Source organism: Streptomyces sp. NPDC101151 (genome assembly GCF_044768335.1).
Lineage (GTDB): Bacteria > Actinomycetota > Actinomycetes > Streptomycetales > Streptomycetaceae > Streptomyces.
Map to the genome: position 1 here is coordinate 447,843 of NZ_JBIWPP010000001.1, position 206,361 is coordinate 654,203.

A 206,361-nucleotide genomic window follows, 5' to 3' on the forward strand; every position below is an offset into this window, starting at 1 on the left:
CCGATCACCCCGCGGGTGCGGGGCGGCAGCTCGGGCTGGGCGTCCGGGTACTGCTCGGTGACCGACTTCCTGGTCATCGTGCGGAGGGTGACGGCCAGGCCCTTGGCAAGGCCGGAGCCGGGGATCGACAGGCGGGGCCGCCCGGAGGGCGTCGTTGAGGGGCGGTGGTCGGGCGACGGGCGGGACATTACGAGATCACCACCTTGACGATGCCGGTGAGGGCGATCTGGGCGAGAGAGAGGGGGACGAGCAGGGTCCAGGAGAGCTTCTGGAGCTGGTCCTCGCGCAGGCGGGGGTAGGTCACGCGGAGCCAGATGACCACGAAGGCGAGGATCGCGGCCTTGAGCAGGGTCCACACCCACCCCAGGCCCTCGGCGCCCCAGGGGCCGTGCCAGCCGCCCAGGAAGAGGACGGTGGTCAGACCGCACAGGACGATGATTCCGGCGTACTCGGCGAGCAGGAACAGCGCGAAGCGCAGGCCGGTGTACTCGGTGTACGCGCCGAAGATGATCTCCGAGTCGGCGACGGGCATGTCGAACGGCGGGCGCTGCAGCTCGGCGAGACCGGCGACGAAGAACACGACCGCGCCGACGATCTGCCAGGGGAGCCACCACCAGTGGAAGGCGTGGAGGATGCCCGGGAGGGAGACGGTTCCCGCCGCCATGGCCACGGAGGCCGCGGCGAGCAGCATCGGGAGTTCGTAGGCGAGCAGCTGTGCGGCCGTGCGCAGGCCTCCGAGCAGGGAGAACTTGTTCGCGCTTGCCCAGCCGGCCATGAGCGAGCCGAGGACGCCGACGCCCATCACCGCGAGCACGAAGAAGACGCCCGCGTCCAGGACCTGGCCGACCGCCCCCTCGCTCGGCCCGATCGGGATCGCGAGCAGCACGAGCAGGTACGGCAGCAGGGCCACGGCGGGTGCCAGCTGGAAGACACGGCGGTCGGCGCCCGCCGGGACCACGTCCTCCTTCTGCGCGAACTTCACGCCGTCGGCGATGAGCTGGGCCCAGCCGTGGAAGCCGCCCGCGTACATCGGGCCGAGGCGGCCCTGCATGTGGGCCATCACCTTGTGCTCGGTCTGGCCGACGATCAGCGGGAAGGTGAGGAAGACGACGAACACGACGAGGAGTCGCAGGGCGACGTCCAGCGCGTCGTTCACTGCGGGCCTCCTGTGGGTTCGTCGGGGGTGCTGCGGTCTTCGGTCGGCGTAGGGGCTTCCGGCTGCGTTTCCGGCTGCGGTTGCGATTGCGGTTGCGATTGCGTTTCCGGCTGCGGCTCGGGCGCACGGTTCGCCTCCGGTGCCCGCTTCTGCTCCGGTGCCTGCTCCGATTCCGCTGCCTGCTCAGGCTCCGGTGCCTGCTCCGGCTCCCGTGCCTGCTCCCGCTTCTGCTGCTCGTCGAAGGCCGGGCGCGCGTGGTGCCAGGGGGCGTCCGAGCTGCGCGGGGCCGCGCTCCGGCGAGCGGCGCTGTCCTGTTCGGCCGACGCCGGTTCGGCCGAAGCCGGCTCCGGTGCCTGGGCCCCCTGGGAGGCCGAGCCCTGCGAGGCGGTGCGTGCGCGGCGCACCGGCCGTGCCGGCGCCGAACCGGGCTCCTGCGCCGCCGGGGCCTCCGTGGCCGGTTCCTCCGTCGTGCCCTCGGCCGGTGTCTCCGCCTGGCTCACCGAGCCCTCGCTCGCGCTCCTCGTCCGACGCGGCCGGGCAGCGGCTCCGGCTGCTGGAGCAGCTCCAGCAGCCGCACCGGCGCCACCAGCAGCCTCTGCGGCCTCCCCCGTCTGGCTCGCCGTGCCCTCCGCCGCCGTGCGTGTCCGCCGTACCGGGCGCTCTCCGGCCGCGGCGCGCTCTCCGGCCGCGGCGCGCTCTCCGGCCGCGCGCACCGGACGTTCGCCCGCGGCGCGCGCCCCCCGGGCCGGGCGGGCCGGAGCGGCGGGCAGCTGGCCCTTGAGCGGGCCCCACTCGTTCGGGTCCGGGACACCCGGCGGCAGCATCTGGCGGCGCTTCGGGCCGCCGTGGTCGGATTCGCCCGGCTCCTTGGCGCCGGGCCAGGCCTTGGCCACGCGGGCGGCGAGCACGAAGTCCTTGCGCAGGGGGTGTCCCTCGAAGGTCTCCGGGAGGAGAAGGTGCTCCAGGCCCGGGTGCCCCTCGAAGACGACCCCGAACATCTCGTGGGTCTCGCGCTCGTGCCAGGCCGCGCCGGCGTAGACGCCGACGGCGGAGGGCAGCGTCGGTGCCTCGTGCGGGACCGTCGTACGCACCAGCAGGCGGCGGACCGGTGAGAGGGCCACGACGTGGGCGGAGACACGAAAGCCCGTGCCCGGTTCGTCGACCGCGCTCAGCCAGTCGAAGTAGGTGCAGGACAGGGTCGTACGGGCCGTTTCCAGGGCGGTGAGCCAGGAGGACGGCGGGACGTCCACCGTCAGGACCTCGTACGACTCCTCGGCCGTGGCCTGCGTACCGAAGAGTTCCTCGGCGGGGGCGGGCAGCCAGCCGGCCGTGCTCATCGCACGTCCCCCTCGGCGGAAGCGGAGGCGGAAGCGGAGGCGGAAGCGGAGACGGAGGCCGATGTGGGCGCCGGGGGTTTCACCAGGCCGCTCTGCAGGGCGGCCGTGGACGCCCGGCCGGTCCCGTACCGCTCCGCCAGCGACTCGCGGGCGATCTTCTCCTGGAGCTTGAGGATGCCCTGGAGCAGCGCCTCGGGGCGCGGCGGGCAGCCGGGGACGTACACGTCGACCGGGATGATCTGGTCGACACCCTTGGTGACGGAGTACGAGTCCCAGTACGGGCCGCCGCAGTTGGAGCAGGCGCCGAAGGAGATGACGTACTTGGGTTCCGGCATCTGCTCGTACAGGCGCTTCACGGCCGGGGCCATCTTGTCCGTCACGGTGCCGGAGACGACCATCAGGTCGGCCTGCCGGGGACCCGGCGCGAAGGGGATGACACCGAGGCGGATGAAGTCGTGGCGGGCCATCGACGCGGCGATGAACTCGATCGCGCAGCAGGCGAGGCCGAAGTTGAACACCCACAGCGAGTAGCGGCGGCCCCAGTTCAGGACCACCTTCATCGGCTCGGGGGCGAGCCGGGCGAGGGCGCCGAGCCGCTTCGGCTCGAGAATCGGCAGCGGCTCCGGAGCAGACGGGTTCACGTCCATGTCAGAACCCCCTTCTTGTAGGCGTACAGCAGACCCACGGCGAGGAAGCCGAGGAAGATGAACATCTCCACCAGGGTCGTCGCCCCGTAGCCGGGGGCGGCGAAGACCGTCGCCCAGGGGAACAGGAAGATCGAGTCGACCGCGAAGATCACGTAGAGGAAGGCGTAGACGTAGTAGCGGACCTGGGTGTGGGCCCAGCCCTCGCCGACGGGGTCGACGCCGCACTCGTAGGTCAGGAGTTTCTCCGGGGTCGGCACGACCGGCCGCAGCAGGCGGCCGGCGCCGAAGGCGACCGCGACGAAGAGCACGCCCACGAGGGCGAGCAGTCCCACGACCGAGTAGGACTGGAAGTAGTCGGCCGCGACGTCCGCCGCGGCGACCGTCGAGTCCCCCAACGTCTCCCGCACCGTCGCCTCGCTCCCTGACCTCGTGACTTGGTGAACCCTGTGATGCAACGTGATTCGAGGATCTGTACGCACGGGAGTCTAGGCCCTGATAAAGACACGGTAAGCAGCCCGTCACACCGTGAGACGTGAGGAGCGTGCGCGGGGTGGGGTTTTCCCCAGTGCACAGGGGCGGTGGACCGCATGGCGCAACGGGTGCCGGGCACGGCAGGCTGGCCGGTATGACCGCTCCCGCCTCCGCCGCCGACCGGACCGACGGCACCGACCGCCTTCCGCCGGCCCGGTTCGCCCTCGAAACGCACACCTGGAAGGAGATCTCGCATCTCCTGCTGAACCTGCCGGTGTCGCTGTTCGGTTTCACCTATGTGTTCACCGTGGTGCTCGTCAGCGGAGTCCTCACCCTCACGGTGATCGGACTTCCGCTGCTGGCCGCCTGTCTGCTGGGCGCCCGGCAGCTGGGCAAGCTGGAGCGGATCCGGGCCCGCGCGCTGCTCGGGGTGCACGTCGAGGAGCCGACGCCCCTGCCGATCGCCAGAGGCGGAGGGCCGATGCAGCGGCTGTGGCTGGCGCTGAAGGACCCGGTGGGCTGGCGGACGCTGCTGTACGACTTCATCCGGCTGCCGTGGGGCATTCTCACCTTCTGCATCGCTCTGACCTCGCTGTTCGTGCTGTGGCCGGTGCTCCCGTTCATCGCGCGGGGGCTGGCCAACGTGGACCGGGCGATGGTGCGCGGCCTGCTGTCGCCCTCCGACGAGCTGGAGCGCCGTATCGCCGAGCTGGAGTCGGACCGCGGGGTCGTGGTCGACACCGCGGCCGCCGACCTGCGCCGTATCGAGCGGGACCTGCACGACGGGGCCCAGGCCCGGCTGGTGAACCTGGCGATGGGCCTTGGCCTGGCCAAGGAGAAGCTGCTGGAGGACCCGGACACGGCCGCGGCGATGGTGGCGGAGGCGCACGGCGAGGTGAAGCTGGCGCTGCAGGAGCTGCGGGATCTCGCCCGGGGCATCCATCCGGCCGTGCTGACCGACCGGGGCCTGGACGCGGCCCTGTCCTCGGTCGCCTCCCGGTGCACGGTCCCGGTGAAGGTGACCGCCGACCTGCCGGCCCGGCCGGCCCCGGCCATCGAGGGCATCGCCTACTTCACCGTCTCCGAGCTGCTGCAGAACGTCAGCAAGCACAGCGGGGCGCGCTCCGCCTCGGTCGACGTGTGGCGCTCGGAGGACCGGCTGCTGATCCAGGTCCGGGACGACGGCCGCGGGGGCGCCCGGCTGGAGAGCGGCAGCGGGATGCGGGGCCTGGCGGACCGGCTGGGCGCGGTGGACGGCCTGTTCATGGTCGACTCGCCGGTCGGGGGTCCGACGGTGGTCACGGCCGAGCTGCCCTGGCGGGACCGCACGGAGTAGCGGCACCGGCGCGGCCGGCGCCCCGGGCGCGGGCCCGCCCCCGGGGTGGGGAAAACCCCCGGTTCAAGAGGCCGACGGCCTCCATGGCCCGCGAAGCCGCTGCGCACCAGGCTTGGAGTGACGGCAGCACCGCCGCCAGGACGAGGAGAACGGGACGACACCGATGGCCACGGAGTACGGACAGGGGTACGGGCAAGGACACGGACACCCGGCCGGATCCGGCTTCCCCGCCCCCGGCGGGGAACGCCGCCACCTGCTGCCCGCCGCGCTGCGGGCGCCCGTCGAGGCACGCAGCTGGCGCGAGTTCGGCTATGTGCTGCTCAGCCTGCCCATCGCGGTCGTGCTGTTCAGCTGGACGGTGACCATGGTGGCGCTCGGCGCGGGCCTGCTGGTGACCTTCCTCGGGATCCCGGTGCTGGCTGCGGCGCTCGCCGGCTGCCGGGGCTTCGGCGCGCTGGAGCGCACGCGGGCGCGCGCGCTGCTGCGCCTGGAGGTGGCCGATCCGGAGCCGCTGCGGTCGGCCAAGCCCGGCGTGTTCGGGTGGATGGGCGCGGTGCTGAAGAGCGGCACGTCGTGGCGGCATCTGCTGTACGCGCTGCTGCAGTTCCCCTGGGCGGTGTTCTCCTTCGTCGTGGCGGTGAGCTTCTGGACGTACGGCTGGGCGCTGCTGACGTACCCGCTGTGGTTCTGGCTGTTCCCGATGTACGGCGGTCAGGGCGGTCTGCAGCTGTACGGCGACGAGCACCACAGCGTCTACCTCGACAACCCGTTCGAGATCACCGTGACCGCGCTGGTCGGCCTGCTGTTCACGCTGGCCACGCCGTGGATCGTACGAGCCCTGACCACGGTGGACGGGCTGCTGGTGCGCGGGCTGCTCGGGCCGTCGCGACTGTCGGCGCGGGTCGTGGAGCTGGAGTCGGACCGCGGGGTCGTGGTCGACACGGCGGCCGCCGATCTGCGCCGCATCGAGCGGGACCTGCACGACGGGGCCCAGGCCCGGCTGGTGGCCCTGGCCATGGATCTGGGCCTGGCCAAGGAGAAGCTGCAGGAGGATCCGCGGGCGGCTGCCCGGATGGTGGAGGACGCCCACGGCGAGGTGAAGACGGCCCTGCAGGAGCTGCGTGACCTGGCCCGCGGCATCCATCCGGCCGTACTGACCGACCGGGGCCTGGACGCGGCCCTGTCCTCGGTCGCCTCCCGCTGCACGGTCCCGGTGAAGGTGGAGGTCGACCTGCCGGCCCGGCCGGCCCCGGCCATCGAGGGCATCGCCTATTTCACCGTGTCCGAGCTGCTGCAGAACATCAGCAAGCACAGCCGGGCCCGGTCCGCCTCGGTCGACGTGTGGCGCTCGGAGGACCGGCTGCTGGTCCAGATCATGGACGACGGGGTGGGCGGCGCGGACGCGATGCGGGGCTCGGGCCTGGCGGGCCTGGCCGGACGCCTGGACGCGGTGGACGGCGTCCTGGTGGTGGACTCACCGGCGGGCGGCCCCACCCGGGTGATCGCCGAGCTGCCCTGGCGGGCCTGAGTGCCCGCATCCGTGACGACACCCCCCTACAACACCCCTGATTCCCTGGCTCCTGCGCACAAAAGCCCGAATGCTGGAATGCTGGACTTCCGTACAGGATGCCGTCGGAAGGTCGGGCAGTGGGGGGCCGGGAGATCGTGGAGGACAGGGTGCGGGTGGTCATCGCCGAGGATTCGGTGCTGCTTCGGGAGGGCCTGACCCGGTTGCTGACCGACCGCGGGCACGACGTCGTGGCAGGCGTCGGGGACGCGGAGGCGCTGATCAAGACCATCGCCGACCTGGACGCCCAGGGCACGCTGCCCGACGTGGTGGTGGCGGACGTACGGATGCCGCCGACGCACACCGACGAGGGGGTGCGGGCGGCCGTACGGCTGCGCAAGGCGCACCCGGGGCTCGGCGTGCTGGTGCTGTCACAGTACGTGGAGGAGCGCTACGCCACCGAACTGCTGGCCGGATCCAGCCGGGGCGTGGGCTATCTGCTCAAGGACCGGGTCGCCGAGGTGCGGGAGTTCGTCGACGCGGTGGTACGCGTGGCCGAGGGCGGTACGGCACTGGACCCCGAGGTGGTCGCACAGCTGCTCGGGCGCAGCCGCAAGCAGGACGTACTGGCGGGGCTCACCCCGCGTGAGCGCGAGGTGCTGGGGCTGATGGCCGAAGGGCGGACGAACTCGGCCATCGCCCGGCAGCTGGTGGTCAGCGACGGTGCCGTGGAAAAGCACGTCAGCAACATCTTCGTGAAGCTCGGACTGTCCCAGAGTGACGGCGACCACCGGCGTGTTCTGGCCGTTCTGACCTACCTGAACTCGTAACGGGCTGACACTGTGTCAGCAGTATGTCAGTCCGTCCGGCTTCTGTTGGGAGCCGGACACCCGGGCGGAGGCCGGAGCGGAGACCGAGGAAATGCGCGGGAGCGACTTGATCGATGTTCCAGCGCTGCGGGAAGGCTTAGAAGTCAGCGCTACCTGCCGTCTCGAAAAGCCGTCCACCATGCGGATGGCCACGGGAAGGCGACCCTAACCGACGTAGGGTTGATTCTGGGATGGTCCCTGGGAAGACCACGCCCGGACAGCCGCCTCGAAGGAGGTCCAGTTCAGTGACCAGCCAGGTCAGCAGCCCAGCGGAGCAGGCCGACGGAACCGTGGTCGGAGAGCAGCGCAAACCGGGCGGAGCGAAGGACGTGCGGCGCCTGGACCGGGTGATCATCCGGTTCGCGGGGGACTCGGGTGACGGCATGCAGCTCACCGGTGACCGGTTCACCTCGGAGACCGCGTCCTTCGGCAACGACCTCTCCACTCTCCCGAACTTCCCCGCCGAGATCCGCGCCCCCGCCGGCACCCTGCCCGGCGTCTCCTCGTTCCAGCTCCACTTCGCCGACCACGACATCCTCACCCCGGGCGACGCGCCGAACGTGCTGGTCGCGATGAACCCGGCCGCCCTGAAGGCCAACATCGGCGACCTGCCGCGCGGCGCCGAGATCATCGTCAACACGGACGAGTTCACCAAGCGTGCCCTGCAGAAGGTCGGCTACGCCGCCTCCCCGCTGGAGGACGGCTCGCTGGACGGCTACAACCTGCACCCGGTACCGCTGACCACTCTCACCGTCGAGGCGCTGAAGGAGTTCGAGCTCTCCCGCAAGGAGGCCGAGCGCAGCAAGAACATGTTCGCCCTCGGCCTGCTGAGCTGGATGTACCACCGGCCCACCGAGGGCACCGAGAAGTTCCTGAAGACCAAGTTCGCGAAGAAGCCCGACATCGCGGCAGCCAACGTCGCCGCGTTCCGGGCGGGCTGGAACTTCGGGGAGACGACGGAGGACTTCGCGGTCTCCTACGAGGTCGCCCCGGCCGCCAAGGCCTTCCCGGTCGGCACCTACCGGAACATCTCCGGGAACCTGGCTCTGGCCTACGGCCTGGTCACCGCGTCGCAGCAGGCGGATCTGCCGCTGTTCCTGGGCTCGTACCCGATCACGCCGGCGTCGGACATCCTGCACGAGCTGAGCAAGCACAAGAACTTCGGCGTGCGGACCTTCCAGGCGGAGGACGAGATCGCCGGCATCGGCGCGGCGCTGGGGGCGGCCTTCGGCGGCTCGCTCGCGGTGACCACGACGAGCGGCCCCGGTGTCGCCCTGAAGAGCGAGACGATCGGGCTCGCGGTGTCGCTGGAACTTCCGCTGCTGGTGGTCGACATCCAGCGCGGCGGCCCCTCGACCGGTCTGCCGACCAAGACCGAGCAGGCGGACCTGCTGCAGGCGATGTTCGGGCGCAACGGCGAGGCGCCGGTCCCGGTGGTCGCCCCGAAGACCCCGGCGGACTGTTTCGACGCGGCGCTGGAGGCCGCCAGGATCGCGCTGACGTACCGCACGCCGGTGTTCCTGCTCTCCGACGGCTATCTGGCGAACGGCTCCGAGCCATGGCGGATCCCGGACCTGGACCAGCTGCCGGACCTGCGTGTGCAGTTCGCCTCCGGCCCGAACCACACGCTGGAGGACGGCACCGAGGTCTTCTGGCCGTACAAGCGGGACCCGCTGACGCTCGCCCGCCCGTGGGCGATCCCGGGCACGCCGGGCCTGGAGCACCGCATCGGCGGCATCGAGAAGCAGGACGGCACGGGCAACATCTCCTACGACCCGGCCAACCACGACTTCATGGTCCGCACCCGCCAGGCCAAGATCGACGGGATCGAGGTCCCGGACCTCGAGGTCGACGATCCGCACGAGGCGAAGACGCTGGTCCTCGGCTGGGGCTCGACCTACGGGCCGATCACGGCGGCGGTACGGCGGCTGCGCACGGCCGGCGAGTCGATCGCACAGGCGCATCTGCGCCACCTCAACCCCTTCCCGCGCAACCTCGGCGCGGTGCTGGGGCGGTACGACAAGGTGGTCGTCCCCGAGATGAACCTCGGTCAGCTGGCGACCCTGATCCGGGCGAGGTACCTGGTCGACGCCCACTCGTACAACCAGGTCAACGGCATGCCGTTCAAGGCGGAGCAGCTCGCCGCCGCGCTGAAGGAGGCCATCGATGAGTGACGCCACCAACGGGCTGCTGCAGCTGGTCCCCAAGGCGGAGGCCAGACAGTCGATGAAGGACTTCAAGTCCGACCAGGAAGTGCGCTGGTGCCCCGGCTGCGGTGACTACGCGATCCTGGCCGCCGTCCAGGGGTTCATGCCGGAGCTGGGCCTGGCCAAGGAGAACATCGTCTTCGTCTCCGGCATCGGCTGCTCGTCCCGCTTCCCGTACTACATGAACACCTACGGGATGCACTCCATCCACGGCCGCGCCCCCGCCATCGCGACGGGCCTGGCCTCCTCCCGCCGGGACCTGAGCGTGTGGGTGGTCACCGGCGACGGCGACGCCCTGTCCATCGGCGGCAACCATCTGATCCACGCCCTGCGGCGCAACGTCAACCTCAAGATCCTGCTGTTCAACAACCGGATCTACGGCCTGACGAAGGGCCAGTACAGCCCGACCTCCGAGGTCGGCAAGATCACCAAGTCGACCCCGATGGGCTCGCTGGACGCGCCGTTCAACCCGGTGTCGCTGGCGATCGGCGCGGAGGCGTCCTTCGTCGCGCGCACGATCGACTCCGACCGCAAGCACCTGACCGAGGTACTGCGCGCGGCCGCCGACCACCAGGGCACGGCCCTGATCGAGATCTACCAGAACTGCAACATCTTCAACGACGGCGCCTTCGACGCACTCAAGGACAAGCAGCAGGCCGAAGAGGCGCTGATCCGCCTGGAGCACGGGCGGCCGATCCGGTTCGGCGCCGACGGAGCGCGTGGCGTCGTACGAGACCGGCGGACCGGCGACCTGGAGGTGGTGACGGTGACCCCGGAGAACGAGGCGGAGATCCTGGTGCACGACGCGTACACCGCGTCCCCCACCACCGCCTTCGCCCTCTCCCGCCTCGCCGATCCCGACACGCTGCACCACACCCCGATCGGTGTGTTCCGCTCGGTCGAGCGGCCGGTCTACGACAGCCAGATGTCCGAGCAGCTGGACACGGCCATCGAACAGCACGGCAAGGGCGACCTGGCCGCCCTGCTGGCCGGCGGGGACACCTGGACGGTCATCGGCTGACGCCGCCTTCCGATCGCGAGGCCCGGGACTGGATTTCCCGGGCCTCGTCGTAGTCCCGGCGGGCCTTCTCGACCGCGCCCAGGCGGTCGTGCGTCCACTGGGCCAGCGACCGCACCTGCTCCGCCGCCTCGCGGCCGAGGTCGGTGAGCGAGTAGTCGACACGGGGCGGAATGACCGGCTTGGCGTCCCGGTGGACCAGGCCGTCGCGCTCCAGGGTCTGCAGGGTCTGGGTGAGCATCTTCTCGCTGATGCGGCCCACCTTGTCGATCGCCCGACGCAGTTCGCTGAACCGCAGGGAGCCGTCGATCAGCTCGATCAGGACGAGGACACCCCAGCGGCTCGTGACGTGCTCCAGGACGAGCCGGTAGGGGCACATGGCTTCGGCGTCGGCTCCGTTGCGCACTCGCGCGGTACTTACCACCATGCCAGTACCTTACTTCAAAGTGGGTACTTTCTTCTGGTTAGTGCAGCTCCTAGGGTGAGTGCCACAGCCACCCCACAAGGAGTTCTGAAGCATGAGCATCGTCGTCACCGGAGCCACCGGACACCTCGGCCGCCACATCGTCGAGCAGCTGCTGGAGAAGGTTCCGGCGGAGCAGATCACCGCCGTCGTGCGCGACGAGGCGAAGGCCGCCGACTTCGCGGCCCGCGGGGTCGGACTGGCCGTCGCCGACTACAACGCACCCGAGACCTTCGACGGGCTGTTCGCCGCGGGCGACAAGGTCCTGCTGATCTCCGGCAACGAGTTCGCCAAGGGCCGGGTTCAGCAGCACAAGGTCGTCATCGACGCCGCAGCGGCGGCGGGTGTGGCACTGCTGGCGTACACCAGCGCCCCCGGCAGCCTCAAGGCCGCGCTCGCCGACGACCACCGGGCCACCGAGGAGGTGCTGCTCGCCTCCGGGCTGCCTTACAGCCTGCTGCGCAACGGCTGGTACCACGAGAACTACACCGAGAACCTGGCCCCGGTGCTGGAGCACGACGCGGTCGTCGCGGCCGCCGGTGAGGGCCGGGTCTCCTCGGCCTCCCGCGCCGACTACGCCGCGGCCGCGGTCGCCGTGCTGACCGGCGAGGGACACGAGAACACGACGTACGAGCTGGGCGGCGACGCGGCGTGGAGCTTCGCCGAGTACGCCGCCGAGCTGAGCCGTCAGACCGGCAAGAAGATCGCCTACAACGCCGTCTCCGGCGAGGTGCTGAAGGGCATCCTGGCCGGCGCCGGGCTGCCCGAGCCCCTGGTCGAGATCTTCGTCGGCGTCGACGCCTCGATCGGGCAGGGCGAACTGGTCGTCTCCACCGGCGACCTGGCCCGCCTGGCCGGCCGCCCGACCACCCCGCTCGCCGAGGCGGTCACCGCCGCGCTGAAGGCCTGAACTCCTGGACCGTGAGCCCTTGAGCACCCCTGACCTCACCTGTCATGACCGTATGGCGATACGGACATGACAGGTGAGGGTGGTCGGCGCTACCTTCTTTCTCGCGTGCGTGGAGAGGCGAGGAGGAGGGGCCCATGACCGGGACGTCCAAGGGAGAGCACCGGACAGGCCTGCTGAACGGTTTTGCCGCGTACGGCATGTGGGGACTGGTCCCCCTGTTCTGGCCGCTGCTGAAGCCCGCCGGGGCCCTGGAGATCCTGGCCCACCGCATGGTGTGGTCCCTCGTCTTCGTCGCCGTCGCCCTGCTCGTCGTACGGCGCTGGGCCTGGGCCGGGGAGTTGCTGCGCCAGCCGCGGCGGCTGGCGCTGGTCACCGTTGCCGCAGCCGTCATCACCGTGAACTGGGGCGTCTACATATGGGCCGTGAACTCCGGCCATGTCGTCGAGGCCTCCCTCGGGTACTTCATCAACCCGCTGGTGACCATCGCGATGGGCGTGCTGATCCTTGAGGAACGGCTGCGGCCCGTGCAGTGGGCGGCGGTCGGGGTCGGTTTCGCCGCCGTGGTCGTGCTGACCGTCGGCTACGGCCGACCTCCGTGGATCTCTCTCTGCCTCGCCTTCTCGTTCGCCACCTATGGGCTGGTGAAGAAGAAGGTCGCCCTCGGCGGCATCGAGTCGCTGACCGCCGAGACCGCGATCCAGTTCCTGCCCGCGCTCGGCTATCTGCTCTGGCTCACCGCCCACGGCGACGCGACCTTCACCACCGGCGGCGGCGGGCACGCCGCCCTCCTCGCCTCCACCGGGTTCGTCACCGCGCTGCCGCTGGTCTGCTTCGGCGCGGCGGCGATCCGCGTGCCCCTCTCCACCCTGGGGCTGCTGCAGTACCTGGCCCCCGTCTTCCAGTTCCTGCTCGGCATCCTCTACTTCCACGAGGCCATGCCCGCCGAGCGCTGGGCCGGCTTCGCCCTGGTCTGGCTGGCGCTGGTCCTGCTCACCTGGGACGCACTGCGCGCGGCAAGGAGGCCGAGGAGGCTGGTCGTGCCGCCCCGCGTGGAGGCGCCCCCTGCGCAGACGCCCAGTTCCGCTCCGGTGGACGCCTGACGGGTCCGCATCAAAACCGGGGGGCGCTGTCAGTGGCAGACGCTATAAGTGGTGCCCATGTCGACGCAGACACCCGCACCACTGCACTGGAAGCTCGTCATCGACGCGGCCGACCCGCACGCGCAGGCCGACTTCTGGGCGGCCGCACTGCACTACGCGGCCGAGGACAACAGCGCGCTCGTCGAGCGGCTGCTGTCGCTCGGCGCGCTGCCCGAAGAGGCCACCGCCGAGTATCACGGCCGCCCCGCCTTCCGTGACCTGATCGCCGTACGGCACCCCGACGACCCCTACGACCCTGACTCCGGCACCGGGCTGGGGCGGCGGCTGCTGTTCCAGCGCGTCCCGGAGACGAAGACCGTGAAGAACCGGCTCCACCTCGACCTGCACCCCGGCGACCGGCTGCGCGCGGACGAGGTGGCACGCCTGGAGGCCCTCGGCGCACGCGTTCTCAGCGAGGTGAAGCAGCCGGGAGGCGAGTGGGTGGTGCTGGCGGACCCCGAGGGCAATGAGTTCTGCGTGCACTGACGGGCGACGTCCGCGCGCGGTGCCAAAGGGGTTCGTGCGGGCCGGTTACGCCCGCGCCGCCTTGGCCGCGCGGTCGGTCAGCCGGAGCATGCGGGCGCGGGCGGACTCCAGGGGCTCCGGTTCGTCGGCCGCGGGTCCCGGCTCCGCCATGAGCTCGGTCCACAGGTCGATCAGGTCGCGGCCCATCCGCAGGCCCTGCTCCGGGTCGCGCACCGCCCGCCAGGCGGTGGCCGCGCTCCGCACGTTGCCGTAGGCCGCCTCCGCGTCCCGGGCCTGCCGGCGCAGCCGGGCGAGGTCCAGGGAGAGCTGGAAGGAGCGGACCGGGTTGCCCGCCAAGTAGGCGATGTAGGAGGTCAGTTCGCGCAGGTGCAGCACCTCGGGATGACGGGGACCCAGCACCCCGGAGGCCTCGACGACCGTATGGTCGGCGAGTTCCGCCGCGGCCTCGATACGACCGTCCCGAACGGCTTCGTTGATCCGCGCCATCGGCCCGGTGAGCAGCTCGGCCCCCTCCGCGGTCTCGGCCACGGGCTCGTCCCCCAGCACCTCTTCGGCCACGGCGTCGAAGCCACGGGCCGGGGTGGGGGTGGCGGACGAGGCCCGCACGGACTCGGGGTCGAGCAGAAGCGGCGCGTTCGGCGCGGGCGCCGCCGCGGGCGCCGGCGCGGATGCAGGTGCGGGGTCGGGCTGCCGGGCGGACTCCGGGGCAGGTTGCGTCACGACGGGGGAGGCGGGGCGCGCGTCCACGTCCGGCGGCTCAGCGGCCCCGGCCGGACGTGCGTCCACGGCGTCACGTGCTGCGGCGCGCGCCGCGCGCGCATCCATGACGGGCGGCGGCCCGAAGCGCCCCGTGGGTGTCTGCACCACACCCGGGACGCCCGGCGCGGCCGCCCGGGCCCCCTCCGTACCCGGCGTACCCCGCGGAGCGACCCGTACCGGGTCTCCGGCCACCTTGCTGGAACCGTCCGCCGAGACCTCCAGCGGGACCACACAGCCGGCGCGGTCGTCGTGGATCGTGGCGCGTATGGGGGTGCCCAGGCTGATGGCCAGGCGCTGGAGGTGGTTCAACACGGCCTGCTGGATCTCCTCGCCCGGCGCCGCGACGACCGTCGTCCCGCCCACCGACGCACTGCCCGCACCGGACACCCTGACCTGCACCGCCACAGGGTGTGCCGCGGGCTTCTGCGCCCGCTTCTTCTCGAAGCTGAGTCGAGACATCGGTTCCCTCACTCCCCCGGCGTCGCGCTCCGGTCGTACGCGCCCTACCAACCAGTCTGTCTGCTCAGCCCGGCTCGCGCGTCACCACGACGTCACAGCCTCGCACCAGCCGCACCCCCTTGAAGTAGACTGCTTGCGTGTGCATAAAATGCACACGCTGATATTCGCGGAACGACATCACTCTCTCTGGGGGACCCATGAGCCGCCGCTTCCTTTTCGTGCTGGGCAGCGCCCGCCTCGACGGCAACACCGAGCTGCTGGCCCGCGAGGCCGCCGAGCAGCTGCCCGGGGACGTGGAGCAGCGGTGGATCCGCCTGGCCGAGCATCCGCTGCCCGACTTCACGGACCTGCGGCACGACAGCGACCACGTACGGCCGCCCTCGGACACCGAGACCGGTCTGCTGCTGGACGCCACCCTCGCGGCCACGGACATCGTGATCGCCTCACCGCTGTACTGGTACTCGGTGTCCAGCCTCACCAAGCGGTACCTGGACTACTGGTCGGCCTGGTTGCGCACCCCGGGCCTCGACTTCAAGGCCACCATGGCCGGACGCACGTTGTGGGGTGTCGCGGCGCTCGCGGACCGGGAGCCGTCGGTCGCCGATCCCTTGGCCGGCACGCTCAACAACTCCGCCGCCTACCTGGGGATGCGCTTCGGCGGGGTGCTGCTGGGCAACGGCAGCGCACGCGGGGACGTACGCAAGGACACCGACGCACTGGCGCGTGCCAAGACGTTCTTCGCGCAGGAGGCGCCCCCTGCCCGCTTCCCGTTCCAGGACGCGTGAGGCGTCCTAAGCACTGATGTCCTTCGTCGTGAACCGCGCCCAGGCCGCCGAGCCGAACACGGCCGCGTACAGCGCCTGCAGGCCCAGGTTCGTCACCAGGTCGTCCCAGTAGACGGGTTCGCGCATCAGGTCGGCGAAGGACAGCCAGTAGTGGGAGAAGAAGTACGGCTGCAGCGCGTGCAACTGGGGTATCTGGTCGAGGATCTGGACGGTGATCAGCAGGCCCACGGTGGTCGCCATCGCCGCGATACCGCTGTTGGTCAGCGTCGACACGAACAGGCCGAGGGCCGCGACGCCCACCAGTGAGGCGGCGACGACCAGGGCGATCAGCAGTGCGCGGCCGAGGCCTTCGGTGAAGCTGATCCGGGTGCCGGAGATGGTGGTGAGGTCGCCGAGCGGGAACAGCAGCGCTCCGACGACGAGTGCGCTGCCGGCCACGACCAGGGTGGCCAGCACGCAGAAGGACATGACGGTCGTGTACTTGGTGAGCAGCAGACGGGTACGGCCGGCCGGGGCGACCAGCAGATAGCGCAGGGTGCCGGCGGCCGACTCACCCGCGATCGCATCACCCGCGACGACGCCGACGGCCATCGGCAGGAAGAACGGCAGGGTCGCGGCCAGCGCCGTGAACACCAGGAACAGGCCGTTGTTGGTTATCTGCGCGATGAACGCCGGGCCCTCGCCGCCGCTCGGGCCCGCCGCCGAGCCGCCCCGCGTCTCGATCTTCACGGCGATCCCGACCAGCACCGGCACCGCCGCCAGCACCCCGAGCAGCGCGAGTGTGCGCCAGCGGCGGACGGTGGTGACCAGCTCGCTGCGCAGCAGGCCGAAGGTCCACAGGGGGTTCGGGCGGCCGGGGCCGGGTGCGGCCGGTGCCGGGAGTGCCTCAGCCCGCGACATCGAACCCCTCCCCCGTCAGTGCCACGAACGCGTCCTCCAACGAGGCCCGTTCGAGCGTGAATCCCCGGACGCGGACGCCTGCCGTGACCAGGGCCGCGTTCACCTCGGCGAGGTCCCGTACGGGCGGTTCGCAGGTCACGCGGTCGCCGTCCGCGGTCACGTCCCCGACGCCCTGCTCCTTCAGCACCCGGGCCGCCTCGCCCGGGTCCGGCGTGGTCACCACCAGCCGGCCGCGCGCCCCGGCCGCCAGGTCGGACACCGCGCCCTGTGTGACCAGACGGCCCTGTGTCATCACCGCCGCGTGTGTGCAGACCTGCTCGATCTCGTCGAGCAGGTGGGAGGAGAGAAACACGGTCGTGCCGTCGGAGGCCAACTCGCGTATCAGCGCACGGATTTCGCGCATGCCCTGCGGGTCGAGGCCGTTGGTCGGCTCGTCCAGGACGAGCAGTCTGCGCGGCTGGAGCAGGGCCGAGGCCAGGCCCAGCCGCTGCTTCATGCCGAGCGAGTAGGCCCTCGCCTTCTTGCCCGCCGCGGCCGCGAGGCCCACCCGGTCCAGGGCAGCCGCGACGCGGGCCCGCCGGGTGCGCGGGTCGGCGGTCGGGTCGGCGGCGTCGTAGCGCAGCAGGTTGTCCCGGCCGGAGAGGAAGCCGTACAGGGCAGGGCCCTCGATCAGCGCGCCGACCTGAGGGAGGACTGTGCGGGTGGCCCGGGGCATGGGGCGGCCCAGCACGCGGGCCGTGCCCGAGGTCGGCTCGATCAGGCCCATCAACATGCGGATGGTGGTGGTCTTGCCTGAGCCGTTCGGGCCGAGGAAGCCGAAGACGCTGCCCGCCGGGACGGTCAGGTCGAGACCGTCGACGGCGAGCTGTCCGCCGCGGTAGCGCTTGGTGAGGCCGCGCGTGGCGATGGCGTGCCCAGGCGCGTCTCCCGAGTCCCGCTCCGTGGTGGACGGTTCGTCCATCGGCTCCCTCGATTCGTCATGTCCCAGGAGTGACTCCGGGGGCACCCAGGAGTGCCCCCGGACGGGCTACTTCGCTTCGTTCGCCGCCTTCACCAGCGTGTCCTTGGTGACCGCTCCGGCGTACACCTTGCCGTCGTCGGTGATCAGGGCGTTGACCAGGCGGGTGGAGAAGACCGTGCCCTTGCCGAACTTCCCGGAGACCTGGTCGCCGAGCGAGCCGAGGAAGCCGTCGAGGTCACCGCCCCGGGAGCCGGACGGCATGCCTCCCTCCGCGCCGGTGTCGAAGGTGGCGATGGACGTCCAGCCCTTCCCGAGCACATCGGACCCCTTCAGGCCCTCGGCGAAGCCCTTGCCGGACTCCGGGGCCTGGCGCGGCGCCTTGGACTCCGCCTTGTCCTCGGTGACCTTCGCGCCCTTGGGTGGGGTGAAGTCGAAGGTGGAGGCGGCCGGCCTGGCGAAGGAGACCTGGGTGAAGCCCGCGTCGAGGACGGCGGAGCCGCCGCTCTTCGGGGTCAGCGTGAACTTGAGCGGCATGCCCGTCTTCGCGTCCACGGCGATGCTGATCGCGCCGACCGTGGTGCCGGACTGCTTGGGCTTGATCAGCAGCTTGTAGGCGTCGCGTCCGGCGACCTGGGCGGTGCCGTCGACGGTCACGGACGTGGTGTCGTCGACCGACTTGAGGACCTCGTCGGCGAAGCCCTTGGGCGTGGCCTGCGGCTCCGCCGTGTGCTCCTTGCCGGAGTCGGCGGCGGTGCCGTGGTAGACCTCGTTGCTCTTGCTGTCGTAGCCCCAGACGTCCTTGCCGTCGTGGATGAGGCTGTACTCGGCGCCGCTCTCCAGCAGCGACAGCTTCTGCCGGTCCGGGCCGTCGGTGGCCATGCGCAGCGTGTGCGTGCCGGAGACCAGCTCGGTGAGCTTGGACTCCGGGTCGGCGGAGGAACCGTCGCCACCGCCCTGGGCCGCGCCGGACACCAGGCTGCTCTCCAGGCCACCGAGGTTCGGCAGGCCGAGGTCGGTGGTGATCTTCACCGTGCCGGACAGCTGCTGCACGTCCGACTTGGCGATCTTGTCGATGAGCTGCTGTGCGGTGATCTTCGGCAGGTCCGGGTCACCGGAGTCGGCGAGCGCCGGGACCAGCCCGATCGTGGCCGCCGCCACCCCCACCACCGCAACCGGGACCACGTACCGGGCGGCCTTGCGGCGTCCCGTGTGCAGGTCTTCGTCCTGCGCGGCGGCCGTTGCCTCGTCGGATTCGTACGGTGCCATCTGTGCCTTACCTCCGTCGTCGGCGGCGGCTGTCCCCACACTGGTCCACCTGAGCCGCCATTCTCACCCGAATCGGTGAGGAGTGGTGATTTCCGTGGTTTCCATCTGACCAAATCGGCCGTGAAGAAGCGTCAGACCTCGGAGCCAACTCCGCGTACGCCTGCGGTATGACATACGGGAGCGGCGCCTCCCCCGACCCGTAGGGGTCGGCGGGGGAGACGCCGCCGCGGCCCGCCCTGACCTGGGTCAGCGCTGCACGAACACGTAGTCCGCCTGGTAGGGCACCCCGACGATCGCGCCCGGGGTGCAGGAGCCGGCCGGGGCGACTCCGCCGACGGTGTTCAGCCGCAGGATCTCCGCGGTGCCGGCGAGCAGCCCGTGGCGCTTGCCCGACCGGGTGGCCTTGAGGTCGAGCTCGGGGATGTTGCCGTCGCCGTTGGCCGTCTTGCTGATCAGGGCCCCCGTGACCGCGCTGCCGTCCGGCGCGATCCACTGCGGGGTGCCGGAGTTGGGCTTGACGAAGGAGTGCCGGATGCCGGCGCCGAGCAGGGCGTCGACGTCCCGCTGGGCGAAGGCGTAGCCGCCGCCGTCGGCCGGCTTGCACTCGTAGATCTGCTTGCCCCTGACCACGGACGCCTGGAAGCTGTCCGCCACGTGGCGGAACGTGACGGCCGTGGTGACCTTGTGGAGCTGGCCGCGGACGGCGCCGCCCGGGAACCGGGCGGTGTGCAGGTTGGCGTAGAAGGAACCGGGGTCGGTCGTGAGCTTCTTGAGCAGGGCCGCGTCGTTCACCTTCACGGTGCCGGTGACGGTGTGGCCCTCGGCCTTCTCCAGCAGCTTGCCGAAGTCGACCTTGACGCCGCCGTTGGTGCCCTTGGCGCCCTGGTGGATGTGGAGCGAGGTCGGCCTGCCCGTGTGGCGCCAGGTCACGGCGACGGACACCTTGTCGCCCTGGACCTTGATGAACTCGAGCGCGGCACCGTCCTTGTCCCCGACGGCGGGCCCGCCCGCGACGGGCACCTCGTTGGCTCCCCGCAGAGCGGCGGCGAGGATGGTCACGTCCTTGCCGGTGTGGCCCGCGGTGGCGTGGGCCGGGATCACCGCGGCGGCGATGCCCGTGGCGGCGGCCACGGCGACCGCCGCGACGGTCAGGCTCTTACGGCGTGCCGAGAACGTCCCGTTCATACCCATGATTCTGTTTTCTCCCCGTATTTCAGCCGACGCCCCCTGCGTCGGCTTCCGGGCATGAGTACGGAAAGAATCTTGAATTGGACTCAGTCCAGATATATGACCTGCGTCACTCGTCTGTCGCTCCGGTGGACGCGCGTGGAGCGACAGGCAGGCCGAGAGCGAGGATCAACCCGCCCGATGCACCACCGCGTCGCACAGCTCGATCAGCGACGCCTTGGCGTCGCACTCCGGCAGCGGGGCCAGCGCGGACCGCGCCTCCTCCACGTACCGCACGGTGTCGCGGCGGGCCTGCTCAAGGGCGGGGTGCACGCGGAGCGCGGTCAGCGCCTCGGCGTGCCGGGCATCGTCGCTGAGGTCGGAGTCCAGCAGCTCGCACAGTGCGATGTCCTCCGGCAGGCCGAGGCGGGCTGCCCGCTCTCGCAGCCGGAGCACGGGGAGCGTCGGGACGCCCTCGCGCAGGTCGGTCCCCGGGGTCTTGCCGGACTCGCGCGAGTCGGAGGCGATGTCCAGGACGTCGTCCGCGAGCTGGAAGGCGACACCGAGCCGCTCGCCGTACTGGGTGAGCACGTCGACGACGGTCTCGTCGGCGCCGGACATCATCGCGCCGAACCGGCACGACACGGCCACCAGGGAGCCCGTCTTGCCGCCGAGCACGTCCAGATAGTGCTCGACCGGATCGCGACCGTCCGAGGGGCCCGCGGTCTCCAGGATCTGCCCGGTGACGAGTCGTTCGAACGCGAGGGCCTGCACCCGGACCGCCTCGGGACCGAGGTCGGCGAGGATCTGGGAGGCGCGGGCGAAGAGGAAGTCGCCGGTGAGGACCGCGACCGAGTTGCCCCAGCGCGTGTTGGCACTGTCCACACCGCGTCGCACGGACGCCTCGTCCATGACGTCGTCGTGGTAGAGCGTGGCCAGGTGGGTCAGCTCCACGACGACGGCCGACGGTACGACGCCCGGCGCGTACGGATCGCCGAACTGTGCCGCGAGCATCACGAGCAGCGGCCGGAACCGCTTCCCACCGGCCCGTACGAGGTGCTGCGCGGCCTCCGTGATGAACGGGACCTCGCTCTTGGTGGCTTCGAGCAAGCCTTCCTCGACAGCCGCCAATCCGGCCTGGACATCGGCCTCCAGAGCCTGGTCCCGCACGCTCAGCCCGAACGGCCCGACGACGGTCACGAGGGGTCTCCTGTCTGCAGGTGTCTGCTGGCGGTTACACGGTTTGTCGATAGGTCGCTGCCATCACTCAAGTCAGCGTATCCGGTCCTGTTTCGATCACCGATAGCGCCCACCGGTCCAGCCCGGGCGGTATCGGATCACGGCCGAAATATTTTTGATCATGCGATAAGGGCATACATCTGTTGACTTAACAGCTTCTTGCCCGTTTTGTCGCGAACTGAGTAGTGAGTGGAGTAATCCTTTTGCGCCACGGTCGGCGAATCCCCTAAATCCCTCATGTCCAGTTTGATACACTTCGCCACTTCGTGAGTTGGGTCACGTGCGCCTCCGGACCCCGCCTGCCGCACCGCACCCGATTCCCCCTTGCCGTATCGGCCAGTTGAGGGTTGGCAACCGCAAAGGATCAAGCACCCCATATCCCGAAGATCAAGGTCAACTGGCACTTTATGCGAATCCGACACTTGTTTCGGACATGTGCTCTCGCATAGCTTCCGGGCCAGTCAGGCGAACGCCGAATCCTGCCGCGCCTGACACAACCCATCGACGAACTCATTCGTACGGCAGGAGCGGGGGACCCAGGTAAGCCGCCGGACCGGACAGCACTCGCCACACCGGAACGGCTAGGGGTGAAGTCGTGCCTCCCCCCAGGGGCACGGCCGGGCACCTCCCCGCCCGAACCCGACAGCTCACCTCGCAGGCGACGGAGAGGACTTCCCCCATGTCTGCTGCCGCTCAGTCCCGCCGCGCCCGCACCGGCCGCCTCGTCCGCAAGCTCGCTGCCATCGGCACCGGTGCCACCGTGCTCGCCCTTCCGCTCGTCGGCGCTGCCAGCGCCTCCGCGGCCACCCCCACGGCCACCACGCCGTCCACCACGCTGGCCGGGTACCCGAACAACCTCGACGGGTGGATCCGCGAGTCGCTCGCGATCATGGCCGAGAAGAAGATCCCGGGCTCGTACAACGGCATCTACCGCAACATCATCCGCGAGTCGTCGGGCAACCCGAAGGCCATCAACCTCTGGGACTCCAACGCCGCCAAGGGCATCCCGTCCAAGGGCCTGCTCCAGGTCATCGACCCGACGTTCAACTCCTACCACGTGGCCGGAACGTCGTTCGACATCTACGACCCGGTCGCGAACATCACGGCCGCCTGCAACTACGCGGCCGCGCGCTACGGGTCGATGGACAACGTCTTCGGCGCCTACTGACCGGCACCGGCGACACGCCCTACTGATATCCCGGTCAGTCGGTCGGGAAGAGTCTTTCGAGGACGACGGCGACGCCGTCGTCCTCGTTCGACATGGTGATCTCATCGGCGACGGCCTTGAGTTCGGGGTGGGCGTCGGCCATGGCGACGCCTCGTCCGGCCCAGTCGAACATGGGGATGTCATTGGGCATGTCCCCGAAGGCGAGGGCCTGTCCGGCCTCGATCCCCAGGTGCTCGGCGGCCAGCGCCAGCCCCGTCGCCTTGGTGACACCGCTCGGCTGGAGCTCCACGGTCCCGGGTCCCGACATCGTGACCGTCGCCAGCGAGCCCACCGCCGAGCGCGCGATCGCCGCCAATTCGTCGTCGGACAGCGAGTGGTGGCGCAGCAGCACCTTGCTGATGGGCTCGCGCCACAGGTCGTCGCGCCGCCCGACCCGCACGGCGGGCAGGGTCGGGTGCGGCATCAGATACCCAGGTTCGATCAGCGTGAGCCCGTCCACGCCGTCCTGGTCGACGGCCGCGTAGACCTGCCCCACCTCCGCCTCGATCTTGCCGAGCGCGGTCTCGGCCAGTTCCCGGTCCAGCCGGACCGACCACAGCAGGCGGCCGGCGGCGGCGTCGTAGACCTGCGCACCCTGCCCGCACACCGCGAGCCCCGTGCAGCCGAGGCCGTCCAGCAGGGGCCGCACCCGGGGGGCCGGGCGGCCCGTCACGACCAGGTGCCGGGCACCGGCCCGGGCCACCCGCTCGAGCGCGGCGAGCGAGCGGTCGGAGACGGTGTCGTCGCCACGCAGCAGCGTCCCGTCCAGGTCGGTGGCGATCAGTGAAGGTGCGGGGGGTGCGGCCATGATCAGAGAATACGGACAGTGTGCCCCTCCGACTCACCGCGCTGTACCTGTACTTGTGTGCTGCCCGGCCCCAAGTGGTGTCCGCAGGCGCCTTGATGGCGGCCACGCATGTCAGTGGCGCACGCTAGGTTGCTGCCACTGCACTGACGGAGCGGGGGCGGGACCTGTGACAGACCGGCGGACATCGCCTTCGGCCTTCTCGGCACACCTTCTGGAAGCGGCGACCGGAATCCTGGAGCGCTTCCCCGGGGAGCTGAAGCCGGAGATCTACGCCCTCTCCTTCCGCATCTGGCGGGCGGACGACGACGACCGGCGTCCCTATGTGGCCATCGGCTACAACACCGAGACCCAGTACGAGCGGGAGAAACGCCACGGCGACCCCGGCGAGGCCCGCTGGAACTACGCGTGCTGGCTGCTGGACGGCTTCGAGACACTCGGGAACGTGCCGGAGGACCCGGCCGGTGCCCGGCTGTACGTGGCGGAGGCCGAGGACCTCGGGCTGTGGTTCCCGGACGGCGGCCCCGACGACGACGGCCCCGACGACGACGAGCGGGACACCCTACGCGAGCTGCTGTGGGAGCACTTCGCGGCTGCCTGCGTCGAGCTGGCCCGGCGGCTGCACGAGGAGGGCCGGATCGAGAAGCTCTTCGGCCGGCCGCTGCCCGTCGTGATCTTCGACATGTACCGCCCGGGCTGGGAGGTGGAGGCCACCGAGGCCGCCAACCCGCCCGGGCTGATCAAAGGGTTCCTGGAGTGGCAGCGGGCAGCCGAGGAGGAGTGATGCGGAGGACCCGGCCTCAGCCGTGCGCGGCCGCCAGATGCCGGGCCAGCCGTGGCGACGCGAACTCCGTGCCACAGACGAAGCGCATCACCGGGCCGTACGAGGACGCCGCCGGGAGGCCGGTGAAGTACAGGCCGGGCACGGAGGAGACGTACCCGGCGCCGAGCCTGGGCGCGCCCCGGCTCACCGCGAGCCGGGTGCGCAGCTCGTGCCCGAGGAAGTCCATGGCCGCGATGTCCACCCGGTATCCGGTGGCGGCGATGACGTGGTCCGCGGACAGCCGCTCGGTGCGGCCGCCATGGCCGCGGACGGTGAGGACCGGGCTGCCGTCCGGGGCCTCGGCGCCCACCACCCGCTCGATGTCATGGACCTGGACCTTGCCCTCGAAGCGGTCGCGCAGCCACCAGGCGCCGAGCGGGCCGAGGACCCGGCGGACCAGGTAGTGACGGGTCCGGGCGGGCAGGAAGCGATACGGGTGGGGGTAGTAGCTGAGCGCCCACAGGGACCAGGCGCGGCCGAACGGGGACTCGGGGCGCAGCCTCGGCTGGTCCCAGGGCGGAGCGCCGAAGGCGACCCGCCCGCGGCCGCGCGAGACCACGCGGACCTGGGCACCGGCCTCGGCCGCGAGGGCCGCCGTCTCCAGCGCGGACTGGCCGGCGCCGACGACGATCAGGTCCTTGCCGCCGAAGCGGGTGAGGTCGTGGTGCTGGGAGCTGTGGGAGACCGGGCCCGTGGGCGTCGGCCCGTCGGCAGCCGCCGGCGCCAGCTCCGCCGGCAGATGGGCGAGCCCGGACAGGCCGGTGGCGACCACGACCGCGCGCGCGGTGAACAACTCGCCGGAGTCCAGCTTGAGTTCGAACCCGCCGCTCTTGTCACGGTCGACGGAGACGACCCGAACCCGCTCCAGGTCGGGCAGCAGCTTCTGCTGGAACCACTCGCCGTAGGCGATGAAGGTCTCCACCGAGATGAGGTCCTCGTCGGTCACCAGCCGGCGGATGCCGGCGGCGTCGCAGTAGTCGGCGAGGGTGTGGCCTGGCTGCGGGCAGTCGAGATTGGAGGCGACGGGCGTCGACTTCAGCACCATGCCCTCGGGCATGTGGTCGCGCCAGCTGACCATGGGGTCGCCGAAGACGCGGACGGGGATGCCGCGCGCCCTCAGATGGGCGGCGGTGGACAGGCCGAACGGCCCGGCCCCGATGACTGCAACCGGTCGAATCACGAAGTCCCTCCCCAGGACGCGGTGCGCCACATTCGTGGCCTTGCCTACTTCGTGGTGGGCGTGGTGCTGCTGCCGCGGCGGTTGGTCCGCCACAGCTGATAGAGGTGCTTCGCGCCCGGGCGCACGAAGCGGGCGAGCATCGTGAGGAACGGCATCGGGTCGTCACCCGCGAGCCAGGCCAGCTCCGTCCCGCTCGCCTTCGCCGGCGCGTGCGGCGTCGTATAGCCACTGCGGCGGTAGGCGAGAAGGGCGGGCAGGTCGATGTTCTCCACGATGTAGCGGTGGCCGGCCCGCTGTTCCCCCTCCGGAACGGGGCGGCCGGTCAGGTTCAGATGCATCGCACGTACGACGTCCACGCCCGACTCGCTCTCGAAGAGCCGGAACTGGGCGCCCATGCGCGGGTTGAAGTCGAGGAGTTTGTACTGTCCGTCGCGCCGGTCGAAGCGCAGGTCGAGATCGATGATGCCGCTGAAGCCGATCTCTTTGATGAAACGTGCGGCGCGGTCCGCGAGTTCCGGGTTGTCGACGACGTACGCGTTCGCCGTCATGCCCGCGTGCGGCGGCCAGGAGCGGACCTTGACGCCGGTGAACAAGGTGAGCGGGCTGGAGTCGGCGTCGAAGCAGGCGTGCACGATCCAGTCCTCGGCCTCCTCCCTCGGCAGGTACTCCTGGAGGATCACGCCCGGCTGCTCGCCCCAGTCACGGGCGAGGGTGAGCAGGCCCTCGCGGGTGGCGATCCGCGTGGTGCCGTTGACGGCGGGCCGGCTGCGCCGTACGAACGCCTCGCGGTTCTTGGCCACCACCGGGAAGCGGGCCGTGTCGGCGAAGGCGACGACCTCGTCGTACGACTCCGGAAAGGCGGCCGACGGGCTCGCGATGCCGTGTTCCACGCACAGCTCGTGCAGGCCCTGCTTGCTGGCCAGCCGGCGCGGCAGTGCGGGGTCGACCCGCGGGAAGAGAAAGGAACCGGCCAGATCGTGCTGGTGCTCCGCGATCAGGACGGCCGCCTCTTCGTCCGTCGGAATCAGGACGGCCGGACGGCCGATCCTACGGCCGATGCGCAGCAGGCCCTCGACCAGGCGGCCCGGTTCCTCGGCGCCGGTAGTCGGCCAGACGAACGACCGTTTGAGATAACGCGACGCGGCCGCGGGGGTGTAGGGATCCTCGGTGATCGCGTACATGGGGACGCCCAGCCGGCCCAGGCTGCGAATCGCGCCGACGCCGCCATGGTGCAGCGGGTACTCGCCGAACTTGACGATCAGGCCCGGCACGTCACGGTCCATCTCAAAAGGCACGCTGACGGCGTTTCCGGCCACGGGTCCCCCCACGTGTCCCCCCTACGGACCGGACCCACCCCGTCCGTGTCCCCCAAAGGACGCTAAGCCGGAATTGCCGCCTCCCACAAGGCCTATTCGGACATTGCGAACTCTTTAGACACGGCCCGGGCAACCATCGAGGCACTGCCCAAGACAGGCGACTCAGCCGTAACGTGTGGCGCGACCACATGGAACGCATCGCCATGCATGGCGCGGATGAGAGTGAGGCAGTACCCCATGCCCCCCTTCGACGTCCCCGAGGGCGACCCCTTCGGTCCGCACAACCTTCCCTATGGCGTGTTCTCGCCCTCCGGCAGCACGGAGCGGAGGGTCGGCGTCCGGCTCGGTGACCACGTCCTCGACGCGGGCGCCGCGGCCGCCGTCCTGGGCTCGCCGTACGTCTCACTGCTCGCACAGCCCACCCTCACCCCTCTGCTGGCCGCCGGGCGCACGGCCTGGTCGGATGTGCGGCGCGCGCTGACGGCGTGGGTGACGGTGCCCTCACACCGGTCGGCGATCGAATCCCTGTTCCATCCCCTGTCGTCGGTGAACCTCCACCTGCCCTTCGAGGTGGCGGACTACGTCGACTTCTACGCCTCCGAGAACCACGCCCGGAACGTCGGCCAGATCTTCCGCCCGGACGCCGAGGACTCGCTGACCCCCAACTGGAAGCACCTGCCGATCGGTTACCACGGCCGCTCCGGCACGGTGCTCGTGTCGGGCACGGACGTCGTACGGCCGTCCGGGCAGCGCAAGGGCCCCGGTGACCCTGCCCCCGTCTTCGGCCCCTCCATCCGGCTGGACATCGAGGCCGAGGTCGGCTTCGTGGTGGGCGCACCCTCCGATCTGGGCCGTCCGGTCGAGCTCGGCGACTTCCGGGACCACGTCTTCGGACTGTGCCTGCTGAACGACTGGTCCGCGCGGGACATCCAGGCCTGGGAGTACGTCCCCCTGGGCCCGTTCCTCGGCAAGTCCTTCGCGACCTCGGTGTCGGCGTGGATCACCCCGCTGGAGGCGCTGGACCACGCGCGCGTGGCGCCCCCGGAGCGCACGTACCCGCTGCTGCCCTACCTGGACGACTCGGCACCGGGGATCGAGCCCGGCGGCTACGACCTGCGGATCTCCGTCGCGATCAACGGTCACACGGTGTCCGAGCCGCCGTTCTCCACCATGTACTGGACCGCCGCCCAACAGCTTGCCCACATGACGGTGAACGGGGCTTCGCTGCGCACCGGCGACCTCTACGGCTCGGGCACGGTGAGCGGCCCGGCGGAGGCGCAGCGCGGCTCACTGCTGGAGCTGACCTGGAACGGCCGGGACGCCCTCGAACTCCCCGACGGCAAGCGGACATTCCTGGAGGACGGGGATCTCGTGACGCTGTCGGCGTGGGCGCCGGGGCCGGACGGGGTCCGGGTCGGGCTGGGGGAGGTCAGCGGGCGGGTTGTCTCGGCGTGAGCGGCAGCTTGTGCCGGGCGGACCACCGCTTGTAGCAACTAGTTGACACAAGTCGCCCGGGCAACGCATCTTGTACTCACCGCTTGATACAAGCGGTGAGTACAAGTCATGCGACTCACGGGGGACCTGCCATGCCCGAACTCGACATCGCCACCGCGGCGACCGCGTCCCGCGCGCCGGTCGATCGCTACGCCCGCTGGACCGGCCTGCTCGTCGGGGCCCTCGCCGCAGGCTGGTTGACGCCCCTGGACGGCGGCGCCGGCATCCTCTACGCCATCCCGGCCTTCGGGCTGTGCGCGGTGGCAGGGGTACTGACGGGCGACGCGCTGACCACACCGGCCCGAGGCGCCGTCCGCATCGCCGGACTCGCACCACGCCGGGTCCGCGACCACATGCCGCCCCGCCTCACCTGGTTCCTGGTCGCCCTGGCCGGTGCGCTGCTGGTGCTGCTGGTCGTGGCGGGCGCGACGGCTTCCCCGGACGATCTGGGCCGGGCCGGCCGCACGCTCACCCTGACCTGCCGAGGTGTGACCGAGTCGCACGGCCCATGGCCGGGTTTCCGCTACGGCCTGCCGATGGTGGCCTCCCTGGCCGTCGCGACCGTCGCCTGCGGCTGGTCCCTGAGGCGGATCGCCACCCGGCCCGGCGACGAGCAGTCCCGCCGCGACCGAACCCTGGCCGTGGTCGCGGCCTGGGGCCTGGTGGTGTCCGCCCTGCTGGTGGGCGCGGCCTCCACGGCCGCCGCCTCACTGATGGGCGTGACCTGCGACGGGACCGCGGGGACCGTGGCCACCGCGGTGCTGTCGCCGCTGGCCGTGGCCGCGCTGGTCACCCTGTCATGGGCGCTGGTCACCGTGTGCTCACCACGGGCGTCCTGGCGGCGCACGGTCGACGGGGCGGCACGGCGGCGCGGCCAGCGTCGGCCCGCCTCGGGTGACCGCCGGTGAGCGGCGCCGCGGTACGGGTCGACACGGCCAGCCCTGTCCCGCCCTACGAGCAGATCCGCGCCCAGCTCGCCGCTCTGATCACCACCGGGCGCCTGCCGGAGGGCGAACGCCTGCCGACCGTACGGCAGCTGGCCGCCGACCTGGGCCTGGCGGCCGGCACGGTAGCCCGCGCCTACCGCGAACTGGAGGCCGCGTCCCTGATCCGGACCCGGCGGGGCGCGGGTACGCGGGTGGCTCCGCTGCCGCCCGGGGCACAACGACGCGAAACGGAACTCGTCGAAACGACCAGGGACTTCGTGGCGCGGGCACAAGCTCTGGGGTTCGGGCAGGACGAGGTGCTGGAGGCTGTGCGACGAGCGTGGCGGGAGTAGGCGGGGGGGAGGACGGCCGGGTCCGACGCCACGGGCAAGCCGGACTCGAAGCAGACGACCGGATCGACATCGACACCTGACTCATTCCGTCTCTCACCGTCATACTGGCGGGGACACGCACCGTGCGACGCGCCCCGGCGCGGCGCACCCGTACCACCTGACACCCGCACACCACTCCGATCAGGAACCGGAGCCCCGGCATGACGGTCTGCCTGCTCCTGCTGAGCGTCGTCGCCATGACGGCTGCCGTACCGGCGCCGCGCGCGCTGACCAGGGCCGCCTGGCCCGAGCGGGATCCCGTGGTCGCCCTGTGGGTGTGGCAGTGCCTGGTGGCCACCGTCCTGCTGTGCTGTCTGACCGCGCTGGTGCTGGGGGCGGCGGCCGTCTTCCACACCGTCCGCGACCATGTGTTCGCCCCCGCGCCGCCCGCCGTCACCGCCGCGTACGACCTCTCCGCCGCCCCGGTCTGGGCCGCCGCTCTCACCGTGCTGCTGGCCTGCGGGGCCGCCTGGACGACGGCGATGCTCGCGCGGGAACTCGCCGAGGTCCGCCGACGCCGTGGCCGGGCCCGGGCGCATCTGCGCGAACGCGCGCCCGACCTGCCCGCGGGACTGCCGGCGGCGCGCGGGCCGATGCTGGTGCTGGAGGACGAGTACCCGGACGCGTGGTGGATGCCCGGGCACCCGCCCCAGCTGGTCGTGACCACCGGGGCGTTGCACCGGCTCACCGACCACCAGCTGGACGCCGTCCTCACCCACGAGCGCGGCCACGCGCGCGCCCACCACGACTGGCTGCTCCATCTGTCCACCGCGCTCGCCACGGGCTTCCCGCGCATCCCGCTCTTCGCCCACTTCTGCGACCAGACACACCGGCTGGTCGAGCTGGCCGCCGACGACACGGCCTCCCGGCGCTGCGGCCACCTCACCACCGCCCTGGCCCTGATCGAGCTGAACCAGCACCGCGGTGTCCTGTCCTGCGCCTCCAGCCGCCGCCTCCTCGGCGAGCGCGTGGACCGCCTCCTGGAGCCCCCGCCGCGACTGCTCCGCCGGCACCGCGCGCTCACCACGACGGTGGCCGCGCTGGTGCCGTTGCTGCCATTGCTCATCACGTTCGCTCCGGGGCTGACGGCACTGTCCTGACCCCCACCCGGGGGCTACCGCCCCGGGTCGACCGAGTGGCAGATCTTCCCCACTCTCGGACAAAACCCCAGCTCAGAGCCGTATCCAACACACCCTCACCTGGCGCAACACTCCGGCAACACCCCATTCCCTACCCACTAGGTATGGTTCCAGCCATGCCACCCACCGACCGCCCCCGAGACCACGCCGGTCAGGGCGCCGCGACCACCGTCGCCGCCCACCGCACGCGTCGCCGGCTGCGTGCGGACCGGGCCCGGCAGCTCGCCGACCTCCTGCGCCACCAGCTCCTCACCGGCGCCTTCACGGACGGCACCCTCCCGCACGAGTCCACCCTCGCCAACGACTACCGCGCCTCCCGCAACACCGTCCGCCAAGCCCTGGACCTGCTCCGGGCGGAAGGCCTGGTGGAGCGGCTGCCCGGAGTCGGCACCGTCGTCGTCGCCCAGAAATACCCGCACGGGCTCGACGCTCTGATGGGCCTCGCGGAAACCCTCCGCGAACACGGCCGCGTCACCAACGAGGTCCGCACCATGGGCCCCGCCCCCGCACCCGCTCCGGTGGCCGAACGCCTCCGCGTGCCGGCCGACGCCGACGTCCTCTACATCGAACGCCTGCGCCGCCTGAACGGCCTCCCCCTCTCCCTCGACCTCACCTACATCCCGCTCGACATCGGCACCGCCCTGCTCGGCGCCGACCTGGAGAACACCGATGTTTTCCGTCTCCTGGAAGCCATCACCGGCCAGCACCTCGGCCACGCCGAGATCACCCTGGAGGCGGTGAACGCGGACGCCCACTCCGCCGCCGTGCTCCAGGCCCCGCGCGGCGCCGCCGTGCTGATGCTGGAACGCCTCACTCACCTCGCCGACGGCCGCCCCGTCGACCTGGAGTTCATCCGCTTCCGCGGCGACCGCATCACCATGAGCGGCCTCCTGCACCGCGCTGTGCAGCCCCCTCCCGCCACGTAGTCCCACCCACCCGCTGCCTGGCTCCCGCCCACCCGCCGCGCAGCTCCCGCCCCCTGTAACCCCTGCCTGACCCGATTCCTGGAGACAGTCATGCCCTTGGCGCCCCAGCGGGCCGACGTGCCCGTGACCATCGACGAGTCGAAGTGCATCGACGGCTGCACCCTCTGCGTGGACATGTGCCCGCTGGACTCCCTCGCCATCGACGAGAGCAACGGCAAGGCGTACATGCACGTCGACGAGTGCTGGTACTGCGGCCCGTGCGCGGCCCGCTGCCCCACCGGAGCCGTCACGGTCAACATGCCCTACCTGCTCCGCTGACCCTTCCGACCTGCTCCGGCGAGAGGCCGAACGACCATGAAACGCACAGCAGTTGCCCTGTCCGCTGCGGCACTTCTCCTCCCCCTGTCCGCCTGCGGTGGCAGCGCCGAGGCGGGCAGCGGCTCCACGGTCACCGTGACCGTCGGCTACCAGTCCAAGACCATCAACACCGTCACCGCCGGGACCCTGCTCCGCTCCCTGGGCTACTTCGAGAAGCAGCTCGACTCCCTGCACGACGGCCACACCTACAAGGTCGACTGGCAGGACTACGCCACGGGCGCCCCGATCACCGCCCAGATGACCGCAGGGAAGATCGACATCGGCTCGATGGGCGACTTCCCGCTGCTGCTGAACGCGGCCCGCGGCAAGCAACTCGGCCGTCCCACCCAGCTGGTGTCCGTGACCGGCTACAACCTGCGCGGCGGCCTCAACACCGTGGTCACCGCCCCGGACTCCAAGCTCGCCTCCCTGAAGGACCTCAAGGGCAAGAAGGTCTCCACGAGCATCGGGTCCGCCGCCGACGGCACCCTCGTACGGGCCCTGCAACGCGCCGGCATCGACCCGAACACCGGTGTCTCGAAGCTCAACCAGCAGCCCGCCGTGGGCGCTTCGGCCCTCTCCGCGGGCAGCGTCGACGCACTGTCGCAGTTCGTGGCCTGGCCGGGCCTGCTCGCCTACCAGGGCAAGGCGAAGGCCCTGTACGACGGCGCCCAGCTGGACCTGCCCACCTTCCACGGCGTCACCGCCCGCCAGGACTTCGCCAAACAGCACCCGGCCGTCCTGGAAGCCTTCCTGAAGGCCCAGGCGCAGGCCACGGACTACCTCGACGACCATCCGGTGACCGCCGCGGAGAAGGTCGCCGGGGCTACCGGCCTGCCCGCCGAGGTCGTCTACCTCTACAACGGCGCCCATGGCATCGCCACCTTCGACCCGGCCGTCAAACCCCAGCTCGTCGCCGCACTGAAGCAGGACGTCTCCGTCCTCAAGGCCGCCAAGCTCACCGGTGACATCGACGTGGACTCCTTCGTCGACGACCAGTACGTGAAGAAGGCTCTCGGCGCCTCCTACGCCAAGCGGCTCGCCACCACGCCCGCACCCGCCACGAGCGAGGTGTGGGCCAAGGGCAGCGAGAAGACCGTGTCCTTCACCTCCCCGAAGAAGCTGCTCGCCTATGTGGCCGGGCACCGGGACGGCATCCGCGCCGCGTATGTCCCCGACGCCACCACCGGCACCCTCTGGTTCGCCGACAAGGCGGTCTGGGTGACCGACGGCGACCAGCTGCTGCCCTTCGTGGCCCCGGCGACCGCGCAGGCGTACCTCACCGCTCACGGCGGCGCCCGTACCGTCTCGTACGCCGACGCGCTCGGACGCTCCTCATGACCCGGCGGCCGCTCGCCCGGTATGCGCTGCGCGCGGCATCCCTGGCCACCGCCCTCGGGCTCTGGCAGCTGCTGACCGGCCTGGACGTCGATCTGTGGCTGCGCTTCTCGCAGTTCCCGACGGTCACCGATGTGGCCCGGGCCTTCGCCGACCGGGTCTCCGGAGCCGACTACTGGACCGACCTCACCGACAGCCTCACCCGGATCCTTACCGGCTTCGCCCTGGCGGCCGTCCTCGGCGTGGCGACTGGCGTGCTCGTGGCCCGCTCCCGCCTCGCCGAGGACCTGCTCGGCCCGGTCCTCGAAGTCGTCCGCCCGATCCCGGCCATCGCCCTCGTCCCCGTGGCGATCCTCCTCTTCCCCTCGAACGAGCAGGGCATCGTCTTCATCACCTGCACCGCCGCCTTCTTCCCCGTGCTGGTCTCCACCCGGCACGCGGTCCAGGCGCTCACCCCCGTCTGGGAGGAGGCGGTGCGCACCCTCGGCGGCGGCCGGCTGCGGATCCTCTGCTCGGTCGTGCTGCCGGGCGCGCTGCCCGGCATCTTCGGCGGTCTGTCGGTCGGCATCGGCGTCTCGTGGATCTGTGTGATCTCCGCCGAGATGATCTCCGGCCAGTACGGCGTCGGATACCGCACCTGGCAGGACTACACGGTCGTGAACTACCCCGGTGTCTTCGTCGGCATGGTCACGATCGGCGTCCTCGGCTGGGTCACCTCCACGGCCGTGGAACTCCTCGGCCGGCGCCTGACGCGCTGGCTGCCCCGCACCTCCTACGTCCCCGGCGGCCGGCCCCGCACCCCGGTGCCCCCACGCGCCGTCCACGTCGCCGTGCACACCGGCGGCAAGTCCCAGAACGAACCCGAGGCCCAGCACCAGGGCCACGACGACACCGAGCAGGAGGCGCGCGATGAGCACCTCGTCTGAGACGGTCGGGGCCGTCGCCGCTCCGGCCGCTCCGGCCGCTCCGGCCGCTCCGGCCCGAGTGGCTGTACGTGGCACCCGGCTCGCCCTGCGGGCCGCCGTCCTCGGCCGGCCGGACGCACCGGTCCTGCACGACGTCGGCCTGGACGTCGCGCCGGGCGAGATCCTCACCGTCGTCGGCCCCTCGGGCTGTGGCAAGTCGACGCTGCTGCGCACGCTCGCCGGACTGCTGTCCCCGCTGGCCGGGGCAGTGGAGCAGGACGGCATCCCGCTGACCGGGCCGTCTGCGGACCGCGCACTGGTCTTCCAGGAGGACGCGCTACTGCCCTGGCGCACGCTGCGCGCCAATGTCGAACTGCCCCTCGCCGTCAAGGGAGTTCCGCGACCCGAGCGCCGCGCCCAGGCCGGGTCCTGGCTGGCCCGGGTCGGACTCGCCGAACAGGCCGGGCAGTTGCCGCACCGCGTGTCCGGCGGGCAGCGCCAGCGTGCCCAGCTGGCTCGTGCGCTGGCCGGCCGGCCCCGGGCCGTCCTCATGGACGAGCCCTTCGGCGCCCTCGACCCCCAGACCCGGTCCGGCATGCAGGACCTGCTGGTGGAGGTGTTGCGCGGCACGGGAGCGACCGTCGTCTTCGTCACCCACGACGTGGACGAGGCGCTCTTCCTCGGCGACCGCATCGCCCTCCTCGGCTCCGGTCGCGTGGCCGCCGTACGCGACGTACCGCGGCCGCGTGATCGCGGCGCCCTCGACGACCCGGACCGTGTGGCCCTGCGCCGCACCGTCCTCTCCTCGCTCGGCATCTGAAAGGCACCCCGGTGACCACCCCCGCGAACGCCCCCGCGCAGACCCCCCTGGAGATCCCCGCCGTCACCGACGCCGAGGAGCTGACCTGTGACGTCCTCGTCATCGGCGGCGGCACCGCCGGCACCATGGCCGCTCTGACCGCCGCCGAGCGCGGCGCGGACGTGCTGCTCCTGGAGAAGGCCCATGTCCGCCACTCCGGTGCGCTCGCCATGGGCATGGACGGCGTCAACAACGCGGTCATCCCGGGCCGCGCCGAGCCCGACGACTACGTCGCCGAGATCACCCGCGCCAACGACGGCATCGTCGACCAGTCCACCGTCCGCCAGACCGCCACCCGCGGCTTCGCGATGGTCCAGCGACTGGAGTCGTACGGGGTCAAGTTCGAGAAGGACGAGCATGGCGCGTACGCGGTCCGCCAGGTCCATCGCTCCGGCTCGTACGTACTGCCGATGCCGGAAGGCAAGGATGTCAAGAAGGTCCTGTACCGGCAGTTGCGGCGTCGTGAGATGCGGGAGCGGATACGCATCGAGAACCGGGTGATGCCGGTGCGCGTGCTGACGGCGCCGGACGACGGACGGGCCGTGGGAGTCGTCGGATTCCACACCCGCACCGGTGCCTTCGTCACCGTCCGCGCGGGCGCGGTGATCCTTGCCACCGGCGCCTGCGGCCGCCTCGGCCTGCCCGCCTCCGGCTACCTCTACGGCACCTACGAGAATCCCACCAACGCCGGCGACGGCTACGCCATGGCCTACCACGCGGGCGCCGAGCTGACCGGAATCGAGTGCTTCCAGATCAACCCGCTGATCAAGGACTACAACGGTCCGGCCTGTGCCTACGTCGCCAACCCCTTCGGCGGCTACCAGGTCAACCGGCACGGTGAGCGGTTCGTCGACTCCGACTACTGGTCCGGGCAGATGATGGCGGAGTTCGCGGCGGAGGTGGCGAGCGACCGCGGCCCGGTCTACCTGAAGCTGAGCCATCTTCCCGAGGAGTCGATCTCGGCCCTGGAGTCCATCCTGCACTCCACCGAGCGCCCCACCCGCGGCACCTTCCACACCGGGCGGGGGCACGACTACCGCACCCACGACGTCGAGATGCACATCTCCGAGATCGGCCTGTGCGGCGGCCACTCCGCCTCCGGCGTCCGCGTCGACGACCACGCCCGCACGACCGTCCCCCGTCTGTACGCCGCCGGCGACCTGGCCTGCGTCCCGCACAACTACATGATCGGCGCCTTCGTCTTCGGCGACCTCGCGGGTGCGGACGCCGCCCGGTACACGGCGTACGACGGAGAGCTTCCCGCGGACCAGGTGCGCGAGGCGCACGAGCTGATCTACCGCCCGCTGCGCAACCCGGACGGCGCGCCGCAGCCCCAGGTCGAGTACAAGCTGCGCCGCTTCGTGAACGACTACGTGGCACCGCCCAAGTCCGGTGCGCGGCTCTCCCTCGCTCTGGAAGCCTTCGAGCGGATGCGCGCCGACATCTCCGCGATGGGTGCCCGCACCCCGCACGAGCTGATGCGCTGCGCCGAGGTCACCTTCATCCGCGACTGCGCGGAGATGGCCGCCCGAGCCTCCCTCGCCCGTACCGAGTCCCGCTGGGGGCTCTATCACGACCGCATCGACCACCCCCGGCGCGACGACGCCTCCTGGTTCCACCATCTCGATCTGCACAAGTCCCCCTCTGGTGCGATGGAGTTCACGGCCCGTCCCGTGGCTCCCTATCTGGTTCCGGTCGACGGCTTCGCCCCGGCCGGCGGTCCCTCCCGGCAGCTGGGCGAGGTCCGTCCCGAGGACGTCGCCACGGCCGGTCCGCGCGACGTGGCACCGGTCGCCGCCGGTCCGACGTCCATCCGCGCCGCCGGTGCCCCGGACCCGAGCGGCGCCCGGGGCACCGCCTCGCCCCGGCTCCTGGAACTGCTGGAGCTGGCCGAGGGGGAGCCCGAACTCGCCTCTCTGGAGCCCTACTTGACCGACCCCGATCCAGGGGTCCGCCGTACGGCCGTCTCGGTCCTCACCGAGACCGTGCCGCCCGGCACCGGGCAGGCCCTGGCCGGTGCCCTCGCCGACCCCGACATCGAGGTCCGCGCGGCCGCGGCGGCGTCGCTGCGCGAACTCGTCGAGACCCTGCCGCCCGAACCCGCCCTGGGCGGCGCTCTCACCGACGCGCTCGCCGTGCCCGATCCCGTGGTCCGCGCCGCCGCCCTCGATGTCCTGCGCGCCCTGCGGCTGGGCGAAGCCGCCGTGTTCGCCGACGCGTTGGGCGACCCCGAGATCTCCGTCCGCATCGAGGCCGTACGCGCCCTCGTCTCGGTCGACGCGGCCGAGCCGCTCGCGGCCGCCGCGGACGATCCCTCCCGGGAGGTCCGCGTCACCGTGGCCAAGGCGCTGGCCGCCGTCAGCCAGGCTCCGGTGGACCCGCGGGCCCAGGAGCTGCTCACCGGCACCCTGGACCGGCTCACCGAGGACACCGACCCGCTGGTGCGCGGTGCCGCACTGGGTGCGCTGGCCACGGCCGGCTGCCCGGCACCGCTCGCAGCCCGTGCGGTGGCCGCCCTGTCGGACCCTGCCTGGCAGGTCCGCTCCGGCGCCGCCACCGCACTGTCGGTCGCGCCCGCCGGGGCGGCTGTCCCCGCCCTCGCCAAGGCCCTCGCCGACCCGAACGCCGATGTGCGCAAGGCGGCGGTTCTGGCCCTGACCCGGCACAACGCCGGCGAGGAGGCCCGCGCGGCCCTGGCCACGGCCACGACCGACTCGGACGCGGACGTCAGGGCCTACGCGGCACGGGGGTTGTGAGGATCCCCCGCATCGCCTCGGGCGCGGCACTCGAGACGACGACGGGACTCCGATGTCTCCGGCGCGCTATATCCAGTCGTCCGGCTCCGGCTCGTCCGCCGGCTCCGGCCAGTCGTCCTCCACGGACTCACCGGGTGCGGGCGAAGCACCGCCCGTCGGCGGGGCAGCGGCAGCCGGGCCCGGCCCGTCCAGGGAGTTCAGCACCTCGAGCACGCCTTCCCCGTACGTCGCCAGCTTCTTCTCGCCGACGCCGCTGACCGTGCCCAGCTCCCGCACGGAGCCGGGGCGGCTGGTGACGATCTCCCGCAGGGTGGCGTCGTGGAAGATGACGTACGCCGGGACGCCCTGCTCCCGGGCCTGTTCGGCGCGCCAGGCGCGCAGCGCCTCGAAGGCGGGAAGCAGCGCGTCGGGCAGCTCGGCCGCGGCGGCCTTGGCCTTGCGGTCGCCCCGGCCGGAGGAGCCGCCGGAACCCGACCGGGACGTGGCCGGCTTCTTCGGCTCCTTGCGCATCGGTACCTCCCGGTCCCGCCGCAGCACCGAACCGCTCGCCTCGGTGAGCACCAGCGTGCCGTACTCGCCCTCGACCGCGAGCAGCCCCTGGGCCAGCAGCTGACGGATGACGCCCCGCCACTCGGCCTCGGCCAGGTCCTCACCGATACCGAAGACGGACAGCTGGTCGTGGTCGAACTGGATCACCTTGGCGGTGCGCTTGCCGAGCAGGATGTCGACGATCTGCACGGCGCCGAACTTCTGCCCGCGCTCCCGCTGCAGCCGCACCACCGTCGACAGGACCTTCTGTGCGGCGATCGTGCCGTCCCAGGTCTCCGGCGGGGTGAGGCAGGTGTCGCAGTTGCCGCACCCGGTGGCGGAGGGCTCCTGGCCGAAGTAGGCCAGGAGCTGGCCGCGCCGGCACTGGGCGGTCTCGCACAGGGCGAGCATGGCGTCGAGGTGGGAGGCGGCCCGGCGGCGGAACGCCTCGTCGCCCTCGCCGGACTGGATCAGCTTGCGCTGCTGGATGACGTCGTTGAGGCCGTAGGCCATCCAGGCGGTGGAGGGCAGTCCGTCGCGGCCCGCGCGACCCGTCTCCTGGTAGTAGCCCTCGATCGACTTGGGCAGGTCCAGATGGGCGACGAATCGCACGTCCGGCTTGTCGATGCCCATGCCGAAGGCGATGGTGGCGACCACGACCAGGCCGTCCTCGCGCAGGAACCGGGACTGGTGGGCCGCGCGTGTGCCCCCGTCCAGGCCCGCGTGGTAGGGCACCGCCTCGATGCCGTTGCTGCTCAGGAACTCGGCCGTCCGCTCCACCGAGTTGCGGGAGAGGCAGTACACGATGCCGGCATCGCCCGCGTGCTCCTCCCGCAGGAAGGCGAGCAGCTGCTTCTTGGGGTCGGCCTTGGGCACGATCCGGTACTGGATGTTGGGCCGGTCGAAGCTGGCGACGAAGTGGCGGGCCGTCGGCAGGTTCAGGCGCTGGGTGATCTCCTTATGGGTGGCGTCCGTGGCCGTGGCCGTGAGGGCGATCCGCGGGACGTCCGGCCAGCGCTCGCCGAGCAGGGAGAGGGCCAGGTAGTCGGGGCGGAAGTCGTGGCCCCACTGGGACACACAGTGCGCCTCGTCGATCGCGAAGACGGAGATCTTGCCGCGCGAGAGCAGATCGAGCGTGGCCTCGACCCGCAGCCGCTCCGGGGCCAGGTACAGCAGGTCCAGTTCGCCCGCGAGGAACTCGGCCTCGACCATCCGCCGCTCGTCGAAGTCCTGCGTGGAGTTGATGAAGCCGGCCCGCACACCGAGGGCGCGCAGCGCGTCCACCTGGTCCTGCATCAGCGCGATCAGGGGTGAGATCACCACGCCCGCGCCGGGTCTGACCAGGGCCGGGATCTGGTAGCACAGCGACTTGCCGCCGCCGGTCGGCATGAGGACGAGGGCGTCCCCGCCCGCCACCACATGCTCGATGATCGCTTCCTGCTCACCGCGGAAGGCCTCGTACCCGAAGACCCGGTGCAGTGTGACGAGCGCCTCGCTCGCGGCCTCGCCCGGCCCCTCGGTCATCTGTGCCATCTCGCTGATCCCGCCCGTCGCGCCCATCGTCCTGTCCCCCGCCGGTCCCCCGTGTGTCGTCTCTCGACCGCTGCCTCCACCATAGGGGCCCGAACCGACAGCCTCGGAGTTATCCACAGGCCGGCCGAGGAACCCCGCGTCAAGGACACGAATGTCGTTCACACGTTCGCGGAGACTCGCCCTTTTCCGGCCGATAGTCTGAATGCACCGGCGAGACTCCGTCCCATGGGAGCACTGATGAGCGTCGCACCGAAGGCGTCCGCGTCGAGCTGGCCGATGCCGCCGGAGGGCGGCTGGACCGCAGACGACCTGGACCGGCTTCCGAATCTTCCTCCGCACACGGAATTGATCGACGGGAGCCTGGTCTTCGTGAGTCCGCAGACTCTGTTTCATGCCCGCGCTGTCGACTTCTTCAATTGGTAGCTGCGGTCGCTGGCACCCGAGGAATTCGAGGTCATCCGCGAGTTCACAATCGACATCGACCGCCAGAACCGGCCCGAGCCGGATGTCGTCGTCGTGCGGGCGGACGTGGTGGAAGACCCGTACCAGACCCGCTTCCCTGCGGAGTCCGTCGTCCTGGCCATCGACGTCGTCTCCGAGGACTCGGTCTCCCGTGACCGCGAGACCAAGCCGCTGAAGTACGCGCGCGCGAAGATCCCCCACTACTGGCGGGTCGAGAACGAGGAGGGCCGGGCCGCGGTTCACGTCTTCGAGCTGGAGCCGACGACCGGCACCTACACCGGTACCGGTATCTTCCGCGAGCGGATGAAGCTGGACGTGCCGTTCCCGCTGGACCTCGACCTCACACAGATCAAGGTACGCCGCGACAGGAGTCAGTGATGCCGGAAACATGCAGTTGCCCGGCACCCTTCTGAACGAGGGGGCCGGGCAACGTCATGTACGCGGCGAGCGTCAGCGCACGAACACTCCCGCCTGGCTCGCCAGGTTCAGGAAGTACTGCGGTGCCACACCGAGCACCACGGTGACCGCCACTCCCATGCCGATCGCCGCCATGGTCAGCGGCGACGGCACGGCCACGGTCGGGCCCTCGGGCTTCGGCTCGCTGAAGAACATCAGCACGATCACGCGGATGTAGAAGAACGCGGCGATCGCCGAGGAGATCACACCGACCACGACCAGCGGGGCCGCGCCACCGTCCGCCGCCGCCTTGAACACGGCGAACTTCCCGGCGAAGCCGGAGGTCAGCGGGATACCGGCGAAGGCCAGCAGGAACACCGCGAACACGGCCGCCACCAGTGGCGAACGGCGACCGAGCCCGGCCCACTTGGACAGGTGGGTCGCCTCGCCGCCCGCGTCGCGCACCAGCGTGACCACCGCGAAGGCGCCGATCGTCACGAACGAGTACCCGGCCAGGTAGAACAGGACGGACGACACGCCGTCCTTCGAGGTCGCGATGACACCCGCGAGGATGAATCCGGCGTGTGCGATGGACGAGTAGGCCAGCAGCCGCTTGATGTCGGTCTGCGTGATCGCGACGATCGCGCCGCCCAGCATGGTGATGATCGCCACCGCCCACATGACCGGCCGCCAGTCCCAGCGCATGCCGGGCAGGACGACGTACAGCAGGCGCAGCAGCGCGCCGAACGCCGCCACCTTCGTCGCCGCCGCCATGAAGCCGGTCACCGGTGTCGGCGCGCCCTGGTAGACGTCGGGCGTCCACATGTGGAACGGCACCGCGCCCACCTTGAACAGCAGGCCCATGACGACCAGCCCGGTGCCGATCAGCAGCAGCGCGTCGTTGCCCATGGTGTCGGCGAGCGCCGGGTCGACGTTGGCGACCGTGCCGTCGACGACCTGCGCGATGCGCGCGTACGACACCGAGCCCGCGTAGCCGTACAGCAGGGCGATGCCGAACAGCGTGAACGCCGAGGCGAACGCGCCGAGCAGGAAGTACTTGACCGCGGCCTCCTGCGACATCAGCCGCTTGCGGCGGGCCAGCGCGCACAGCAGGTACAGCGGCAGGGAGAGGACCTCCAGGGCCACGAACAGCGTCAGCAGGTCGTTGGCCGAGGGGAACACCAGCATGCCGGCGATCGCGAAGAGCAGCAGCGGGAAGACCTCGGTGGTGGTGAACCCGGCCTTCACGGCGGCCTTCTCGCCGTCACTGCCCGGCACGGAGGCGGCCTGCGCGGCGAAGGAGTCGACCCGGTTGCCGTGCGCCTCCGGGTCCAGGCGCCGCTCGGCGAAGGTGAACAGGCCGACCAGGCCGGCGAGCAGGATCGTGCCCTGCAGGAACAGGGAGGGCCCGTCGACCGCGATCGCGCCCATGGCCGCGATGTGCGCCTTCGTGGTGCCGTACCCGTCGGCCGCCAGCGCGACGACCGCGGCGAACGCGGCACAGAGCGCGACGACCGACACGAACACCTGCGCGTAGTAGCGGGACCTGCGCGGGACGAACGCCTCGACCAGCACTCCGACCAGCGCCGCACCGACGACGATCAAGGTCGGCGACAATTGTCCGTATTCGATCTTCGGTGCCGGGATCTTCGAGATCGGATCGGCCGCGGTTGTCCACAGGCTGTGGACAGCTGTTGCGCTCACTTGGCCGCCTCCACCGAGGGCTTGGGGTCGGTCTTGTGTACGTCGGACATGGTCTGCTTGACCGCCGGGTTGACGATGTCCGTGACGGGCTTCGGGTAGACGCCCAGGAAGATCAGCAGCACGACCAGCGGGGCGACGACCACCAGCTCGCGCGCGCGGAGGTCGGGCATCGCCGAGACCTCGGGCTTCACCGGGCCCGTCATCGTCCGCTGGTACAGCACCAGGGTGTAGAGCGCGGCGAGGACGATGCCGAAGGTGGCGATGATGCCGATCACCGGATATCGCGTGAACGTGCCGACCAGGACCAGGAACTCACTCACGAACGGGGCGAGCCCCGGCAGCGACAGGGTGGCGAGGCTGCCGATCAGGAAGGTGCCGGCGAGCACCGGGGCGACCTTCTGCACACCGCCGTAGTCGGCGATGAGGCGCGAGCCGCGCCGGGAGATCAGGAATCCGGCGACCAGCATCAGCGCGGCCGTGGAGATGCCGTGGTTGACCATGTAGAGCGTGGCACCGGACTGCCCCTGGCTGGTCATCGCGAAGATGCCCATGATGATGAAGCCGAAGTGCGAGATCGACGCGTAGGCCACCAGTCGCTTGATGTCCCGCTGGCCCACGGCGAGCAGTGCGCCGTAGACGATGCTGATGAGCGCCAGTACGAGGATGACGGGCGTCGCCCACTTGCTGGCCTCCGGGAACAGCTGGAGGCAGAAGCGGAGCATCGCGAAGGTGCCCACCTTGTCGACGACCGCGGTGATGAGGACGGCGACCGGGGCGGTGGACTCCTGCATGGCGTTGGGCAGCCAGGTGTGCAGCGGCCACAGGGGCGCCTTCACCGCGAAGGCGAAGAAGAAGCCGAGGAAGAGCCAGCGTTCGGTGTTGGTCGCCATGTGCAGTGAGCCGTCGGCGCGGGCCTGCGCGATCTCCGTGAGCGAGAAGTTCCCCGCGACCACGTAGAGGCCGATCACCGCGGCCAGCATGATCAGGCCGCCGGCCAGGTTGTAGAGCAGGAACTTCACCGCCGCGTACGACCGCTGTGTGGAGGCCGCCTCCTCGCCGTGCTCGTGGGCACGGTCCCCGAAGCCTCCGATGAGGAAGTACATCGGGATGAGCATGGCTTCGAAGAAGATGTAGAAGAGAAAGACGTCGGTGGCCTCGAAGGAGATGATCACCATCGCCTCGACGGCCAGGATCAGCGCGAAGAAGCCCTGGGTGGGCCGCCAGCGGCGGCTGCCGGTCTCCAGCGGGTCGGCGTCGTGCCAGCCGGCGAGGATCACGAACGGGATCAGCAGGGCGGTCAGCGCGACGAGCGCCACGGCGATGCCGTCGACGCCCAGCTCGTAGCGGACCCCGAAGTCCTTGATCCAGGCGTGGGATTCGGTGAGCTGGTAGCGGGAGCCGTCCGGGTCGAAGCGGACCAGGACGGTGGCCGCCAGGCCGAGCGTGGCGAGCGAGACGATCAGCGCCAGCCACTTCGCGGCCGTGCGCCGCGCTGCCGGTACGGCGGCTGTGACGACCGCTCCGACGGCCGGGAGTGCCGCCGTCGCTGTCAGCAGGGGAAAGGACATCGGTATCAGACCGCCCTCATCAGCAGGGTCGCGGCGACCAGGAGAGCCGCACCGCCGAACATCGAGACCGCGTAGGAGCGGGCGAAGCCGTTCTGGATCCGGCGCAGCCGCCCGGACAGGCCGCCGAAGCCGGCCGCCGTGCCGTTCACGACGCCGTCGACCAGGGTGTGGTCGACGTACACCAGGGAGCGCGTGAGGTGCTCTCCGCCGCGCACCAGGACGACGTGGTTGAAGTCGTCCTGGAGCAGGTCGCGCCGGGCGGCCCGGGTGAGCAGCGACCCGCGCGGGGCGAGGACCGGGACGGGCTTGCGGCCGTACTGGGCCCAGGCGACGGCCACACCGACGACCAGGCACACCATGGTCGCGCCGGTGACCGTCGCCGCGCTGAGCGGCGAGTCGCCCTCGCTGTGGCCGGTGACCGGCTCCAGCCAGTTCAGGAAGCGGTCGCCGAAGCTGAACAGGCCGCCGGCGAAGACCGACCCGAACGCGAGCACGATCATCGGGATCGTCATGACCTTGGGCGACTCGTGCGGGTGCGGCTCGCTGCCGTTCTCGTCCGGCTGCCAGCGCTTCTCACCGAAGAAGGTCATCAGCATCACGCGCGTCATGTAGAAGGCGGTGATGGCCGCGCCCAGCAGGGCCGCGCCGCCGAGGATCCAGCCCTCGGTGCCGCCCTTGGCGAAGGCCGCCTCGATGATCTTGTCCTTGGAGAAGAAGCCGGACAGGCCCGGGAAGCCGATGATGGCGAGGTAGCCGAGGCCGAAGGTGACGAAGGTGACCGGCATGTACTTGCGCAGGCCGCCGTACTTGCGCATGTCGACCTCGTCGTTCATGCCGTGCATGACCGAGCCGGCGCCGAGGAACAGCCCGGCCTTGAAGAAGCCGTGCGTGACCAGGTGCATGATCGCGAAGACGTAGCCGATGGGGCCAAGGCCCGCGGCCAGCACCATGTAGCCGATCTGCGACATGGTCGAGCCGGCCAGTGCCTTCTTGATGTCGTCCTTCGCGCAACCGACGATCGCACCGAAGAGGAGCGTGACCGCACCGACCACGGTGACCACGAGCTGCGCGTCGGGTGCCGCGTTGAAGATCGCGGAGGAGCGGACGATCAGGTAGACGCCCGCGGTCACCATCGTCGCGGCGTGGATGAGGGCCGAGACCGGGGTCGGGCCCTCCATCGCGTCCCCGAGCCAGGACTGCAGCGGCACCTGGGCCGACTTGCCGCAGGCGGCGAGCAGAAGCATCAGGGCGATGGCGGTGAGCTTGCCCTCGGAGGCGTCGCCGACGTGGCTGAACACCGGACCGAAGGCGAAGGTCCCGAACGTCGTGAACATCAGCATGATCGCGATGGACAGGCCCATGTCGCCGACCCGGTTGACCAGGAAGGCCTTCTTCGCCGCCGTGGCCGCGCTGGGCTTGTGCTGCCAGAAGCCGATCAGCAGGTAGGAGGCAAGACCGACGCCCTCCCAGCCGACGTACAGCAGCAGGTAGTTGTCGGCGAGGACGAGGAGCAGCATCGCCGCGAGGAACAGGTTCAGGTAGCCGAAGAAGCGGCGGCGCCGCTCGTCGTGCTCCATGTACCCGACCGAGTACAGGTGGATCAGCGAGCCGACGCCGGTGATCAGCAGGACGAACGTCATCGACAGCTGGTCGAGGCGGAAGGTGACGTCCGCCTGGAAGCTCTCGACCGGAATCCAGGTGTACAGGTGCTGGATCAGGGTGCGGTGCTCGGCGTCCTTGCCCAGCAGATCGGCGAAGAGGATCACGCCGAACACGAAAGAGGTCGTCGACAGGAGCGTGCCGATCCAGTGGCCGACGGCGTCCAGGCGCCGGCCACCGACCAGCAGGACGGCCGCTCCGAGCAGGGGCGCCGCGATCAGCAGCGCAATCAGGTTCTCTGCGTTCATACGGTCCAGCGCCCCTTACAGCTTCATCAGGCTGGCGTCGTCGACCGAGGCCGAGTGGCGGGTACGGAACAGCGACACGATGATCGCGAGCCCGACCACGACCTCCGCGGCGGCGACGACCATCGTGAAGAAGGCGATGATCTGGCCGTCGAGATTGCCGTGCATCCGGGAGAAGACGACGAACGCGAGGTTGCAGGCGTTGAGCATCAGCTCGATGCACATGAACACGACGATCGCGTTCCGCCTGATCAGCACGCCGGTGGCGCCGATCGTGAACAACAAGGCAGAGAGATAGAGGTAGTTCACGGGGTTCACTTCGACGCCTCCTCGGACCGCTTGAAGTGCGCCGGCTCGATCTCCGTGCGCTCCAGGCGCTCCTCCGCGCGCTGCTCCAGCGCCCGCAGGTCGTTCAGCGCCTCGGCGGACACGTCACGGATCTGACCGCGCTCGCGCAGCGTCTTGTTGACGGTCAGCTCGGACGGCGTGCCGTCGGGCAGCAGGCCCGCGATGTCCACGGCGTTGTGCCGGGCGTAGACACCGGGGGCGGGCAGCGGCGGCAGGTGCTTGCCCTCGCGGACGCGCTGCTCGGCCAGCTCGCGCTGGGTCTTGGCACGCTCGGTGCGCTCGCGGTGGGTGAGCACCATGGCGCCGACGGCGGCCGTGATCAGCAGGGCGCCGGTGATTTCGAAGGCGAAGACGTACTTCGTGAAGATGAGGGACGCGAGGCCCTCCACGTTGCCGTTGGCGTTCGCCTGACCGGTGCCGGCGAACTCCGTCAGGGAGGCGTTCCCGACGCCCGCGAGGAGCAGGACGCCGAAGCCGACCCCGCACACAAGGGCCAGCCAGCGCTGGCCCTTGATGGTCTCCTTCAGCGAGTCCGCGGCCGTGACGCCGACCAGCATCACCACGAACAGGAACAGCATCATGATCGCGCCGGTGTAGACGACGATCTGCACGATCCCGAGGAAGTAGGCACCGTTGGCGAGGTAGAACACCGCCAGGACGATCATGGTCCCGGCGAGGCAGAGCGCGCTGTGCACGGACTTCTTCATGAAGACGGTGCACAGGGCGCCGATCACCGCGACCGTGCCGAGGACCCAGAACTGGAAGGCCTCACCGGTGGAGGTGGTGTAGGCGGCGAGCTGCGGGCTCATGCCTCCACCTCCTGGTCCCCGGCCGTGCTCGAAGGGCCTGCCATCTGGGACTGTTCGCCCTTGGAGACGGCCACCTGCCGCACGGTCCCCGGCGCGGCTTCCGTCACCAGACCCCGGTAGTAGTCCTGTTCGTCGGTCCCCGGGAAGATCGCGTGCGGGGTGTCGACCATGCCCTCTTCGAGGCCGGCGAGCAGCTGCTCCTTGGTGTAGATGAGGTTGGCGCGGCTGGAGTCGGCCAGTTCGAACTCGTTGGTCATCGTCAACGCGCGCGTGGGGCACGCCTCGATGCACAGCCCGCACAGGATGCAGCGGGCGTAGTTGATCTGGTAGACGCGGCCGTACCGCTCGCCCGGGGAGTAACGCTCCTCGTCGGTGTTGTCGGCGCCCTCCACATAGATGGCGTCGGCGGGGCAGGCCCAGGCGCACAGCTCGCAGCCGACACACTTCTCCAGACCGTCCGGATGGCGGTTGAGCTGGTGCCGTCCGTGGAACCGCGGAGCTGTGGTCTTCTGCTGCTCCGGGTACTGCTCGGTCAGCCGCTTCTTGAACATGGCCTTGAAGGTCACGCCGAAGCCGGCCACGGGATTCTGGAAGCCGGGCTTCGTCTGCCCGGCCTCCTTGGGCTCCTCAGCCATCGGACGCCTCCTTTCCATCCGAAGATCCGTCACTGACAGTGTCCGAGCCGCCACTGACAATCAGCTCCCGCTCGCGGCGCGGGCTGCGCCTCGGCACCGGCGGCAGTTCCTGTCCGGGCAACGGCGGTACGGGGAATCCGCCCGCCATCGGGTCGAATCCGGCGGGCTGGGCAGCGGGCTGCTCGGCCGGCCTGGCCTTCTCGCGGAACATGTCGGCGACGAAGGAGATCAGCAGCAGGGCGAGGACACCGCCGCCGACGTAGAGGGCGATGTCGGCGAAGTCGTAGTTCTCGTTGCGCAGCGCCCGCACGGTCGCGACGAGCATCAGCCAGGTCACGGAGACCGGGATGAGGACCTTCCAGCCGAGCTTCATCAGCTGGTCGTAGCGGACGCGTGGGAGCGTGCCGCGCAGCCAGATGAAGAAGAACAGCAGCAGCTGGACCTTGATGACGAACCAGAGCAGCGGCCACCAGCCGTGGTTCGCGCCCTCCCAGAAGGCGCTGATCGGCCACGGGGCGCGCCAGCCGCCGAGGAAGAGGGTGGCCGACACGGCGGAGACCGTCACCATGTTCACGTACTCGGCGAGCATGAACATCGCGAACTTGATCGAGGAGTACTCGGTGTTGAAGCCGCCGACCAGGTCGCCCTCGGACTCCGGCATGTCGAAGGGGGCGCGGTTGGTCTCGCCGACCATCGTGATGATGTAGAGGATGAAGGAGACCGGCAGCAGCAGGATGTACCAGCGGTCGTGCTGCTGCTCGACGATCGTCGACGTCGACATCGACCCCGAGTAGAGGAACACGGAGGCGAACGCGGCGCCCATGGCGATCTCGTAGGAGATCATCTGCGCGCAGGAGCGCAGGCCGCCGAGGAGCGGGTAGGTGGATCCGGAACTCCAACCCGCGAGGACGATGCCGTAGATGCCGACGGAGGCGACCGCGAGGATGTAGAGCATCGCGATCGGCAGGTCGGTGAGCTGCATCGTGGTGCGGTGCCCGAAGATCGAGATCTCGTTGTCGGCCGGGCCGAACGGGATCACCGCGATCGCCATGAAGGCCGGGATGGCCGCGACGATCGGCGCGAGGACGTAGACCACCTTGTCAGCGCGCTTGACGATGAGGTCTTCCTTGAGCATCAGCTTCACGCCGTCGGCGAGCGACTGGAGCATGCCCCAGGGCCCGTGCCGGTTGGGCCCGATGCGCAGCTGCATCCAGGCGACGACCTTGCGCTCCCAGACGATGGAGAACAGCACGGTCACCATCAGGAAGGCGAAGCAGAACACCGCCTTGACGACGACCAGCCACCAGGGGTCGCGGCCGAACATCGAGAGGTCTTCAGCGGCGAGATACGGGCTCATGCCTCCACCTCCTTGGGGGTCTCTTCGGCGAGTGCCGCCGGACCGATACAGACGAGGGAGCCGGGCTGCGCGCCGGTGTCGGAGGCGGCGCCCGAGCCGACGGAGTTCAGCGGGAGCCACACCACCCGGTCGGGCATCTCGGTGACCTGGAGCGGGAGTGCGGTCGTGCCGGCCGATCCGGTGACGGCGAGCATCCCGCCGTCCTCGACGCCGGCCTCGGCGGCGGTGGCGGCCGACACACGCGCGCGTGCGGCGTGCCGGGTGCCGGCGAGCGCCTCGTCGCCCTCCTGCAGGACACCGTGGTCGAGCAGCAGCCGGTGTCCGGCGAGTACGGCCTCGCCCGCGGCGGGACGGGGCAGCGCGCCCGCCGTCTCCGTCGGCCCGGTGGCCCGCGGACCTTCCCAGGCGCCAAGCCGGTCGATCTCCGCGCGCGTGGTGCGCAGGTCCGGCAGGCCCAGGTGGACGTCCATGGCGTCGGCCAGCATCTGCAGCACGCGCCCGTCGGTCGGGGCGAGGCGGCGGGTCATCTGCTCGGGCTTGAGAGCGGCCTCGAAGAAGCGGACCCTGCCCTCCCAGTTGAGGAAGGTGCCCGCCTTCTCGGCGACCGCGGCGACCGGCAGGACGACGTCGGCGCGCTCGGTGACCTCGCTGGGCCGCTGTTCCAGCGACACCAGGAAGCCGACACTGTCGAGCGCCTCCCGCGCGCGTGCCGGGTCGGGCAGGTCGGCGGCCTCGACACCGGCGACCACGAGCGCGGACAGTTCGCCGGTGGCGGCGGCCTCGATGATCTGGTGGGTGTCACGGCCGTAGCGCAGGGGCAGTTCGGCCAGCCCCCAGACGGCGGCTACCTCGTCCCGCGCGCGCGGGTCGGTCGCGGGGCGGCCGCCCGGCAGCAGCGACGGCAGTGCGCCCGCCTCGACGGCACCGCGCTCCCCCGCCCGTCGCGGGATCCACACCAGCTCGGCGCCGGTCGCGCCGGCCGCGCGTGCGGCGGCGGTGAGCCCGCCGGGCACGGCGGCGAGCCGCTCTCCGACGACGATCACCGCGCCGTCTGCGCGCAGGGCCTCGGCGGCCTTCGTGCCGGGCTCCTCCAGGACGACGCCGCTCGCGAGGGCGTCCAGCCACTCGGTCTCGGTCCCGGGAGCGGCCGGCAGCAGCGTGCCGCCCGCCTTCTCCAGGCCGCGCGTGGCGTGTGTGGCCAGCGCGAACACCTGCTGCCTGTGGCCCCGCCAGGCCTTGCGCAGCCGCAGGAAGACGCCGGGCGCCTCCTCCTCCGACTCGAAGCCGACGAGCAGGACGGCGGGCGCCTTCTCCAGGGAGGTGTACGTGACGCCCGTACCGTCGAGGTCACGGCCTCGGCCGGCCACCCGGGCCGCCAGGAAGTCGGCCTCCTCGCCGCTGTGCACGCGCGCGCGGAAGTCGATGTCGTTCGTGTCGAGCGCCACGCGCGCGAACTTGCTGTACGCGTAGGCGTCCTCGACGGTCAGACGGCCACCGGCGAGGACACCGGCCCGGGAGCGGGCGGCGGTCAGCCCGCGCGCGGCCGCTTCCAGGGCCTCCGGCCAGGAGGCGGGCTCCAGGACGCCCTCGGCGTTGCGCACGAGCGGGATGTCGAGGCGGTCCTTGAGCTGGGCGTACCGGAACGCGAAGCGTCCCTTGTCGCAGATCCACTCCTCGTTGACCTCGGGGTCGTTGGCGGCGAGCCGCCGCATGACCTTGCCGCGCCGGTGGTCGGTGCGGGTGGCGCAGCCGCCAGAGCAGTGCTCGCACACCGACGGCGAGGAGACCAGGTCGAAGGGGCGGGAGCGGAAACGATAGGCCGCCGAGGTGAGCGCGCCGACCGGGCAGATCTGGATGGTGTTCCCGGAGAAGTACGACTCGAAGGGGTCGCCCTCGCCGGTGCCGACCTGCTGCAGCGCGCCCCGCTCCAGCAGCTCGATCATCGGGTCGCCCGCGATCTGGTTGGAGAACCGGGTGCAGCGGGCGCACAGCACGCACCGCTCGCGGTCGAGCAGCACCTGTGTGGAGATCGGGACGGGCTTCTCGTACGTCCGTTTGCGGCCCTCGAAACGGGACTCCGCGTTGCCGTGCGACATGGCCTGGTTCTGCAGCGGGCACTCGCCGCCCTTGTCGCAGACCGGGCAGTCCAGCGGGTGGTTGATGAGCAGCAGCTCCATCACCCCCTGCTGGGCCTTCTCGGCGACGGGGGAGGTGAGATGGGTCTTCACGGCCATCCCGTCCGTACACGTGATCGTGCAGGACGCCATCGGCTTGCGCTGGCCCTCGACCTCGACGATGCACTGACGGCAGGCACCGGCGGGGTCCAGGAGGGGGTGGTCGCAGAAGCGGGGGATCTCGATGCCGAGCTGCTCGGCGGCCCGGATGACCAGGGTGCCCTTGGGCACGCTGATCTCGGCGCCGTCGATCGTCAGCGTGACGAGGTCCTCCGGCGGGACCGCCGCCTCTCCCCCTCCCGAGGGAGCACTGGTGGTCACGGTCATGCGTTCACCTCCGGGCGGTCCGCCCAGGCCGTCGACTTGGCCGGGTCGAAGGGGCAGCCCCGGCCCGTGATGTGCTGCTCGTACTCCTCGCGGAAGTACTTCAGCGAGGAGAAGATCGGTGAGGCCGCGCCGTCGCCGAGAGCGCAGAAGGACTTGCCGTTGATGTTGTCGGCGATGTCGTTCAGCTTGTCCAGGTCGGACATGACGCCCTTGCCGGCCTCGATGTCCCGTAGCAACTGCACCAGCCAGTACGTCCCTTCACGGCAGGGTGTGCATTTGCCGCAGGACTCGTGGGCGTAGAACTCGGTCCACCGGGTCACCGCCCGCACCACGCAGGTCGTCTCGTCGAAGCACTGCAGGGCCTTCGTGCCGAGCATGGAACCCGCGGCGCCCACTCCTTCGTAGTCGAGAGGGACGTCGAGGTGCTCGTCGGTGAACATCGGCGTCGAGGAGCCGCCGGGCGTCCAGAACTTGAGGCGATGCCCGCTTCGCATTCCGCCGCTCATGTCGAGGAGCTGGCGGAGCGTGATGCCGAGCGGCGCCTCGTACTGGCCGGGGCTCGCGACGTGACCGCTGAGCGAGTAGAGCGTGAAGCCGGGCGACTTCTCGCTCCCCATCGACCTGAACCAGTCCTTGCCGTTTTTCAGGATGGCGGGAACTGACGCGATCGATTCGACGTTGTTCACCACAGTCGGACAGGCGTAGAGGCCTTCCACCGCGGGGAAGGGGGGACGGAGCCGCGGTTGACCACGGCGGCCTTCGAGCGAGTCGAGCAGTGCGGTCTCCTCACCGCAGATGTACGCGCCGGCGCCGGCGTGCACGGTGAGTTCGAGGTCGAGGCCGCTGCCCAGGATGTTCTCGCCGAGGTAGCCGGCCGCGCGGGCCTCCCGCACGGCCTCGTGCAACCGCCGCAGAACGGGGACGACCTCACCACGCAGATAGATGAAGGCGTGCGACGACCTGATGGCATAGCACGCGATCACCATGCCCTCGATGAGGCTGTGCGGGTTCGCGAAGAGGAGCGGGATGTCCTTGCAGGTCCCGGGCTCCGATTCGTCGGCGTTGACAACCAGATAGTGCGGTTTTCCATCGCCCTGCGGAATGAACTGCCACTTCATCCCGGTCGGGAATCCCGCGCCGCCGCGCCCGCGCAGACCGGAGTCCTTGACGTACGCGATCAGGTCGTCCGGCGACATGGCGAGCGCCTTGCGGAGCCCCTCGTACCCCTCGTGCCTCCGGTAGACGTCCAGGGTCCAGGACCGGTCCTCGTCCCAGAAGGCCGACAGCACGGGTGCGAGCAGCTTCTCGGGGCTGGTGTCCTTGAGTTCGGGAACCACGGTCATCACTCCCCCTCCTCGGCGCCGGGCCCTGCCGGGTGGGCCGGGTCGGAGGCCGATGTCTCCTGCGGCGCGTCGTGCGAGCTGAGGTGCTCGGCCGACGACGGATCGTGCACTGTCCGGTCCTGTGGTTCGTCGTGCGGACCGCCGTCGCGCGGATGGACCACGCGCGCGGGTGCGGCCTCTCCCCTTGCCAGGCGGAGGCCCATCAGCGAAGCGGGTCCCGCACTGCCGCTCTCCTCGACGGCCCCGGGCCGCTCGTCGGGGAAGCCGGCCAGGATCCGCGCGGTCTCCTTGAAGGTGCACAGCCGCGCACCGCGCGTGGGCTGCACGGGCCGTCCCGCACGCAGGTCGTCGACCAGGCGCTTGGCGCTGCCGGGCGTCTGGTTGTCGAAGAACTCCCAGTTGACCATCACGACCGGCGCGAAGTCGCAGGCCGCGTTGCACTCGATGTGCTCCAGGGTGACCGTGCCGTCGTCGGTGGTCTCGCCGTTCCCGACGCCCAGGTGCTCCTGGAGGGTCTCGAAGATCGCGTCGCCGCCCATCACCGCGCACAGCGTGTTGGTGCACACGCCCACCTGGTAGTCACCGGAGGGCTTGCGCCGGTACATCGTGTAGAAGGTGGCGACGGCGGTGACCTCGGCCGTGGTCAGGTCCAGCAGGTCCGCGCAGAACTGCATTCCGGTGCGCGTGACATGGCCCTCCTCCGACTGCACGAGGTGCAGCAGCGGCAGCAGGGCGGACCGGGAGTCCGGGTAGCGCGCGATCAGCTCGCGCGCGTCCGTCTCCAGCCGGGCCCGGACGTCGTCCGGGAACGCGGGTGCGGGCAGTTGGGGCATGCCCAGGCTGACGCCCCGCTCCGAGGAACTGGTGGTCACCGGTCGACGCCTCCCATCACGGGGTCGATGGACGCGACGGCGACGATGACGTCGGCGACCTGGCCGCCTTCGCACATCGCCGCCATGGCCTGCAGGTTGGTGAAGGACGGGTCGCGGAAGTGGACCCGGTAGGGGCGGGTGCCGCCGTCGGAGACGGCATGCACCCCGAGTTCGCCCTTGGGTGACTCGACGGCCGCGTACGCCTGTCCCGGCGGGACACGGAAGCCCTCGGTGACCAGCTTGAAGTGGTGGATCAGGGCCTCCATGGAGGTGCCCATGATCTTCTTGATGTGGTCGAGGGAGTTACCGAGGCCGTCCGGCCCCAGGGCGAGCTGGGCGGGCCAGGCGATCTTCTTGTCGGCGACCATGACCGGGCCGGGCTGGAGCCGGTCCAGGCACTGCTCGACGATCCTGAGCGACTGGCGCATCTCCTCCAGGCGGACCAGGAAGCGGCCGTAGGAGTCGCAGCTGTCGGCGGTCGGGACGTCGAAGTCGTACGTCTCGTAGTCGCAGTACGGCTGTGTCTTGCGCAGGTCGTGCGGCAGGCCGGCGGAGCGCAGGATCGGGCCGGTGGCGCCGAGGGCCATGCAGCCGGCCAGGTCGAGGTAGCCGATGTCCTGCATGCGGGCCTTGAAGATGGGGTTCCCGGTGGCGAGCTTGTCGTACTCCGGGAGGTTCTTCTTCATCTTCTTCACGAACTCGCGGATCTGGTCCACCGCGCCGGGCGGCAGGTCCTGGGCGAGTCCGCCGGGCCGGATGTACGCGTGGTTCATGCGCAGGCCCGTGATGAGCTCGTAGATGTCGAGAATCATTTCACGATCACGGAATCCGTAGATCATGATCGTGGTGGCGCCGAGTTCCATACCACCGGTGGCGATGCACACCAGGTGGGAGGACATCCGGTTCAGCTCCATCAGAAGCACCCGGATGATCTTTGCGCGCTCGGTGATCTCGTCCTCGATGCCGAGGAGCTTCTCGACGGCGAGACAGTAGGCGGTCTCGTTGAAGAAGGACGTCAGGTAGTCCATGCGCGTCACGAACGTGGTGCCCTGCGTCCACGTGCGGAACTCGAGGTTCTTCTCGATGCCGGTGTGGAGGTAGCCGATGCCGCAGCGGGCCTCGGTGACGGTCTCGCCCTCGATCTCCAGGATCAGCCGGAGCACCCCGTGGGTGGAGGGGTGCTGGGGACCCATGTTGACGACGATGCGCTCGTCGTCGGCGCGGGCCGCGGACTGGACGACCTCGTCCCAGTCGCCACCGGTGACCGTGTAGACGGTGCCTTCGGTGGTCTCGCGCGCCGAAGCGGCGGAGGCCGCGGATGCTGACTGCGTGCTCACGAGTACGACCTCCGCTGGTCCGGAGCCGGGATCTGGGCGCCCTTGTACTCGACGGGGATGCCGCCGAGGGGATAGTCCTTGCGCTGCGGGTGGCCCTGCCAGTCGTCCGGCATCATGATCCGGGTCAGGGCCGGGTGACCGTCGAAGACGATCCCGAAGAAGTCGTAGGTCTCGCGCTCGTGCCAGTCGTTGGTGGGATAGACGGAGACCAGGGACGGGATGTGCGGGTCGCTGTCGGGGGCGCTGACCTCGAGGCGGACCAGCCGGTTGTGGGTGATCGAGCGCAGGTGGTAGACGGCGTGCAGCTCGCGGCCCTTGTCGTGCAGGTAGTGGACGCCGCTGACGCCGGTACACAGCTCGAAGCGCAGGGCCGGGTCGTCGCGCAGCGTGCGGGCGACGCGCAGCAGGTGCTCGCGTTCGATGTGGAAGGTCAGCTCGTCGCGGTCGACCACCGTCTTCTCGATGGCGTTCTCGGGGAGGAGCCCCTGTTCCTCCAGGGCGCCCTCCAGCTCGTCGGCGACCTCGTCGAACCAGCCGCCGTAGGGCCGGGTCGCCGGTCCCGGGAGCCGGACCGAGCGGACCAGGCCGCCGTAGCCGGAGGTGTCGCCTCCATTGTCGGCGCCGAACATGCCGCGCTGGACGCGGATCTCCTCGCCGCCCTGGCCGCGCTGGCCGGGGAGGTTGGAGGCGGCGAGGTCCTTCTCGGGGTTCACCCCGTTCGCGGACCCGTTCGCGGACCCGTTCGCGCCGTTGGTGCCGTTCGCGTCGCTCACCGCAGCAGCCCCTTCATCTCGATCGTGGGCAGGGCCTTGAGCGCCGCTTCCTCCGCCTCCCGGGCCGCCTCCTCGGCGTTCACGCCGAGCTTGGAGGTCTGGATCTTCTGGTGGAGCTTGAGGATGGCGTCCATCAGCATCTCGGGCCGGGGCGGGCAGCCGGGGAGATAGATGTCGACCGGGACGATGTGGTCGACGCCCTGGACGATCGCGTAGTTGTTGAACATGCCGCCCGAGGAGGCGCAGACACCCATGGAGATCACCCACTTCGGGCTGGGCATCTGGTCGTAGACCTGCCTGAGCACCGGCGCCATCTTCTGGCTGACCCGGCCGGCGACGATCATCAGGTCCGCCTGGCGCGGCGAGCCGCGGAAGACCTCCATGCCGAAGCGCGCGAGGTCGTAGCGGCCGGCGCCGGTGGTCATCATCTCGATGGCGCAGCAGGCCAGGCCGAAGGTGGCCGGGAAGACCGATGCCTTGCGCACCCAGCCCGCGGCCTGCTCGACGGTGGTCAGCAGGAAGCCGCTCGGCAGCTTTTCTTCGAGTCCCATGTCTCTAAAGGCCCCTCAGTCCCATTCCAGGCCGCCGCGCCGCCATACGTACGCGTACGCGACGAAGACGGTGAGCACGAAGAGCAGCATCTCCACGAGCCCGAAAACACCCAGGGCGTCGAAGGTGACGGCCCAGGGGTAGAGGAAGACGATCTCGATGTCGAAGACGATGAAGAGCATCGCCGTCAGGTAGTACTTGATGGGGAAGCGCCCGCCGCCGGCCGGCGTGGGGGTCGGCTCGATACCGCACTCGTAGGCTTCGAGCTTGGCGCGGTTGTACCGCTTCGGACCGATCAGCGTGGCCATGACCACGGAGAAGATCGCAAAGCCTGCCCCGAGGGCTCCCAGTACGAGGATGGGCGCATAGGCGTTCACCGCTCCTCGCTCCTCTCAGTCGGCACTGACTGGTGGCGGTTGCACTGGGCTCACATCCGCCCCACCGGTCCCACGAACCCCGCTCGTCCCGGGCGAAGATCGAGAACATGTGAAGCAGGTCACAAGCCCAACTGCCTCGCATCTTATGCCCGCCGCTCTGTGATCTGCGACACGGGGTATTACACAAGCTTTGTGATCTCCACCACCTGACGAAGGATCATGAAGTCGGATGATGAGTGATCTTCATACTCGAAGCGTTCAGGTGGTCACCAGAAGTGACATTTCCGCTCGTCGTCGCAGGCCGGGAGGGTCGTCTCAATATCAAGAGAGTTCCGCTGCATGCAAATTGGTGCTCGGCGCGACGCCTTGATAGAGGACCCGTTCACACATCAGAGGGAGGCTCGCGGCGGGATGTGGACGCGACGCGGGTGCGTGCACGCGTTCACGAAGTCCCGCCCGCGCGTGACGCCGCCCTTCCGGTGACCGTTCCGTGACCTCCGCCACATCCATGAGAGCGGCATGAGAACCGGGCTTGGCCATCCATCCGAACCAGTGGTAGGTGCGGGGCAATTCGGACTTAATGATCAAAGGCCGTGATCAAGGGCTTGATCACGGTCGTCCGCAATGTCCGTTACGGCGTCAATAAAGAGTGACGCGCCCGGGGTTTGCGGTCTCGATTGAACAACTGTGGCGCAGCACACGTTTCTTGAAGATATGAAGGAGCCCCTGGTACCGGTTATTCCCATGTCCCACACCGCTCACATACGCAGCCACCGGAAGCCCCGCCGCAGCGCGTCGACCATCGCCGTGCGGGCCGGAGTTGCCGGTGGCGTCCTCAGCACCCTGGCAGTCGCCGGGGCGTCCGGCTCGGCGAACGCTGCCGAGCCGGTGACGCAGACCCTCGAACTGCCCACCCTGACGGCCGACCTGGCCGCTCAGGTCGCCCAGTCCGCGGACGCCACGCAGCAGGCCGCCGCGAACTACCAGCTGCAGGCCGAGCGCGACCAGGCCGCCGCAAACGCCGCGAAGCAGGCCAAGGCGGACCTCGCGGACGCCAAGCAGAAGGCGGCGGAGGCCAAGAAGAAGGCCCAGGAGGCCGCCCGCAAGGCCGCGGCCGAGCGCGCCTCGCGCAGTGCGGAGCGGACGACGCTCTCCACCACGGCGGGCACCGACACCTCCACGAGCACGAGCACGTCCACGGCCACCGGTTCGGCCGCGGCCGTCATCTCGTTCGTGAAGGCGCAGATCGGCAAGGCGTACGTCTCCGGCGCGACCGGCCCCAGCGCCTACGACTGCTCCGGCCTGGTGCAGACGGCCTTCAAGCAGGTGGGCATCAGCCTGCCGCGCGTCTCCCAGGACCAGTCGACGGCCGGCACCCAGGTGTCGCTGAGCAACCTGCAGCCGGGCGACATCCTGTACTGGGGCAGCGCGGGCAGCGCGTACCACGTGGCGGTGTACGTCGGCGACGGTAAGTTCGTCGGCGCGCAGAACCCGTCCAGCGGCGTCGGGGAGCACGACCTGTCGTACGACCCGCCGACCGGCGCCGTGCGGGTGCTCTGAGCGCCTCAGGACGCCACTCACACGCGTAGGGCCGCAGCCGCTCGGGGGCAGCGGCCCTTCCGCGTCTCCTGACATGCTCGGCACGGGCCCCGGGCGGTGGCCCGTCCACGAGCGAAGGAGACCGCGCGATGCCACGCGTGTTCGTCCAGGGCAGCCCCGCCGACCACTACCCGCGCCATGCCCCCGAGGCCGGGCGCGGTGCGGTGCGCCGCATCACCGAGGTCGGCGATGAGGTCCTGCACAAGCCCTGCCGGGACGTCACCGAGTTCGGGCCCGACCTCGCCGCGCTCATCGACGACATGTTCCTCACCATGTACGTCGCCGAGGGGCGGGACTGGCCGCGAATCAGATCGGGGTCGATCTGCGCCTGTTCGTGTACGACTGCCCCGACGATGATGGAATCCGATATGTCGGACACCTTGTCAATCCGGTACTGGCGACCGCCTCGGTGGGACGGCGGCTGATCGACGAGGGCGAAGGGTGCCTGTCGGTGCCGGGTGCCGTCATGGCCGTACCGCGGCCGGACCGGGCCGTGGTGCGCGGACAAGGACCGGAACGGCAGTCCCGTCGCCATCGAGGGCACGGGGCACTTCGCACGCTGCCTCGCCCACGAGACCGGCCACACCAGCGGGCACATCTATCTGGACCGGCTCCCAGAATAGGAGAAAAAGGACGCGCTGCGGCAGATGGCGGACCGGCGGGACGAGGTGTACGCCCGCCGAGCCGCCAACGCTGCGGCCCTCAGCGCCTGATCACGCCTTCGGCGCCACCTTGCTCAGGCCGTTGATGATGCGGTCCATCGCGTCGCCGCCCGTCGGGTCGGTGAGGTTCGCGAGGAGCTTCAGGGTGAACTTCATCAGCACCGGGTGGGTGAGGCCCCGCTGGGCGGCGATCTGCATGACCTTCGGGTTGCCGATGAGCTTCACGAAGGCGCGGCCCAGGGTGTAGTACCCGCCGTAGGTGTCCTTGAGGACGCGCGGGTAGCGCTGGAGGGCGATCTCCCGCTGGGCGGGCGTGGCCCGCGCGTGGGCCTGGACGATGACGTCGGCGGCGATCTGGCCGGACTCCATGGCGTAGGCGATGCCCTCGCCGTTGAAGGGGTTCACCAGGCCGCCGGCGTCGCCGACGAGCAGCAGGCCCTTGGTGTAGTGGGGCTGGCGGTTGAAGGCCATGGGCAGGGCGGCGCCGCGGATCGGGCCGGTCATGTTCTCCGGGGTGTAGCCCCACTCCTGAGGCATGGACGCGCACCAGGCCTTGAGGATCTCGCGCCAGTCCAGCTCCTTGAAGGCGGCCGAAGTGTTGAGCACGCCGAGGCCCACGTTGGAGGTGCCGTCGCCCATGCCGAAGATCCAGCCGTAGCCGGGCAGCAGGCGGTCCTGGGCGCCGCGGCGGTCCCACAGCTCCAGCCAGGACTCCAGGTAGTCGTCCTCGTGGCGCGGGGAGGTGAAGTACGTGCGCACCGCGACGCCCATCGGGCGGTCCTCGCGCCGGTGCAGGCCCATCGCCAGGGACAGGCGGGTGGAGTTGCCGTCGGCGGCGACGACGAGCGGCGCGTGGAAGGTGACCTCGCGCTTCTCCTCGCCGAGTTTGGCCCTCACACCGGTGATGCGGCCGGTGCGGTCGTCGATGACGGGGCCGCTGACGTTGCATAGCTCGAAGAGCCGCGCTCCCGCCTTCTGGGCCTGGCGGGCGAGCTGTTCGTCGAAGTCGTCGCGCTTGCGGACGAGGCCGTAGTTCGGGTAGGCGGCGAGATCCGGCCAGTCCAGCTGGAGGCGGGAGCCGCCGCCGATGATGCGCAGGCCCTTGTTGCGCAGCCAGCCGGCCTCCTCGGAGATGTCGATACCCATCGCCACGAGCTGCTTGACCGCGCGCGGGGTGAGGCCGTCGCCGCAGACCTTCTCCCGCGGGAACTCGGTCTTCTCCAGCAGGAGGACGTCGAGTCCGGCCTTGGCGAGGTGGTAGGCGGTGGTGGAGCCGGCTGGCCCCGCGCCCACGACGATCACATCGGCGGTGTTGTCGGAGAGGGGCTCGGTCACGGCGGGATCTCCCCAAGGTTCAAAATCTGCGTGCCGACCGGCACTGGACACGGGCAGTCTATTCAGCAGGATTGATCACCCGGCTGAAGGGCTGCCCAGTGAACGAAGCTCTGCCCGCAGTACGCCTGCGTGTGCCCACCGACGAGGACGCGTTCGCCTGGCACCGGGTCTTCGCCGACCCCGAGGTCATGGAGTTCCACGGCGGCAGGGCCGCCGAACTCTCGGTCTACGAGGAGCTGACCGCGCGCCAGCGCCGGCATGACGCCGAGCGCGGGTTCTGCCTGTGGTCGATGACGGACGAGTCCGGTGACGTCATCGGCTTCACCGGCGCCCAGCCGTGGCCGCACGCATGGGGCCCGTCGGGCGAGATCGAGATCGGCTGGCGGCTCGGCCGGACGCACTGGGGCAGGGGCTACGCCACGGCGGCCGCCGAGGAGACCCTCGAGCGGCTGCGGGCGGCGGGCGTGCCGCGCGTGGTGGCGATGGTCGACGCGCGCAACGAACGCTCCATCGCGGTCACCCGACGGCTGGGCATGCGGCTCGCGGAGACGTTCATGACGCCGGCCTCGGTAAGGGAGGGGCATTGCTACCGACTTGATCTGTGACCCTGAGTAATCGAGTGTTACAGAACGCCACATGGAGCTTCCGGGCGGCGCGCGACCGAGTTACCCTGCCAGTACCGCTGGGGGTGACATCTGTGCGTATAACACCCAAAACACCCGAAGTGCGCGTTCCTCGTCTGGTCGGTCTGATGGCCATGGACGCGCGCGAAACGGCCCGGGCGCGGGGTCTGTTCCTCAACGCGCCGGACCGCCCGGACTTCCCTCACACGGTCGTCGACTACGTCGTACGCCAGTTTCCGCAGCCCGGTGCCGAGGTGCCGCCGGACGCCATGGTGTACGTGTGGTTCGACTTCGGTGAGGGGGAGGGCGGCGGGGGCGTGCGCGAGCCACGCATCCCACGACCGCCCTCGGGCGGCATGCAGCGCGAACTGGGTGAGCCCGGGGACGCCTTCGAGATGATCAACCGGTGAGACACCGGCACCTTCCGGAGGGGCTCAGCTCTCCTTGAAGCCCCGGTGCAGCGCGACCACACCGCCGGTCAGATTGCGCCAGGCCACCTTCGACCAGCCCGCCTTGCGCAGCCGCTCGGCGAGGGCGGGCTGGTCGGGCCAGGCGCGGATGGACTCGGCGAGGTAGACGTAGGCGTCCGGGTTCGAGGACACCGTGCGCGCGACGGGCGGCAGGGCCCGCATCAGGTACTCGGTGTAGACGGTCCGGAAGGGCGCCCACGTCGGGTGCGAGAACTCGCAGATCACCACCCGGCCGCCGGGCCGGGTCACCCGGTACATCTCGCTGAGGGCCGCGTCCGTGTCCTGGACGTTGCGCAGCCCGAAGGAGATCGTCACGGCGTCGAAGGTGTCGTCCTTGAACGGCAGCCGCGTCGCGTCGCCCGCCGTGAACGGCAGCCAGGTGTGCTTCCTCTTGCCGACCTGGAGCATCCCGATCGAGAAGTCGCACGGGACCACGTACGCGCCCGACTGCGCGAAGGGCAGCGAGGAGGTCGCCGTACCGGCGGCGAGGTCGAGGATCTTCTGCGCGGGGTGCGCGTCGACCGCCTTCGCCACCTCCTTGCGCCAGCGCCGGTCCTGGCCGAGCGACAGCACGTCGTTCGTCAGGTCGTACCGTTCCGCCACGTCGTCGAACATCGAGGCGACTTCGTGCGGCTGCTTGTTCAGGGAAGCGCGGGTCACCCGCCCATTCTTGCAGCACGGCCGCCCGGGATCAGTCGCGGCTTCTTCCTGGCGGCCACGTCCTCCACCCAGCCGCACGCCAGGACGAAGACGGCGATCAGGACCCAGCCGATGCCGAACATGAACCACTGGCTCTCCAGCGGCAGGTACGTCTCGAAGGCGGGCACTGTCCACAACCGGTCGATGAGCGGGACCGCCAGGATCAGCGCGATCTCGTGCCAGAGGTAGATCGCGACCGTGCGCGCCTTGAACACCGTGACCGTCCGGTCCACGCGCCTCGACCGGGTGAGCCAGGCGAAGTCGATCCGGAAATGACACGCGGTTTCTGCAGCGCCGCGGCCCTGCCCGCCGCCCGCTCCATGCGGGTGGGGGCGCGCCGGCGGCCGCGTGAGGGCGTCGATGCAGTCATGGAGGTGGCCTGTGTTCCGGTCAGTCGGCGGTGTCGGAAGCGGACGCGGAGGGGGACGCCGAGGGAGCGGCGGTGGTATCCGAGGGCGGCGCCGAGGGGGCGCCGCCGGGCAGGCCCGCCTGGCGGCCCGTTCCGCCCTGCGGGCGGATGCCGCCGGGGGCCCGGTCGCCCTGGGCGTTGCCGAAGGGAAGCAGTGAGGAGGGGGCGAGGGAGGTGCCCCAGCCCATGAACGCGGCGCCGAGCACGCCCGCGCAGGCGTTCGCGCAGGCGCCGCCGACGAGCAGGCCGATCCGGCGCAGCGCCTTCGACCGGCGTCCGCTGGAGTCGACGAACACGGGTCCCTCGGCAGACCCGTTGCCATGTTTGCGACGGCGACCACGCCCGGTGGCGCGACTTTCGACGGCGGGTTCGGATTGCATTCCCCGGATATTAGGCAGCGTTTACATGGCCTTTTCTCGGCGGTTCTTGTGAGCCGCCCATGAGAAACCTCCCAGCCTGCCATTTCCCTGAGAAATCCAATGAGCATATTCCGAATGAACCGGGAAAACCGCCTTCGCAAACTGGGCATACCAAGGCCGATCAATCACCATGCCCCGTAGTGCGGTGTGAGACATTTCCTCTCCTGGAAACGAACTCTGTTGCCGTCCTGAGACAGAAATCACGAGAGCGGGTACATGGGCGAGGAGGAGATTTCTGACGCCGGTGGCTGGATTCACCTGCATATTTGCACTCGTCGTGACAGGCAGCGTGGCGGGCTGCTCCACGGACTCGGAAGGCAGTCCGAACTCCCCGGCCTACGCCCCCTACGTCAGCGCCACCGAAGCCTCCGCCACCGACTCCGCCGGATCCCCGACGACGTACAACCTCGCCTTCGTGATCTCGGACGGCGGCGCCTGCACACCGAAGTGGAACGGCAGCGAGGCGATCGGCGACTCCTCCGTGAAGTCCCGGATCTCGCGGCTGAAGCGGGACGGCGCCACGGTCCGCGTCTCCTTCGGCGGGGCCTCCGGCAAGGAACTGGCCGCCGCCTGCGACAGCGCCTCCGCGCTGGCCGCCGCCTATGCCGAGGCACTGGACGCGGCCGGCTCCGCGCAGGCCGACTTCGACATCGAGGGCGAGCAGCTGACCGACTCCGCCTCGGTCGCCCTGCGTTCGAAGGCGATAGCCCGTCTCCAGCAGGAACGGCCCGACGTGGAGGTCTCCTTCACCCTCCCGGTGATGTCCAACGGGCTGGACGCGGCCGGCCTCGCGCTGCTGGAGTCCGCGAACACCCACGACGTCCAGGTCTCCACCGTCAACCTCATGACGATGAACTACGGCGAGTCGTACACCGGGGACATGGGCGGCTACGCCCTCACCCCCGCCGGGGCGGCGCACGCCCGGCTGAAGAAGGTGTTCGGGCTGTCCGACGCGGGCACCTGGCGGGGCATGGCGCTCACTTCGATGATCGGCGTCAACGACGTGGACGGGGAGACGTTCACGCTCTCCGACGCCGCGCAGGTGCGGGCGTTCGCCGAGGAGAAGGAGATCGCCTGGGTCTCGATGTGGTCCGGCTTCCGCGACCGGCAGTGCCGGGACGCCGCCTCCGCGTCCGACGACGCAGCGACCGACTGCAGTGGCGTGAGCCAGAGTTCGGGGGCTTTCGCGGAGGCGTTCGCGGGCTGAGCCCTGAGCCCGGCGTTCCCCGACGTCCCCCGAAACGGGGCGGCGACCCGGGCCGGATCAGCGGCCGCGGTACACCAGCCGCCCGCCGATCACCGTCGCCACGCAGGTCCCGGCGCCGCGTCGGACCAGTTCGGCACGGTCCGCGACGTCGAAAACGGCGAATCGGGCGGGACCGCCCGGCACCAGCTTCGGCAGCAGGATCAGCGGGGTCGGGGACAGCGCTGCCGGGCCCGGGAGGCGGTCCGGCCGCTGTCCCACCGCGAGCCCGGCCCTGCGCACGGCGTCGACCACAGCCCGCGACCGCAGCTCCCCGGCCACCGCCACCGTGCCGTGCGCCAGCATCCGTTGCACCCCGCGCCGCGCGCTCGCGCCGAGGCGTGCGGGATCGGTGCGGAAGATCTCCCGCGCCCGCTCCCCGCCGACGGGCTCGGTGCCGAGGACATCGGCCTCGCGCGGGTCGGGATGGTACGTGCGCTCCAGCAGCTCCGGACCGTACGGGTTCAGCAGACCCGGCGTCAGGATGCCGGGCCAGCGCCGCACCCTCGCCGCCGGGTGGGCGTCGGCCAGTTCCTGGTACCGGCCGATGGCTGCGACGGACGCCCCGTCGACCAGAACCGCGGACTCGGGCGACTGCTCGGCGACGTGAAGTGTCAGCACGGAACCCCTGGTCGGCTCTAGTTGGACGTGAGCAGCTTCAGCTCGGGATGTGCCGTGCCGCCCTCGATGGCCGTGGAGGAGATGTGGGAAGCGACGCGGTCGTCGACGGGGTCGTTCGCCGGGTCGTCGTGCACGACGAGGTGCTCGTAGGTCGTGGCGCGCTGGGCCGGGACGCGGCCGGCCTTGCGGATGAGGTCGATGATCTCCAGCCGGTTGGAGCGGTGCTTGGCGCCGGCCGAGGAGACGACGTTCTCCTCCAGCATGATCGAGCCGAGGTCGTCCGCGCCGTAGTGCAGGGACAGCTGGCCGACCTCCTTGCCGGTGGTCAGCCACGAGCCCTGGATGTGCTGGATGTTGTCCATGAACAGGCGGGCGATCGCGATCATCCGCAGGTACTCGAAGAGGGTGGCCTGGGTGCGGCCCTTCAAGTGGTTGTTCTCGGGCTGGTAGGTGTACGGGATGAAGGCGCGGAAGCCGCCCGTGCGGTCCTGTACGTCCCGGATCATGCGCAGGTGCTCGATGCGCTCGGCGTTCGTCTCGCCCGTGCCCATCAGCATGGTGGACGTCGACTCCACGCCCAGCCCGTGCGCGGCCTCCATGATCTCCAGCCAGCGCTCGCCGCTCTCCTTGAGCGGGGCGATGGCCTTGCGCGGCCGCTCGGGCAGCAGCTCGGCACCCGCGCCGGCGAAGGAGTCCAGGCCGGCCTCGTGGATCCGGGTGATGGCCTCCTCGACCGACACTCCGGAGATCCGGGCCATGTGCTCGACCTCGGAGGCGCCCAGCGAGTGGATCACCAGCTGGGGGAAGGCGTCCTTGATGGCCTTGAAGTGCTTCTCGTAGTACTCGACGCCGTAGTCCGGGTGGTGGCCGCCCTGGAACATGATCTGGGTGCCGCCCAGCTCCACGGTCTCGGCGCACCGGCGCAGGATGTCGTCCAGGTCGCGCGTCCAGCCCTTGGCGGTGTCCTTGGGGGCCGCGTAGAAGGCGCAGAACTTGCACGCCGTGACACACACGTTCGTGTAGTTGATGTTGCGCTCGATGATGTACGTCGCGATGTGCTCGATGCCCGCGTACCTGCGGCGGCGCACGGCGTCCGCGGCGGCGCCCAGCGCGTGCAGCGGGGCGTCGCGGTAGAGGACGAGCGCCTCGTCCGGGGTGATCCGCCCACCGGCTGCGGCACGGTCGAGGACAGACTGGAGGTCGGTCTTCTCGGTCACCAGGGGATCCCTTTCGTCAAGGGTTGTGGACGGACCGAACCAGCCTACGCCAGCCGTTTCGGCCGCCCGCGCTCAGGCTGTGTACGCGCCGATCAGCAGCCCGGCGAAGGCCCCCGCCAGGAGGAACGGCCCGAACGGGATCGCCGTCTTGCGCCCCGCGCGCCGGGCGAGGACGAGCGCGCCGCCGTAGAGCGCCCCGAGCAGGAAGCCGGCGAAGGTGCCGAGCAGGACCGTCGGCCAGCCGTACCAGCCGAGGACGGCTCCCACGCCGAGCGCCAGCTTCACATCGCCGAAGCCCATGCCGGCCGGGTTGACGAGGAACAGCACGAAGTAGCCGCCGCCCAGCGCGAGGGCGCCGTACAGCGCGGTGGACCAGTCGCCGGCGTGCTCCGGCACCAGCGCGACAAGACCCAGCAGGCCGAGCCCGGCGGCCGCGAGCGGCAGGGTCAGCGGGTCGGGCAGCCGCCGCACCCGCAGGTCCACGGCGGCCAGCAGCACCCACACCGGCGCGAGCAGCAGCCAGACAGCCAGCTCGGGCCGGGTACCGGTGGCGGCGGCGAGGGCGGCGCAGGCAAGGGCGGTGGTGGCGGCGAAGAGCACCGCGGAGGGACGGGACGGCGTCTGCGCGCACTCCCCGCACCGCGCCCGTCCGAGCCACCCGTGGATCGGGTGCCCGGCCGGACACCGCTCCCGCCAGGGCTCCTCCTCCGGGACGGCGAAGCGGTAGGCCGCCCGGGGCAGCAGCGCGCCCGCCACCGCGCCCCACAGCGCGGCGACGAGGGCCAGCGCGCCCGTGCTCACTGCGCCGGACTTCCCGTCGAACTCGTCGTGCCGCGTGGCGTCATGGCGGAAATCCTAGGGAGTGGGGCCGCTGGGTGAGGCCGGTCTCAGACGGCCGGCATCGCGTAGACCTCCTGACCGCCGGTCACCAGCAGCCGGTTGCCCGAGAGTGCGATCTGCCAGTAGTCGGTGGCGTCCGTGCCGTCGACCCAGGTCCAGCGGACCTTGCCGGTCCTGGCGTCCAGGGCGACGATGCCCCCGCCCAGTGCGCCGGCAGCCGCGTACAGCGTCGTCCCGGCCTTCAGGAACGACTCCCTCGTCGCGCGGTTGCCGTCCTCGCAGAGCCAGATCCGCCGGCCGTCCTTGACGTGCACGGCCCAGATGCCGTGGTCGTAGTCGCAGACGTAGGCCACGCCGTCGATCACGGTGGGGTTCTTGAAGCCGCGGCGGCCGTTGGTCGACAGCGTCCAGCGCGCCCTGCCCGTCTCGAGGTCCACGGCCGCCAGTTCCTTGCCCGGCAGGAACACCACCCCGCCGGCGGCCGTGGGCTGCCAGCTCCAGTCGTCGCCGATCTTCTTGGTCCACAGCTGCGCGCCCGTGGCGGTGTCGCGCACGGTGAGGTTGTAGTTGGAGTCGGCGTACACGAGGTACTTGCCCCAGACCGTGCCCTCGACGTCGTAGTCCTTGGTCCCCCAGTCGCGCCGCTGCAGCCACACCGTCCTGCCGGTGGAGTGGCTGACCGCGGCGATGGCCGTGCGGTACTTGGTGGCGCTCTTGGCCTGGCCGTAGTCGGTCAGGGTGACGTAGACGTTCTTGTCGTCGATGGCGATCGTCCGCTCGATGTTCAGCTGCTTGCCGAGCCGGCTGCGCCAGGCCTCCTTGCCCGTGGTGACGTCGTAGGCGACCAGGACACCGTCGTAGTCGCCGTCGCTCAGGAACACCTTGCCGCCGTGGAAGAGGAGCTGGGCTCCGGCCGGGCAGATCCCCTTCCGGGACCAGCGCGCCCTGCCCGTCTTCACGTCGTACGCCACCAGCGGGTCGCCGCTGACCAGCAGCAGCCCGTCGTGGGTGAGGAGCGGTACGCCGGTCGCGGTGCTGTCCTCGGCGGCGCTCTTGTGCCACAGCGGCTGCGGGGCCACGCCGGCGGGCGGAGTGGTGAAGGACTCGCCGGCCGGCCGGCCCGCACCGGCGCGGCCGCCTCCGCCGGTGGACGCGCCGGTGCCGCCGTCCTTCCGGCCGAGCCACCAGGCCGTGCCCCCGCCGACGACGGCGACGGCCGCGCCACCGCCGAGGGCGTAGGACAGGACGCGGCGACGGGAGGGGGCCGGGGAGGCGGCGTCCGTGGCGCCGAGCCGGACGGTGCCGGGCTGCGGAGTGTCGTAGCCGGGGGCGGGAGTCCCGTAGGCCGGCGCGGGCGTTCCCGTCGGCGGCGTCCCGTGAACCGGTGCGGGCGTGCCGGCCGGCGGTGTGCCGTAGCCGGCCGGGGGCGCCGGCGGATAGCCGTAGCCCGCCGCGGGGGTGCCCGCCGGAGTCTGCGGACCGGCCGCCATCGTCGGGGCCGGGCCGAAGGAGGCGGCGGCCGGTGCTCCCGGCTGCTCCGGCGCCTCCAGGTCCAGGATCCCGGCCGCGTGCGTGGCGATGGTGGACGCCAGCGCCGAGGGCAGCCAGTCGCCGAGTACGCCCTCGACACCCTGCGGGGCCAGCGCCGCCACGATCTCGGCGGGGCCGGGCCGGGCGGCCGGGTCCTTCAGCAGACAGGCCCGCACCAGTCCGAGCAGGGACTGCGGTGCACCCGTCAGGTCCGGTTCGCCGTGCACGACCTGATAGAGCATCGCCGCGTGCGAGGCGGCACCGTCGCCGAAGACGTTACGGCCGGTGGCCGCGAAGGCGAGGACGGCACCGAGGGAGAAGACGTCGCCCGCCGGACCGACGTCCTGGCCCAGGGCCTGCTCCGGGGGCATGTAGCCGGGCGAGCCGACCACGACTCCCGTCTGGGTCATACGGTTGCCGTCCACCGCCCGCGCGATGCCGAAGTCGATGACGCGGGGGCCGTCGGCGGCCAGGAGGACGTTCGACGGCTTGAGGTCCCGGTGGATGAGACCGGCCGCGTGGATCTCCTGGAGGGCGGCCGCGAGCCCGGCGCCCAGCGCGCGCACGGTGCGCTCCGGCAGCGCGCCGTGCGTGTCCACGACGTCCGTCAGATCCGGGCCGAGCACGTACGACGTCGCCAGCCAGGGCAGCGGGGCGTCCGGGTCTGCGTCCACGACCGAGGCGGTGTACTGGCCGGAGACCGCCTGGGCGATCTCCACCTCGTGCCGGAAGCGGCGGCGGAAGTCGGTGTCGGCGGCCAGGTCGGGGCGTACGACCTTCACGGCGACGGTGCGGCCGCCGGGCGAGCGGGCCAGGTAGACCCGGCCCATGCCGCCGGCTCCGAGCCTGCGCAGCATGCGATAACTGCCCAACTCCCGCGGATCGTCGGCCTGCAGTGTCTCCATGGCGGGCGTTCCCCGTCCTTCCCCGTTGCGATGCTTCGCGCTGCTGTGCAATGCGTTGTGAGGCGTTGCCCGGCCGACGGCCGGCGTGGTGCTGCGCTGTCGGTGTTCGCCAACGCAGACACAGTAGTGACAGCCGGGGAGGCCGGGATGACGGGGGCTTGCGCGGAACGGAACGGCCCTTGGGGCCCGTCCGGCGGATCATGCCGGACAGGCCCTGGTCCAGCCCTAGTCCACCTTCGACATCCGCGCCACGGGATCGCCCTCGGCCGAACTCTCCGAGGAGTACCGCAGGTCGTCGCCGACCGGCATCAACTCCACCGGGTGCGGCTCGGGGTTGCAGCCGACGTGGTTGTTCTTCGCGCCCACCGAGGTCGCCACGATCCGGGTCTTCGTCACCTGCTTCAGGGTGAGGATGTCGGTGCAGACCCCGCCGAGCTGGTCGGTCTGCCTGAGCCGCCCCAACTCCTTGCCGACGGCGGCCTGGTGGACGGTGACCCGGAAGGTGCCCATGGGCAGGCTGCCGCCGAGCCCGGTCGCCTGGCCCTCCCAGGTGCCGAGGTAGCGGGCCGGGATCGCGCCCTGCGCGGAGCCCGGCTCCTGCGAGTCGGCGCCGTCGGTCGAGGACGGGCCGGTGGAGTGGGAGGTGTCCGGCGCACTGCCTGCCGTGTCCTTGTCACTCCCGGCCCACGGCCGCAGCAGAACCCCGAGCCCCACGGCCGTCACGGCCAGCGCTCCGGCCACGGCCAGCGCGACGGTGCAGCTCACCCGCCGCCCGCGCCCGCTCTCCCCCGGCACGGAGGTCGCCGCCACACTCACGCTGACCTTGGGGGGAGAGGGCACCGCGTCCCGCGGCCCGGGCACGACCGATGACTCGACGTCCGACGTGCCGGGTTGCGCCGCCGAAGCACCTGAGGGCACGGCCGGAGCCCCGGACGGCACGGGCGGACTCATCACCGGAGCCGGCCCGAACTGCCCCACGGCCGCCGCCGAATCGCCCGCGACCGCCCCGAACCGCCCCGCGACCGCATCCGGCCCGCCCACGACGGCACCGGACCCTCCAGGCCCCACCTCCGAAACACCTTCTGCGGAAGGGCTGCTGAACTGCACCGGACCCGAGGGAGCCGCATCCACCGTCTCCAGATTCAGGAGACGTACGGCGCTGCGGCTGACCTGTTCGACGAGGGGGCCCGGGAGCCAGCCGCCCGTGATCATGCGGGCGGCGCCCTCGGGGGCGAGCCGGCGGGCCAGCCCGGCCGGGCTCGGGCGGGCTGCCGGGTCCTTCGCCAGACAGACGGCGGCCGCGTCCCGCACCTCACCGGTCAGATCACCGAGTTCAGGTTCCTCGTGGACGACCTTGTAGAGCAGCGCGGCCGAGGAGTCGCCGGGGAACGGGGGCCGGCCGGTCGCCGCGTAGGCCAGCACCGCGCCGAGGGAGAAGACGTCGGCCGCCCCGGTGACACCCTTGCCGAGGATCTGCTCGGGGGACATGTAGCCGGGCGAGCCGACGGAGACGCCGGTCGATGTCAGGGACGCCGTTCCGTCCGTGGCCCGCGCGATACCGAAGTCGATCAGCAGCGGGCCGTCCAGGGTCAGCAGGACGTTGGAGGGCTTCACGTCCCGGTGGACGAGACCCAGGTCGTGCACCGCCGTCAACGCCTCGGCGAGGCCCGCGCCCAGGGCCCGCACGGTGTGCGGGGGCAGCGCGCCGCCCTCCGCGACGGCCGCGGCGAGGGAGGGGCCGGCCGCGTAGGCGGTGGCGACCCAGGGCACGGCGGCCTCCGGGTCCGCGTCGAGGACGGGCGCGGTCCAGGCGCCGCCCACCCGGCGGGCGGCGTCCACCTCGCGCCGGAAGCGGGCCCGGAACTCCTCGTCCAGCGCGAAGTGCGGATGCACGATCTTCACGGCGACCGTACGGCCGCCGGCACTGCGGCCCAGGTAGACCCGGCCCATGCCGCCGGAGCCGAGCCGGCCGAGCAGCCGGTAGGGCCCGACGGCGGCCGGTTCGTCGGCTCCGAGCGGCTGCATGGCGTCCACCTCTCCCCCGGTACGCCTCACTGCCCGCAGCGTAGTGACTGCGACTGCGGCAGATCCACCTCGGTCAGCGCTGGAACGGATCCGTCGCGGTCACGGCCGGAGCGGATCCGTCGCGGTCACGGCTGGAGCAGGTCCACCTTCACGTCCGCCGGGAAGCCGGTCGTCGGGCCGACCCGGCGGGCGAACTCGGTGACCGCGTTCAGCTGCGGCCCGCCGAAGCTGAAGTCGAGGGTGGTGAAGTACTGCTCCAGGGTGGCCTCGTCGAAGGACTCCCAGCGGGCGGCCTGCTCGGCGACCTTGCCGACCTCCTCCAGGGAGAGGTTGCGGGAGGCGAGGAAGGCCTCGTGGACCTGGCGGGTGATGAACGGCTCGCGCTCCAGGTAGTCGCGCCGGGCCGCCCAGACCGCGAAGACGAACGGCAGGCCCGTCCACTCCTTCCACAACTCGCCCAGGTCGTGCACTTCGAGGCCGTAGCGGGGCCCGTCGAGGAGGTTGGCGCGCAGGGCGGCGTCGCCGATGAGGACGGCGGCCTCCGCCTCCTGCATCATCAGGCTGAGGTCGGGCGGGCAGGTGTAGTACTCGGGCTGCACGCCGTACCGCTCGGCCAGCAGCAGCTGGGCGAGCCGGACCGACGTGCGCGAGGTCGAGCCGAGGGCGACCCGGGCGCCGTCCAGCCGGTCGAGCGGGACCTGAGAGACGATCACGCAGGACATCACCGGGCCGTCGCAGCCGACGGCGATGTCCGGGAAGGCGACCAGGTCGTCGGCGTTGCGCAGGAACTCGACGAGGGTGATGGGCCCGATGTCGAGGTCGCCGCGCACAAGCTGCTCGCTGAGCTTCTCCGGAGTGTCCTTGGTCAGCTCGAAGTCGAGGAGCGTGCCGGTTCTCGCGAGCCCCCAGTAGAGGGGCAGGCAGTTCAGGAACTGGATGTGGCCGACGCGCGGCCGGGTGCGAGAATTGTCCACATCGCGAGACTAGACCCCGTGCTGTACCGTGCTGAGACCGGCCCCTCCGTCAACCCACCCATCCGGCGGTTCAAACATTCGGGTGACGTGATCTTGGCCTCTATTGCTTTCGGCTGCCTGCGTGCTAGGCTCGCCGCAAGTTGCAGTTTGGTTTCCCTTGCAGTACAGAGCCTGCGGAGCATGTGACCGCGGGCTCTCGTCGTTTTCAGACGTATGCAGTTGTGCAGCACCGTTTCGCACTTGCAGGTTCTGGAGCAGGGCAACCCTTTTGAGCCCAAGGAGGGCTTATGGCTACCGGAACCGTGAAGTGGTTCAACGCCGAAAAGGGCTTTGGCTTCATCGCCCAGGAGGGCGGCGGCCCCGACGTCTTCGTCCACTACTCCGCGATCAACGCGCAGGGTTTCCGTTCTCTCGAGGAGAACCAGCAGGTCTCCTTCGACGTGACCCAGGGCCCGAAGGGTCCGCAGGCGGAGAACGTCACCCCCGTCTGATCACTGCCTGATCGCAGAACCTGAGTGCAGTACCCAAGGAGCCCCGCGCCTTCCGGCAACGGGGCTCCTGCCTTTTCCCGTTCATTTCCGGTTCACATGTGCTGCATGATCAGCACGAACTTCGTCCCGGCGGCGAGCGCCTCGTAGGTGTGCGGCACATCCCCGCGGTACGACATGTAATCCCCGGGCCCCAGCTCCGCCGTTTCCCCGCGCGGCCCGGCCTTGACCCGCCCCTCACCGACCACGATGTGCTCCGTGGTCCCGGGAATGTGCGGCTCGGAATCCCGGACGGTCCCGGGCTCCAGCCAGACGTAATAGATATCCCGGCGCGCGCCCGGCGGGCTCGCGGAGAGCAGCGTGGCCAGATAGCTGGACTGTTCGGAGTGCACGGCGGGTCCCGCGCCGGCCCGGATCACCTGGACGGCGGACACGGACGGCTCCACGAGCGCGCTGAAGGGCACCCCGAGCGCCACCGCCAGCGCCCAGATCGTCTCCATGCTCGGATTCCCGCTCGCCGCCTCCAGCTGGGACAGCGTGGACTTCGCGATCCCGGCGCGCTTGGCCAGCTCGGACAGGGACAGCCCGGTGCGGGTGCGCTCGCGCTTGAGGGACGCGGCGATCCACTCCATGGGGAGCCGGGCGGGGGGCTCGGACATGTCGTTCGCTCCATCGGTACGATCGTTCGCCTTGACGGACAGGGTGCCCGCTGTTCATTGTAGAAAACATGCGTTCGCTTCCCCGAACACCCGAGACCGCCTCACTGGTCCGGGACAGCTCCCTCGTCTGGCTGGCCGGCGGCATCGTCGGTGTCTCCTTCGGCGCGGTCTCCGTCGCGGGCGGACTGCCAGTGTGGGTACCGGTACTGATGTCCCTGGTGGTGTACGCGGGATCGGCCCAGTTCAGCGCGGTCGCCGTGCTGCTCGCCGGGGGCGGCCCGCTGGCCGCGGCGGCCACCGGCCTGCTCCTCAACACCCGCACGGCGGCCTTCAGTCTGGCCGTGGCCGACACCCTTGATACCGGTCGCGCGACCCGTTTCCTCGGTGCGCATCTGGTCACCGACGAAACGGTCGCCTTCGCCCTCGCCCAGCCCGATCCCGCACGGCGGCGCAGGGCGTTCTGGATCTCCGGGCTCGGCCTGTTCGCCGTGTGGAACACGGGCGTGCTGGCGGGCGCGCTGGCCGGCAGCACCCTGGGCGACACCGCCCGCTACGGCCTCGACGCGGCCTTCCCGGCCGTCCTGGTGGCCCTGGTCCTGCCGGCCCTCCGCGCCGACGCGGCGGTACGGCGCTGTGCCCTGCTCGGCGCCGCCCTGGCCCTGGCCGCGACGCCCGCGGTGCCGGCCGGGGTGCCGGTGCTGCTCGCGCTCGCCGGACTGTTCCTGCACCGCCGCCCGACGGGGGCCGCCGCATGAACGCCACGCTCGCCGTGATCCTGGCCCTTGCGGTCGGCACCTACGCATTCCGCCTGGTGGGCCCGCTGCTGCACGGCCGTGTGACGGTCCCGCCCCGGGTCCAGGAGCTGGCGTCGGCGGGCGCGATCGTGCTGCTGGTCGCCCTGCTGACCACGGGCGCCCTGACCGAGAGCGGAGGCTTCGCGGGCTGGGCCCGCCCGGCCGGGGTACTGGCCGGCGGCGTCCTGGCCTGGCGCCGGGCACCGTTCGCGGTGGTCGTCCTGGGCGCGGCGGCCACAACGGCCCTGCTGCGGCTGGCGGGTGTGGCCTGAGCACTGTCAGTGGCCACGAGTACGGTCCCGGCCCATGACCGGCACCCATGACTTCCTCGCCGCCACCCGTACCTTCTACGACACCATCGCCGACGACTACGCGGAGCACTTCCGGGACGCGCACGTGGCCGACCCGCTGGACCGGGCCCTTCTGGCCGTCTACGCCGAGCTCGTCGGCGCCGACGGGACGGTGGCCGACCTCGGCTGCGGTCCCGGACGGATCACCGCGTACCTCGCCTCGCTCGGCCTGGACGTCTTCGGGGTCGACCTGTCCGAGTCCATGCTCGCGATCGCCCGCCGCGAGAACCCGCGGCTGCGCTTCGAGCACGGCTCCATGCTCGACCTCGCCGTCGCCGACGGCGCGCTGGCGGGTGTCGTCTCCTGGTACTCGACCATCCACACCCCGGTGGACGAACTGCCCGCCCTCCTGGACGAGTTCCGCCGGGTCCTGGCTCCCGGCGGCCACCTCCTGCTCGCCTTCCAGGCCGGGGAACACCCGCGTCGCATCGACCGTCCCTGGGGCCATCCGGTGGCGCTCGACTTCCACCGGCGCCGCCCCGAGCGGCTGGCGGAGCTGCTCACCGCGGCCGGCTTCACGCTCGGCTCCCGCACGGTACGCGAACCTGTCGAGCACCGCGGCGAACCGGTCCCCCAGGCCTTCCTGTTCGCCCAGAAGCCCGCCCGGCCCCAGGAGCCCTCGGACGGTTGAAACCGGGAGTACCGGGAGCCCGACCCGGGACGGGAACCGGCGGGGACGGTATCAGGATCGCTCGCACCGAGCATCGGTTGCGGCGTCGGGGAGAGCCCGGCGACCGGATCACGATCCGTTTCTTCCTGGGGGTAACCTATGCGCTCCATCGCTCTGCGTACGAAGACGGCTCTGACCGCCCTCACCGGCGCAGGCGTCCTGGCGCTCGGGACCACCGCGGCACTTCCGGCGACCGGCGTGCAGGACGCCCTGGTGCGCATCGCCTCCGGCCTTTCGGGGCACCAGGCGCAGTCCGCCCCGGTCCTGGCGAACGGCCAGGGCCCCGGCTTCGTCCGCGGCTGAGCACGCAGGACGCCGCGTCTCGGACCCCGCGACAGCGACGGCACCGGCCGGGCTCAGGCCCCGCCGGTGCCGTTTCTCATGAGCGCCGGCCTCCGGCAAGGGCCGCAGCGCACAGACCCGTGGTTCAGGGCCCGTCCGGCGGATCAGGCCGGACGGACCCTAGAGCCGCGGCGGGCAGCGTTCGCCCGTCGAGGAGCGGCGTGCGGTGCTTGCTCCGGCACTCCCCCCGGCCGGAGGCCGGGGGGAGTGCCGGCCGGAAGCCCTCGTACCGGACGTACTCGGGCTTTCGCCCGATGCGGCGCGTGGGGGTACCCCCACTCGGGGAGCGTGCCGGGCGTCGCGACGGGGCGGACGCCGCCCGCGGCGGCACTAGAGCCGACGCCCCGCCTCGGCCACTCCCATCGCGTCGTACAGCGCCTCCGCCGCCCGCCGGTGCCGCTGCTCCGTCGGTTCGTCGCCCAGCGCCCGCGCCGCCTCCGCCATGCCGAGCAGGGCCCGGGCGATCTCGATGCGGTATCCGAGGCGGGAGGCCAAGTCGTGGGCGTGACGGTGCAGTTCCATCGCCCGTTCGGGTGCGCCGCGGCGCAGGTGGACCAGTGCCACCACGTTCACCACGCCCGCCTGCCGCAGGGCCGTGCCCTCGGCGGAGACCAGCTCCAGGGCGCGCTCGGCGTGTTCCGCCGGCGAGCGCACTTCGCCGAGGCGCTGGCAGACCTGTGCCCAGTGGGCGACGACGACGGCCACGTTCGCGGGTTTCCGGCTCTCGTCGCACAGTTCGAGGGCCTGGGACAGACAGGCCCGCGCCCGCTCGTCCTCGTCGGTGCCGAGGTGGGCCAGCGCCAGCCAGGTCAGCGAGGCGATCTCGTTGCTGCGATCGCCGAGACGACGGTTCAGCTCGGTGGCCCGGGCCGCGTACCGGGCGCCCTCGGCGTAGTGCCCCGACCAGGTCTCCACGGTGCTGAGGTTGTCCAGCGCCTGCGCCTCCATCCGGGTCGAGCCCAGTTCCCCGTGCAGGGCGATGCCTTTGGTGAGGTAGGCGCGCGCCTCGTCGAAGTTGCCGAGCGCCCCGTGCAGGAGGCCGAGCACGCCGAGGCACATCGCCTCGCCCCGGCGGTCGTTGCCGGAGGCCAGTTCCAGGGCCTCCTGGGCGGTGCTGATCCCGTCCTGGAAGTCACCGAGCCACCAGTGGGCCACGGCCAGGTTGGCCAGGCTGATGCTGAGCAGCTCGGGGTCGCCGAGCTGCCGGCAGGCGTCCACGCCGATGCGGCTGACCACCCGGAACTCCTCGTAGTGTCCGCGCAGGTCCAGATAGAACAGGACGTTGCGGGCCAGCAGCGCGGCCGGGCGGTGCAGGCCCTGGGTGCCCGCCCGGGCGACGACGGCGAGCAGTGCGTCGTACTCGCGGTCGAACCAGCGCAGCGCCCGGTCGCCGCCGTCCAGCCGGGGCAGCTCGGGCGCGCCGCCCGGCGGCGGGTCGCCGTAGCGGTTGCGGCCGGGGAAGAGCACCTCGCAGGCCACGTCGGTGGTCAGGCCGTAGTACGAGACCAGCCGCTCGACGGCGGCCTCCTCGTCGTCCTCGGCCTCACGCACGCTCATCGCGTAGGTGCGCACCAGGTCGTGGAAGCCGTAGAGCCCCGCCTCGTGCTGTTCCAGCAGATGCGCGTCCAGCAGGTGCTCCAGGATGTCCTCGGCCTCGTGGCCGTCGGTGCCGAGCAGCGCGGCGGCCGAGTGGACGTCGATGGCGCTGCCGGGATGCAGGCCGAGCAGCCGGAACGCGGCGCGCCGGTCCTCCTCCATCGCCTGGTACGACAGCCTGAGCGTGGCCTCGACACTGCGTTCCCCGGCGCTCATCTCGCGCAGCCGCCGGGTCTCGTCGGCGAGCCGGTCGACCAGGTACTGGACGGTCCAGCGGGGCCGGTTGCGCAGCCGGGCGGTGGTGATGCGCAGGGCGAGGGGCAGGCCGCAGCACAGCCGGGCCAGATGGTCGACGGCCTGGGGCTCGGCGGCCGTGCGGTCGGTGCCGAGCATCCGGGTGAGCAGGGTGGTGCTGTCGTCGGCCGAGAGCAGGCCGAGGGGGAGCCACTCGGTGCCGTCGAGTTCGAGCATGCGGACCCGGCCGGTGAGGATCGCCAGGCAGTCCTCGGAGGCGGGCAGCAGCGGCCGTACCTGGGCGGCGTCGGCGGCGTTGTCGAGGAGGAGCAGCAGCTTTCGCTGGGCGGAAACGGTTCTCCAGAGGGTGGTGCGCCTCTCCAGGTCGTCCGGTATCCGGTCGTCCGGGATACCGACGGTGCGCAGCAGGGAGTGCAGGACGGCACCCGGCTCCTGCGCCTTCTCGCCGGGGCTGAATCCACGCAGGTCGACGAAGAGCTGCCCGTCGGGATAGTCGGGCGCGAGCAGGTGGGCGGCATGCACGGCGAGGGCGGTCTTGCCGCTGCCGCCCATGCCGTCCACGCCGACGATCCGGGTGCTGCCGCCGGCCGGGGCCCGGCCCACCTCCAGCAGCCGGGCCACCTCCTCGTCCCGGCCGGTGAAGTCCGGCAGGTCGTAGGGCAGGGTGCAGGGTGCCGGGTCGGTTTCGGACGGCCGGTCGAGCGGGGCGGGTACGAGCAGGGCGGCGCGGTCGGACACGGACTGCGGTACGCGGGGCGCCACCTCGGGGCTGTCGCGCAGGATGGCCTCGTAGAGCCGGGTCAGCTCGGCGCCCGGATCGATGCCCAGCTCCTCGACGAGCAGTTCGCGCACCCGGCCGAACTCCTCCAGCGCCTCCGCCTGCCGGCCGCCCCGGTACAGGGCGAGCATCAGCCGCCCGCGCAGGGTCTCCCGCAGTGGGTGCGCGGTGACCAATTCGCGCAGCGGGCCGATGAGTTCGGTTGACTGCCCGAGTTCGAGCTGCAGCTCGAAGTACTGCTCGGCGACCGCCATGTGCCGTTCCTCGAGCGCCGCGGAGGCCGCGGAGATCACCGAGCCGCCGGCGCCGGCCATGACCGGACCGCGCCACAGATCCAGACAGGCCCGCAGATGCCCGACGGCCTCGGCGCCCCGCCCGGCGGACACCGCCTGCCGGGCCTCGCCCGCGCGCCGGCCGAACTCGTGCAGGTCCAGCTGGTCTTCCTGGAGGACGGCCCGATAGCCGGCGCCGTCGGTGACGATCAGCGAGGACCCGCCCGGAATGCGGGTGCGCAGCGCGGCGACCGCCTTGCGTATCTGGTGGCCGGCGGTCTGCGGCGGCTCGTCGTCCCAGGCCGCGGCCACCAGCCGGGGCACCGGCACCATGCGCCCCGGCTCCAGTAAGAGCGTGACGAGAACGCGCTCCTGGGTGGGACTGCCGAGTCTCAGCCGACGCTCGCCGTGCCAGCCTTCCAACGAGCCGAGGATGCTGAAGCGCACGACAGGCCGACCGGATGCCGCCGACTCCACGAACCCGTCCCCCCCGCCCCATCGCGTTGCCCAGCCCGAGATGTTCGGGTCAATCCTAGGTTGTACCCGAACAGGCCACGCTGGAAGGCGACTTCCCGTTACCTGCGTCCGTCTCGGTCCAGCCAAAAGCTAACCATCTTCAGGCGATTTGAAGGAGGGAGGATCGCGCATCACCGGCCAAAGCCGGGTCATGACGGAGGATGGCGCTCTCCACCTGGCGCAGGGCCGGAGAGGGCTGGATGCCCAGTTCGGTGTCGAGATGGCGGCGCATCCGGCGGAAGACGTCGAGGGCGTCGGCCTGTCGTCCCGAGCCGTACAGGGCGATCATCAGCTGCTCGCAGAAGTGCTCCCGCAGCGGGTGGTTGGTGTGTGCCTCGGACAGCTCGGCGAGGACCGCGGCGTGCCGGCCGATCCGTAACTCGGCGTCGAAGCGCAGCTCCATGGCCCGCATCCGGTACTCCTCGTAGCGGGCGCCCGCCAGCTGGCACAGCGTCCCGCCGCAGAACCCGCCGAAGACGGGACCACGCCACAGCGCCAGGGCCTCGCCGAGCAGCCGCGCGATACGCGGCGCGTCGTGCGGGGACGCCGACTCGGCCAGCCGTACGGTCCTGACGAACTCGGCGGCGTCCAGCTCGCCCTCGGTCATCAGGAGCCGGTAGCCGGAGGGGTGGATGGTCACCCTGGAGCCGGGCCGGCCGGGCTCCAGGCTGCGCAGCTTGCGGCGCAGCCTGCTGACATGGGCCTGCAGGGCGTTGGCCTGGTTGTCGGGGACGGAGTCGCCCCACATCTCCTCGACCAGGCTCTCTCCGGACACCGGCTGGCCCTCGCTGATCAGCAGGGTCTGCACCAGGGTGCGCTGCAGGTCGCCGGAGATCTCCGCAGGGCCGGACACGGTACGGATCTGCAGTGCCCCGAGGACCGAGAACTTCAGCATCCTGACTCCGCCTCCCGTTGATGTCGCTGGCGTCGTCGTCCTGAATCCGGCGACGTATCAACGGTGCGGTCACCCCGTACCGGATCGTTCCCGATCTGTTCCCGGTCGCCGGTTCAGCGGTCGTCGCCGATGACCAGCGCCTTGACGGAGGCCACCCGGCGGGCCGCCACCTCGGGCGAGTCGGCGTGCACCACGAGGTGTCCGGGGCGCAGCGCCTGGGGCGGCGAAACGTACCGGACGTGCGGCAGTATCCCCACCGCGGTGGTCTCCAGCCGCCACGGCGGGCTCAGCAGGGCCGCGGCGGCGAACCGATTCGGCCGCACCGCGTCGACCAGCCGCCCGGCCAGCACCTCGATGGCCGCCGCCGCCAGGTCGAACCCGCCGGCCACCTTGACCAGTTCCGGCACCGGGTCGTCCCCGAGTCCCGCCCGGCATCCGGTGATCACCGGTCCGCGCGGGGTGAGGGTCACGCTCGAATGCGCCGGTCCGTACTGGTATCCGGTCAGATCCAGCAGTGCGGTCACCACCGCACGCACCTCGGCGGCGGTGTCGTCCGTGACCGGGGCGGGGTGCAGGAGGCCGTAGGGGGTCCGGGCGGTGATGCCGACGGCCTGGTGCATGCCGTGGACGCTCAGCGTCTCCACGGTCAGCCGCAGGTCCCCGGGCGCCACCTTGGTGCCGCCCGGGGAGAGCCGGTTGTCGCGGACCAGGCGCTGTACCGCCGCGGGGTCGGAGAGCATCCGAAGGGCGCGGGCCGAGTTGACGCACAGCCCGGCCTCGGCGGCCTCCGCGAGTGGTGCGCGCAGCGCCGCCTCGTCCGTTGCGTCGACCCGGATCGAACGCACTTGGACACCCGCGAACTCGGCCTCGCGGAGGAGGCGCTGGTCGGGGTTCAGCAGGAAGATCCGGCGGACGTCGTTGTCTTCTTTCATGCCTCTGCTCGTGGTGACGGAGTCGGCGAGGGGGGAAAGGCAGGCTACGAGCGGGCGATACCGATCCGGTCCCGGCCGGTTCCCGAGGTGGTGCGTTTGTCCAAGACGCTCATCTCTCCCGCGTGCGTGACCAACCGTGGACACGAGTGAATCCCTCCTACGCTACCCGCTCTCCGGCACTTGCCGTCGGCGGATTCACGGCAAAAACAGAACACCCGGTTTACCGCGCTGTCCGGCCTTTTCATCGCACCGGGGACGGGCCACAGCGTTCGGCGACCGTGTCCGCGAAAGCCCGGGCCGGCGGGCTGAGCGCGTCCCAGCGGCGCACCGCCCAGCCGACCGGCAGGGGCCGCAGCCCCGGCAGCGGCACGAGCCGCAGCGCACCTTCGCCGGGCACCGGCAGCCCCGGTACGGCGGGGACGACGGCCCGCCCCGCCCCCAGCTCGGCCAGCAGCAGTGCGGTGTCCCAGTCGGCGACGCTGGTGTCGTGGCCGAACCGGACGCCCCACTCGGCGCAGGCCGCCTCCAGGTGTGCGGCGGAGGCGGAGTTCGGCGGCAGCCGGATGAGCCGTACGTCGGTCAGATCGGCAGGATCCAGACGGTTGCGCGTGGCGAGCGGGTCGTCGGCGGGTACGGCGAGCACCCAGGGCAGCTCGACCACGGCGCGCTGCTCGATGCCGCGTACCGGGGGGCCGAGAGTGATCCATGCGAGGTCCAGCGTCCCGTCGGTGAGTGCGTCGAAGCTGCCGCGACCCGAACTTACGGTCCGGAACTCGAGGTTGACTCGAGGATGGCGGCGCCGGAAGGCGACGACCGCGTCGGACATGAAGTGCCGGACGGTGGTGGCGCCGGTGGCCACCCGGACGTGCCCGCTGTGTCCGTCGAGCAGATCGCGCAGCTGCCGTACCGCAAGATCGAGGCCCGAGATCCCCTCGGCCGCGGCGGCTTCGAGGATCCGCCCGGCGCGGGTGGGCACGACCCCGCGCGGTTGCCGCTCCAGCAGCGCCACACCGGTCTCCCGCTCCAGCCGCTTGACGTGCTGGCTGACGGCGGACTGGGTGCAGCCCAGCTCTCTCGCGACGGAACTGAGGCTCCCGGCCCGGCACACGGCCACGAACACACGAAGGTCGTCGAGGGTCACAACACCCAAGCTAACACTTGGGTTTGCCGAGAAAACCTTAGGATTGACTGGCTCCCGGGGCCGTACGAGGATCGGTGGCGGGCCGTGACCGACCCAGGCGGCAACCCGCTCCACGCTCCCCACCGAGTCCGGACCGAGGCGGGGCCGGCGGGAGCGGGTGCCGACCCTCTCACCGCTCGTAGAGGGCTTCCACCTCCGGTGCGAAGTCCCGCATGATCTGTTCCCGCCGCAGCTTCATGGAGGGTGTCAGATGGCCCGCCTCCTCGGTGAAGTCCACGGGCAGTACGGCGAACCGGCGGATGGACTCGGGCCGGGACACCAGCTTGTTGGCCTCGTCCATCGCCCGCTGCAGGACGGCCGACAGCTCCGGGTCGCCGACGAGCAGTTCCGGCGGCACCGGATGCCTGCCGTTCATCTGGCGCCAGTGGGTGATGCCGTCGGGGTCGAGGGTGACGAGGGCGGCGACGTAGGGACGCCGGTCGCCGACGAGCATGCACTGGGAGATCAGCGGGTGCTGACGCAGCCAGTTCTCCAGCGGCGCCGGGGCCACCGACTTGCCGCCCGCCGTGATCAGCAGCTCCTTCTTGCGGCCGGTGATGGTCAGATAGCCCTCGTCGTCCAGCTCGCCGAGGTCGCCGGTGGGCAGCCAGCCGTCCCGGGTCGCGGGGACCACTCCGCCCGCCTGCGGGTCCCAGTAGCCGCGCAGGACGTGGTCGCCGGCGATCAGGATCTCGCCGTCCGCCGCGATCCGCACCCGGGTGCCGGGCAGCGGCCAGCCGACCGTGCCCAGGCGGGGCTTGAGGGGCGGGGTGACGGTGGAGGCGCCGGTGGTCTCCGTCAGGCCGTAGCCCTCGAAGATCTCGATGCCGGCACCGGCGTAGAACGCGGCCAGGCGGCGGCCGAGCGGTGAGCCGCCGCAGATGGCGTACTTGACCTTGCCGCCCATGGCGTTGCGGATGCGCCGGTAGACGATCGGGTCGTAGAAGGAGCGGGTCGTCTTCAGGGCCCGGCCGGGGCCGCCGCCGGTGCCGGTCTGCCGGGCCTCCAGCGCCTCGCCGTACCGTACGGCCACCGCGGACGCCCGGTCGAAGGCGGCCACCCGGCCGCCCGACTCCGCCTTGGCACGCGCGGAGTTGTAGACCTTCTCCAGTATGTACGGGATGGTCAGCAGGCAGGTCGGCCTGAAGGCGGCCAGGTCCGGGAGCAGGTCCTCGGCCTTCAGGCTGGGCGCGTGCCCGAGCCGGACCCGGGCGCGGACACAGGCGATCGCCACCATGCGCCCGAAGACGTGGGACATCGGCAGGAACAGCAGCACCGACACCTCCTCGTCCGCCTTCGCCTTGAAGATCGGGTAGAGGAGTTCAATGGCGTTGTCGACCTCGGCGAAGAAGTTGCCGTGCGAGAGGGCGCAGCCCTTGGGGCGGCCGGTGGTGCCCGAGGTGTAGATGAGCGTGGCGAGCGTGGCGGGGCCCAGCATGCCCCGGCGTACGGCGACTTCACCGTCCGGCACCTGGGCGCCCAGCTCCGCCAGCCGCTCCACGTGCCCGCTCTCCATCACCCACAGGTGCCTGAGGTCCGGCATGCGCTCCAGTTCGGGGCCGATGGCCGCGGCCTCGCCCGCGGTCTCCGTGATCAGGGCCACCGCGCCGGAGTCGTGCAGGATCCAGCGGGTCTGGAAGACGGAGGAGGTGGGGTAGACGGGGACGGTGACCAGGCCGGCGGCCCAGGCGGCGAAGTCGAGCAGCGTCCACTCGTACGTCGTGCGGGCCATCACGGCGATGCGGTCGCCCGGCATCAGCCCCTCCCCGATCAGCCCCTTCGCCACCGCGAGCACCTGCTCGGCGAAGTGCGCCGCCGTCACGTCCGCCCAGCTGCCGTCGCCCGCCCTGCGGCTGAGCACGATCGCGCCGGGGTCCGCCTCGGCGTTGTCGAACGGCAGGTCCGCGAGCGAGCCGTGCTTCACCGGGGGCGCGAACGGCGGGACGAGCACCTCCCGTACGGCGCCGTCCAGCCGCCGGATCTCGGGCTCCACGAGGACCGGGCGGCCGTCGTAGTCGGTGGCCGAGACGGTGGCGCCGGAGGAGACAGGGGCGTTCGGGTACGGCGTGGACACGGGCGGCTCCTCGGGCGTGCAGCGGTGAACTGCTTGCTGCATGACGTACGTGCCTCGCGCACCGAGGCGTTCACCGGCGGGCCGCGAACAGGGGTTACCGACGGTTAGGCAGGTGATCGTACGAGGCCACTGTGGCGAGCGTGTGCGGGTTCGGGGGTGGTCCGGAGCCAGGGGTGTGCAGCCTCGGCGGTTTCGTGAGGGTGATTCAACTTCCGCCCCTCCCGCCGCCTCCGTGGCAGCCGTCCGACCCCCGGCGTGAACTTACCTCCGGTAACCTTACTCCAGGGTAAGAACTTCGGACCGATTCTCACGGGAGTTGGCATGGCCGACCGCCACCTGGGCTTCACCGGCACGGCGCCCGGCCGTTTCCTCACCCGGCGCCTGGGCCGAGCCCCCGCCGCCGTCACCCTGGCCGCCACCCCCGCACTGGCCCCGCTGCTGGTCCGCGGCGCCCTGCGCTCCCCCTTCAGACGGCCGTCTCCGGAAGCGGACTTCCCGCGCACCCGTCTGGTGCTGCCCGCTCTGCGCGTCGACCTGGCCCGGCTGGCCGCCTACGAGCGGGTGTGCGGCTTCGCCACCGGCTCGGCCGACGGCGAGGACGCGCTGCCCGTCACCTATCCGCACGTCCTCGGCTTCCCGCTGGCCATGCGCCTGATGAGCGGCCGGGACTTCCCGCTCCCGCTGCTCGGCCTGGTCCACACCTCGATCGAGATCGTCCGCCGCACGGCTCTGCCCGCCGCCGGGGAGTACGGACTCACCGTTCACGTCGAGGGGCTGGCGCCGCACCGGCGCGGGACGGAGGCGACCGTGGTCACGGAGCTGCGGGCCGGCGAGGACGTCGTATGGGAGTCGCGCAGCACCTACCTGGCGCGGCACCGGACCGCCGGCACACCCGGCGCACCCTGGGAACTCCGGGAACCCCGGAAGGAACAGCCCGAGCCCCCGCTGCCCGTGCTGGCCGAGTGGCGGATCGCCGAGGACGTCGGCCGCCGGTACGGCGCCGCCTCCGGCGACCGCAACCCCATCCACCTGCACCCCCTCACCGCCCGCCTCTTCGGCTTCCCCCGCGCCATCGCGCACGGCATGTGGACCGTGGCCCGCTGCCTGGCCGCCCACGGCACGCCCGGCGCGGCCCTCGTCCGGGCCCGGTTCCGGGCGCCGGTGCTGCTGCCGGGGACGGTGGTGTACGGCGCGGACGGCACCGGCTTCGAACTCCGCGGCGCCCGGGACGAGCTCCACCTCACCGGTGAGGTGCGGCCGCTGCCGGGGTGAACGCCATGGCTTCGCCCTGGCCGGCCGGGCGCGAAGAAGCCGTACGGGGTGGGCCGCAGACGGGTGGCCCCGGCACTGCGGAGGTGGGGGCGGTGTGAGCCAGGGCTCGTCCGGCTCCCCGGGCCCCGCGAATCCGGCCCGATCCGCCGGACAGGTCCTAATCCCCCGCGGCGGGCGGGGTCCAGGGGCGGCCGTTCATCAGGTTGCCCAGGCCCGCCCAGGCGAAGTTCATCAGGGTCGCCGCCGACTGCCGTGCCGTGACGCCCGGGGTGGCGTTCGCCCAGGCCGCGAGGGACTCGGCGGCGCCCACCAGGGCCTCGGCGAGGCCGGCGACCTCGCGCTCGGGCAGGTCCGGGTCACAGTGTGCCGCGCGGGCCGCGGCCGCGATCAGCTGGGTCACGAACGCGACTATCTCCTCGCGCATCGCGGCGACCTCGGCGGCGAACATCTCGCCGTGGGTGCGGGCCTGGAGGTGCAGCACGGACCAGCCGTCGGGATGCTCCGCGGTGTACGCGAAGAAGGCCCGCAGCCCGTCCCACAGCTGACGGTCGGCGGGCAGGTCGCGGCGGACGCCGGTGCGGACCGCCTCGGTCAGCGCGGCGGCCTCCCGGCGGATGCACGCCGTGAAGAGGTCTTCCTTGGAGTTCAGGTACAGGTACACCAACGGCTTGGACACGCCCGCCAGTTCGGCTATCTCGTCCATCGACGCGGCCATGTACCCGCGTCGGCCGAAAATCCGTACGGCGGCGTCGAGCATCTGCTGCTCCCGCACCGCACGCGGCATCCGCTTGGTCCTCACGGCACCCATGGGGCAAGACTAGTTGGGCTTCCGGGCACCCGGAGCGACCCCGGAGCGGGGCAGACGGTCAGGAGGGCTGGCCCTGCGCCCGGGCGGTGTCGTCGGCCCCGTCCTCCTGGTTGCGGTTGGCATCCAGGTTGGCCTTCATCCGGTCGACCTTGTGCACGATCCGCACGGAGGCCCGGTCCCGCTCCTTGCGCAGCACCACCCAGCTGATCGGCGCCGAGAGCAACATCGAGAGCAGGAGCACCCACAGGAAGTTGGAGTCGCCGAAGCCACGCGGGAAGATGCCCGAGTAGACGGCTCCCCAGACGACCAAGAGGCAGCCGGCGAAGACGCCGAGGCGCATCAGCGTGTAGCGGAGCATCTCAATCCACTCTTCCGATTCCAAAAAGGGGCACCGTCCAGTGAAGCACGGTACGGACCCGATCTTGCAGGGGGGTCAGGCCAGTGGCAGCAGCATGAGGATGTCGTCCCGGTCGTCTCCCGGCGCGACCCGGATCGCGCCGGGTATCCGCCCGACCTCCTTGTAGCCGCAGGAGCCGTAGAACCGTTCGAGGCCGAGGCCGCCACGGCAGGTGAGCCGTATGGCCTCGATGCCGTCGAGGCCGCGGGCGGCGTCGGCGGCGGCCGCCAGCAGGTCGCGCCCGTACCCCTTGCCCTGGTGCCGGGGATGCACCATCACCGTGTACAGCCAGACCCAGTGCTTCATCAGCCGGTGCGTGTTGTACGTGAGGAACGCGGTCGCCGCGACGACTCCCGTGCCGTCCCGGCCGACGAGCAGCCGGGTGCGGCCCTCGGCCATCGCGACGAGGTGCTTCACCAGCTCGGGGCGTATGTCGTCCGCGGTCACCGGCGGCACGAAGCCGACCGATCCGCCCTCGTTCGACACGTCCGCCCACAGCCCGAGCACATCGTCCCTGAGGGCAGGCGAAACCGCCGGATCCAGCTCGAAGGACAACGTCACCGGCTCACACCCGCATCGGCTGCGGGGACTCCCGGCGCAGCGGGTCCGGGCCGTCGTACTCGCGGATGATCTCGTAGCGGGTGTTGCGCTCCACCGGACGGAAGCCGGCGTCGCGGATCAGGTCCAGCAGGTCCTCGCGGGTCAGCTTGTTCGGGGTGCCGTAGTTGTCCGCGTCGTGCGTGATCTTGTACTCGACCACCGAGCCGTCCATGTCGTCGGCGCCGTGCTGGAGCGCGAGCTGCGCGGTCTGGACGCCGTGCATGACCCAGAAGACCTTGACGTGCGGGACGTTGTCGAAGAGCAGCCGGGAGACCGCGAAGGTCTTGAGGGCCTCGGCACCGGTCGCCATCTGCGTGCGCGCCTGGAGCCGGTTCCGTACCTTCCCGTCCTTCATGTCCACGAAGTCGTGCTGGTAGCGCAGCGGGATGAAGACCTGGAAGCCGTTCGTCTCGTCCTGCAGCTCACGCAGCCGCAGCACGTGGTCCACGCGGTGACGGGGCTCCTCGATGTGGCCGTACAGCATGGTGCACGGGGTCTTCAGACCCTTCTCGTGCGCCAGCCGGTGGATCCTGGACCAGTCCTCCCAGTGGGTCCTGTGGTCCACGATGTGCTGCCGGACCTCCCAGTCGAAGATCTCGGCACCACCGCCGGTGAGGGACTCGAGACCGGCGTCGATCAGCTCGTCCAGGATCTCGGAGGCGGAGAGCCCCGAGATGGTCTCGAAGTGGTGGATCTCGGTGGCCGTGAAGGCCTTGAGCGAGACGTGCGGCAGGGCGGCCTTCAGCTCGCGCAGCGAGCGCGGGTAGTAGCGCCACGGCAGGCTCGGGTGCAGGCCGTTGACGATGTGCAGCTCGGTGAGGTTCTCGCTCTCCATCCCCTTGGCGAGCTTCACCGCCTCCTCGATGCGCATCGTGTACGCGTCCTTCTCGCCCGGCTTGCGCTGGAAGGAGCAGTAGGCGCAGGAGGCGGTGCACACGTTGGTCATGTTGAGGTGCCGGTTGACGTTGAAGTGGACGACGTCACCGTTCTTGCGCGTCCGCACCTCGTGCGCGAGCCCGCCCAGCCAGGCCAGGTCGTCCGACTCGTACAGCGCGATGCCGTCCTCGCGGGTCAGCCGCTCCCCGGAACGGACCTTCTCCTCCAGCTCGCGCTTGAGCCCGACGTCCATGCCAACACCTTTCTACGACAGCCTGGCCAAACTTACTCCCCCGCGCTCCGGGCGGGCGGAGCCCCCGTACGGCGCGGAGCGCCCTACACCTCTTCGGGCAGCTCCCCGACCCGGTTCTCCCACTTCGTGGACAGCACGATGGTGGTACGGGTCCGGGACACGCCCTTGGTACCGCTCAGCCGGCGGATGATCCTCTCCAGCCCGTCCACGTCCGCCGCCCGCACCTTGAGCATGTAGGAGTCGTCACCGGCGATGAACCAGCAGTCCTCGATCTCGGGGAGCTCCTTCACCCGCTGGGCCACGTCCTCGTGGTCGGCGGCGTCGGACAGCGAGATCCCGATCAGGGCGGTCACACCGAGGCCGAGGGAGGCCGCGTTCACGGTGGCGCGGTAGCCGGTGATGACGCCGGCCGCCTCCAGCCGGTTGATGCGGTCGGTGACGCTGGGTCCCGACAGGCCGACGAGGCGTCCCAGCTCCGCGTAGGAGGCCCGGCCGTTCTCCCTCAGGGCCTGGATGAGCTGCCTGTCCACCGCGTCCATGCGATCGAAGCCTTCCCCTGGAAAGTTCTGAAAGTTCCTGAAGTGATGAGAGGTACTGCGACTTGCTCGACTACCGGACCGCCGCTGAGCCGCCGCCCAGTTCGCCTTTCCAGCGCCGGTACAGACCGTGCCCGACGCCCGCCGCGTCCAGCACCCGCCCGGCCACGAAGTCCACCAGATCCTGGATGTGGGTCGCGCCCGCGTAGAAGGCGGGCGAGGCCGGCACCACGCTCGCTCCCGCGTCGTCCAGCGCGACCAGGTGCCGCAGCGTCTGCCCGTTCAGGGGGGTCTCCCGTACGGCCACGACCAGCGGCCGGCGCTCCTTCAGTGTGACGCTCGCCGCGCGCTGCAGCAGATCCTTGGACAGTCCGAGGGCGACACCGGCGACACAGGCCGTGGAGGCCGGGACGACCAGCATCCCCTTCGCCGGGTACGACCCCGAGGACGGCCCGGCGGCGAGATCCCCCGCGCTCCAGTACCGGATCCCGCTGACGTCCACATCGAAGGTCCCGGGCTTCCCGTCGGCGCCCCGGGCCAGCCATTCACGCAGGTCCTCCTGCCAGTGCGCGTCCCGGAACGAGATCCCCGTCTCGTCCAGCAGGGTCAGCCGCGAGGCCCGGCTGACCACCAGGTCGACCGCCTCCCCCGCGTCCACCAGCGCCCGCAGCACGGCCGCCGCATACGGCGTCCCGGAAGCTCCGGACACCCCCACGATCCAAGGCGCGCGCTGCGATTCTCCTGCGTTCACACCTTGAGCGTACCGGTGGGACGGGGAGTGTTCAGGACCGGTCGGCCGCCTCGGGATCTCCGCGGGAGGGCAACCGGTGCCGAGGCCGGGTCCGTGCACTCCACGACGGGCCGCACGCTGCTCAGACGGTCAGACCCCGGACCAGGAGATCGAGCAGGGCACAGACGAACAGGGCGATGCCGATGAAGCCGTTGACGCTGAAGAACGCCCGGTTCAGCCGGGACAGGTCGTGGGGGCGGACGATGCGGTGCTCGTAGCCGAAGGCGGCCGCCACGATCACCAGGCCCAGCCAGAAGAACGCGCCGGTGTGGGTGGCCAGGGCGTACCAGACGAACAGGGCGGTGGTGACCGTGTGGCAGACCCGCGCGCCCCAGATCGCCGCCGGGATGCCGAAGCGGGCCGGGACCGACATGACGCCGATCTCGCGGTCGGTCTCGACGTCCTGGCAGGCGTAGATCAGGTCGAAACCGCCGATCCAGATGCCGACGGCGAGGCCGAGGATCACGGCGTTCCAGGACCACTCGCCGGAGATGGCGAGCCAGCCGCCCACCGGGCCCATCGCCTGGGCCAGACCCAGGATGGCCTGCGGGAAGTTCGTGAACCGTTTCCCGTACGGGTAGACCACCATCGGGATCACCGCGATGGGTGCCAGGGCCAGGCAGAGCGGGTTCAGCAGGGCCGCCGCGCCCAGGAAGACCACCAGGGCGATCAGGGCGCCCGTCCAGGCGTGCTTCACCGACATGGCGCCGGTCACGAGCTCGCGATGGGCCGTACGCGGGTTACGGGCGTCGATCTCGCGGTCGATGATCCGGTTGACCGCCATGGCGAACGTCCGCAGGCCCACCATGCAGATCGTGACGAGGAGGAGCCGGCCCCAGTGGATGTTCCTGTCCCACTGGTACATCGCGGTCAGCGCGGCGATGTAGGCGAAGGGAAGCGCGAACACCGAGTGCTCGATCATCACCAGGCGGAGGAACGCCTTGGTGCGTCCCGGCTGCGGAAGTGCCGCGGAGGCGCTGCTCACAGGCCGTACTCCTTCCAGCGGCGGTCCACCAGGGCCGCCGTATCCGGGTCCGACAGGACCATGTCCGGCCACCCGCCGTCACGCGTGTAGCCCTCCTCGGGCCACTTCTTCGTCGCGTCGATGCCCGCCTTGCCGCCCCAGAACTGCTGGTAGGAGGCGTGGTCGAGGTGGTCGACGGGGCCTTCCACGACGGTGAGGTCGCGGGCGTAGTCCGTGTTGCCGAGGGCCCGCCAGGCGACCTCGTGCAGATCGTGGACGTCGCAGTCGGAGTCGACGACCACGATCAGCTTGGTGAGGGACATCATGTGCGCCCCCCAGATCGCGTGCATGACCTTCTGCGCGTGCTTCGGGTACTTCTTGTCGATCGAGACGATCGCACAGTTGTGGAAGCCGCCGGCCTCGGGCAGGTGGTAGTCCACGATGTCCGGGACGATGATCTTCAGGAGGGGCAGGAAGAAGCGTTCCGTGGCCCGACCCAGGGGGCCGTCCTCGGTGGGCGGCCTGCCGACGACGATCGACTGGAGCAGCGGCCGCCTCCGCATCGTCACGCAGTCGATCTTGAGGGCCGGGAAAGGCTCCTGCGGGGTGTAGAAGCCGGTGTGGTCGCCGAAGGGGCCCTCCGGCAGCATCTCGCCCGGCTCCAGCCAGCCCTCCAGGACGACCTCGGCGTTCGCCGGGACCTGGAGCGGGACCGTCTTGCAGTCGACCATCTCGATCCGCTTGCCCGCGATGAACCCGGCGAAGAGGTATTCGTCGATGTCCCCGGGCAGGGGGGCCGTCGAGGCGTACGTCACGGCGGGCGGGCAGCCGAAGGCGATCGCGACGGGCAGGCGCTCGCCCCGCCGCGCCGCCACCTGGTAGTGGTTCCGGCTGTCCTTGTGGATCTGCCAGTGCATGCCGATGGTGCGCCTGTCGTGCCGCTGCAGGCGGTACAGGCCGAGGTTGCGGATGCCTGTCTCGGGGTCCTTGGTGTGGGTGAGGCCGAGGTTGAAGAAGGAACCGCCGTCCTGCGGCCAGGTGAACAGGGCCGGAAGCCGGTCGAGGTCCACCTCGTCCCCCTGCAGCACGACCTCCTGCACCGGCGCGCTGTCGGACTTCACCTTCTTCGGCGGCACGTGCGTCATCGCGCCGAGCTTCCCGAACGCCTCGCGCACGCCCACGAACCCGTGCGGCAGCTCGGGCCGCAGCAGCCCGCCGATCTTCTCGGAGATCTCGCCGTACGACTTCAGGCCCAGCGCCTTCAGCAGCCGCCGGTCGGTCCCGAAGACGTTCATCGCGAGGGGCATCGCCGAGCCCTTCACGTTCTCGAAGAGCAGCGCGGGTCCCCCGGACTTCTGGACCCGGTCGACGATCTCCCCGACCTCCAGATACGGGTCGACCTCGGCCTTGATGCGCTTGAGGTCTCCCTCGCGCTCCAGCGCCCTGAGCAGGGAGCGAAGATCGTCGTAAGCCATGCCCCCCAGTATCGGTCACCCGATAACCTGGGCCTGTCACCGGGGCCGCCCCACACCTTCGGGAGATCGCACGACCATGCTCAGGTATCTGCCCACCCTGCTGGTCCTTGCGCTGTGGATCTACGCCTTCGTGGACTGTCTGAACACCCCCGAGGAAGAGGTGCGCCACCTGCCGAAGGGGGTGTGGGTGCTCATCGTCCTGGTCTTCGGCTGGGTCCTGGTGGGCCCGGTCGCCTGGCTGATCACCGGCAAGGCGCGGCGCGCACCGGCCGACGGCTCCGCTCCTGCCGTGCCCTCCGCCGGGGGACGCCGCACCACCTCCTGGGTCGCCCCCGACGACAACCCGGAGTTCCTCAAGTCCCTCGACAAGGACGACCCGGAGAACGACTGACGCGATGGAACTCCGACTGCTCGTCACCTTCGAGAAGGTCGCCACAGTCCTGAGCTTCACCCGGGCGGCGGCCGAACTGTCGTACGCGCAGTCCAGCGTGACCAGTCAGATCCGCGCCCTGGAGTCCTCCCTGGGCGTCGAACTGTTCGACCGGCTCGGCGGCCGTATCCGGCTCACCGAGGCGGGCGAGCGGCTGCTGCCCTACGCCCGGCAGATCGCCGAGCTGGCGGAGGAGGCCCGGGCCGCGGTCGTCGGCGCCGAGGAGCCGGCCGGTTCACTGGTCGTCGGGACCATGGAATCGCTGACCTCGTACCGGCTGCCGCCGCTGCTGGAGCTCTTCCATCACCGCTACCCGAAGGTGCGGCTCGCGCTGCGCACGACCATCGGCGACGAGACCCGGCAGGCACTCCGGCAGGGGACGTACGACCTCGGGTTCCTCATGGAGGAGGAGACCGCGCACGCGGGGCTGGAGAGCGAGGCGCTGGCCGTCGAGCCGCTCGCGCTGGTGGCCGCGCCCCGGCACCCGCTGGCCGGCGAGGAGATCACCACGGCCGGCCTCGTACGGCAGTCCCTGCTCGCCACCGAACCGGGCTGCGCCTACCGGGATCTGTTCGAGCGGGAGCTGAAGTCCTTCGGGGACGTGGACTTCATGGAGTTCGGCACGATCGAGGCGACCAAACGCGCGGCGGCCGCCGGCCTCGGGATCTCGCTGCTGCCCGAGGTGACGGTCGCCGCCGAACTGGCGGAGGGTTCTCTCGTACGGCTGGACTGGGAGCCCCCGTTCACGCTTCGGACGCAACTGGCGTGGCGGGCCGGGAAGCGGCTTCCGGCGCATGCGCGGCTGTTTCTCCAGCAGGTGCGGAAGCTGGTGTCCGAGCAAGGGTGACCTTCAGGCTCGCGGTCACGATCAGCGGGACGCCGAGCGCCTGGACGAGACCGATGTGGTGGCCGTACACCGCCCAGTCCATGAGCATGGCGACCGCCGGGTAGACGAAGGCGAGGACGGCGATCTTCGAGGTCGGGAGCTTGGCGTAGGCGGCGTACATGAGGACGTACATCACGCCGGTGTGGATGAAGCCGAGCCCGACCAGCCAGCCCCAGTCCCGGCCCGTACCGCTCATCGCGCCGAAGTCGGCGAAGGGCAGCAGCAGGGGGATGCCCACGAGGACCTGTACGAGGGCGACGAGGTGCGGCCGTACGCCGGTGACGCGCTTGGTGACCAGCGTGGACAGGCCGTACAGGAGGGCGGCGAGAAGGGCCTGGCCGACACCGGTCGCATACGAGCCGCCGCCGGCGAAGTCGCCCGGCGTGACGCCCGAGACGAGGATCAGGCCCGCGAAGGCCAGCACGATCCAGCCGACCTTGGCGGCGGTGAGACGCTCGCGGAACAGCAGGGCGCCCAGCAGGACCACGTAGAACGGCTGCGTGTGGTAGACGACCGTGGCGACCGAGATCGACGTGTTCTCGTACGACTGGAACAGCAAGACCCAGTTGAAGACGATGAACACGCCGCCGAGGACGGCCAGCGCGAGGGTGCGCGGGGTGAAGCCGTGGTCGCGGAGCCAGCCGCGGGCGGCGACGTAGGAGCCCAGCGCCAGGGCGCCGAACAGAACGCGGAAGAAGACGACGTCGAAGGGCGAGGCGCCCGACTCGACGACGAAGATTCCGAGGGTGCCGGACAGCACCATCGCGGTCGTCAGCTGGGCCGTGCCCGTGTGCTCTGAGGTCATGCCCACGACGCTACGAAGGACCGCCGGTCCCGGTCCACGCGCTGGTGAGGTGTGCTGCCGATGGCCCCATCGGCAGCACCGATGGGGCCTGGCAGTCAGAGGAAGACCGCGATCGGCTGCTCAAGGACGGCCTCGCGGGACCGGGGGTCCCAGCTCGTCACCTTGCCCAGGCAGTGGGCCTGGAACTGGCCTCCGGGCAGCTCTTTGTTCGCCCGGCGCAGCCCCTCCCGCCGCAGCACGACCCGCAGGTGCGCGAAGGCCTCGCCCTCCCTGTACGGTGCCCGCATCACCAGCGTCTCCCCGCCGCCGCCCTGGGCTTCGAACCGGCCGGTGACCATGACGAACTCGCCGATCTCGCTGAGCACCACCCCGTCGGCCGGGTCCTCGTCGGCCTGGCGCCGGGCCAGCTCCCTGACCAGGGCGCGGTTCGGGGTGACGGTCCCGCCACGGGTCCGCAGCCGGACCTCGACGAGGGCGTCCTGGCTCTCCAGCACGGACAGCAGAAGCCCGATCACCATGATCGGCTCGCTCTTCTGCACGTACTTGACGAACGTCCCCTCCTCGCTGCCGCCCTTCACCCGGAACAGCAGGGACACCAGGGGAATCACCGCCAGGCAGCCGATGGTGCGGCTGCGCCGCTCCTCGACCTCCTTGCGCAGTGCGGCCGTGTGGTTGCCCATCTTGTACAGGTCCATGACGGCCGCGTTGTCCAGGTACACGGGCAGGCCCCGCCCCACGGGGTGGCGGCGCAGCCGGTGCAGCCGCAGGACGGCGAACACGCCCAGCACGACCAGTCCGGCGAACGCCGCCAGCCACCACGCCATGGCGCCCCACCAGACGCTCCACCAGGTGCCGTCAAGAACAGCCACGGATCTCCTTGAACGCGGTGGACAGGGACGAGTCGTGGGCGTCGACCATGCGGCCGCCGGTCGCCGAGGCGACCTGGCGCAGTTCCGCGGCGTCGGCGTCCCCGAAGTAGACGGGGTAGGTGTGCACCGCCCGGGCGTCGGCGGGGCGGGCCCGGTAGCGGCTGACGAACGTGGTCCGGTCGATGCCCGCGTTGTTCTCGCCGTCGGTCATCAGCACGATGGACACCGCCCGCCCGGGGTCCTCGCGCCCGGCCCGCTCGGCGGTGGCGTAGCCGTGGTCCAGGGCGGACCAGATCGCCGTGGAGCCGTCGTGGCCGCCGTCGGCGACGAAGTCCGCGAGACGGGTGAGGTCGGCCGTGCCGTGGACGGTGACCGTGCGTTCCGCCAGGGGCCGGCCCCCGAAACGGACCGCGGTCAGCCGCTCGCCCTGGTAGAAGCGGACGAACTTGGCCGTGGCCGAGGAGTCCGCCCCGCTCAGGCCCGCGAACGCGTCGCGCAGAGCCGTCGTACGGGGGCCGCGCATGGAACCGGAGAAGTCGAGCAGGAAGATCACCTGGTCGGCGGCGCGGCGCCGGGGGTCGCCGTAGTCGTCCAGGAGCCGGTCGAGGACGGCGGGGTCGTCGGGGAAGTACAGCGCGTTGCCCAGGGGGGCCTTCAGCCGCTCGTCGCGGTGGACGGCGGTGTTGACCGGGCGGCGCAGCGTCCGCCGCATGATGTCCCGCTGGTGGCCGGGGTCCGTCAGCCACTCCACCACCCGGTCGTAGGCGTCCCGGTGAGCGGCGTCCAGCAGGAGCAGCGGGTAGTCGGACAGGACCATGCCGTCGGCGGGGTGCACGACGACCAGAGGCTGTCCGAGTCGCCCGGAGGCGTTCAGCGCCAGCAGCTCGGACTCGTAGGTGATCAGGGCGTTGGTGCGGCCCGGACGGCGGGCGAAGGTGTCCAGCAGGTCGTGGGAGGTCTCGGCGGTCAGACTCTGGCCGGAGCGGAAGCCGCGCAGCCGGTCGCAGCTGACATCCGCGGGGCGCAGCGCGCCGCCGGTGCCGGCCGCGGCAGTGGCGACGCCGACGAGGGCGGCGAGGCCGCTGTTGCTGTGCCGGGGGTCGGCCATGCCGAAGCGCACGGTGCCGGTGGCGGCGGCGTCGGCGATGTCGGCCCAGGAGATGCGTCCGCCCGGTGACTTGGGGCGCAGTCGCCGTGCCACGTCCTGGGTGAGGCCGACCACGACCGGGGAGCGCATGATCGAGGTGCTCTGGATGCCGGTTGCCGGTGTGGCACCGGAGGGGGCCTGCTTGGCCCGCAGCCGGAGGTAGCGGTCGGAGGAGAGCCAGGCCAGGTCGTAGGAGTGACGGCCGGTCAGCAGGGTTTCGCCGGCGTCGTTGGTCGCCCGGTAGTCCATGTCCAGGCGGACCCCCGTGTCCTCGCGCAGCCGGTCCAGCAGGGGTCCCATGTCGGAGAGTTCGTCGCTGGCCAGCACGCGCAGGGTGGTCTCCGGTCCGCTGCCGCCGCCGGAACAGGAGGCCGGCCCGCCGAGTGCGGCGAACAGGACCAGACAGAGGGCGAGGGCGAGGGTCCGGCGACGCGGGCGGTGCGGATGCGGGCGTTGCGGGCCGTACGGGCGGCCCGGGCGGTCCGGGCTCACGGCGCCTCCCCGCCGGCGGCCGACTTCGCGACGGGGTCGCAGTCCCCCACCACCTCGATCATCCGCTCCAGCAGCTCAAGGCGGGGCAGCACGGCCTTGGTGTCGTTGCCGGTGAGGACCGGTGCCTGGATGTGGCGATCGCTCAGGAAGCGGGTCAGCGAGTCGCTCGTGGACGCGGCACCGGCGGCGTCCCGGACCCGGAAGCCGAGTTCCATCGCGCGCTTCTGCAGGGCCGGGTCCGTGGTGATCAGCTCGCCGAGCCGGCCGCCCTGCGGGGTGAGCGCGATGAGCTGCGGCTCGGTGACGAACTGCGCGGACGGGTAGAGCAGGACGCGCTCGCTGTCGACGCGGCCGGCGTCCGCCTGGGCGTCGATCTGGTGGGCCAGGAACTGGTGCTCGTAGATGACCGCGATCGGGGAGATGCTCTTCCCCTCGGCGGAGACATAGGTCTCGTTCTTCTCCGACGACGGCATGCCCTGGTCGTTGAGAAGCAGCCGGATCCGGTCGGCGAAGCGCGTCGCCTCGGTCGCGTCCTGCGGGATGTTGTCGTGGTTCCACACGTAGGAGACCAACCCCAGGTACGTGCCGGCGGAGTTGGCCTCACAGATGTCGGAGGTCTGGGCGAGCACCTTGTTGCCGTTGTGGATGCCGTGCCGATCGATGCCGAGGCCCTCCCAGCGCCGTCCGTCGGCGGTCGTCTTGAGGAACTTCTGCATGTCGAGCGAGTAGTAGAGCGGCTTCGCTCCGGTGGGCACGCCCGGCAACGGCCTGGCGATCCCTGCCTGCTGGAGCGTCTCGGCGTACTCGCGGTAGGTGCCGAGCACGATCGGGCTGACGAACGGTCGGTATGTCGTCGCCGGGTGGCCCTCGGCCGCGCGTTTCCTGGTGATCAGGTCGGCGGCGGGCTGGCCGGAGGGGAAGACGACGTCGTAGCTGTCGTAGCTCTGGGCGGCGATGCCGCGCGAGCCCATGCGGGTGATGTGCACCCGGAAGCCGTGCCGGACGAGCAGCCGCCGGACCTCGGGATCCTCGAAGTAGTCCGCCTTCGAGGCCATCTTGGCCTCGATCGTGACGATGCGGGTGAGGGGCAGAGTGACGTGCCTCTGGGCCATCACCACGACCGCGCACAGCGCGGTGGCGGCCGCGACGACGCGCGGGAGGAGCCGGCGCACACGGGAGCGCCGGCTGGGTAAGACCGTCGGAGCGCCGACCTTCAGGCGGGGCTCACCGGTCTGACGGGGTCTGTCGGTCTCTGTTCTGTGCGTGGCCACCCGGTTCTCCTGCGTGAGCGGGGGGCAGGATCGTCTGTGCACGGCAAGGCACCGGCTGGAACATCCAACGAACGTGCGAATAAAGAACAGTGAAGGTCTGTCAGATACTCGGGTCGGGGGTGCGCAGCACGAGGTCGAGCAACCCCGGGAAGCGTGCGTCGAACTCCGTGCGCCGCAGCCGGTTGACCCGCTTGGGCCCCTCGTCCCGCTGCTCGACCAGACCCGCGCCGCGCAGCACCGCGAAGTGGTGGCTGAGGGCCGCCTTCCCGACCGGCACGTCGAAACTGCCGCAGCTGCGGGACCAGTCGGCACAGCCGGCCAGCTCCCTGACCAGGGTGAGGCGCACGGGGTCGGCGAGGGCGGCCAGGGCGGCCTGGACCGGGACGTCGTCGGGGTGGATGTGCTCAGGTGCGGCCCGATGGCTACTGGCGGCCATGGCACCCTCCTCGTCCCGTGTTCCGCGTCCCGCTTGCCGAGTGTTCGATGAAAACCATACACTCATGAGTGTTCGCTTTTCATTGAACACTTTCCCGAGCCCAGGGGTGCGGCATGCGCGCGATCGAGTTCCAGCAGTACGGCGGTCCCGAGGTGCTGAGGGCGGTGACGGCCGAGGTGCCCGAGCCCGGTCCAGGCAAGGTGAGCATCGACGTGGCCTACACGGGCGTGAACTTCGCCGACCTGAAGGCCCGCTCGGAGGGCTACCGGGTGCCGGAGCTGCCGTACGTCCCCGGTCTGGAGGTCTCCGGCCGGGTCCGGGCCCTCGGCGCCGGCGTCACCGGCCTGGCCGTCGGCCAGGAGGTGGCGGCGCTGACGGAGGGCGGGGCCTACGCGGAGGTGGTCGTGGCGGACCCGGCCACCGTCCTCTCGCTCCCTGCGGGCATGGACCTGCGCACGGCCGCCACGCTCCCGACGGTCCTGCCCACCGCATACGCCCTGATCCACTCGGTCGGCAGGCTCCAGCCGGGCGAGACCGTCCTGGTCCAGGGAGCGGCGGGCGGAGTCGGCACGGTGGCCGGCCGGCTGGCGCGGGCGGCGGGCGCCGGGGCGGTGTACGGCGTGGTGTCCTCGGCGGCGAAGACGGCCCACGCCAAGGCGCACGGCTACGACGAGGTGTTCGTCGGCGCCTTCCAGGACCCGGTACGGCAGGCCACCGGCGGCCGGGGCGTCGACCTCGTCCTGGACCCCGTCGGCGGCGACACCCTGCGCGCCGGCCTCGCCTCGCTCGCCCCCTTCGGCCGCCTGGTCTCCTTCGGCAACGCGAGCTCGGCCGAGCCGTGGTCCGTGGGCCAGCCCGAGCTGTACCCCCTCGGTGTCTCGGTCGCCGGGTTCTCCGTCCTGAGCCTCGCGAAGACGGCCCCGGCCGAGCTGCGCCGCCTGTCCGAACAGGCCTTCGCCAAGGCGCTCGACGGCACGGTGTCCCTGCCGGTGACCGCCGAGTTCGCTCTGGAGGACGCGGCGGAGGCACACCGTCTGATGGGGGCCCGGACGAGCACGGGGAAGCTGTTGCTGCGGGTGGGGGCGTAGGCGTCCGCGCCCGTCCCGCTCACCTCGCCGCCCCGGTCATGCTGCCGGGGCCGAGCCGAGGGACGGACCCGTGAGCCGTCACACCCTGCCCCAGTTCTGGGAGGCCGCCCCCGACTGACAGGTCGCCTCGGCCACACCGCCGCCGAAGGCGAGGTCGAGGCAGCCGCCGTCGTAGACGGTGCGCAGGGAGTTGCCGGAACCCGTCTTCCACAGACGGGCGCTGCTGCTCTGCGCGCAGTCGCCGACGAAGACGGCCTGGCCGTTGCCGTTGGCACTCAGACATGAGCCGGTCGACACGTTGACGACCTTGAGGCTGCCTCCGGCGGCACTGCGGAAGGTCCACACGGCGGACGAGGCCGAACAGTCGCCGAGGCCCGTGGAGCCGTAGACCTGGATCAGGCACTTGCCGTTCTCACCGTTCTTGAGCCTGAAGGTGTCCGAGCCGGGACTGGTGGTGGAGGTCCCGCCGGAGGAGGAGCCGCCCGAGGAGGAACCTCCGGACGAGCCGTCCGAGGAGGAGCCGCCGGACGAAGAGCCGCCGGAGGATCCGCCGGAGCTGCCGGAGCCGCCGCCGGAACCGGAGCCGGAGCCGGAACCGGCGGCGCCGCCGGCGCTGCTTCCGCCGCTCGACGAGCCCGAACCGCCCGATGCGCCGGAGCCCCCCGAGCCGCCCGAGCCCTCCTTGTCGCCGCCCCGACCTCCCTTGTCCGGCTTCTTCTTGTCCGAGGGAGAGGCCGAGCCCTTTCCGTCCGGCTTCTTGCGGCCGGACGGACTCGCGGCTGACTGCCCGGGCGCGGGGTCGGCCGATGCCGAGACGGTGGCCTCGGGGGTGCCTGCGGCGCCGTTCCGGCCGGAGTCGTCCGCATACGGCAGGAGCTGGAAGGCCAGTGTGGCCGTACCGACGACCACGGCCGGTACGACCGCGAGCAGGATGCGGGGCCGGCGTCGTTCGCGCGGCCGCTCGCCCTGTCGCCGCACCTCGGAAGGGCGCACGACCACCTCGGGCTCCGACTCGTCCTTCGGTTCGCCCTTCGGCCCGGGGCCCGTGGCCGGTTCCGGCTCTTCCCGTTCCGGCTCTTCCGGTCCCGCCGGTCCTTCCGGTCCTTGCGGTCCTTGCGGTCCTTGCGGTCCTTGCGGTCGTTCCGGTTCCGGCTCCTCCACCACCGTCGCCTCCGGCACCGCCGCCGCGAACGCCGCCCGCCCGGTCAGCCGTTCCGTGAGGGAACAGGGCCACAGCGGGGGCTCGGACGGGCCCCGGCCGGCGGCGAGTCCGAGGAGTTCGGCGGCGCCGGGCCGGCCCTCGGGGTCCTTGTCCAGACAGGACGCGACGACGGCGGCCAGTTCCGGGTCGGCCTCGCGCAGCCGTTGCAGGTCGGGCTGCTCGTGCACGATCGGTACAGCACGCCGTGCCCGGACTCGTCCCCGAAGGGCGGCCGCCCGCATCCCGCGTACGCGACCACCGAGCCCAGCGCGAACACATCCACCGCGCCGGTCAACCGCCGTGCACCCGAGGCCTGTTCGGGGGACATGTAGGCGGGGGTGCCCACCACCATGCCGGTCCGGGTCAGCCGGCTCTGCTCGGCGGCCCGGGCCACGCCGAAGTCGATGAGAGTGACACCCTCAAGGGTGATCATGACGTTCGACGGCTTGACGTCCCGGTGCACCATGTCCAGCTCGTGCACGGCCGCCAGCCCCGCCGCGGCCTCCCGCAGCAGCAGCCACAGCGCCTGGGGCGGCAGCGGCCCGCCGTGCGTCTCGACGGCCTCGAGCAGGGTCAGCCCGGGCACGTACGCGGTGGCGAACCACGGAGGCCGGGCCTCGCGGTCACCGGCGAGCAGCGGCACGGTGGCCCCGGCAGGCAGCCGGGCGAGATTGTCCAGCTCATGCCCGAAGCGCCGGACAAAGTCCTTGTCCTCGCCGGCGACGGAGGGCAGCACCTGTTTGACGGCGGCGTAGCGGCCCTCGTGCACACCGAGATAGACCCGCCCCATGCCGCCGGCCCCGAGCCGCCCGACCAGCGGGATCGGACCGATCCGCCGCGGGTCGTCGTCCTCCAGCGGCTCGACCCCGTTGTGTTCCCCGTTCACCGTTCTCCCCCTGTGGATCGCATGACGTCCCGGAACCTGCTTCAGCGCGCGTAGGAACCGAGGCCCACCAGGCAGTACACGTACTCGTTCACGGCCGCGCCGTTGAGGGTGTAGCGGTACGAGAAGGCGTACTGCGTCCGGGAGTTGCTCCTGCAGCGGCTCATGTCCGACGTGAGCGGGATGGTCTCGATGACCTTGTAGTGCGCGTCGGACGCCGAGCAGGACACCTCGTCGACCCCGCTGACCTCCTGTGCGGTCGTGGAGTCGGGCAGGGTTCCGTTGAGGCAGGTGCCGGAGGTGAACGGACTCGGCTCCTCGCTCGCACCGCCGTAGGGATCACTGCCGCCGTACGGATCGCCCGTCCCGTACGGATCGCTCGTCGGGTCGCCCGTCCCGTACGGATCGCCGGTGGTGGGAGCCGTGGTGTACGGGTCCGACGAGTACGGGTCGTCGGTGGCCGGCGCCGACGAGGTGTACGACGAGGAGCCGTCCGCGGAGTCGTCGGACGGACTGTCACCGCCGCGGTCGGTCAGGACCAGCAGCAGCACGACCGCGGCGACGACACCGAGCACGCCCAGGCAGGCGAGACCCTGCTTCTTGCCGCCCCCGGCCGCGGCGGTGGTGACCCGGATCCTTAACAGCACCTCGCGGTCGCCGGCCCGGAGCCGTACCAGGTCGCCGTCCCTCACGGGCGGGATGCGCACCGGCGGCACGCCCGCCGACGGCGGCAGCCGGAGGACCGTTCCGGACGCGGCCTGCTGCGGGGTGAGGGAAACAGGGATCTCGGACGACGACACCGGCGGCTCCTGAGTGTGAGGATGGTGCACCAGTGTGGTGCACCAGCCCACTGTTCTAAAATACCTTTCTAGAAAAGCATTCCAGAATGAGCCGCAAACAGCAGCGGGGCGAAGCCACCGTCGAGCACCTCCTGGACGCCGCCCTGCGCGTGTACGCAGAGTCGGGCGACCAGGGCCTGACGGTCAGCGCCGTCACCAGGGCGAGCGGGGTGAGTCTGGGCAGCCTCTACCACCACTTCGGCAGCATCGACGGCCTGATGAACGCCCTGCTGATGCGCTGGCTGGAGCGGCTGCTGGGCGAGCTGGTCACGTCCCTGCGGGGCACCCGGACCGCGCGCACCGGCATCCGGGCCCTGGTCGGCGCCTATCTGGCCTTCGTCCAGGAGCACCGGGAGGCGGCCCTGCTTCTGCACTCCTCGTACGCCGACCGCCAGGGCATGACCGACGGCAAGCGGCTGCGCGACGCCCAGGAGGCCCGTCTGTCGCCCCTCGCGCAGTGGGCACAGGCATACGTCGACGCCGGCGAACTCGCCCCGCTGCCGACGCCGTTGATCGAGTCGCTGGTCCTCGGACCGGTCATCGGGGTGGCCCGCCGCTGGCTCTCCGGCCTCGACGACGTCGACCTCGACGAGGCCGCGCTGGTCCTGCCCGACCGCATCTGGCGCGCCGTCGCGGCCGAGCCGGCCTGAACCGCCTCAGCGCAGCCTGGACGACGACAGGATCGACAGCAGGTGGGCCGGGACCATCACCCAGCTGATCGCGGCCAGCCCGACCAGTGCCCAGCGGGTCACCTCCACCCCGCCCGTGACCGTGTCCCCGGCCGCCGCCGCCAGCAGCACCAGGGACGCCTCGATGCCGTTGGTCACCCGGTGGATCTTGAAGGCCGCCGCCAGCCGCCGCACGGTGGCCACGCCCTGCGAGCGCGGCCGGGTCGACTCGTCGTCGGCCACCCCGAACCCGCGCCGGGCCCGGGCCACGTCGACCAGGTCGGTCGAGGCCTTCAGCAGGACCACCCCGAGCGCGGCGGCAAGGCCCAGCGAGAGCCAGCCCCCCAGGCCGTTCTCCGCCGCCCGGAACCCGATCCCGGCCATCAGCGCAGCGTCCGCCAGATAGGCCCCGAGCCGGTCCACGTAGATGCCCGTCGCGCTGTTCTGCCCCTTCCAGCGGGCGACCTCGCCGTCCACGCAGTCGAAGAGCAGGAACAGCTGCATGAGGACGACGGCGAGCACGGCCCCCGTGAGGCCGGGGACGAGCAGGGCCGCCCCGGAGGCGATCCCGCACGCCACCATGGTCCAGGTCAGCTGGTCGGGGGTGACCGGAGTGCGCACCAGCTGGCGGGTGAACCGCAGCGAGACCCTGCGCATGTACAGCCGGCCCGCCCAGTGCTCCCCGTTGCGGCTGGCCAGCTTGGCGTACGGCTGGCAGACCTCCCGCAGCTCCTCCAGAACCGGGGCAGCGACCATGGGCGTTTCCCTCCCGCGTGATGTGATCGGGCCAGGGTACAGAGGCAGTTCGGGCCCTCGGCCGGAGGGAGCGGCCACCGCACGGGGCAGCGGCACGTTGCCCCGGTCTGTCCGGTGCTGGAGAGTGAACGCATGGACCAGGAACAGGCCCGCGCCTGGCTCGCCACCGCCGTCGCCGAGGCCCGCGCCGGGCTCGCCGAGGGCGGCATCCCGATCGGCGCCGCCCTCTACGCCCCGGACGGCACCCTGCTCGGCCGCGGCCGCAACCGCCGCGTCCAGGACGACGACCCCTCCATGCACGCGGAGACGGCCGCGTTCCGGGCGGCCGGACGGCAGCGCAGCTACCGCGGCACGACCATGGTGACCACCCTCTCGCCCTGCTGGTACTGCAGCGGCCTGGTCCGCCAGTTCGGCATCTCCCGCGTGGTGATCGGCGAGGCCGCCACCTTCCACGGCGGCCACGACTGGCTCGCCGGCCACGGCGTGGAGATCGTCCTCCTGGACGACCCCGGGTGCGTCGGGCTGATGCGCGACTTCGTCACGAACAACCCGGCTCTGTGGAACGAGGACATCGGTGACTGAACCCCGTATTCCGACCATCGACCTCCGGCCCTGGCTCGACGGCGGCACCGAGGCCCGTGCGGCCCTCGCCCGTACCGTCGACCAGGCCCTCCAGACCGCCGGCTTCCTGCTGGTCACCGGGCACGGGGTGGATCCCGGGCTGCGCGGTGCCGTGCGGGCGGCCGCGCGGCGGTTCTTCGTGCTGCCCGTCGAGGCGAAGCAGGCCTACGAGGCGAAGGTCGGCGGGCGCGGCTGGCTGGGTCCCCGCGCCGAGGCCAACGCGTACGCGGAGGGCACCGAGACCCCGCCCGACCTGAAGGAGTCGCTGACCTTCGCCACGCACGAGCCGTTCGAGGACCCGGTCGTCAACGCCGAGTGGTACGCGCCCAACGTGTGGCCGGCCGAGACCCCCGAGCTCCAGGGGCTGTGCGAGGAGTACCTCGCGCGGATGGCCGACCTGGAGAAGGTGCTGCTGTCGCTGCTGGGGTACGCCCTGGGACTCGATCCCGACTTCTTCTCCCGGCACATGGACCATCCGACGTACGGCTTCAACATCAACTGGTACCCGGGCACCGACGTCCTCGGCGAGCCCGAGCCCGGGCAGTTCCGGATCGGGCCGCACACCGACTTCGGGACCGTCACCATCCTGGACCGGCAGGCGGGCAAGGGCGGCCTGCAGGTGTACACGGACCCCGTGGCCGGAGGCGTCGGGTGGGAGGACGCGCCCTACGACCCGGCGGCCTTCACGGTCAACATCGGCGATCTGATGGCCCGTTGGACCGGCGACCGGTGGCGCTCGGGGCGGCACCGGGTGCTGCCGCCGCCCGCCGACGCCCCCGGCGAGGAGCTGATGTCCCTCGTGTACTTCGGCGAGTGCACCCCGGGCACGCTGGTGGAATCCGTACCGGCGCCGGTGGGCCGGGTGGCGTATCCGCCCGTCGACTCGCATGTGTACCTGCGCGCGAAGCTGGACTCGATCACCGTCCGTTAGTCATTTCCGCGTTCGGCCCGCCACCCGTTCCGTTGAAATGCCCCGGGTGGGCATGTCCCGGTCGCGTCCCACGGCATTTGCCTTGAAGGGGGCCCACAGTCAGGGGCCCTCTTTCTGCGATCGGAGACGCGTGCGAATCACTGACATCCAGCGCTGCGAGGTCCGGCCGGGCCGGCTCGTCGAGTGGACGCTGAGTCCGGCCACCGTCGCGGCGGCGACGGGACTGCCGGAGGACTCCCGGCCGCCGGCCTACATCCAGGAGTCGCACATCAGGACGGCCAAATGCGTACGGGACGGGGGGCTGTTCGTGCCGACCTGGCTCGGCACGGCCTTCGACATCCCGGGCCGTATCGACCTCGACGTGCTCCAGGACGCCCTGCGGGCCTGGACGGTACGGCACGAGACGCTGCGCAGCGGCTTCCGCTGGGCGGGCGGCTCGGACGACGAGCTGCGCCGGTTCACGCTGGGCGCCGGCGACGTGTCCCTGCACCGGGAGACGGTCGGCGACTTCGGCGACGCCGGCGCCCTGGCCGGGCACCTCCAGGACCGCTTCGACGCCGTCGCGGACGCCCTGCGCTGGCCGAACCTCATCTACACGGCGGTCGTCCGGGACGACTCGACCAGTGTGTACATGGCCTTCGACCACAGCAATGTGGACGCCTACTCCGTGCACGGCATCCCGGCCGAGATCCACGAGCTGTACTCGGCGGGCCTGGAGGAGCGCGGACCCGGAATCCGCACACCGCCCGCCAGTTACGTCGACTTCTGCGAGGTCGAGCGGGCGGACGCCGACCGCATCGACGGCAGTCATGAAATCGTCTCCCGCTGGCGGGAGTTCATCCGCCGGGGCGGCGGAACGCTGCCGGGTTTCCCCGTCGACCTCGGCCTGGAGCCCGGCGGTCCGCTGCCGCGGCAGAAGATGATCTGCGAACCGCTCGTCGACGCGGACACGGCCGCCGCGTTCGAGGCGTACTGCCGGTCCTACGGCGGCAGTCTGGTCGGCATGCTGGCGGCCACCGGCCTGATCGCGCACGAACTCGGCGGGCAGTCCGTGTACCGGACGGTGGTGCCGTTCCACACCCGGGTGAAGTCCCGGTGGAGCGACTCGGTGGGCTGGTTCGTCGGCGGCGCCCCGATCGAGGTACCGGTGTCCGGCACCTCCGACCTGCCGGGCACCCTGCGGGTCGTGCGGGGCGAACTTCAGGCCAGCCGGTCCCTGTCCCGGATGCCGCTGGCCCGGGTGCTGAGCCTGCTGGGCGCGGACTTCCGGCCGACCTCCCCCGACCTGTACTCGATCGTCTCCTTCCTCGACGCCCGTGGCATCCCCGGCGCCGACCGGTGGGCCGAGCTGAAGGCGTACGGGCTGCTGCGGGTGTCGTACGGCGACCAGGTGTGCGTGTGGGTCTCCCGGCTGCACGACGGCCTGTGGCTGGCCAGCCGCTACCCGGACACCGACGTGGCGGCCAAGAACATGCGGCTCTACGTCGAGCGGCTGAGAGATCTGGTCACGGCGGCAATTTCGTAACCCAACGGACATCACTGACCCTGGTCCGGAGCAACTTCCCCTTTCTACACTGCTGTTGAGGGGGGAATGCGGTGCACAGACGGTTGCACGGGCGCGGAGCGCTGTTCGACGTCGATCCGGCCGGTCTCGCTCCCCGGCTCGTGGGCCTGCGCCCCCACCAACACCGCAGTCATCCGTTCGAGCACCCGGGCGAGCTGCCCTTCGTGGTGCTCAGCGGTGCCCGCGGTCTGGGCAAGAGCGCAGTACTCGACGAGTTACGGGGCGCCTACAAGGGCCACACGCCGGTCGCGTTGATCGACTGCGCGGAGGAGCAGTTCACGGGGCCGCCCGCGGAGCGGCCCGCCGAGTCGTGGTCGCCCGTGGCGCAGGCGCTGCTGGTGATCGCCGAGCAGCTGGCGGCGCCGGTGACGGGCGCCGGGCGGATCACCTTTCCGCGGCTGATGTCGGGCCTGGTGGCGGTGGCCGCGAGCGGCTGGGGCGATGCCGACTCGGAGCGGATCCGCCGGGAGGTCGAGCGGATCCTGCTGCTGAACGAGAGCGGCTCCTGGATCAGCGGGCTGGCCGGACGCTGGGCCGGGAAGGTGGCGGCCAAGGTGGTCGCCGCGGCCACCGGCACCGGGCCGCTGCTGTCCGGCGCGATCGAGGCGACCCTGGAGTCCGTCGCCGAGGGCTTCACCAGCCGTCGGCACCAGAAGGCCTCGGTCTGGTACCGGACGTACCCCAACGCGGGCGGGCACGCCCAGCGCGGGCTCATGCTGCTGGCGGGCCACTTCCGGGCGGGCGGCACCTCCCGGGAGCACGCCGAGCGGTATCTGGTGCGGGCGCTGCTGGCCGACCTGACGGAGGCGTACGCGGGGGTGCTGCCGCGGATGCAGCGGCTCGGCCGGCCCCTGGTCCTGATCGACAACGCACAGACCGCGCCCGGCCCCGGGCTCGTGGAGGCCGTGCTGCGCGACCGTGCCGAGGGCATCGCGGACCAGGTGGCGTTCGTGGCGGCCCGGCGCGGCGAGGGCCGGGAGGAGCTGCGCAACGCGGTGCGGCGGGAGCTGCCCGAGGTGGCCCGGCGCAGCGACTGGGCGCCGGACGCGGCCCCCTCCTCGCGGGCGCTGCTCGTCGCGCTGCCCGCGCTGAGCCCGGACGACACCCTGCACATCATCGGCGCCGTCTGCGACGACACCCCGGTGCCGCCCCAGCTCCCGCATGCGACGCACCGGTTGACCGGCGGCAATCCGCTGGGCATCGTCCTGCTCGCCGAGTCCGCCGCGCAGAACCTGCCCGGGGCGTCCTCGCTGGGCGAGCTGCTCACGGCGGACGTACGGCCCGGCGCGGACCAGCCCGCGGTGCCCGCCCATCGGGCACTGCTGGACCGGCTGGTGCCCGCCGAGCAGCTGGACGAGCTGACCGTGCTGGCCGCGGCCCACGACCACGACTCGGCCTGCGCGCTGGCCGCGGCCCTGCTCCCGGACACCTTCGGCCCGGCGGACGTACGGGCCCTGCAGAACCGGCTGGCCGAGGAGGGGCTGCCGACCGTGCCGGGCCAGTTCGTCGGCGATCCCTTCGTCCGCACCCTGTTGCTGCTGAGGCTGCACCTGCGGGACGCCGACCACGCGTCGTGGCGTACGGCGCACGAGACGCTGATCGCGCACTACACGGAGCCCGAGCACGCCCGTTACCGGCTCCATCACGAACTGGCCCTGGGCGGCACGGAGTCGGCGATCACCCACCTGCGCGACACCTTTCCCACCCTGGACACCCGAGCGTGGCTGCGCACCCTGCGCTTCGTCGCGTCCGCGCCCTACTTCCACGCGCACGACGCCGAGGGCCGCGACTTCACCGGCGACCGGCGGGCCGCGATCGCGCTCGGCCGCACGGACGCCGCGCAGGAGCCGCCACCTGACGCGGACGCCGTACTGCATCTGCGGACAAGGCGGTTGCTGCACGCGGTGTGGCAGCTGGCCGACCCGCTGGCGCTGCCCGACCCGAAGGTGTGCGACCGGCTCCGCTTCGAGCTGGAGCAGCTGTCCAACCTGCGGCCCGCGGGCAACGCGCTGCTGTGGCGGGCGTCCCGGGACTGGCCGGCGGCGGCGCTCGCCGGGCGCCCCATGGACGACCCCGACGACCCCGGCGACCCCGGCGACCCCGGCGATGCGGACGACGGCCCGGACGACCGGAGCGGGGAGGCGTGATGGCGCGCAGAGGCGTGGGCACATGGATGCGCGAGAGCGTGTGGGAGATCCCGCTGCGCCGCTATCTGGCCCTGCTGGTCACGGCGGCCCTGGTGACCGGGCTGGTGTTCGCGGTCCGGACGCTCACGCACCAGGACCGCTCCTGTGCGGCCGGGGTGTCGCGGCCGCCGGACAGTGACGAGTGCGTGGGCGTGGCGACGGGCTCGTACGACTTCGGGCACGCCCAGCTCCGGGACGTCGTACGGGCGATCGCACGGGAGAACGACCGCCTCAAGCCAGGCGGTTACGTGACGGTGGCACTGCTGCTCCCGTACAGCTCCACCTCGGCGACCAACCTCAACGACATACAGCATCAGCTGCAGGGCGCCTACCTGGCGCAGTACCACGCCAACCACGACTCCAACGGGGAGGCGCCCGCGATCCGGCTGGTGCTGGCCAACCCGGGCGCGACCGGCGCCCACTGGCAGCAGACGGTGGACCGGCTGACCCGGATGGCGAAGGGCACGGACCGGCTGCGGGCCGTGGCGGGCATCGGGCAGAGCACCGACAACAACAAGAAGGCCGTCACGGCGCTGGCCCGGCGCGGGATCCCGGTGGTCGGCTCCTCGATCACCGCCGACGACCTGGCCAACGGTCAGGGCGGCAAGGACCCCTACCCCGGTCTTGCCCGGGTGTCGCCGACCAACACCGACGAGGCCCGTGCGCTGGCCTCCTTCGCCAAGGTGAGTTCGGGCAAGGCGCTACTGGTGTACGACAAGCCGGGCGACCCGTACACCCGGACGCTGCAGGAGTCGTTCGCGGCGCTGATCAAGGGCTCGCCGTACGAGCCGCAGCCGTTCACCCCGCCCGCCGACCGCAGCAAGGAGGGCACGACCGCGAACACCTTCCGGCAGATCACGCACCTGGTGTGCGACACCACCCGGGGCACGGACACGATCCTGTTCGCGGGACGGCACACGCAGCTGCGGCAGTTCATCAACGCGCTGGGCGGGCGCGGCTGCCAGGACCGCAAGTTCACGGTGCTGACCGGCGACGAGGCCTCGTACCTGACCCACGAGGGCGATCTGGACCGCGACGCCCTGCGCCACAACCTGTCCGTCCGCTACACCTCCCTCGCCCACCCGGACGCCTGGACGAAGGACCCCGCGAAGACGGGCGGCTCGGCGGCGGACTTCGCGGCGCTGCAGCGGCTGCTGTCGGCGGCCGAGCGCAAGCCGGCCGGGCCGATCGGCCCGGCCGCCCTGGACGACGGCCAGCTGATCATCGGCTACGACGCCCTGCAGCTGGCGGTGCACGGCATCCGCGAGGCCGTTCCGGACGGGCGGAACGTCCCGGCGCTCGCGGACGTCGGCCTGCAGTGGCCGCAGGTCAAGGGCTCGCTGCGGGTGAGTGGGGCGAGCGGCTGGATCTGTCTGGACGTGCACGGCAACCCGTACGACAAGGCCGTGCCGATCGTGGAGCTGACACCCGAGGGCGGCTCACGGTTCGTGAAGATCGCCTGGCCGGAGGGGAAGCCACCGGCCAAGGAGTGCCTGCCGCCGTCCTAGGGCTGCGAGGGTTCCAGGGTTTCGATGAGTCGTTCGAATCGGGAGCGCCAGCCGACCTCCGACTCCCGCTCCCCCTGGAACTCATGGGTGAAGCGCAGCACGCTCGCCGCGTCCCCGTCCCGCTCCAGGTGGAAGCGGACCCGGCCACCGCCCTCCACCGTGTACTCCGCCACCCGGTCCACGTCCCACGCCGTCACCTGACCGCTGCCCAGGTCACGCAGCGTGACCGCACCGCCGAGCCGGGGTTCGAGGACGTCGGCGGCGGTGAACCATCCCCCGAGGCCCGCGGGGGTGGCCACCGCGGCCCAGACCTCGTCCATGTGCCGTGGGATCCGCACCAGGAAGTGGAGTATGTGCGTGTTCCCGTGCGTCTGGCTGGTGCCCTGTTCGATGGAACCGCTCATGACACCAGCCTGAACCGTCCCGCAGGCTTCCGCACGTGGCTACGGGCGCTCGCCTACGACGAAGGCCGGCCCCTGTGACCTGAGTCAATAGGAACCGGCCTGCGGGTCAAGCGGCTCAGACGCCCGCGTAGGAGTGCTTGCCGCTCACGAAGATGTTGACGCCGTAGTAGTTGAACAGCCAGCAGCCGAAGGCGATCATCGCCAGATAGGCGGCCTTGCGGCCCTTCCAGCCGGCCGTGGCACGGGCGTGCAGGTAGCAGGCGTAGGCGACCCAGGTGATGAAGGACCAGGTCTCCTTGGGGTCCCAGTTCCAGTAGCGGCCCCAGGCGTCGCCCGCCCAGATCGCGCCCGCGATGATCGTGAACGTCCACAGCGGGAAGACGGCCGCGTTGACGCGATAGGCGAACTTGTCGAGCGAGGCGGAGGCGGGCAGCCGCTCGAGCACCGAGGTCGCGAAGCTGCCGGGCTTGCCGCCGGTCTGCAGCTTGTTCTCGTACGAGTCCTTGAACAGGTACAGGATCGTGGCGACCGCGCCGACGTAGAACACCGCGCCGCAGAAGATCGCGGTGGAGACGTGGATGTACAGCCAGTACGAGTGCAGGGCGGGAACCAGCTGGTCGCTGGCGGTGTACAGGACGGTGACGGCGAGACCGAGGTCCAGGAGGACCGTGGTGATCAGGAACAGCCCGAGCCAGCGCACGTTCTTCCTCAGCGCCAGCAGCCCGAGGTACACCCCGACCGCGACCGTGGAGAAGGTGATGTTGAACTCGTACATGTTGCCCCACGGCGCCCGCTCCACGGAGGCCGCGCGGGTGACGACCCCGACCAGCTCCACCAGGAAGGCGAGCACGGTCAGGGAGATGGCGATACGTCCGTAGAGGTCGCCCTGCTCGTCGCCGCCGTGCGCACCGGGGCCGTCCGGCACGTCCCGGGCGCCGGACACGGAGCGCACGACGACCTTGGGCCGCTCCAGTACGGCGGTACCTCCGGCCTGCTTCACCGTGACGGCAGGAGCCCCCGCCTTCCGCGCACCGTCGGTCGTGAGCGCGGCGGCCGTGCGGGCGACCTTGCTGCGGCTGCCGAAGAGCCATTCGGCGATGTACGCGAAGAAGGCCAGGGTGTAGACGGCCATGGACGAGTAGATCAGCGTGTTGCTGATGCTCGCCAGGTGTTCGTTGGTCGCGACGGCGAGATCGGTTGCGGCGGCGAGAGTCACTTCTCAGCCCCTTCGGCAGGTACGACTTGGGGGTCGGGGGATGCTTCGTTGGATGCTGAAGAGTCGTCGGGGCCGGGTGCTCCCGGCGCCTGGTCGTAGAGGGTTCCGGCGAGGTCGCCCAGCTCCTCGGGCACCTTGGCGGACTCGCTGCGGCCGAGACCGGCCATCTCGACGACCGTGACGCCGTCGGCGCCGCGCACCGCCCGCACCCATACTCGGCGGCGCTGGATGAACAACGAGGCGGCCAGTCCGAAGATCGCGGCGAAGGCACCGCCGAGCGCCCAGCCGCCGCCCGGCTCCTGGACGATCTCGAAGCCGGCCCACTCCTTGATGTCCTTCTCCAGGGTGATCGAGCCGGCACCGTTCGGCAGCTTCAGGGTCTGCCCGGGCTTGAGATTGCCCCTCAGCTGCCGGCCCTTGGAGTCCTTGAACGCCTTCATATGGGTCTTGTCGAGCTGGTACACGCTCTGCGGGATCCCCGAGTTGACGCCGAGGTCCCCGTGGTACGGCTCAAGGTTCAGCACCGGGTTCAGCAGTGCCGGGAACTGCGAGAGCACCGAGGCGCCCCCGCCGTAACTCGGCAGGAAGAAGGCCCGGACACCGAGCTGGTCCTTGTGGCCCTTGCCGTCCCGGTAGCCGTCCATCACCTTGATCACGCCCTGCGAGGTGATGTTGCCGTCGAGCGGCAGCAGCGGCACGGCGTCCTGGGAGACGATCTTGCCTCGGCCGTCGCGGACGGTGATGACGGGTGCGTAACCGTGGCTGACCAGGTAGACCTTGGCGTCGTCGATCTTCAGCGGCTCGTTGACCTTGACGGTGGTCGACTTCTGCTTGCCGTACGCGCCCTCACTGTAGGTGATGTTCGCCTGGAAGGTGCGCGGGGTGCCCCGGTTGGGGCCGCTGGCCTCGTAGGTGGCCCTGAAGTCCAACAGGTCGAAGCTGAACGGCGCGAGGTCGTCGTTCTGGAACATGCTGCCGGACTTGAAGTCGTCGTACATCGGCAGCGCGTTGGAGAAACCGTCGCCCTCCACCATCAGCTTGGTGCCGTCCGACTTGAACATCTGGCCCGAGGCGAAGGCGACCAGCAGCACGATCAGCGCGATGTGGAAGGCCAGGTTGCCCAGCTCCCGCACGTACCCCTTCTCGGCGGCGACCGCGTCATCGGCGAGATGGGCGCGGAAGCGGCGCTTCTTCAGCAGCGCGAGCGCGGCCTCGCGGACCTGCTCCGGCTCGGCGGTGGTGCGCCAGGTGGTGTACGCGGGCAGCCGGTCCAGCCGCCTGGGCGCGCCCGGCGGGCGGCCGCGCAGCTGGCCGACGAACTGCCAGGTGCGCGGGACGATGCAGCCGATGAGGGAGACGAACAGCAGGATGTAGATCGCGGAGAACCACACCGAGCTGTAGACGTGGAACAGGCCGAGCTTGTCGTAGACCGGCGCGAGCGTCTTGTGCGTCTGGCGGAACGCGTCGACCTTGGTGGCGTCGGCGCCGGTCTGGGGGATCAGCGAGCCGGGGATGGCGCCGAGCGAGAGCAGCAGGAGCAGCAGCAGCGCGACCCGCATGGAGGTCAGCTGCCGCCAGAACCAGCGGACCCAGCCGATGGTGCCCAGGCCCGGCAGGCCGGCGCTCTCCTCCTGTGGGGCGGTGGACAACTGGGAGCCGGCCGCCCCCAGGTCCTCCTGGTCCTGGCCGTTGTCGGTTTCGGTCTTGCTCATCGATCAGATCCCCACAGTGAAGCCGTCGGACCAGCCCTGCATCTCCTGTACGAGGCTGTCCCACGCCCCGGTCAGCAGCAGCACACCGGTCACGATCATCATCGTGCCGCCGATGCGCATCACCCAGACATAGTGGCGCTTGACCCAGCCGAAGGCACCGAGCGCCTTGCGGAAGGCGACCGCGGCGAGCACGAAGGGCACGCCGAGGCCGACACAGTAGGCGACCATCAGCACCGCACCGCGCCCGGCGCTGGACTCGTTCAGGGAAAGGATGTTCACCGAGGCGAGGGTCGGTCCGATGCAGGGCGTCCAGCCGACGCCGAACAGGGCACCGAGTATGGGCGCACCCACCAGGCCGGTCGCCGGCCGCTTGTGGAAGCGGAACTCTCGCTGGGTGAACCAGGGCATCAGGCCCATGAAGAACACACCCATGGCGATCATCAGCACGCCGAGCACCGTGGACAGAACGTCCTTGTGTTCCTGCAGGGTCCAGCCGAAGAAGCCGAACAGTGCCCCGCCGGAGATGAACACGGCGCTGAACCCGAGCACGAAGAGGGAGGCGCCGGCGACCATCCGTCCCCGCCTGGCGTCGGCCAGGTCGGTGCCGGCGACCCCGGTGACGTAGGAGAGGTAGCCGGGGACCAGCGGAAGCACGCAGGGCGAGAAGAAGGAGACGAGGCCGCCGAGCAGGGCGATCGGCAGGGCGACCAGCAGGGCACCGTTCTTCACGGTCTGGTTCTCCACGGCCAGCGTGACGAGTGCGCTCACGTCACTTCTCCGCGAGAACCGGCTTGAGCATCTTCACCAGGCCGGTGTCGTCGAGCGCCTCCAGCGCCCGCGCGGCGACCTTCCCGTCCTTGTCGATGACGAGCGTGGAGGGGACCAGCTGCGGGTTGAGCGTCCCCTTCTTGAAGCGGAGCATCAGCTTGCCCGTCGGGTCGTACAGGCTCGGGTAACCGATCCCGTGCTCCTCCTCGAAGGCGACCGCGGGGGTCGTGCTGGTGTCCCGGGTGTTGATGCCGACGAACTGCACACCCTTGCCCTCGTACGCCTTGGAGACCTTGGCGAAGTACTGGGCCTCCTCCCGGCACGGCCCGCACCAGGAGCCCCAGACGTTGATGACGACGACCTTGCCCTTGTAGTCGGCGACGTCGAGGGCCTTGCCGTCGATGGTCCGGCCGGACAGGTCGGGTGCCGTGGCCCGCTTGCCCTGGGGGGCGGTGTCGATGCCGTTGTTGCCGGTCACGAAGTTGGTGTTGCCGCCCCCGCCGGAGGTGCCGCCGTTGCCGCACGCGGACAGGGTCAGGGCCGCGGCTGCGGCCACGGCGCCGAGCAGGACGGCGCGGCTACGGGTACTCATGTGAAAAGTTTCGCATGCCTGTTCCGCGGATCTCGCGCACCCCCCTGGCGGGCGGAAACCCGCATTTCAGGCGGCATTTACTCCGGACATTTCAGGCAGCGTTCGAGGACGCCGACTTGGTGTCCCGCAGGAACTCCTTCCAGCCACCGGACGGCTCCTGCCCGACCTCCAGCGTGCGCAGCTTGGCCAGCACCTCCGGCTTCTGGACGTCCATCCAGTCCACGAACTGCCGGAAGGAGACGAGGCGTACGTCCGCGCCCTTCTCCTTCTCCCGCGCGATGTGCTTGAAGGCCTCCTCGACGGAGTCCATGTAGATGCCGCCGTTCCACTGCTCGAAGTGGTTGCCGACGAAGAACGGTGCCCGGTTTGTCTTGTATGCCCGCTCGAATCCCTGGATGTACGCCTGCGCGGACTGCTTCCGCCAGCCCGGGTAGTTGTAGGAGGGCGCCTTGGTCGAGTTGACCGACTGGTTGGCGAGCATGTTGTAGTCCATGGACAGGACCTCGAAGGAATGTCCGGGGAAAGGTATCTGCTGCAACGGCAGGTCCCAGATCCCCATCCGCTTCACCGGCCACACCTGGCGCCCGCCCGGCGAGGAGGCGTCGTAGCGCCAGCCCAGTTCGCGGGCGGTGGGCAGCAGGTTGTTCTGGCCCAGCAGACAGGGCGTACGGCCGCCTACCAGCTCCTTGTCGTAGTCGAACGGCAGCGAGGGCAGATCGGTCCAGCCGCTGTTGGTCCGCCACTCCTTCACGAACGCCTTGGCCTGCTGGATCTCGCTCCGCCACTGCTGCGGGGTCCAGTTGCCGACCGTGCCGGTCCCCGCACAGAAGTGCCCGTTGAAGTGGGTGCCGATCTCGTGCCCCTCCAGCCAGGCCCGGCGCACATTGGTGAGCGTGGCCTTGATGTGCGGGTCGCTGAGGTAGCCGATGTCGGAGGCGCCGCGCGGGTTGTTCGGCGGCTCGTACATCCGCTTCTTCGACTCGGGCAGCAGATACAGCCCCGAGAGGAAGAAGGTCATGCTCGCGCCGTGCTCCTTGGCCAGGTCGAGGAAGCGCGGGAAGAGCCCGTTGCCCACCTCACCGGCGCCGTCCCAGGAGAAGATCACGAACTGCGGCGGGGTCTGGCCGGGCGCCAGCGGCTCGGGCTTGGCCGGCTGGTGCGGCTGCTTGCCGGTGAACGACGTGGAGCCGTCGCCTATGGGCCGCGCCGGAGGGGCCGAGCTCCCGCCGTGCTTCCCGCCGCCCGCTCCGCCCGAGTTCCCGGAACCGGATGCGTGTCCGCCGCCGTCCGAGGACTTGAGAGACCCGCAGCCGGCGAGTCCGGCGGCGGCCGCCGCGCCCGCGCCGAGGCCGAGTATTCCCCTCCGGGAAAGGGTCCGGGAGAAGATGCGCATGGAGATCCCCGATTCGTCACGCCTGCTGTGGTCACCCAGTCAGAGGGCATGACGATCGGGGAGGTTCCGCTCATTCTTATGCTTTTCGTAACGGATCCGACAAAAGTGCGCTAAGCGCCTTCAAACGGACCGTCAGAAACTGCCGGGCATCAGGCGCCGAAGGCCTTGCTCTTCCCCTTGGCCGGGTTGGCTCCGGCACGGAGGTGAGCCGGAACCAGGTCGAGGGCGGGCTCGGTGTAGCCGACGGAGACGATCCTGTCACCCAGGTATGTGAAAGTCGTCAGCGAGGCGAGCGTGCACTGCCGCTTGCGCGGGTCGTGCCACAGCCGCCGCTTCTCGACGTACGACCGCACGGTCCAGATCGGCAGCTGATGGCTGACCAGCACCGCCTCGTGCCCGCGGGCCTGGTCCTTGGCCGCGTGCAGGGCGCCCATCATCCGTACGACCTGGTCGATGTACGGCTCGCCCCAGGACGGCTTGAAGGGGTTGAAGAGGTGCTTCCAGTTGTCGGGCTTGCGCAGCGCGCCGTCCCCGACCCCGAAGGTCTTGCCCTGGAAGACGTTGTCGGCCTCGATGAGCCGCTCGTCGGTGGCGAGGTCGAGCCCGTGCACCTTGGCGATCGGGGTGGCGGTCTCCTGCGCGCGCTCCAGCGGGGAGGCGACCACATGCGTCACGTCGCGCGAGGAGAGGTGCTCGGCGACCCGGTCGGCCATCTGCCGGCCCAGCTCGGACAGGTGGTAGCCGGGCAGTCGCCCATACAGGATCCCGTCCGGGTTGGCGACCTCGCCGTGCCGCATGAGGTGGACGACGGTGATGTCCTTTTCGCTGCCGTTGTTGCTCACGCGGTCGCCTCCGCAGCGGCCCGGGCCGCCGCCGGAAGGGCGTCGGCGATCTTCTGGATGGCCCGTTCGTCGTGGGCCGTGGACACGAACCAGGACTCGAAGGACGACGGCGGCAGATAGACGCCGTTCGACAGCAGCGAGTGGAAGAAGGCGGTGAAGCGGAAGGACTCCTGCCGCTTGGCGTCCTCGTAGTCCCGCACCTGCCGGTCGGTGAAGAACACCGAGAACATGTTGGAGGCGGTCTGCAGCCGGTGCGCCACGCCTTCCTTGCTCAGTGCCTCGGTGACGAGCGACCGGATCTGCTCGGAGACCGCGTCGACCTTGTCGTACGCGGCGTCGTCGAGCAGCCGCAGCTGGGCGAGCCCGGCGGCGGTGGCGACCGGGTTCCCGGAGAGGGTGCCGGCCTGGTAAACGGGCCCGGCAGGCGCGAGGTGGGCCATGACATCGGCACGGCCGCCGAAGGCGGCGGCGGGGAACCCACCGCCCATGACCTTCCCGAAGGTCATCAGATCAGGCTTGACCCCGTCGATCCCGTACCACCCGGCCCGGCTGGTCCGGAAGCCCGTCATGACCTCATCGGAAATGAACAGGGCGCCGTTCTTCTGACAGGCGTCCTTGAGCCCCTGATTGAACCCGGGGGCCGGCGGCACGACGCCCATGTTGCCGGGCGAGGCTTCCGTGATGACACAGGCGATCTCGCCCGGGTGCCGGTGGAAGGCCTCCTGCACCGCTTCGAGATCGTTGTACGGCAGCACGATCGTGTCCCCGGCCTGGGCGCCGGTGACACCGGGAGTGTCGGGCAGCGCGAAGGTCGCGACCCCGCTCCCCGCAGCCGCGAGCAGCGAGTCCACATGCCCGTGGTAGCACCCGGCGAACTTGATCACCTTGGACCGCCGGGTGAACCCACGAGCGAGCCGGATGGCCGACATCGTGGCCTCGGTCCCGCTGCTGACGAGCCGCACCTGCTCCACGGGCTCCACCCGGGCGACGATCTCCTCGGCGAGCGCGACCTCGCCCTCACCGGGCGTGCCGAAGGAGGTACCGCGCGCGACGGCCTCCTGGACGGCGGCGATGACCTCGGGGTGTGAATGCCCCAGAATCATCGGCCCCCAGGAGCACACCAGGTCGACGTACTCCCGCCCGTCGGCGTCGGTCAGGTACGGTCCCGTGCCGGAGACCATGAAACGGGGCGTGCCGCCCACGGCACGGAAGGCGCGGACCGGGGAGTTCACGCCGCCCGGCGTGACGACGGACGCACGGTCGAAGAGCGCCTGCGAGGCGGGCGCTTCATAGGGATGGGGCAGTTCGCTCATGGCACTCATGACGTGCGACTTCTCCGCCTTTTCGGACTCCGGTTGCGTGATGACCTCCTCAGGGTAGGCCGCGGCTCGGTCCGCGAGCGGCCGACCTCAAGATCGAAACTGTGGCATCTGCGAGACTGAGAGCTGATACACACAGCTCATGCGGCACGTAGTAGTCAGAGACCGTTGAAGATCCCGCGGACTGGTGTTTCACCGCACGTTTCGGCGGGCGGCCGTGGGGGAGGTCACTGACACGATGATCGGGTTGCGCGGCGGGGGCCACGCGTCCTAGAAAAGCAGTCGGGTGGAGATATGCATCGCGGTGGCGGACTGGGCGAGGGGACTGATGACCTGGGTCCTCGACGTGCCCGGCGGGGAAGGCACCGGCGCGACGCGGAGGAAACGACAGAAGCACGTCAGACTGACGCACGTCAGGCACAGGGCGTACCGAGTGAGCCCGAGCGGTACGACCGGCAGCTCGACCGGCCGCTGGACCAGCATCTGGACCGGCCGGTCGACAGCCGGCTCGACCGCCGGGCCGACCGTCTCCGGGCGGGGAGCAGAAATGGTGGTCGAGTGGGGGTGACGTACAAATACTTCGGCGCGCCGGACGGCGCGACCGCGGCCCGCGTTCCCATCTCGATGCGCCCCGAGGAACTCGGCGGCGACGAGCTGGGCATGAACGGCATGTTCACCAAGATCAAGCCCGAGACGATGGCCGCGATGGTGCTGACCGGCATCGAGGGCGTACCCCTGCACAAGGTGCCGCCTCTGGAGCTGGTCGTCCTGCACCCCGACTACGCGGTCGTCAAGCTCCCCATGACGGTCGTCGACCCCCTCCGCGGCATCGGCGAGGAAGCGGTGGGCGCGGCGGCGTTCATCTGGTCGACGGTCCCGGACCGGGGTGGTCCGCGGGATGCGTTCAATGTGTACCAGTTGCTGCACGAGTGGCAGGATTTTTCGCATCGGTTGCATGAGGCGGGGCATCAGCCGTATTGCCTGGTCTGGCCCTGACCTGAGGATTTACCGGGTCTGACCATCGGCTGCATGCACCGCCACCACACCGGCCGTGTGATCCGCCAAGCCCGTGCCGAGGCTCTGGGAGGGGCTCTGGGAGCAAACGTCTTCGACGCTCTCCCAGGAGGTCCGCCATGATGGCCACCATGCGCATCCGCATCCACGCCGTCCAGCTGCCCGGCCGCATTTTTGCGTCCGGGGCATCCGCCGACGGCGGCCCGACGGAGTACCGCGACATTCATGTCGCCGTGCAACGCCGCGATCGCCGGGACGAGCTCCTCGATCTGCATCCCGGCGACGCCCCCTTTGCGACCTGGACCCTGGAGTGCACCGCCACGGCCTCGCCGAACGGCGTCGACGTCAGAGGGCCGTACGTACAAGGGCGCCCGGGAGGGCGCTTCATCTATCTGTCGTGGGGCGCCGTCGACGGCGCCGGCACCTTCACGATGTTCCGCCGCGCCAAGCTCATGCTCGACGCCGTGCCCACCGACGTGCTCGACGCCGCCGCCCGCACGGGCCTGCTGCTCGGGCGTCTCGGTCTGACCGACGCGTGCGGCGGACCCTTGTGCGCCCGCGTCGTCCCTCCGGCCGTCACCTGGACCGCGGAACCCGCCGACTAGAACGCTTGGACGCTTGGAGCCCGTCTTCACGAGGACACCTGCTGACGGCGCGCGAGAGACTCCCGTGCCGTACGGGCAGGCAAGCGTCACCGGCAGCCAACGACCGGCCCACCGAAGGGATTCGGCCAACGATCGGTTAGCCTCACCGCTCATGCGCGGAAAGAGACTCATAGTGGCCGGAGTGACGGCGATCCTCCTGGGCGGGCTGGGGGCATGCTCCAGCGGGAGCGACGGGGGCCCGAAGTATGTCGACGCCGGCGGGAGCGGCGCCGACGCCGCCCAGACCGGCCGGCCGAGCACGGACGCGGGTGCGAACACGGACACGGACACCGTCTCCGGGCTGCGGGACACGGTCCGCCACCTCTCCGCGAAGACCGCCCGGGCCACCCGCCCGCACCTGGTCAGGAAGTGCACCACCGGCACGCGGCGGGTCAGGCACACGTCCAGCAGCGGAACGGGCACCAAACGCAAGACCCGCACCTGGTACAGCACCGAGCACTACCGGGACTGCAAGAAGGTCCGCAGCGGCACGGAAACGTACCGGCGCCTCGTCCGGCCGGAGAAGTGGTGCGTGCGCCTGGACGACGTGGACGGCGTCAGGACGAGGGACGACGTCTGGTACGAGGTGACCGACGTGACCTACCGGGACGCTCTCGGCACGGACGAGCACGCCCGGATGGAGTTCACCCCGGCGGGCACCGGCTGCTGAACACCCGCCCGGTCCTCGTCATGCGGAGAGGCTGCGGACGAAGCCCGGCTCGAGGTGCTTCTCGGGCAGCGCTTCGGGGAGTTGCTCCCGGTCGAGGACGTCGCCTCGGCGGTGCGGGAAGGGCGGCCCGGGCTGTCGGCCCCGCCGCTGCGCTCACTCGTTCGGGGCACCCGTCGATGCGCCTGCGTGCGTCCGGGAGCGCGGACGCCGGAGTGTGCGCACCGTGGGAGCTATGACCTGGGACGACGGTGAACAACGATGATCGTGTCGGTGGTGTCGATGCCCGGCGGGATCACCACTCGTACGAGCCTGTCGGAGGCACGCGAGCGCCTCGCCACATCCGACTTCCTGCTCGCCGACGTCCAACTGCCCGGCGAGCCGGCGGCTGCGGAACCTACGGTCGTCGGCCTGCTCGGTCTGGAGGCCGAGAGTCCGCCCTGGTTCGGCAGGGCGGGTGAGCCGGCGCGGGCCGAATTCCTCGGCGACAGAGCCGGTTTCGTCGTACCCGTGGTCGATGAGGGCCGAGTGGCCCATGTGCACGTTCTGGTGACGGAGCGGCACCTGGTCACGCTCCACCGGGGGCCGGCCAGGCCGCTCGAGGGTCTCATCGCACGGCTGGGACAGGAGAACCCGCCCGACGTCGTGGCTGTGCTGTTCCTGCTGCTGCAGGAGGCCCTGGACACGTTCCGCCGTACCGCGGTGGCGGACCTCCTGGAGGTGGAGGACCTGGAGGACGCGATGTTCGAGCAACGACGCCCCGAGCAGGTCTACCGTCTGGCCCGGCTGCGGCGGCGTGCCGCGCGTCTGCACCACTTCCTGCTGCCCTACCTCCAGGCGACCGACGAGGTCCTCGCCCGCAGGATGCTGAACCGCAGCTTCCCTGAGGAGCGGCAGCACCTCGCCCGGGAGTTCCAGCACGCCGCCCGGCTGGTGCTCACCGACATCGAGTCCCTGCAGGAGGCCACCCGGCGGGCCTTCGCCAGCTACTCCTCCCTGGTGGCGGGCGAGCAGAACGGCGTGATCAACCGGCTGGCCATCGTGTCGACGATCTTCCTCCCGCTGTCGTTCCTGACCGGGTACTTCGGGATGAACTTCAGCTACCTGACGGACGAGATCGAGAGCAGAGCCGTCTTCTGGCTGCTCGCCGTCGCCCTGCAGGCGGGCGTCCTGTTCCTCGCCCTCTACGTGCTGCACCGCACCCGCATCTGGAGAAGGCTCCGTGAGGACGAGAGCCTGAAGGAACGGTGAGCCCGGCGGCCGTGACGCGCCCAGGCGTCATTCGGGTGCGATGGAGAAGCTCCGCCACGGGCCGTAGGCCGGGACCACCTCGTCCGAGGACTGCATGGTCAGGTAGATGCTCGCCCCGCCCGGCGGCACGGTGCAGTCGGGTGTCGCGTAGAGGAGAAGGTTGCTCTGCGTGTAGTTGTTGACGCGGGTCACGCCCTCGCGGAAACGATGGCACCCGTGGACCGACGGGTTCGAGATGGTCTCCACCGGCCGGACATCGTTCCGCGCCACGATCTGGCCGGACGCCTGATCCTGGCAGGCGGTCAGCGCGATGCCGAGCACCGCTGTGCCGGTGAGCGCGGCCAGCCGCCGTGAAGCACGCATCGGGCCTCCTGTGCCGGGACGGGGAACCGGCTGGGACGTGGTCCCATCACCACTATCCGACAGAGCGGGCGGATGCGCCCGACGGGGACGACCGCCGCGGCGCGGACACGGTCAGCCGTCCGGCGCCGCTCGGCCCGAACGGTCGTCCCGGGGCGGCGTCACCACGTTGGCCAGGGGCTCACCGGCCGCGTACCGGGCCAGCTGGGCGCGGACCAGCGCCAGGGCGCGCGGGAGAAAGGCAGAGGTGTGGGCGGCCATATGAGGGCTGATCAGTGTGTTGGGTGCCGTCCACAGCGGGTGCCCGGGCGGCAGCGGCTCCGGGTCCGTCACATCGAGTGCCGCGCAGAGCCGCCCGGACCGCACCTCAGCGACCAGTGCGCCGGTGTCCACGACCGGTCCCCGGCCGATGTTGACCAGCAGGGCACCGTCCTTCATCCGGGCCAGGAACCGTGCGTCGACCAACCCGCGGGTGGCGTCGGTGAGGGGCACGGTCAGCACCACCACGTCGGCCCGTGGCAGCAGGGACGGCAGCTCCTGCAGGGTGTGCACGGGGCCCCGGGACGTCTGCCGCGCGGTACGGGCCACCCGCAGGATGCTGCACTCGAAGGGCGCCAGCCGGGCCTCGACGGCGGCACCGATGGACCCGTAGCCGACCAGCAGAACCGTTCGGTCGGCCAGCGCGGGCCAGAATCCGGATGTCCAGCGCTGTGCGTCCTGGGCCCGGACGAAGTCGGGGATGCCACGCAGTGAGGCCAGCGTCAGCGCCGCCGCATGTTCGGCGGCGCTCGTGGAGTGGACGTGTCTGGCGTTGCAGAGCGTGACGCCGTCGGGCAGATGCGGCAGCACGTCGTCCACGCCGGCGCTCAGCGACTGCACCACCCGCAGGCCGGGCAGCGCCGCCAGCAGGGGCAGCGCCGCGCCGGTGAACGTGTAGGGGATGACGAAGAACTCGACGGACTCCACCCGCGGGCCGGCGGGGGGCCGTCCGGTGCCGTCCCAGACCAGCGCGGGCCACCCCGAGGGCAGACCGTCGAGCTCGGCCGGCGTGAACGGCATCAGGACCCTGGCCCGGTCGGGCGTCTCGACGGAAGTCATCGGCTGGACTCCAAGCCTGACGGCCGAATGCCCGGGCTGTCGGAGCCGGTCGGCCGCCCAGCGAACGGTTCGCGCACACGGCGCGTTTCGGGATATCGGGCGATAGTGGACAGGTACCAGTGTTCCCCCGTCACCTCAGGGAGGCCCGTTGGCCAGGCCGGTCGACGGTTCGCGGGTGCTGATCGTGATGGGCGTGTCGGCGTCCGGCAAGTCCACCGTCGGAGCGCATCTCGCACAGCAGCTCGGTGTGCCGTTCATGGAGGGCGACGACCTCCACCCCGCGGCGAACCGCGCCAAGATGGCATCCGGACACCCGCTCGACGACGCCGACCGGCGGCCCTGGCTGGCGGCGCTCGCGGAGTGGATCCGAACCACCGCGGCGAGCGGACAGGGGGGTGTCGCCACCTGTTCCGCGCTCAAGCGCGCCTACCGCGACCAGTTCCGGCGTACGGGAGCGGACGTGTGGTTCGTGTACCTGGCTCTGGACCATGCGGTGGCCGCGGAGCGGATCGCACGCCGGAAGGGGCACTTCATGCCCCCGCAGCTGCTCGACTCCCAGTACGACACCCTGGATCCGCTGCACGCCGACGAACCGGGCGTCACCATCGATGCGTCCGGCAGCCCGGAGCAGGTCCTGGCGGCCGCGCTGCGCGCCGTGTGCGAGCCGGACCGGTAGCAGGCGCCTCCCGGGAGGTTAGGGATGGATCTGGTCCACTTCCGCGTCGTCGTGCCGCCCGCGCTCACCCGGCCGGTCGTCGACCTGCTCGCCTCGCACGATCGCGTCCTCAACCTCGTGGTCGTACGAGCGGCCCACGCTCCGGGCGGTGACGCGCTGGAGTGCGACGTGCTGAGGGGCGTCGCGAACGGCGTGCTGGCGGACCTGCGCGAGCTGGGTGTCGACCGTACGGGGTCGATCGCCGTCGACGACGTCGACATGATGTTCTCGCAGCACGCCGAACAGATGGAGGCCGACCAGCCGAGCGCGCTCGTCCACGCGCCGCTGTGGGCCGCGGTCGAGGCCCACATCCGGGCTGAGGGGACCTATCCGCCGTCCTTCTATCTGTTCCTGGTCATCGCCGGGCTGATCGGCTCGGTCGGCATCATGACGAACTCGCAGATCCTCATCGTGGCGGCCATGGTGGTGGGCCCCGAGTACAACGCGATCACCAGCGTCGCCCTCGGCCTCGACCGCCGTAACCGTCGCAGGGTGCGGGAGGGAGTGCGTGCGCTGACGGCCGGGTTTTCGCTGGCCACCGTTGTCACTCTGGGTTTCGCCGCGCTGGCGCGGGCCTTCCACCTGCAGTCCGAGGCGTTCGAACTGGGGCTGCGGCCCGTCTCCCACCTCATCGACACGCCCGACTTCTTCTCCGTCGCCGTCGCCGTCCTCGCCGGCATCGTCGGCATCGTCTCGCTCACCGAGGCACGCGGCAGCGCCCTGCTCGGCGTGTTCATCTCCGTGACCACGATTCCCGCCGCCTCGGACATCGCCGTCTCGCTCGCCTTCGCCGACTGGGACCAGGCCTGGGGCTCGCTGCTCCAGCTGCTGGTCAACGTGGTCGTACTCGTGGCCGTCGGCGTCCTCACGCTGCGTCTGCAGCGGCGCCTGTGGCACCGCGCGGCTCGCCGCGGTGCCGCACAGGGGCAGCGCGGGTGAAAGCGGACGGTGCCCGGCCTACGCTGATCGGAGGGGGTGCGTTCGGGTGAACGGCATACCGGAAGGGGCGCCCCGATGGACGACTACCCGCTGATCGAGAACCACGGTCTGCTCGGCGATCTGCAGACGGCGGCGCTGGTGACCACGGAGGGGACCGTCGACTGGCTCTGCTTCCCGCGGTTCGACTCGCCCAGCGTGTTCGGCGCGCTTCTGGACAAGGACAAGGGCGGGCACTGCACGGTCCGGCCGGCGACCGCGACGTACACGACCAAGCAGTTGTACCTTCCCGACACGGCGATCCTGGTGACCCGGTTCATGACCGAGGCGGGCGCCGGGGAGGTTCTCGACTTCATGCCCGTGACGGGGACGACGGCCACCCCCAGCCACCGGCTCGTCCGCATGCTCCGCTGTGTGCGCGGCAGCATGACATTCGACGTCGACATCGCACCGCGGTTCAACTACGGCCGTACGGCCCACCGGTTGCACATCACCGAGCAGGGAGCGGTGTTCGCCGCCGAGAACGGTGTGGAACTCACCGTGCACCCCATCCGCGAACCGGAGGACCAGCGGCTGGTGGACGTCCTCACGGACCGGGGGGACGACCTCCACTTCACGCTGGCCCTGCGGGCGGGCCAGCAGCGCGGACTGGTCCTGGAGTCGGCGGCCGCCGGGCCGCCGAAGCAGATCCGGATCGCCGAATACCAGCAACTCTTCGACGAAACCCGCAGGTTCTGGCGCTCCTGGCTGGCCCAGTCGCAGTACTCGGGACGTTGGCGGGAGACGGTGGAGCGCTCGGCGATCACGCTGAAGCTCATGACCTATGCCCCGAGCGGCGCCCTGGTGGCCGCCCCGACGGCGGCGCTCCCCGAGCAACTGGGCGGCGAGCGCAACTGGGACTACCGGTTCACCTGGATCCGCGACGCCGCCTTCTCCGTGTACGCCCTGCTGGGACTGGGCTTCACCCACGAGGCCAGGGCGTTCATCGTATGGATAGGCGACCGGGTCAAGGAACGGGCCGGCAGCGAAGGGGACTCCGGCCCGCTCAACATCATGTACCGGGTCGACGGTTCCTCCGACCTGGAGGAGGAGATCCTCGAACACTGGGAGGGCTACGCGGGTTCCGCCCCGGTACGGATCGGCAACGGCGCCGCGACACAGCTCCAGCTGGACATCTACGGCGAGGCGATGGACAGCATCTACTTCGCGCACCGGCACGGGATCCAGCTGGGGCACCACGGCTGGACCTCGCTGCTGACGAACCTCGACTGGCTGGTCGACCACTGGGACCAGGCGGGAGAGGGCCTGTGGGAGACCCGCGGCGGCCGCAAGCACTTCACGTACGGCCGTGTCATGTCCTGGGTGGCGTTCGACCGCGCCCTCAGGCTCGCCGAGTCGAACGGCCGGCCGGCCGCGGCGGCGCGCTGGAGCAGCGAACGGGACGCGATCTACGAGCAGGTCATGACCAAGGGGTGGAGCGAGGGGCGGCGGGCCTTCGTCCAGCACTACGGCAGTGATGTGCTCGACTCCTCGCTGCTGCGCATGTCGACGGTCGGTTTCATCACCCCCGAGGATCCGCTGTGGACGTCGGCCCTCGACGCGATGGAGGAGGAACTGGTCAGCGACAGCCTGGTCTACCGCTACAACCCCGAGGCCTCGCCCGACGGCCTGCGCGGCTCGGAGGGAACCTTCTCGCTGTGCACCTTCATGTACGTCGACGCCCTGGCGCGTGCCGGGCGGATCGACCGGGCAAGGCTGGTGTTCGAGAAGATGCTGGGATACGCCAACCATCTGGGCCTGTTCTCCGAGGAGATCGACCTGACGGGCCGCCAGCTGGGCAACTTCCCGCAGGCGTTCACCCATCTCGCCCTCATCGACGCGGCCATCACCCTGAACGAGGCGCTGGGCCGGCGGTAGCCCGGACCCGGTTCAGCCGGCCGGTGGCGCGGGCCCGAGGAGCACGAGCGTGTCGCCTTCGCCCGCAGGGGCCGGCACGGCTTCGACGACGGGTTCCAGGCGGCCGTCACGCCGTAGGAGGAACAGGGCGTCGTGCCCCGGTGGACGGGGCGCCGACGCGGGCTGCAGATGGAAGCGGGCGCCCCGCTCGTGGCGGGCCGCCAGGGCATGACGGACCAGCTCCGGGCCGAAGAGGGTGCGGCCCGGGGTGTAGGGGGCGACGACGCCCCGGCTGTCGGGCGGCGGGCCGACACGGTAGACCGGCCCCTCGACGCTGTCCTCCATGAGGATCGAGGCGAGCGCGTTGAAGTCGTCGTCGTCCGTGAGCAGGAAGACCGAGGTGACCCCCTCCAGCCGGGCTTGCGGGTCGGTGGCCACGGCCATCAGCTCCCCGGCGGCCAGCTCGATGCCCGCCTCCTCGATCCGCTTCCTCTCCTGTGCGGCCCCCGCCCACATCAGCACGTCGAGTCCGGCGCCGCGCAGCGATCGGGCGAGATCGACGACCCAGGGCTCGCCGCCCACCAGGAGCGGGCGCGCACGCGCGGAGCGTGTGATGCCCAGCCGGCCGGCGACCGGCCGCGCCGTGAGCGCGTAGAGCACGACCGTTCCCACGATCACCAGGAAGGTGACGGGAAGGATCTTGCCGGCGCCGCGCAGCCCCGCGGAGACGAGCGAAGCGGAGAAGGTCGTGGCGGTGGACGCGGCCACGATGCCGCGCGGTGCCATCCAGCCGATGAAGGCGCGCTCCCGGGGCGCGAGATCCGTCCCGTAGGTGGACAGCAGGGCCACCAGGGGTCTGACCACCATGACGAGCACGACGACGAGCACGAGCGTGGGCAGCAGCACCGGAACGACGGACTTCGGTGTCACCGTGGCCGAGATGGAGATGAACAGCAGGCCGATGATCAGCTGGACGAGCGTCTCGAAGAACGGCCTGCGGGCGGGCATGTCGAATCCGGGCAGGTTCGCGACGGTCAGGCCGGTGACGATCGCGGCGATGAGTCCGGTGTCGTCGAAGGCCATGTCGCAGCCCGCGGCCACCACGACGACGGTGGCCAGCTGGGCGAGCGTGCCGAGCGTCTCGCCGAGACGGAGCCGCCGGAGGGTGAACCACAGCAGCGCGGCGCCGACCGCGCCACCGAGGAGTCCGACGGCGATGCCGGTGAAGAACGAACCGAAGCGGAAATGGCCGGTCTGGAGTCCGCCCGTGACGATGGAGTGGAGGACGACGGCGCCGAGGATGCCCCCGACGGGATCGATCAGGGATCCCTCCCACATCAGGACCCGTCGCACCTTGTCGGAGGGCCGGACGTGCTCCAGCAGCGGACCGACGACGGTCGGCCCCGACACCACGAGGATCACACCGATCATGCTGGCCACGGCCGCCGGCACACCGAACAGGGCCGGCCCGAGGCTGAGGACGGTCGCCCACGTGAGCAGCACTCCGAGCACCATGAGCCGGACGACGACGCTGCGTGTCGCGCCCTTGAGATGGCGCAGGTCCAGTGCCAGCCCGGCGTCGTAGAGGATGAGCGCCACCGCCACCGACACCAGGGGGGAGAAGGCCGGCCCCACCAGCTCGTCGGGGTGGACGACGTCGGTCAGGGCTCCGGCGGCGAACCCGGCCGGCAGCAGGAGGATCAGTGCCGGCATCCGCAGTCTGCTCGCGAGGATCTGGCAGCCGACGGCGAGGGCCACGGTCAGGCCGATGCCCAGCAGGAAGTCGTTCTCCGTCACCGGGCCCTCATCACCCTTCGGAGGGTGTCCGGGGGTGCGGTCCCACTACGAGGTCAGTTCTCGCCACCGGCCCCACCTCGCCGCAGATCGGCGTCGGTGAGGCTCTCCAGCTCGCCCTGGGTGTCCAGCCAGTACAGCAGGGCGACCGCCGGGACGATGAGCACGGCGGCGACGAGCGTGACCACCCCCAGCCAGCGCAGTGTGGTGTGCGCGCCCGCGCCCTCGGCGACGGTCAGTGAGGTCGGGACGAGATAGGGGCGCTGCGCCATGCCCCAGGCGATGATCGCCGACGCGACCACGCCGACCGCTGTGACCCGGGACCAGGCCCCGGAGGGACGCATCAGCAGCCAGGCGGTGGCGAGCGTGCTCAGCGCCGCCACGACGACGAAGACGAGCCCCACGCCGTGCGTGAGCCCGTGCCACACATGAGGCGCGTCCCCATGGGTGACGGCCGACGTGATGACGGCGAGGGCGGCGACGACGGCCAGCGCGCCCAGTGCCCGCCGCCGGAAGTAGCCGTCCAGGTCCGGCTCGGCGAAGCGCCGGGCGTCCGCGGCGAGGAACACCGCGCCGAGCAACGCCGTGGTCGCGATCGCGAGCAGACCGAACAGCAGCGAGGTGGGGTTGGCCCAGGCGTCCGTCGACGCCTGTGTCGTGGAGGTCACCCGGCCCGAGGCCACTCCCCCTGCCGCGGCACCGAGGAAGAACGGCGTCAGGAGCGACGAGATGGCGAACACCGCTCCGTACAGGCGCCGTCCGGCCAGTCGCTGGGCGGGCTTGCGCAGGGCGAAGCCGGCGCCGCGCAGCACGATGCCCACGGCGGCCAGCGCCAGGGGCAGCCACATCGTGGTGAACAGCTGCTGGAAGAGGACGGGGAAACCCGTCCACATGATGACCAGTACGAAGATCAGCCAGACGTTGTTGACCTCCCACACGGGAGCCATCGCATGGTCGATCAGCGATCGCGGCCGCTTGCCGCGCTCCGCTCCGCCCGCGGTCAGGTCCCAGAAGCCGGCGCCGTAGTCGGTGCCTCCGGCGCAGGCGTAGGCGGCGATCGCGAGCAGCAGAACTACGGCGATGACTCCGGCGATCACGGCCGGCTCCCCGCGGAGCGCGGTCCGTACGGTGTGTACGTCTCCGGTGTGTCCTTCTCCGGGGTGTCCCCGGGGCTGCGGGGTCCCCCTGCCTCGTCGGCGAGCCGCCAGCGGGTCCGCATCTTCAGCAGCATCACGAGGAACGACCCGAACACGAAGACGTACACCGCGATGATCAGGCCGAACATGATCCACAGGCTGGTGGAGCGCGTCGCCGTCACCGCTTCGGCGACCCGCATGTTCTGGTAGACGATCCACGGCTGGCGGCCCACCTCGGTGGCGATCCAGCCGCACTCGACGGCGACGACGGAGGCCAGGCCGGCCACCGCCGCGCACCGGAAGAACCAGGGTGAGGCGGGCATCCGGCGGCGCAGCACCCACATCGCCGCGTACCAGAGCGCGAGCAGTACCAGCACGGAGCCGATCCCGACCATGATGTCGAAGGCCCAGTGGGCGATGGTGGCCTGAGCGGCCGTCGGCCGGTCGCTCGCGGGCACCGAGGTCAGCCCGGTCACCTTGGTGTCCGCGTGGAACCCGGCGAGGATGGAGTCGAGCTGCGGGATCCGGATGCCGCCGGAGATGCTCCCGTCCGGGTGCAGCCTGCCGAAGAGGTATTCGGGCACGTGCGTATCGGTCTTCCAGACGATCTCCATGGCGGCGAACTTCACGGGCTGTTTGTGGAAGACCTGCCGGGCGATGGAGTCACCGAGCACGAACTGCACCGGTGTGAGCACCGCGGCCAGCGTGAAGGGGATCGTGAAACCGAGCCGGTGATAGCGGTCCCGGCGGCCGCGCAGCCAGCCGACGGCGTAGACGCCGGCCACGACATAGCCCGCCGTCAGGAACATCGCCACGACGAAATGCCAGTACTGCGGACCGAACATGGGCGTGAAGATCGCCTTCCAGATCTTCACGTCGACGGGATTGCCCGCGGAGTCGAGGGTGAAGCCCCGGGGGGTGTTCATCCACGCGTTGGCGGCCAGGATCCCGAAGGCGCCGAGCAGGGCCGCGAAGGGCAGGGGGAGTCCGAGCAGGAAGTGGGTGCGGGAGGGAAGCCTTCGCCAGCCGTAGAGATAGATGGCGATGAGGACGGCCTCCAGGAAGAAGGCCCAGGCCTCGACCCCGAACCCGATGCCGAAGACATCGCCCCACCGGCCCATCATGCCCGGCCACAGCAGCCCGAACTCGAAGGACAGCACGGTGCCGGTGACGACCCCGATCGCGAACTGCACCGCCATGACGGCCGACCACCGGCGCGCCAGCAGCAGGGCCGTCGGGTCGTCACGGCGCAGTCCGTAGCCGTGCATGATCAGCGTGATCAGCGGCAGTGCGACGCCCAGGGGCACCAGAATGATGTGGGAGGCGAGGGTGAAGGCCATCATCGATCTGGCCGGGAGCGTTTGCGCCGGCACGTCCGCCAGCAGCAGGACCATGTGCATATGAGTCTCTCCGGGGCCGACGCGAGTGGGGTGGGTCAGCCGCCGGTGGCGAAGCCCGGGAAGAGGGTCATCCCGCCGTCCACGTAGAGAGTCGTGCCCACGACGTAGTCCATGAGGTCGGAGGCGAGGCCGACGACGGCATGGGCGATGTCCTCGGGGTCGCCGATGCGGTCGTAGGGGATCAGCCGCAGCAGATCCGTCCGGGCCTCCGGTGTCTCCCAGGCGCTGCGGTTGATGGGGGTCTTGATGGCGCCGGGGGCGACCGCGTTCACGCGGATCTTCTTCGGGGCGAGTTCCTGGGCCAGCGTCTCCATCATCATCCCCACCCCGCCCTTGGACGAGGCGTAGTTGACGTGCCCCGCCCACGGGATGATCTGGTGCACCGAACTCATGCAGATGATCTTCCCGGCCGCGCGCGAGACCTCGGGGACGACGCCGCGCCGCAGGAACTCCTTGGTCGCCTCACGGGCGCAGAGAAACTGCCCGGTGAGGTTGACGTCCAGGACCTTCCGCCACTGGGCGAGCGTCATGTCGGTGAACGCGGCGTCGCGCTGCAGTCCGGCGTTGGCGACCAGGATGTCGATCGTGCCGAACTCCTGGACCATCCGGTTCATCATGGCGACGACCTGGTCCTCGTCGGACACGTCGGCCTCGTGTGCCGCCGCCCGCACACCGAAGGACGCGATCTCCTCGACCACCTGGTCGGCCTCGTCGCGGCCGCTGACGTAGTTCACGACCACGTCGGCCCCGGCCCGGCCCAGGGCGACCGCCGTCGCCCTGCCGATTCCGGAGTTCGCGCCGGTGACCAGCGCCTTCTGGCCCTTCAGCAGATGCGGCGGGATCACACCCTGGGGTGCGCCGTCGGGGGAACTCACGATGACTCTCTCTCCTCCACTGCGTGGCCCGGGTCAGCCGGGCCGCGGCCCGGAGGTTCAGGCGCCACACAATCACCGTGAAAGAACACCGGCACGCCGAGTGTGCCCGGGTACGGCTGTCCGACTGAGGATCTTCGCCCGGTCGGAGGCAGGCCGGCAGCCGTCGGTCAGCCCAGCCGCTCCACGAGGTGATCACCCACGCGCAGGGCGTTCGCGATGGCCGTCAGGGACGGATTGACCGCGCCGATGCTCGGGAAGAAGCTCGTGTCCACGACGTACAGGTTGTCCAGGTCGTGGGCCTTGCAGGTGACGTCCAGGGCCGAGGAGGCCGGGTCGGTGCCGAACCTCACCGTGCCCGCCTGGTGCGCCGTGGCGCCGATCGGCATGCCCTTGTGCAAGTAGATGCTTCGGGACAGCAGATGGTGCTCGTGCATCCCCAGGTGACCGAGCATGTGCTGGAGCTTGTGCCGCAGCCGCGTGAGGCCGGCGATGTTGTTGGTCTCGTCCAGCGCCAGACGGATACGGCCGTCGCCGTCCAGGGTGACCCGGTTGTCGGGCTGGGGCAGGTCCTCTCCGCACAGCCAGAAGTCGACGGCGTGGTGGGCCAGGACCTCGAAGGGCATGTCCGGTGCCAGCGCTCCGGCCCAGCGGGGGGCCTCGCCGTGGATCTGGTCGGCGTCCGACTTCCCGAGCATCTGTATTCCGCCGAGGGGGTAGTCCCAGTCGTCCGCGCCCAGGTACCAGTCGTGCAGAGCGAGGGTCTTCTGGAACTGGGTGTCGTTGGGCTCCTTCGAAATGGCCATCAGGGCGAGGTTGTTGTGCCGCATGTAGTACCGGCCGACCACGCCGGAGCTGTTCGCCAGCCCGGCCGGGTGCCGGTCGTTCGCCGAAGCGAGCAGCAGGGCGGCGGAGTTGACCGCACCGCAGGCCACGGCCACCACGTCCGCCGACCAACGGGTCTCCCCCTCGCCCGGCAGCTCGGCGACGACCGCCGTGACGCTGCGCCCAGTCGGATCGGTCTCCAGCCGCGTCACCCGGGCGTTGGTGATCATCTCGACGTTCGGATGCTCCAGTGCCGGTTCCACACAGATGACTTGGGCGTCGGACTTGGCCCGCACGAGGCACGGGAAACCGTCGACCCGGTTGCAGCGGATGCAGACGCTGGCGTGGGTGGCCCGCCCGTTCTCGTCCTGGGTGAGGTTGACCCCGATGGGCAGGTGGAAGGGATGCAGTCCCTGCTTCTCCAGGTCGTCGCTCAGCTGCTGGATGCGCGGCTCGTGTTCGACCGGCGGGAACGCGTACTGGCCGCTGCACGGGCCTTCCCACGGGTCCTCGCCGTGCCGGCCGTGCACCAGGTAGAGGTGTTCCGCCTGTGTGTAGTACGGCTCCAGGTCCTCGTAGCGCAGCGGCCAGGCGGGAGAGAGGCCGTCGTGGTGGCGCAGTTCGCCGAAATCCTCGGGCCGCAGCCGGAACAGGGCCGCGCCGTAGAACTTGGTGTTGCCGCCGACGTAGTAGTTGACCTCGGGCGGGAACTCGTTGCCGTGTTTGTCGAGCCAGAACTCCGGTGCCCGGTACTTGCCCCTGACGAACACGGCCGTCGAGTCCCAGTTGTCGCGCTCGCGCGGCAGGTAGTCGCCGCGTTCGAGGATGAGGACCCGTTTGCCCGACGGTGCGAGCCGGTGGGCGAGCGTGCCGCCGCCGGCGCCGCTGCCGATGATGATGATGTCGTAGTGGGGGGAGTCGCCCACGGCGACCACCGTCCTTGCCTCTGCGGCCCGGACGTCGCCGGGACCTGCCACCGCCCTTGGCCCCTCTTCGAACGTATACGTACTACGGCGAAGCGGCACCTGGAACTGCCCGCGCCCGGCACGGTCACAGGACGGCGATCGGGTTCACCGGAGAGCCGGTGGCCGCCGGCAGCCGGAGCGGGGCGACCACGCACAGGAAGTGCCAGCGGCCCAGCTGTTCGCACACCGGCACCAGTTCCTCGAAGTCCAGGTAGTCCATCAGGTGCAGGCCCATGGCGTGCACGGCCAGTACGTGGACCGGAAACGGGACCTCGGCCACCGCGCTGGGGGCCGTGTCGTTGTTCCCGTCCGAGCCCAGAGCGGCCACGCGCCGCTCGGCCAGGAAGGGCATGGCCTCCGGGTGCAGGCCGGCCCGCGCCTCGGCCGCGTTCCAGGCGCCGAGGCTCCGGCGCCGGCGCCGGTGTCCGACGCGTACGAACAGCAGATCGCCCGGGCCGACCGTGACCTCCTGGGCGGCCTCGGCGGCGGTGAGGTCGGCGGCGGTCACCTCGTCGCCGGGATCGAGCCACGGCACGCCCCGCAGGCGCGGGATGTCCAGGAGGACACCGCGGCCGACGATGCCGTCCCGCACCAGGTCCAGCGTGAGTGCGCCGGCGCCGTCGGGCGTCACGCTGCTCGCCGGGACACCGCCGTGGAGTTCGCCGTCGAAGATCACGTGGCACAGCGCGTCGAGGTGGCTGTCGACGTCGCCGTGCACGTTCATGGCGAACCGGTCGCGGGCGAAGTGCAGCCCGGGGGCGTCCGTCTCGCCCGGCGCGGGTGCGGTCATCCGGTGCGACGCGGGCTCGCGGTCGTCCAGGCCGGGTGTGGTCTCGATCGGGGCGGCCATCGACACCGTGCGTCCGTACCGGACCCCGGCGGCGGCCGCCACCACCCGCTCGGGGGTGATCCGGTCCAGCGCACCTCGCGGGTGCGCCCCGCCGTCCGGAGCCTGGTCCCGCAGCCGGCGGTACAGGTCGCGGAAGGCCGCTTCGGACATGGCGTGCGCCGCCGCGGGACTTGCGGGTGCGGGTCGGTGCGTGGTCATCGCGGTCTCCTCTTCGTCGGACGCTCAGGGCTGTCGTCCCAGGTGGCGGCGGGCCGGGCATCCGGCGGACCGGCCGGTACGCCCACCGGCGGCACGGCGCGCCCGGGGGGCAGCAGCTCGATGGTCACGAAGCCGATCACGGCGGCGAGGATCACCACGGGAATCATGGCGGCGCTGCCGAGCACCAGGACGACCAGCACCACGCTGCTGACCGGGAGTCGCAGCGCGGCCGCCGCCGCGGCCGCCATGCCCGCCGCCAGACCGGGTACGACGCCCAGGCCGGGCAGCGGGGCGAGCAGCACTCCCACCGCGGCACCGAGGAACAGCGAGGGGAAGACGGGGCCGCCCCGCAGGCTGCCGAGACACAGCGCGTACGCCGCTCCCTTGCACAGCAGCACGGCGACCAGAGCACCCGCGCCCCAGGAGTGGGGATCCGCGACCATCTGTGCCATCACGGCCTCGCCGGACGAGGCCACGTCCGCGGGCGACCGGTCGACGGCCAGCGTGTACACCGCGGCGCACGCCCCGGCGGCAAGGGCGCAGAGCACCGTGTGGGCGACCGGCCGCCGCACGACGAACACCGCGGCCAGGCGCCCCGTGGACAGGATCACGTGGATGGCGACGGCGATACCGACGGCCATGACCATCGACCAGAGCACGTCTCCCGCGTCGAGGCGGGGGAAGGGGACGCCCGGTTTCAGCGACAGGCTTCCCGTCGACAGGCCGGTCCAGTGACCGAAACCGGTGAACACCAGCGACCCGATCCCGCTCGACAGAAGCGCCGGCAGCATGACCGCGAACAGCTGCGGGCCGCCCACACCGGCCACCTCGATCAGGATCACCCCGCCGACCAGCGGATTGCCGAAGATCGCGGACAGGGCCGCGGCGGCACCGGCCGCGCCGAGAAGAGCCCTGTTCTGCGGTGTCGCCGGGTCGCGGGCCAACTTCCTGAACCACAGCGCGAGACCGCCCCCGAGCGCGATCAGCGGGGCCTCCGGGCCGAGCGTGGCGCCGAGCGGCAGGCTGGCCGCGGCCGCGAGGATCACCCCGGGCAGGGCGGCCGGTGCCATTCCCGCGGCGTGCAGACCGGCGGCGGGAACGTGTCCGCCCGCCCCCGGCAGCCGCCTGACGACGAGACCGACGACGAGACCGGCGAGCGCCAGCAACGGCAGTGGCCACCACCACGGAGGAACGCTCCAGCCCAGATCGGCCGGCAGCCGGTCCCACAGCAGGTGTTCCAGCGCGTGCAGTCCGGCGAGGAACCAGAAGGCCGCCAGGGAGACCGGGACACCGATGATCGCCGAGTGCACGAGTGCCTTCTGGTACGCGGGAGTGCGCAACATCTCCCGCAGCCGGTCGGCCTCTTCCGGCTGTGCGGGGACAGCGGGGGCGGCGGACGGATCCGACCGGGTCACGGCACCCTTCCTCCCGCGTCGGTCTGGGATGTCGCGCCTGTGGGCCGCGAAGCCGTCGGCGCCCCCCTCCAGCCATTGCAGCACTCGGCCGAGGGGCACGCATTCTCGGACGGCGGCACGGCGGCACGGCGGCACGGCGGTGGCCGGCCGGTGACGGCGCCGGTGGTGGCACCGGGACGGGCCGGTCCGGGTGTCCGCCCGGCGCGGGCTCCTCCTCACCCGGCGTGCAGGCAGCGGCGGTGGCCCCTTCACTGGGAGGGAAGGTCCGTCACGGCAGTCACGGCAGTCACGGCAGTCACAGGAGGCGCGGAATGGCAGGACACTGGACACGGGGTGCGGCGGGTACGGTCCTGGCGGTGGTCGTCGCGGTCGCGGCGGCCGGGTGCTCGGACTCCTCGGGCCCGTCCGGTGGCGCGAGCAAGGCGGCCTCGGCTGCCGCCTCCGCCGCCTCTTCCCTCGCCTCCCAGGCGTCGGAGGCGCTGGCCTCGGCGTCGGCGGAGGCCAAGCAGAAGCTCGACGGGGTCAAGAACGGGGTGAAGGCCAAGGACGACGTGACGCTCGGCGCCCCGACCCCCGGCAGCGACGGCCGGGCCGAGGTGAGGGTGACCGCCAAGAACACCGCCGACTCCGCCAAGTCCTTCGCCGTCCAGGTCAACTTCACCGACAAGGGCGGCAATCTGCAGGACGTGGTCGTGGTGACGGTCAAGGACGTGGCGGCCGGCGCCACCGGCGAGGCCACGGCCGCCAGCCACCGCAAGCTCAGCGGCGACGTCCATGCGGTGGTCGGCTCGGCCCTGCGCTACTGACCGTCCGGGCGGCCAGGTGCGACGACGCCCGACTGCCCGGCGGGAAAAGGCAGTTGATCCACCGGCAGGGCGGCTGGTCCGCCGACGGGGCGGCTGCTCCACCGATGGCGGGGCGCTGCGGCCCACTGCCGGCGCGGGCGCCGTGGCCGGCGCCCGACTCGCCCGTGGGGCCCGCTGTCCGGCCGGGCGAGCCCCGGTGCCCGGGCTCAGGCGTCGCCGCGCACCAGCCGGTAGGCCGCACCCGTCAGCGCGAGTACCGTCCAGGCGAGGAGGACCAGCAGCCCGGCCAGGGGCGTGAGGGCGGTGGAATCGTGCGTCAGGGCGAACATCGCCCGGCCGGCGTTGCTCGGCAGGTACGGGCTGATGTCGTCCTGCCAGGAGCTGGGCAGGAGCGAGATCAGTCCGGGGATGAGCATCAGGGTGGCGACCAGGACCGAGATGCCTCCGGCGACCGACCGCAGCAGTGCGCCGAGGGCGGTGCCGAGCACGCCGACCAGGGCGAGGTAGAGCCCCGCGCCCAGCAGACTTCGCAGGGCTCCTGCGTGGCTCAGGCCCATCGCGGCGGGGGTGCCGGTGACGATCCGGCTGCCGAGCAGGAAGGCGACGAACGCGCCGAGGGTGCCGACGACCAGCGCGACCAGTCCGAACACGGCCGCCTTGGACCACAGGACGGGCAGCCGGCGCGGTACGGCCGCCAGGGTCGAGCGGATCATGCCGGTCGAGTACTCCCCCGCCGTGACCAGCACGCCGAGGACGCCCAGGGCCAACTGGGCGAAGTTGGTGCCGAAGAGGGACAGGCTCACGGCCGTGGACCGGGCGAACTCCTGGTCCATGCGGGGAGAGCCGATCAGGGACTTGTAGCGGCTCGCGGCGATCAGCCCGAAGGCCACCAGGAACAGCAGGCCGAGGCCCAGGGTGATCCAGGTCGAGCGCAGTGACCAGAGTTTGGCCCACTCGGAGGACAGCACCCGCCGTCCGGTCACCCGGTAGACGGGACGGGTGGGCGCGGTGCGGGGTGCGTCGGCGGTGGCGGTGAGGGTGCTCATGCCGTCCTCCCGGCGGTCTCGGGGATCTCGGTGCCGGTCGTGGCGCCGTGGTACTCCACGGCGTCCCGGGTCAGGTCCATGAACGCCTCCTCCAGGGAGACGGCCCGCGCGGTCAGTTCGAACAGCGCGATCCCGTGCTCGGCGGCCTTCAGCCCGATCTCGCGGGCGGTCAGCCCCGTCACCTGCAGTTCCTCGGAGCCGACACGGCCGGTGATGTCGACGCCCGGCCCGGCCAGCACGTCCCGCAACCGCGCCGGGTCCTGGGTCGCCACCTTCACCGTGTCGCGGCCCGCCTCGCGGAGCAGGTCGCGCACGGTGGTGTCGGCCAGCAACCGCCCCCGGCCCACGACGATCAGATGGTCCGCCACCAGCGCCATCTCGCTCATCAGGTGGGAGGAGACGAACACCGTCCGGCCCTGCGCCGCGAGCGAGGTCAGCAGGCCGCGGATCCAGCGCACACCCTCGGGGTCCAGCCCGTTGACCGGCTCGTCCAGCATCACCGTCTGCGGGTCGCCGAGCAGCGCCGCCGCGATACCGAGCCGCTGCCCCATGCCGAGGGAGAAGGCGCCGGCCCGCTTCCCGGCCACGCTGCCGAGACCGGCCAGCTCGATGACCTCGTCGACCCGGCGGCGCGGGATGCCGTGGGTGAGCGCGAGCGCCCTGAGGTGGTTGTGGGCCGAGCGGCCCGGGTGGACGGACTTCGCCTCCAGGAGCACCCCGACCTCCTGCAGCGGCGCCCGGTGGCGGGCGTAGTGCCGGCCGTTGACGGCGACGGTGCCGCTCGTCGGGGCGTCGAGCCCGACGATCATCCGCATGGTGGTGGACTTGCCCGCGCCGTTGGGCCCCAGGAAGCCGGTCACGGTGCCCGGCTCCACGGTGAAGTCCAGCCCGTCGACGGCCGTCTTCTCCCCGTATCTCTTGGTCAGCTGCCGTGCCTCGATCATGGGCGCTCTTTCTCTCGGACCAGGGCGTGCGTCGCGTCGACGCCTCACATGCAACGCTATGGTCCGAATCGCCCCTATTTCGTGATACCGAGGGCTGAACGGGGCCCCCACGGGTGGTATCGCGGTACGACGGCGCCGCCGGCGGCTCAGTCCAGTTGCAGCCGGTCCGCCAGTCCCGCCGCGGTGAACGCCCTCACGACGTCCTCCCTCGTCTCGGTGAAGTGGGCCCAGCTGTCGCAGTGGGCCGGGACCACACGGCGGGCGTCCAGAAGCTGTGCGGCCTGCGCGGTTCCGGCGCCGTCGAGGACGAGGAGGGCGTCGTCGAGGAGGGGCATGCGGGGGGCGCCGGCGAAGAGGACGGCGGTGTCGACCGGCGCGTACCGGTCGGCGATCTCCTGGACCAGCTCCAGGGAGGCGTTGTCGCCGCTGACGTAGACGCTCGGCAGGTCGGCGGAGGTCAGGACGAAGCCGGTGACCTCGCCCACGATCGGCTCGGAGCCCTTGGGCCCGTGCAGGGCGGGCACGGCGGTGACGGTGACGGTGCCGCCGTCGGGGCGGGACAGCTCGGCGGATTCCCAGGGCGCGAGGGCCCGGGTGGTGCCGCCGAGGCGGCCGGCGGCGCTCGCGGTGGTGAAGGTACGGGGGACCTCGGCGAGCAGGGCGCGCCCGGAGTGGTCGAGGTTGTCGGCGTGCTGGTCGTGGGAGAGCAGGACGACGTCGACGGGGCCCAGTTCGGCCCGGCCGGTCCGGGGCGGGGCGGTCTTGACCAGGGTCCGGGCACCGGGCGAGGGGTAGTCGCCGGGATCGTCGAAGGTCGGGTCGGTGAGGAAGCGGAGTCCGCCGTACCCGATGAGGACGGTCGGGCCGCCGAGGACGCGGACGGGTATCTGCTCGTCGGTGGTGTCGGGGGTCGGCCCGGCAGCGGTCATGATGCGCACCTCACAGCGTCGTCGCACGAATGTGTCTCAAGGATGTTCTCACGGATGACAGATGATCCATCCGTGAAGTGACGTTAGTCTTCCTCACGGATGGGCGCAAGCCGTACCATGAGATTCATGACTGGGAGCATGGCAGGCGAGCAGACACCACCCCCCGCGCCGGGTGCGGAGCAGTACCCGGCCCTCGACCTCGCCAACAGTGCGGTCACCGTGCCCGGCGGCCACTCCATCGACCTGCTCGGCACGCCCGCGGCGGCCGACCGGTGGCTCGTGGAGCACGGCCTGGCCCCGGCCGGCGCGGACCTCCAGGAGACGTGCGCGGCCCGGCTGCGGTCCCTGCGCGAGCAGATCCGCTCCCTGCTCGCCTCCCGGGTGGACGGCCGGCCCGCCCCGGCCGATGCCCTGAACGCCCTGAACGACGCCCTGACCCGGGCCCCCGCGGCCGCCCTGCTGCGCTGGCAGCCCGAGCGGGGCCTGTACCGGGCGGCCTCCCACCCCACGACGCAGATCGTCGAACACGCCCTGGCGGCCCTCGCCGCCGACGCCGCCGAGCTGCTCACCGGCCCCGACGCCGACCGCCTCACCGCCTGCGGCTCCACCCCCTGCAACCGCTACCTGCTCCGGCACGGCCGCCGCCACTGGTGCTCCACCCGCTGCGGCGACCGCGCCCGCGCGGCCCGCGCCTACGCCCGCCGCACCGCCCGCCCGCAGGCGGACCGAGACGACCCGAGCGGGGTCTCACGTGTGGCCGCTACACACACATCTCCCCCACCTAAATGACATGGACCGTTCATTCGCGCGCTGTCTGCGGCGCCCGGAGGCGACAGCAACCGGCCATTGACTCTCCCAGCGCGGGGACCGCCGTTCCCGTACATGTCGCTGCATGTCGCATGGGGGGCCTACGTGGTGTCCGCGGTAGAGGGGTCCGGCAGATCGGAGCCCGGCAGATCCGAAGAGCCCGAGAGACCTGAACAACCGTTGCCCCGGGGGGCGTTCGCCGCCCGCGGCATCGGGGACCGCATCTTCCGCCTCCAGTTGACGGCCACCGGCGTCGCCGTCCTCGCGGTCATGGCGGGTGTCGGCCTGTTCCTGCTGCTACGGGCCGGACAGGCGCTGCGGATCAGGGGGTTCGCCTTCCTCACGACCGAGGAGTGGCAGCCGGACGTCCACAACTTCGGCATCGCCGCCGTCCTCACCGGGACGCTGCTCATCGCCGCCGTCGCCGTGACGATCTCCGTGCCGCTGGCCGTGGGCACCGCGCTGTTCATCTCCGACGTGGCACCGCGCCCGCTGCGGCGCACGCTCGTGACCATGGTCGACCTGATGGCGGCGGTTCCGTCGGTGGTGTACGGGCTGTGGGGGCTGTTCTTCCTGCAGCAGCACGTGATCGGGCTGTCGCGCTGGCTGTCCGACTGGTTCGGCTGGATCCCGTTCCTGACGGTGGACGGCACCCAGCCAGGGGAGCCGCTGGCCTCCGAGAGCGTCTACACCGCCTCGGCCTTCGTCGCCGGGCTGGTCGTCGCCCTGATGGTGGCACCGATCCAGTGCTCGGTGATGCGCGAGGTGTTCGCACAGGCCCCGGCCGGGGAACGGGAGGGCGCGTACGCCCTCGGCGCGACCCGCTGGGGGATGATCCGCTCGGTCGTGCTGCCGTACGGCAAGGGCGGGATCATCGGCGGCACCATGCTGGGCCTCGGGCGGGCGCTCGGCGAGACCATCGCCGTCTACCTGATCATCTCGCCCGTCTTCACCATCCAGCCGCACATCCTGCAGACCGGCGCGAACTCCGTCTCCTCCCTGATCGCCCTGCACTACGGCGACGCCTCCACCTTCGGCATGTCGGCGCTGATGGCAGCGGGCCTTGCGCTGTTCCTGCTCACCCTGGCGGTCAACTTCACGGCATCGTCGATCGTGGCCCGCTCCCGGTCCGGCGCGCAGAGCGAGGCATGAGATGACCGTCGTCGAAGAGACCGTCGCCGTTCCCGCACTCCCGGAAGCCGTCGGCGAACCGCCCGACGTGCCGCGCCACATCGGCGGGCCGACCCGCTCCGGAGTGCTGTCCCTTCTCGGCGCCGCCGCCTCGGGCCTGTGCACGGCCGTTCTCCTGTTCGGCCAGCTCGCCCCCTTCTCCGGCGCGTTGGGCTTCACCGTCACGGCCTACCTCGTCTTCCTGCTCGTCTACGGCGTGCTCACCGGGCTGGAGGAGGACGGACAGGCGGTACGGGACCGGGTGATGACCGTCGTGCTGTGGAGCGCGGCCACGCTGCTGTTCTGCGCCCTCGCCCTGGTCGTCGGCTTCACCGCCTGGCGCGGCCGCGAGGCGCTGCCGCACGGCAACTTCTTCACCCAGGACATGCAGGCCGCGGGCCCGCTCGACCCACTCACCCACGGCGGCATCGCGCACGCGATGCTCGGCACCCTGACCATGATCACCATCGCCCTGGTGATCACGGTCCCGCTGGGCCTGGCCTGCGCGGTGTACCTGAACCAGATACCGGGACGCTTCTCCCGGTTCGTCCGCACCATCGTCGAGGCGATGACCGCGCTTCCGTCGATCGTGGCCGGCCTGATGGTGTACGCCACCTGGATCCTCGGGCTCGGCATGCAGAAGTCGGGCCTCGCGGCGGGCTTCGCGATCAGCGTGATGATGCTGCCGATCGTGATCCGGGCGGCGGACGTGGTCCTGCGGCTGGTGCCGGGCACGCTGACCGAAGCCGCCGAGGCGCTGGGCGCGCCCCGCTGGCGGACGGTGTGGCACGTGGTGCTGCCCACCGCCCGCTCGGGCCTGGCCACCGCGGTCATCCTCGGCACCGCGCGCGGCATCGGCGAGACCTCGCCCGTGCTGCTCACCGCCGGATTCACGGCGTCGCTCAACGCCGACCCCACCGAAGGCCCGATGGTGTCGCTGCCGCTGGCCGTCTTCAACTTCGTCAAGTCTCCCCAGCCGACGATGATCGCCCGCGGCTTCGGCGCGGCGGCGGTACTGATGGCCCTGGTCCTGATCCTGTTCGCGATCGCCCGCGTCATCGGCGGCCGGGGGCCCGGCCACCAGAGCAAGGGACAGGCCCGGCGGACGGCCCGGGCTTCACGACGTGACGCGGAACGCTTCGCCGACCTCCACGCCCCGGGCCTGAGCCTGTTCGCCCCCGACGACACCGACCGACCCACCCGACCCGGGGTCGCGGGAAACGCCGCGACCGACCACGACGAACCCGGCCCCGACTTCCCCGCCGGTGCCCCCGCCGACACCGGACACACCCACGAACAAAGGGGCGCGGGGAACTGCGCGACCAGCCACCACGCACCCGCCCCCGACGACGAAGCCGAGCACGGCCCCATGGACGGAGACCGTCACTGATGTCCAGCCTTGTCATCAACGCCCTACGACGGCTGGGCATCCTGGCCGCACTCATCGGCATCCTCGCCGGATCGGCGGTCACCCCGGCCGCCGCCGAGAACTACACGCCCATCGCCGGCGCAGGCTCCACCTGGGCGGAGAACGCCGTCGACGAGTGGCGCCGCGCGGTGAACCAGTACGGCATGCGCATCAGCTACGCCGGCACCGGCTCCTCCGACGGCCGCCGCCAGTTCCTCAGCGGAACCGTCGACTTCGCGGTCTCCGACATCCCCTTCCAGACCCACCCGACCGACGGCTCGGCGGCCGAACGCCCGGCCACGGGCTCGTACGCCTACATGCCGATCGTGGCCGGCGGCACCGTCTTCATGTACCACCTGACCGTCAACGGCAAGCGGGTCACCAACCTGCGTCTGTCCGGCGACGTCGTCACGAAGATCTTCACCGGGGTCGTCAAGACCTGGGACGACCCGGCGATCCGGGCCGACAACCCCGGCCTCCAGCTGCCCCACCGCAGCGTCGTCCCGGTCGTCCGCTCCGACGGCTCCGGCTCCACCGCCCAGTTCACGCTGTGGATGACCAACCAGCACAAGGCCCTCTGGCAGGCCTACTGCCGCAAGGTCGGCCGCTCCGGCGCCTGCGGCCAGACCTCGAACTACCCGACCGTCCCCGGGATGATCGCCCAGTCCGGCGACCTCGGCGTCGCCGGGTACGTCGCCCAGAACTACGGCGAGGGTGCGATCGGTTACGTCAACTACTCCTACGCGCTCAACGCGCACTATCCGGTCGCCAAGGTCCTCAACCACGCGGGCTACTACACCGAGCCCACCCCGCAGAACGTGGCGGTCTCGCTGCTCAAGGCACGGATCAACACGAACAGGAGATCCCCGGACTACCTCACCCAGCAGCTCGACGGCGTCTACAACGACGCCGACAAGCGCAACTACCCGCTGTCCAGCTACTCGTACATGATTCTGCCGCTGAAGGTGCGGGGCACCTTCAGCACGGTCAAGGGCAGGACGCTGGGCGCGTTCTCGTACTACTTCATGTGCCAGGGCCAGCAGCAGGCGCCCAAGCTCGGCTACTCGCCGCTGCCGATCAACCTGGTCAAGGCGGGCTTCGACCAGATCCGCCGGATCCCGGGCGTGCAGGCGCAGAACATCAACATCAAGCGCTGCAACAACCCCACCTTCACGCCGTCCGGTCACAACAGGCTCGCCGAGACCGCGCCCTACCCGAAGCCCTGCGACAAGAAGGGCGCCCCGCCGTGCACCACGGGCAGCGGCGGCGCCAAGTCCGGTGACGGGAACGGCGGTTCCGGCGGCGGAGCCACGACGGGCGGTACGACGAGCGGCGGGACCTCCGCCACCGGCGGAACCGGCGGCTCGGGCACCGGCGGCAGCGGCGGCACCCCGTCCGTCGACCCGGACACCGGTCAGACCCTCGCACCGGGCGGCGGCTCCGGCGGCGCCTCGGGCGGCGCCGGCCCTGCCACCGACAACACCGTCGCCCTCGCCCAGCCGGTCGCTGTCGCCGCCGGCCACGGCTGGACCACGGCCCAGACGCTGATGCTGCTCGCCGCGGTCCTGGTGCTCGGTCTGCTCCTGCTGCCCTCGGTCGTCTCCCGCCTGGTCGGCTCCCGCTCGCAGGACGGCGTCGAGGGCGGCTTCGAGGACGGTGGTCGGCGATGACCGGCAGACGGCCCGGCCGCGTCCGCGGCGCCCTGCTCCGCCTGCTCGCCGGCGCCACCGTGGGCGCCCTCGCGGGCCTCGCGGTCGCCCAGGCGGCCCCCTCCGCGACCGCCGCACCCGCGACCTCCGCGGTCACCGTCTCCGGGCGGGGCGAGTTCAAGGACATGAGGTTCACCGTCGACCAGACGAACCACCTCACCAGCCAGGCCGTCAAGGTCTCCTGGCGAGGGGGCACCCCGACCACCTTCGCGGGCACCCTCTTCAACACCGACTTCGTGCAGATCATGCAGTGCTGGGGCGAGGACGACCACAGCGTCCCCGGCAACCCCGGACCGCCCCGCACCCAGTGCCAGTACGGCGCCTCCCCGACCACCGACCGGGGCAACTGGCCCGGCAACCAGCAGGACGACACTCGCCAGATCTTCTACAGCGCCGACCCCACCAACTACGGCCAGGACAACCGCTACGGGGCCGCCCAGCCCCCCGGTGTCCCGGGCGAGGTGCCGTTCAAGTCGGTCACCGGCGAGACGATCACCACCAACACCCAGAACAACAAGTTCTTCAACCACAACACCACCAACGAGGTGGATTTCGCCCGCACCGGCGCCGCCGGCACCGGCCAGGAGTACTTCGAGGTGCAGACCGCCAACGAGGCACCGCACCTGGGCTGCGGGGCGCCGGTCACCGGGAACGGCGTGACCAGGCCCCGCTCCTGCTGGCTGGTGATCGTCCCGCAGGGCCGGCTCGACCTCGACGGAAAGCCGTACGCCGACCACAGCCAGGTCAACGCCGGCTCCCCGGTCTCGTCGACCAACTGGCAGAACCGCGTCGCGATCCCGCTGCACTTCAACCAGGTGGGCAGCAACTGCCCGCTGGGCAGCGACGAGCGCCCCACCACCGGCAGCGAACTGGTCGCCGACGCCGTGACCAGCTGGCAGGCCGCCCTGTGCCCGTCCGGCAAGGTGTACGGCTACACGGAACTCGGTGAGCCCGACACCCGCAACCGGCTCGGCACCGACGACACCTTCGGCCTCGGCTTCACGACCCGAGCCCTGGGCGCCGACGACGGCACCTCGGCGCCGTCCGGTACGACGACGTACGCGCCCGTGGCCCTGTCCGGAACCGTCATCGGCTTCACCATCGAACGCAGACCCAAGGCCGGAGCACCCGAGGACGTCAGAAAGCTGGCCGGCACCAAGGTCGACTCGATCAGACTGACGCCCCGGCTGGTCGCCAAACTGCTCACCGAGTCGTACCGCAACTCCACCTGGGGTTCGGTGCTCGGCGACAAGGCGGCCCCGGGCTACGGCTGGGCCAGGCACAACCCGGCGGGCCTGGCGAGCGACCCCGAGTTCATCGATCTGAACCCCGAGTTCGCGTATCTCTCGGTCGCCGAGACACCGGCCACCGACACCGACCTGCTCACCTCGCTCGGGCACAGCGACAGCGCCCGCGCGGTGTGGCAGTGGATCCACTCGGACAAGGAGGCCCGGCAGTTCCTCTCCGGTGTCTCCGACGACTGGGGCATGCGGGTCAACCCGTACTACAGCACCAACACGGACCTGAACCCCGCCGGTCTCGCCTTCGACCCCGCGCACATCGACGACTATCCGAAGAGCGACCCCTGGTGCACGGTCCCGCCGGGCACGGACGCCCCCAAGGACGCCAGGCAGTGCATGACCGACTTCCACCCGTACGTGGACGACATGCACGCCGGCGCCCTGCACGCCCGGCGCGCCGACACCCTGTGGAAGTCGACCTGGGACCCGCTGTCCAATCCGCCCACCTACCGCAGCCCCGGCCCGCAGACGGTCGGCTCCCGGTTCGTCGTCACCGTCACCGACGCGGCCTCCGCCGCCCGCTACGGCCTGCAGACGGCCGAACTGCGCAACGCCGCGGGCAGGTTCGCCTCCCCCACCACCGGCGCGCTGACCGCGGCGGCCGAGAGCGCCACCGGCAAGGACGTCGCCGAGATCACCCCGGCGAACGCCAAGGCGAAGGGCGCCTACCCACTGGCCCAGCTGGTGTACGCGGCCGCGCGGCCCGGCTCGCTGAAGGCGGACGCCCGCACGGACTACGCGGCGCTGCTGCGCTACGCGGCGGGCGCCGGTCAGGTCAGCGGCGCCGACCCGGGCCGCCTGCCCGAGGGCTACGCCCCGCTCTCCCGCCCCCTGCGCGACCGCGCGCTGCGGGCGGCCGACGCGCTGCTGCGCTACAAGGAGCCGGCTTCCACCGACGACGACAAGGGCTCGGGCGGCACCGGCGGCGGCGAGACCTCCGGCGGCACCGGCGACAGGTCGGGCGGCGCCGCCTCCGGCGGTGCGTCGGGTGGCGGCGGCACGGGCGCGGACGCCGGCGGCACCAGTGCCTCGCCCAGCGCCCGGCCCTCCTACGACGGCGGCAGGGCCCTGGCGACCACGGCCGCCGGGAACACGCCCGGCGACCCCGCCAACCCGCTGCGCTACGCCGTACCCGCCGGCGCCGCGGTCGGTGCCTTCGCCGGACTCGGCGCGCCCTTCGCGGGCGGCGCCCGACTGCGGCTCGGCTCCGCCGGACAGGCGCTCCTTCGTCTGCGGGCACGGCGTGGCCGGTCGCGCCCACGCGGCGGAGCCGCATAGCGACGCAGCCCCGCGCCCCCCCCGGGGGGGGCGCCACCGCACCGCACCTGACAGCACCTGACAGCACAGACCCCGCGAAAGCCCCCCACGGAGCCACGTGCTCCCCCACAGACGGCCGCCCGCCCCGAAAGGCAGTCGGGGCGGACGGCCCGTACCACCCTGCCAGATCTCTTCTCCCGCACCCACGCACTACCTTCAGGAGACTCTCGATGCGCAGAACGCGCTCTACGGCGGCGCTCGTCGCGGCCGCCGTGGTGGCCGGCGGCCTGGCTCTGGCGAGCCCCGCGTACGCCGACCCCACCCCGTCCGGAACCTTCCGCAAGCTGGTCGGCGTGGGCTCCGACACCACCCAGGACGTGCTCAACGCCCTGGCCGGCGACACCGTCAACGGCAAGAGCTACGCCGACACGGCCGTGAAGTCGGCGGCCGGCGCGGGCATCGCCTCCTACGACGCGATCGAGCCCGGCACCGGCTCCACCACCTCGAACATCACCACCCGCTCGAACGGCCCGGCCTTCCTGCGCCCCAACGGCTCCGGCAAGGGCCGTCTGGCGCTGAGCGAGTCGCTCACCGGTGACACGTACCCGGACTCCTCCGGCGTCTCCATCAAGGGCCAGGTCGACTTCGCCCGGTCCTCCAGCGGCCCGAAGACCTCCGGCACCGCGCTGACCTACATCCCGTTCGCCCGGGACGCGGTCGGCGTCGCGGTCAAGGGCTCCGGCCTGGACTCCCTGACGGTGGACCAGCTGCACGACATCTACTCGGGCTCGCTCACCCAGGTGAACGGCCAGACCGTGCACCCGAAGATCCCGCAGAGCGGGTCCGGCACCCGCGCCTTCTTCCTCTCCTCGATCGGCCTCACCGACGCGACGATCGCCCCGAACATCCCGGCCGTCCAGGAGAACCAGGGCAACGCCGCTCTCACCGAGGACGGCGCCCTGGTGCCCTTCTCGGTCGGTTCCTGGATCGCCCAGAACAACGGCGTCTCCCCCGACTTCACCAAGAACGCGGCGGCCTCGGGCGGTCACCTCGCCTCGGTGCAGCTGCCCGGCGACTCCGGCGCCACCAGCCCGGTGACGACGGTCAACGGCAAGCTCTCCCCGGTCGGCGCCTACTACGAGAACGCCACGTTCGGCCGTGACGTCTACAACGTCGTGCCGTCCCGGGCGATCGACCCGACCAGCATCTTCTTCGACAAGGACGTCTACGACGTCTTCGTGACCACCGGCAGCCACGAGGCCTCGATGGCCACGGACGCCGCCGAGAAGGTCATCGCCGGCTTCGGCTTCGTGAACGAGTCGTACAACGGCTCGATCAGCGTGGCCAGGCACGCCAAGCTGGGCGGTCTGGAGGAGTCGGGCATCGACACCACGACGCCCTCCGCGCCGACCGGCCTCAAGGCCACCCCGGGCGACGCGAGCGTCAAGCTGTCCTGGACCGCCCCGGCGCCCACCGGTCTGCCGCTCACCGACTACCGGATCACGCTGACCGGCTCGGACGGCGCCGTGGTGGCCGTCAAGGACATTCCGGCGCACACCACCTCGTACACCGTCTCGGGCCTGGCCACCGGCAGCTACACCGCCACGGTCGCCGGCGCCAACCTCAACGGCACGGGTGCTGCGGCGAGCTGGTCCGGCTCGGTCAGGTTCGCCAGCACCACCACGGCGACCGCCGCGACCACCGCGTACGGCAGGACCCCGAAGGTCGTCGTCACCGTCAAGGGCTCGCACGGCGTCGCCCCCACCGGCAAGGTCACGGTGAAGGAGGGCTCCACGGTCCTCGGCACCGGCACCCTGGACGGCTCCGGCAAGGTCACCGTCGGCCTGTCGAACCACCTCAAGGTCGCCACGCACACGCTGTCCGTCTCCTACGCGGGCAACTCCAAGCTCAACGCGTCCTCCGCGACGGCCACTCTGAAGATCACCAAGGCCACGGCGTCCGTCAGCTCCACCGCGCCCTCCTCCATCGGCCACACCGCCAGGGCCAAGGTCACGGTGAAGGTCACCGCGGCCGGCACCACCCCGGGCGGCACCGTGCGCGTCTACGAGGGCTCCAAGGTGCTCGCCACCGGCACGCTGAGCGGCGGCAAGGTGACCCTCACCCTGCCGAAGCTGAGCCGCGGCAAGCACACGCTGCACGCCTTCTACGCGGGCTCCTCGACGGTGAACTCGAAGACCGGCGCGAACTTCACCATCAAGTCCACCTGACCCGTCCGGCTGCCGGGGAGACCAGCTCCGTCTCCCCGGCAGCCTCCCCCACGACCACCGAAGGAGGCGGGCCGCCGTGACCGTCGCCGTACCGACCACGCTCGCACCGGCCGCACCGCGCACCCGCGTCCGCGGCGGCACCGCCGTCCGCCACCTGGCCCGCGGCGGCCTGCTCAGCCTCGCCGCCCTGCTGCTCGGTGTCACCGTGCAGCTGCTGCTGGTCAGCGGCATCCAGCAGCACAGTGCGCAGCACGCCGCCTTCGACGAGCTGCGCGAGCAGCTCGCCCTGGGCACGGCCCCGGTGTCCCAGACCGACCAGCAGGGCAGGCTGCTCGCGCCGGGCACCCCGGTCGCCCTGATCGGCGTACCCGAGCTCGGCCTGAGCCAGGTGGTGCTGGAGGGCACCGACGCCGCCGTCATGACCGACGGCCCCGGTCACCGCCGTGACACCCCGATGCCCGGGCAGGCCGGGACCAGCGTGCTGATGGGCCGCGCGGCCGCGTACGGCGGTCCGTTCGGGCATCTGGCCGACCTCGCCGCGGGCGACACGTTCACCGTGACCACCGGTCAGGGCAGGGCCCGGTACCGGGTCACCGGCGTCCGGCGGGCCGGCGACCCGGCCCCCACCGCCCTGGCCCCGGGCAAGGGCCGGCTGGTGCTGATCACCGCGACCGGCCCGCACTTCATGCCGGGCGGCGTCCTGCGCGTCGACGCCGATCTGGTCTCCACCGCCTTCCGGACCCCGGCGGCCGTGATCCGCTCCGGCACGCTCCCCGGATCCGAAGAGCCGCTGGCGCGCCCCTCCGGGCTGCCCTGGCCGCTGGTGATGTGGCTCCAGGCGCTGCTCCTGTCCGCGGTCGCCGCGGTGTGGGCGTGGCACCGCTGGGGCCGCCACCAGACGTGGATCGTCTTCGCGCCGGTCGTCGCGGTGCTGGGCCTCCAGGTCGCCACGCGCACCACCGAGCTGCTCCCGAACCTGCTGTAACCCCTTCCGACCCGAGGTGCCCACCATGACGACCGACACCGCCGTACTGCCCGTCCCGGCCGCGGCCCCCTTCGCCACGCCCGCCGCCCTGGAGGCCCGCTCGGTCTCGGCCTGGTTCGGCGGCCACCAGGTGCTCAGCCGGGTCTCGCTGTCGATGCCCGCGGGCCGGGTGACCGCCCTGATCGGCCCGTCCGGCTGCGGCAAGTCGACCTTCCTGCGCACCCTCAACCGCATGCACGAGCTGATTCCCGGCGCGGCCTTCGGCGGCGAGGTGCTCTTCGAGGGCGAGGACATCTACGCCCCCGAGCGGAGGCTGACCGACGCCCGCCGCCGGATCGGCATGGTCTTCCAGAAGCCCAACCCGTTCCCCGCGATGTCGATCTACGACAACGTCGTGGCGGGCCTGCGGCTGACCGGCGTACGCACGAGCCGCCGCGAGAAGGACGAGCTGGTGGAGGAGTCGCTGAGCCGGGCGGGCCTGTGGAAGGAGGTCCGCGACCGGCTCCGGCAGCCCGGCGGCGCGCTCTCCGGCGGCCAGCAGCAGCGGCTGTGCATCGCGCGGGCGCTGGCGGTACGGCCCCGGGTGCTGCTCATGGACGAGCCGTGCTCGGCGCTGGACCCGACGTCCACGCGCCGTGTCGAGGAGACCATCCACGAACTCGTCGGCCAGGTGACGATCGTGATCGTCACCCACAACATGCAGCAGGCGGCCCGTGTCTCCGACCGGTGCGCCTTCTTCCTCGCCGAACAGGGCACCCCCGGTGGGATCGTCGAGCACGGCCCCACCGAGCAGATGTTCAACGCTCCCGCGGACCGGCGGACGGCGGACTACGTGGCGGGCCGCTTCGGCTGAGGCGTGCTGCCGGCCCTAGCAGTAGGGCGGCTGGTCGGTGAGCGAGGCCGCCACCCGCATCCACACCCCGAACAGGCGGTACAGCGCCGGAAGTTCGCCGCTCGCCCGGACCGTGCGGCTGTCGTCGGCCGTCACCCCGGGTATGCCGAGCAGCGTGGCGGCGACCGAGGCGGACTGCCAGCGGACGGCGAGGGTGGCCCGCTCGGCGGCGGGCGGCGGGCGTACCGGTGCCTGGGCCAGTGCCCGCGCGATCCCTTCCTCGATGGCCTCGCGTGCCTCGCCCGCCGGGCGCAGCCGGGCCGCGAACCGGTCGTGGGCGTACTTCACGGGGACGCCGACGACCGAGGCGTCCCACGCCGTCATCTCCGCGCACGCGGCGTCGTCACCCGTGAGGGCCACCACGGGGACGCCGAGGGCGGCCGCGGTGGCATGGGCCAGGCCGATCTCGCCTGCGGGGCGGCCGTCCAGCCAGATGTCCTCGATCTCGTGGCCCATGAAGCTGTGGCTGAGCACGCCCAGGGCGCCGGCCCGGGAGTGGTAGCCGACGCAGAGCGCGGCGTCGTACCCGGCGTCGAGCCCCTCCAGCATGCCCATCCGCTTGGGCTTGCCGCGGACCAGGCGGGCGGCCGGGTGCAGGGCCTCGGGCAGCAGATTGCGCATCGGGCCGTGGGCGTCGTTCACCAGGACGTCGGTCGCACCGGCCGCCAGCGCGCCTCGTACGGCCGCGTTCACGTCCTCGGCCATCATGGAACGGCCGCGTTCGTAGTCCCGCCCGCCGGGCTGGACGTCGTCGGCGTCGACGAGCCCGGTGATGCCTTCCATGTCCACGCTGATGTAGATCCGCACGGCATCGACCCTAACCGACCCTACGTAATGTAGGTTCCCAACCGCCAACGGCCACACATCTGTTCATCGGGGGAACACCATGCAGGACACGGAAACGGAGCCGAGCCCAGCGGGGGAGGCCGACGTGCGCACTCTCGCCCCGACGCTGGCCCTGCTGGTCGTCAGCCTCGTCGTCGCCGCCGTCGGCGTGTACGAGCTGTGCGGCTTCGGCCTGCACAGCCTCGACCGGCGCCCGCACCTGTTCAGCGACGGCCTCGCCACCGGCGGGGTGATCGTCGCCGCGGTGGCGGCCGGGGCCGCGGTGGGCAACCTGGCCTGGACGCTGGCCGCGGCCCGGCGCAGGACCGGGGGTGCGGGATGAGACCCTGTGCACCGACTGTGCGCACACCCATACCTCCGTTACCCTACAGGCTGTAGGGTCAGCGTTGCCCCGTCCCCTCCCCCAAGGTGCCCGTCACCATGCCCGCACGACAGTCGAGCCTGATCACCCCACAGGTTCCCGCTCAGCACAAGCCCCGCCCCGGCATCCCTTTCCTTCGCACCGGCACCGACCGGCTGCGGAAACGGGCGGCGACGGCCACCGTCTGGTACCTGCGGCTGCAGGTCGTGCTCAACATCGCCGCGGTCGTCTCGCTGCCCTTCCGCGAGGAGGTGCACGAGCACAACGCGGGCGAGTTCTTCACGCCCTACCTGGCCACCGCGGGCCTGGTCTCGGCGGCGCTCGCCCTTTTCCTCGCGGTCGTGATGCGCCGCCGTAAACGCGCCGCGTGGGTCTTCAACCTGCTCCTCGCCGGCCCCCTGTTCTGCCTCTACGCCCTCGCCCTCACCCGCGACCCCTACCGCGAGCACGTCTTCAACTGGCTCTCCGCCGCCCTGACCGGCCTGTTCGTGGCGGCCCTGCTGGTCGCCCGACGCGAGTTCGACGCCATCGGCGACCGCTCCAATCCGCGCCTCGCGCTCGCCGTCGGCACCGGCGGCGCCCTGGTCAGCGCCACCCTCGGCACGCTCCTGGTGCACGCGACCAACAAGCTCCCGGGCGCAGGCCTCAAGGACGAGATCGCGTACACCCTGCTGCGCGGCATCAGCGTCGGCCCGCTCGCCGACCGGATCGACGCCGTCCACGCCCCCCGCTGGGCGGACGTGGTCGTCAACATCTCGATCGCCGCCACCTTCCTGCTGGTGCTGTACGCCTGCTTCCGCGCCCCTCGCGGCGAGTGCCTGCTCGCCGAGGAGGACGAGCACAGGCTCCGCGCCCTGCTCGACAAACACGGCGAGCGGGACTCCCTCGGCTACTTCGCGCTGCGCCGCGACAAGGCCGTCATGTTCTCCCCCAGCGGCAAGGCGGCCGTCGCCTACCGCGTCGTCGGCGGTGTGAGCCTGGCCTCCGGCGATCCCATCGGTGACCCCGAGGCCTGGCCCGGCGCCATCGACGCCTGGCTCGCCGAAGCCCGCCGGCACGCCTGGACACCCGCGGTGATGGGCGCGAGCGAGGAGGCGGGCACGATCTACGCCCGGCACGGCCTGGACGCCCTGGAACTCGGCGACGAGGCGCTCGTGGACCTGGCCGACTTCACCCTCGAAGGCCGGGCCATGCGTGTCGTGCGCCAGGCCCACAAACGGGTCGGGCGGGCCGGCTACACGGTCCGCATCCGCCGCCACGAGGACATCCCCGACGAGGAGATGGCCGTCCTCATCGACCGCGCCGACCACTGGCGCGACGGCGCCACCGAGCGCGGCTTCTCCATGGCCCTGGGCCGCCTCGGCGACCCCGCCGACGCCCGCTGCGTGATGCTGGAGTGCCGGGACGCGGACGACGTGCCCCGGGCCCTGCTCAGCTTCGTCCCCTGGGGCGAGCACGGTCTCTCCCTGGACCTGATGCGCCGCGACCGCGACTGCGAGAACGGCCTGATGGAGTACATGGTCGTGGAACTCCTCGTTCGCGCGAAGGGGTTGGACGTCCGCCGGGTCTCCCTCAACTTCGCCATGTTCCGTTCGGTCTTCGAACGCGGCTCCCGCCTCGGCGCCGGCCCCGTCCTGCGTCTGTGGCGCTCGACCCTCACCTTCTTCTCCCGCTGGTGGCAGATCGAGACCCTGTACCGCGCCAACGCCAAGTACCGCCCGGTCTGGGAACCCCGCTTCCTGCTGTTCGCCAAGAGCAGCGACATCCCGAGGATCGGGCTGGCCAGCGCCCGCGCCGAGGGCTTCCTCGCGCCGCCCACGATGCCGGCCTTCACCCGCCGCAGGCAGCCGGCCGACCCGGAACTCCCTGCACCCCGACCGTCCGCAGCAGGCTGAGCACCGGCGCCCGGGCCACACCCACGACCTCGGGGACCCCCGGGCCGCCGCCGGACGCCTCTCAGCCTCCAGCGCGCCCGCTGCCGCTCCCGCTCCCGCCGCCCACGATCCCCCCGCCCACCGTGAACCCGATGACCGCCCCGCCCCCTTCCCGCCGGAGGGCGAACGGCGCTCCGCCGTGCGCCATGGCGACCTCGCGGACGATGGACAGCCCGAGCCCCGACCCCGGCAGGGACCGCGCGTCGGCGGCCCGGTAGAAGCGGTCGAAGATGCGGATCAGATCGCCGTCCGCGATACCGGGCCCCCGGTCCAGGACCTCGACCCGGACGGTTCCCGGGCGGGCGGGCCCGGTGATGCTGATCTCGATGGGTGCCTTGCCGCCGCGGTCGAACTTCGCCGCGTTCTCGACCAGGTTGGAGATGGCCCGCTGGAGCATCCCGGACCGTCCGTCGGTGCGGGTGTCGCCGTCGGTGCGCAGCACGATCTCCCGGCCGGTCCGGCGCTTGGCCAGCCCCACGACGTCCTCGGCGATGTCGGCGAGGTCCACCTGCTGGGCCGGCTCGCTGTCGGACTGCCCTGCCGCGAGGTCGACCAGCTCGTTGACCAGGTCGGTCAGCTCGCGGGCCTCCTGCCCGAGGTCGGCGACGAGGTCCTCCCGGGTCGCCGGGGGCAGCTCGTCGATCCTGCGCAGCAGCGAGATGTTCGTACGCAACGACGTCAGCGGCGTCCGCAGCTCGTGCCCGGCGTCCTGGACCAGCCGCCGCTGGTCCTCCTCCGACTGGGCGAGCCGCCCCAGCATCCGGTCGAAGGCGCGGCCTAGCCGGCCCACCTCGTCCAGGCCGGCGACGGGCACCTCGATGCCCAGCTGGCGGGTGCGGGCCACGTTCTCGGCGGCGGAGGTGAGGATCACCAGACGCCGGGTGATCCGGCGGGCCAGCCACCACCCGAAGAGCCCCGCGGCCACCACGACCGCCGCCATCAGGATCAGCGTCCGCTGCTGCAGCGCCCGCAGCAGGTCCTCGGTGTCGCTGAACTCCTGCGCGACCTGCACCGCGCCCTTCCCGGCGCCGAGCGAGACGGTGGCGATGCGGAACAGGTCCTCGGCGACCCGGACGTCCTTGTGCTGGACCACTCTGCCGGCCGTCCGCGAGGTGGCCACGGCCTTGTCCCGCGCGGTGACGGGCAGCACCGGACTGCCGTGGTCGACGATCTGCCCCTGCGCGCCGAGCACCTGCACATCGGTCCGGGCGGGCCGGACCAGGTCGTGCCCCGGACGGGAGGACGAGAAGTCCCCGGGGACCATCTCGTGCTGCCGCACCTCGTCCTGCACGTCCTGCACGACCTGGGTGAACACCGACTGCTGGTCGACCCGGACCAGGCGCGCGGCGGAACCGTACGACAGGATGCCGACGAGGATGGTCACGGCGGCGGTGACGGCCGCGAAGGACACCGCGAAGGTGGTGCGCAGGGAGACCAGCCTGGGCCGGGGCCCGGCCGGCAGCCGCAGGCGGCGGCCCACTAGTCCTCCCGCAGCACGTAACCCACGCCTCGCACGGTGTGGATCAGCTGAGGGGCGCCGGGCTCGTCCAGCTTGCGGCGCAGATAGCCGACGTAGACGGCGAGGTTCTTCGAGCCGGGACCGAAGTCGTAGCCCCAGATACGGTCGTAGATCGTCGAATGATCGAGCACGATCCCGGCGTTGCGCACCAGCAGCTCCAGCAGCTCGAACTCGGTGCGGGTCAGCTCCAGCTCGCGCCTGCCGCGCCAGGCCCGCCGGGCCTGCAGGTCCATCCGGATCCCCGCGGCCTCCACCTGCCGGTCGGACAGCTGCACGTCCCGCGCGTTCTCGCCCCCGGACGCCCCGGATCCCGCGTTGCCGCCGCCGGCCGGCACCGGGCTGGTACGACGCAGCAGCGCCCGCAACCGCGCGAAGACCTCTTCCACGTCGAACGGCTTGACCACGTAGTCGTCGGCGCCGGCGTCCAGGCCCGCGATCCGGTCGGCGGTCTCCACCAGGGCGGTGAGCATGAGGATCGGGGTGCTGTCGCCCTCGGCCCGCAGCACCCGGCACACCTGGAGCCCGTCGATGCCCGGCATCATCACGTCGAGCACCAGGACGTCGGGCGGGGTCCTGTGGGCCTGCGCCAGTGCTTCCACACCGTCGGCGACCGCCGTGACCTCGTACCCCTCCAGGGTCAGGGCACGCTCCAGGGCGTGACGGATGGCGCGGTCGTCTTCGGCGAGCAGCACAGTCTGGGGCACGTCCCCAGTCTGCCAAGGCCGCCGGCGGTTCGGCCGGGACGAGCGGGCCTACGATCACCCTTTTTACCCGTCTCTCACCGTCACACGGGCAACCGGGAGCGTGCCCCTGCCGTCCTCTCACCCCGCGGAGCGCAGTGCGGCGAGCTGCTCCGCGAAGGGGACCACGGTGAAGTCGGCGACCTCGACGGGGGCCGGCCGGTCCTCCTCGGACGGGCTCGGGCGGGCGCCCGACCGCACGGTCAGCAGCGCGGCCAGCTCCCCGGCGGCCCGCTCGATCCGCTCCGGCAGCCCCTCCGCGCCCCAGTCCTCCGAGGCGGCGTAGACGCCGGTCGGTACGACCACGGCCCGGAGGTGGGCGAAGAGCGGGCGCAGCGCGTACTCCAGGACCAGCGAGTGCCGGGCCGTACCGCCCGTCGCGGCGATCAGCACCGGCTTCCCCGCCAGCGCGTCCTTGTCCAGCACGTCGAAGAACGACTTGAACAGCCCGCTGTACGACGCCGAGAACACCGGGGTGACGACGATCAGCCCGTCCGCCTCCGTCACCGCGTCCAGTGCGGCCGCCAGTTTCCGCCCGGGAAACCCGTTGGTGAAGTGGTGCGCGATCTCGACGGCCAGGTCACGCAGCTCGACCACCTGGATCTCCGCCCGGTCCGGCGCCTGCCGTTCCACCGCGGCCGCCAGCCGGTCGCCCAGCAGCCGGGTGGAGGACGGAACGCTCAGCCCCGCGGACACGACGACGAGCTTCATACGGCAGTCACCTCGTTCGCGGCCGACAGGGAAGCGTGGGTGGGCGCCGGGGGCACACTCGCCGGACGGCCGTTCGCGAACTCCTTGCGCAGCACCGGCACGACCTCCTCGCCCAGCATGTCGATCTGTTCCAGCACGGTCTTGAGCGGCAGCCCGGCGTGGTCCATCAGGAACAGCTGGCGCTGGTAGTCACCGGCGTACTCCCGGAAGCCCAGCGTCTTCTCGATCACCTGCTGCGGCGATCCGACGGTCAGCGGGGTCTGCTCGGTGAAGTCCTCCAGCGACGGCCCGTGGCCGTACACCGGCGCGTTGTCGAAGTACGGCCGGAACTCCCGCACCGCGTCCTGCGAGTTGCGGCGCATGAACACCTGGCCGCCCAGCCCCACGATCGCCTGCTCCGGCGTGCCGTGCCCGTAGTGGGCGTACCGGTTCCGGTACAGCTCGACCATCCGCTTGGTGTGGTCGGCGGGCCAGAAGATGTTGTTGTGGAAGAAGCCATCGCCGTAGTACGCGGCCTGCTCGGCGATCTCCGGCGAGCGGATCGACCCGTGCCACACGAAGGGCGCTACGCCGTCCAGCGGGCGCGGCGTCGAGGTGAAGCCCTGCAGCGGTGAGCGGAACTTCCCCTCCCAGTCGACGACCTCCTCGCGCCACAGCCGGTGCAGCAGGGCGTAGTTCTCGATGGCGAGGTTGATGCCCTGCCGGATGTCCTGTCCGAACCAGGGGTAGACCGGCCCGGTGTTGCCGCGGCCCATCATCAGGTCCACCCGCCCGTCGGCCAGGTGCTGGAGCATCGCGAAGTCCTCCGCGATCTTCACCGGGTCGTTGGTGGTGATCAGGGTGGTGGAGGTGGAGAGGATCAGCCGCTCCGTCCGCGCCGCTATGTAGCCGAGCATGGTCGTCGGCGAGGACGGCACGAACGGCGGGTTGTGGTGCTCACCGGTGGCGAACACGTCGAGGCCGACCTCCTCGGCCTTGAGCGCGATGGCGACCATGGCCTTGATCCGCTCGCGCTCGGTCGGCGTACGCCCCGTGGTGGGATCCGGCGTGACGTCGCCGACCGTGAAGATCCCGAACTGCATGGTCGCTCACCCTCCAGGTTGTTGACTGTTCAACTATACCCCTGGAACGACCGCCCCGCCCGGACTATTCCCCGCCCGCCCTACAGCGGCTTCACGAAGTGAAAGGCCCCGATCTCCATCCGCTCCCGCAGGTAGAAGCGGTGGGCGGCGGTGCGCTGGGTACCGGAGTCGAGGTTCAGCGCGTGACAGCCGACGGCCCGGCCGCGCTCCTCCAGGTGCGCGAGGAGCGCCCGGCCGACCCCGCCGGACCGGGCGCCCGAAGCGGTCACCAGGTCGTCGACGTACAGCTGCCGCAGCGAGGCGGTGTTGACCACCACCCGCCAGCCGGCCACACCCGCACAGGCCCCGTCGTCGCCGTAGGCCGCGGAGAACCGCAGCCCCTGCGCATACCCCTCCTCGTACACCTGCGTGAACAGTTCCTCGGTCAGGTGCGGGCGCAGCTCCCGCAGTACGGGCAGTACCTCGGTACCGAGCCGGGGATCGCCCGGCTCCAGCTCGACGATTTTCATGGCCGCACCCTAACGAGGCGGACCCTCGCCTACGGCACCAGCACCAGCCGGCCGCGCACCCCGCCCTCAGCCAGCCGGGCGTGCGCCTCGGCCGCCTCGTCCAGGCCGTACGTCTCGGCCACCCGCAGGCTCAGCACTCCCTCGTCCACCAGCCGGACCAGCTCCGCCAGCCGGGCCCCGTCGGCGCTCACCTCCACGGCCGTGGTCCGCACCCCGCGCACCGAAGCCGGCTGCCGGCCGGGCTGGGCACTGACGAACTCACCGCCGTCGCGCACCCACTCCAGCGCCGGCTCACCGAGCATGGCCGCGTCCAGCACCGCGTCCACGCTCCCCGGCGCGACCCCCTCGGCCGTGAAGCGGTCGGCCCCGAAGGAGCGCACCAGCGCCTCGTCGGCCGACCGGGCCTGCCCGGTCACGACGATCCCCCGGCGTGCGGCCAGCTGCACCGCGAACCCGCCGACCGCACCCGCCGCACCCGTGACAAGCAGCGAGCTGCCCGGCGCCAGTTCCAGCAGGTCCAGGGCCTGGACGGCGGTCAGCGCGTTCAGCGGCAGGGTGCCGGCGTGCACCGCGTCCACCGTGGCCGGCGCCTTGGCCACCGCGTCCGCCGGCACGACGACGTACTCGGCGTGCGCACCCAGGGGGTCGCTCACGCCGGCCGCGAGGGCCACCACCTCGTCACCGACCTGCCAGGCCGCGGCCACCCCGACCGCGTCCACCGTCCCGGCGACGTCCCAGCCGAGCCCCAGCGTCCGGCCCGCCCCGCCGAAGATGCCGGCCCGCACGGCCAGGTCCACCGGGTTCACCGCACTGGCCGCGACCTTGATCCGCACCTGCCCCGCCCCGGGCTCCGGTGCCGCCACGTCCGCGATCTCCACGGCCTCCGGACCACCGAACGTCGTCACCACAGCAGCACGCATGTCAACTCTCCCCGATTTCAAGATATTTGGTGTGCTTCGCGGCAATTTCCCCGCCGCAGCACCAACTCTAGGAGAGGTACTATCCCTGGGAAAGTAGTTACCTGGGAGTGCGTAGGAGACCCGGAGGAGAGCCATGGCGACCACGACCGCCGCCCAGCGACGCGAGCAGGCCCGTATCGACTACGACGCCTTCCTGCGCGACTGCCCCACCAACCAGCTCCTCGGCCGGCTCAGCGACAAGTGGGTCAGCCTCGTCGTCTCCGCCCTCTACGCCGGCCCCCAGCGCTACAGCGACATCGGCCGCAGGATCGCCGGCGTCAGCCCCAAGATGCTCACCCAGACCCTGCGCACCCTGGAGCGCGACGGCCTGGTCTCCCGCACGGTCACCCCGTCCGTCCCGGTCCGGGTCGACTACGAACTCACCCCGCTCGGCCGGAGCCTCGCCGGCCTGCTGACCGCGGTGAAGGACTGGGCGGAGACCCACTTCGACGAGGTGCGCACGGCCCGCGAGCGGTACGACGGGTCGATTCCCGCCGAGGACGTCTAGGACGCCTGGGGTGTACGGGGTCCCTGGGGTGTCTGGGAATCCTGCGGCCTGGGGTGCTCCCGCAGCCGGGCGATCTGCTCCCCGCTGAACTCCACGGTGCGCTCCATGTGCCGGACGATCGCGGCCAGCTCCGCGTCGTCCAGCTCGTCGAAGATCCTGGACCAGTCACCGGCCAGCGAGTCCCACATCCGTCCGAACTCGGCGATCTTCTCCGGCACGGTCGCCACCAGCACCCGCCGCCGGTCCGTCTCGTCCCGCTGCCGTACGACGTATCCCGCCCGCTCCAGCCGGTCCACGAGCCGGGTCGCCGACCCGGTCGTCAGCCCGGTCAGCTCCGCGACCCGGCCCGTGGTGACCGGCTGCTGCTCCAGCGTGAGCAGGTTCAGGCACTGCAGATCGGTGGGGTGCAGCCCGATCCGGTCGGCTACGGCCTGGTTGAACAGGGCGTACGAGGCCATGTACCGCCGGGACACCACGGACAGCTCCGCCAGCAGCCCGGAGCGCCCGGTCCTGTTCCCGGCCATGCCGCACTCCCCTTCGTCTGCGTGGTGCAGAGATCGTACGACGGTCCCGGCGGCTCAGAAGGCGTACGCGTCCCCGGTGTCGAGGACCAGCACCTTCAGCTGGTCGTTGCTCCGGTCCTTGTCGACCGCACCCCCGGCCCAGGCGGTGCCCACCTCCAGCGTGACCTCCGACGGCTTCTCGTCCAGCCGCACCCTCATCCTGATCTGCTGTCCCGCCTCGTCCGCGACCAGCGCACCGGTCCCGCAGACCACCGTCCGCTCGTCCGTCCGCGTGCACCCGTCCGGCAGCAGCTGCTGCCGCTCCGCCAGCGGCACCGACCAGCGCAGCAGGACACTCGCGTCCGGCACGGCCGAGGGGCCGTTGTTGCTCGGAGTGAGCCTGACGTCGACCTGGTCCCCAACCATGACGGCACTCCCGTGGAAGGCCAGATCGGCCTCGGGCGAGGGAGCCGCCCCGGCCGGCCCGGCCACGCCGGCGGCCATCACCACGGCGCCGCACGCACCTTGCACCCACGTCCTCATTCGCATGCCACCTCACCTCAGTCCTTCGCCCCGTATGCCGTGTCTCGTATGCCGTACGGATGTATGCCACGCGAACCGGCCGCCAGGCGCCCTCCAACAGGTGACACCACCCCGTCGTGCGAAGCTGCCGCCATGCCGATCCTCCGTTCCGCCGCGCTCTTCGTCCTCGCCGCACTGTTCGAGATCGGCGGCGCCTGGCTGGTCTGGCAGGGCGTGCGTGAACACCGCGGCTGGCTGTGGATCACCGGCGGGGTCCTCGCCCTCGGCGCCTACGGCTTCGTCGCCACCTTCCAGCCGGACGCCCATTTCGGCCGCATCCTGGCCGCCTACGGCGGGATCTTCGTGGCAGGCTCGATCCTGTGGGGCGTGGTCGCCGACGGCTTCAGGCCGGACCGCTGGGACATCGCCGGATCCCTGATCTGCCTGGCCGGCATGGCCGTGATCATGTGGGCACCGAGAAGCGGTGCCTGACCCTCGCCTACGCTGGAGCGAGCCGGCACCACAACGACCTCAGGAGCAGCCCATGGCCCCCGCCGCCCCGTCCGCCGCCTCCCGCATCGCCGTCGTCACCGGTGCGAGCAGTGGCATCGGTGCCGCCACGGCCCGGCAGCTCGCCGCGGCCGGCTACCGGGTCGTCCTCACCGCCCGCCGCAAGGACCGTATCGAGGCGCTGGCGGAGGAGATCAACGCGGCGGGCCAGTCGGCGACCGCGTACCAGCTGGACGTCACGGACCGGGCCGCGGTCGACGAGTTCGCCACGGCCTTCCGGGCGATCGGTGTCCTGGTCAACAACGCCGGCGGAGCCCTGGGCGCGGACCCGGTGGCCTCCGGCGACCCGGCGGACTGGCGCACGATGTACGAGACGAACGTCATCGGCACCCTGAACGTCACCCAGGCGCTGCTCCCGAAGCTGGAGGCGAGCGGCGACGGGGTGGTGGTCGTGGTGTCCTCCACGGCGGGCCACGGCACCTATGAGGGCGGCGCGGGCTATGTGGCCGCCAAGCACGGCGCCCACGTCCTCGCCGAGACCCTGCGTCTGGAGATCGTCGGCCGGCCGGTGCGGGTCGTGGAGATCGCGCCCGGCCTGGTCAGGACCGACGAGTTCGCCCTGACCCGCTTCGGCGGGGACGCGGAGAAGGCGGCGAAGGTCTACGAGGGTGTGGCCGAGCCGCTGACCGCGGACGACGTGGCCGAGACGATCACCTGGGCGGTCACCCGCCCGAGTCACGTCAACGTGGACCTGCTGGTCCTGCGCCCGCGTGCCCAGGCGTCCAACACCAAGCTGCACCGGGAAGCGTGATGCCCGACGAGGACTCCCTGGAGCGGCGCCGCCTGGAGCAGGAGACGAAGGACGAGCGCCAGGTCTGGTACTTCCTCGCCTACTTCCTCTTCGGCATCCACTTCGTGGCGTTCGTGATGATCTACGCGGTGCGCCACGCGAAGTGACCAGGGCACGGGCGGCTCAGCCGTTCGGCTGCGGCTGACTCGCGCGCGTCACCGGACCACGGTGGTGTTAAGGCGTGCTCATAGCCGGGTCCACAGCCGTCCGCAGGCGTTGTGCCGCGGTCGTCGCCGCGGTGGTGACCTGTTCGACGGTACTGGCCGGGCCGGACCTCGCCGGTGCCGGCGGTACGCCGGCACCGGCGGTGCCCGCCCCGCAGCTGAAGTGGAAACCGTGCGTCAAGGGCGGTCGGTTCGACTGCGCGACCGCAGAAGTGCCGCTGGACTACCGCGACCCGGGCGGTCGCAGCATCGAGCTGGCGGTCGTCAAGCGGAAGGCGACCGGCCCCGGGCGGCGCATCGGCACCCTGTTCTTCAATCCCGGCGGGCCCGGCGGGCCCGGAACCGTGCAGATGCCGCAGTCGTACGAGTCGTTCCCGCGCGAGGTGCGCGAGCGGTTCGACATCGTCAGCTGGGATCCGCGCGGAGTCGGCAGCAGCACCGCGGTGAACTGCTTCGCCAGTTCGGGGCAGGCCGCCGCGTGGACCGCGGGCAAATCGGCCGGCGTCCCGGTGGGCGCACAGCAGCGCGCGGCCTGGTTCGCCGCGTACCAGGACCTGGCCCGGCGCTGCCGGCAGCGTGACCCCGAGTTGCTGCGCCATGTCTCGACGGCCGACACCGCTCGCGACCTCGACCAGCTCCGCCGGGCGGTGGGCGACCCGCAACTCACCTACCTCGGAATCTCCTACGGCACGTTCCTGGGCGCCACCTACGCCAACCTCTTCCCCGGCAGGGTCCGCGCCATGGCCCTCGACAGCAACATCGACCCGCAGGCCTGGACGAACCACGCCTCAGACGAAGACCCGAAGCTCACGACCTTCCTGCGCATGGGCTCGGACCGCGGCGCGGCAGCGGTCCTCGACCGGTTCCTCGCCCTGTGCGGATCGGCGGCCACCGGCGGCTGCGCCTTCTCCGCCGGCACTCCGAAGGCGACCCGGGACAAGTACGACCAGCTGATGCGGCGGCTGCGGGCGCATCCCGTGGGCGAGTGGACCTACGGCCGCACGGTCGGTGACGTGGTGAGCGGTCTCTACTTCGTCCGTCCCGGGTGGACGGACCTCGCCGGCCGGCTGCAGCAGCTGTGGCAGGGCCGCGTCCCGGAGCCGTCCCCGCCCCCGCCCCCGCCGCCGGTCCCGGACCCGAATCCGTACACGGGCGAGGAACAGGCCATTGCGGTGTTCTGCGGCGACAGCCCCAACCCCCGTGACCCCGCTGCCTACCCCGCCATGGAGGAGGCCGCCGCCGCCCGTGCGGGCGACGCCGGACGCTACTGGACCTGGACCGCCGCGGGGTGCGTCCCCTGGCCGGCCGTCGCGGCCGACCCCTATCGCGGCCCGTGGAACAAGCCGACGGCGCATCCCGTCCTGGTGGTCGGCACCGTCTACGACCCGGCCACCCCCTACTCGGGCTCGCAGGCGATGGCCGGGGAACTGGCCGACGCCCGCCTGCTCACCCACGAGGGGTACGGTCACACCGCACTGATCAACCCCAGCAGCTGCGTGACGGCGTACGAGAGCCGCTACTTCGTCGACGGCACCCTCCCGCCGGCCGGAACGACGTGCCGGCAGGACAAGCCCCCCTTCCCCGCGCCCAAGCCGACCGGCCCCGTCGCCACCGGCGGCGGAGCACTGGCGGCAGGCGCGGGGACGGGCGTCAGCCCTTGACGCAGACGACCTGCTTGAGCTTCGCGACGACCTCGACCAGGTCCCGCTGCTGGTCGATGACCTGGTCGATCGACTTGTAGGCGGCCGGGATCTCGTCCACGACGCCGGAGTCCTTACGGCACTCCACGCCCCGCGTCTGGTCCTCCAGGTCCTTCGCGGAGAAGCGCCGCTTGGCCGCGTTGCGGCTCATCCGCCGGCCCGCGCCGTGCGAGGCCGAGTTGAAGGCCTTCTCGTTGCCGAGGCCCTTCACGATGTACGAGCCCGTACCCATCGAACCCGGGATGATCCCGAACTCGCCGGAGCCGGCCCGGATCGCGCCCTTGCGGGTGACCAGCAGGTCCATGCCCTCGTACCGCTCCTCCGCCACGTAGTTGTGGTGGCAGGAGATCTCCGGCTCGAAGGCCGGCCCGGCCTTCTTGAACTCCTTGCGGATCACGTCCTTCAGGAGCGCCATCATGATGGTGCGGTTGTACTTGGCGTACTCCTGCGCCCAGAACAGGTCGTTGCGGTAGGCCGCCATCTGCGGGGTGTCCGAGACGAAGACGGCGAGGTCGCGGTCGACCAGTCCCTGGTTGTGCGGGAGCTTCTGGGCCACGCCGATGTGGTGCTCGGCGAGTTCCTTGCCGATGTTCCGCGAGCCGGAGTGGAGCATCAGCCAGACGGCACCGGTGGTGTCGGTGCACACCTCGATGAAGTGGTTGCCGCCGCCCAGGGTGCCCATCTGCTTGGTGGCCCGCTCCTCACGGAAGCGCACCGCCTCCGCGGTGCCGTGGAACCGCTTCCAGAAGTCGTCCCATCCGGCGGTCGCAAGACCGTGGAACTGTCCGGGGTCCGCGGGATCGTCGTGCATCCCGCGCCCGACCGGAATCGCCTGCTCGATCTTCGAGCGCAGCCGCGACAGGTCACCCGGAAGGTCGTTCGCCGTCAGCGACGTCCGCACCGCGGACATCCCGCACCCGATGTCCACCCCCACCGCGGCGGGGCACACCGCGCCCCGCATGGCGATGACCGAGCCGACCGTCGCGCCCTTTCCGTAGTGCACGTCCGGCATCACGGCCAGGCCCTTGATCCACGGCAGGGTGGCGACGTTCTGGAGCTGGCGCAGGGCCACGTCCTCCACCGTCGCGGGGTCGGTCCACATCCGGATCGGGACCTTCGCGCCCGGCATCTCCACGTACGACATAGGTTCCTCATTCCCCCGACAAAGACAACAAAAGGCTTAAGAGCAGCAAAACGCAAAATAGGCGCCAAGGTCTATGAAAAGGGACAAGGGACCGGCGTCCACGGCGGTGCGTGCGATACACATTGTCTCCAGGGAGCGCCCCGCAGCGGCAAGCGAATAACCAGCGGGGACACCGCACCACCAGCGAGCGCACATCGTCGAGAGGAGCCCGACCGTGCAGCGGAAGGCATATGTGACCGGCACCGCCGCCCTCCTCGTGGCGCTGCTGGCCGGCTGCACGAGCGGTTCCGGCGACGGCAGCCGGACGGACGACGCCAACCCGGGCGACGCCGGTACGGCGACGGCAGCGGCCCAGCCCGGCAAGTACCGCTCCCTGCCCGAGCCCTGCGGCGCGGTCGACCGCGACACGCTCGACTCGATCCTGCCCGGCGTCAAACAGCTCACCGACGCGGACCAGCGGGAGAAGGCCTACCAGGGCGAGGCGACACTCACCTACAACACCGACCGGAAGGTCGGCTGCCATTGGAAGGTGGAGTCCGCCGACGCCACCGACCGTCTCTCGGTCGACTTCGAGCGCGTGGTGTCGTACGACAACGCGGTCAGCGACGACGACCAGGCGCTGAAGCTGTTCCAGGGGATGGAGACGGCCGCCGACCTGCCCGAGCCGAGTTCCTCCACGCCCACCGGCACCCCCACCGGCACCGGCACACCCAGCGGCACCGGCTCCGGCTCCGGCACCCCCACGGCCACGGCCACCGCGAGCGACGACGCCTCCCCCTCCTCCTCGGAGAGCTCTCCCGGTGCCACTCCGACCGATCTCCAGCCCCGCGTGCTGTCCGGTCTCGGTGACGAGGCGTATCTGGACGACCGGCTGAGCACGTCCGGTTCGACGGCCGAACCGCGGACGGTGACTGTGGTGTTCCGCACGTCCAACGTCATCGTGACCCTCGAGTACGAGGAGCAGCCGATGACCATCGGAGCGGTCCCGGACAGCAAGGAAATGCAGGACAGGGCGCGTGATCTCGCCTCCGGGCTGGCCGACACGCTCAGCGGCTGACACCCGCCGGGGCGCCTCGGGCGGCCACCCGCAATGCGCGGGAACGGAAACCGCACAGCTCCTTCACCGCGTACCGTGGCCCCGCAGGAACCCGCACGAACACCGAGCGTCACGAGTGAAGGAACCATGCAGCGAGCAGCCCAGCGAGACGACCGTGCCACGGGGGTACCCACCACGCCGTTCAGGCAGTGGGGGACAGGCCGCCGCGCCAAGCGCCTGAGCCGCGCCCTTGTCTGTGCGGCAGCCGTCCCCGCGGTCCTGATCACCGCCGCCTGCTCCTCGGACAGCGGCGGCTCCGACAAGGGCGGCGACAGTGCCCGGCAGACCGGCGGCGGCTCGACGCAGCCCTCGGCGAGCGCGTCCCCGACCGTGCAGGCGGCCGCGTACCAGAAGCTTCCGGAGTCCTGCGCCGTGCTGTCGAAGAGCACCCTGACCGATCTGGTGCCCAAGGGCGCCAAGTCGGGCAAGGAGGGCACCTCCGACGACACCGCGACCCGTTCCTCCTGCTCCTGGAACAGCCTGGACAACAACGGCACCAAGGGCTCCCAGTTCCGCTGGCTGAACGTCTCCCTGCTGCGCTTCGACTCGGACGCCAACCGCGGCACGGGCGAGAAGCAGGCGCACACGTACTACGCCCAGCAGGTCGGCGACGCGCAGAGCGTGTCCGGCGCGAAGAACACCAAGTCGGAGCCGGTCGCGGGGACGGGCTCGGAGGCGACGGCGGTGCGCTACGACCTGAAGAAGAAGGAAGGCTCCTTCAAGCAGCAGACGGTGGTCGCCCGGGTGGAGAACGTGGTCGTCACGCTCGACTACAACGGCGCCGGTCTCGCGGGCGAGAAGACCCCCAGCGCCGACGACCTGACCAAGGCGGCGGAGAAGGCCGCCAAGGAGGCGATCGCGGCCGTCTCGGCGGCCAACGGCAAGGGTTCCCCGGCCGGTTCGTCCAAGACGGGCTCCGCCGCTCCCTCCAAGTCGGCGTCCAGGTCCGCGTCGAAGGCCCCGTCGAAGTCGGCGTCCAAGTCCCCCTCCACCGGCGCATCTGCGTCCAAGTCGGCCGCGAAGAACTGACCGGCGTCACGTGCGCCGAGGGCGTGTGCCACTCTGTTGCGCGCAACAACACGCAAGGGGAGGGGAGTACGAGTGGCCGCGCCACTGCAGCTGACTCGGATGCACCGGATACTCATCGGCGTGGTCGTGTCCGGTGCGTTGATCATCGCCGGCATCGGCTTCGCCGGTTCCTACGCGGCCGTCCGTGAGCTGGCCATCAAGAAGGGCTTCGGGGACTTCTCCTACGTCTTCCCGATAGGCATCGACGCAGGCATCTGTGTCCTCCTCGCCCTGGATCTGCTCCTGACCTGGATCCGGATCCCGTTCCCGCTCCTGCGTCAGACGGCCTGGCTCCTGACAATGGCGACCATCGCCTTCAACGGCGCCGCCGCCTGGCCGGACCCGCTGGGCGTGGGCATGCACGCGGTGATCCCGGTCCTGTTCGTGGTCGCCGTCGAGGCGGCCCGCCACGCCATCGGCCGGATCGCGGACATCACGGCCGACAAGCACATGGAGGGCGTCCGGCTCACCCGCTGGCTGCTCTCCCCGGTCCCCACGTTCCTGCTCTGGCGCCGCATGAAGCTGTGGGAGCTGCGCTCCTACGACCAGGTCATCAAGCTGGAGCAGGAACGTCTCGTCTACCAGGCGAGACTGCAGGCACGCTTCGGCCGCGCCTGGCGCCGCAAGGCCCCGGTCGAGTCGCTGATGCCGCTGCGGCTGGCCCGCTACGGCGTCCCCCTGGCGGAAACGGCCCCGGCGGGCCTGGCAGCGGCAGGCATAGAGCCGGTGCTGCTGCCGCCGTCCCCGCAGCCCCGACTGTCCGCGGCCCCCGCGCAGCTCACGGCCGACACCGTGGCCGCGGACACTCGTGCCGCCGCGACGGCCCGCGTCCCGCAGCAGGCGGCACCTCCCGGCGAGGGGCGCCCCGAGCCGCCCGAGGACGAGCAGAGCCCCTGGTTCCAGGCCCCGCGCGAGGTCGACTACCACGGCGGCTACGACCCGGCGTACGCCCCGGTCCCGGACCCCCAGTACGTTCCCGAGGAACAGTACGAGGAGTGGTACGAGGAGCAGCCCCCGGAGCAGTTCCAGCAGCCCTCCCCGGAGGAGACCGGCAGCTTCCCCATCCCGGTGGGCCCGAACCGCACCCGCGAACTGGGCGAGGGCGGCGGCCCCCCGGAGCCCGACGAGGAGGCCTTCTACCAGGTCTTCCGCCAGTCGATCGACGGCAGCTACCCCACGGCCGGCCAGCTCCGCGGTGACGTGGAGGCGACCTTCGGCATCGCCCTGCCGCAGCGCGAGGCCGAACGCATGGTCAACCGCTTCACCAACCGCCACACGGCGGAACTGCAGGACGACCACATCGCCTAGAGGCGACCCCATCGCGTGGAAGGCGCCCGGTGCCGAAGAGCACCGGGCGCCTTCCTCTGCGTGGAGACGGCATTTGATCCCGACGCGTCACCACCGGTGCGTCACTGCGGGCGGGGCAGCACCCCGGGCCGGGCGGGCGGGGCGCCGGCCACGGCCGCGTCGTACAGACGCCTGATGTCGGAGCCGAAGTACGGGCTGTAGGAGATGTCGGCGGTGGGCCCCCCGGTCTTCCAACCGCCGATGCTCCCGACCACGTCGCCCCTCCCGGTGTGCGTGTTGAAGTTCGCCAGGAACGGGCCGCCACTGGTGCCCGAACGGTAGTCGTCGCAGGCGATCCGGAGGTACGAGCCGGGCGTGCCGTCGGTCGGCGTGAACTTTTGCGTGGAGTTGGTGCAGGTCAGAGGCTGCCGGTCCGTGCCCGGATAGCCGATCAGCCTGACTCGGGGAAACGCGTAACCGCGCCCGGTGACAAGGTCGTTGCCGCCCACGACGTCCTGCACCCGCTTGCCGTCGCTGCGCGCCCCGAGCCGTGCAAACGCCACGTCCCACGGGGCGCCCTTCGTGTGCCCGCGGTCGTAGTAGCGCTTGTCGATCCAGACCTGGCTGCGCCCTCTGGAGTCGGTGTCGACCGGGAAGATCCCATGCGGTCGCGGCCTGGCCGCGGTCCACTGCGGCACGAACGCCAAGGAACCGGTCCCGGCCCTAGAGTCCAGGCAATGGCCCGCGGTCAGCACGATGTTGTGGTGCGCGCTGTTGATCACACTGGCGGTGCAGAAGTAGGAGCCGCTGCCCCTCTGCATATACATCCGCCCGATCATCGGCAGCCCGCCGAAGTGCGAACTCCCCGGGCCGACCCCGGCACGCCGTGACTGGGACCATCCCGTGTTAGGAGACGGGGCATCGGCCGGCGCCGGGCGCCCGTCGTCCGGAAGCGGCTTCGCCTCGGCCATGCGCCGGTCGGTCCAGAACCGCTGCGCGGCCCCGGCGGTCCAGCGAGGCGCCGCCTGCGCGGAAGGCGACATGCCCTGCGTCGTGGCCGAGGACACCGGGCTGGCGTCCGCAGCACTGGCCGTGCCGACGACACCCGACGTCGAGATCAGACTCCGGTGGCCTCGTGTTCGTGGTCAACGACAGCCGCCGCCGCCAGGCGCGCGGAATCGTCTCCGCCGGCAACGGTCCGGGGGAGATCGAGTGGACGGAGGCCACTGACATCCTCCACAGCTTCGGCCTGAAGCTGAACCCGCACCAGTAACCCGGCACCACCGCGAGGGGCACCACGGAGCTTCCACCCGGAGCCTGTGGTGCCCCTCGCGCGTGTGGGCGGCATCCCGCACCGTCGCCCGCGGCCCGTCGAACTTCCTGGCCGCAAGGCCCCAACCGGACGGGGGAGTTGTTCGTGATACCGGGTGAGGGGATCGGAGGGAACGTGGCCGAATGGTCGAGGCTGCTGTCCGAGCTCGCGCGGGAGCGCGGCGCGGAGCTGAACCGGTACGGCTTCCTGCTGTGCGGCAACCGTGCGGAGGCAGCCGACCTGGTTCAGGAGGCACTGGTACGGGTCTTCTCCCGGCCCCGCCGTGCGTGGGAACTGGGGGAGGCGGAGGCATATGTGCGTCGCACGATGCTCAACCGCTACCTGGACCTGCACCGGCGTCGCACCCGTTGGATCCGCGCGCTTCCGCGGCTCGTGTCAGCGGAGCCGGTCGCCGACCACAGCACGGACGTCCTGCACCGGATCGACCTCATGGACGCCATGCGCGGACTGTCGCCGAGACAGCGGGCGTGCGTGGTGCTCCGTTACTACGAGGACATGTCCACCGCGGACATCGCGACGCGACTCGGCTGCGGTGAGGGGACGGTCAAGCGTCATCTGAGCGACGCGCTGGCACGGCTGGGCGCCCGGTTGCGGCCACCCGCACAACGCGCCGCGGAGGAAAGGCAGGAGACATGAAGCCCGAGGACCTGCGCGAACAGCTGCTGGCCGCCGCGCATCACACACCGCTGCCGGAGATCGACACCGAGCGGGTTCGGACCCGGGTGCGCCGGCGCAGGCTCGCCCGGTACACAGCCGTGGCCGGGGCGGGCCTGGCCGTGGCCGCCGCGGTGGTGCTGAACACGCTGCCGTCCGTCTCGACACCGGAGATCAAGTCACCGGCGGACTCGGTGATCAAGCAGCCCTCCGCGACGATCAGCGAAGCTCCAGGGGTCCCTCGTTACACCTGCGGCACGAGAATCCCGGCGAGTACCGGCCGGGGAGCCGTGACCGTACGCATCTCCGATGTGCGCTCGGCACGGGACGGAGCCCCGCAGGTCACCTATGCGGTGGACGCGACCGCCCCATCGGTCCTGTCCGGCGGGCCACGGATTCTCGTCCTGAGGAACGGCCGGGTCGTAGCCGGTCAGGATCCGTCCGGGCCGGCATCCGAGAACACCACGCACGGGGTGACCATCACCCCCGACCGTCCGCACCGCGCCCGGCTCGCGCCGGTGCCGGGCCGACCGTGCGCGGGAACCTCCTGGAGCTCGGTGTGGAAGGACGGCTACGAAGTGGCCGTCGTCCTCGTCACCCAGAAGGCCGCCCCCTCCGGCACTCGGGCCGCCGATTCAGTGATCGTCGCCCGTGCCCCCCTGGCCGGTTGAACGGCAGACCTCATGACCGGCTTCTCCTTCTCCACTCGCTCTGCTCGCACCGCTCTCGACATCTCATGGAGGAACTCATGCGTCGCCTTCTGCTGCCCGCCGTCCCCGTCCTGCTGCTCGCCCTCGCCGGATGCGGGGCTGACTCCGACGCGGTGAACGGTGATCCGGCCCACCCCGCCGCGACCACCACGACTTCCCCGCCGCTGAAGTTCCAGGACCGCTCTCTGCCCTGCGGCGGCACCATCGAACCCCCGGTCCGCGTCAGCGGCCGCGACGAGTCCCTGCAACTGACCGTCCCGTCCCTGCGGCGCCAGGGCTCCACCCTGCGGACCACCTACAAGATCACCTCCCACGACCGGACAGAGGCACTCAGCCTGCCGATCATCGATGTCCCGCCCACGGCCCTCCTGCTCAAGCACGGCGTCATCGTCGGCCGCCAGAAGGCCGCCGCCGACACTGGTCCGAAGGGCGGGGCGGCCCTCCTGTACCCCGTCGGCCGGCGCCCCTACACCAAGACCCTGACGGTCGACAGCCTCTGCTCCGGCACCACATGGTCCGGCGTGGACAAGCACCCCGGCGACTACCAGGTGGTCGTCGTCATGTCGGTCCAGTCGCAGGGAGAGCCCTCCGAGGCCAAGCCGACGGACGATGTCCGCCCGGAGCCCCTCCTCGAAGCCACCCGCGACCTCTCCACGCAGAGCCGGTGAACGCATGCGAGGAGGGGCGCCCGGTGACACCGGACGCCCCTCCTCGTACGACGCGGTCTACTCCCCGAGCAGGACCCGCACCCGCTCCTGCCCCACCGCCAGCAGCAGCGTGGGCAGCCGCGGCCCGGTGTCCCGCCCGACCAGCAGGTGGTACAGCAGGGCGAAGAAGGACCGCTGAGCCGTCTTGATCTCCGGCGGCAGCTCCTTCGGCGTGGCGTCGGCCGGGAACCCGGCCTGCACCTTGGGCACGCCGTACACGAGGTGGGTCAGCCCGTCGAGGGACCAGTGCTCGGCGAGCCCGTCGAGCAGCAGCCGTACCGACTGCTGGGAGGCCTCGTCGAGGGACTTCAGCAGCTCGGCGTCCGCCTCCTCGCGGACGATGGTGCGCTGGTCGGCCGGGACGTGGGTGTTGATCCACGCCTCGGCCTTGTCGTACCTCGGCCGCGCCTCGTCCAGGGAGGACAGCGGCTGCTCCGGGTCCAGTTCGCTCAGGATGCGCAGCGCCTGGTCCTCGTGTCCGGCGGTGATGTCCGCGACGGACGCGAGCGTGCGGTACGGCAGCGGACGCGGCGTCTTCGGCAGGTCACCGGCGGCGGTGCCCACTGCACGCGTGTACGCGGCGACGTCGGCCGGGAGGGCAGACGCGTCGGCGACCTTGCCCGCCAGCTTGTCCCACTCGTCGTAGAGCCGCTGGATCTCCTGGTCGAAGGCGATCTTGAAGGACTGGTTGGGCCTGCGCCGGGCGTACAGCCAGCGCAGGAGCTGCGGCTCCATGATCTTCAGCGCGTCGGCCGGGGTGGGCACACCGCCCCGCGACGACGACATCTTCGCCATGCCGGAGATACCCACGAAGGCGTACATCGGGCCGATGGGCTGCTTGCCGTCGAAGATCCCGACGATCTGACCGCCGACCTGGAACGACGAACCCGGGGACGAGTGGTCGACGCCGCTCGGCTCGAAGATCACGCCCTCGTAGGCCCACCGCATCGGCCAGTCGACCTTCCAGACCAGCTTGCCGCGGTTGAACTCGCTCAGCCGGACGGTCTCGGAGAAACCGCAGACGGTGCAGGTGTACGCCAGCTCGGTGCTGTCGTCGTCGTACGAGGTGACCGTGGTCAGGTCCTTCTCGCAGTTGCCGCAGAACGGCTTGTACGGGAAGTAGCCGGCGGAGCCGGAGCTGCCGTCGTCCTCGGACGCGGCGCCCGACCCCTCCTCGGCCTCCAGCTCGGCCTCGTCCAGCGCCTTCTGCTGCTGCTTCTTGGCCGGCTTCGGCTTGGTCCGGTACTGGGCGAGGATCGCGTCGATGTCGCCGCGGTGCTTCATGGCGTGCAGGATCTGCTCGCGGTACGCACCGGAGGTGTACTGCGCCGTCTGGCTGATCCCGTCGAACTCCACACCCAGCTCGGCCAGCGACTCGATCATCGCGGCCTTGAAGTGCTCGGCCCAGCTCGGGTGCGCGGAGCCCTTCGGGGCGGGCACGGCGGTCAGCGGCTTGCCGATGTGCTCGGCCCACGACTCGTCGACGCCCGCGACGCCGGCCGGCACCTTGCGGTAGCGGTCGAAGTCGTCCCAGGAGATCAGGTGCCGGACCTGACGCCCACGGCGGCGGATCTCGTCGGCGACCAGGTGCGGGGTCATGACCTCGCGCAGGTTGCCGAGGTGGATCGGGCCCGAGGGGGAGAGGCCGGACGCGACGACGACCGGTTTGCCCGGGGCACGGCGCTCCGACTCTTCGATGACCTCATCCGCGAAACGGGAGACCCAGTCGGTGGTCTCGGTGCTCTGAGCCACGATCGGCACGTCCTTCTTTCTGAACGGGTGACACTCCATTGTCACAGACCGGCTTGCGACCGGGAAAACCGCTTTACCCCCCATGGGATACTGGCCGGGTCTATCCATCCCCACGAGGAGAACGGCACCCATTCCTATGGCCTCGGTCACGTCCCTCAGCGACTCCGTCCAGCAGCACCTCGCGTCCGCTCTCTCGGCCACCCTGCCGGAGGCCGCCGACGCCGACCCGCTGCTGCGACGTAGCGACCGGGCTGACTTCCAGGCCAACGGGATCCTGGCGCTCGCCAAGAAGGCCAAGGCCAACCCGCGGGAGCTCGCGACCCAGGTCGTCGCCCGGATCGAGTCGGGTGACGTGATCAAGGACATCGAGGTCTCCGGCCCCGGCTTCCTGAACATCACGATCACCGACGGGGCGATCACCCGGAACCTCGCCGAGCGGTACGCGGACAGCGACCGCCTCGGGGTGCCCCTCGCGGAGCACCCGGGCACGACGGTGATCGACTACGCCCAGCCGAACGTGGCGAAGGAGATGCACGTCGGTCACCTGCGGTCCGCGGTGATCGGTGACGCGGTGGTCCAGATCCTGGAGTTCACCGGCGAGTCCGTCGTGCGCCGGCACCACATCGGCGACTGGGGCACCCAGTTCGGCATGCTCATCCAGTACCTGATCGAGCACCCGCACGAGCTGGACCACGAGGGCGGCGAGGTCTCCGGCGAGGAGGCCATGTCGAACCTGAACCGCCTGTACAAGGCGGCGCGGACGGTCTTCGACTCCGACGAGGAGTTCAAGACGCGGGCGCGGCGCCGGGTGGTGGACCTCCAGGCGGGCGAGCCCGAGACGCTGGCCCTGTGGCAGAAGTTCGTCGACGAGTCGAAGATCTACTTCTACTCGGTCTTCGACAAGCTCGACATGGAGATCAGCGACCCGGACGTGGTCGGCGAGTCCGGCTACAACGACATGCTGGACGAGACGTGCCGCCTCCTGGAGGAGTCGGGCGTGGCGGTCCGCTCCGAGGGCGCGCTGTGCGTGTTCTTCGACGACGTCAAGGGCCCGGACGGCAACCCGGTCCCGCTGATCGTGAGGAAGTCGGACGGCGGGTACGGCTACGCGGCGACGGACCTGTCCGCGATCCGTGACCGGGTCTTCGGCCTCAAGGCGTCGACGCTCCTCTACGTCGTGGACGCCCGCCAGTCCCTGCACTTCAAGATGGTCTTCGAGACCGCGCGCAGGGCCGGCTGGCTGAACGACGACGTCAAGGCGCACCAGCTGGCGTTCGGCACGGTGCTGGGCAAGGACGGCAAGCCGTTCAAGACCCGTGAGGGCGAGACGGTGCGGCTGGTCGACCTGCTGGACGAGGCGATCGACCGCGCCACGGCCGTCGTGCGGGAGAAGGCCGAGAAGGTGGGCCTGAGCGAGCAGGAGATCGAGGAGAACGGCCGCTACGTCGGCATCGGCGCGGTGAAGTACGCCGACCTCTCGACCTCGGCCGTCCGGGACTACAAGTTCGACCTGGACCAGATGGTCTCGCTCAACGGCGACACGTCCGTGTACCTCCAGTACGCGTACGCCCGGATCCAGTCGATCCTGCGCAAGGCGGGCGAGGCCCGTCCGCTCGCCCACCCGGAGCTGGAACTGGCCCCGGCCGAGCGCGAGCTGGGTCTGCACCTGGACCGGTTCGCGGAGTCGATCGCGGAGGTCGCCGACGAGTACGCGCCGCACAAGCTGGCCGCGTACCTGTACCAGCTGGCGTCCCTGCTGACCTCGTTCTACGACAAGTGCCAGGTCCTGAGCGACGACAACCCGACGGAGGTCGTCGAGAACCGGCTGTTCCTGGTCGATCTCACGGCGCGCACGCTGCACCGGGGCATGGCCCTGCTGGGCATCCGGACCCCCGAGAAGCTCTGAGCCGTACGCGCTGAGGCGCTACGGCACGCGGCCCGTCCTCTCCCCCGGGAGGACGGGCCGCGGTGTGTTCATGCGGTCGTCAGCGCGAGTCGCAGTACCGCGCGAAGGCGGCCTTGGTCCCCGATCCGGCGATTCCGTCGATGGCCCCGCTGTAACCCCAGTTGGCCTTCAGCCAGCGCTGCAGCGCCATCACCGTGTTCTTGCCGACGATGCCGTCGATCGAGTCGTTGTAGCCCCAGTTGGCCTTGAGGAAGCGCTGCATCGCCTTCCAGCTCTCGGTGCCGAGCTGGCCGTCGATGGCGCCGCCGTAGCCCCAGTTGGCCTTCAGGTCCTTCTGGAGCTTCTTGGCCTGCGTGGTGTTCAGACCGAGGTTGTTCACCGCGCTCGGGGCGACGGCCTCGGAGCTCACCGCCGGCTTCGCGGCCGGCGCGGTCTGGGCGAAGGCGGCGCCGGCGCCGGCCATGGTGCCGGCGGCGATGCCGACGGCGGCGGTGACGCTCACGAGGGTCCTCGTCAGAGCATTCGGTCGCATGTGGCTTCCCTTTCGGATCGTGGTGCGGACTGCCGAGACGAGAGTGCGGGGCGGGCGGGGCGGGCGGCCACACTTGCCGTGCAAGTGACGTCCTCGTGGGACGTCCCATCCCCTGACCTGCGCTGACATCAACGGATGGGACGGTTCCGCGGGACGGCTCCGGCGGGCTGTGGCCGAATCCGTAGTCGTGCCGCGTCAGGCTTCCGGCGCGGCGCGTGCATGCTGTTGCAGAATGTGACGGGGGGTCACCGGCCGCTGACCACGGACCGCGGACCATGAACGCGAGTGGGGGGAACATGTCGCGTTGGAAAGCGCTGCCCGCTGGACTGGATCCACGCGTGCGGCAGTTGGTGGTGACTCTGCGTCGCCTGAAGGACCACAGCGGGTTGAGTGTGCGGCAGCTGGCCGCGAAGACGGGGTACAGCCCGAAGTCCTGGGAGCGGTATCTGAGCGGCAGTTCACTGCCGCCCGGGGATGCCGTGGAGGCGATGGCCCGGATCTGCGGCACCGATCCGACCCGGCTGCTCGCCCTGCACGAAGTCGCCGAGGACGTGTGGAGAAGCGGGCGCGCGGATGTGCCGGAGGCGGGCGCGCTGGGGCCGGTGGAGGTGGGCGCGGAGGAAACGGCGGAGCCGGCCGCGGGGCCGCCGCAGCAACGTCGCGGACGTCCGGCGTTGCGCGTCGGGCTCGCGGCGGGGGCGGTGGCCCTGGTGCTGGCCGTCTGCTCCGCGGCCCTCCTGGTCGTACGGCTCGCGGACGGCGACGGCCGAGCGGCGCCGGCGGCGTCCCGCACCACGTCCACCGGCACGTCGGAACCGACGTCGCCGTCGCCGTCGGCGCCGTCGTACACGTGCCGCATCCAGCGGATCGACGGCAGCTGGTACGCGGGCAACAGCCGTACGCAGGACACCGTTCTGGTGAACGGTCTGGCCGGTCCCGAGGTGGCCGAGGCACAGTGCCTGCTGCGCCGGGCGGGCTACTCGCCGGGGGGCATCGACGGCATCTACGGCCCGCTGACCGAAGCCGCCGTCGAACGCGTGCAGAAGCGGGCCGGCCTGGTCGTGGACGGCATCGTGGGCCCGCACACGTGGAAGGCCCTGCGCCGATGACCGCGCCGACACCGTCTCCGGAACGCGCACGGCTGGCCGCCGCCCTGCAGGAGTTGAGGGCGCGGACCGGCCTGAGCATGGCCGCCCTCGCGGAACGGACCACATTCAGCAAGTCGTCCTGGGAGCGCTATCTCAACGGCAAGTCGCTGCCGCCGCGCCGGGCGGTGCAGGAGCTGTGCCGGCTCGCGGGCGAGCCGGACGGGCGCTGTCTGGCGCTGTGGGAGATCGCGGAGTCGGAGTGGAGCGGCCGGGCGGCGGAACGGGCCCGGCCGGACACACAACCGCAGCCACCGGAGCCGGAACCGCAGGCTCGGACGACGCCCCCTGCTCCTCCTCCGGCTCCCGAAGAAGCCAGGCGCACCGGCGTCACGAGCACTGCGGTCGTGGCCGTGATCGCCTCGGTGTGCGCGCTGACCGTCGGGGGCGTGGCGACGGGCCTCTTCCTGCTGCCGCGCCACGACGGCGAACCTCCTTCCACCCCGTCCACGACCGGCCCCTACTGCCGGGGATCCGGCTGCGAGGGCAGGGATCCGATCCACATGGCCTGCGCCGAACGGCCGGCCACGCTCGCCTCGCATCACACGGCCACCGGAGCCTGGCTGGAACTGCGCTACAGCAGGCCCTGCGGATCCAGTTGGGCCCGCATGTGGGGAACGCGAGTCGGCGACCGTATCGAGATGACCGCGGGAGGCCCCGCCCGTGACGCGAAGGTCAAGGACGACGGCGAGACGGAGACGTACGTCTACACCCCGATGACCTCGACCGCCCCCGGAACCGTGATCCGGGTCTGCTTCCGGCCTGCGGCGGGCGGCGGGCCGGAGTGCCTCGACAGCCGCGTGCGTTAGGACCGCACGAACTCGCACCACACCGCCGATCAAGACCCCGCCCGCCTCGAAATGGCCGTCTCCCCCCAAGCCGTCCGCATCCGCGACTCGAAGCAGAACGACTCCCACGGCCCCACCCTCCAGGTCGCCCCGGCCGCTTGGAAGACCTTCACCGAGTTCGCCACCGGCCGGCCGACGGAGTTGTCAGTGCCGACCCCTACAGTCGGCGTCATGGCGACTCTTCCCAATCCGCTGCCCAAGCTGACCACGGACCCCAGCGGCCGGTCCCTCGGGCTCCAGCTCCCGCCCGGCAGGCTGATCGACGCGACCGACGAAGGCCCCTGGCACGAGCCCCTGCTGTGGCACGCCGAGAAGGCGGCCGCGCCCGGCACATGGAAGGCCCTGGGCATGCCGGCCGCACGAGCCGGGCTACTTCCCGTGCTCGTGGACCTGGGCGGACCCCAGGACGGGGTGGGGAACTGGGAGTTGATGCCGGACGAGATGTCGTACGCCGGCGATCACGACGCCGAGGAACTCCTCGCCGAGTACTGGGAGGAGAACGCGGAGGAGGAACTGGCCGTGGAGATCGAGCCGTTCGGCCTCGAGTGGCCGGGGCTCGCGCCCGCCGCCTCCCCCACCGCCGACCCGGACACCCGTGCCGCCCAGCTCGCGGACTCGCTGACGGACGGCACCCGTCCCTGGCTCAAGGACCCGCATCTGGCCCTGGTCCCGGCGCGCAGGTCGGCGGACATCCCGGCAGCGATGGGCTGGACGGGTCCGCTGAACTACGAGAGCGACACCGCCCGCCTCGGCGCGGTGCTGCGTTCCTGGGAGGACCGCTTCGGCATAAGGGTGGTGGCGCTCACCTTCGACACGCTGACCGTGTCCGTCGCGGCTCCGCCGGCCACCCTGGCCGAGGCCGAGGCGGTGGCGGCGGAGCACTTCGCGTTCTGCCCGGACAACATCACGCAGAACGGCCCGGACACCCTGCGCGCCTACGCCAAGGAACTGATCGGCGACCCGGCCTGGTCCTTCTGGTGGGACTGACCGCCATCGGCGGTCAGTCGCGGCCGAGTCCCTTGCCCAGCCGCCGCAGCCCCTCCCCGATCTCCTCCGGCGTCTGCGTCACGAAGCAGAGCCGGAGGGTGGAGGGGTCGGCGTCGGCGGCGTAGAAGGGAGCGCCGGGGACGTAGGCCACGTCCTGTTCCACCACGCGCGGCAGCAGGGCAGTGGAGTCGTACGACTCCGGGAGCCGGACCCACAGGAACATGCCGCCCTCGGGCCGGCTCCAGGTGGAGCCCTCCGGGAGGGCCTCGGGGAGGCCGGCCAGCATGGCGTCCCGGCGTTCGCCGTAGACGGCCCGGACGCCGGCCACATGGGCGTCGAGGGCGTCCAGATACCGGGCCGCGGCGAGTTGGTTGAGGGTCGGCGTGTGCAGGTCCACCGCTTGTTTGGCCACCGCGCACGCCCGTCGCAGTTCCGCCGGGGCGCGGAGCCAGCCCAGCCGCAGACCGGGTGCCATGACCTTGGAGAAGGAGCCGAGCAGGACGACTCGGTCCTCGGCGCCGGGGCAGGCGGCGATCCAGGGTGCGCGGGCGCCGTCGTAGCGGAGTTCGCCGTAGGGGTCGTCCTCGATGATCCACAGCCCCCGGCGGGCGGCCACGGCGGCGACTGCCTCGCGGCGCGGCGTGGGCATCGTACGGCCGGTGGGGTTCTGGAACGTGGGGACGAGATAGAGCAGCTTGGGGCGTTCGCGCAGGACCAGTTCCTCCAGCGCGGAGGGGTCCACCCCCGCATCGTCTCCCGGCACGGGCACCACGCGTGCCCCCGCCAGCCCGAAGACCTGAAGGGCAGCCAGATAGCAGGGGTTCTCGACCAGGACCGTGTCACCGGGCTCGATCAGGGCCGTCGCCAGCAGGGACAGGGCCTGCTGGGAGCCGGTCGTGACGAGCAGGTCGTCGCGGCCGGTGGGCAGCCCCTGGGCCGTGATGCGGTCCGCCAGCCCGGAGCGCAGGACCGGTTCGCCCTCCGTGGTCGAGTACTGGAGCGCCTGTGCCGGGGCCTCGGCCAGCACGTCCCGGAACGCGGCCGCTATGCCGTCCCGGTCGAACAGTTCGGGAGCCGGGAGACCACCCGCGAAGTTGATCACCTCGGGCCGTGCGGTGACCGCCAGGATGTCCCGCACGGGCGAACCGCCCACCTTGCGGGCACGGGCCGCGAGCGGCGGAAGCGGGGCGGTGGGTGGAGCGGGCTCGGTGACGGTCATGGTCGGCCATACCTTTCTTCGTGGGTCGATCCGGGTCATTCGCAAGATCGGGACACCCAAGGCACGGGGTGTGGCTGTCATGGTGTTGCCGCGTGTGCGGCTCGGAGAGAGCGGCCGCCCGGTGCCCCGCGACGACTCGACCGCCATCGGCTCCGGAAGGTCGTCTCCGTGCGCAGCCTAGGGAGTTGCATGCTGACTACACGGGCAATTCCGCGATCCGGACGTCCGCACCGGCCGCCGCTCTCGGTGCAGGAGCGGGAGTCTGCGGCCCGGGCATCGCGGCGAGCCCGCCGGACGGCCCGCCGACGTGCGCTCATTGGCGGGATGGGCCGGGCTGTCACTACAGTCGGGATCGATCATGGAATCCGCGGTGCGGAACGGTCCACGCGGATTCCGGGTGAAGGGGGATGTATGGCATGGGACGAGTGGGAGCAGCTGAAAGCCCGGGCGGCGGAGCGGCATTCGGCGAAGATGCAGCTCAATCAGTATCCCGCCGACGGCGGCGGGGGCGGGGGCGGGGGCGGACAGTCCGGCCCGGGGGGTAAGGGCGACAGGCTCCACGTCGACCACGACTCGCTCAACAGGAACTCGAACTTCCTGATCGAGCTGGCGGGACTTCTCTACGAGGGACGGCCGGACGGTGACCTCTGCACGACGGCACGCGCCCCGCGCTCACACCCGGACGTAGCGGCGAAGGTCGACCGGTTCGCCCGCTTCGCGGACGACCAGTACCAGGACGTGACGTCGCTGCTCGCCGCGTTGTCCACACGGCTCAGAGAAGCGAACGGCACGTTCGTCGGATACGACGGTGAGGTGGCCGGCGGCATGATGAACGCCGTGCTCGAGCTGGGGCAGTACGTGGCCCCGGAAGACAGATGAGCCCCCATGGCCTACACCTACCGACAGGACGTCAGGTTCCTCGACGACTGCAACCCTGCTCTCGTGGAACGCAATGCTCTGGAGTTCAGGAGACTGCGTGATCTGCTGCTCGACGTCGAGCCCGGCGCGCAGCGGGCCGCGACCAACACACAATGGGTGAGCGAGAACCGGAAGCCGTACGACCACCGTCTGCGAGAGGCACGTGATCTGATCAAGCACCTCGCCGACGGGTACGACAAGGCTCAGAGCGCGCTTCTGCATTACGCGTCAGCGCTCGAGACCGCCAAGTCGCACTACTCGGACGGCAAGGCGGCGGAACAGACGTTGGCCGGCCTCATATCCCAGGTCGCGGACGCCGAGACGCGCAAGGCGCAGGAAGCCGGGCCGATGCACCAGTGGGAGGACCTGCGGGGCACGACGGGCTTCCTGGACTGGGCCGCGGAGCTCACGGTCGACATCGACGACATCAAGGACGACGCGAACCGCGCGCACGATCAGGCCAGTGCGGCCTACCACCGCGCCAAGACGGTGGAAGGAGAGGCCCGGGACACGTGCACGGCGGCTCTGGACAAGGCGTACAAGGCCCTCCCCGACTTCCGCGGCGGCGACTTCGTGGACGCGAAGAGCCTGATCGACTCCATTCCCGCACTGCGCACCGAGGCCGCCGAAGCCGCCAGGGACCCCCTCACCCAGCTCGCCGGCAGCGGCCCCAAGGCCGAATTCACCAAGGCCGTGGGCAAGGACGAGGTGTCGCCGTCCCTCAGGGACATCAGGATGCGCGTCAACGGCCTGCCCGAGGCCACCGATGCCTACTGGGCCGTGCCGAGGAACGCCGAGGAGCGGCGCGAGTGGATCGCGGCCAACAAGGAGATCATCACCGCCGCGGCGAAACGATCCGGCCTGCCCCCCGACATGGTCGCGGGCATCGCTTGGCAGGAGGTCGGCGGACAGTGGGGCTGGATGGACGACGGTGTCGACACCATCCGTGAACTCGCCAGGGACGGCTGGTTGTCCGACACCCCGGAGAACCTCCCCTCGCGGCTCGGTGGCACGCCGGACGAGACGTCCTTCGGCCCCATCGCCATCCAGGTGAGAAGGGCCGCCGAGGTCCTCGGCTACGATCCGGCGAACCTCACCGAGGGGCAGCGGGACACCATCGAGGCCTCGCTGCAGGATCCCGGGCAGAACATCTTCATCGCCTCCGACTATCTGGCCATGCTCAAGGAGGAGAGCGGCTTCGCCGACGTGCCTGCCGACGAGATGACGCGGGCGCAGCGCCAGGAACTCGCCGCACGCTACAACGGCGGCCCCTACTGGCAGGATGACTCGGCCCAGGCCTACGGCCATGGTTTCGACTCGAATCTGGACGACGCTAGGAGCGCCCTGAAGTGACCGGCCTGCTGCGGGGACCCTGGGGAGTCATCCTCGTCCTCGCGAACCTGCTCAACGCCTACGTCGCGTACGGGGCACTCGTGATCCAGCCGCAAGGGGCCTGGGACGAATCGACGCTGACCGGTATCGAGGTCGCCTCGGCGCTGCTGATCGCGCTCGCCGTCGTCACGTTCCTGCTCGCCCTGCTGCCCGTACGGAGCCGGGCCCTGAGCCGCTGGTGGCTGGCGCCCTCACTGCTCTTCCTGGTGGCGGGCGCGGCACGCTGGACGTACATCGTCCAGACCTATCCGCAGGGCCCCGGCGGATGAGCGGGGGCGGCACCATGTCCTGTGGGGCAGTGGATCGCCGGCGCGGGCGTACTCCTCGGCCGCCCTCTCAGAACTTGGTGGTGCCCTCCTTGACCCACCCCGAGCCGCCCAGCGGGAACTCGTAGGCGGGCCGCCCGCTGTTTCCGCTCGTGCGGAACGGCCTGCCGTGGTCGTCCACGCGGAGCGTGCCGCGGCGTGAGCCGCTGGTCCAGGTCAGCTCCAGGTACCAGCTCACGTCGTACGCGGAGGCCTCGCCCCTGATGTGGAAGACCTCCGGGTCCGACTCGCTCACCTTGAACGGGAAGTCCCGGTGCCCCGCCTCGGGGACGACGGCGGGGCGTGCGGCGTCGAGGGCGGTGGTGAAGGAACGGGTCGGTACGCTGCCGCCGCAGCCGACACCCGGGTAGGCCATGACGTAGTCGTTCCACGCGAGCGGCGTGCGCTTGCCGGCCGTATGGACCGTCAGGCGATCCACCACCACGGTCTCCGTGCCGGTGCCCTGCACGGTGAGCGTGACCTCCTGCTCCCCCGAGGAGACGGCACCGTGCGCGGCCACCCAGGCGGTCGCCTGGCCCTCGGTCGGCGGTGGGGCCACCTGCGTCGGAGGCCGGTCGATCAAGTAACGCCCCTCGCAGGGGCTGTCCCAGGTGTACGCGCTGGTCGCCACCGTCAGCGGAGCGGCGTCGGAGGCGCTGCCGCCGGCCTGGGCCTTGTCCTTGCCGTCGGTCCGCGGCCGGCCCTCGGCCGACGCGGAGGGGGAGGCGGAGGACGGCGTCGAGACGGAAGCGGAGTCGGACGGCTCGGCGCGGGTGGGCGGGGCCGTCGGGGTGTGCCCGTCCGCCGCCGCGTGACCCGGCGTCGACGCCGCGACAGGACTGCCGTCCCCCTCGTCCGAGCCGTCCGAGGGCAACTGCAGCGCGAGGGCCGCGCCACCGAGAACGGCGACGACGACGATCCCGGCGACGAGAGCGGTGCGGGTACGTCGGCGCGGGCTCGCGAGGCTCGCGGGGTGCTCTTCGTCCGGCACGGGCGCAGGAGCCGACGGCGGGACCGCCTCGGACTCTGCCTCGGGCTCGGGCTCGGGCTCGGACTGGGGCGCGGACTCAGACTCGGACTCGGGCGCGGACTCGGACTCGGGCGCGGACCGCTCCCCCTTCCGCCCCCGCATCGCGTCCGCCAGCACCCACCGCCGGTGCAGCTCGACCAGTTCCTCCGGGGTGGCCTTGCAGAGCCGCGCCAGGCGTTCCACGGGCGCGTAGTCCGCCGGTACGGCGTCCCCGTTGCAGTACCTGTGCAAGGTCGACGTACTCATGTGGAGCCGCTTGGCGAGCGTGCCGTAGCTGTGCCCCGAGCGGTCCTTGAGCTGCCGCAGCAACTCCGCGAAACCGCTGCCGAAAGTGCTGTCAGACACCGTTTCTCCGTCCCCCCGCGTCCCGTTCCCGCGTTCCAGGGAAGGGGCGTTTCACCAGGTCAGAGCCAGTGGAACCGTTCCAGCGTCCCTGATCGTCAGCGGTCGGTGGCGGCCGGGACGCATCCCCCCACAGGCTGTTGGTCATCCAAGCACGACAACCGGCTCAGCCCGAAAGAGGACTTGCCATGCGTACCCGCCGATTCCGTCTGCTCGCCGCCACCGGCACCGCTCTCGCCGCCCTCGCCCTCACGGCGTGCAACGACGGCTCGGGGACCAAGGACGGCGGTGCGGCGCAGTCCTCCTCGACGGCGGCCACGACCACGGACGGCAAGGGCTCCGCGACGCCCACCGCCGGCGCGACGGCGGGTTCGGGCTCCGCTTCGGGCTCGTCCGCCTCCACCAAGGGCTCCTCGACGTCCTCGGGCTCGGGAACCTCGGGTTCCTCGGGCAACTCGGGTTCCTCGGGCTCGGGCTCCTCGTCGGGCGGCTCCTCGGACCCCTCGGCCCCGAAGAACCGTGTCCTGTGCAACGGCTCCAACACCCGGGTGACCGCACAGCCGGTGTCCCGGCCGCTCAACCACATGCTCATCACGGTCAAGAACACCGGCTCGAAGTACTGCGACCTGACCTACTACCCCGTCCTGCGCTTCGACGAGATGCAGTGGGTGCCGCAGGCCGACGAGGAGACCCACCCGCAGGCCGTGACGACCCTCGCGCCCGGCGAGTCCGGCTACGCGGCCGTCCTGCTCTCCTCCGCCGACGGAAGCGGCCAGGGCGGCACGACGGGCCACAAGCTGACCATCGGCTTCCAGGGCAAGACCCCCAACAGCAGCGGCGGCGCGTCCGCGACCCCGTCGCTGCCGGCCAAGGGCGTGTACTACGACAGCGCGCTGAAGGTCACCTACTGGCAGCAGAACCAGGACGACATCGCCGGCTGGTGAAAAGCGCCGAGGCCGCCCGGACCAACGGCCGGGCGGCCTCGGCACAGCGGATGCAGCGGCGCGGCATTACGCGAACGCCGGGGTCTCCTTCGGGTTCGGGCCGTACTTGTTCGCGCCGGCCTCGCTGTCCGAGCAGTAGAAGACCAGCAGCATGATCGAGCCGATGAGCGGGACGATCCCGATGAGGATCCACCAGCCGGAGCGGCCCGTGTCGTGCAGTCGGCGCACCGTCACGGCCAGGGCCGGCAGCAGGAACACCACGGCGATGCCCACGAGGTAGGGCACGTGGGCAGCCGCGCCGATGGCCACCAGCACGATGTAGATGAGCCACGTGAACAGCATGAACAGCCAGTACTCCTTGCGGCGCGCCCGCCCGCTGAATACCGCGTACTTCTTCAGAGCCTCGATGAACCAGCTCATGACATCCCCCCAGGGATCGACGTTCGGACCCTCCGGAACGGATCAGGCCAGGCGCAGAGATTAGGGGTTCGGCAGGAGCACGTCCTACGCAGGGCGGCCCGCCCCAAACATCGATTTCAGGACAGATCCGCCCATGATCACGATCTGTTCCCGCACCGGCCGCCGAACGTTCTCGGAACCGTGTTCGCTCCGTTGCCGAACCGAATGCGCACTGAATCCGGCCCGCCGCTCTTCCGGTACCGAAACGATCTCCAACCGTGTCCGTCAGCGCAGCTTCTGCGCCACTTCGGTCGCCCAGTAGGTGAGGACGTTCCGCGCCCCGGCCCGCTTGATACCGGTCAGCGTCTCGAGGATGGCCCGGTCGCGGTCGATCCAGCCCTTCTCAGCGGCGGCCTCGATCATCGAGTACTCGCCGGAGATCTGGTAGGCGGCGACGGGCACGTCCACGCTGTCGGCGACCCGGGCCAGGATGTCGAGGTAGGGTCCGGCCGGCTTGACCATCACCATGTCGGCGCCCTCGGCCAGGTCCAGCTCCAGCTCCCGCAGCGACTCGCGCCAGTTGGCCGGGTCCTGCTGGTAGGTCTTCCGGTCGCCCTCGAGCGAGGAGGCGACGGCCTCCCGGAAGGGACCGTAGAAGGCGGAGGAGTACTTGACGGTGTAGGCGAGGATGGCGACGTCCTCGCGGCCGATCTGGTCGAGCGCATCGCGGATGACGCCGATCTGGCCGTCCATCATCCCGCTCGGCCCGACCACATGGGCGCCGGCGTCGGCCTGCACCTGGGCCATCTCGGCGTACCGCTCCAGGGTGGCGTCGTTGTCGACCCGTCCCTGGGCGTCGAGCACCCCGCAGTGCCCGTGATCGGTCGTCTCGTCGAGACAGAGATCGGACATGACGAGCAGGTCGTCCCCGACCTCGGCCCGCACATCGCGCAGAGCGACCTGGAGAATCCCGTCCGGATCGGTCCCGGGCGTGCCCAGCGCGTCCTTCTTGCCGTCCTCCGGCACGCCGAACAGCATGATCCCGGAGATCCCGGCCTCGACGGCCTCCGCCGCGGCCTTCTTCAGGCTGTCCCGCGTGTGCTGCACGACCCCGGGCATGGCCGCGACCGGCACCGGCTCGCTGACGCCCTCCCGGACGAACGCCGGAAGGATGAAGTCGGCGGGATGCAGCCGCGTCTCGGCGACCATCCGCCGCATGACGGGCGAGGTCCGCAGCCGCCGGGGACGCGCACCGGGAAACGATCCGTACTTCGTCATGACGTCTACGCTACGCCCGCACGCCCCCCGCCTTTGCCGACGCCCTGTCGGGCCGGAAAGGCCGCACGCCTCCCCCTCGTTCCACGCGGACGGAACACCGGCATGGCCGCCGCATCCGGGCCGGCCGAGCAATCCACCCGCCCACTTCTCGGCCGACGGCTTCGAGTGGACGGGTGGGAAACGGGGTCCAGGGGGCACAGCCCCCTGGCACCTCAGGTGGTCGAACGGCGTCTACGGGCCCCCGGCCGACGCTCACTGGGCCGAGTCACCGGATCCCCGGCCTCCAGCGCGGAAGCCCGCCGCTTCAGACCGAAGTCGGCCAACGCCTCGGCCAGCTTGTGCACGGACGGCTCGGGAGCCATCACATCCACCCGCAGACCGTGCTCCTCGGCCGTCTTGGCCGTGGCCGGGCCGATGCACGCGATCACCGTGACGTTGTGCGGCTTGCCCGCGATACCCACCAGGTTCCGGACAGTCGAAGACGACGTGAACAGCACCGCGTCGAAGCCGCCCCCCTTGATCGCCTCACGCGTCTCCGCCGGCGGCGGCGAGGCCCGCACGGTGCGGTAGGCCGTGACGTCGTCGACCTCCCAGCCCAGCTCGATGAGTCCGGCGACCAGCGTCTCGGTCGCGATGTCGGCGCGGGGCAGGAACACCCGGTCGATCGGGTCGAAGACGGGGTCGTACGGCGGCCAGTCCTCCAGCAGACCCGCGGCCGACTGCTCACCCGAGGGCACCAGATCCGGCTTCACGCCGAAGGCGACCAGCGCCTTGGCCGTCTGCTCGCCCACCGCGGCCACCTTGATGCCCGCGAAGGCACGTGCGTCGAGCCCGTACTCCTCGAACTTCTCGCGAACGGCCTTCACCGCGTTGACGGACGTGAAGGCGATCCACTCGTACCGGCCCGTCACCAGGCCCTTGACGGCACGTTCCATCTGCTGGGGCGTGCGCGGCGGCTCGACGGCGATCGTCGGAACCTCGTGCGGCACGGCACCGTAGGACCGCAGCTGGTCGGAGAGCGAGGCCGCCTGCTCCTTCGTACGCGGCACGAGCACCTTCCAGCCGAACAGCGGCTTGGACTCGAACCACGACAGCTGGTCGCGCTGGGCGGCGGCGGAACGCTCGCCGACCACGGCTATCACCGGCCGGCCGCCATCGGGCGAGGGCAGCACCTTCGCCTGCTTCAGCGTCTGCGCGATCGTGCCGAGGGTCGCCGTCCAGGTCCGCTGACGGGTCGTCGTACCGGCGACGGTGACCGTCAGCGGGGTGTCCGGCTTGCGTCCGGCGGAGACCAGCTCGCCCGCGGCAGCCGCGACGGAGTCCAGTGTCGTCGACACGACCACCGTGCCGTCGGAGGCACCCACCTCCGTCCAGCAGCGGTCGGAGGCGGTTCGGGCGTCCACGAACCGGACGTCCGCGCCCTGCGCGTCCCGCAGCGGCACACCCGCATAGGCGGGTACGCCGACCGCGGCCGCCACACCCGGTACCACCTCGAAGGGCACACCGGCGGCGACGCAGGCGAGCATTTCCTCGGCGGCGTACGTATCAAGTCCCGGGTCCCCGGACACCGCACGGACGACCCGCCTGCCGCTCCGGGCAGCCTCCATGACAAGATGAGCGGCATCCCGGGCAGCAGCCGGGACAGCGGCGGTTGTTGACGCGCCGTCAACGACTGTCAGCTGGGGCGTGCCTGTGCCCGGAAGCGGATCCGAGGAGGAGACCGCATCCGTGGGCACGACGGAGACGCCCTGCCGCGCGTGCGTCCGGATCATGTCGAGCACCTCGTGCTCGGCGATCAGGACGTCCGCGTTCGACAGCGCCTCCACGGCGCGCAGAGTCAGCAGTCCCGGATCCCCGGGTCCGGCACCGAGGAAGGTGACGTGCCCGTGTTCCGGACCGGCGGGAAGGGTGGTGGGGCTCAATGTGCTCGCTCCCCCATCAGACCGGCCGCGCCCTGGGCGAGCATCTCGGTGGCGAGTTCGCGACCGAGTGCCATCGCCTGGTCATGCGTGTGGGGCACGGGACCGGTGGTGGACAGCTGCACCATGCGGGTGCCGTCGGTCGTGCCGACGACGCCCCGCAGGCGCATTTCCTTGACAATCTGCCCGGCGGCCAGAAGGTCGGCCAGCGCGCCCACAGGGGCGCTGCAACCGGCCTCCAGGGCGGCGAGCAGTGACCGTTCGGCGGTGACGGCGACCCGCGTGAACGGGTCGTCGAGTGCGCCGAGTGCCGCGATGAGGTCCGCGTTGTCCGCGGCACACTCGATCGCCAGGGCCCCCTGGCCGGGGGCGGGCAAAACCGTGTCGACCGACAGGAACTCGGTGACCTCGTCGATCCGGCCGATCCGGTTCAGTCCGGCGGCGGCCAGCACGACGGCGTCCAGGGCGCCGTCGCGGACGTATCCGATCCGCGTGTCGACGTTGCCGCGGATCGGGACCGTCTCAATGTCCAGACCGTGGATGCGCGCGTACGCGTTCAGCTGCGCCATGCGGCGCGGCGAACCGGTGCCTATGCGGGCAGCCACCTTCGGGGAGGACGCCGCCAGGTCGGTGAACTTCAGCGCGTCCCGGGCGACGATCACGTCCCGCGGGTCCTCGCGCACCGGTACGGCGGCCAGCACCAGTTCCTCGGGCTGCGTGGTCGGGAGGTCCTTGAGCGAATGAACCGCGAAGTCCACCTCGCCCTTGACCAGCGCGTCGCGCAGCGCCGTGACGAACACACCGGTGCCGCCGATCTGCGCGAGCGCCTCGCGGGAGACATCGCCGTACGTGGTGATCTCGACCAGCTCGACGGGCCGGCCGGTCACCCGGCTCACGGCGTCCGCCACCTGCCCGGACTGGGCCATGGCGAGCTTGCTCCGCCTCGTCCCCAGTCTCAAAGCCTTCTCAGTCATGCCGGTCGGTCCTTCTTGTCTGTGCTGTCCTCGGCCCGGAAGACGGCAGCCACCGTCTCGGGATCGAGGTCGAACAGGGTGCGCAGCGCGTCCGCGTACCCGGCGCCGCCGGGCTCGGCCGCGAGCTGCTTGACCCTTACGGTCGGCGCGTGCAGCAGCTTGTCGACGACTCGGTGCACGGCCTGCCGGATCTCGCCCCGCTGGCGTTCGTCCAGGTCGGGCAGGCGGCCGTCGAGCCGCGCGATCTCACCCGCGACGACGTCGGCGGCCATGGTGCGCAGCGCGACCACGGTCGGCGTGATGTGCGCCGCCCGCTGTGCCGCGCCGAAGGCCGCGACCTCGTCGGAGACGATACGCCGGACCTGGTCCACATCGGCCGCCATCGGAGCGTCCGCCGAGGCCTCGGCCAGGGACTCGATGTCCACCAGCCGCACCCCGGCCAGCCGGTGCGCAGCCGCGTCGATGTCGCGGGGCATGGCCAGGTCGAGGAGGAACAGGGCCGGGGCCGGACGCGGGATCACGGCGACCGGCTCGGGCTTGCGGCGCTCGGGGATGCGGCCGACCGTGGCGGCGGTCGCGGCGAGCGCCGTGATCAGCTCGGCGTCGGCCTCGGGGCTGCGCCGGGCGTCCCCCCCTGCCTGGACGGCGTGGGAGCCACCCCCACCACGGCGGTCCACGGTGCCGTTGTCGACCCAGGCCGCGTGCTGCTCCAGGGTGGCCGCGTCCATACCGGCCACGGCGGCCTCGCCGAGCACGGAGAAACCGGTCGCACCCTGTACGGAGGCCAGGTCCAGCGGGCAGTTCTCCTCGGCGGCGGCGCCGGCGGGCGGCAGTTGCGTCTTCGGCGCGTCCTGTACGGCCGTACGACCGCTTTCGGCGACGCCCGCGACGGACTGCTCCACGGTGCGGCCCTCGGTCGCGTGTGCGACCGCCTCCGCCGTCAGCACCAGCCCCGTCGCCCCGGTGCAGGAGACGACGACGTCGGCACGTGTCAGCTCGTCCGGCACGGCATCCATCCGTACCGCGCGGGCGGCCACCGCCGTCTCGTCGCCCTCCGTCAGGATCTGCGCGAGGCGCTCGGCACGGTCGAAGGTGCGGTTGGCGACGACGATCTCGGCCACTCCGGTACGCGCGAGCGTCGCGGCGGCCAGGGACGACATCGATCCGGCGCCGATGACCAGCGCCCTGCGGCCCGCGGCCCATTCCTGGACGTCCCCGCCCGCGGCCAGCTGCTCCAGGCCGAAGGTGACCAGGGACTGTCCGGCCCGGTCGATGCCGGTCTCGGAGTGGGCCCGCTTGCCGACGCGCAGGGCCTGCTGGAACAGGTCGTTCAGCAGCTTGCCGGCGGTGTGCAGCTCCTGGGCGCGGGCGAGGGAGTCCTTGATCTGGCCGAGGATCTGCCCCTCGCCGACGACCATCGAGTCCAGACCGCAGGCCACCGAGAACAGGTGGTGGACGGCCCGGTCCTCGTAGTGCACGTAGAGGTAGGGAGTCAGCTCTTCCAGGCCGACGCCGCTGTGCTGGGCGAGCAGCGTGGACAGCTCGGCGACACCGGCGTGGAACTTGTCCACGTCGGCGTACAGCTCGATGCGGTTGCAGGTGGCGAGCACCGCGGCCTCGGTGGCCGGCTCGGCGGCGACCGTGTCCTGGAGCAGCTTGATCTGGGCGTCCGCGGTCAGCGCGGCCCGCTCCAGCACGCTGACCGGGGCGCTGCGGTGGCTCAGTCCGACGACGAGGAGACTCATGCCGGCATCACGGCGGGTACGTCCCCGTCGGGCCCCTGGTCGGCGGAGTCCTCGCGGGCGGCGGCCGCGGGCAGCGGGTCGCCGGCCGCCGCGGTCTCCTCGCCGGCCTTGCGCTGCTCGTGGAAGGCGAGGATCTGCAGCTCGATGGAGAGGTCGACCTTGCGCACGTCGACGCCGTCCGGGACGGTCAGCACGGTCGGCGCGAAGTTCAGGATGGAGGTCACACCGGCGGCCACGAGCCGGTCGCAGACCTGCTGGGCGGCACCGGCGGGGGTGGCGATGACGCCGATGGAGACCCCGTTGTCCTTGATGATCTTCTCGAGGTCGTCGGTGTGCTGGACGGGGATGCCCGCGACCGGCTTTCCGGCCATCGCCGGGTCGGCGTCGATCAGCGCGGCCACCCGGAAACCACGGGAGGCGAACCCGCCGTAGTTGGCCAGGGCGGCGCCGAGGTTACCGATACCGACGATCACAACCGGCCAGTCCTGGGTCAGGCCGAGTTCACGGGAGATCTGGTAGACGAGATACTCCACGTCGTAGCCGACACCGCGCGTTCCGTAGGAGCCCAGGTACGAGAAGTCCTTGCGCAGCTTGGCGGAGTTGACCCCCGCCGCCGCGGCCAGCTCCTCGGAGGAGACCGTGGGTACCGAGCGCTCCGACAGTGCGGTCAGGGCACGGAGGTACAGCGGAAGCCTGGCGACGGTGGCCTCGGGAATCCCTCGGCTACGGGTCGCCGGTCGGTGTGTTCGGCCAGTTGCCACGGTGCTCCTGCGGGTAGAGCGGGGCTGCAGGCGGTCATACGTCCCCAGACCGCCCCGTCGACAGCAGGCTATGTCTTTGTGAACGCGTGCACAAAGATGGTGTCCGATTTGCCCGGCCAACGTGACCGGGGTCACGCACGTCGCTCGTGGGTCCTTCCGGGCCCTTCCTGGGGGCAAAACCGCCACACTCCTCGTGAATCCCGCCCCCGAGACCAAACCGCCGTCGATCCTAAGGGACGTCCGGCCCGTCGTTGTACTACTCGGTCAGTTCCTTGCGGAGGCGGCCCTCGTCCACCCGCCAGAAGGTGTGCTGACGGCCGTCGACGAGGACCACGGGGATCTGCTCCCAGTACCGGTCGTACAGTTCCTTGTCCTGGGTGATGTCCTTCTGTTCCCAGGGAACGCCGAGTTCGCCGCAGACCTTCTCGATCACGGTCTGCGCGTCGTCGCACAGATGGCAGCCGGGCTTGCGGATGAGCGTGACCAACCGCTCCTCGGGAGCGGCCTTACGCCGGAAGAGGGGACTCATGTCGGCCATTCTCGCGCTTCTTTAACGACCCGGTCGCGGAGAGTTCACACCCTTCAAACCTCCGGACTCCGGAACCTCCGAACAAACTGGCTATGCTCACGTCATGGCCGCTCTCGGATGGCTCACTCCCCGTAGGCGCTCCGCCACGGCGCGGAGCGTGTTGGCAGGCGAGGCCTCGGCGGAGGCAGCCCGCAAGTCCTCGCAGGAAGCTACGCAGGTCGCAGAGCAGGAACCGGACTTCCCGGTCATCGGCGACGACCGCGCCGCCGCCTTCTTCGACCTCGACAACACCGTGATGCAGGGTGCCGCGCTGTTCCACTTCGGACGGGGCCTGTACAAGCGGAAATTCTTCGAGACGCGCGACCTGGCCAAATTCGCCTGGCAGCAGGCGTGGTTCCGGCTGGCCGGCGTCGAGGACCCCGATCACATGCAGGACGTGCGCGAATCGGCCCTCTCCATCGTCAAGGGCCACCGCGTCGCCGAACTGTCGACGATCGGCGAGGAGATCTACGACGAGTACATGGCCGACCGCATCTGGCCGGGCACCCGGGCCCTCGCCCAGGCCCACCTGGACGCGGGCCAGAAGGTGTGGCTGGTCACGGCGGCACCGGTCGAGATCGCCCAGGTGATCGCCCGCCGCCTCGGCCTGACCGGCGCGCTCGGCACGGTGGCCGAGTCGGTCGACGGCGTCTACACGGGCAAGCTGGTGGGCGAACCCCTGCACGGCCCGGCCAAGGCGGAGGCGGTACGCGCCCTGGCCGCCGCCGAGGGCCTGGACCTCTCCCGCTGCGCCGCCTACAGCGACAGCCACAACGACATCCCCATGCTCTGCCTGGTCGGGCACCCCTACGCGATCAACCCCGACGCCAAACTGCGCAAACACGCCCGGGAAAAGGACTGGCGTCTACGCGACTACCGCACCGGCCGCAAGGCCGCGAAGGTCGGCATCCCGGCGGCGGCGGGCGTGGGCGCGGTCGCCGGCGGCACCGCGGCGGCGATCGCACTGAGCCGACGTCGTCGGTAACCGTCGTCCCTCATGACAGATGGGCCCGTGCCGCTCCGGAGCGGCACGGGCCCATCTGTCATGTGCCCACCGATGCCGAAACGTGTCGTCTGCCGCCGGATTATGCCGCCCTCCCCCCAACACGCCCCCCACTTCGCCGAAACCCACCCTTTTTCGATCAACAACCGATCACTCTGCGGCACTTGATAGGGCGTCAATCGGATACAGATGCGACGCAATCGATGATTTGAGCAACTCGGTGTAGCAGGGCCTGCACGAAGCGTTATTCTCCTCAGACGCAAACCGGTACCTCTCCGTCGCTACGACGGGTGAACAGTTCCGCACTGCACGTGCTGGAAGCTCTGCCTCTGGGAGTCCCGTGTACCCACACGTCGGGGTTGACGCCTCGGGCCTGGCTACGCTGCGCGCAACGGTCAAAGAGACGCTGCGCGGCCTCGTCCCCACCGCGTACGCCGTCCCCGCCTTCGCCACCGCCGCACCCCTCGGCCCGTGCTACGCACTGGCCGAGGGCAGCGCGGCGGTCGGCAGACGCAGCCGCGCCACCGGCGCGGCCACCGCCCGCCGGCCGGCCGCCGACAGCGACAGCGCCCGGATGATGGATCTTGTCGAGCGCGCCCAGTCCGGGGAGGCCGAGGCCTTCGGCCGGCTCTACGACCAGTACAGCGACACGGTGTACCGGTACATCTACTATCGGGTCGGCGGCAAGGCGACCGCCGAGGACCTCACGAGCGAGACCTTTCTGCGGGCGCTCAGGAGGATCGGCACCTTCACCTGGCAGGGCCGCGACTTCGGCGCCTGGCTGGTGACGATCGCCCGGAACCTCGTCGCCGACCACTTCAAGTCCAGCCGATTCCGCCTGGAGGTCACCACCGGTGAGATGCTCGACGCCAATGAGGTCGAGCGCTCCCCGGAGGACTCCGTCCTGGAGTCCCTCTCCAACGCCGCACTGCTCGACGCCGTGCGCCGGCTCAACCCCCAGCAGCAGGAGTGTGTGACGCTCCGCTTCCTCCAGGGCCTCTCGGTCGCCGAGACCGCCCGCGTGATGGGCAAGAACGAGGGCGCCATCAAGACCCTCCAGTACCGGGCCGTGCGCACGCTCGCCCGGCTCCTGCCGGACGACGCCCGCTGAACCCCGCCACCGTGGGCGACAGCCAACTCACGGTCCGTAAACGCTCGTTGCCTTTCTGACCCGATCATCCGCCGTCCGTAACCCAAGTGCCGAGCCGCTCGTTGTGCGGGATACAGGCTCCCTGTGGTCGCGCCCTGGCCAACCCCGATCGCTCGATCGTGTGAACTGGTCGTGGGCGTGCAACCCTCAGGACCCCCTGGGGAGTCGACCGTCATGACGAGAGGAGGTGCCGCCAGTGATCGCGAACGTATCGGCGCACCGGCGGGCGAACGCCTTCGCCCAGGCCCTGGAGGAGCAGTCCGACCGGGACACGGCGGCCGAGCAGTCCGCAGCGGCGGCGGGTTCGCCGCCGACCGCCGAGGAACAGACCGAGCAGGGCAGACTGTTGGCCCTCACGGTCGGCCTCGGCGCACTGCCGAGGCCGAAGCTCGACCCGGAGGTCAAGGTCGTCCAGCGCGCCCAGCTGGTGGCCGCGATGGAGGCCATGCTCCTGGAGGGAACCGGGGCGGTGGATGCGCCGGTGCCCGGGCAGCGTGCCCGTGGCAGGGGGGCGCACCGGGCGAGCCCACTGGGCAAACTCCGGCCGCGTTCGAGACTGACCAAGGGGCTCGCCGCGGGCGGGCTCAGCGTCGGCGTGGCCGCGGGAGCCTTCGGCGGGGTCGCGTCCGCGAGTTCCGACGCACTGCCCGGCGACTCGCTGTACGGCCTGAAGCGCGGCATCGAGGACTTCAAGCTCAACTACTTGAGCGACGGGGACGACGAGCGCGGCCAGACCTACCTCGACCAGGCCTCCACCCGGCTGAGCGAGGCCCGTCGGCTGATGGAGCGCGGCCGCGGCGGCGAGCTCGACCACGAGTCCATCGGCGAGATCCGCCGCACCCTGTCCGGCATGCGGCACGACGTGACCGAAGGCCACCGCCTGCTGCACGAGGCCTATGAGCGCGACCCCGGCTCCCTGGGCCCCATCCAGGCCCTCTCCACCTTCTCCCGGTCCCACCGCGAGGCGTGGAGCGCGCTGAGCAACAGGCTGCCGGTGCAACTGGGAGACGTCAAACAGCAGGTGTCGTCGGTTTTCGACGCCATAGACCAAGAGGTCGCCCCGCTGCAGTCGCTGCTCCCGCAGCCGCCCGCCCAGACCGGCGGCACCCCACGGGGCTCCGGCTCGGCATCCACCGGCTCCTCCGGCACCCACCGCTCCTCGGCGCCCAGCTCCGGCAACACCCCGTCCTCCGGCAAGCACACGGGCTCCGGCAGCCCCAGCGGTTCGGCCACCGGAGACAGCGGGGAGGGCCTGATCGGAGGCAACACGGGCGGTCTGCTCGACCCGCCGAAGATCGGCTCCGACGCCGGCTCCCCGTCCACCAGCAAGTCCCCGACGAGCGAGCCGAACGTCACCCTCCCGCCGCTCCTCCCGGGCCTGCTGCCCGGCCTGGGCATCGACGGCGAGGACGCCAACTAGCGCCGTACGGACAAGGCAACGGGGGCGCCCCTTTCCGAGCAGGGGCCGCCCCCGTTGCCGTACCACCGGACCGGTCGACCGAACCGGTCAGAAGAACACCGACCGCCGTTGCACCAGCAGCTTGTAGAGCGTGTGCTGGATCTGCTCGCGGACCTGGTCGGTCAGGTTGAACATCAGCATCGGATCCTCGGCCGCCTCCGGCGGATATCCGTCCGTGGGGATCGGCTCGCCGAACTGGATCGTCCACTTGGTGGGCAGCGGGATCGCCCCGAGCGGGCCCAGCCACGGGAAGGTCGGCGTCAGCGGGAAGTACGGGAAGCCCAGCACCCGGGCGAGGGTCTTGGAGTTGCCGATCATCGGGTAGATCTCCTCGGCCCCGACGATCGAGCACGGGATGATCGGCGCGCCCTGGCGCAGGGCGGTGGAGACGAAACCGCCACGGCCGAAGCGCTGGAGCTTGTAGCGCTCGCTGAACGGCTTCCCGATGCCCTTGAAGCCCTCCGGCATCACCCCGACCAGCTCGCCCTGCGCCAGCAGCCGTTCGGCGTCCTCGGCACAGGCGAGGGTGTGCCCCAGCTTGCGGGCGAGTTCGTTGACCACCGGCAGCACGAAGACCAGGTCGGCCGCGAGGAGGCGCAGATGGCGGTCGGCCGGGTGCTGGTCGTGCACGGCGACCTGCATCATCAGGCCGTCCAGCGGCAGCGTCCCGGAGTGGTTGGCGACGATCAGCGCCCCGCCCTCGGCCGGGATGTTCTCGATGCCCTTCACCTCGACCCGGAAGTACTTCTCGTACACCGGCCGCAGCAGCGACATCAGGACCTGGTCGGTCAGTTCCTCGTCGTAACCGAAGTCGTCGACCTCGTAGTCACCGGTGAGCCGGCGGCGCAGGAAAGCCAGGCCGCTCGCGATGCGCCGTTCCAGCCCGCCGTCGGCCTGCGGCCCGGCAGGCGGCTGTTCCTCACCCGTCACAGAGACATCATCCTGCGGAACGGCCCTGGTGGGCAGGGCCTGGACCTCCCGGACCGGGGCCGGCTCGCCACCCCCGCCGCGCCTGCTGCCCGCGCTCCGGCGCCGCGACGGCCGCTGGGCGGCGCTCCCGCGGGACCGGTCGTCGTCGAACGGAATGACCTTGGCGTCCGCCATCGTTGCTGCGCTCCTCAGTTGGCGCTCTGCGTCGGGAGGTGCCCGCTGCCCTTCGCGGCAAGCGCGGCGATCCGGTCGACGGCCCCCGTGAGGGCCTCCGGCGGCAGCAGCCCGGGGCCCTGGCTGCGCGCGAAGTCCGCGAACGTCTCCGCCGTCGTGTATTTGGGCTGGAACCCCAGCGTCTCGCGCATCTGGTCCGTGGCCACCACCCGGCCGTGCGTGAGCAGCCGGATCTGCTCCGGCGAGAAGTCCGTCATGCCCAGCGTACGCACCAGGGAACCGGCCCAGGTGACCGCCGGCAGCAGCAACGGCACGATGGGCCGCCCGAGCCGCCGCGAGCACTGCGAGAGCAGCAGCACGCCGTCACCGGCGATGTTGAACGTGCCGCTGTTCAAAGTGCCCCGGCGCGGGTCGTGGGAGGCGATCCGCAGCACCTCGATGACGTCGTCCTCGTGCGCGAACTGGAGCCGGGGGTCGTAGCCGAACACGGTCGGCAGGACGGGCAGTGCGAAGTACGAGGCGAGCGGGGTGTCCGCGGTCGGCCCGAGGATGTTGGCGAAGCGCAGTACGCACACGGCGACGTCCGGCCGCCGCCGGGCGAATCCGCGCACATACCCCTCGACCTCCACCGTGTCCTTCGCGAACCCGCCGCTGGGCAGCGACTTGGGCGGGGTCGTCTCGGTGAACACGGCCGGATCACGCGGCGCGGACCCGTACACATTCGTACTGGACTTCACCACCAGCCGCTGCACGGTCGGCGACTTCTGGCAGGCGCCGAGCAGCTGCATGGTGCCGATGACGTTGGTCTCCTTGACCGTGGCCCGGTTGCCGCCGCCCAGCGCGGTGCCGGTCACGTCCATGTGGACGACCGTGTCGGCGCCCGTCTCGGCGAGCACCCGGGCGATGGTGGGCTGTCTGATGTCGGCCTGGATGAAGTCGGCCCCGCCCAGATGGTGCGCCGGCGGCACCGCATCCACGGCGATCACCCGATCCACCTCGGGGTCACGTTGGATCCGCCGCACGAACCGGCCGCCCAGCTGCCGGGCCACTCCGGTGACGAGCACGACCTTCCCCAAGATCAGCGCCTTCCTTCCCGATCTCGTGCAAAACCCTGATCCCAGCCCGCGTTCCCCGTGTGCGGCCAACTTAGCGGGTCGATGTTGCGCTGTGATGACCGCCCGCTGCACGAGGTGACGGAAATTCCACACTCGGTATATGCCGATGACGCCATATACCGATGACGCCGAGGCGCCGGCGGACGTGCGCGGGCGGACATGCCTGTGGCCCCCCATCCTTCCGGACGGGGGGCCACAGGGACACGCTCTCGCGGCGCCGCTTACTTCTTGTTGCGGCGCTGAACGCGCGTGCGCTTGAGCAGCTTGCGGTGCTTCTTCTTGGCCATCCGCTTGCGCCGCTTCTTGATAACAGAGCCCACGACTACCCTCGCTCACTTCTCATCACTCGGTTGTTTGGGCGCCATGGGCCCACACGACCTACGAGGGGCTAGCCTACCCGCCCGAGCGCCGAGGTCGTAATCGAGGGGTCCTCCGGGGTTCCCGGAAGCGTCGTCAGGCCGTCTCCACCCCCACATAACTCTCGCGAAGGTACTCGTGTACCGCTTGCTCCGGGACGCGGAAGGACCGCCCCACCCGGATCGCGGGCAGATGACCACTGTGCACCAGCCGGTACACGGTCATCTTCGACACTCGCATCACCGAGGCGACCTCCGCCACGGTAAGGAACTGAACCTCGTTCAGAGGCCTCTCGCCAGCTGCAGCCATGACACACCTGAACCTTCCGCACTCGACGGCCACCGGCTTCCCCTTCCGGTGACTCTTCGTCGTTGCGTGCTCACTCCCCAGACTAGGGGCGGGTGATGCAAGTGGGGAAGAGGTGCACCCATCAGCGGCCTACTGTGACAGACACGCTCGATTGAGTACGTAGCGGGTAAGCGGCCAGTAGTAATCAGACCGCACAGCGTCATCAACCGGAACGGCGACGGACACGACTCCCTCCGCCTCCCCCACAAAGAGCGCGGGGTCATCCGTATCCGCCAGACCAATGGCCTCAAACCCGAGCTGACCTGCACCGCAGACCCAGCCATGGTCACCGATCACCAGCTCGGGCAGCGGCCCGCCGGCATCGGCGGCGGCCGCCAGGGCGACCCGAACCGGCAGCGGCGAATGACAGTGCGCACCCGGCTCACAACCGGGGCGCTCGCCCTCCGGTTCCCGCACCAAGGCAACACCTCGTACGTAGTCCAGGTAGTACGTACGTAGACCGAACCGGGTCAATATGTCGACACAGTGACCCTGCGCGGGGGTGAGCACCTCACACCCTGCCGCCGACAGCGCGTCCGCCAAGCCGCCGTAGAACCCGAGCAGCCGATGCGGATGCCCGGTGCCGAGCAGCACGGGCGCACCCCGCCGCGCCGCACTCCGGATCCGCTCCGCGAAGGCATCCAACGCGGCCAGCGTGAGCTCCGGATCGATCACATCCGGCCCGGACCTGTACATCGGATCGGCCGAAACCCCGCACTTCTCCGCCATCAGGGCGAGCAAATCGCGCTGCTCCCAGGCCCATTCGGGATCGATCCCGAGCAACACACGCGGATCCCGGGCAGCGAACAGCCGATAGCTACGGAGACTGTCCTCCCGAGAGGTCGCAACCTCCCCGGCAAGCCGGACAGCCACCAGATGCGCACGGAGGCCATCGGCGGTCAACACGGGTGCGATGGTGACTCATCGAGCAGGGCGAAGGAGGCAGAACGGGGGAACACCGCACGGTTGGCCTAACGCGGTTGCCGGGCACTCTCACCAGCGGCTCAGGGCAGCAGGCCCCGCAACGGAAACGCAGCCCGCCGAGTGGCCAGTACGGCCTGATCGAGCCGATCAGCAGGGTCGTAGCCGGACTCCCAGTCGGCGTACTCCACGGGCCACCGCCCGTCCGTCATCCGCTGCGGCCCCAGCTGCCGGGTCCGGGCGAACACCTCCTGCCGCCACCCCTCGGGAATCACCGTCTCAGGAGCGACCTGCCGCCCCGCGGCGATCCCCACCAGATGAGTCCACGACCGGGGCACCACATCCACCACCGCGTAGCCCCCGCCCCCCAACGCGACCCACTTCCCGTCCGCGTACGCGTGCGCCAACTCATGACAGGCCACCTGCACAGCCCGCTGCGCATCGAGCGACACGGCAAGATGCGCCAGCGGATCCTCGAAGTGCGTATCGGCTCCGTGCTGCGACACCACCACCTGCGGCCGGAACTCCGCGAGCAGCTCCGGCACCACCGCATGAAACGCCCGCAGCCAGCCCGCATCCCCGGTCCCCGCCGGCAGCGCCACGTTCACGGCCGCCCCCTCGCCCGCCCCGGCCCCGGTCTCCTCCGGCCACCCGGTCTGCGGGAACAACGTACGAGGATGCTCGTGCAGCGAAATCGTCAGCACCCGCGGGTCCTCCCAGAACGCCGCCTGCACCCCGTCCCCGTGATGCACATCGACATCCACGTACGCGACCCGCTCGGCCCCCAGCTCCAGCAGCCGCGCGATGGCCAGGGACGCGTCGTTGTAGATACAGAACCCCGACGCACCACCGGGCATCGCATGATGCAGCCCACCCGCGAAGTTGACGGCATGCAGCGCGTCCCCCCGCCACACCGCCTCCGCCGCCCCCACCGACTGCCCCGCGATCAGCGCCGACACCTCGTGCATCCCGGCGAACGCGGGATCGTCCACCGTACCGAGCCCGTACGACCCGTCGGCCGACCCCGGATCCGCCGACGCGGCCTTCACGGCGTCGATGTAGTCCTCGCGGTGGACCAGCTGCAGCGTCGACTCCCCGGCCGGCTTCGCCGCGACGACCTCCACCTCCCGGTCGAGCCCGAAGGCACCCACCAGCTTCCGGGTCAGCTCCAGCCGGACCGGATCCATCGGATGGTCCGGGCCGAAGTCATAGCCCGTTACTGCCTCGTCCCACATCAGCTGTGCGCGGCCGCTCATGCCCGTCACCGTATCGGTCCGGTTGAGCCGCGAACGACCTGGCGTACACCAACGTCACCAGCACCAACACCATCGGCACGAGCATGGCGCCCCGATAGCTCCAGGCATCCCCGAGCGCCCCCACCAACGGCGAACCGATCAGGAAACCGACATAGTTGAAGATGTTGAGCCGGGCGATCGCCGCATCCGAAGCCCCGGGGAACAGCCGCCCCGCCGCCGCGAACGTCTGCGGCACCAGCACACACAGCCCCAGCCCCAACAGGGTGAACCCGAGCATCCCCACCCCCGCGTCGGGCGCCACGGACACCACCGCGAACCCACCGGCCGCCACGAACGCCCCGAGCCGCACGACCGCGGCCGCCCCGAACCGCCGCACCCCGAAGTCCCCGATTGCCCGCCCCACCAGCGTGGTCACCATGTAGACGTTGTACGGCACCGTCGCCAGCTGCTCCGAACTCCCCAGCACGTCCTTCAGATACTTCGCACTCCAGTTGGAGACCGTCGAGTCCCCGATGTAGGCGAAGGTCATCACCAGGCACAGCGGGAGCAGCAGCTTGAAGACGACAGTCCCGCCCTGGCGGGCCTGCTCCTGCACCGGTGCCGGATCCCCGTCGACGTACCACCGGCTCCCGATCAGCGTCGCCGGCAGCAGCACGGCCACCAGAGGGAGATACGACACCCACAGCGCGAGATGCCAGTGCGCCCCGACCCAGGCGAGCGAGGCCCCGACGATCCCGCCCAGGCTGTAGGCGGCGTGGAAGCTCAGCATGATGCTGCGCCCGTACGTCCGCTGCAGGCTCACCCCGAGCATGTTCATGGAGGCGTCCAGCGCGCCCACGGCCAGCCCGAACGCGGCCAGGGCCAGACCCAGCTCGCCCATCACCCCGCCCGCCCCGACCCCGAGCAGCGCCAGCAGCACCACCGGCTGGGACCAGCGCAGCAGCCGACTGGGCCGGACCCGCTTCACCAGTTGCTCGGTCGTCACACTGCCGACCCCGGCGAGGATCGGTACGGCGGCCAGGAACACAGGCAGCAACGCGTCGGAGATGCCGTACCGGTCCTGGATGGCCGGGATCCGCGTCACCAGCAGGGCGAAGGTGGCCCCTTGCGCGAAGAAGCTGAACGCCAGCGAGGCCCTACCGCGCCGCAGCACATCAGTCATGGCGGCGAGCGTAGGGCCCCGGGCTACCTGTGGGTAGATCCAGCCAAAGATGAATTTCCTTCAGCTTTGCCGAGCGGAGGATCAGGCGGCGACGGTGACCGCGAGCGACGCGGCCTTGTCCGACGCGGCCTTGTCCTCGGCCTCGGCGATGAGCATCTTCTCCATCGGCCCGACGGCCGCGCCGCCGCTGATCACGATGGCGATCGCGATCGAACCGATCATGATGACCGTGCCGAGCCACACCATGGTGTCCACGGAGACGGTGTAGGCGCCCACGACCCGCACGATGCACTCGGCGAGCAGAACCGCACCCCAGACGGCGGAGAACACCCGCTCCTTGCGCCGGAAGGCCGCGGAGTCGGCCGCCGCCCCGGAGGCCAGCCGCTGCCAGGCGGCCTCCTTGGCCGCGTCCCCCTTCACCAGGAAGGGCTTCATGCCCGCGGTCATCATCGGCCTACCGAGCCAGACGGAGACCAGGATCCCGATGCCGACCGTGCTGCTGACCCCGCTGTCCTTGGCGAGCATCAGCCGCGGGTCACCGGAGACGAAGCTCATCAGCAGCGAGACCACGTTGACCACCAGGATGAGCCCGGCAAGTCCGTTGGTCCTGCGCTCCTTGACCAGACCCCACACGGTCCGCAGCGCCGGCACCACGCTGCTCCAGGCGAGCGCCGCGAAGGTGCTCATCCCGATGCCGTCCTTGAGCAGGTAGTACGAGCCGAGCGGCACCGCCACGTCCACGAGCAGCGGCCTGAAGTTGTCCAGCACGCTCGGGTTCTGCTTCTTGCTCTGGCTCTGGCTCTGGCTCTGGGTCCCCGTGTTCTTCGTCATGCCCTCAGCTTCGCCGCTGGACGGGGTCCCCCAGTAGAAACGATCGTCCGGACGTCTGCATGACAAATGTCAGGCCTCGACCGATGGCTCAGGTCATACCAGCAGGTCAGCCAACTCCCCCATAGCGGAGAAGAGTTGGTTGGCCCCCGTGAGCCGAGCCGCCGGCGTCATCGCGGTGAACCCGTACACATCCATCCCGGCCGCCACGGCTGCCTGCACACCCAGCGGAGAGTCCTCTACGACCACGCACCGCTCCGGGGCGACACCCATCCGCTCGGCCGCGTACAGGAAGAGATCGGGCGCCGGCTTGCCGCGCCCCACATCCTGCGAGCTGAAGACCTTCTCTTCCGCGAACCACCGGTCCAGTCCGGTCGTCCGGTGCCCCACCCGGATCCGCTCGTGGCTCCCGGAGGAGGCGACACAGTACGGCACCCCGTCCGCGGCCAGCTTCTCCAGCACGTCGCCGACGCCGGCCACCGGCTTCAACTCCCGCTCGAACGCGGCGAACACCCGTGCATGGAAGACATCGTCGAAGTCAGCGGGCAGCCGCTCCCCGGTCCGCTCCAGGACGAGCTCGTGGATCCGGTGCATCGCCGACCCCATGTAGTCCCGGATGGAGTCCTCGTACGACGTCGGGTGCCCCAACTCCGTGAGATAGGCGGCCAACAGCCGGTTGGAGATCGGCTCGCTGTCCACCAGGACACCGTCGTTGTCGAAGATGATCAGGTCATAGCGCATACCTAGACCCTAAAGGACCCGGAAAGCAGAAAACCCCCGCATCTTTCGATGCGGGGGTTTTCCCAAAATTTGTTCGGCGGCGTCCTACTCTCCCACAGGGTCCCCCCTGCAGTACCATCGGCGCTGTGAGGCTTAGCTTCCGGGTTCGGAATGTAACCGGGCGTTTCCCTCACGCTATGACCACCGAAACACTATGAAACTGTGAACGCCACACCACCTTTTACAGTGGGGCTGTTCGTGGTTTCAGAACCAACACAGTGAACGCGAGCATCAATGGACAAGCCCTCGGCCTATTAGTACCAGTCAACTCCACCCGTTACCAGGCTTCCATATCTGGCCTATCAACC

At 71.0% G+C, this 206,361-nt stretch carries 192 protein-coding genes, 1 rRNA gene, 4 pseudogenes and 1 riboswitch (1 of these 198 cut by a window edge); of the genes and pseudogenes, 83 read left to right on the top strand and 114 right to left on the bottom strand.

Translation table 11 applies throughout. From position 1 onward, the window contains the following. The 5 genes from ACIRU3_RS02145 to ACIRU3_RS02165 form a co-directional block, all read right to left on the bottom strand. Positions 1 to 77, bottom strand: the 5' portion of a protein-coding gene (locus tag ACIRU3_RS02145) for a 4Fe-4S binding protein (RefSeq protein WP_404050542.1). 418 nt of this gene lie to the left of the window's left edge; only the first 77 of its 495 coding nucleotides appear in the window; the start codon lies at positions 75 to 77; its stop codon lies beyond the left edge, outside the window. A gap of 110 nt (positions 78 to 187) precedes the next feature. Further along, complete coding sequence (locus ACIRU3_RS02150; RefSeq protein ID WP_404050040.1) at positions 188 to 1,156, bottom strand: NADH-quinone oxidoreductase subunit H; 969 nt, start codon at positions 1,154 to 1,156, stop codon at positions 188 to 190. Beyond that, a complete protein-coding gene (locus ACIRU3_RS02155) occupies positions 1,153 to 2,493 on the bottom strand; it encodes an NADH-quinone oxidoreductase subunit C (RefSeq protein ID WP_404050042.1) in 1,341 nt (446 codons plus the stop codon). Before ACIRU3_RS02155 ends, ACIRU3_RS02150 begins: the two co-directional genes overlap by 4 nt. Next, positions 2,490 to 3,140, bottom strand: a complete 651-nt coding sequence (locus tag ACIRU3_RS02160; RefSeq protein ID WP_404050045.1) for an NADH-quinone oxidoreductase subunit B — start codon at positions 3,138 to 3,140, stop codon at positions 2,490 to 2,492. The genes ACIRU3_RS02155 and ACIRU3_RS02160 overlap by 4 nt, the downstream gene beginning before the upstream one ends. Then, positions 3,131 to 3,547 (bottom strand): NADH-quinone oxidoreductase subunit A, encoded by a 417-nt coding sequence (locus tag ACIRU3_RS02165; RefSeq protein ID WP_404050047.1) that lies wholly within the window; start codon positions 3,545 to 3,547, stop codon positions 3,131 to 3,133. Before ACIRU3_RS02165 ends, ACIRU3_RS02160 begins: the two co-directional genes overlap by 10 nt. A 218-nt stretch (positions 3,548 to 3,765) precedes the next feature. Between ACIRU3_RS02165 and ACIRU3_RS02170 the strand changes: the two genes are divergently transcribed. The 5 genes from ACIRU3_RS02170 to ACIRU3_RS02190 all read left to right on the top strand — a co-directional run bounded on the left by ACIRU3_RS02170 (position 3,766) and on the right by ACIRU3_RS02190 (position 10,551). Beyond that, positions 3,766 to 4,947, top strand: coding sequence for a sensor histidine kinase (locus tag ACIRU3_RS02170; protein ID WP_404050050.1), 1,182 nt, complete (start codon positions 3,766 to 3,768; stop codon positions 4,945 to 4,947). 163 nt (positions 4,948 to 5,110) lie between these two features. Then, complete coding sequence (locus tag ACIRU3_RS02175) at positions 5,111 to 6,475, top strand: sensor histidine kinase (RefSeq protein WP_404050053.1); 1,365 nt, start codon at positions 5,111 to 5,113, stop codon at positions 6,473 to 6,475. Positions 6,476 to 6,573: 98 nt separating this feature from the next. Then, positions 6,574 to 7,284 carry a LuxR C-terminal-related transcriptional regulator gene (locus tag ACIRU3_RS02180; RefSeq protein ID WP_404050056.1) on the top strand — a complete coding sequence of 237 codons (711 nt, stop codon included), beginning with the start codon at positions 6,574 to 6,576 and terminating at the stop codon, positions 7,282 to 7,284. Positions 7,285 to 7,568: 284 nt separating this feature from the next. Beyond that, on the top strand, positions 7,569 to 9,497 hold the full coding sequence (locus ACIRU3_RS02185) for a 2-oxoacid:acceptor oxidoreductase subunit alpha (protein ID WP_404050059.1): 1,929 nt from the start codon (positions 7,569 to 7,571) through the stop codon (positions 9,495 to 9,497). Next, positions 9,490 to 10,551 carry a 2-oxoacid:ferredoxin oxidoreductase subunit beta gene (locus ACIRU3_RS02190; RefSeq protein WP_404050061.1) on the top strand — a complete coding sequence of 354 codons (1,062 nt, stop codon included), beginning with the start codon at positions 9,490 to 9,492 and terminating at the stop codon, positions 10,549 to 10,551. Before ACIRU3_RS02185 ends, ACIRU3_RS02190 begins: the two co-directional genes overlap by 8 nt. On the opposite strand, the gene ACIRU3_RS02195 is transcribed toward ACIRU3_RS02190, so the two are convergent. Next, complete coding sequence (locus tag ACIRU3_RS02195; RefSeq protein ID WP_404050064.1) at positions 10,541 to 10,975, bottom strand: winged helix-turn-helix transcriptional regulator; 435 nt, start codon at positions 10,973 to 10,975, stop codon at positions 10,541 to 10,543. The two genes, ACIRU3_RS02190 and ACIRU3_RS02195, sit on opposite strands and share 11 nt — an antisense overlap. A gap of 91 nt (positions 10,976 to 11,066) precedes the next feature. Here ACIRU3_RS02195 and ACIRU3_RS02200 point away from each other — a divergent pair, with 91 nt between their 5' ends. The 3 genes from ACIRU3_RS02200 (at position 11,067) to ACIRU3_RS02210 (ending at position 13,546) form a co-directional block, all read left to right on the top strand. Further along, positions 11,067 to 11,921 carry an NAD(P)H-binding protein gene (locus tag ACIRU3_RS02200; RefSeq protein WP_404050067.1) on the top strand — a complete coding sequence of 285 codons (855 nt, stop codon included), beginning with the start codon at positions 11,067 to 11,069 and terminating at the stop codon, positions 11,919 to 11,921. 134 nt (positions 11,922 to 12,055) lie between these two features. Continuing rightward, positions 12,056 to 13,021: an EamA family transporter RarD gene (gene rarD, locus ACIRU3_RS02205; RefSeq protein ID WP_404050069.1), complete on the top strand. Its 966-nt coding sequence runs from the start codon at positions 12,056 to 12,058 to the stop codon at positions 13,019 to 13,021. Positions 13,022 to 13,078: 57 nt separating this feature from the next. Further along, complete coding sequence (locus ACIRU3_RS02210) at positions 13,079 to 13,546, top strand: VOC family protein (protein WP_404050072.1); 468 nt, start codon at positions 13,079 to 13,081, stop codon at positions 13,544 to 13,546. 45 nt (positions 13,547 to 13,591) lie between these two features. Here the strand turns inward: ACIRU3_RS02210 and ACIRU3_RS02215 are convergent, their stop codons facing one another. After that, positions 13,592 to 14,764: a hypothetical protein gene (locus ACIRU3_RS02215; protein ID WP_404050074.1), complete on the bottom strand. Its 1,173-nt coding sequence runs from the start codon at positions 14,762 to 14,764 to the stop codon at positions 13,592 to 13,594. A gap of 197 nt (positions 14,765 to 14,961) precedes the next feature. Between ACIRU3_RS02215 and ACIRU3_RS02220 the strand changes: the two genes are divergently transcribed. Further along, entirely contained in the window at positions 14,962 to 15,549 is a 588-nt protein-coding gene (locus ACIRU3_RS02220) for a flavodoxin family protein (RefSeq protein WP_404050076.1), read from the top strand. A gap of 6 nt (positions 15,550 to 15,555) precedes the next feature. Here ACIRU3_RS02220 and ACIRU3_RS02225 read toward each other — a convergent pair whose 3' ends face one another. The 5 genes from ACIRU3_RS02225 to ACIRU3_RS02245 all read right to left on the bottom strand — a co-directional run bounded on the left by ACIRU3_RS02225 (position 15,556) and on the right by ACIRU3_RS02245 (position 21,043). Next, positions 15,556 to 16,449: an ABC transporter permease gene (locus ACIRU3_RS02225; RefSeq protein WP_404050079.1), complete on the bottom strand. Its 894-nt coding sequence runs from the start codon at positions 16,447 to 16,449 to the stop codon at positions 15,556 to 15,558. Continuing rightward, positions 16,436 to 17,410, bottom strand: a complete 975-nt coding sequence (locus ACIRU3_RS02230; RefSeq protein WP_404050081.1) for an ABC transporter ATP-binding protein — start codon at positions 17,408 to 17,410, stop codon at positions 16,436 to 16,438. The genes ACIRU3_RS02225 and ACIRU3_RS02230 overlap by 14 nt, the downstream gene beginning before the upstream one ends. Positions 17,411 to 17,476: 66 nt before the next feature. Then, positions 17,477 to 18,676 carry an outer membrane lipoprotein carrier protein LolA gene (locus ACIRU3_RS02235; protein ID WP_404050083.1) on the bottom strand — a complete coding sequence of 400 codons (1,200 nt, stop codon included), beginning with the start codon at positions 18,674 to 18,676 and terminating at the stop codon, positions 17,477 to 17,479. A gap of 246 nt (positions 18,677 to 18,922) precedes the next feature. Further along, a complete protein-coding gene (locus ACIRU3_RS02240) occupies positions 18,923 to 19,861 on the bottom strand; it encodes a CHRD domain-containing protein (RefSeq protein WP_404050084.1) in 939 nt (312 codons plus the stop codon). A 171-nt stretch (positions 19,862 to 20,032) separates the two neighbouring features. After that, complete coding sequence (locus ACIRU3_RS02245; protein WP_404050086.1) at positions 20,033 to 21,043, bottom strand: polyprenyl synthetase family protein; 1,011 nt, start codon at positions 21,041 to 21,043, stop codon at positions 20,033 to 20,035. Positions 21,044 to 21,542: 499 nt separating this feature from the next. Then, a riboswitch (cyclic di-AMP (ydaO/yuaA leader) is annotated at positions 21,543 to 21,756 on the top strand. Positions 21,757 to 21,761: 5 nt separating this feature from the next. On the opposite strand from ACIRU3_RS02245, the gene ACIRU3_RS02250 reads away from it, so the two are divergent. Then, the gene (locus ACIRU3_RS02250; RefSeq protein ID WP_404050089.1) at positions 21,762 to 22,250 is read left to right on the top strand and encodes a transglycosylase SLT domain-containing protein; all 489 of its coding nucleotides are present in this window, start codon (positions 21,762 to 21,764) and stop codon (positions 22,248 to 22,250) included. A 34-nt stretch (positions 22,251 to 22,284) separates the two neighbouring features. Here the strand turns inward: ACIRU3_RS02250 and ACIRU3_RS02255 are convergent, their stop codons facing one another. Beyond that, positions 22,285 to 23,097, bottom strand: a complete 813-nt coding sequence (locus ACIRU3_RS02255) for an HAD family hydrolase (protein WP_404050092.1) — start codon at positions 23,095 to 23,097, stop codon at positions 22,285 to 22,287. A gap of 166 nt (positions 23,098 to 23,263) precedes the next feature. On the opposite strand from ACIRU3_RS02255, the gene ACIRU3_RS02260 reads away from it, so the two are divergent. Next, positions 23,264 to 23,878, top strand: a complete 615-nt coding sequence (locus ACIRU3_RS02260) for a hypothetical protein (protein ID WP_404050094.1) — start codon at positions 23,264 to 23,266, stop codon at positions 23,876 to 23,878. Between the two features lie 16 nt (positions 23,879 to 23,894). Here ACIRU3_RS02260 and ACIRU3_RS02265 read toward each other — a convergent pair whose 3' ends face one another. Further along, positions 23,895 to 25,097: an FAD-dependent oxidoreductase gene (locus ACIRU3_RS02265; RefSeq protein WP_404050097.1), complete on the bottom strand. Its 1,203-nt coding sequence runs from the start codon at positions 25,095 to 25,097 to the stop codon at positions 23,895 to 23,897. A 44-nt stretch (positions 25,098 to 25,141) separates the two neighbouring features. Next, positions 25,142 to 26,380: an ATP-grasp domain-containing protein gene (locus ACIRU3_RS02270; RefSeq protein WP_404050100.1), complete on the bottom strand. Its 1,239-nt coding sequence runs from the start codon at positions 26,378 to 26,380 to the stop codon at positions 25,142 to 25,144. Between the two features lie 270 nt (positions 26,381 to 26,650). Between ACIRU3_RS02270 and fahA the strand changes: the two genes are divergently transcribed. The 10 genes from fahA to ACIRU3_RS02320 all read left to right on the top strand — a co-directional run bounded on the left by fahA (position 26,651) and on the right by ACIRU3_RS02320 (position 37,505). Further along, positions 26,651 to 27,868 carry a fumarylacetoacetase gene (fahA, locus tag ACIRU3_RS02275; RefSeq protein WP_404050103.1) on the top strand — a complete coding sequence of 406 codons (1,218 nt, stop codon included), beginning with the start codon at positions 26,651 to 26,653 and terminating at the stop codon, positions 27,866 to 27,868. 131 nt (positions 27,869 to 27,999) lie between these two features. Continuing rightward, positions 28,000 to 28,815 (top strand): hypothetical protein, encoded by an 816-nt coding sequence (locus ACIRU3_RS02280; RefSeq protein ID WP_404050105.1) that lies wholly within the window; start codon positions 28,000 to 28,002, stop codon positions 28,813 to 28,815. After that, positions 28,812 to 29,186, top strand: coding sequence for a GntR family transcriptional regulator (locus tag ACIRU3_RS02285; RefSeq protein ID WP_404050108.1), 375 nt, complete (start codon positions 28,812 to 28,814; stop codon positions 29,184 to 29,186). Before ACIRU3_RS02280 ends, ACIRU3_RS02285 begins: the two co-directional genes overlap by 4 nt. A gap of 200 nt (positions 29,187 to 29,386) precedes the next feature. Beyond that, positions 29,387 to 30,325, top strand: coding sequence for a M56 family metallopeptidase (locus ACIRU3_RS02290; RefSeq protein WP_404050110.1), 939 nt, complete (start codon positions 29,387 to 29,389; stop codon positions 30,323 to 30,325). 155 nt (positions 30,326 to 30,480) lie between these two features. Continuing rightward, positions 30,481 to 31,290: a GntR family transcriptional regulator gene (locus ACIRU3_RS02295; RefSeq protein ID WP_404050113.1), complete on the top strand. Its 810-nt coding sequence runs from the start codon at positions 30,481 to 30,483 to the stop codon at positions 31,288 to 31,290. A 90-nt stretch (positions 31,291 to 31,380) separates the two neighbouring features. Further along, positions 31,381 to 31,608 (top strand): ferredoxin family protein, encoded by a 228-nt coding sequence (locus ACIRU3_RS02300; protein WP_010986276.1) that lies wholly within the window; start codon positions 31,381 to 31,383, stop codon positions 31,606 to 31,608. A 36-nt stretch (positions 31,609 to 31,644) separates the two neighbouring features. Next, complete coding sequence (locus tag ACIRU3_RS02305) at positions 31,645 to 32,988, top strand: ABC transporter substrate-binding protein (protein ID WP_404050116.1); 1,344 nt, start codon at positions 31,645 to 31,647, stop codon at positions 32,986 to 32,988. After that, positions 32,985 to 33,911: an ABC transporter permease gene (locus tag ACIRU3_RS02310; protein ID WP_404050119.1), complete on the top strand. Its 927-nt coding sequence runs from the start codon at positions 32,985 to 32,987 to the stop codon at positions 33,909 to 33,911. The genes ACIRU3_RS02305 and ACIRU3_RS02310 overlap by 4 nt, the downstream gene beginning before the upstream one ends. Continuing rightward, entirely contained in the window at positions 33,895 to 34,710 is an 816-nt protein-coding gene (locus ACIRU3_RS02315) for an ABC transporter ATP-binding protein (protein WP_404050121.1), read from the top strand. Before ACIRU3_RS02310 ends, ACIRU3_RS02315 begins: the two co-directional genes overlap by 17 nt. An 11-nt stretch (positions 34,711 to 34,721) precedes the next feature. Beyond that, positions 34,722 to 37,505, top strand: coding sequence for a fumarate reductase/succinate dehydrogenase flavoprotein subunit (locus ACIRU3_RS02320; protein WP_404050123.1), 2,784 nt, complete (start codon positions 34,722 to 34,724; stop codon positions 37,503 to 37,505). A 66-nt stretch (positions 37,506 to 37,571) separates the two neighbouring features. Here ACIRU3_RS02320 and recQ read toward each other — a convergent pair whose 3' ends face one another. Continuing rightward, positions 37,572 to 39,593, bottom strand: a complete 2,022-nt coding sequence (gene recQ / locus ACIRU3_RS02325) for a DNA helicase RecQ (RefSeq protein WP_404050125.1) — start codon at positions 39,591 to 39,593, stop codon at positions 37,572 to 37,574. A gap of 210 nt (positions 39,594 to 39,803) precedes the next feature. Between recQ and ACIRU3_RS02330 the strand changes: the two are divergent. Further along, a pseudogene (locus tag ACIRU3_RS02330) lies at positions 39,804 to 40,406 on the top strand (Uma2 family endonuclease). 72 nt (positions 40,407 to 40,478) lie between these two features. Here ACIRU3_RS02330 and nuoN read toward each other — a convergent pair. The 14 genes from nuoN to ACIRU3_RS02400 are packed head-to-tail and all read right to left on the bottom strand — an operon-like array spanning position 40,479 to position 56,501. Further along, on the bottom strand, positions 40,479 to 42,128 hold the full coding sequence (gene nuoN, locus ACIRU3_RS02335) for an NADH-quinone oxidoreductase subunit NuoN (protein WP_404050127.1): 1,650 nt from the start codon (positions 42,126 to 42,128) through the stop codon (positions 40,479 to 40,481). Further along, complete coding sequence (locus ACIRU3_RS02340) at positions 42,125 to 43,696, bottom strand: NADH-quinone oxidoreductase subunit M (protein ID WP_404050130.1); 1,572 nt, start codon at positions 43,694 to 43,696, stop codon at positions 42,125 to 42,127. The genes nuoN and ACIRU3_RS02340 overlap by 4 nt, the downstream gene beginning before the upstream one ends. A gap of 5 nt (positions 43,697 to 43,701) precedes the next feature. Beyond that, positions 43,702 to 45,603, bottom strand: a complete 1,902-nt coding sequence (gene nuoL / locus ACIRU3_RS02345) for an NADH-quinone oxidoreductase subunit L (protein ID WP_404050132.1) — start codon at positions 45,601 to 45,603, stop codon at positions 43,702 to 43,704. A 15-nt stretch (positions 45,604 to 45,618) separates the two neighbouring features. Beyond that, positions 45,619 to 45,918 carry an NADH-quinone oxidoreductase subunit NuoK gene (gene nuoK / locus ACIRU3_RS02350; protein ID WP_066995480.1) on the bottom strand — a complete coding sequence of 100 codons (300 nt, stop codon included), beginning with the start codon at positions 45,916 to 45,918 and terminating at the stop codon, positions 45,619 to 45,621. Then, positions 45,915 to 46,757 (bottom strand): NADH-quinone oxidoreductase subunit J, encoded by an 843-nt coding sequence (locus ACIRU3_RS02355; protein ID WP_404050135.1) that lies wholly within the window; start codon positions 46,755 to 46,757, stop codon positions 45,915 to 45,917. The genes nuoK and ACIRU3_RS02355 overlap by 4 nt, the downstream gene beginning before the upstream one ends. Continuing rightward, positions 46,754 to 47,392, bottom strand: coding sequence for an NADH-quinone oxidoreductase subunit NuoI (nuoI, locus tag ACIRU3_RS02360; protein WP_404050138.1), 639 nt, complete (start codon positions 47,390 to 47,392; stop codon positions 46,754 to 46,756). Before nuoI ends, ACIRU3_RS02355 begins: the two co-directional genes overlap by 4 nt. Beyond that, positions 47,385 to 48,749 (bottom strand): NADH-quinone oxidoreductase subunit NuoH, encoded by a 1,365-nt coding sequence (gene nuoH / locus ACIRU3_RS02365; protein WP_404050141.1) that lies wholly within the window; start codon positions 48,747 to 48,749, stop codon positions 47,385 to 47,387. The genes nuoI and nuoH overlap by 8 nt, the downstream gene beginning before the upstream one ends. Continuing rightward, positions 48,746 to 51,250, bottom strand: coding sequence for an NADH-quinone oxidoreductase subunit G (locus ACIRU3_RS02370; protein WP_404050143.1), 2,505 nt, complete (start codon positions 51,248 to 51,250; stop codon positions 48,746 to 48,748). The genes nuoH and ACIRU3_RS02370 overlap by 4 nt, the downstream gene beginning before the upstream one ends. Further along, positions 51,247 to 52,593, bottom strand: coding sequence for an NADH-quinone oxidoreductase subunit NuoF (nuoF, locus tag ACIRU3_RS02375; protein ID WP_404050146.1), 1,347 nt, complete (start codon positions 52,591 to 52,593; stop codon positions 51,247 to 51,249). The genes ACIRU3_RS02370 and nuoF overlap by 4 nt, the downstream gene beginning before the upstream one ends. After that, complete coding sequence (gene nuoE, locus ACIRU3_RS02380; protein ID WP_404050148.1) at positions 52,593 to 53,465, bottom strand: NADH-quinone oxidoreductase subunit NuoE; 873 nt, start codon at positions 53,463 to 53,465, stop codon at positions 52,593 to 52,595. The genes nuoF and nuoE overlap by 1 nt, the downstream gene beginning before the upstream one ends. Then, on the bottom strand, positions 53,462 to 54,802 hold the full coding sequence (locus ACIRU3_RS02385; protein ID WP_404050151.1) for an NADH-quinone oxidoreductase subunit D: 1,341 nt from the start codon (positions 54,800 to 54,802) through the stop codon (positions 53,462 to 53,464). Before ACIRU3_RS02385 ends, nuoE begins: the two co-directional genes overlap by 4 nt. Continuing rightward, on the bottom strand, positions 54,799 to 55,575 hold the full coding sequence (locus tag ACIRU3_RS02390) for an NADH-quinone oxidoreductase subunit C (RefSeq protein ID WP_404050154.1): 777 nt from the start codon (positions 55,573 to 55,575) through the stop codon (positions 54,799 to 54,801). Before ACIRU3_RS02390 ends, ACIRU3_RS02385 begins: the two co-directional genes overlap by 4 nt. Further along, the gene (locus ACIRU3_RS02395) at positions 55,572 to 56,126 is read right to left on the bottom strand and encodes a NuoB/complex I 20 kDa subunit family protein (protein WP_393877392.1); all 555 of its coding nucleotides are present in this window, start codon (positions 56,124 to 56,126) and stop codon (positions 55,572 to 55,574) included. Before ACIRU3_RS02395 ends, ACIRU3_RS02390 begins: the two co-directional genes overlap by 4 nt. Before the next feature lie 15 nt (positions 56,127 to 56,141). Beyond that, complete coding sequence (locus ACIRU3_RS02400) at positions 56,142 to 56,501, bottom strand: NADH-quinone oxidoreductase subunit A (protein WP_007383963.1); 360 nt, start codon at positions 56,499 to 56,501, stop codon at positions 56,142 to 56,144. 744 nt (positions 56,502 to 57,245) lie between these two features. Between ACIRU3_RS02400 and ACIRU3_RS02405 the strand changes: the two genes are divergently transcribed. Continuing rightward, positions 57,246 to 58,061: a C40 family peptidase gene (locus ACIRU3_RS02405; protein ID WP_404050157.1), complete on the top strand. Its 816-nt coding sequence runs from the start codon at positions 57,246 to 57,248 to the stop codon at positions 58,059 to 58,061. A 128-nt stretch (positions 58,062 to 58,189) separates the two neighbouring features. Next, positions 58,190 to 58,813, top strand: a pseudogene (gene def / locus ACIRU3_RS02410) (peptide deformylase). Here def and ACIRU3_RS02415 read toward each other — a convergent pair. Beyond that, positions 58,814 to 60,097 carry a geranylgeranyl reductase family protein gene (locus ACIRU3_RS02415; protein WP_404050159.1) on the bottom strand — a complete coding sequence of 428 codons (1,284 nt, stop codon included), beginning with the start codon at positions 60,095 to 60,097 and terminating at the stop codon, positions 58,814 to 58,816. It abuts the pseudogene before it with no gap. A gap of 98 nt (positions 60,098 to 60,195) precedes the next feature. Between ACIRU3_RS02415 and ACIRU3_RS02420 the strand changes: the two genes are divergently transcribed. Together ACIRU3_RS02420 and ACIRU3_RS02425 are read left to right on the top strand one after the other, a co-directional pair. After that, on the top strand, positions 60,196 to 60,702 hold the full coding sequence (locus tag ACIRU3_RS02420; protein ID WP_404050162.1) for a GNAT family N-acetyltransferase: 507 nt from the start codon (positions 60,196 to 60,198) through the stop codon (positions 60,700 to 60,702). A 146-nt stretch (positions 60,703 to 60,848) separates the two neighbouring features. After that, entirely contained in the window at positions 60,849 to 61,130 is a 282-nt protein-coding gene (locus tag ACIRU3_RS02425; protein WP_404050544.1) for a PASTA domain protein, read from the top strand. A gap of 24 nt (positions 61,131 to 61,154) precedes the next feature. Here the strand turns inward: ACIRU3_RS02425 and ACIRU3_RS02430 are convergent, their stop codons facing one another. From ACIRU3_RS02430 to ACIRU3_RS02440, 3 genes and pseudogenes are all read right to left on the bottom strand, one after another. Continuing rightward, positions 61,155 to 61,850, bottom strand: coding sequence for a demethylmenaquinone methyltransferase (locus ACIRU3_RS02430; protein ID WP_404050164.1), 696 nt, complete (start codon positions 61,848 to 61,850; stop codon positions 61,155 to 61,157). Continuing rightward, a pseudogene (locus tag ACIRU3_RS02435) lies at positions 61,847 to 62,164 on the bottom strand (acyltransferase); the annotation flags it as partial. The gene ACIRU3_RS02430 and the pseudogene ACIRU3_RS02435, both read right to left, overlap by 4 nt. A 115-nt stretch (positions 62,165 to 62,279) precedes the next feature. Next, a complete protein-coding gene (locus ACIRU3_RS02440) occupies positions 62,280 to 62,594 on the bottom strand; it encodes a hypothetical protein (RefSeq protein ID WP_404050167.1) in 315 nt (104 codons plus the stop codon). 400 nt (positions 62,595 to 62,994) lie between these two features. On the opposite strand from ACIRU3_RS02440, the gene ACIRU3_RS02445 reads away from it, so the two are divergent. After that, complete coding sequence (locus ACIRU3_RS02445; protein WP_404050169.1) at positions 62,995 to 63,924, top strand: chitinase; 930 nt, start codon at positions 62,995 to 62,997, stop codon at positions 63,922 to 63,924. Positions 63,925 to 63,981: 57 nt separating this feature from the next. Here ACIRU3_RS02445 and ACIRU3_RS02450 read toward each other — a convergent pair whose 3' ends face one another. The 6 genes from ACIRU3_RS02450 to ACIRU3_RS02475 form a co-directional block, all read right to left on the bottom strand. Further along, positions 63,982 to 64,581, bottom strand: coding sequence for a hypothetical protein (locus ACIRU3_RS02450; RefSeq protein WP_404050171.1), 600 nt, complete (start codon positions 64,579 to 64,581; stop codon positions 63,982 to 63,984). Between the two features lie 17 nt (positions 64,582 to 64,598). Beyond that, positions 64,599 to 65,798, bottom strand: a complete 1,200-nt coding sequence (gene mqnC, locus ACIRU3_RS02455; protein ID WP_404050173.1) for a cyclic dehypoxanthinyl futalosine synthase — start codon at positions 65,796 to 65,798, stop codon at positions 64,599 to 64,601. A 72-nt stretch (positions 65,799 to 65,870) separates the two neighbouring features. Continuing rightward, complete coding sequence (locus ACIRU3_RS02460) at positions 65,871 to 66,599, bottom strand: prepilin peptidase (protein WP_404050176.1); 729 nt, start codon at positions 66,597 to 66,599, stop codon at positions 65,871 to 65,873. A gap of 86 nt (positions 66,600 to 66,685) precedes the next feature. Beyond that, positions 66,686 to 69,073, bottom strand: coding sequence for a PQQ-binding-like beta-propeller repeat protein (locus ACIRU3_RS02465; protein ID WP_404050179.1), 2,388 nt, complete (start codon positions 69,071 to 69,073; stop codon positions 66,686 to 66,688). A gap of 225 nt (positions 69,074 to 69,298) precedes the next feature. Further along, the gene (locus ACIRU3_RS02470; RefSeq protein WP_404050547.1) at positions 69,299 to 71,098 is read right to left on the bottom strand and encodes a protein kinase; all 1,800 of its coding nucleotides are present in this window, start codon (positions 71,096 to 71,098) and stop codon (positions 69,299 to 69,301) included. Positions 71,099 to 71,223: 125 nt separating this feature from the next. Then, positions 71,224 to 72,072: a menaquinone biosynthetic enzyme MqnA/MqnD family protein gene (locus ACIRU3_RS02475; RefSeq protein ID WP_404050181.1), complete on the bottom strand. Its 849-nt coding sequence runs from the start codon at positions 72,070 to 72,072 to the stop codon at positions 71,224 to 71,226. Positions 72,073 to 72,359: 287 nt separating this feature from the next. On the opposite strand from ACIRU3_RS02475, the gene ACIRU3_RS02480 reads away from it, so the two are divergent. Then, positions 72,360 to 72,563 (top strand): cold-shock protein, encoded by a 204-nt coding sequence (locus tag ACIRU3_RS02480; protein WP_003974443.1) that lies wholly within the window; start codon positions 72,360 to 72,362, stop codon positions 72,561 to 72,563. Positions 72,564 to 72,655: 92 nt separating this feature from the next. Here the strand turns inward: ACIRU3_RS02480 and ACIRU3_RS02485 are convergent, their stop codons facing one another. Then, positions 72,656 to 73,219, bottom strand: coding sequence for a helix-turn-helix domain-containing protein (locus ACIRU3_RS02485; RefSeq protein ID WP_404050184.1), 564 nt, complete (start codon positions 73,217 to 73,219; stop codon positions 72,656 to 72,658). A 68-nt stretch (positions 73,220 to 73,287) separates the two neighbouring features. Here ACIRU3_RS02485 and ACIRU3_RS02490 point away from each other — a divergent pair, with 68 nt between their 5' ends. From ACIRU3_RS02490 to ACIRU3_RS02505, 4 genes are all read left to right on the top strand, one after another. Continuing rightward, entirely contained in the window at positions 73,288 to 73,974 is a 687-nt protein-coding gene (locus ACIRU3_RS02490; RefSeq protein WP_404050187.1) for an AzlC family ABC transporter permease, read from the top strand. Then, positions 73,971 to 74,285 (top strand): AzlD domain-containing protein, encoded by a 315-nt coding sequence (locus ACIRU3_RS02495; protein ID WP_404050190.1) that lies wholly within the window; start codon positions 73,971 to 73,973, stop codon positions 74,283 to 74,285. The genes ACIRU3_RS02490 and ACIRU3_RS02495 overlap by 4 nt, the downstream gene beginning before the upstream one ends. 34 nt (positions 74,286 to 74,319) lie before the next feature. Beyond that, positions 74,320 to 74,994: a class I SAM-dependent DNA methyltransferase gene (locus tag ACIRU3_RS02500; RefSeq protein WP_404050192.1), complete on the top strand. Its 675-nt coding sequence runs from the start codon at positions 74,320 to 74,322 to the stop codon at positions 74,992 to 74,994. A 138-nt stretch (positions 74,995 to 75,132) separates the two neighbouring features. Then, the gene (locus ACIRU3_RS02505) at positions 75,133 to 75,336 is read left to right on the top strand and encodes a hypothetical protein (RefSeq protein ID WP_404050195.1); all 204 of its coding nucleotides are present in this window, start codon (positions 75,133 to 75,135) and stop codon (positions 75,334 to 75,336) included. Between the two features lie 369 nt (positions 75,337 to 75,705). On the opposite strand, the gene ACIRU3_RS02510 is transcribed toward ACIRU3_RS02505, so the two are convergent. From ACIRU3_RS02510 to ACIRU3_RS02530, 5 genes are all read right to left on the bottom strand, one after another. Then, entirely contained in the window at positions 75,706 to 78,723 is a 3,018-nt protein-coding gene (locus ACIRU3_RS02510) for an AfsR/SARP family transcriptional regulator (RefSeq protein WP_404050197.1), read from the bottom strand. A 169-nt stretch (positions 78,724 to 78,892) separates the two neighbouring features. Beyond that, positions 78,893 to 79,687 (bottom strand): BTAD domain-containing putative transcriptional regulator, encoded by a 795-nt coding sequence (locus ACIRU3_RS02515; RefSeq protein ID WP_404050200.1) that lies wholly within the window; start codon positions 79,685 to 79,687, stop codon positions 78,893 to 78,895. 113 nt (positions 79,688 to 79,800) lie between these two features. Next, positions 79,801 to 80,619: a hypothetical protein gene (locus ACIRU3_RS02520; RefSeq protein WP_404050203.1), complete on the bottom strand. Its 819-nt coding sequence runs from the start codon at positions 80,617 to 80,619 to the stop codon at positions 79,801 to 79,803. Between the two features lie 241 nt (positions 80,620 to 80,860). Continuing rightward, positions 80,861 to 81,760 (bottom strand): LysR family transcriptional regulator, encoded by a 900-nt coding sequence (locus ACIRU3_RS02525; RefSeq protein WP_404050205.1) that lies wholly within the window; start codon positions 81,758 to 81,760, stop codon positions 80,861 to 80,863. Between the two features lie 169 nt (positions 81,761 to 81,929). Further along, positions 81,930 to 83,792 (bottom strand): AMP-dependent synthetase/ligase, encoded by a 1,863-nt coding sequence (locus ACIRU3_RS02530; protein WP_404050549.1) that lies wholly within the window; start codon positions 83,790 to 83,792, stop codon positions 81,930 to 81,932. Positions 83,793 to 84,194: 402 nt separating this feature from the next. Between ACIRU3_RS02530 and ACIRU3_RS02535 the strand changes: the two genes are divergently transcribed. Then, positions 84,195 to 85,145 (top strand): MaoC/PaaZ C-terminal domain-containing protein, encoded by a 951-nt coding sequence (locus ACIRU3_RS02535; protein ID WP_404050208.1) that lies wholly within the window; start codon positions 84,195 to 84,197, stop codon positions 85,143 to 85,145. Positions 85,146 to 85,302: 157 nt separating this feature from the next. On the opposite strand, the gene ACIRU3_RS02540 is transcribed toward ACIRU3_RS02535, so the two are convergent. The 8 genes from ACIRU3_RS02540 to ACIRU3_RS02575 all read right to left on the bottom strand — a co-directional run bounded on the left by ACIRU3_RS02540 (position 85,303) and on the right by ACIRU3_RS02575 (position 91,844). After that, positions 85,303 to 85,953, bottom strand: a complete 651-nt coding sequence (locus ACIRU3_RS02540) for a TetR/AcrR family transcriptional regulator (RefSeq protein ID WP_404050210.1) — start codon at positions 85,951 to 85,953, stop codon at positions 85,303 to 85,305. 58 nt (positions 85,954 to 86,011) lie between these two features. Beyond that, a complete protein-coding gene (locus ACIRU3_RS02545; protein ID WP_404050212.1) occupies positions 86,012 to 86,311 on the bottom strand; it encodes a DUF4229 domain-containing protein in 300 nt (99 codons plus the stop codon). A 75-nt stretch (positions 86,312 to 86,386) separates the two neighbouring features. After that, entirely contained in the window at positions 86,387 to 86,911 is a 525-nt protein-coding gene (locus ACIRU3_RS02550; protein ID WP_404050215.1) for a GNAT family N-acetyltransferase, read from the bottom strand. A 4-nt stretch (positions 86,912 to 86,915) separates the two neighbouring features. Beyond that, complete coding sequence (gene mqnE, locus ACIRU3_RS02555) at positions 86,916 to 88,079, bottom strand: aminofutalosine synthase MqnE (protein WP_404050217.1); 1,164 nt, start codon at positions 88,077 to 88,079, stop codon at positions 86,916 to 86,918. Positions 88,080 to 88,162: 83 nt separating this feature from the next. Next, on the bottom strand, positions 88,163 to 88,618 hold the full coding sequence (locus ACIRU3_RS02560; RefSeq protein WP_404050220.1) for an Lrp/AsnC family transcriptional regulator: 456 nt from the start codon (positions 88,616 to 88,618) through the stop codon (positions 88,163 to 88,165). 70 nt (positions 88,619 to 88,688) lie between these two features. Next, the gene (locus tag ACIRU3_RS02565) at positions 88,689 to 89,366 is read right to left on the bottom strand and encodes a UbiX family flavin prenyltransferase (RefSeq protein ID WP_404050222.1); all 678 of its coding nucleotides are present in this window, start codon (positions 89,364 to 89,366) and stop codon (positions 88,689 to 88,691) included. A 121-nt stretch (positions 89,367 to 89,487) separates the two neighbouring features. Continuing rightward, a complete protein-coding gene (mqnP, locus tag ACIRU3_RS02570) occupies positions 89,488 to 90,390 on the bottom strand; it encodes a menaquinone biosynthesis prenyltransferase MqnP (RefSeq protein ID WP_404050224.1) in 903 nt (300 codons plus the stop codon). Further along, positions 90,387 to 91,844, bottom strand: a complete 1,458-nt coding sequence (locus tag ACIRU3_RS02575; protein ID WP_404050227.1) for a menaquinone biosynthesis decarboxylase — start codon at positions 91,842 to 91,844, stop codon at positions 90,387 to 90,389. The genes mqnP and ACIRU3_RS02575 overlap by 4 nt, the downstream gene beginning before the upstream one ends. 76 nt (positions 91,845 to 91,920) lie before the next feature. Here ACIRU3_RS02575 and ACIRU3_RS02580 point away from each other — a divergent pair, with 76 nt between their 5' ends. Together ACIRU3_RS02580 and ACIRU3_RS02585 are read left to right on the top strand one after the other, a co-directional pair. Continuing rightward, a complete protein-coding gene (locus ACIRU3_RS02580) occupies positions 91,921 to 92,235 on the top strand; it encodes a PLD nuclease N-terminal domain-containing protein (protein ID WP_404050230.1) in 315 nt (104 codons plus the stop codon). A 4-nt stretch (positions 92,236 to 92,239) separates the two neighbouring features. Next, positions 92,240 to 93,121, top strand: coding sequence for a LysR family transcriptional regulator (locus ACIRU3_RS02585; protein ID WP_404050233.1), 882 nt, complete (start codon positions 92,240 to 92,242; stop codon positions 93,119 to 93,121). Here the strand turns inward: ACIRU3_RS02585 and ACIRU3_RS02590 are convergent. The 5 genes from ACIRU3_RS02590 to ACIRU3_RS02610 form a co-directional block, all read right to left on the bottom strand. Then, on the bottom strand, positions 93,018 to 93,965 hold the full coding sequence (locus ACIRU3_RS02590; RefSeq protein WP_404050236.1) for a DMT family transporter: 948 nt from the start codon (positions 93,963 to 93,965) through the stop codon (positions 93,018 to 93,020). The genes ACIRU3_RS02585 and ACIRU3_RS02590 overlap by 104 nt on opposite strands. A gap of 95 nt (positions 93,966 to 94,060) precedes the next feature. Continuing rightward, entirely contained in the window at positions 94,061 to 94,834 is a 774-nt protein-coding gene (locus tag ACIRU3_RS02595) for a hypothetical protein (protein WP_404050239.1), read from the bottom strand. Next, positions 94,821 to 96,473: a substrate-binding domain-containing protein gene (locus tag ACIRU3_RS02600; RefSeq protein ID WP_404050241.1), complete on the bottom strand. Its 1,653-nt coding sequence runs from the start codon at positions 96,471 to 96,473 to the stop codon at positions 94,821 to 94,823. Before ACIRU3_RS02600 ends, ACIRU3_RS02595 begins: the two co-directional genes overlap by 14 nt. After that, positions 96,470 to 97,645 carry a hypothetical protein gene (locus tag ACIRU3_RS02605; RefSeq protein WP_404050244.1) on the bottom strand — a complete coding sequence of 392 codons (1,176 nt, stop codon included), beginning with the start codon at positions 97,643 to 97,645 and terminating at the stop codon, positions 96,470 to 96,472. Before ACIRU3_RS02605 ends, ACIRU3_RS02600 begins: the two co-directional genes overlap by 4 nt. A gap of 199 nt (positions 97,646 to 97,844) precedes the next feature. Continuing rightward, positions 97,845 to 98,180 carry an ArsR/SmtB family transcription factor gene (locus tag ACIRU3_RS02610; RefSeq protein ID WP_404050247.1) on the bottom strand — a complete coding sequence of 112 codons (336 nt, stop codon included), beginning with the start codon at positions 98,178 to 98,180 and terminating at the stop codon, positions 97,845 to 97,847. A 113-nt stretch (positions 98,181 to 98,293) separates the two neighbouring features. Here ACIRU3_RS02610 and ACIRU3_RS02615 point away from each other — a divergent pair, with 113 nt between their 5' ends. Next, complete coding sequence (locus ACIRU3_RS02615) at positions 98,294 to 99,268, top strand: zinc-binding alcohol dehydrogenase family protein (protein ID WP_404050250.1); 975 nt, start codon at positions 98,294 to 98,296, stop codon at positions 99,266 to 99,268. Positions 99,269 to 99,346: 78 nt separating this feature from the next. Here ACIRU3_RS02615 and ACIRU3_RS02620 read toward each other — a convergent pair. Together ACIRU3_RS02620 and ACIRU3_RS02625 are read right to left on the bottom strand one after the other, a co-directional pair. Beyond that, a pseudogene (locus ACIRU3_RS02620) lies at positions 99,347 to 101,373 on the bottom strand (protein kinase). A 23-nt stretch (positions 101,374 to 101,396) separates the two neighbouring features. Further along, positions 101,397 to 102,152: a hypothetical protein gene (locus ACIRU3_RS02625; RefSeq protein ID WP_404050253.1), complete on the bottom strand. Its 756-nt coding sequence runs from the start codon at positions 102,150 to 102,152 to the stop codon at positions 101,397 to 101,399. An 86-nt stretch (positions 102,153 to 102,238) separates the two neighbouring features. Between ACIRU3_RS02625 and ACIRU3_RS02630 the strand changes: the two genes are divergently transcribed. Beyond that, positions 102,239 to 102,841 carry a TetR/AcrR family transcriptional regulator gene (locus tag ACIRU3_RS02630; protein ID WP_404050256.1) on the top strand — a complete coding sequence of 201 codons (603 nt, stop codon included), beginning with the start codon at positions 102,239 to 102,241 and terminating at the stop codon, positions 102,839 to 102,841. Between the two features lie 6 nt (positions 102,842 to 102,847). Here the strand turns inward: ACIRU3_RS02630 and ACIRU3_RS02635 are convergent, their stop codons facing one another. Beyond that, positions 102,848 to 103,615 carry a CDP-alcohol phosphatidyltransferase family protein gene (locus tag ACIRU3_RS02635; RefSeq protein WP_404050258.1) on the bottom strand — a complete coding sequence of 256 codons (768 nt, stop codon included), beginning with the start codon at positions 103,613 to 103,615 and terminating at the stop codon, positions 102,848 to 102,850. Between the two features lie 132 nt (positions 103,616 to 103,747). Between ACIRU3_RS02635 and ACIRU3_RS02640 the strand changes: the two genes are divergently transcribed. The 5 genes from ACIRU3_RS02640 to ACIRU3_RS02660 all read left to right on the top strand — a co-directional run bounded on the left by ACIRU3_RS02640 (position 103,748) and on the right by ACIRU3_RS02660 (position 110,425). Beyond that, on the top strand, positions 103,748 to 104,197 hold the full coding sequence (locus ACIRU3_RS02640; RefSeq protein WP_404050261.1) for a nucleoside deaminase: 450 nt from the start codon (positions 103,748 to 103,750) through the stop codon (positions 104,195 to 104,197). After that, the gene (locus ACIRU3_RS02645) at positions 104,190 to 105,167 is read left to right on the top strand and encodes an isopenicillin N synthase family dioxygenase (protein ID WP_404050263.1); all 978 of its coding nucleotides are present in this window, start codon (positions 104,190 to 104,192) and stop codon (positions 105,165 to 105,167) included. Before ACIRU3_RS02640 ends, ACIRU3_RS02645 begins: the two co-directional genes overlap by 8 nt. A gap of 130 nt (positions 105,168 to 105,297) precedes the next feature. Then, positions 105,298 to 106,692: a condensation domain-containing protein gene (locus ACIRU3_RS02650; protein WP_404050266.1), complete on the top strand. Its 1,395-nt coding sequence runs from the start codon at positions 105,298 to 105,300 to the stop codon at positions 106,690 to 106,692. A 71-nt stretch (positions 106,693 to 106,763) separates the two neighbouring features. Beyond that, positions 106,764 to 108,878 (top strand): hypothetical protein, encoded by a 2,115-nt coding sequence (locus ACIRU3_RS02655; protein ID WP_404050269.1) that lies wholly within the window; start codon positions 106,764 to 106,766, stop codon positions 108,876 to 108,878. Further along, positions 108,878 to 110,425, top strand: a complete 1,548-nt coding sequence (locus ACIRU3_RS02660) for a hypothetical protein (RefSeq protein ID WP_404050271.1) — start codon at positions 108,878 to 108,880, stop codon at positions 110,423 to 110,425. The genes ACIRU3_RS02655 and ACIRU3_RS02660 overlap by 1 nt, the downstream gene beginning before the upstream one ends. Here the strand turns inward: ACIRU3_RS02660 and ACIRU3_RS02665 are convergent. From ACIRU3_RS02665 to hemL, 8 genes are all read right to left on the bottom strand, one after another. Continuing rightward, a complete protein-coding gene (locus ACIRU3_RS02665; RefSeq protein ID WP_404050274.1) occupies positions 110,422 to 110,829 on the bottom strand; it encodes a hypothetical protein in 408 nt (135 codons plus the stop codon). The genes ACIRU3_RS02660 and ACIRU3_RS02665 overlap by 4 nt on opposite strands. 115 nt (positions 110,830 to 110,944) lie before the next feature. Further along, positions 110,945 to 112,045 carry a c-type cytochrome biogenesis protein CcsB gene (gene ccsB, locus ACIRU3_RS02670; RefSeq protein WP_404050277.1) on the bottom strand — a complete coding sequence of 367 codons (1,101 nt, stop codon included), beginning with the start codon at positions 112,043 to 112,045 and terminating at the stop codon, positions 110,945 to 110,947. Next, the gene (locus ACIRU3_RS02675; protein ID WP_404050279.1) at positions 112,042 to 113,757 is read right to left on the bottom strand and encodes a cytochrome c biogenesis protein ResB; all 1,716 of its coding nucleotides are present in this window, start codon (positions 113,755 to 113,757) and stop codon (positions 112,042 to 112,044) included. Before ACIRU3_RS02675 ends, ccsB begins: the two co-directional genes overlap by 4 nt. Before the next feature lie 3 nt (positions 113,758 to 113,760). Continuing rightward, positions 113,761 to 114,525 carry a cytochrome c biogenesis CcdA family protein gene (locus ACIRU3_RS02680; protein WP_404050282.1) on the bottom strand — a complete coding sequence of 255 codons (765 nt, stop codon included), beginning with the start codon at positions 114,523 to 114,525 and terminating at the stop codon, positions 113,761 to 113,763. 1 nt (position 114,526) lies between these two features. Further along, positions 114,527 to 115,117: a TlpA family protein disulfide reductase gene (locus ACIRU3_RS02685; RefSeq protein ID WP_404050284.1), complete on the bottom strand. Its 591-nt coding sequence runs from the start codon at positions 115,115 to 115,117 to the stop codon at positions 114,527 to 114,529. Between the two features lie 91 nt (positions 115,118 to 115,208). Then, complete coding sequence (locus ACIRU3_RS02690; RefSeq protein WP_404050287.1) at positions 115,209 to 116,510, bottom strand: hypothetical protein; 1,302 nt, start codon at positions 116,508 to 116,510, stop codon at positions 115,209 to 115,211. Between the two features lie 149 nt (positions 116,511 to 116,659). Continuing rightward, a complete protein-coding gene (locus ACIRU3_RS02695; RefSeq protein WP_404050552.1) occupies positions 116,660 to 117,307 on the bottom strand; it encodes a histidine phosphatase family protein in 648 nt (215 codons plus the stop codon). 41 nt (positions 117,308 to 117,348) lie between these two features. After that, on the bottom strand, positions 117,349 to 118,665 hold the full coding sequence (hemL, locus tag ACIRU3_RS02700) for a glutamate-1-semialdehyde 2,1-aminomutase (protein WP_404050554.1): 1,317 nt from the start codon (positions 118,663 to 118,665) through the stop codon (positions 117,349 to 117,351). Between the two features lie 564 nt (positions 118,666 to 119,229). On the opposite strand from hemL, the gene ACIRU3_RS02705 reads away from it, so the two are divergent. The 4 genes from ACIRU3_RS02705 (at position 119,230) to ACIRU3_RS02720 (ending at position 122,247) form a co-directional block, all read left to right on the top strand. Further along, the gene (locus ACIRU3_RS02705; RefSeq protein WP_003974483.1) at positions 119,230 to 119,667 is read left to right on the top strand and encodes a hypothetical protein; all 438 of its coding nucleotides are present in this window, start codon (positions 119,230 to 119,232) and stop codon (positions 119,665 to 119,667) included. A gap of 137 nt (positions 119,668 to 119,804) precedes the next feature. Continuing rightward, entirely contained in the window at positions 119,805 to 120,290 is a 486-nt protein-coding gene (locus ACIRU3_RS02710; protein ID WP_404050289.1) for a DUF5990 family protein, read from the top strand. A 151-nt stretch (positions 120,291 to 120,441) separates the two neighbouring features. After that, positions 120,442 to 120,999, top strand: coding sequence for a hypothetical protein (locus ACIRU3_RS02715; protein ID WP_404050293.1), 558 nt, complete (start codon positions 120,442 to 120,444; stop codon positions 120,997 to 120,999). Between the two features lie 258 nt (positions 121,000 to 121,257). After that, a complete protein-coding gene (locus ACIRU3_RS02720; RefSeq protein WP_404050295.1) occupies positions 121,258 to 122,247 on the top strand; it encodes a CorA family divalent cation transporter in 990 nt (329 codons plus the stop codon). A 27-nt stretch (positions 122,248 to 122,274) separates the two neighbouring features. Here the strand turns inward: ACIRU3_RS02720 and ACIRU3_RS02725 are convergent, their stop codons facing one another. Next, positions 122,275 to 122,610: a hypothetical protein gene (locus tag ACIRU3_RS02725; protein ID WP_404050298.1), complete on the bottom strand. Its 336-nt coding sequence runs from the start codon at positions 122,608 to 122,610 to the stop codon at positions 122,275 to 122,277. 111 nt (positions 122,611 to 122,721) lie between these two features. Further along, entirely contained in the window at positions 122,722 to 123,705 is a 984-nt protein-coding gene (locus ACIRU3_RS02730) for a 2-hydroxyacid dehydrogenase (protein WP_404050301.1), read from the bottom strand. Positions 123,706 to 123,892: 187 nt separating this feature from the next. Here ACIRU3_RS02730 and ACIRU3_RS02735 point away from each other — a divergent pair, with 187 nt between their 5' ends. The 3 genes from ACIRU3_RS02735 to ACIRU3_RS02745 all read left to right on the top strand — a co-directional run bounded on the left by ACIRU3_RS02735 (position 123,893) and on the right by ACIRU3_RS02745 (position 127,273). Continuing rightward, complete coding sequence (locus ACIRU3_RS02735; RefSeq protein ID WP_404050557.1) at positions 123,893 to 124,381, top strand: gluconokinase; 489 nt, start codon at positions 123,893 to 123,895, stop codon at positions 124,379 to 124,381. A gap of 24 nt (positions 124,382 to 124,405) precedes the next feature. After that, positions 124,406 to 125,359, top strand: a complete 954-nt coding sequence (locus tag ACIRU3_RS02740) for a DUF389 domain-containing protein (RefSeq protein WP_404050303.1) — start codon at positions 124,406 to 124,408, stop codon at positions 125,357 to 125,359. A gap of 75 nt (positions 125,360 to 125,434) precedes the next feature. Further along, entirely contained in the window at positions 125,435 to 127,273 is a 1,839-nt protein-coding gene (locus ACIRU3_RS02745; protein WP_404050306.1) for a glycoside hydrolase family 15 protein, read from the top strand. A gap of 12 nt (positions 127,274 to 127,285) precedes the next feature. Here ACIRU3_RS02745 and ACIRU3_RS02750 read toward each other — a convergent pair whose 3' ends face one another. The 7 genes from ACIRU3_RS02750 to ACIRU3_RS02780 all read right to left on the bottom strand — a co-directional run bounded on the left by ACIRU3_RS02750 (position 127,286) and on the right by ACIRU3_RS02780 (position 136,635). Beyond that, the gene (locus ACIRU3_RS02750) at positions 127,286 to 129,049 is read right to left on the bottom strand and encodes a cation:proton antiporter (protein ID WP_404050309.1); all 1,764 of its coding nucleotides are present in this window, start codon (positions 129,047 to 129,049) and stop codon (positions 127,286 to 127,288) included. Positions 129,050 to 129,102: 53 nt separating this feature from the next. Continuing rightward, positions 129,103 to 130,143, bottom strand: coding sequence for a cytochrome d ubiquinol oxidase subunit II (locus tag ACIRU3_RS02755; protein WP_404050311.1), 1,041 nt, complete (start codon positions 130,141 to 130,143; stop codon positions 129,103 to 129,105). Beyond that, positions 130,140 to 131,582, bottom strand: a complete 1,443-nt coding sequence (locus ACIRU3_RS02760) for a cytochrome ubiquinol oxidase subunit I (RefSeq protein WP_404050314.1) — start codon at positions 131,580 to 131,582, stop codon at positions 130,140 to 130,142. The genes ACIRU3_RS02755 and ACIRU3_RS02760 overlap by 4 nt, the downstream gene beginning before the upstream one ends. Before the next feature lie 35 nt (positions 131,583 to 131,617). Beyond that, positions 131,618 to 132,457, bottom strand: a complete 840-nt coding sequence (locus tag ACIRU3_RS02765; protein ID WP_404050315.1) for an SDR family oxidoreductase — start codon at positions 132,455 to 132,457, stop codon at positions 131,618 to 131,620. Positions 132,458 to 132,624: 167 nt separating this feature from the next. Further along, positions 132,625 to 134,205 carry a GMC oxidoreductase gene (locus ACIRU3_RS02770; protein WP_404050318.1) on the bottom strand — a complete coding sequence of 527 codons (1,581 nt, stop codon included), beginning with the start codon at positions 134,203 to 134,205 and terminating at the stop codon, positions 132,625 to 132,627. 124 nt (positions 134,206 to 134,329) lie between these two features. Further along, complete coding sequence (locus ACIRU3_RS02775; RefSeq protein WP_404050559.1) at positions 134,330 to 135,244, bottom strand: cyclase family protein; 915 nt, start codon at positions 135,242 to 135,244, stop codon at positions 134,330 to 134,332. Between the two features lie 44 nt (positions 135,245 to 135,288). Beyond that, on the bottom strand, positions 135,289 to 136,635 hold the full coding sequence (locus ACIRU3_RS02780) for a chloride channel protein (RefSeq protein ID WP_404050561.1): 1,347 nt from the start codon (positions 136,633 to 136,635) through the stop codon (positions 135,289 to 135,291). A 383-nt stretch (positions 136,636 to 137,018) separates the two neighbouring features. Here ACIRU3_RS02780 and ACIRU3_RS02785 point away from each other — a divergent pair, with 383 nt between their 5' ends. Next, a complete protein-coding gene (locus ACIRU3_RS02785; protein ID WP_404050321.1) occupies positions 137,019 to 137,513 on the top strand; it encodes a hypothetical protein in 495 nt (164 codons plus the stop codon). Positions 137,514 to 137,719: 206 nt separating this feature from the next. Here ACIRU3_RS02785 and ACIRU3_RS02790 read toward each other — a convergent pair whose 3' ends face one another. From ACIRU3_RS02790 to ACIRU3_RS02800, 3 genes are all read right to left on the bottom strand, one after another. Continuing rightward, on the bottom strand, positions 137,720 to 138,559 hold the full coding sequence (locus ACIRU3_RS02790) for an ABC transporter permease (RefSeq protein ID WP_404050323.1): 840 nt from the start codon (positions 138,557 to 138,559) through the stop codon (positions 137,720 to 137,722). Beyond that, a complete protein-coding gene (locus ACIRU3_RS02795; RefSeq protein WP_404050326.1) occupies positions 138,556 to 139,503 on the bottom strand; it encodes an ATP-binding cassette domain-containing protein in 948 nt (315 codons plus the stop codon). Before ACIRU3_RS02795 ends, ACIRU3_RS02790 begins: the two co-directional genes overlap by 4 nt. 146 nt (positions 139,504 to 139,649) lie before the next feature. Continuing rightward, positions 139,650 to 140,432 (bottom strand): MBL fold metallo-hydrolase, encoded by a 783-nt coding sequence (locus tag ACIRU3_RS02800; protein WP_404050329.1) that lies wholly within the window; start codon positions 140,430 to 140,432, stop codon positions 139,650 to 139,652. Between the two features lie 126 nt (positions 140,433 to 140,558). Here ACIRU3_RS02800 and ACIRU3_RS02805 point away from each other — a divergent pair, with 126 nt between their 5' ends. From ACIRU3_RS02805 to pstB, 8 genes are all read left to right on the top strand, one after another. Beyond that, positions 140,559 to 141,221: a CGNR zinc finger domain-containing protein gene (locus ACIRU3_RS02805; RefSeq protein ID WP_404050331.1), complete on the top strand. Its 663-nt coding sequence runs from the start codon at positions 140,559 to 140,561 to the stop codon at positions 141,219 to 141,221. A gap of 198 nt (positions 141,222 to 141,419) precedes the next feature. Then, positions 141,420 to 142,391 carry a phosphate ABC transporter permease subunit PstC gene (gene pstC / locus ACIRU3_RS02810; protein WP_404050333.1) on the top strand — a complete coding sequence of 324 codons (972 nt, stop codon included), beginning with the start codon at positions 141,420 to 141,422 and terminating at the stop codon, positions 142,389 to 142,391. 1 nt (position 142,392) lies between these two features. Then, entirely contained in the window at positions 142,393 to 143,799 is a 1,407-nt protein-coding gene (gene pstA / locus ACIRU3_RS02815; RefSeq protein WP_404050335.1) for a phosphate ABC transporter permease PstA, read from the top strand. Next, the gene (locus tag ACIRU3_RS02820; RefSeq protein ID WP_404050338.1) at positions 143,799 to 145,487 is read left to right on the top strand and encodes a phosphate ABC transporter substrate-binding protein PstS; all 1,689 of its coding nucleotides are present in this window, start codon (positions 143,799 to 143,801) and stop codon (positions 145,485 to 145,487) included. Before pstA ends, ACIRU3_RS02820 begins: the two co-directional genes overlap by 1 nt. After that, positions 145,484 to 148,105 carry a hypothetical protein gene (locus tag ACIRU3_RS02825; protein ID WP_404050340.1) on the top strand — a complete coding sequence of 874 codons (2,622 nt, stop codon included), beginning with the start codon at positions 145,484 to 145,486 and terminating at the stop codon, positions 148,103 to 148,105. The genes ACIRU3_RS02820 and ACIRU3_RS02825 overlap by 4 nt, the downstream gene beginning before the upstream one ends. 209 nt (positions 148,106 to 148,314) lie before the next feature. Next, complete coding sequence (locus ACIRU3_RS02830) at positions 148,315 to 150,312, top strand: Ig-like domain repeat protein (protein WP_404050342.1); 1,998 nt, start codon at positions 148,315 to 148,317, stop codon at positions 150,310 to 150,312. 76 nt (positions 150,313 to 150,388) lie between these two features. Beyond that, positions 150,389 to 151,297, top strand: a complete 909-nt coding sequence (locus tag ACIRU3_RS02835; protein WP_404050346.1) for a sortase — start codon at positions 150,389 to 150,391, stop codon at positions 151,295 to 151,297. Positions 151,298 to 151,322: 25 nt separating this feature from the next. Then, positions 151,323 to 152,150 (top strand): phosphate ABC transporter ATP-binding protein PstB, encoded by an 828-nt coding sequence (gene pstB / locus ACIRU3_RS02840; protein WP_404050348.1) that lies wholly within the window; start codon positions 151,323 to 151,325, stop codon positions 152,148 to 152,150. A gap of 15 nt (positions 152,151 to 152,165) precedes the next feature. On the opposite strand, the gene ACIRU3_RS02845 is transcribed toward pstB, so the two are convergent. Then, the gene (locus tag ACIRU3_RS02845; RefSeq protein ID WP_404050351.1) at positions 152,166 to 152,996 is read right to left on the bottom strand and encodes a M55 family metallopeptidase; all 831 of its coding nucleotides are present in this window, start codon (positions 152,994 to 152,996) and stop codon (positions 152,166 to 152,168) included. Between the two features lie 124 nt (positions 152,997 to 153,120). Between ACIRU3_RS02845 and ACIRU3_RS02850 the strand changes: the two genes are divergently transcribed. Together ACIRU3_RS02850 and ACIRU3_RS02855 are read left to right on the top strand one after the other, a co-directional pair. Then, a complete protein-coding gene (locus ACIRU3_RS02850; RefSeq protein ID WP_404050354.1) occupies positions 153,121 to 153,357 on the top strand; it encodes a hypothetical protein in 237 nt (78 codons plus the stop codon). A 98-nt stretch (positions 153,358 to 153,455) separates the two neighbouring features. Then, positions 153,456 to 155,291 (top strand): phosphatidylglycerol lysyltransferase domain-containing protein, encoded by a 1,836-nt coding sequence (locus ACIRU3_RS02855; RefSeq protein WP_404050356.1) that lies wholly within the window; start codon positions 153,456 to 153,458, stop codon positions 155,289 to 155,291. 61 nt (positions 155,292 to 155,352) lie between these two features. Here ACIRU3_RS02855 and ACIRU3_RS02860 read toward each other — a convergent pair whose 3' ends face one another. The 6 genes from ACIRU3_RS02860 to ACIRU3_RS02885 form a co-directional block, all read right to left on the bottom strand. Continuing rightward, positions 155,353 to 156,810, bottom strand: coding sequence for an ATP-binding protein (locus ACIRU3_RS02860; RefSeq protein WP_404050359.1), 1,458 nt, complete (start codon positions 156,808 to 156,810; stop codon positions 155,353 to 155,355). After that, positions 156,810 to 157,541 (bottom strand): response regulator transcription factor, encoded by a 732-nt coding sequence (locus ACIRU3_RS02865; protein ID WP_404050563.1) that lies wholly within the window; start codon positions 157,539 to 157,541, stop codon positions 156,810 to 156,812. Before ACIRU3_RS02865 ends, ACIRU3_RS02860 begins: the two co-directional genes overlap by 1 nt. 129 nt (positions 157,542 to 157,670) lie before the next feature. Next, positions 157,671 to 158,300, bottom strand: a complete 630-nt coding sequence (locus ACIRU3_RS02870; protein WP_404050361.1) for an FMN reductase — start codon at positions 158,298 to 158,300, stop codon at positions 157,671 to 157,673. Beyond that, positions 158,297 to 159,382, bottom strand: coding sequence for an LLM class flavin-dependent oxidoreductase (locus ACIRU3_RS02875; protein ID WP_404050364.1), 1,086 nt, complete (start codon positions 159,380 to 159,382; stop codon positions 158,297 to 158,299). Before ACIRU3_RS02875 ends, ACIRU3_RS02870 begins: the two co-directional genes overlap by 4 nt. A gap of 80 nt (positions 159,383 to 159,462) precedes the next feature. Beyond that, on the bottom strand, positions 159,463 to 159,891 hold the full coding sequence (locus ACIRU3_RS02880) for a GNAT family N-acetyltransferase (RefSeq protein WP_404050366.1): 429 nt from the start codon (positions 159,889 to 159,891) through the stop codon (positions 159,463 to 159,465). A gap of 29 nt (positions 159,892 to 159,920) precedes the next feature. Continuing rightward, positions 159,921 to 160,811: an NADP-dependent oxidoreductase gene (locus tag ACIRU3_RS02885; RefSeq protein ID WP_404050369.1), complete on the bottom strand. Its 891-nt coding sequence runs from the start codon at positions 160,809 to 160,811 to the stop codon at positions 159,921 to 159,923. 133 nt (positions 160,812 to 160,944) lie between these two features. On the opposite strand from ACIRU3_RS02885, the gene ACIRU3_RS02890 reads away from it, so the two are divergent. Further along, positions 160,945 to 161,358 (top strand): winged helix-turn-helix transcriptional regulator, encoded by a 414-nt coding sequence (locus ACIRU3_RS02890; protein ID WP_404050372.1) that lies wholly within the window; start codon positions 160,945 to 160,947, stop codon positions 161,356 to 161,358. Here the strand turns inward: ACIRU3_RS02890 and ACIRU3_RS02895 are convergent. Both ACIRU3_RS02895 and ACIRU3_RS02900 read right to left on the bottom strand, forming a co-directional pair. After that, a complete protein-coding gene (locus ACIRU3_RS02895; protein ID WP_404050374.1) occupies positions 161,355 to 161,882 on the bottom strand; it encodes a MarR family winged helix-turn-helix transcriptional regulator in 528 nt (175 codons plus the stop codon). The two genes, ACIRU3_RS02890 and ACIRU3_RS02895, sit on opposite strands and share 4 nt — an antisense overlap. 54 nt (positions 161,883 to 161,936) lie before the next feature. After that, positions 161,937 to 162,410, bottom strand: coding sequence for a hypothetical protein (locus ACIRU3_RS02900; RefSeq protein ID WP_404050377.1), 474 nt, complete (start codon positions 162,408 to 162,410; stop codon positions 161,937 to 161,939). A 126-nt stretch (positions 162,411 to 162,536) separates the two neighbouring features. Here ACIRU3_RS02900 and ACIRU3_RS02905 point away from each other — a divergent pair, with 126 nt between their 5' ends. The 4 genes from ACIRU3_RS02905 (at position 162,537) to ACIRU3_RS02920 (ending at position 165,568) form a co-directional block, all read left to right on the top strand. Continuing rightward, the gene (locus ACIRU3_RS02905; protein ID WP_404050379.1) at positions 162,537 to 162,875 is read left to right on the top strand and encodes a YnfA family protein; all 339 of its coding nucleotides are present in this window, start codon (positions 162,537 to 162,539) and stop codon (positions 162,873 to 162,875) included. A gap of 52 nt (positions 162,876 to 162,927) precedes the next feature. Beyond that, on the top strand, positions 162,928 to 163,704 hold the full coding sequence (locus tag ACIRU3_RS02910; protein WP_404050381.1) for an SDR family NAD(P)-dependent oxidoreductase: 777 nt from the start codon (positions 162,928 to 162,930) through the stop codon (positions 163,702 to 163,704). Next, positions 163,704 to 163,850, top strand: coding sequence for a hypothetical protein (locus ACIRU3_RS02915; RefSeq protein WP_404050384.1), 147 nt, complete (start codon positions 163,704 to 163,706; stop codon positions 163,848 to 163,850). The genes ACIRU3_RS02910 and ACIRU3_RS02915 overlap by 1 nt, the downstream gene beginning before the upstream one ends. A 74-nt stretch (positions 163,851 to 163,924) precedes the next feature. Then, positions 163,925 to 165,568, top strand: coding sequence for an alpha/beta hydrolase (locus tag ACIRU3_RS02920; RefSeq protein ID WP_404050387.1), 1,644 nt, complete (start codon positions 163,925 to 163,927; stop codon positions 165,566 to 165,568). Here the strand turns inward: ACIRU3_RS02920 and ACIRU3_RS02925 are convergent. Beyond that, positions 165,558 to 166,751, bottom strand: a complete 1,194-nt coding sequence (locus ACIRU3_RS02925) for an RtcB family protein (protein WP_404050389.1) — start codon at positions 166,749 to 166,751, stop codon at positions 165,558 to 165,560. The two genes, ACIRU3_RS02920 and ACIRU3_RS02925, sit on opposite strands and share 11 nt — an antisense overlap. A gap of 214 nt (positions 166,752 to 166,965) precedes the next feature. Here ACIRU3_RS02925 and ACIRU3_RS02930 point away from each other — a divergent pair, with 214 nt between their 5' ends. From ACIRU3_RS02930 to ACIRU3_RS02940, 3 genes are all read left to right on the top strand, one after another. Then, positions 166,966 to 167,808 carry a DUF3558 domain-containing protein gene (locus ACIRU3_RS02930; RefSeq protein WP_404050392.1) on the top strand — a complete coding sequence of 281 codons (843 nt, stop codon included), beginning with the start codon at positions 166,966 to 166,968 and terminating at the stop codon, positions 167,806 to 167,808. Positions 167,809 to 167,934: 126 nt separating this feature from the next. After that, positions 167,935 to 168,876: a DUF3558 domain-containing protein gene (locus ACIRU3_RS02935; protein ID WP_404050395.1), complete on the top strand. Its 942-nt coding sequence runs from the start codon at positions 167,935 to 167,937 to the stop codon at positions 168,874 to 168,876. Between the two features lie 99 nt (positions 168,877 to 168,975). Beyond that, positions 168,976 to 170,223, top strand: a complete 1,248-nt coding sequence (locus ACIRU3_RS02940; protein ID WP_404050565.1) for a DUF2637 domain-containing protein — start codon at positions 168,976 to 168,978, stop codon at positions 170,221 to 170,223. A 101-nt stretch (positions 170,224 to 170,324) separates the two neighbouring features. Here ACIRU3_RS02940 and ACIRU3_RS02945 read toward each other — a convergent pair whose 3' ends face one another. After that, on the bottom strand, positions 170,325 to 171,245 hold the full coding sequence (locus ACIRU3_RS02945) for a trypsin-like serine peptidase (RefSeq protein ID WP_404050397.1): 921 nt from the start codon (positions 171,243 to 171,245) through the stop codon (positions 170,325 to 170,327). 98 nt (positions 171,246 to 171,343) lie between these two features. Between ACIRU3_RS02945 and ACIRU3_RS02950 the strand changes: the two genes are divergently transcribed. The 4 genes from ACIRU3_RS02950 to ACIRU3_RS02965 all read left to right on the top strand — a co-directional run bounded on the left by ACIRU3_RS02950 (position 171,344) and on the right by ACIRU3_RS02965 (position 173,567). After that, positions 171,344 to 171,475 (top strand): hypothetical protein, encoded by a 132-nt coding sequence (locus ACIRU3_RS02950; protein WP_404050400.1) that lies wholly within the window; start codon positions 171,344 to 171,346, stop codon positions 171,473 to 171,475. 174 nt (positions 171,476 to 171,649) lie between these two features. Continuing rightward, entirely contained in the window at positions 171,650 to 172,171 is a 522-nt protein-coding gene (locus ACIRU3_RS02955; RefSeq protein ID WP_404050402.1) for a sigma-70 family RNA polymerase sigma factor, read from the top strand. Then, positions 172,168 to 172,860, top strand: coding sequence for a hypothetical protein (locus ACIRU3_RS02960; protein WP_404050405.1), 693 nt, complete (start codon positions 172,168 to 172,170; stop codon positions 172,858 to 172,860). The genes ACIRU3_RS02955 and ACIRU3_RS02960 overlap by 4 nt, the downstream gene beginning before the upstream one ends. 77 nt (positions 172,861 to 172,937) lie before the next feature. Continuing rightward, complete coding sequence (locus ACIRU3_RS02965; protein WP_404050407.1) at positions 172,938 to 173,567, top strand: hypothetical protein; 630 nt, start codon at positions 172,938 to 172,940, stop codon at positions 173,565 to 173,567. A gap of 57 nt (positions 173,568 to 173,624) precedes the next feature. Here the strand turns inward: ACIRU3_RS02965 and lysS are convergent, their stop codons facing one another. Beyond that, positions 173,625 to 175,367, bottom strand: a complete 1,743-nt coding sequence (gene lysS, locus ACIRU3_RS02970; protein WP_404050409.1) for a lysine--tRNA ligase — start codon at positions 175,365 to 175,367, stop codon at positions 173,625 to 173,627. 127 nt (positions 175,368 to 175,494) lie between these two features. Here lysS and argS point away from each other — a divergent pair, with 127 nt between their 5' ends. Next, on the top strand, positions 175,495 to 177,264 hold the full coding sequence (gene argS, locus ACIRU3_RS02975) for an arginine--tRNA ligase (RefSeq protein ID WP_404050412.1): 1,770 nt from the start codon (positions 175,495 to 175,497) through the stop codon (positions 177,262 to 177,264). A 79-nt stretch (positions 177,265 to 177,343) separates the two neighbouring features. On the opposite strand, the gene ACIRU3_RS02980 is transcribed toward argS, so the two are convergent. Next, positions 177,344 to 177,796: a peptidoglycan-binding protein gene (locus tag ACIRU3_RS02980; protein WP_404050415.1), complete on the bottom strand. Its 453-nt coding sequence runs from the start codon at positions 177,794 to 177,796 to the stop codon at positions 177,344 to 177,346. Between the two features lie 296 nt (positions 177,797 to 178,092). Here ACIRU3_RS02980 and ACIRU3_RS02985 point away from each other — a divergent pair, with 296 nt between their 5' ends. The 3 genes from ACIRU3_RS02985 to ACIRU3_RS02995 are packed head-to-tail and all read left to right on the top strand — an operon-like array spanning position 178,093 to position 180,776. Continuing rightward, complete coding sequence (locus ACIRU3_RS02985) at positions 178,093 to 178,905, top strand: peptidoglycan-binding protein (RefSeq protein ID WP_404050418.1); 813 nt, start codon at positions 178,093 to 178,095, stop codon at positions 178,903 to 178,905. After that, positions 178,902 to 179,750 (top strand): DUF2690 domain-containing protein, encoded by an 849-nt coding sequence (locus ACIRU3_RS02990; RefSeq protein ID WP_404050420.1) that lies wholly within the window; start codon positions 178,902 to 178,904, stop codon positions 179,748 to 179,750. Before ACIRU3_RS02985 ends, ACIRU3_RS02990 begins: the two co-directional genes overlap by 4 nt. 51 nt (positions 179,751 to 179,801) lie before the next feature. After that, a complete protein-coding gene (locus tag ACIRU3_RS02995; protein ID WP_404050423.1) occupies positions 179,802 to 180,776 on the top strand; it encodes a DUF4253 domain-containing protein in 975 nt (324 codons plus the stop codon). A gap of 13 nt (positions 180,777 to 180,789) precedes the next feature. On the opposite strand, the gene ACIRU3_RS03000 is transcribed toward ACIRU3_RS02995, so the two are convergent. After that, positions 180,790 to 181,995, bottom strand: a complete 1,206-nt coding sequence (locus ACIRU3_RS03000; protein ID WP_404050425.1) for a PLP-dependent aminotransferase family protein — start codon at positions 181,993 to 181,995, stop codon at positions 180,790 to 180,792. Positions 181,996 to 182,406: 411 nt separating this feature from the next. On the opposite strand from ACIRU3_RS03000, the gene ACIRU3_RS03005 reads away from it, so the two are divergent. The 3 genes from ACIRU3_RS03005 to ACIRU3_RS03015 are packed head-to-tail and all read left to right on the top strand — an operon-like array spanning position 182,407 to position 184,574. Beyond that, positions 182,407 to 182,874 carry a hypothetical protein gene (locus tag ACIRU3_RS03005; RefSeq protein ID WP_404050428.1) on the top strand — a complete coding sequence of 156 codons (468 nt, stop codon included), beginning with the start codon at positions 182,407 to 182,409 and terminating at the stop codon, positions 182,872 to 182,874. 6 nt (positions 182,875 to 182,880) lie between these two features. Beyond that, positions 182,881 to 184,266, top strand: coding sequence for a hypothetical protein (locus tag ACIRU3_RS03010; protein WP_404050431.1), 1,386 nt, complete (start codon positions 182,881 to 182,883; stop codon positions 184,264 to 184,266). Further along, positions 184,263 to 184,574: a hypothetical protein gene (locus ACIRU3_RS03015; protein ID WP_404050434.1), complete on the top strand. Its 312-nt coding sequence runs from the start codon at positions 184,263 to 184,265 to the stop codon at positions 184,572 to 184,574. The genes ACIRU3_RS03010 and ACIRU3_RS03015 overlap by 4 nt, the downstream gene beginning before the upstream one ends. Positions 184,575 to 184,641: 67 nt before the next feature. Here the strand turns inward: ACIRU3_RS03015 and ACIRU3_RS03020 are convergent, their stop codons facing one another. Next, the gene (locus ACIRU3_RS03020) at positions 184,642 to 185,985 is read right to left on the bottom strand and encodes a helix-turn-helix domain-containing protein (RefSeq protein WP_404050437.1); all 1,344 of its coding nucleotides are present in this window, start codon (positions 185,983 to 185,985) and stop codon (positions 184,642 to 184,644) included. A 185-nt stretch (positions 185,986 to 186,170) separates the two neighbouring features. On the opposite strand from ACIRU3_RS03020, the gene ACIRU3_RS03025 reads away from it, so the two are divergent. Beyond that, complete coding sequence (locus tag ACIRU3_RS03025) at positions 186,171 to 186,926, top strand: DUF4232 domain-containing protein (protein WP_404050439.1); 756 nt, start codon at positions 186,171 to 186,173, stop codon at positions 186,924 to 186,926. 66 nt (positions 186,927 to 186,992) lie between these two features. On the opposite strand, the gene ACIRU3_RS03030 is transcribed toward ACIRU3_RS03025, so the two are convergent. The 7 genes from ACIRU3_RS03030 to ACIRU3_RS03060 form a co-directional block, all read right to left on the bottom strand. Continuing rightward, a complete protein-coding gene (locus tag ACIRU3_RS03030; RefSeq protein WP_404050441.1) occupies positions 186,993 to 187,346 on the bottom strand; it encodes a DUF805 domain-containing protein in 354 nt (117 codons plus the stop codon). 264 nt (positions 187,347 to 187,610) lie between these two features. Further along, positions 187,611 to 188,603 (bottom strand): porphobilinogen synthase, encoded by a 993-nt coding sequence (hemB, locus tag ACIRU3_RS03035; protein ID WP_404050444.1) that lies wholly within the window; start codon positions 188,601 to 188,603, stop codon positions 187,611 to 187,613. Between the two features lie 212 nt (positions 188,604 to 188,815). Next, a complete protein-coding gene (locus tag ACIRU3_RS03040) occupies positions 188,816 to 190,525 on the bottom strand; it encodes a uroporphyrinogen-III synthase (protein ID WP_404050446.1) in 1,710 nt (569 codons plus the stop codon). Beyond that, positions 190,522 to 191,496, bottom strand: a complete 975-nt coding sequence (hemC, locus tag ACIRU3_RS03045; RefSeq protein WP_404050449.1) for a hydroxymethylbilane synthase — start codon at positions 191,494 to 191,496, stop codon at positions 190,522 to 190,524. Before hemC ends, ACIRU3_RS03040 begins: the two co-directional genes overlap by 4 nt. Then, the gene (locus ACIRU3_RS03050) at positions 191,493 to 193,241 is read right to left on the bottom strand and encodes a glutamyl-tRNA reductase (protein ID WP_404050451.1); all 1,749 of its coding nucleotides are present in this window, start codon (positions 193,239 to 193,241) and stop codon (positions 191,493 to 191,495) included. The genes hemC and ACIRU3_RS03050 overlap by 4 nt, the downstream gene beginning before the upstream one ends. Then, positions 193,238 to 194,002 carry a redox-sensing transcriptional repressor Rex gene (locus ACIRU3_RS03055; RefSeq protein ID WP_404050453.1) on the bottom strand — a complete coding sequence of 255 codons (765 nt, stop codon included), beginning with the start codon at positions 194,000 to 194,002 and terminating at the stop codon, positions 193,238 to 193,240. The genes ACIRU3_RS03050 and ACIRU3_RS03055 overlap by 4 nt, the downstream gene beginning before the upstream one ends. 256 nt (positions 194,003 to 194,258) lie before the next feature. Then, the gene (locus ACIRU3_RS03060; protein ID WP_404050456.1) at positions 194,259 to 194,540 is read right to left on the bottom strand and encodes a glutaredoxin family protein; all 282 of its coding nucleotides are present in this window, start codon (positions 194,538 to 194,540) and stop codon (positions 194,259 to 194,261) included. Between the two features lie 94 nt (positions 194,541 to 194,634). Here ACIRU3_RS03060 and ACIRU3_RS03065 point away from each other — a divergent pair, with 94 nt between their 5' ends. The 3 genes from ACIRU3_RS03065 to ACIRU3_RS03075 all read left to right on the top strand — a co-directional run bounded on the left by ACIRU3_RS03065 (position 194,635) and on the right by ACIRU3_RS03075 (position 198,143). Continuing rightward, complete coding sequence (locus tag ACIRU3_RS03065) at positions 194,635 to 195,555, top strand: HAD family hydrolase (protein WP_404050459.1); 921 nt, start codon at positions 194,635 to 194,637, stop codon at positions 195,553 to 195,555. Positions 195,556 to 195,913: 358 nt separating this feature from the next. Next, positions 195,914 to 196,684, top strand: coding sequence for an ECF subfamily RNA polymerase sigma factor, BldN family (locus ACIRU3_RS03070; protein WP_404050461.1), 771 nt, complete (start codon positions 195,914 to 195,916; stop codon positions 196,682 to 196,684). A 235-nt stretch (positions 196,685 to 196,919) separates the two neighbouring features. Next, on the top strand, positions 196,920 to 198,143 hold the full coding sequence (locus tag ACIRU3_RS03075) for a DUF5667 domain-containing protein (RefSeq protein ID WP_404050464.1): 1,224 nt from the start codon (positions 196,920 to 196,922) through the stop codon (positions 198,141 to 198,143). Positions 198,144 to 198,230: 87 nt separating this feature from the next. Here ACIRU3_RS03075 and ACIRU3_RS03080 read toward each other — a convergent pair whose 3' ends face one another. The 10 genes from ACIRU3_RS03080 to rrf form a co-directional block, all read right to left on the bottom strand. Then, positions 198,231 to 199,286 (bottom strand): lysophospholipid acyltransferase family protein, encoded by a 1,056-nt coding sequence (locus ACIRU3_RS03080; protein ID WP_404050466.1) that lies wholly within the window; start codon positions 199,284 to 199,286, stop codon positions 198,231 to 198,233. A 14-nt stretch (positions 199,287 to 199,300) separates the two neighbouring features. After that, a complete protein-coding gene (locus tag ACIRU3_RS03085; protein ID WP_404050468.1) occupies positions 199,301 to 200,362 on the bottom strand; it encodes an NAD-dependent epimerase/dehydratase family protein in 1,062 nt (353 codons plus the stop codon). Between the two features lie 260 nt (positions 200,363 to 200,622). Continuing rightward, complete coding sequence (locus tag ACIRU3_RS03090; protein WP_003948845.1) at positions 200,623 to 200,721, bottom strand: 30S ribosomal protein bS22; 99 nt, start codon at positions 200,719 to 200,721, stop codon at positions 200,623 to 200,625. 133 nt (positions 200,722 to 200,854) lie between these two features. Continuing rightward, a complete protein-coding gene (locus ACIRU3_RS03095) occupies positions 200,855 to 201,067 on the bottom strand; it encodes a helix-turn-helix domain-containing protein (protein ID WP_004984898.1) in 213 nt (70 codons plus the stop codon). A gap of 129 nt (positions 201,068 to 201,196) precedes the next feature. Beyond that, a complete protein-coding gene (locus ACIRU3_RS03100; RefSeq protein WP_404050471.1) occupies positions 201,197 to 202,012 on the bottom strand; it encodes a phosphatase in 816 nt (271 codons plus the stop codon). 98 nt (positions 202,013 to 202,110) lie between these two features. Beyond that, positions 202,111 to 203,283 (bottom strand): acetoin utilization protein AcuC, encoded by a 1,173-nt coding sequence (locus ACIRU3_RS03105; protein ID WP_404050474.1) that lies wholly within the window; start codon positions 203,281 to 203,283, stop codon positions 202,111 to 202,113. After that, entirely contained in the window at positions 203,234 to 204,445 is a 1,212-nt protein-coding gene (locus tag ACIRU3_RS03110) for an MFS transporter (protein ID WP_404050476.1), read from the bottom strand. The genes ACIRU3_RS03105 and ACIRU3_RS03110 overlap by 50 nt, the downstream gene beginning before the upstream one ends. A gap of 81 nt (positions 204,446 to 204,526) precedes the next feature. Beyond that, positions 204,527 to 205,276: a VC0807 family protein gene (locus ACIRU3_RS03115; RefSeq protein WP_404050479.1), complete on the bottom strand. Its 750-nt coding sequence runs from the start codon at positions 205,274 to 205,276 to the stop codon at positions 204,527 to 204,529. A gap of 93 nt (positions 205,277 to 205,369) precedes the next feature. Beyond that, complete coding sequence (locus ACIRU3_RS03120) at positions 205,370 to 206,014, bottom strand: HAD family hydrolase (RefSeq protein WP_404050481.1); 645 nt, start codon at positions 206,012 to 206,014, stop codon at positions 205,370 to 205,372. A gap of 71 nt (positions 206,015 to 206,085) precedes the next feature. Continuing rightward, positions 206,086 to 206,202: ribosomal RNA gene (rrf, locus tag ACIRU3_RS03125) — 5S ribosomal RNA — on the bottom strand. Positions 206,203 to 206,361: the final 159 nt, after the last annotated feature.

Bases quoted from the DNA above. Each gene is read 5' to 3' on its own strand.
- ACIRU3_RS02635 (WP_404050258.1), bottom strand. From the start codon at position 103,615: ATGGTCGCTGCCCCGGTTCTGGAGGAGCTGCGGGAGGTCTGCCAGCCG.
- ACIRU3_RS02935 (WP_404050395.1), top strand. From the start codon at position 167,935: ATGCAGCGAGCAGCCCAGCGAGACGACCGTGCCACGGGGGTACCCACC.
- ACIRU3_RS02490 (WP_404050187.1), top strand. From the start codon at position 73,288: ATGCGTTCGCTTCCCCGAACACCCGAGACCGCCTCACTGGTCCGGGAC.
- ACIRU3_RS02180 (WP_404050056.1), top strand. From the start codon at position 6,574: ATGCCGTCGGAAGGTCGGGCAGTGGGGGGCCGGGAGATCGTGGAGGAC.
- ACIRU3_RS03065 (WP_404050459.1), top strand. From the start codon at position 194,635: ATGGCCGCTCTCGGATGGCTCACTCCCCGTAGGCGCTCCGCCACGGCG.
- ACIRU3_RS02630 (WP_404050256.1), top strand. From the start codon at position 102,239: ATGAGCCGCAAACAGCAGCGGGGCGAAGCCACCGTCGAGCACCTCCTG.
- pstA (WP_404050335.1), top strand. From the start codon at position 142,393: ATGACCGTCGTCGAAGAGACCGTCGCCGTTCCCGCACTCCCGGAAGCC.
- ACIRU3_RS02800 (WP_404050329.1), bottom strand. From the start codon at position 140,432: ATGACCGCTGCCGGGCCGACCCCCGACACCACCGACGAGCAGATACCC.
- ACIRU3_RS02295 (WP_404050113.1), top strand. From the start codon at position 30,481: ATGCCACCCACCGACCGCCCCCGAGACCACGCCGGTCAGGGCGCCGCG.
- ACIRU3_RS02230 (WP_404050081.1), bottom strand. From the start codon at position 17,410: ATGGACGAACCGTCCACCACGGAGCGGGACTCGGGAGACGCGCCTGGG.
- ACIRU3_RS02830 (WP_404050342.1), top strand. From the start codon at position 148,315: ATGCGCAGAACGCGCTCTACGGCGGCGCTCGTCGCGGCCGCCGTGGTG.
- ACIRU3_RS02405 (WP_404050157.1), top strand. From the start codon at position 57,246: ATGTCCCACACCGCTCACATACGCAGCCACCGGAAGCCCCGCCGCAGC.
- ACIRU3_RS02825 (WP_404050340.1), top strand. From the start codon at position 145,484: ATGACCGGCAGACGGCCCGGCCGCGTCCGCGGCGCCCTGCTCCGCCTG.
- ACIRU3_RS02590 (WP_404050236.1), bottom strand. From the start codon at position 93,965: ATGACCTCAGAGCACACGGGCACGGCCCAGCTGACGACCGCGATGGTG.
- ACIRU3_RS02220 (WP_404050076.1), top strand. From the start codon at position 14,962: ATGAGCCGCCGCTTCCTTTTCGTGCTGGGCAGCGCCCGCCTCGACGGC.
- ACIRU3_RS02485 (WP_404050184.1), bottom strand. From the start codon at position 73,219: ATGTCCGAGCCCCCCGCCCGGCTCCCCATGGAGTGGATCGCCGCGTCC.
- ACIRU3_RS02940 (WP_404050565.1), top strand. From the start codon at position 168,976: ATGCACCGGATACTCATCGGCGTGGTCGTGTCCGGTGCGTTGATCATC.
- ACIRU3_RS02170 (WP_404050050.1), top strand. From the start codon at position 3,766: ATGACCGCTCCCGCCTCCGCCGCCGACCGGACCGACGGCACCGACCGC.
- ACIRU3_RS03000 (WP_404050425.1), bottom strand. From the start codon at position 181,995: ATGACCGTCACCGAGCCCGCTCCACCCACCGCCCCGCTTCCGCCGCTC.
- ACIRU3_RS03060 (WP_404050456.1), bottom strand. From the start codon at position 194,540: ATGGCCGACATGAGTCCCCTCTTCCGGCGTAAGGCCGCTCCCGAGGAG.
- ACIRU3_RS02250 (WP_404050089.1), top strand. From the start codon at position 21,762: ATGTCTGCTGCCGCTCAGTCCCGCCGCGCCCGCACCGGCCGCCTCGTC.
- ACIRU3_RS02725 (WP_404050298.1), bottom strand. From the start codon at position 122,610: ATGCGTGCTTCACGGCGGCTGGCCGCGCTCACCGGCACAGCGGTGCTC.
- nuoI (WP_404050138.1), bottom strand. From the start codon at position 47,392: ATGGCTGAGGAGCCCAAGGAGGCCGGGCAGACGAAGCCCGGCTTCCAG.
- ACIRU3_RS02495 (WP_404050190.1), top strand. From the start codon at position 73,971: ATGAACGCCACGCTCGCCGTGATCCTGGCCCTTGCGGTCGGCACCTAC.
- ACIRU3_RS02665 (WP_404050274.1), bottom strand. From the start codon at position 110,829: ATGAGCGGTTCCATCGAACAGGGCACCAGCCAGACGCACGGGAACACG.
- ACIRU3_RS02735 (WP_404050557.1), top strand. From the start codon at position 123,893: ATGGGCGTGTCGGCGTCCGGCAAGTCCACCGTCGGAGCGCATCTCGCA.
- ACIRU3_RS02255 (WP_404050092.1), bottom strand. From the start codon at position 23,097: ATGGCCGCACCCCCCGCACCTTCACTGATCGCCACCGACCTGGACGGG.
- ACIRU3_RS02795 (WP_404050326.1), bottom strand. From the start codon at position 139,503: ATGATCGAGGCACGGCAGCTGACCAAGAGATACGGGGAGAAGACGGCC.
- ACIRU3_RS02985 (WP_404050418.1), top strand. From the start codon at position 178,093: ATGTCGCGTTGGAAAGCGCTGCCCGCTGGACTGGATCCACGCGTGCGG.
- ACIRU3_RS03030 (WP_404050441.1), bottom strand. From the start codon at position 187,346: ATGAGCTGGTTCATCGAGGCTCTGAAGAAGTACGCGGTATTCAGCGGG.
- hemC (WP_404050449.1), bottom strand. From the start codon at position 191,496: ATGACTGAGAAGGCTTTGAGACTGGGGACGAGGCGGAGCAAGCTCGCC.
- ACIRU3_RS02760 (WP_404050314.1), bottom strand. From the start codon at position 131,582: ATGCACATGGTCCTGCTGCTGGCGGACGTGCCGGCGCAAACGCTCCCG.
- nuoH (WP_404050141.1), bottom strand. From the start codon at position 48,749: ATGAGCCCGTATCTCGCCGCTGAAGACCTCTCGATGTTCGGCCGCGAC.
- ACIRU3_RS02305 (WP_404050116.1), top strand. From the start codon at position 31,645: ATGAAACGCACAGCAGTTGCCCTGTCCGCTGCGGCACTTCTCCTCCCC.
- ACIRU3_RS02520 (WP_404050203.1), bottom strand. From the start codon at position 80,619: ATGAAAGAAGACAACGACGTCCGCCGGATCTTCCTGCTGAACCCCGAC.
- nuoL (WP_404050132.1), bottom strand. From the start codon at position 45,603: ATGAACGCAGAGAACCTGATTGCGCTGCTGATCGCGGCGCCCCTGCTC.
- ACIRU3_RS02875 (WP_404050364.1), bottom strand. From the start codon at position 159,382: ATGCAGTTCGGGATCTTCACGGTCGGCGACGTCACGCCGGATCCCACC.
- rarD (WP_404050069.1), top strand. From the start codon at position 12,056: ATGACCGGGACGTCCAAGGGAGAGCACCGGACAGGCCTGCTGAACGGT.
- ACIRU3_RS02685 (WP_404050284.1), bottom strand. From the start codon at position 115,117: ATGAGTACCCGTAGCCGCGCCGTCCTGCTCGGCGCCGTGGCCGCAGCC.
- ACIRU3_RS02785 (WP_404050321.1), top strand. From the start codon at position 137,019: ATGGCAGGACACTGGACACGGGGTGCGGCGGGTACGGTCCTGGCGGTG.
- ACIRU3_RS02965 (WP_404050407.1), top strand. From the start codon at position 172,938: ATGCGTCGCCTTCTGCTGCCCGCCGTCCCCGTCCTGCTGCTCGCCCTC.
- ACIRU3_RS02720 (WP_404050295.1), top strand. From the start codon at position 121,258: ATGATCGTGTCGGTGGTGTCGATGCCCGGCGGGATCACCACTCGTACG.
- ACIRU3_RS02910 (WP_404050381.1), top strand. From the start codon at position 162,928: ATGGCCCCCGCCGCCCCGTCCGCCGCCTCCCGCATCGCCGTCGTCACC.
- ACIRU3_RS02200 (WP_404050067.1), top strand. From the start codon at position 11,067: ATGAGCATCGTCGTCACCGGAGCCACCGGACACCTCGGCCGCCACATC.
- ACIRU3_RS02315 (WP_404050121.1), top strand. From the start codon at position 33,895: ATGAGCACCTCGTCTGAGACGGTCGGGGCCGTCGCCGCTCCGGCCGCT.
- ACIRU3_RS03080 (WP_404050466.1), bottom strand. From the start codon at position 199,286: ATGGCGGACGCCAAGGTCATTCCGTTCGACGACGACCGGTCCCGCGGG.
- recQ (WP_404050125.1), bottom strand. From the start codon at position 39,593: ATGGGCGCGACGGGCGGGATCAGCGAGATGGCACAGATGACCGAGGGG.
- ACIRU3_RS02790 (WP_404050323.1), bottom strand. From the start codon at position 138,559: ATGAGCACCCTCACCGCCACCGCCGACGCACCCCGCACCGCGCCCACC.
- ACIRU3_RS02715 (WP_404050293.1), top strand. From the start codon at position 120,442: ATGCGCGGAAAGAGACTCATAGTGGCCGGAGTGACGGCGATCCTCCTG.
- ACIRU3_RS02370 (WP_404050143.1), bottom strand. From the start codon at position 51,250: ATGACCGTGACCACCAGTGCTCCCTCGGGAGGGGGAGAGGCGGCGGTC.
- ACIRU3_RS02500 (WP_404050192.1), top strand. From the start codon at position 74,320: ATGACCGGCACCCATGACTTCCTCGCCGCCACCCGTACCTTCTACGAC.
- ACIRU3_RS02270 (WP_404050100.1), bottom strand. From the start codon at position 26,380: ATGGACCGTGACGTGCCGGGCCTGATCGTCAAGTTCGGCGAGTACCCG.
- ACIRU3_RS02980 (WP_404050415.1), bottom strand. From the start codon at position 177,796: ATGCGACCGAATGCTCTGACGAGGACCCTCGTGAGCGTCACCGCCGCC.
- ACIRU3_RS02915 (WP_404050384.1), top strand. From the start codon at position 163,704: ATGCCCGACGAGGACTCCCTGGAGCGGCGCCGCCTGGAGCAGGAGACG.
- ACIRU3_RS02885 (WP_404050369.1), bottom strand. From the start codon at position 160,811: ATGCGTGCTGCTGTGGTGACGACGTTCGGTGGTCCGGAGGCCGTGGAG.
- ACIRU3_RS02855 (WP_404050356.1), top strand. From the start codon at position 153,456: ATGCCCGCACGACAGTCGAGCCTGATCACCCCACAGGTTCCCGCTCAG.
- ACIRU3_RS02215 (WP_404050074.1), bottom strand. From the start codon at position 14,764: ATGTCTCGACTCAGCTTCGAGAAGAAGCGGGCGCAGAAGCCCGCGGCA.
- ACIRU3_RS02355 (WP_404050135.1), bottom strand. From the start codon at position 46,757: ATGAGCCCGCAGCTCGCCGCCTACACCACCTCCACCGGTGAGGCCTTC.
- ACIRU3_RS02225 (WP_404050079.1), bottom strand. From the start codon at position 16,449: ATGTCGCGGGCTGAGGCACTCCCGGCACCGGCCGCACCCGGCCCCGGC.
- ACIRU3_RS02575 (WP_404050227.1), bottom strand. From the start codon at position 91,844: ATGGCTTACGACGATCTTCGCTCCCTGCTCAGGGCGCTGGAGCGCGAG.
- ACIRU3_RS03010 (WP_404050431.1), top strand. From the start codon at position 182,881: ATGGCCTACACCTACCGACAGGACGTCAGGTTCCTCGACGACTGCAAC.
- ACIRU3_RS02900 (WP_404050377.1), bottom strand. From the start codon at position 162,410: ATGCGAATGAGGACGTGGGTGCAAGGTGCGTGCGGCGCCGTGGTGATG.
- ACIRU3_RS02610 (WP_404050247.1), bottom strand. From the start codon at position 98,180: ATGGCCGCCAGTAGCCATCGGGCCGCACCTGAGCACATCCACCCCGAC.
- ACIRU3_RS03115 (WP_404050479.1), bottom strand. From the start codon at position 205,276: ATGACGAAGAACACGGGGACCCAGAGCCAGAGCCAGAGCCAGAGCAAG.
- ACIRU3_RS02775 (WP_404050559.1), bottom strand. From the start codon at position 135,244: ATGTCCGAAGCGGCCTTCCGCGACCTGTACCGCCGGCTGCGGGACCAG.
- ACIRU3_RS02710 (WP_404050289.1), top strand. From the start codon at position 119,805: ATGATGGCCACCATGCGCATCCGCATCCACGCCGTCCAGCTGCCCGGC.
- mqnE (WP_404050217.1), bottom strand. From the start codon at position 88,079: ATGGACGTCGGGCTCAAGCGCGAGCTGGAGGAGAAGGTCCGTTCCGGG.
- ACIRU3_RS02535 (WP_404050208.1), top strand. From the start codon at position 84,195: ATGGCCGACCGCCACCTGGGCTTCACCGGCACGGCGCCCGGCCGTTTC.
- ACIRU3_RS02280 (WP_404050105.1), top strand. From the start codon at position 28,000: ATGCCCGAACTCGACATCGCCACCGCGGCGACCGCGTCCCGCGCGCCG.
- ACIRU3_RS02425 (WP_404050544.1), top strand. From the start codon at position 60,849: ATGGCCATGGACGCGCGCGAAACGGCCCGGGCGCGGGGTCTGTTCCTC.
- hemL (WP_404050554.1), bottom strand. From the start codon at position 118,665: ATGAGCGAACTGCCCCATCCCTATGAAGCGCCCGCCTCGCAGGCGCTC.
- ACIRU3_RS02925 (WP_404050389.1), bottom strand. From the start codon at position 166,751: ATGTCGTACGTGGAGATGCCGGGCGCGAAGGTCCCGATCCGGATGTGG.
- nuoF (WP_404050146.1), bottom strand. From the start codon at position 52,593: ATGACCGTGGTTCCCGAACTCAAGGACACCAGCCCCGAGAAGCTGCTC.
- ACIRU3_RS02615 (WP_404050250.1), top strand. From the start codon at position 98,294: ATGCGCGCGATCGAGTTCCAGCAGTACGGCGGTCCCGAGGTGCTGAGG.
- ACIRU3_RS02740 (WP_404050303.1), top strand. From the start codon at position 124,406: ATGGATCTGGTCCACTTCCGCGTCGTCGTGCCGCCCGCGCTCACCCGG.
- ACIRU3_RS02690 (WP_404050287.1), bottom strand. From the start codon at position 116,510: ATGCGCATCTTCTCCCGGACCCTTTCCCGGAGGGGAATACTCGGCCTC.
- ACIRU3_RS02880 (WP_404050366.1), bottom strand. From the start codon at position 159,891: ATGAAAATCGTCGAGCTGGAGCCGGGCGATCCCCGGCTCGGTACCGAG.
- ACIRU3_RS02560 (WP_404050220.1), bottom strand. From the start codon at position 88,618: ATGGACGCGGTGGACAGGCAGCTCATCCAGGCCCTGAGGGAGAACGGC.
- ACIRU3_RS03110 (WP_404050476.1), bottom strand. From the start codon at position 204,445: ATGACTGATGTGCTGCGGCGCGGTAGGGCCTCGCTGGCGTTCAGCTTC.
- ACIRU3_RS02660 (WP_404050271.1), top strand. From the start codon at position 108,878: ATGGCGCGCAGAGGCGTGGGCACATGGATGCGCGAGAGCGTGTGGGAG.
- ACIRU3_RS02310 (WP_404050119.1), top strand. From the start codon at position 32,985: ATGACCCGGCGGCCGCTCGCCCGGTATGCGCTGCGCGCGGCATCCCTG.
- ACIRU3_RS02545 (WP_404050212.1), bottom strand. From the start codon at position 86,311: ATGCTCCGCTACACGCTGATGCGCCTCGGCGTCTTCGCCGGCTGCCTC.
- ACIRU3_RS02805 (WP_404050331.1), top strand. From the start codon at position 140,559: ATGACTGGGAGCATGGCAGGCGAGCAGACACCACCCCCCGCGCCGGGT.
- ACIRU3_RS02905 (WP_404050379.1), top strand. From the start codon at position 162,537: ATGCCGATCCTCCGTTCCGCCGCGCTCTTCGTCCTCGCCGCACTGTTC.
- ACIRU3_RS02340 (WP_404050130.1), bottom strand. From the start codon at position 43,696: ATGTCCTTTCCCCTGCTGACAGCGACGGCGGCACTCCCGGCCGTCGGA.
- ACIRU3_RS02990 (WP_404050420.1), top strand. From the start codon at position 178,902: ATGACCGCGCCGACACCGTCTCCGGAACGCGCACGGCTGGCCGCCGCC.
- ACIRU3_RS02960 (WP_404050405.1), top strand. From the start codon at position 172,168: ATGAAGCCCGAGGACCTGCGCGAACAGCTGCTGGCCGCCGCGCATCAC.
- ACIRU3_RS02235 (WP_404050083.1), bottom strand. From the start codon at position 18,676: ATGGCACCGTACGAATCCGACGAGGCAACGGCCGCCGCGCAGGACGAA.
- ACIRU3_RS03095 (WP_004984898.1), bottom strand. From the start codon at position 201,067: ATGGCTGCAGCTGGCGAGAGGCCTCTGAACGAGGTTCAGTTCCTTACC.
- ACIRU3_RS02675 (WP_404050279.1), bottom strand. From the start codon at position 113,757: ATGAGCAAGACCGAAACCGACAACGGCCAGGACCAGGAGGACCTGGGG.
- ACIRU3_RS02585 (WP_404050233.1), top strand. From the start codon at position 92,240: ATGGAACTCCGACTGCTCGTCACCTTCGAGAAGGTCGCCACAGTCCTG.
- ACIRU3_RS02190 (WP_404050061.1), top strand. From the start codon at position 9,490: ATGAGTGACGCCACCAACGGGCTGCTGCAGCTGGTCCCCAAGGCGGAG.
- ACIRU3_RS02870 (WP_404050361.1), bottom strand. From the start codon at position 158,300: ATGAAGCTCGTCGTCGTGTCCGCGGGGCTGAGCGTTCCGTCCTCCACC.
- ACIRU3_RS02480 (WP_003974443.1), top strand. From the start codon at position 72,360: ATGGCTACCGGAACCGTGAAGTGGTTCAACGCCGAAAAGGGCTTTGGC.
- ACIRU3_RS03050 (WP_404050451.1), bottom strand. From the start codon at position 193,241: ATGAGTCTCCTCGTCGTCGGACTGAGCCACCGCAGCGCCCCGGTCAGC.
- hemB (WP_404050444.1), bottom strand. From the start codon at position 188,603: ATGACGAAGTACGGATCGTTTCCCGGTGCGCGTCCCCGGCGGCTGCGG.
- ACIRU3_RS02395 (WP_393877392.1), bottom strand. From the start codon at position 56,126: ATGGGACTCGAAGAAAAGCTGCCGAGCGGCTTCCTGCTGACCACCGTC.
- ACIRU3_RS02240 (WP_404050084.1), bottom strand. From the start codon at position 19,861: ATGAACGGGACGTTCTCGGCACGCCGTAAGAGCCTGACCGTCGCGGCG.
- ACIRU3_RS03025 (WP_404050439.1), top strand. From the start codon at position 186,171: ATGCGTACCCGCCGATTCCGTCTGCTCGCCGCCACCGGCACCGCTCTC.
- ACIRU3_RS03005 (WP_404050428.1), top strand. From the start codon at position 182,407: ATGGCATGGGACGAGTGGGAGCAGCTGAAAGCCCGGGCGGCGGAGCGG.
- ACIRU3_RS02640 (WP_404050261.1), top strand. From the start codon at position 103,748: ATGGACCAGGAACAGGCCCGCGCCTGGCTCGCCACCGCCGTCGCCGAG.
- ACIRU3_RS02745 (WP_404050306.1), top strand. From the start codon at position 125,435: ATGGACGACTACCCGCTGATCGAGAACCACGGTCTGCTCGGCGATCTG.
- fahA (WP_404050103.1), top strand. From the start codon at position 26,651: ATGCCCCCCTTCGACGTCCCCGAGGGCGACCCCTTCGGTCCGCACAAC.
- ACIRU3_RS02210 (WP_404050072.1), top strand. From the start codon at position 13,079: ATGTCGACGCAGACACCCGCACCACTGCACTGGAAGCTCGTCATCGAC.
- ACIRU3_RS02540 (WP_404050210.1), bottom strand. From the start codon at position 85,953: ATGGGTGCCGTGAGGACCAAGCGGATGCCGCGTGCGGTGCGGGAGCAG.
- ACIRU3_RS02515 (WP_404050200.1), bottom strand. From the start codon at position 79,687: ATGCTGAAGTTCTCGGTCCTCGGGGCACTGCAGATCCGTACCGTGTCC.
- ACIRU3_RS02155 (WP_404050042.1), bottom strand. From the start codon at position 2,493: ATGAGCACGGCCGGCTGGCTGCCCGCCCCCGCCGAGGAACTCTTCGGT.
- ACIRU3_RS02780 (WP_404050561.1), bottom strand. From the start codon at position 136,635: ATGTTGCGCACTCCCGCGTACCAGAAGGCACTCGTGCACTCGGCGATC.
- ACIRU3_RS03105 (WP_404050474.1), bottom strand. From the start codon at position 203,283: ATGAGCGGCCGCGCACAGCTGATGTGGGACGAGGCAGTAACGGGCTAT.
- ACIRU3_RS02895 (WP_404050374.1), bottom strand. From the start codon at position 161,882: ATGGCCGGGAACAGGACCGGGCGCTCCGGGCTGCTGGCGGAGCTGTCC.
- ACIRU3_RS02300 (WP_010986276.1), top strand. From the start codon at position 31,381: ATGCCCTTGGCGCCCCAGCGGGCCGACGTGCCCGTGACCATCGACGAG.
- argS (WP_404050412.1), top strand. From the start codon at position 175,495: ATGGCCTCGGTCACGTCCCTCAGCGACTCCGTCCAGCAGCACCTCGCG.
- ACIRU3_RS02470 (WP_404050547.1), bottom strand. From the start codon at position 71,098: ATGCAGCCGCTCGGAGCCGACGAACCGGCCGCCGTCGGGCCCTACCGG.
- ACIRU3_RS02730 (WP_404050301.1), bottom strand. From the start codon at position 123,705: ATGACTTCCGTCGAGACGCCCGACCGGGCCAGGGTCCTGATGCCGTTC.
- ACIRU3_RS02505 (WP_404050195.1), top strand. From the start codon at position 75,133: ATGCGCTCCATCGCTCTGCGTACGAAGACGGCTCTGACCGCCCTCACC.
- ACIRU3_RS02995 (WP_404050423.1), top strand. From the start codon at position 179,802: ATGGCCGTCTCCCCCCAAGCCGTCCGCATCCGCGACTCGAAGCAGAAC.
- ACIRU3_RS02890 (WP_404050372.1), top strand. From the start codon at position 160,945: ATGGCGACCACGACCGCCGCCCAGCGACGCGAGCAGGCCCGTATCGAC.
- ACIRU3_RS03120 (WP_404050481.1), bottom strand. From the start codon at position 206,014: ATGCGCTATGACCTGATCATCTTCGACAACGACGGTGTCCTGGTGGAC.
- ACIRU3_RS02195 (WP_404050064.1), bottom strand. From the start codon at position 10,975: ATGGTGGTAAGTACCGCGCGAGTGCGCAACGGAGCCGACGCCGAAGCC.
- ACIRU3_RS02695 (WP_404050552.1), bottom strand. From the start codon at position 117,307: ATGCGGCACGGCGAGGTCGCCAACCCGGACGGGATCCTGTATGGGCGA.
- ACIRU3_RS02175 (WP_404050053.1), top strand. From the start codon at position 5,111: ATGGCCACGGAGTACGGACAGGGGTACGGGCAAGGACACGGACACCCG.
- pstB (WP_404050348.1), top strand. From the start codon at position 151,323: ATGACGACCGACACCGCCGTACTGCCCGTCCCGGCCGCGGCCCCCTTC.
- ACIRU3_RS02290 (WP_404050110.1), top strand. From the start codon at position 29,387: ATGACGGTCTGCCTGCTCCTGCTGAGCGTCGTCGCCATGACGGCTGCC.
- ACIRU3_RS02820 (WP_404050338.1), top strand. From the start codon at position 143,799: ATGTCCAGCCTTGTCATCAACGCCCTACGACGGCTGGGCATCCTGGCC.
- ACIRU3_RS02580 (WP_404050230.1), top strand. From the start codon at position 91,921: ATGCTCAGGTATCTGCCCACCCTGCTGGTCCTTGCGCTGTGGATCTAC.
- ACIRU3_RS02945 (WP_404050397.1), bottom strand. From the start codon at position 171,245: ATGTCGCCTTCCGCGCAGGCGGCGCCTCGCTGGACCGCCGGGGCCGCG.
- ACIRU3_RS02465 (WP_404050179.1), bottom strand. From the start codon at position 69,073: ATGGAGACACTGCAGGCCGACGATCCGCGGGAGTTGGGCAGTTATCGC.
- ACIRU3_RS02160 (WP_404050045.1), bottom strand. From the start codon at position 3,140: ATGGACGTGAACCCGTCTGCTCCGGAGCCGCTGCCGATTCTCGAGCCG.